Source organism: Shewanella sp. SM87 (assembly GCF_025653705.1).
Taxonomy (GTDB): Bacteria; Pseudomonadota; Gammaproteobacteria; order Enterobacterales; family Shewanellaceae; genus Shewanella; species Shewanella oncorhynchi.
Map to the genome: position 1 here is coordinate 1 of NZ_JAKKSC010000007.1, position 206175 is coordinate 206175.

Here is a 206175-nt window from a genome sequence, read left to right on the forward strand (position 1 = left end):
AGCCGTCGAGGTAACTGCTAGCCGTCGAGGTAACTGCTGGGATAATGCGCCAATGGAGCGATTTTTCAGGAGTTTAAAAACGGAATGGGTGCCAACGCAAGGCTATAAGAGTTTTATTGAAGCTAAACAAGATGTGACTGATTATATTATTGGCTATTACAGCCAAGTCAGGCCACATCATTATAATGCAGGATTAAGCCCAAATGAATCAGAGCGAAGATTTTGGGAAGATTCTAAAACCGTGGCCAAATTTAGTTGACCACTACATGGTACATCACTAACAGCATTCGCTAGAAAGACACTAACAGCAGAAATATTTTCAATCGGAGTTGCTATTACTGCCGACGTAGAATGTTGATAAAAAAGCATAAATGCGTCCGTTGCAGTGATTAGTGTAAAGTCCTTACTAATAGGACTCAATGATGCATTGTTTGTGCGAAGAGTAACATCTACAAACTGCTTAGGAGATGTAGTAATTTCTTTAAACTTGTCTTCTGAATTTTTGTATATAAAACTACCAGCGACACCTATTAATGCTACAGAAATGATTATGCGCCACTTGGCATGTACTTCCTTAGCATCAGGAAAATGATCCGTTAATAGTTTAATCTTCAGATAATTGGTCACTACCAAACCAGAAAATATTAGAAGGACTTTTGGAGAAGAAACTCCAGCGAGAAGAAAGTAATCTATTGATGCAAATGTACCAATATTTAGCCCGAAATTAGATAACAATGTGTATTCGAGCCAGAAACCAATAAAAGCACAAGATAGTGCTGAAAATGTAACCACTAATAATGGATGCTTCTTGAGATAAGAAACAATACTGCCAAAATTCATCAAACCCTCTTTAATTGCATAATGCCGCCATCTAGCGAATCCCCAGATAAATTCGATGGGATTCAAATAAGTAGACACGCATGATACTGTTTGATCTAATCAATTTCGCCAAAAACCTACTAGATCCAACATCATGCGTGATATCGACATATTACACGATTTACTCAAAAAACAATGCCCTCAAATACACCAAAAACGCCTTAATTCTCTGATGGTTGCTACTGAATCTTTACTGGATGGCAATCAACTCTCGTTAACCCAGTTAGGACGGAACATAACGGGTAACGTTGCACCAAAACACAATATCAAGCGTATTGACCGACTGCTCGGAAATCTAAAGCGTCCGGCGCCGTAGGCGCGAAGTTAATTGACTTATTAGGTTCTCCGACGCAGCCTTCTGATATAGCCATTTATCCATTCCTGATCTAGTTCAAGGCGAACACTTCTTTGGATACCTCCAATTTGGCCTGATAAATCGATATATGAGAAGTGTTGTTGCTTAATGTTTGCAACCGCTTCTCGATCTTCCCAATTTTCAGCCACAAGGTTCGCTATGCCTTCGGGAAGGTTAAATTCAAGCTCAAACCAGCCATCTTGATTTTTCTGAAATTCTGCAGGTGTAAATTTCCATTCACCTGTCTCGTAGCCAGTTACATGACAACGAACGGTATCCGAAATAAAAGCCATAGGAGATAGCTGCGTTGAGGTTAGTAGGTGTAGTGGCCATCGGCCCTGCAGCATCCCGAAGTATGATCCCTGAATTCGCGCTAACGAATCAACAAGTGCCCCATTTATCAGTTCAATACCTGGTCGGCTGATAAACTGCGACATATCCATTTCATACGTTTGCTCCCTAATGACGCTACGATATCGCTTACGTACCTCCGATATAGAGTTTTTTCCTAGTCGAGTAATGCAGTTTTCATCGAACTGCATGATCGCATCAATTAGTGGCCTTATTACTGGGACGCTTTCGTATTGAATAAGAAAAACTTGATGAGCTAGCGCGTAGTCAATAGCACCGCTTGTGTAGCCTGAAGTGGAGAATATTGCTGAATGGTAATTGAATCGCGGCACTTGGACATCTGCTCCGCCACTAGGGACTGAAAAATAGTTTTCAGATATGTCCTTCAATACGCCCACTGCATTACGAACTACTTCTATCCCAACAGTTCGATGTTGCTGATAACATTTGGCCTCCACCATAAGGCGGAGCGGATACATGAAAGCTGGTGATGAGCTAAAAGAAGCTAATGCATCAATCTGATGCCAAGAACCGCGCCCTCTTACTTCGAGTCCGGAATGTCCACCTCGAATACTTTCATCTCGATGCGCAGGAACAGACTCGATGGTTTTGTAACCAAATTTCTCAAGAAGATACAAAACCGCTTCTTCTAAAAGTGCCCCTCTAACTTGAGAAATATTTGCCATTCATTACATCCTTGATGCTGTGCAATTTTTTAACCTAACGTCTTAGTATTTATGCGCTGCGCTGTTTGAGGGGCATAAATCGCTTGTTGGACTTGGCCGCTGCCACATCCAAGTAATTTGGTATAAATGATGCTATAGGAAATTGCTTTTTTGCGGTAGCGGTTTTTTATACAGTTTGATGGGTAATCACTTAATATCGTTTTACCTTTCTCATTGGCTCACGTGATTGCGGTTGGATAAAACTGATAAGGCCAGAGCTCTGTAGTATTACTAAAATTGGATCAATGTTTTGATGTTGGAGTTAGCTAGAGGTCATTGTGCTAACGAGAAATGGGGCAGCTTAGAATCAAAGATAGCGACGAACATCCAGCTAAAACCGCCATATCAGTGTGATACTTTATTACTCTTCGACAGTCCCCCATAGAGCACCAATGATAAAGCTGTCTAAAGATTGGTAGATGCTATCCATACGTTAGTTACCTAGCTAAAAGAAGTGGTCATTTATCCCAAAACTTGCCACTTTGGTAGTCAGATCGTGCCTGATTCTCGCTATAGCTTTTTTTATCAATTTTGACACCGCCAATACCATTCGAGTGTTTACTAATAAATTCATCTTCATCATCGTCATCTGACTGGCCAGAACTAGACATTGCAATTAACGTCCCTAGCACCATGAAAAAAGAGACTAATATCTCAACTGAAATCTTGAGAACGGCTATTAAAAAATTAAAAGACCATGTAGCTATAATCGGAATTGCTTTTAACAATCTATCTCTGAAATTCATAGTGCTACCCCTACCTTGGAATCCAATTCCCACGCATCATAGATGATTCTATTGTATTTCCCGACTGTGAAACTTTATATATATCACAACTAAGGTAGTCCAATAGTGAACGGCTTTTAGCGTATTCATTTCCCAATCCCAAGTTTGTTCGCCATTTAACACCAAGTATATTAACACTCTGGTTTACTTAATCTTCTGAATCGCCACAAAAATCGTAGACACTTTGTAGCATTACTAAAATTGGGTCAACAGTCCAGTACCAAGCAGAGCTAGTTCAGTCATGCGAAACAGGGAATGGGGCATAAATGAGTTAACCAACTAGCCCATTTGGGAGGCAAAATCCTGTAATACATCACCGTCCTCGCCTGGAACTTATGCGAGGTTAATTATGACTTTCCAAGATAAGGATACAAAAATTCACTAACTTCTCTTGAAGCGATACCAATATCAACTTTTATGCCCTCTTTCTCTAGAGCATAAAGACCCTTTCCATTGTTCCTTTCATCAGGATCTAGAATAGCAACTACAACTCTCTTAATTCCTGATTTAATGATTACAGAAGAACATGCCGGAGTTCTGCCAACAAATGAACATGGCTCAAGAGTGACATATGCAGTCACTTCTTCCATAGGGCCATCATAAGCACTAATCGCTTCGACCTCAGCATGGTTGCCACCAATTTTCTGTGTGAATCCTTCGGCAATGACTTGCCCGCCTAGAACGAGAACGCAACCTACCGGAGGATTAGGTTGGCACTCAGGCAGAGCAGCCCGAGATACTTCCAATGCTTTAAGCATAAATGCCTTGTCTAGATTGATCTAAAGTTCCATTTCATTGAATATGTAGCCATTCAATATCACACGTTTGAAAAGTAACTTTCGCGTTACTTCAGGGACATCTACTTCGTTACACACGGATTCAAACTCTTGAATAATCGTATTAATTTGCGATCTAATAATTTCTTCTGCTTTTTCGGCCTTAATATTGAAGCTTGGTGCTGCTTTCAGACAAAGTGATAACAGAGACAAATTTGAATTGTCGAAGAGCTTCATTCCATGATTTGCCTCCCCACCGCTACGGATTTGTGGACAAATATCATAAGCAGGTGATAGAGATATTTTATCCCCTTCGACAAAGAAAGCGTGATTGCGAGCATGGTCATCCGTATTGCCAATCAGCACGTTAAATACCATCCGTGCAAATAGCTCTTGGCTATCAGAGGCAAATGCAATGCAATACTGCTTCATAACGTTTACTAGGTCTACATAAGAAGCCTCGCTAGCCCATGCTTCATCTAAGCCTAAAACTGTCAGTCCGGACACCATAGAGCGACGACACCAAATACCACCAATCAACTCTCTATCGAATCGTTTAACAAGAAGAACATCTTTGCCTAATGCTTTTTTTAATACAACTTCGGCCACATTGAGTCCGGCTAACTTAGCTAACTTCATGGCTACGTATTCTGAATAGACAACATCATAAGTATCATTTTGGGATGAAAACTTAGCAATATACTTAGCTTCGCCACCAGTGATCATCGCTTTCGGACGAGCACCTCCCAGCGATGTACAATGCATAAGTGCTCTATCCAAATCCAACGGGATTTTCTTACCTTGAGCGACGATTTCAGACACCAGGTATAACTCTTCAAGCGTGGCTGCATCAGTAGAACGATCAACATACTCAGTGGCTGAATCTTGAAAGTCGAGAGAACCGATCCGGTCTGAAGCAGAATGCATCAAATACGTCATTTCGTTAAACTCAGCATCGTAGCTTTTGCTCATCAGCCGAGAAATAATGGCCCTACGTCCCCAAGCATCAGGAGCTGCATCACGCAAGCATGAGAATATAGACATACCTTGAACTGGCTGCATAGTACCAGCAGAAAGCGGTAATTCATGTGAGTAAATTGGCTCTGCATCTGGACGCTTCAAGTAAGACTGACCATAGGTAAAATGTTGGCCAGATTCATCAATAGTGAGTCTACCGGCTACCACAGGTTCTGAACGTCCTCTAAGCCATTTCCAAACGAAGCATTGGTTACTAGAAGTCGTCATCCAAAATTACCTTTTTCCTTCTCACTCGATTAGGCAGCAGTGCTTCTATTTTCGCATTTGTTTTATGTTTAATAGCAAACCGATTTTCATCGGGTTCAAATAAGGAAACACCTAACACCCAAGCAGTTTCGAAGTAAAGTCCGATACTTACAGACGGATCACCCTTAAGAATCTTTATCATAGTGGGCTTAGATGCCCCAACTCGTGAACACAGCTCTTCTACTGTGATTTTCTTTTCCTTACGCTGGATTGAAAGCAGAGTGGCGAAATGAGCTAGTGCAGCACTAGCAACAGTGCCAACTTGAATTTTATTCCTTCCCATAGAAAATTACTCTTCACCATAAACCAGTTAGAGTAAACAATAATTTACCAAAACCCAAATGTCAAAATAATAGGCCAAGTCAGATTGGTAAATACTACTTTACCGTAATCGTTTAAAAGTAAACTGTATTTTACTAAGTAAACAGTCGTTGAGACTGCAGTAAATGAACAACAGAGATCCAATCTGAACTCTTTATTGAGTGATTGGTTTAACACGCTTCGGGGAAAAACGTTTTAAGGCATCAATCCACTTCTGGATATTTTCCAAGCTACAATTTTCAGCTGATATATCTATCTTCATCGCGATATTAAAGGACAGCACTTAAGCATTAGCATCAGTAAATCACTTTTTGAGGAACATGCTGAGTGTCACTTAACTAACAAAATTCACTTAATCCCAGCAGCGAACAAGGTTAACTCATTCAACCATTTTCGTTACGCCTAAAAAAGTGCACTCACGCTAAATTCTTAAGATAAACATCAGTAAAGGTAAACATGATCCATTGAATTGATCGAGAAAGATTCGCTTACAGCAATTAAGTAAGCTTAAACCACTTCGTATCTCATCTCAGCGTAAATAAACCCTCTAAGAACATAGGACATCAACCATCATCTTTTCGTGTTGAATCATCGCTGGTTGATTTTCTGGATCCCAGTGTTCATAACTCATCATAAAGACCAGCTTGAGGCTTTCAGCCAATTGTTCTCGGTTCAACTTATCCTTTACCTGATTTTTTTTGGTGGCGGGATCGTTATTACTAAATTTGGAATTATCGCTATGGCTGATCAAACATAAATTACCAAAGCTATGGAGTATCGACTCGTCCATCGGTTCACCCGCTATGGGATGCTGCGGAAAATAATGTTCCACTGACGTTCTAAAAGTAAAACGGAACTTATCTAAAAATGACTTTACAAAGTCCATATCGACATCAAACTCATGACCATCTTTCAATTTACGCCACAAGCGATAATCTAGGCGATTAAAAATAAAATTCTGGATATGCGTTCCTAATTTGAGGTTATGATGATCAAAGTCGTTTTCTGGCATAACATCTTCAAAACAAATATCAAAATACTCAATGGGTTGCTTGCCAAAACGACCATAGAAAAATTTATTACTCAACTGATCTAAAAAAGCAGGGTATTGACTAATGCGAAACTCACCGAGTTGATGCTGCTTTAGCAAATAATACAACACCGCACTTAACCAGTGTTTATACACCTGTGTAGGAAAGGAAACATGGAACATAGACAACTGCATAATCAACTGTTGATTAAAATCGCCACCACTGGAAACATAATGATGCCTTGTTTCATTCGGTTTTAACTGTTCCAAACTCCAGTCGAGATCATTTTTTCGCTTAATAATATAACGATCAAACAATAGCCGACATCTTAGCAAATTCATGACAAATTCACGGGAAAACGTTGCTATATCCTCATCAGTACGATTGCTAAACCGCTCAAACGCGAGCAATAACCGCTTATCGTCTAATGGCACATCCGTATCAATATGGCTTACATGGGTAATGCGCAACACGTGCAGTAAAAAGTTAGGAAAACTAATAATTGAAGCATATTGTTCAGAATCGTCATTAACTGGGTTTTCTTTCTTGTCTTGCAATACTGGATGTTGAACTATCTCTTCCAAGCTAACTAATGGCGCTGGGCTATCAGAGTTCACCATTTCTTGCCTGATTGATTCAAAATCAACAGGATGTTGATCCCAGTTAGCGCCAAACAAGGTGCAGCGCAAACTTTTCTCAAAACCGAGTTGAGCATATCTGTCCATACTGGCACAGGCATCCCAAATCGTCGAAAACACTTTACGTTCATCGATACCCAGAGGCCGCATCAGCCTAGCTTTAAGCACCTCGTGCTTTTCAAGTTGCTCACCTCGGTTATTCATAATCTCAAAATAATGGTTAAGATCGGTTCCTTTAGGAACGGCAACGCGCAAAATAACCACATTGTTCAACAAATAATCCGTGAGAGTGCATAACTCCTGCTTATGCTCTTCAAAAAAACGAACCGCAACATCATAAGCCCCATGCATAGAGGCCTGTTCACAGCCAGTCGTTATCCCCTGTGCTAATAAGGCTAACGTACTGGTCGACCGTTTACGATTGGTAAATGATAAATTAAGCGATAGCGAGCTAAGCTTTTGAAAAGGTGTATCTTCGGTTGCTTTAACGTTTAAACAACTTTGCTGATTTATGCTATCAGCAAACTCGTTTTTTAATGCAGATAACACCACACACAAAGTGGTATGGCGCTGTTGACCGTCAATCGTCTCAAACTGACCTTCGCCCCTTTTATCGACAACTAAACTACCAATGTAATACTGGCTTGCTGGATGACGACTGTTTTTAGCTCTACGCGATTCATCAAGAATATCTTGCAGTAACTGTCTAACTTCAGGCTCGCCCCAAGCGTAGTTACGCTGATAAATAGGGATAAAATAATGTCCTTGGCTGAACAGCTCAGCCACAGTCAACGGGGTAATATCTGGATTATTGGGCATCAATAAAATACCTTTTCGCTTTGAAGCATTCGAGTAAATCTTCAACTTGTGTTTGATTACCATCTAGATCGTTAGCGCTTAACATTGGCACCATAAATGACAATACTTCTTTAGGATGCAGCGCATTAGCAATCACTTGGATCAGCCCTGCATCAAACTTACCTTGCCCACTGCCAGCATTATCAACGGTGATAAGCTGAACAGTATGATGAGTAAGCCTGATGCGGTAACTCCAGAAAAAACACAACCACACCACTTGTTCAAGAGAATGCTCACCGAACTTATCAACATAAAAGAGCACGGCACATTCAAACAAGTTGCGGACATAACCATCACCGGTTCGATGTTTTCCCGGATAATGATTAAGCACCTCAAGTACAGGCTCTAAGACGGGATGAACTTGTACAAACAAACGGTGATGTAGCGCGATGTAATAATGAATATATTCAAAAAAACGTCGACCATTAACCATGATTTGATCAATCTGAAATGGGAAATGACGTTGGTTCAAATCCCAATGCCGCGCGGGATCCGCGTTGTAGAGATCCACGGCATAATTAGCGGCCCTGAAACGATCAACAAAGGGGAATACTGTATCGGCAAGGTTAACCCCTTTAAACACCTCAATCTCTTGATTCGTAAATGTGCGCCCAGATTGCCCGCGAGCCCATCGGCGCAGGCGGTAAAGGTGATTAGACATTACAACTTGTAACAGTGAAGGTTGATTATTTTCAACAGACGTTGCTGCTAATTCCCATGCCTCAACACACCCCGCCTCAGCATGTTTGTCTTGAATACCTATCTCACGCAGATGATAAGCTTTCAGTAAATCATAGGGCGCAAGTGGCTTACCACGGGCATTTTGTGAGTCAAAAAACTGAAATGCTTCGCTGAGGTTATCCAAGGTGATACAAATGAGCTCACATTGCCCCAACAAAAATCCGAGTAGTTTATTTTGCTCGTCAAAGGTTAAGCGCCGCACCCGACTCTGCAATAGCGCCGCATTATGCGACAGGTTTTTGATACTTTCAGGTGAGCTAAATTGGGTAGACAGTAAACCCAACTTAAGCGGTCGCGGCGTTGATCTTGATGTTGCAGAAGTTGATGACGTTGCTCTTGATGTTGCTGATGATGTTAGTGCTAATTCCCGATACAAGGCATCAATGAACAGCGTCAAAGTGAGTAAACGTTGCTGACCATCAACGATATCAAACTTCCCACTATGTTGCTCGCGACATAACACCAGAGTGCCTAGTCGATAGGCTGCCTGTTCACTATGATGCATCACATCATCGAATAGCTGATTGACATGCTCAGCTTGCCATTTATAGGGGCGCTGGTAATCAGGGATCTCCAACGCCATTTCCATAATGCCTTTAACGGCGATCACATCCTTGTTAATAATTGCCATCGTTTAAACGGCCTGTTCGACGATGGCGTCGGTGAGGTGCAGTTGGGTGATTTGCGCATCCGCTAAACGGACTTTGAGTTGGTCGCAAAGTGCCATTAGTTCATCGACTTTAGCGACGATGCGGTGTTGTTCTGCAACGGAAGGTAGTAGTAATGGCATTTTATTCAAAATACTATGATTCAAATTTGTCATAGTGGTACCGATTGATTCACCACATAGATATTTAAATACATAATTAGTCTTAAACATTAAGAGTATATATTCTCTTGAGAGAATGTGATTAAACCGCAACACAAAGCTACCAGTTCCACAAAGCCAACCTTCCTCACGCTTAGTGACAAGTGCACATCGCCCCATTTCGCCTCTTCTTGCCATTACAATGTCATTTTCAAAAAGCTTGTATGAACTAAGTTCATTAGCTTTATCTTTATTTACTGTGATCGCCAAATCTTCTTTTATTTTGGAATTAATCATATGTGACGGATTAATCAGGGGCACCCCATTTTCTATATAATCTCGCTTATGAATCATTAAACCAAATGGGCCAGTTGCAATCTCATCAGACATAGATGCAAACCTTACCCACTCCCACCCTTGCGGTAATTCAAACGGTTTTTCTTCGTCGGTGATGGCGGGCAGTGGTTTCTGCTTTTTGATTTTCCCCTCTTTGATCAGCTGGGCTTTTTCTTTGGCGATACGCGCAAGTAGTTTGGCTGCAGGTTCGTCATTAGGGTCTTGTTTTACTAGCTTACCCATCACGGCAAGTTGGAGGATAGTTTGTTTTAGCGTGTCGATGCTGGCGCTAGTAGTGAATAAGGTGTCGAAGTGCTCGGCAACACGTTGCCAATCCTTAACAAAGCTATTTGTAAAAGGCCGTTCAAGACTGACATTAGATTGACTTGCAGTATTAGCAGCCGTTTGTGGCAGTAGCAGCGCATTGAGCAGGGTTTCAACTAAGGTTTGGTGTGCCGCAATGCTCGCTTCGGTTTGCGCTTCAAGGGCGTCACACAAGCTCATCAACTCATCGACTTTAGCGACAATGCGGTGTTGTTCTTTGAGTGGAGGTAAAGAGTGCACACTTTGTAAAGCATCTTCAGTCCCCAGTCTTGGCATCTTAACGCCATACATTAATGAATTTACATAATTTAAAAACGTTGGTGACTTTAATAAATATTTTAAAAATTCTGCATAAATAGCTTCACTTGGTACAATTGCAACAATCTCTGTAGTACAAATACCATCATCATCAGCAACAATAACCTTGTTTAAATACGGACGTAATTTCCCATATAAAACATCACCTTTTTTAAAGGTGGACTTGCTAGATTTAGAATCACGCTCAGAATATTTAGCTCGATAAATTAATTTTGAGGTATCTTTCTCAATATCTTCTAAATCTAATAACCAAGTTTCATTATCAATTTTCACTGGGTCAATATTTGGCCTACCATTATAATCAGCAATTTCATTTAATCGAACCCAAAGCCAACTTTCCGGCAATTCAAACGGCTTTTCATCCTCACCAATCTCAAGCAACGGCTTTTGCTTTTTAAGCTTGCCCTCCTTCACCAATTGCGCTTTTTCAGCAGCAATGCGTTCTAGCAATACTGACGCGGGTTCATCGTTCGCGTCTTGTGGCACTAACTTACCGCGCACGGCGAGTTCTAAAATCAATTCACGCAGTTTTTTAATGCCATAAAGCGAAAATTTATTAGAACTACCGCGGCCTGCTGAGGACTTTTGCTCAATGGCGGTCGTCCAAATATCAAGGTGCGTGGTAATTAAATTTTCAGACGTTGGCGAAGATTCGATATTGCGATCGTGAGCGTTTGGTATGGATAAATCAGCCATTACTTGCCCTCACCGTCTGATAATTGTGTAGGGGAAGATAATGCCGCAGACAAGATGCCTTTGAGTTGGTCACGCAAGGCTTGAATATCCGCTTGTTGTTTAGCGTAATCGGCTAACAAGGTTTGCGGATCGTGACTTACCACCTCGCCCACATGGGGGTTTTTAATATCAAGGTTGTAGTTACGGGCAATAATGTCGTCGATGGAGACTTTCCACGCTTGCTCGTTTTCGACCCGCGCTGCAAAACCATCGGCTTCATCGCCCCACCACGCGAGTTCTGTCTCAAACTCTTCGAACTTCATGGGCTTGGTTTTGTTGTAGTTTTTCACCCCTGCTGGGTAGGGATGCTCGTAAAACCAGACATGTTTAGTCGGCGTGCCCTTAGTGAAAAACAGGATATTGGTTTTAATGCCAGTGTAAGGATTAAATACGCCGTTAGGTAAACGCACTATGGTGTGCAGATTACATTCTTCGAGCAGCATTTTTTTAATTTTGGTTTTAACGCCTTCACCAAACAAGGTGCCATCGGGCAATACCACGGCTGCGCGGCCGCCCTTGCCATTTGTTGCAGGGGCAAGCACTTCGATAATCAGCTGCAGGAATAAGTCGGCAGTTTCGCGGGTTTGGAACTCGCTAGGGAAGTTTTTTTCAATCCCGTCCTCTTCGGTGCCGCCAAAAGGCGGGTTGGTGATGATGACATCGATATCTTCATCCCAGCTTGATAACGGTTTGTTTAAGGTATTGCCGTGTTTAATTTGTACCGGCACTTCAATACCGTGCAGCATCATGTTGGTGGTACACAGTAAGTGCGGTAATTGCTTTTTCTCTACCCCATGAATTTGCTGTTGCAGAGTTTGGTGATCATCCGCTGTCTTGACGTAATTGGCTTTAACATGATCAAAGGCACAGGCCAAAAAGCCGCCGGTGCCACAGGCCGGATCCATAATCGACTCGTCAAGTTTTGGGTCTGTTACGGCCACAATAAACTTGGTGATGGCACGCGGAGTATAGAACTCGCCTGCATTACCCGCGCTTTGTAAGTCTTTTAAGATTTGCTCGTACAAATCACCAAACAAATGCCGCTCTTTTGAGTCGGTAAAGTCGATTTCATTGAGTTTATTGATGACTTGACGCAGTAGCGTGCCGTTTTTCATGTAGTTAAAGGCATCTGAAAACGCCGCTTTTACCACATAACCGCGGGGATTTTTATCTATCGGGGCGGTGAGATTTTTAAGATCAGGGAATATCTCATCATTCACAAATTCAAGCAGCTCGTCACCTGTGATCCCTTCGTTATCGGCAGCCCAATTACGCCATAAAAAATCACTCGGGATAGGTGTACTGTAATCATCGAGTTCTAGCTCTAACTGCTCTTCTTGGGCATCGAATACTTTTAAGAACAGTAACCAAGACATTTGGCCTAGTCGCTGGGCATCGCCATCGACGCCGGCATCTTTACGCATAATGTCTTGAATGGATTTAACGGCTGAACTGATAGACATAAATTTCTCTTTTCGTTTTTAATGCTTAACGCTTATTTTTTAGTTGTAAGTAAAACGCACCAAAGCACGCACGGCATTATCTAACCTGCTTATTAGGCTGATTATTGTGCAATTTGGTAGATTTCGGCTTCTAACTCACTAATGGCTTGTTCGTATTGGGGTTTGCCACCAAAGCCTTTTTTGATGATGTCACTTAAACTGCCTATATCATTAAATGGCTGAACTTTAAGCACTTGCAGATTTTCAATTTCTTGCACGCCCACATCGGCGTATTTTACCAATAAATTCTCGAGTACGGCTTGGGCCGTGTCGGAATATTTAGTGAAATAATTGCGTTTTTTAACGTTTGAGGCGCGCTCGGCACGGGTTAACGGCGGTTGGTCGTACACGACATGGCAAATCATATCGAAGGGATCCATGTCTTTGCCCACTTCATCCTCAAGTGCTGACCAAATAATCCCCTCTTGCGCCAGCTCATCGATGACCGCTTGTTTACGGTCGGCGTCATTCCAACGCCTGACAAACTCATCAAGGGAGCTGAACTGTTTCGCCATGGTTTTACGGGTGTAATCCTTAAAGGATTCAGTGACCAGTTTGCCGTCGCTGTCATAATACTGCACCCGCTCGGCAACTTTGCTGACTGTCACGCCAGATACGCGGTACTTGTTGACCTTACGGGTTTCGCCTTCGTCCCATTCACTTTCATCCCATTTATCATTATCCTGGCCATCGCCTTGAGGATCATTTTTGGTGTTGTCTTGGCCTTCGCCTTGTTGCTCATCTTGAATGTCCCCCTGAACATCTTCCTCGTTTGGTTCATCATCAGCGGCATCAATATCCACGTCTTCATCTTCAATGTCTTCAGGCGTCACTTTAATGATTTTTTCAGGGGTACCATCAAAACGTTCGTCGGCAAATAACTCGGTTGCCTTTTTGAAATCCAGAATGGTAAACCATAACTTATTGTATTTATCATCTATTCGAGTGCCGCGACCGATGATCTGCTTAAATTTGGTCATGGATTGAATATTTTGATCGAGCACCACTAACTTACAGGTTTTCGCATCGACACCTGTGGTCATGAGTTCTGAGGTGGTCGCAATAACCGGATAGGCCTTTTTAGGGTTGATGAAGTTATCCAGCTGGGCTTTGCCGAGTTCATCATCACCCGTGATCTTCATAACGTATTTGTCATTTTTCGCCATTTGCTCAGGGTTAAGATTGGCAAGTGCGCGTCGCATCCGTTCGGCATGATCAATATCGTTGCAAAAAACAATGGTTTTACCCATAGGATCGGTGCGTTTAAGGTAGTTCGTGATGGTTTCGGCCACCAACTGAGTACGCTCATCAATCACCATAGTGCGGTCAAAGTCTTTTTGGTTATAGATCCTGTCTTCGATCACTTCGCCATTGTTGTCGATTTGGCCCTTTGTAGGTCGCCAGCCTTGTAAGTCCACATCAATATCCACACGAACCACTTTATAAGGCGCTAAGAAACCATCGTCGATACCTTCTTTGAGCGAATAGGTGTAAAGCGGATCGCCAAAATAATCAGAATTAGAGACCTCATCGGTTTCTTTTGGTGTTGCGGTTAAGCCCACTTGTGCGGCACTGCTGAAATACTCCAGAATTTCGCGCCAAGCGCTGTCGTCACTGGCACTGCCACGATGACATTCATCAATAATGATCAGGTCAAAAAAGTCTGGAGCGACTTGTTTAAACGCTTTTTGACTCTCATCAGGGCCAGTCAGTGCTTGATAAAGTGCTAGATGGATTTCATAAGCAGGATCGACTGTGCGGCCAGTAATTTTGGTCATCGATGTGCCAAAGGGCTGAAAATCGTTTATGCGAGTTTGATCGACCAAAATATTACGGTCAGCGAGGAATAAGATGCGTTTCTTGGCGCGGGATTTCCATAACCGCCAAATGATTTGAAACGCTGTATAGGTTTTACCTGTGCCCGTTGCCATCACCAGCAATACCCGATCTTTACCCGATGAGATAGCTTCAACGGTTTTATTGATGGCTTGCAACTGATAATAACGCGGGTGCTTACCCGTGCCGTCATCGTAATAGGCTTCGTTAATGATAGGTAACTGCGCTGCGGTATAACCTTTCCAAATACAATATTTTGCCCAGAGTTCTTCAGGACTAGGAAAATCTTCTAAACGGATTTCGGATTCAAGGTTGTGAGCCTCTGGGGTGCCTAGTTTGGTCTTGTCGTGGAAGATAAAACCATCGCCGTTAGAGGCAAACACAAAGGGAACATCGAGCAAATGAGCATAATCGAGTGCTTGTTGTATGCCCTTACCGACTTCATGCTTATTCGCTTTAGCCTCAATCACCGCCAGCGGCATACTCGGTTTATGGTAGAGCACAATGTCGGCTGACTTAACCGTTGTGCGCATGCCCATTTGACCCCGAACAATCACCTTACCATCACGTAACTTCACCTCCTGGCGAATTTGCGTCATATCATCCCAACCCGCATTTTTTACCGCAGGCATGATGAACTTTGTGATGATGTCTGTTTCGGTTAACTTTGCTTTATTGATGCTCGCGTTATGGTTGACCATTACTAATCCAATTCCCTCTAGATAGATAACCGAATATTCTGATTATTGAGTTTGCCACAAAGCCCTTAAGTAACCTAGGGTTAGAACAGCAATTACCCTGTAATTATCTTATTTTGTGTTTTACATCAAAACCAAATAACGTGGACATTTCATCATAAATATTCAATTAACTGATTAATTTGCCCGAGGATGTGCTTACTTATCAATGTGGGGAACAGGGACGACCTCACAATGAAGCCTTAACAGGCTGAAATAATAAAAATTATTATTTCAGATGGCAGTACCAAAGTGTGCAGCCGACTTCATCTACTGGTAATGCATTGTAAAATCTTTGTATACCCTTCAAAAGGCACTTAGGTGCCTTTTGTCGTTTTTGGAAATTAGAGATTGTTTGCTAGCGATAAAACCGTTCGGTGAGTTCATCACACAGCAGAGTACGATAGATAATTCGTTGCTTAAGTGATGCCGCATCTTGCGCGGTTAATAAAGGCTGACGAGTCTTTTTATCAGGCCTTGTGGTTAGCTCATCATAGAGCTGCTCATGAAGTCGTTTAATGTCGCTAAAAATGTGCAAGGATTGAGAAAACAGCATGACCTTATCGTAATAGCCTTGCCCTATCCCATGATGCCATTTCAATAAAATGGTTTGCCGCGCGGCTTTTGTCTTAAAGGAATGCTCCATTTCGACGGCACAAATGGTTCCATCCACCTCCCTCACTATCCCATCCACATTTCGCACACTGCTGTGAGTAAAACGCCGTTTAAACTCGGGCTCAGTCATCATGGCACACCATAGCGGATTAGGCTCACCGTTGGGCTTGTGATGATGGATGCCTTTCAACAACACAAACTGCATGATTAAGTCGTGCATTAAAGTGTTCTGGTTCACTTGCAGCGCCGGATGCTCTTTTGCACGATAATAGACTGCAACATTCAGTAACTCTTCGGCGTATTTTGCGCCACTGTAAGTGAGTGTATAAACACGGCCATCGTGGGAACGATGGGTAGTAACAAGGCAAAGCAGTTGCTCTTGGACAAGCTTATTTAAATGCTCCAGAGATTGCCGATGGCTGATGCCATAGAGCCAAGCAATGTTACTCGGTGAAATCAGGCCAAATCGAGCCACCAATTTCATCGTGAACTCGCGGCGGATTTTCCCCGTTTTATTGTTATTTACGCCAGGTCGATATTGCATATCGAAATTCAAAAACGGGTCGTATCGAAGTGGAAGATTCGCGACCGATTTATCCTTTGCGCTACTGTGTGATGTCATTAAAAATACCTTTGATTAAATGGGTACAATTAACTAGCCATCGAGGGGACAAATTTAACGCATTGATGATATTTTTGATTGAATAGTTGCAGATTTTCATCACGATAAACTGCTTTCATCCTATCGGAATGAAAATAGCGATGAACATCGCTACCAAGCCAGCCTTTGGCTGATGAGTCACTTGCTGCGCAAACGACTCAGATGCCCTGAAGCGCCCGCCAGCTCTGATGACTCGTCATCAGAGCTGGCTTACGAACTCCGTTCTAGCACTCCACGACATCAGACGCGCATGCACCGAGCTACGCTCTGTACTAACCGCATTTTCGCCGCTCACGTCGAGGGGGCGATGTGCCATCTTATTCCCCCTCGCGTCTCGCTCACTTTTCTCACGAAAAGTCTGGGGTTTAGCGGTGTATTTGTGCCAAATTCACCCCTAAATTTTGCTGAGGCAAAACTAAAATGCGGTTAGTACAGACCAGCTGTACATGCGCGTGCTCCTTTGAGCCATTACTGCGTAATCGCCCAAATCCGCGCTTGAAAGCTTGTTATCACAAGCACTTTTGTCGCAGAAAATCGTACCGATTTTTGCTCGTCAAAAGCACATTCTGTTAACGCCAACCTGCAAGCTCAGCATTAAAATGTCGTCACTAATGTGAGTGTGAAGTCCGAGACAAGATAAAAAATGAAAGAAAAACAACAAAACTCACTCAACATTTTTATTGTCCACCATTGCGAAAAATATGCTTGAAAAAGTGCTTTTTTTCATTAATGTCAATTTAGGAGCTTTACTCTTAATCACATTAAAGGAATAACTGCATGACTGACAATAATCACAACGGCCCGATCGTAAACATTGATGGCACACCTATGATAAGTAACACAGGAGTCGATGTGCATGGCAACCCATTTGGCATTACTGAATCCGACACATCGGCGTGTAATAGCAGCACAAGCGATGATGCTTGGTCATTGCCTAACGACACATTTAGCTGCGATTTCGACAGTGGATTTGGGGATGGTTTCTAATTATGCGCCGTCATCTAAACGACAAAACACTTGCCAAATGGATACCTTTAGTCCTTTTGAGCATTATCACTATCATGTGCTTTTGCTGGTTTATCTATACTGAGGATATGAATTGCCTTTTACCTCCGTTAATACTGCAGATTAAGTACGCCTTCGGTGTTTTAGCCTATGATAGACGTTATGCAAATACACCCGAGCCCGAGGATCCATGGGTGCGTTTTAAGTACATGATGTTCCGGTTTTGCTAAACCTCAACGTAACTAACCAGACAAATTAGTGAATGACGCCTATAGGGCGGTTAAGGAAAAATGATGGAATTTTTACTACCAATTGCGCTAATGATTATTGGCAGCATAGTGCTTGTGAAAAGATGTAAGCCAAAGAAATAGATAAGAAAAAACTCTGAAATCCGTGACCATAGTAAGGAATCTGCCTAAATGTTAAAGCAGTTTCCTTATTTAAATCGCATCGAAATCAATCTGGCTCAACCACCACTTCGAGCCAACAACTTTCGCCAGTTAGCTTGACTATTAAGTAAGGCGTCATCATCTGAGAAAGTTATTAAATAACTCAATCTCAACAGCACTCCAGTCTGGAAAGCGTATTGAACCAAACTGCCACAAATCCCCCTTAAAAAACTCTTGGCCCTTTCCTTCAACGTGGTCGTCGATAAGAATATCTCCCTTCAGCAATCCTTTGTTCGGAATGATGATAAGACGACTGACATATTCCATGCCTAAGTGTTGCTCTACCCAAATACGCTTCTCCATATAACACAATGGATTTTGCAAACTTGGCGCTGTGGCTATGTAAGGTTCAATTTCTGGATGTTCGAGCATCTTTTTCATCACAGCAATGCCACCTACTTTAGGGGCTAAGCAGCTGAAAAATCCCAATTCAGCTTGAGGGTATGCCTGCTCAGGTTTCTGGAGTTTTTTAAAGGTTACAGCTTCTGTATAATTTACAAGCACATCGTCCATATCAACATATACGATTTTTGGCATATATTAACCTTAATTAATTTCAATCATTTAAATCATTTAAATCAAAACGTGAAGGCTTTTTCAGCCATTTCTCTCATGCAGTATTTTTGCGTTGGTAGCCACTTACCATAGTGTTTCTCGATCATCTTTATGCTGGTATGCCCCATTTGCCGAGCAACCCATGATAAAGGTAGTCCTGCCGAAATTAAGTGCGATGCAAAGGTATGCCGCGTTTGACTTGGCCCTCTAAAACGAATCCCAGCTTTCTTCAAGTGGTAACAATAAAATCTTTGTCTCAAGTGGGCATCTGAAGTGTATGCTTTTCTAGTATTACTATTACAAAATACAAAGTGAACACGCTGCCTCTCTATAGACTTATTGTCCTCTCGAAGCACATTAATCGTTTCTAGTGCAGAATAATTATAATTATCACGCTGATCAATGAGTATTGTTTTTGCCTGCGGGAGTAACTCTATATGCCTGTTACTAGATAGGTTTTTTGGCTTTTTGTAAATGCCTTCAACGACTGCACGCGAGATATGAATTGTATCGTTCTCTAAGTCAACATCTTCCCATGCCAACGCCATCAACTCACTGACCCTTAGACCGAGAAAGCAATTACAAATGATCATATTGACTTCAGATTGTCTATCTGTGGCCACTGATGCTATTTGGGTTATCTCTTCGGCTAAGAATGGATCTGGTACTTGCGTTAACACTTTGAGATTTGTAACGTTAGTCGATTTTAACCTATCCAGCGGATTAACCGATATTGCCTCATCCAACAGCGCAAAGGTAAATATCTGATTTAAAATGCTTAAAATCTCCTTAATCGTTTTGTTACTCAAATACGCTAGTTTAGTATTCATCCATGATTCAATATCTAACGGCTTAATTTTATCAACTGCATCATTTGCAAAGCGAGGCACGATATGCGTCAGAATCTTATTCTCGTAGTTTTTAATCGTACATGGCGCTAACGTTATCCTTTTCGCGTTCAAAAAAGCGTCAATGTAATGATTGAATAATTTAGCTTCAAGTTGTTCCTCTCGAATGAAATGATAATTATCAAGTTGCTTCAAAAATTGCTCATGATTATATTTAGCTATATTTTTCAAATCACTAACGATTACTGATGCGCGTAACAATCCTTGTTCTGTGCACTCAATATCATCCAATGCCATTCGGTATAGTTTTGAGTTAAGTTTAAACATCATTCGGACGCAGGTACTTGAGCGAATATCTAGATGTTTAATATTTTTTTTCTTACAAAACAATTTCGCTTGCTCAACTGTCATTAACATCTGGTCTATCCAAAGTATGAAATATACCTTGATATTAACTTAAATTAATGATATTAAAAGGAATCTTCACTGTGAAATCAGCTTAAATTCCTTCCTAAACAAAATAATCACTCCAAGAACTGCCCTAAAAAGTAGTCAATTCAAAAATATTTTTTTTAAATATCAGTAGTGTTGCCTGGTTCGACAACAAACCTTAAGTCAAAACAAAATAACTAAAAATCAGCAACATAAAAAAAACTATGAAGCTTGGGTTACAAAAATAAAAAGCAAAGAAAGCATAATCAAAATTTTCAGAGCCAAATCACTTCGATGACAATAACCTCATACCAACAAAATGCGAGGTTAAGATATGTCTCAAAAACTAGGATGGGTCACTGCAGAAATTTTGGAACGTTACAAAGGGTTAACTTATAACGCAATTAAGAGCAAAATTCGTCGTAAGGTGCTGATTAAAGGGATTCATTACAAGAAATTCGATGGTACGAATATGTTTCACTACGAAGCAATTGACGTATTAATCAATGAACAAGGGAATTAAGCACAGTGAAACAATTTCCTTTAAATACTGTGCAACTAACACCTGCTGAAGCAAAAGGGGTGATAAATCAGCATCAAATTAAAAATATTGAAGTACATGGTAATTCGTTAAGAGCTGTGTTTAAACGACAAAACAGGACTTATAAACAAACACTGTATGTGGGTCTTACATCTCTAGAAATTGTTTCCGTGATATCTAAGTTAGATGGATGGCGGAAGTTATCGCCAGCCGAGTTGGAACTCGCGTTCGCTAATTATAAAAGAAATAATACCAAAGTCCCTTTAACTATTAATGACTTAATAGAAAACTATACAAAAAACCACTATCCCACCTTAGCTCCCGCTACAGTCAAAAGCTATAAAGGTCACTTTAAGCGTATCTCATTGGCTATTGGTGAAAAAAACATACTTGAAATTAACTCAAATGATGTCTTTAAGTTTCGTAACGAACAATTATCTACGTTGGCATGGAAAACAGTGAATGAGACGATCAGGCTGCTGGATGCACTCTTACAAAATGCCGTCGACAACGGTGATTTAGTTAAGTCGCCGATCAATTTACGAAGAATGAAAATTAAGCAGGGTCATGGCGATAGCACAATCACTGAAAAATTATTCACGATCGGGGATCTTAACAAAATTCAGAATAGCATTTCTATTAACCCAATGATTGCACTCATTATATTGTTCAATTGTTGCGCAGGGCTCAGGTTTTCAGAGCTAATGGGTTTATCTTGGGAGGATATTGATTTAGAAAAAAAAATTATTACCATCCGCAGAGCGAGAGTAGATGGAAAATATAAAACCTTAAAAGTAAGAGGCGTCGAATCTCGTCGAGTCGATATTTTAGATCCTGCGCTTTGGATGCTGAATGAAATGAAGAAAAGGTTCTATGAACTATCACCTCAACAAACAATCAAGACTCTTGGTGCGGATTATAAACAAATCAAACAAGAAAATGTCCGATTCGTTTTGCTATGCATGGATACACAAACAAGCTATCAAAACGAACAGAAATTTAGAAAGGATTTTTATCATTTTCTGAAGGTTATCAACGTCAGCAAGACAAAACCAAACCATTGCCGACACACTTTTACATCCTTAGCATGTAATGAAGGTGCTAATCAAACGTACATTTCAAAACAACTCGGCCATGCAAGCGTCTTAACAACAGAGAAACACTATCTTAAATGGAATAAATCTCCAAACAAAGTAGAACGAGATAGCGCATCCCAAAAGATAAATTCTATTTTTGAACGGTTCACAACCGCTCAAGGGTAACTATAGAGCTGCTTACATTAGATAAAATAAGCATGCCAATATCCAGCATTATTAAGGTTCTAAAAAATCACCGGAACAATGCTGGTTTCAACATTTCAACTGTTATTACCTTCACATTAGCTAAGCAACATTTCAGTTGTTTTCAGCCCATCAAATAATTCTAGAAATTGTCGAACTAACATAGATGATTTTTTACACACCTACACTTGATAACATACCAACTGCCAGTATGCCTAAGATGGGTAGATAAGTGCTGAATGAGTGAAAGAATATCACTAAGGTAAAACCGGAAAAAAATGATTGGAAGGGAGATTTTAGACTAAACAACTATATTAAAATCCACATTTGGATCCCAAATAGTTCCCAAAACAAAAACAGCGACTCGTAAGTCGCTGTTTTTGTTTAATAATTTGGCGGTGAGAGAGGGAGTCTACTTCATGGCATAACGCATTGAAAAGTATCGTTAATAATGACGTAACACAGGGCTGCATTACTTTTTGCATTACTTCCGATTTTTGATAATTTCTTCAATTAGACCAATGACTTACCCTGGGAATCCGGCTCCTCAATTTCAGCTCAAAACAACAGTATAACTAATTGAATTTATTGATTTTTACAAACTTACCTGGAAGTCAATAAAAATTTAACTACAACTAGCAATAGTCGCTATATTTAACTGCTATTCGCACATCTGTGATTTATTTTGATGGCTTCAATGCCAAGATCAGACGTTGTTTGAGCAACGGCTTCATCACTAACAGGCAAACGTGAAATAACGCTTGCATGGTCTGTAAGTTTTAGTAGACCACAACAAGTATACTCTGCCACAAATTACATATCAGCCAGTTTTTGGAAAGTTTTAGGATGGGTTCTTAATACTCGTTCTGTTTCTGACTTCACGATTTGACGCCCAAAGTCACCTGATAAATCAAGTTGCTTGGTCGCTTTGAGCTTCGGCCTTGTAACCACTTGAACACCGTAAATTTCTAATTTTCTATTTATCATTCTATGGCTTCATGTACTTCGACTTGCTAACTGTATACATACCCCATCAAGCTAAAAATGCGAATTGACAGGACGTCAATCAGACGCCGATATCCGGCAGTATTTCCTTGCGTACAACCGAACAAAGACTTGTTGTTTGGAGGCATCGACTTATGCGACAAGCCGTTAAGTCTCTTGTAACTAAAGCAGTTTTTGTACTGACATTTGTAAATAAATATAGCATGCCATATACCTAACCATCGATCTCATTCGCTTTGGCTATCACCTCTTTTTGTTTTTGAATCGCCTCTTCGATAACTTTTTCAAAAAAATCACTTTTCTCCCTGGGTGATGCGTTGCGCACAAAATCAGAGAAAGCTGTCGATTTGACCTTGCGACGCTTGATAATCATTAATACCTACCAAAATCTGCAACAACTTAGATAACCATTATGACGTGGAAAAATTTCAACAGTTAACCACTTGTAAATATACAACAATTATTAATAACTATATCTTAAACCCATAATTTATTCATTATTTTTCACGAATAGCCACTTTGTGCATCAGCCAGTATCAAAGGTGTCTTTCAGCGGTAATTAAAAGCCGATAGTGTTGTAATTCAAGACTCGTGTTACTTTCCTTGAAGGTAACCTCAGCCTGACTCTAGCATTTAATATGTGGCAAACATCCCCAGTCTGTAGTGTACTGCGGGGTAAGTAGTTCGCGACGCATGGTCCATTTTTGATCAATGCCTTGGGCGGCGAGGAATAAGGTATCGCTACCATAGCGGTGGTTAACACTATCGAGGGTACGCATTAGCTGAGGATTAGCGGAGGGTGCATTGAATAGGTCAAACTGGCGGTGTTTCTCGCTGACTAAATCTAACAAGCCCACACCGATTTTATAATAGCGCACCCCTTGCCTAAACAATTTAGGGGCGGCCGCGCTCATTGCGTGGGTGAGCTCGGCGCTGCAATTTGTGGCACATGGAAAGTTAACTAATGTTTTAGCGCCTGTTGGCTGCTCATCATAGGGAGAATTATTGGCGAACAGCAGCATGGTTTTACATAACGAACCTTGCCTTCTGGCTTTGGCGGCAGCAATGCCAATATGCTTACTTAAGGCTTGGTGGAGTTGTTGGTAATCGGTGATGCGTTCACCCACACTGCGAGTCGAGAAGATTTGCTTTTTATCTGCCCTTGCCTCATCCCATTGTTTACATGCTTGGCCGTTGAGTTCTCTTACGGTGCGTTCAATCTCGATATTAAATTGTTTGCGGGCGAGTCCGGCCGGCATTCTTGCCAGATCATAAGCGGTATTAATTTCCATTAGTGCCAGCTTTTTACTGATGCGGCGACCAATCCCCCATACCTCGCCCACTTCTACCGACTTTAAAATAGTGAGTCGGTCTGGCTCATTATCTATTACGCAAACACCGTTATAACCGGGTAATTTTTTGGCTGCGTGGTTTGCCAGCTTGGCCAACGTTAAGGTCGCGCCTATACCTACACATACAGGTAAGCGTGCTTCTTTCCACACTGCACGGCGAATTAACTGCCCTTGTTCATATAGAAACTTGATCGCAGGGCAATGCTTAAAAGATAAAAAACTCTCGTCAATGGAATACACATGCTGCTCTGGAGCAAAGCGGCCGATAATACTCATCATCTTGGTGGATAGATCGGCATAGAGTTCATAATTGCTTGAGCAGGCAATCACCCCTAACTTTTGGCATTGTTCCTTTAACTGAAAATAAGGTGCAAATTTGGGGATCCCTAACTCCTTTGCTTGACGATTAGCTGCCACGATGCAGCCATCGTTATTGCTAAGGACGATCATCGGTTTGCCACGCCAGTCCGGACGAAACACCTGCTCAGCGCTGCAATAAAAGCTATTGGCATCAACTAGAGCATACATTTTAAATTAGCTAAAGTCGGGTTTTGGCGGTGAAAACGGATTGAACTCACTACGACACCTTCTATGCTGAAGGTGTCGTAATCATGGATAGGTTGAGGCTGAAACTGCTCGTTTGCGGATAGCAGTAACCGACTAGTTTTGTCGATAATTTTACAAACAAACTCGCCGTTAAAATTGGCGACAATCACATCACCATCACGGGCCGTTTCATGGCGATCGACTATCAACAAGTCACCAAAATAAATGCCAACGCCCTGCATTGAATCCCCCCGAGCAAACCCCATAAAGGTCGCGTTTGGATGAATAATCAGGAGTTGATCTAAACTCAGGCCAAGCTGGCGATACTCTTCTGCAGGGCTTTCAAACCCTGTGAGCCCTGCACTTGCATAGATTGGTATGATACGCATAACTAACACCACTGGTTAAATATACAGTTATTCTAGCAGTAATCATGCGGCTGGCAAGTTTAACTCTCAAACTCAACACTGAGATGTCACCACCACAAGCTAAGGAATTTCTTGTGATGGTGACGTTACCTTCTTCTAATTCTAATCCTCTTCCTCATCATAACCTTGGTATTCATCATGATTAGGATTTAACTGATTAGCATGGTTGTCTAGGCTATCCCAGTAAGCGTCATTATTCGGATTCATGCTGTCACTACGATCATCGTTTGGTGTTCTGCTCATGATGGTTTTCCTCGGAGTTTAAATTTAAGTGTTTGAACAATTGCTATGTGAGAGCCTAATGTTCGGGCGAAATAGCTCGGCCCTTTAACAGACAGCAGCAACATTTTCTAATGCCTTTGCTACTTGCTCTAATTCTTCAGGCGTTGCACATCGTGACCCAAATTTCGCCCTCTCTTCTGACAGTCGCTCAAACTCGTCTGGATTTTCAATCAAATGCTCTGCTAACTCTAATGGCGTCTGTTTGTCGGCATCACGATGCCAGGCCATTTTAGGTGCGCTCGCTATTAGCTGCCGCACAGCATGCAGGTTACCCATCCAGGTTGCGGTGTGAAGCGGAGTTCTCCCATCGACGGTGACCAAATCTAAACGACATGACAGGCTTAATAGGTAGTTCACACAATCAACGCTGTGTGATTTAGCTGCTGAATGCAGAGCTGTCATACCTTTTATGTCTTGTAAATCTGGATTGGCACCCGCCTCAAGCATGATTTTGACTAATTCAGCATCACCGGCCTGAGCCGCCAGCATTAATGGTGTTTGTCCCTTAATATCGACAATATTTAGTTGTTTGGGGTGCTCATTAGCAAGTTGAGCGATGAAGTTTCGCCACTTGTTAAGCAACAAGTTAAACCTGTCCACATCACCCTGTAACTCAAAAGGTGCCATTTGCTTTATAATTGGTAACCGTTCTATAAAGCTACTTCTCATTTTAACAAGTTGCATTAAGACAGAGTTACCATCCACTTCCGGTATGTTTGAATTGAGTAGCTGCCGGTTAGATTTAATCCACTGGGACAGCTCGCTTTCTGTACCCGCTTCAAGCAGTTTCACCAGATCTTTAAAAGCCTGATCAAATTGCTTGCTGTTACCTCTGACAATTGCCGGCACACCCGGATAAGGTTTATAGAGTGTTTCCCAAAAATAATCAGATACCCACCGCGCTGTATCTTCAATTGAAGGTATTTGATCACACTCACTCATCATTCCACCAGCAAGCATCTCACGATAGAACTTTTCATGGTTGTTATGAATTAGTTTTTGATTGGCGACCGATAAAGCAAAAGCATCTCTGGCAATCTCGCCACGCACCGAACCGTAGTTGCGATCATTTACAGCATCTAGAGCTTCCCTAAAGCATTTCGCTGCATCTTCAAATTGGTTGCAAGCCAGCAAATGCTTAGCTTTATACTGGAGAATAGGCGCTTTCCAGAGTTCACTGCCTTTGTTTTCCTCTACCTCGGCAAGAAGCAAAGCAACTTGTGCGGCAGTGTCTTTTGGTCTTTGCTTACGCTCACCATTCAAAAAACCACCCAATTCTAAAAGAATGGCTTGAACAGTTTCAGCAGGCGAAACAGCTAACTCACGCAAACGATTTACAGCAAGGCTTCTCGCATTGGTGGAAAGCCGGGGATGCGCAGCAACCTGACTTACCACCCAGTAACTTTGTTCATTCTGAAGCGCTCTCCAGGGAGAGGCTACTTGCATTCTGGATAGCAGTTGCTCAGCTCTTTCCATTTCAGAATAAAACGATTTAGCTCTTTCGATATTACGCTGAATAATTAACGCAGCTGACTCAGGACTGAAACCGATGTGATCTTCCAGCGCATCGTCAGGTGTAATGTTATAAAAACGCCGCGTCAGCAATTGTGCAAGTTGCTGGTTTGCCGTTGTGTGACATGACGGGAGAATTGATAGGAAAATACCGAACTTATCCCACTCTGGTAGCTGTTTTTCAAACCAACGATTTTCAGCAGCTTCACCTTGATCGCCACAATTACGCCAGGCTGCAATAGTGGTGTTATAAACAAATTTATAAATACCAAATAATTGCAGTACTTTGTTTTGCTGTTCATCAACGCACTGGCGATCAATATCAGGACACAGAAACTTCAATAAGCGCGAGTATCCATCCTGTACAGTACGCGCAAGTAGAAAGCGTTGGCGTATGGTTTTCATTGACGGCACAGCATATCGTTGCGCTATGCATATAACAAACCTGGCTTGCTCTTCCTCACTGGCACTGCCAGCTAAAATAGCGTCCAACAGCCCTGGTTGAGTCATCGGGATTTCCATACTCAGCAGCTCAGCTGAAAGGTTTTTACCTTTAACAAATGCTAATGCGGTATTGAACTGCTGGGCAGGTGTGTGACTATCGTAAAATTGAAATGCACCATCGAAACTGAGTTGTGCATCATCTGCAAAATACTTTTCGATAGAATCAGGGCTGATGGGTGTGGCAGCTCGCCAGTTATATAGGGATCGTCTCAGCCCCTCATGCAGGCCATCAGTAGAATCACTGCGTTGATCAGAGAACACTTCTAGTGGCATTCCGAGCAAGTCAAGCAACCAGTCTACCACTTGCGCAACTGGCATATATAAAGTGGCATTTCCGTTATGTTCAATAATCTCAGGAAGATACCAGAATCGACCACCCGGCATTCCCGCATCTAACGGTTTAGGCAGGTTCCAAAATGCAACTCGACGTGCCAGGCTTGGCACGAGAAAATAGCCCAACATATCCCAGACAATTTGCCGCGGGTCTACAGCAAAGGTCCATGTATTTAGCTCAATCTGCTTATAAGCATTAGCAAACTCCATTAGGTTATCCATTGCATCGAGTTGCATTTGCGGATCCATGTCAAAGGCGTCAAAGACAGCCTCTAACGTTTCTACGCCCATCACCCTGTGCATATCCAGGCTTAACTGGCCCTTGGCAAACTTATCTTTTTTGTTTGTTGGGTAACCTTGAATCCCCGCACTTTGGCGGATTTCAAGCAAAATAGACTCAATTAGTGGCAAACTGCTCATCGTTAGTTCCTTTAGCTGACCGACTGCTGATCATTCTGGCAATTCCATTCCTTGTTTTCACTGAAACCTGATGTATCCCCCTATAAAGCAAATGAGCAACTTCTTTATGTACTTATTTTAGAATTGCTTTCAACTAATTTGGTTGAAGTGTTTGCTTGAACCACAATCTCAAATTCTTCCTTTTTACTAGACCTATCCAAGTCTATATAAACTGAATGTACCACTATCTCAGGATCTTGAAGCGGATTCTTTAAAACACTTAAACTAAAGGTATCCGCTGATATTTGAGAAATACATCTATATGTATCTGCCAAGTCTATCAGACAAAATCGAAACCAGAATTTGCAATTACTCGCCATATCAAGTTCAATATCCGCTTGCCAAAAATCCAGTACCGAACTCATTATGAAACTCCTCAACACCTACGAAGACAAAGACGCAGCCGAAGTAGCCCTGACCAAAGTCCAGGGGCCAAAGCGGCTTGCAAGTGAACGGGATGATACGCAAGTCATTTACAACCTCTTTGGTGAGCCAAGCTGGGGTAATTTTTATCGTCTGGGGATGTTTCAACTGCTTGAGCTGCAAACCCTTATAACTCAAAGGCAAGATGGCCTAGCTTATGATGAAAAAAAGCACCGGGAGATCATCACGATGCTTCAGTATATTGCCGGGAATTTTGAGCTAACTATTCCAGAACATTGGCTGTGATTAGCTACTCAATTAAGGAAAGCTACAGTATCAGATGCTTGATGATGTAGTTCAAGAAACGTAGATTGACTCAAGCTATTTTCACTGAAGAACACATCAAAAGGAAAAACTGCTGGGTCAGAGTTGAGCATCTCTAGGCTTCTACTTCTGTCATCGTTAGCAAGGATAATCGCTTTAGCCAGCCAAGCAACTAGCACCGGAGAGGTCACTGTAATAGGCTTAGATAACTGATAGACGCCAGTCTTAGCGCTCGAAATTAATCCCAAATTGGTCAGCGTTCGGATCACAAACTGCATAGAACGTTTGATGGTCGAAGTATCACCGTACTCATCAGCTACTCTTTGCTCCAACTGACCGTAGACAAAAGCACGATCATGCCTTGCAATTCGCCCTAGCTGAGAAACGACAGAGTAGAAAAATGGATATCTCGCGATCAGCAATCCCCAGTGTAAAACTAAGCTCTGTTCACTGTGACTGAGCAACAGTTTGCAAGCCTCATCATGGAAAGATTGCGGAGAGGCTTTTGATTGTGAACTCCAGATCCCAAACAACAAGTTTCGCGTCTTATCCATGGCTACTTGGCTACTAAAAGACGGTGCTAGTAGACTGTCAATGTGCTTTTTAAGTTCAACCCCATCAAATCCACCAGCGGCCCAAATTGCAGTTTGTGTTAGCCAACTCATTTCGAGGTGGCGATTAAAGCCAATAGCAGGTTTCATTAAACATCCTGTTTTAAAAATAAATACATACTGTTGCCTTGCTGATGCAACTCAAACCAATGGTTCGCAACCTGGCTGGCATTAAAAGTAAAGTCAAATGGAAACCACAGTGGATCCTGTAATGCTTCATCCAAGGCTCGGCTAGTCTGGCAGTCTGTCATTAACTGCCCTTTTAGCATCCAATTGATTTCATCTGCATCAGTAATTTTTGATGGTGATGCAGTAAACAAGGCGCCAGAGTCATCTTTAACCAACACACCGAGTTCTTGCATCGTTTTTAGCACAGCTCGTGTTGCGCGCGCTGTAGACTCTGTCTCACCATATAACTCGCACATACGTCGGTTAACTTGTGCTGATTGAAAACTCGAATTCAACTTGCTGTAACGGCCAATAAAACGCGCCACTGCAGCAAAAAAAGGTTTTCTGGCAATAAGCATTCCCCATTGCAATACCAATGATGACTGTTCAGCTTTGTGATAAAGCGCCAGCGCAGCACAGTCGAACGGCTTATATTCAGGCTGTTCGCGCGCAGCCCATATCGCAACTAATAGATTTCTGGCTTTACGCCGATTCTCTGGCGTTTTAACCGTGCCAGTCAACATGGTTTCTATTGCAGAGTTTAGTGTCGCATGGTCATTACCTTGGGCAACCCAAGCGAGTGTTTGCTCAAGCCAAACCTTGTCTAGGTGCCGGCTAAAGCTAGTAAATTTATTCATATTGTATTGGCTTTGAGGTAATTACAGCTAATGGAACCACTACTTCATGTAAGCTTATACCACCGTGCCCAACAACATTTTCGCCCTTAGGTTTAAATGCATGGCTGCCTTTTGCCAAAATTGGAAAACAGTTTTGTGGTAGCCCAAAGCTAGGGCCAGGCCATACTACCATAGTTTCAGCGCGCGTCGTTGCAGTACTAAGCTGCGTGTTTTGCGTGTTATAAATCCGCACTCGCTCACCACGGGTTTCCGCTTTAACACCGTCGCTGATACCACCCACACCTAGCGCCTCTTGGCTGCCATGATCAGCAGTAAGCACTATTTCAAAACCTTGGCTTAGTAACGCTTCTATTTTCTCTATAAAGCCCCATTGCTGCAGCCACAGGTCAACCATTTTATTCAAGCCAGCCATGCCAGCTTTCATGCCATGCATTTGATCATCAATAAAATTAATCACAATGCCGGCCACTTTTAGCGCAGAAGGATGAATTAGGTTTTGCCATTCTTCTTGGCTTAGTCGCTCAGCATTTTTTGCATATAACACCTGATGCCGTGCCAAGCCATGATCAGCCCAAAAATCACGCCATAAGGTTTCTTCTTTGCTGGTTGTTAAAAGCGAATCGGCAAAAGCAAACGGCCGCTTACCCGAAAACAGCGCTTGGCGTGAAATTGAAGTAATCGTCGGCACCCAAGCAAAGCAGCTATGTTCTTCCACCAACATAGCGGCGCGCGCTTGCAACAAGTTACGCAACAAGGGCCACTGTCTGGCACCTAAACCGTCTAGCACTAGCAAACATACCTTTTTATTGCTTGCTAATTTGTTGGCTAACCACGATGGCACTTTGTGTACCATTACCGGCACTTTTATAGTAGGTAATGACTGGAGCGCGCCAAAATTGGTTAACAGCCAGCTTTCAAATATTGCATCAACGGTTAAGTTAATATGCGTGATGTTATCTTTTAGAAAATTTAGCTCAAACGGCTCAGCATCATCGGTTGTTAACTGATAAAAAAGCGCATTTAGCACACCCAAACTGTGTGACTGCTCGGCCCAGAATTCGTGAGTAAGAATGCTGGTATCTAAGAGCTCGAACACCGTTTTTGTTTGGTTGAGTAATCTTTTACATCTTTCAAACTTGGCATTGTTATCAGGCGTTTCAATACCTAAACTTGCCCAATGCCCTGCAGGTAAGTCATTAACTTCCAATACAATCGGCAATAGCACGCCATCGGCAAATAAATTATCAATCAGTAGGCGAATATCGGCATCATCAAAGGGTACGACTAATTCGTCGCGATTAAACAACGTATTTCGGATCTGTGTTTCTGGCCGAAGTGACAAAATATAAAACGCCCACTGCTGCTGCAAAAAAGTAAAAAATAGTGACTTGTTTAGCACCAGCGCCGTAAAATCCCAATCTCGTAACGCTGGGTTTAGTGTCAATAATGTGATTAAACGCTGTTCAAAATGCAGCGGCATTTCAATACCAATATAGTGCTTTCTGATCAGCAGGCGCACCACATCAATATGGTTTTGAATCACTTCAGGGGCAATTTTATACACATGCCGTAAAATAAAATCGGTACTTGCCTGAGGCGTCAGTTTGCCAGGCCGGTAAACCTCTATCGCATCTACTACCGTTTGATAAAACATCGCCGGAATTTGGCGTAGCGAATGGGCATCAATTTCAGCGCAAATCTCGGCTAAATTAAAACTGACTTTTCTCGCAGTTTGCGCAATATCGTAAGGTACTGGCTGAGTATGTTCATCGACAATGCGGATAAGCAACGCTGCTGTTGACGGTTCTTTGTGCCATTGCTCGAAGCTCAGTCTTAATACCAGCGGATCGGCATCATCTACCAACGTAGCCTGCTTACCATTAAAAAACGCCGCTATATGTGGCTCAAAACATAAACCATCCGGATCATCTAACAAATAGACAAAGGCACCGTCTAAATTCAGCTTGTTGATTAGCTTATCTGCCCAATTATTCATCCTGAGATCTCAATCACTAACATCAGGTTTAACTGCGGAAATACTTGGCGTCTTTGCTCGATGTGATGTTGCCACTCACGTTGCTCAATCTCAAGTTGCCGCATTCGATACTGCTTTACTTCAGGTAAGCCGATACGCTCTATGGCTTTGCGCCTAGCTAAAAATGAAAATTCCGTTTTATCCATGTCGCGAGCAAGCTCAGTTTCATATTCCGTATTCAGCACGTTAAATAAAGCCTCACCTTCTCGCTGCGCAGCGTTATTGAGCATTGCCAACACATCCTCGTCAGCGCCTGGTTGATTAGTCTTGCCCGCTATTATCTCAAACTCTGCTTGGCAAACCGCTTCCCAAATACGGCCTGAGGCAGCGGCAAAATAGCGGCCACTGGTATTTACAAAGATGGGTAAAAAGCGCTTTTTGGTTGCTTGATGCGATGACAGTACAACGCTCCACAAAGCCCAAAAGCCATTGGCACCCGATGGTAACTGAGTAAATCTAACTCGCGGAATGGGCATCGTGGGTACCCAAAGCGGCAGTTGCTGGCAAAGCTTCGCAATGTGAGGCTCTTCTAGCGTTAACAAGCTTAACTCTGTTTGCTGCTGTGCTTGTTTACCACTAAAGGTAATATCTTTCGCTGTGCTGCCATCAGGCCAGGTAATGTTGATACTGCCCTTTTTGTTGCGGATAAATTGTGCGGGCTTGCCCAGCGCTTGTTGCCATTGCAAGTAATATGCAGCCATTTGCTCCACCCAATAAGGCATTGGATGGTTTAACGTTTGTTGATATTCATCGAGTTGCAGCGGTATATCACCACCAAACAGTGCATCTTGCTGACGTTTCTCTTCGGCATTTTCTCTTAATGTTTCCAGCGCCCTCGCCAATTCATGGTCAAGCTTACTGGGATCCACTACCTGGGACATAAACAATTCATCAAACAAGTGATTGCTAGCAGAGGAGTCCAATACATCACTGGTTTTATCCACACCAAACTCTTCGAGAATAATTTGCAGCTTTTCTTCTAATATTTCACGCACACGGTGCTCAGCTGTGTTCTCCAACACAAAATTTAGTGCTTTTACCACAAAAGGTTGGCCGATACGGTCTACCCGGCCAATGCGTTGCTCTACCCGCATCGGGTTCCAAGGCATATCGTAATTGACAATAATGTGGCAAAACTGCAGGTTTAAACCCTCACCACCGGCATCGGTCGAAATTAATACCCGGGTCTCTTTTGCAAAGTCTTGCTGTACTTGTTTACGCTCTGGTATGTCCATCGAGCCGTTTAAGCACACCACGCTAATACCATGATCGATTAAAAACTGCGCCAGCATCTGTTGTGTTGGCACAAACTCGGTAAATACCAACACCTTAAGTTGTGGGTCTTGCTCTTGTTGCTGCAGCTTATAAATGTAGCTTAATAGCGTTTCAGCTTTCGCATCAATTTCCTGCGCGATACAACGCTCAGCTAATTCTAATAAAAAAGTGACTTCGGCTTTTTCATCAGCCAGGCCAGAGCGACCAGTTTGTATTAAATCATCTAATTGGCTTTGGCCATCTAAATCTTGCCAATCGTCTGAAAAGTCTATTTCCGTTTGTAGCTGGCTCGCGTCTAACGCCTCTAATCGCCTGGCAAGGGTTTTGGCGATGGCTCGGCTGCTAGAACTCACCAAGCGCTGCATTAAAATCATTAAAAAGCCGATAGCATTTTGCCGTTTCGCTTTGGCCTGGTTATACCCCACCCGAATATAGTCGGTTACAGCTTCATAAAGCTGGCGCTGCAATGTGTGCTGTGCATTCCATGCTACCGGTATTAACTCGGTTTTACGTTGGTTAAACAGCCGTGTACCTTCAGCATTTATGGCTTGGCTTTTCTCTGTACGAACAACATAAGGCTGCACACGATCTTTGGTAACACTGCTAATATCCGGGAAGGCTTTGGCATCTAATAGCGATAACAAACGATGAAAGGCATCGGTTTTACCTTGATGCGGTGTGGCCGATAACAACAGTAAATAGGGCGCGGCATCTGCCAAGCCTTGGCCTAACTTAAAACGGGCAACTTGGTCTGTACTGCCACCTAAACGATGCGCTTCGTCAATAATTATCAGGTCCCAACCGGCAGCCAATACATCATCAAAACGTGCTTTGTTGTAGGTATGTAGCTGCTTTGCCGTCCAGCCTTTGCGGTATTCTAAAGGTTTAATGCTATCTATTGAGCAAACAACCTGGTGGTGTCGGCTCCAAAGGTTGTCATTGGCATCTAGGGTTTTATAATCGCCAGGCTGTACCAGGTGAAAGGTTTCGTTAAAGTGCAACTGCATTTCACTGAGCCACTGGCTTACCAAACCTTTGGGCGCACACACTAAGATGCGTTTTGCCATACCGCGTAGTTTTAACTCACGGATCACCAAGCCTGCTTCAATGGTTTTACCTAAACCCACTTCATCGGCAAATAAATAGCGTATTTGCGACTGACTAAAGGCCTTTCGCAGCGCCTTTAATTGATGCGGTAACGGGATAACATTGGCTTCCATTGGCGAGAGTAAATCGCCTTCCGCCTGTGCATTGGCAATGCGCGCAGCGGTAGCAATATAACTAAGCCCAAAAGGCACTTGGTGCTCGTTTGGGCCATACTCGATTAAATCGTCAGTTGGCAAACAGCGTGTTGCCTGCTGCCCCGCCTTAAGCACTGTGCAGTATGGCTTTTGCCAGAGGTTATGCTCAGCAACAAGCTGTACATAACTCTCCTGGCTTTTACTCCATAGCCAGCATCCTGCATGCCAAGCACCAACTTGCGAGAACATTACTTACCAGTCCTCATTACTGTTGTTTTGTGACAGCGTTATGGCCTGGTCGTAGTACATCAGCAGTATTGGATCTTCAGCAATGACATCGTTTGGCAGCTTAGTTGATATTTCTAAAATGCTGGCAAACTCTTGCGCTTCCCACAGCTTTTTAAAGCCGGCGCGTACCGCTTCAATCCGGAATACTTTCAGCTTTTTCTTAGCGGTTTTGTATTCTTCAAACTCTTTAAGCAGCGAGCGCTCTCGCAGTTTCTCTAAGTCGCCAGCTTTATTTGGATCAGGTACATACCAACGGTCTATCGCTTTGGCTTTTAGATCCGGGGCAGTTTTAGACAAGTTGCGCAGCTCTTTCCAGTTGGTCGAAAGATAGCTATGGACCTGGTCAGGTACCTCATCTTTGCCGTCATAACAGAGAAAGTTCTGGTTCAACAGGTCGCGCAAATCCAATTGAACTTCGTTTTTACTCCAGCCACTTAATTGCTGCATGAACTGAGGATTAATGTCGGAAAATACTTGTGGTTTAAGCTTAAGTAACTGACGCAACCACTGAATGGCGCTAGCTTCATCTTTTACAAATAGAGACGTCTGGATCAACTCTCCAACAACGGCTTTCTTCTTGTCATACTCCGCCGCTTGTTCATCCAAAAAGAACATTCCATTACGTTCGATGAAGCGCTGTGCCAAACCAGCTTGAAACTCCTGACTGGAAACTGGCAACATGAAGCCCTTGCGGACATAGTAAGCCACGAGTTGATCAAATAGGATACGTGGGTCACGCTCTGGGATTTGTAGCAAAGAGTTCCCATGCAACTTAACTAAAGGCAAGTACTGTAAATGAGTACGAATAAAGTCCCACACGCCCTCTTCCGTTTTCGCTTCGTCTCCAAACCGTTCTTCAAAGCCACCGTTTGGCTTGTATGCAGAAATAACTAGATCTTGTTTAACAGCTGTAGGTGTGGTTACAGCTTTAAAACTCCCTTTTTTCTTATCTAAAGCTGATACATTTGCGGTAATAAATCCCGCCTCAGCCAATGCAGTTTGGATACTATTCCAAATGGCAGCATTCGTATTTGAAAATTCAATAGTAATCCACCTGCCCGGTTTTAATTTCTTATATGCTTGAGCGAGACAGGTATACATAAGTGACCTATATTCATAGACACCCTTTCCTTGGGCAGAGTTTTGGACAGCCTCCTGGACAATATTAGTTTTCACTCTCAGCCATGCTTCCCACAGACTATTTAACTCCGAGTAATTGAGGTTTGCTCCAAATGGTGGATCTATAAAAATATAATCCAAGCTATTATCTTGAATAGAATCAAGATTAGTCGAACTTGCACAAGCTATAATTGAGTTACGCGCAACAGCGACTAAACTTTTCTCAATCCTTGAACGCAGTTTAAATCGAGATAGTACATTAACCTCCAGTGATATTGAAGGAAGATAAAGAGTTCCTTCCAGAGGTTTGTCTACTGTTCCGCCTTTTTTATGAAAATGATTACCGACGTGCAATCTACACAATCTGTTTAGGTATTGCATTGATGATGTAAATATAAAACGCAGGGCCTCCCTAGTAGAAGACAGATCAATTTCTCTATTTATAAAAGAAAGGACCAATAGGTTCCCTTTAGTAAAGAACTGATGTTCGTGTGTTAAACCAAAAACATCATTTCGACGAGACTCTTTTCCATACATCATTCTTGCACTAGGATGCCAGAAATCATTAGAATAATTTTCTATTCTTTCAAACCGTTCCAAATCAAATTCGTCGGGTTTTTTTTCAAAACGCTTACCAGAAAATGAATAATTTATTAAAACTGGAACCTGTTTAACTTTTTTTATACTATCTCCTAAGGAGGCATCAAATTCAGTAACCCAAGCTCTTTCCAACCCATTCTTAGATAAGCCGGCATTACAATAAGCGCAGTTAAATGTGTCTTTAACCTTACCTAGATCATGGTCTAATGCAACGTCCCAAAAAACAATCTCTTTCTGGCACCCTGAGCATATAAAAACATCTGACCAAATAGTGTAGTTTATTGTACCTTTCGCACTGTCAAGGTGATTTGTTTCATATATCCATCCATATTCATTACTTGCTCTACCTAAGATTCTCGATATTTCATTTTGGCAAGCTCTATGATTCGTAGGTGTGTTGTAGCCATACGCAATTGATGAAGCGACTGTTGAAAGATCATTTAATATTGTATTTCTTGGTCCAATTTTTGTAATTGGCTGTAATTTTATTTTGATATTTCCATCAACGAACTGCTCAAAAACATTTCCATCATTGTCGACTCGATATCCTAAAGATTCGACAGCTGATTTATCTCCACACATCTTCGCAGCAATACCTGTCATACCTGTGCCACAGAAACCATCAAAGACAATATCACCAGGATTCGTGTAGTGCAGAATATAACGCATAATCGCTTTATGCGGCACTTTAGTGTGGTATGAGTGGGCGTTGTAGATTGGGTCATTTTTGCCCTCGCTTACGTCCGCTGCAAATGGCTCACGATGGTAATGATAGTCCTCAGGTTTAGCAGGTTTCTCTGCTTCCCACTGCGCAATAAAATTAGGAATCCAAGGGTTTGGACAGGCTGTGTAATACGGCGGGTCGCTTAGGTTTAAAATATCTTCGTCATTGCCTATCGGGAAACCCTCAATTTTCCGAAACTCTGGATCTTTTAATTTCTCGGCCAGTAATGCGGTAAAATAAGCTCGGCGCTCGACATCGTTGGCAAAGGTTTCACCCAAACACGTGACTGGGCCAGTCGGCTTTTCATTCTGTGTTTGCTCGGTAAATAGGTTGTCTTGCTGCATAGTGGTTCTCAAATAAATGGGTAAGGGTAGCCATGGCTGCCCTTTGATAATGGCTAGTCAATAATAATGCGAACTTTGCTAAGTTCTTTACCCTGGCACTTTTGTGCCAAGAGCTTTTTGAAGCGTTCGGTTATCTCATCTACCGTTTGCGGCAAGCCCTGGCCTAATTGGCTTAGCAGCTGAGCTTGGTTAATTCGCACTTCTTCTAGGCCATCTAGCACTTGGTTTACAGCGGCAATAAAAGCGGCGGTTAAAGGCTCAGGTAGTGTGCTGCTGTTAATAAAAGCCTCTATCTCACGGGCAGCTTCATCTTTGAGCAAGTCGAGTTTAATAAACGGATCGTCTAATAAACCTTTTAAGTTGGATGCCCAATCGGTGGTTAAGCTATCAAGCTTATCGTCTAGCTGCTTTAACAGTTGCGTTGCCACAACAGGTGCTTCTAGCCTTGGTGCGAAATCAACTGGCTTGGGATTTAACTCAAATAGTTTACTGTCTATCGCCTGCGCAACCTTCAGCTTAGCAAAAAGCTGTCGCCAATCTTGGAGTTGCACTGATGGAAGTAGATTAATACCCGATAGCATTTCCAGCTGCTGCAAGCGGCTATCTTTTAATAGTGCCTGCTTTTGTTTTTCCTCAGCTGGCGTGAGGCGGGCTTTGCTAAACAAGCTGATAAAGCGCTGCTGATAGTTCGCTTTAACCTGCTGCAAGGCTTTAAGCTGCTGAGTTTTAAAAGGTGCGGTATGGCGCAAAGTGCTGTCTGCTAGTCCGTCACGTAAAGCCTTTCTGCAGACGGCTAACTCGATTTGCCAAGCATCATCTGCACTTAATACGTTTTCTGCATCTTTTAGATAATCGGCATAACCTTTAAATTCATCGACCAGGTTACGGAGTTCAATAAAGGCATGCCACGCCGCTAAATTGTTCGCTTGCTCGTTCACCTCTGCCGCTGTGGCCTTAAAGTTTTTCAGCTTACCAGGTGTATTAAAACGCGCTGCGGTTTCTAAAAATTCTTTGAGGGTACTGACCTGTTTAGTTAACAAATCGGCGTCTGACTCCTCGACCACATAGTTACCCCATAACAGCAAGCGGCCTTTGATGCTCTGCTGGCCCATGACCAACTCTTGCACCCGCTTTTCGCTGCGAGCCATCATATCGCGCACGACGCTTTCATCACCTTGCTGAATAGAAGTGGCTAGACCTTCATTCATTTCGAGTAGGTTCAGTAGTGCCTTAATGGCCGAAACATTAAAGTCTTTCGGTGCTTGGATATGTTTAAAGTCTGTAAGAACATCAAATTCAACACTTCGGAACTTGACCACATCACTTGCTGTTATTTGATGCCCTCTTACTGAGAGTTCCAATTCACCGCTATACACTAGAGTTGCCAAAATCACTAAAAGCCATTCTGGCTCTAAACGGAAACTGGTGGGTTTAAAATATAAACGGGAATGAATTTGCTCCAGCAGTTCGGCTTTATTAACCACTTGCCCTGGCTCTTTAGTGGCCAAAATAGCCAGCACCGCCTGCGCATAACGAGATTTGGCAGGCTTAAGCTGCTCGCCATCCAGTAACTCTAAAGCATCAAATACCGCGTTAGCTCGCTTGGTTGCGGCGCCGCCCGCAATAAAACCAAGCGCATCCATCGCAGCACCCTGGATAGTTTCCTTTGTTATGAGTTGGCTGAAAGTCGGATATTCTGGTGCTAAGGCTTCAAAATGATCGTTTAAAACAACACTGGCAACAGCTTCAAAGATATCACGCAAACTGCCAGCCTGGGTGTTAAGCAAGCCCGTAATGCCGCGTACCGTCGCCCCTTTTAGCCAATCCATCATCGGTTTAGACTGGCCATTGTACTGCGCTAAATAGGCATCTTTATAATGTGCTTTTAACCAGCCTTGCATCTCTTGTAAATAGGACCTGGCTTTTAACTGGTAGACATTTTTGGCATTGCCGGTGGCGGTCGCTTGCAGCTCTATCGCGGCGGCATAAAAACGCAAACTGCGATCGAACTCTGCGGATGGTTTGTCGAGCACAAAAAGCACTTCATCAGAGCGAATAAATTCTTTTTTTACTTTGGGCGGATTAATAGGCTGCACAAAGTACATGTAATAATCTAACGGCGGTTTAGCCGTTTCACGCTGATTGGGTGAGCCTAAAAATAACCATCCAGGCCGTTTAACATTCCGTTTTAACCATTTTAGCTCGTGCTGCCACATTTCGATGTTGGGCCGAGTGACATCGGTTTCTTCTAAAATCTCTAACATTGCCGTTCGATACGCATTGTTAAGCTGATCATCTGCCAATAACGGTACCTTGTTTTCAATATAGGCATCGAAATCTTCGGTCTTTTTCAGATCCAGATAGAACTGATCATTGGCTTTATTTTTAGAGAAAAACTGGCCATTTACGGTTTGCCGAATTTTAGTGAGTACCGCAACAATTTGGTTCTCCAAATTTTTACTCTTTTCACCGGGCAGCTGTTCAATTAGCGGCAAGTACAAACAAAGCGAGTCACGCAGTTCGGCTGCTGTTGCACCCATTTCATTGTAAATATCACCTACCGACATCCGGTGAATAGCCAGGGCGGCAACTAACCGTTTTGCAAAATTGACCTCGTGCTGCGCCGGGTAAGCCTGATCGATGCGGGTAAATAAAGTCTCGCCGACTTCAATCACTTGCCCTATTTCAGGGTTTGTTTTAGCGCTAGGATCGTTGCGTAGCTCTTCCCAGTAAGTATCGTAAGAGAACACGCCGGGTGTACTTTCTGGAACATCTTGCTCCATTAGCGCTTGCATTTGCCGTGACAAACTGCGTAATACTTGGCGTTGTTCAATGCCGGCACCACGCACACGCTCAAACGTAGTAATGTAATCTGGGTGTACTGGGAACATACTGACGAACTCATCTAAGCGTTCGTTCATACGTTCAAAGCAATGGGTGAACTTTTGCAAGTACTCACGGACCCAGGCCATTTGCTGGGCATTTTTTTTAAGCAAGCGCTCTGCCACCACGTATTTAATATCGTCTCGGGTGATCAATACCTGCTCGGCGCGGTCGCGGATCCGTTTGACTTCTTGTGAAGCGAAAGACAGTTGGGCGCTATCGAAAATGGCTTCTTGCACACCACAGACAAAACGGAAGCGAGTACCATCAATAACTTCACCTAATACCCGCATCATGGCGATATCAAGCGGTAGCTCTTGCGTGTTGCGTGAGCGCAAGTAGTCCAACATTTCATCACAAAGCAACAACAAGCCTTGGTCTGGATATTTTTGATGGAAGGCGGCCATCATCTGCTCAAAGTACGGTTTGTGATTTGAGGAGATCTGGGTCATTTCTGGAAAGTGGAAATCGACACCAAAACTGGCTAAGCCCTTGGTTAGGTTGTCGGTGATAATGTCGGCAAAGGCTTTTTTAGACGCGCCAATTTCAAAACGAATAACTTTGAATTTACCGGCAATTTTATCTGCTGCTGCACGTACTTTTTCGTTTGTAAGATGCTGTGCAAGGTAAGGGAACTCGGCAACTGCTGAAAGTACCGACATTAAATGCGATTTACCGGAACCGTAGTTACCCACAATCCACAGCGACTTATTGTCCACCGATTCCGTAAACTGCAGCTGAGGAATGATGACGTCTGCCAGCTTCACTGCCATTTTATCGGAGATAACATAAGAGGAGACTAATTGCTGGGCTCGCGCCTCTTCAGCGGCTTCATGTAATTTGATGATGGTGGTAACCGGCTCAAACTGAATGAGCTCTCCATATTTTTTCATGCTTGTTCTCCATTACCTGTTAACCAAAGCACAGGCAGACTGCTTAATTCGGTTTCTGAGTAGTAAAAATAATCTGGCTTACCTGGCATGGAAAAGCTAAGTGCCGCGCCATTATAAGTGCCAGGCCAATCAATAATTAGTGTTGTATGCTTTGATAGCGCTTTTAAACAACGCAATACCTCTAGTTGCAAACTTGGTTCAAACAAGAGGTGAATGCGTTCAAGTAAAACAGGGCCAGCTTTTTGCGCAGCTATTAAATCTGCCAGCAATGCCTCAACTTCATCCACGCGGCGCTTACTTGCCAACGGCAGTAGCTTTTCACACAGCAATTCTGAAATTGCTAGACTTGGTATTTGATCAAGTAATTTTAACAGTTCAGTTGTTGCGCCTACTACTATCAATATCTGATGGCTTTGCAATGCAAGCTTGTCGATCTGCTCGTTAATAAGACTCGGCAGTTGCTCTTCGTGGGTTACTCTAAAACAAGTCATACACAAAACCTAACTTTGTTGGTCATTGGTTTGATTAGCATAAATAGCAACGGGTGTATTGGCCGGCGCCCAGACTAGTGGCCAGTAGAAAGGCGCACCTTTCCAACCACGTCCGTCGTACTCTTCACCATTTTGCCGAAACAGCATTAACATGGGTGAGTCTTTTGCGGTTTCACGTGCTGTTTTACCTTCAGTGGTAGAAGTATCAGGTGTGGCGACATATTTTGTATGGCTACCCTTACCCGCTAAACGCGCGTTATTGCGGTCAGTTAGCCATAAACACCAAATATTACCAGGCGCAGCAGAACGCTTCTCAAGATAATCTATGGCCGAGTGCACACTTTGCCAATCGAAGGTATAACCTTCATCTTCCTCCATTATGATCACTTGCTCAGCTAATTTTAAAAGCTGATGAGCGACTGTAGTTGGAATTTTAAAAGGTTCTTTGCCAGCACCTGCTGGTCTATGCGAGTGTAAAATGGTGTCTATCTGTTCGGTAACCGCACGTGTTTTACCTTTAGTATCGGTTTGAAAACCGACTGGTAGTAAACGTTTATGCGGTTTTAACGTGGTGGTAGCCGTTAGCAGTATTTTATTCGGGCTGCATGGGATCACTGTACCGTCTTGGGCTTTTTGAATAAAGATAACGCCCTGCTCCGGGTTTTTCTCAATGGCATCTCGCAACGCTATATCACTTTCATGCATACAGCGCATGGCATTGTAGATTGCAGGCTCGGTGTAAAAGCGAGTTACTGCTAAGTCTTCTTTTGGCCTATAACCATACATTCGAGAATGCTGCAGCACGGTGTCTTGCTGGTATCTTCCTGGCCGGCGACCATAATAAAAACCAATTAACCGGCCAATGGTAATACCTCGATCCAAAATCTGACCACCAATAAAGATGTTTAGAGGAGTTCGAAGTTTTAACTGGCCACTATCGTCTAATAATGATTCAATTTCTTTTTCAGAATTGACTGTTGTAACGAGCAGCTCGCCATCCACTAATGATTCTCGTGCCCGGTCAAATACGGCAGATATAGGCGGTATAAAGTATCCCGCAGCTAAGACAGATTTAGCCAGGCTGTCATAAGCCTCTTTTATCAGACTCTGAAACTGCTGGGTGTTTTTCTCAGCTGCCTCCTGAACATCTTCGCCAAGTTTTTTGACGACTTGCTCTTGCCAGTCATGCGTTGCCTTAGCAACGTCAGTATGAATCAGGAAGCTAAACTTTTGGTTTCCTTCACCGGTTTGCTTAGCTTGCAGCTGGCGAATAGCACCACCAACAATAAAGTTAACAAAAGCGCTTCGCAGGCCACTTATGGCTGATGTAGTAAGCACATCATCAAGTTTGAAACGTCGGCCATCCGGCTTTTTTAATGCCGTAAGCTCGGTTAAGGAAAGAGAGCTGTACAGGTGACTCGCAACACTATCATCCGTTTCGGCATCATCAAAATAATAACTGCTACCAACGTAGGCATCGTTAACAGGCACCAGCTCGGTAAATGCAGGCTTCACTGGCTTAAAGGTTTCACCTCTAATTTCTGTATTCTCAGGCTGCAGATAAAGAGAGTATGGTGTAGCAGTAACTTGTAAAAATGCGGCTTTGTGAGCGTGACTGCGCAACTCCTCAAGCTTTATCGCCGTGAGGTTGGCATCAATTTCGCCATTTTGTTTTTTAAAGCCCACACTAGCGTAATCTGCTTCATCATCAATCAATAGCACCTGCTTCTGAGCCAATTCGGGGTATTTTTTGGCAAATAGCTGGATTAGCCGCTCTAAATTGTCTTTTTGTTTTTTAACGACAAGGATGATTTTTTTCTTTAATTCATATCCAACAAGAGTGGAAGGCATATGCATAATGTCAAACACTAAGACATCATCTTGCTCGCAAAAGGGTTTAAATTCACGCTGAACACGCTGTTGAGTTTGCTTGGAGAGCGCCTTGGTGCCTTTTGTTAGGATGACCGAAACGTCGTAACCATTATCAAAGGCTAGGCCCATAATAGCCATAAAGGTTTTGGTTTTACCCGACTGGATCTTCCCAAGCAGCATACCTGGGTGATCGCCCCGTGTTTTATGGTGACCTAACTTAACAACAGTGGATTCAATACAGTTTCGTTCTTGGGCTGTATAAGGGAACTGAGTCGATGATAAGAAGTGCTGATAAAACGCGCCATTGAGTACTAAATTATCCATAAAACCTCGTGTCCCTTATTTAAAATGAAATATCGAACAGCTACAATAATCGCTGCTGCGATTGTATGATGAATTTTGAAGATATAAAAATATTTTCAATAAAATTCATGTGAATAACACATTTTTAAAATAATAATTGGTAAACAAGAGCTCTATCTAGAATCATTTAACCACTTTCTCCCCATCCCTCTGCTCTATCCTTTCCAATATCCACTCCTGCACTTCGCTTTCAACCCATGCAACAGATCTACTGCCCAGTTTCACTGCTTTGGGGAAATCATAGAAAAAGTTTCTTCCTAATAAATTGATTATAATGAATATTTAGTATATGCCGGGCGAAAGGCTTTTTACCTTTTAACTACCAGTTAGATGCAAGGCTAGATTAGCGCGAATATCTATCGCAATATCGGGATCAACTTGATCAATAACATGTTGTTGCTGTAACCAATGCCTTAACTTTCGACCAGTTCTTCCAGCATTAGATACTTCAAGAAATGCTAGTAGGATTTCAAACACTAGATGTTTTTCCGGTATGTCAGGATAAAAATTCATATCAATCATCAAGATCTTCTGCAAATCAATGCCTAATGATTTAATACAAGTAAAACTCAATTCCAACGAACCATTGGACGCCGCTTTGTTGAAAATTATTAGCCAATTGGCGATTGCAGTCATATCACTATCAACTGGTTCAGCAATATCATCTACAAACTTTACATCCTGTTTGCGTAAAAATGCTGGGATATCAAGGCAATCAAGCACTGAACTGCTATACACTGGCGGGGCAAAACAAAGAGATACAACCCCTGCCACTGAGCCAAACCCCGCTTCACCCGCTGCACGAGTGTGCCTTATAGTTCGCAACTCTGGTAAACCGTCAGCTTTTTGGTCCCGCACGGCGACCAACACACAGCAGGTTTGCTCACAAAGCAAACTATACTTAACGGCAATTTCCTCAGGATCCTTGCTGCTCGACAATCTTTGGTAAGCAGCCAGACGTGACAGAGTTCCAGTACCAATCCCTCGAAAATGTCTTACCGGGATTGACTGATTTTGCTGCATAATTTCAATATTCACGTAGGTTTTTGGTGATATTTCGGTCTCAGATGTGGCATAGCATTGATATCCATCACCCGTAAACAGTAACTGTTTATCAACTTGCTCATTAATTGGTATCGGCCAATGTATTTTAAGATCTGTTATCTCTGGCTGACGGCATCGTTTAAATTGTCCCACAATCGCATCGACCATCGACTCGTTTGGCGATACGTAGATGGCTGAAGCGCCAGTACTGCGTGACAATTTATTCAGAAAAGCTTCGTTTACTGCAGAACCCACGCCCACACTGAATAATCGTATATTTGCTTTTGTTGCATCCGCGATTATTGCCGCGGTATCCCACACTTCACCATCAGTGATCAGCAACATTTGCGTCGCAAATTCTGCATGCCGTCCAGTTTTGCGAGCCAAGTTTAATGCTGCTGCAATTTCAGTTCCCCCCATGTTGGCCTCTAGCTGGTTGATGTATGCATGAAGTTTTGCAAGATGCTCACTATCGGCAGGAACAGGGGATGGAAACAAACTTTGTGCTTGAGACCCAAAGGAGATGATGTTGAACCAGTCTGATGGCTTGAGAAGTATTTTAATTGCGACGAAGGCCTTACGCACCTGCTCAATGGCATCTCCGCACATTGAACCTGAACGGTCAACAATAAACTGGAAGCACTGAGCTGACTCATTGTGGTTATCTGAGGATGGTAATAACAGGTTGGCGCAGTACTGCAACCCAAAAGCACTCTTTTCAACTAGAATTTCGCCAGTAAATGAAGGTAATGCTTCTAGTGTAATTATGATGTCCCTATCAGGAATAACCCTATCCCCTGATAAGATTAAAGAACTCTCTTCTCGTTTTACCGTTAATGAATGACTTGGGCTGGTAACTAATGAGGAAGATAATTCACCGTTAATCCTCAGATTAAATGTTAAGCGTGCGCCATTATCTAGTTTATGCTCAATCTGTTGATAATCTTGTAAATTTGCTGATCGCTGATGTCCGTAGCGGTCACCAATTGTACACGGAAAATAAAACCGCAGTTTACGGTCTTGCCAGTTCAGGACTTGGGCATACTGAATAGAAATGGTAACGTCATCATTAGGTAGCAAATTACCAACATTGAGACAATATAACCCATCATTCAACCGCTCCAGTAATACAGCACTGTCACCTTCTGCTATGGCACCTTCGTATTTATCAGTTCCGATAGCTTTTGGCATCACTTCACCTGTGAACTGACGCTCACCAATCGCCATAGATAATCCTAAAATGACCGCATCTAGTGGTAACGTAAATGAGAATATGGCTTCAATAGGGCAAGTTTCACGATTTACAAATTCGTGAACCAATTCGACTTCACTGATAGAACCATTCAGTTGCGCATTAACTAAACTGTGCTTTAAAACAATGTCATGATCAAACCCAAATCCTTCTGAATTACCTAGCGCTATGTTATTCATCACATTGTTGTTCATTTTCCACCCCACCATTATTTTTAGGCAAAGAGCACTGCATAACCTGCTGATAGCTACTTATCATTGCAGGTACTAACATCCTTAACTGCTCACTACTCAAACCTGCCGCAATTGGGTCAATCATTAGCGTCAGCCCTTGGCCCAGATGCAAATGACTGATTACACGCATGTCCCCAGCTTTTGGTTGAATATCAGGCAACTCAGGTTCATTTGCATAATTCAGTAACTCTTGAATTCGCTCTAAAGACAGCCCCGCACTTTGCCAACGTTTAATTTTAAGCAATTGCTCAACATGTTCTGTGTCGTACCAGGCTCCACGACCAGCACCATGAGGCCCTTTAATCAGCCCCTTTTGCAGATAAAACCTGATCGTTCTAACTGGAAAGTCGAGCAATCTCGCCAGATCGCTGATGCCATATTTTTCTTGCATCCTGTACCTCCATTTAAACTTCACTTAAATGTATACACCATCAATGTACAGATCAAGTGTAATGAATAATATTTTTTATGAAGCTTGAATCAATAGAGCAAAAAATTAACAATGAGGATAAGTTGGTTAGCTTAAAACTCTATCGGTGACCTATTTTCTTTCTGGAATTAAAATTTTTCTATGCAAAATCTAAACCCGCCCTATTCAAAGCTTCTTTGATATAGCCTCATGACATTGACCAATTCATATTTTTTATCTATTGCACTTTTTCCAAATTTTTTCAGATATATATCACTCCTGTGCATAAGCCCATTAATGCTTTCAAGGAGCCTGATATGTCAACAAAAGCGATACCCACAAAAGCTGAACCTAACAACTCGATAGACCAGCCGATCAACCAGTGGCAGCAGACTGCCGAAGCGATCCTAGCCTCTGCCGCCAATATCATTGCCGAACGCTATGTGAAGAAGGACGCCTATACCAACCCTCAAGCCACTAAGGATTTTTTAACTTACAAACTCGGCGGTTATGAGCGGGAAGTATTTGCGGTAATGCTGCTCGATAATCAGCATCAATTACTCGAGTTTAAAGAGCTGTTCTTTGGCACTTTAGATGCCGCCAGTGTTTATCCACGAGAGGTGGTAAAAGCGGTGTTAGCGATCAATGCAGCTGCGGTGATCTTTGCCCACAACCATCCCTCCGGCGAATCTGAACCTTCAACTGCAGATAAGAACATCACCAAACGGTTAACCGATGCATTAGCACTTATCGATGTGCGCGTGCTTGACCATATCGTGGTGGGCCGCTTGCCAGTGTCCTTTGCTGAGCGCGGCTTACTTTAGCCAGCGTTTAAACCTGCCACACCAAATCAAGGAGTCCATCATGATTGAATTTACCGATAGCTTTTCTCAGGCCTGTGTCGCCGAAGCCTGCGCCGCGTTTCCTGAACTGCGTAACCGCTTAACAGTTGAGCTGATTTTGCCGATGTTTGTGCGGCCGCTCAATGCCATGGGCCAAGTGATTGGCAAGCCAGTCGTTGCACCACACCGCGAGCTACATAAAACCGTATTATTTGTTTTTCACCGTGATGTGGTTGAGCACTTGCCCAAGGAGATCAGCTTTTGCCGCTATGTTTGCCCCTGTGATAGTTATGGTATGCCAACAGGTGAATGGCAGCGGGTGATCAACGGGGTGTACTTTAACCATGGCAGTAATGAACAGCCTAATTGGAGTGTACACACCTAAAGACCGTTATCTGTCATCACCCACTCGACTAGTCGGCTGTATTAACCGCTCTTACTAGCACTGGTATTTATCACCGCTCTCGCTAGTCCGCTAACAAGCAACCAATTCCCTAAAGTTTTTTCAACCATTGAGGTCACTATGACAACGCTAAAACTTTTCGATATTGAGCACGCCTGGGGCTTGCCCCGTAAAGTATCTCCCCGCTTTGGTGCAAGGCTGATTTTACGTGGTCTGCACTTGGATTATCTCAATGACCGTTCAAGCTTTGTCGGTGAATTTCCACCAGCAATTAAACAACAATTTATCGAGGCCTTTCCCGCTATGGTTAAACAGCTTGAGCGGCTGGTGGCCACCGGCGAGATTGATGTCACAGGGCAGCACTGCGTGAGCATTGAACACGCAGGCTTTACCTGTGAGGCTGATACCTTAGGTAGCCACGGCTTTTTGTATATTGCGATTTATCAAACTGAAACTAAACCAAAGCTAAGCCACTGACCACCAGCAACCTCGCCCTGACTCAATAACCCATTCATTATCGTAAGTCAGTACTAATCCGTTAAACATAACCACCAAACTTTAATCTCCCAGCTCAAAAGCTTTAGCAAGTAGCCCTTAGCGACTCACATTAAACCGCTTAGCCAACACTAGTTCTATTAACCCAACCGCATAGACAACAAGAGCCAAGGCGTGACTGCGCCTTGGCTCTTGCGTATGCACGTCAATCAAACAAGGAATATCCCATGACATTAACCATCAAGCGTAATCAACAGCCAGCGATGCCCGATCGTTTTTACCAAGTGATTGAAAAGGAACTTGCCAACGTCGATCCCAAAGACGCCAACGCCATCACCCTTAATTTTCGCGATCCTGATTACAGCGCCGAAGCGGGTGGCTTTCATCCCGTCGAAGTCCGGCTTGAGAAACAGCAAGATCACTGGCGTTTCGTCTACGTCACCGACTTTGCGTTTCGTGGCCATCCCTTCCCTGAACTGGTTAAAGACATCGATATCTGCTTTAACAGCAAGCAGGTCTATAGCCTGTTTAGTGGCTGGATTACTGAGCGGGAATCACAGGGGCTGATTAAGTTGTTTAGCGATAACTTTGTCAGTTACTACCAGATGGAAGCCTATCAAGTGCAGGTGAGCTTGGATTAACTCGCCTCGCCGTCATTTCGCGCGAACATCCTATCCTATCTACCGGTTTCAGTTCTATCGCCAGCAACAGGCCAAGCGCATCACACCCGCGCCCTTGTTACCCTAAGTGATTACGTCAAGCCTCTGTCGTTAACAACAACCTACCCCGCCTGCAACGCCCGTCGTTAGTGGGCTTTTTGTTTTGGAGTCCACCATGAAAATACACCGCGAAACCATCCTGCCACTGCCAGAGCACTTTTATGAAGTGTTAGAACGACAACTGGCAGCACTCAATAACCCCAACCTCAACATCGTCACCTTTAACTACCGCGATCCCGAGTACAACGCAGAGAGCGGCGGTTATCACCCAGTGGAGATCAACCTCTACCGCCAAGGTGATTGCTGGTATCTCAATTACTTTACCGACTTTGCCTACTGCGGCGGGCCCTTCCCTGAGCTTGAGAAAGAAATGGAAGTGCTGTTTCAACAGAAGCAGGTCTACAACAGCTTCTTTGGCCGCTGTTACCTGGAACACGCCGACAGCTTGGTGAGGTTGCTGCTGGAGAACTTCTGCAACTACGTCGAGATGGAGGTGTACCAGGTTCAAGTCAGCGCCGACTGAACTTGGTGCCCACAAAGGTATTTTGGGCACCAAGCAACGTAGGCCCCATGCGGGTTTGCAATGTACTGGTGCCCACATTGATGACATAGCTAATTGAGGGAACCAAGCATGAACGAAGTCGAAGCGGTCAAGAACCGCGACACCATCAAGCTTATCAGTTACCTGCTCGAACGTCACTTTGGTCAGCAGATGGCCGATGTCTGGAATATCGGCCTTAACTTGGCCCTTAGGATCTCTGACTTACTGGCGATCAAGTTCAGCGATATCGACGGCGACCGCTTAAGCATCATTGAGCAGAAGACCGGTAAACGCGCCAGCATCAAGCTCAATCCTAAGACGCTGGCGTTGATTGAGGCGATCCACCAGCGTCACCCCGAGCATATCTACCTGTTCCAATCCCACCGCTCGAGCCAAGCCAAAGACCAGCAGGCCCCCGCCAAACCGCTGACACGGCGCGCCGTCGCCAAAGCGTTTGCCTTTGTCGGTGACGATATCAAGTTAGCCCTAGGGACCCACTCGATGCGTAAAACCCGCGGTTACCACTTGTACCAAGCCTGTAAAGACATTGGCCGGGTGATGCGCATGCTGCGGCATCAATCGGAAGCGGTCACCCTGCGTTATATCGGCATTACTCAGCAGCAAATCGATAAAGACTTTGTCGAGCTGGAAATCTGAGTCAATCAGCACGCCCATTTCAACTCATTAGCAGATGCGACCTAAAGTTATCTGCGTTGTAATTCTTGGAGTACATACCATGTATACATTTCATCCCGGTGATCATCTGGTCACCAATATCGATCCGCTTGGCTTAACCGAACACCATGGCCTGTATGTTGGCCATGGCAATGTGATTCACTTATCGAAACAGGGCATCATCGAAGAAATCGATCTGCAGCGATTTGCGGGTGGCCATAGTGTCAGAGTGAAAAAGTCCAGCCTGTTTCCCCATCAAGCCATTGAGCTTGCACGCAGTCAGCTGGGTCACAGTCCATACGGCGTAGCTACCAATAATTGCGAGCACTTCGTCAATGAATGTTTAGCGGGGAGCAGCACCTCCAATCAAGTCAGTAATCTTAGCCACATTGCGCTGCAAGGCTCTGCCAGAGCAGGCTTACTGGGGAGGAGCGCGTCAAAGCTTGCCACGGGGACTGTCGCAAACGTCGTATTAGCCTCTACCGCCGCTAAGATGACCGGCGAATACCTAGGACTACCCGATAAAGTCAACACGCTACTAGGGACACCTGGAGATCTTGTCGCTAAACCTGCCGAATGCTTACTAAAAGGCACCAGCCAAACTCTGGGTGAAAGTTATGCTTGCTTACGTCAAGGAGAAATAACTGATGCTGGGATCAAGCTCGTCACTGGCAGTGTAGAAACCGGCTTAAACACCGTGCTGACGACAGCAGAAGTGGGCATCAATGGTGTAAAAGCCGGTGCTGAGCTGATAGCCGATGCATGGCAGTGGCTAAGGTCTTAATACTTCAGCTACGGTATTGATAACTCAGCACCCATTAGCCAAACCCTATAAACGAAGCGGCATCACTTGCCGCTATCGTTTTTATCCCTCTTGCGATTACCTTGAAGATTAGCGTGATAAAGGCGTAACAGGTTTGCCCAGTTAAGTGATACAAACTATCTTCTATCATCCTTGAGCTTATGGCGTTGCTCATACACGCAAGTAAACGTGTAATCATTATTTTTTTGTACCACGTTATGCTAAGGTATTACCTAGTAGTACTAAGCATTACTTTTGGAGTCACAGATGAGCACAATCAAACCCGTGTCGGTTAAATTAGATGCTGATATGAAAGCCAGAGTCGAGCATTTAGCCGAAACTCGTAAACGTTCATCACACTGGATGATGCGTGAAGCGATCCGTGAATACGTTGAGAGAGAAGAAAAACGCGAGGCACTGCAGCAAGAGGCGTTACGCGCATGGGAAGAACACCAGACATCAGGCTTGCATGTGACTGGTGACGAAGTGGTGAGTTGGCTGGAGTCCTGGGGAAGTGAAAATGAACAGGCAGCCCCTTCATGCCACAAATAATCTTCACTGCCACAGCATTAGGTGATTTAGAGCGCTTACGTGAGTTTCTTCGCAGTAAAAATCCCCCTGCCGCACAACGGGCTGCCAGCGCCATAATCAATACCATTAGAAAACTGGAAAGTTATCCAGACATTGGTCGGCCTATCGATGACAATGACTTTAGCTTTAGGGAACTGCTGATCGACTTTGGTGACACTGGCTATCTGGCAATGTACCAGTATGATGGCGGCGAACGATTGACCGTATTGTGTATCCGCCACCAAAAAGAAGCCGGATATTGATAGAGATGCATCAGCAAAGAGGTCTTCGCATGGATGAGCGATTATGAATATACTGCTACTCTCAATAAACACAAAAGCAAGGGATTTGAGCCCCTTGCCCTTTACTTTCCTATTTGTACTAGCAGCAATCGTACAAAGTAAGTTAATCATCAACTTGTAGCCTACCCAATAATCGACTACAGCCATAATGACGACGTCCATCACCATAGGTCTTACTGTCAACTTTGGCAAAGTAACTTAACCGCAGAAACAACGCACGTAAAGTATGGTTCAGGTGAATCCGACCACGCTCTAATAGATAGCAAGGCGCTTTGGGAAAGTGAACTAAGCCTTGTGCTGCAACAACATCCAACGCTAGCGCACTCGCCCAAGCTTTAACGATTCGGTTATACAAATTAGGTCTACCAAGTTCAAATACACCTAAACTTCTATAAGCATTGCCATTAAAAAACAAACAAAGATGGTAGTGTGATCGGTTAAGTTCCCCGGTTTCCTGCACCCAGATATACAGTACTTCACTTTGATGCACAAATCCTTCAGTATTTTTACACTTTGCATTATAATTTGCGTTAATTTTCGCTTTTAGAGATTCAATAAACCGCGTAACATAACGGTTATTATCGGTGTCAAAATAGTCAGGAAATCTCAAGTCAACTCTCACAGCGAAAACCTTTGCATACCTATTTAATGCGTGATAGATAACGTTAAAGTTATTGTGCAAATACTCCCCATAGACTCCATTTTTAAATTGAAGAATTGGCAGTCCACTAAACTCTTTGGCATTTAATACGGTTAAGTTTCTATTGTTATACTGAGACACACCATACCAACCTTAAAGTTATAAAAATAACAACCCTAGATTATCAATATAATATTAACAACCTAGGAGTCGCAGCAATTGAAAACAAACGAGCCCCTCACAGAACAAACAGTCTGAAATAAAATATGCTCGTCAAGAAGCAGATGTCAAAACTATACAATATAAAAACCAACTCTGATTTTATATGCAGAAAACAATCAAGCTACACAGGACCATTTTGATTGATATTAAACAGGTTCATATCACGTTCAAAGATAATTCTGTCATAAGGAGCTCCAGGATACAAATCAATAACAACCGTGGTATTATAATCAAAAACATCAATAAGTCTATTCGATAAAAGTTCGTTCAACGCATCATTTAAATTCTTGCTTTTCCTTAACATAGGAGGGCCAAGTTGTAAGACCTTATTCTTTTTAATATACCGATACCCTCGATCACGATATGAATTTAACCATAGAGCTAGCTTTTGCCCCAAAATGACCTCCATAGGTGGTGGGCAAAAATTATTTAAAAAGTGAAAAGAGTAATAGCTCACCAAGTCAATTGCTGTTCTTAATGACTCAACTGATATTTTAGAGTCAAAATTATGTTCAAAATAGTGAATATTTGCTGCAGTTCTAGCAATAATTTCTGCTAGTTTTGAAGCATGATCTCTGGCATTCTCGTAAATTCCCCCAGGAGCCATTTTAAATTCAATATCGTTAGATATATTTAACCATAAATCTATCGCGTCATCTGAAAATTTTACTATTCTACGTTCCATTTATTTACCCTCTAGTAATTCTTCTATTCTTTGATTGAATTGATTGATAAATTCTTTCTCATACCTGATCCCATTGGTTTTCCGACCACCGCTAAGAGGCATTGGGAAGCACACTAAAAAGCGAGAAAGATAACCATTGCCTCTTACAACATCCTGTGATTTATCCATAAATCGTTTCAATGCTTGAGGCTGGATCATGATATGTGTAGTTAACCTAACACCTGAAAGCGTATAAGAATCTGTTGTTTTTCTTGCAACAGTGACATCATCTCCACTCCAAATGGCATTAAGCACAGGTGTGTTTGACATTAAGGCACTATTCATTAGCACACCGCCCTCACTTGACCCAAGATACGCATGTGGTGAGTCATTCTTGAGTCCAAACGTAAGCGCCGCTATCGTACTATCCTCATACATAATTCTGAAAGCCTTTGGCCGTTGTGGTTGTTTTGCTTCATGCTCGATCAACTCTTGTAAAGGATCATTTATTTCATTTACTTCACTTACTTCATTTTCTGTGTTCCTAGATTCCTGCATTTCTGAGCAATCTTTTTTTAAGCGACTTGGATTTAGCATCATGTACCTCTCTCAAAATCTCATACTTAATTAACTGTTCTTTACAAGATAATTCACGCTTTTTTTGGTAATTTTTAATCCCTGCCATTAATAAATTTTCAACCATAGATTTTCGCTCACCTGAATCAGCACAAGTTAATAAGTTAAGCGAGATTGGACAAATCTTCCCTGTTGGTAGTTCAACATCTATATGCACCTGTAAGGCGGTAGAAATAGCAGCAAGTGCTGTACTGGCAATTAAGGGATATGCTGCTTTAGTAATTAAATGAGTTTCAAGTATCGTATTACCTAACAGAGTACCTTCTCCTATTCGAGGAAAAACTCCATTAGATACTGGAAATGTAATATATATATTTTTATTATACCGCCGCGGAGGTAAGTTTTTATTTTCAAAACGTTCAGACATATCAGTTTTCCTTTGATAATAAGTAATATTGTCAGTGATCAGAAAATCTTTAATCCATTACTGAACTCTTATTGATTTAAGCCATGCTTCAACCTCACCAAAATACCAGCCTACCGCTCTGGCACCAAGTGTCACCTTTTTAGGGAAAGTCGGATCGTATCGCGGAGATCGCGAGTTTTGTTTATCATAGATGGTCGAACGTGAAAGCCCTGTTAACTGGGTTAATGTCTTCAATCGAATGATTGAATTATTAGTGATGATCAGTTCCATATGCGCCTCTTTGTTGTGTAAGAAGCTGCAATGATAAGCGCCTGCCTTTAACGTTTTCCAGGGAGAAAATCGAGACCATTTTCTCCCAAACCTACGGAAGCACAGGATTTTAAAGAATAATTATCTCCCGAATTTATTTTTAAATTTCTCTAAGAGTTTCTGCACTTTTCATACTCTTGTAAACGTTTGGCCTTAAAATTTGTTCTGCGTAATTGGCATTCTCCTCTGAAAAATGCTTGCTCACTAAAAATTTGAATACATCGCAAATCACAGCATTAACTTGAGAGATCAATTTATGGTCACGTTCTGGATCTAGCTTCTTTTTGTCGTTAGGTTCTGGAAATTCTCCTTGCCAAAATGTACTAAGTGCTTCAGTTAAAAACTTAAATTTGCAAATTTGTGAACTTTCTTTACTAGCATCATTATTTGCCCTTGTTTTTGGACGAAGACAGAAAGCAGCAGTCTTTGCTTTCTTTACAGGATAACCCTGTTCTTTCTCCATCCACGATTCCAATTCAATAGTTGCAATATCAGATTTATTTTGCATTTCAAACAAACAAAATCCTTTAACGGCCAACTTATCAAGATCAGATTGATTTCGGATAGATTTATCAACGTAATAGGGGCTAGATATAGGAATCAAGTCAACATCATCAACCATAAAACCTTGAATATCACTTTCAAACACATATATTGAATCAACACCAACTTTTATGCTTGTCAATTTATTTAAAGTACTATTATCAGGTAACCACACATTAACTATTTTATCAGTGAAAACAAAATCAACTTCACCATTTAGTTTAACGAAATTATTAATCATATACTGTGGTGAATATTTGACCACCTTTTCGTACTTACCTAATTTCAAAAAATCCTCACGCTTTCCAACACAGTTAATTTTATTTATTTCACCATCTGAATCTAACCAGAAAATGGCATCTGATGTATTTATTTCAAAATGTCCATGCCGAGCAATAGCATTAACACTGGCCCCTGATAATTTTAAAAAGTTAATATCCTTAATCAATTCCACATCACAAATAACTTCATTTTTATAAACTTCTGTTTTATCTTTACCATTTGCATCTTTAATAGATATAAACTCCTTAAAACCAACTGAGGAGTTCTTACTTATTTTATGAAGAGCCCAAACATTTACATTTGGATGAAAACTAGCCAATACCGGTTTATTATCTTCACTCAGGTATTTGAGTATCTCAGATAAAGAAATTTTTAATTTATTCCCTGCGTCTAAAAGTGATAGATTTACGATGTTGTCCATTGGTACTCCACTCAAATAAACTGCTATTTCTGCTACTAATAGCAGGAATAGCACCAAAAATCACTTCTAATTCTAAAAAATGAGACAAATTTCTATACCTGTTCATTGGAAAATCATGATTAGACAACAATAAAAACCAGCATTGCATCACAAATTCCATGAGTTACCCGATGGACATTTTAAAAGGTATTGGGACGAACCCAGCATAATGATGAGTTGGAGATCATGGCAAGTATTAGGCATTCTGTATGAATTGACTTCAGTGAATAGGCGAAAATGTACAAAAGCATTAGAGCAGAGCAAGCATAAGACAAATTTTGCGAAAATATATTGAAAAGCTCCTACTTGGCAAGAGAGTTTTTCACGGCACATATAAAGGTAAGGAGGCCCATTTTAGTCACTCTTCAGTGATAAGCACTCTAACCCCTGCTCTGCAAAGACAAATAAACTATCGCTATAACCTTGAAAGATCACACTGCGGATTATCTCATGGTCAATATTCAGATAATCATGTACCAGTGCATTACGCAGGCCTATCACTTTACGCCAGTCATTTAATTCATCGGCTGGTTGTGCACCTCGTTGACACAGGATCTCAAATGCTTGATAAGCATCCTGCGAACTATATCCAACCAGTGCTTTAGCCCAATGTTTCGCAATGCCAATGCAAGCTTCAATAGAGATCTGTAATATTCGCTCTGCTGCTCGATATTCGAGATTAGATAAGGAACGCTGACTGAGTAATTGACGTAATTCTCCAAACTCGTCTTGGTACTGGCTAAGGCTTAAACTCAATGACGTGATATAGGCATTATCCAAAATAATAAAGTGGCTTGGGGCTGAATAATCGAGTTCCATTTGCGACATTATGCGAGACTCTTCTTGCATTCTTCGGCCTTCATCTCGAATAAAGATAAGTTTGTTAGCATTAATGATACCAAAGGCCAGAGGGATTGGTGCTAGATTGATATCGACGACGGAAAGCTTCCCTTCGGCTAGCCCCAATGCCCTTTGCCAATCCATAGCAAGCAATTCAGCTCTAATACGAGTATCAAGCACACTCTCCGCCTTTACGGGATCGAATGCGACGGCTAAATCCCAATCACTATGCTCGCTAGCATTTCCTTTAGCCTGCGAACCATACAGCCATAATACCGCCACCTTCGGATGGCTTGCAGCTAAAGCGCTTAGTTGGTGCAAATACTGGCTCTGCTCGATAGTCATTGGCTTGGCTTTAAGTTGGTCATGATGTAAGTGTACCAATCCTGAGTCGGACTTCAGGAAGGGTCCGTGTGTCACGTCCCCTAACCTTTTAACTCAGGAGATAATATCTATTCGGCCTTAACAGGTCATGCCCCTAATTTTCTTGACCCCGCTGTTACTGACAAAGACCCGACTGCTGCAGTGGCAATATGATTGCTCCACCACTCCATTAACTTGGTCCGTCGCTCTAAATAGGTAGTGCGATTATAGGCGCTGCGGATTTGGTTTTTATCTACGTGGGCTAACGCGGCCTCAATGACATCACCATCAAAGCCCTGTTCGTTTAAGGTAGTGCTCGCCAGCGAGCGTAAACCATGACCCGTTGTTCTTCCCTTTAATCCCATTCGCCCTAATGCTTTGTTTATAGTTTCAGGATCTGTGTGCTTTTTAGGATCTTTAGATGACGGGAAAACGAATTGGCTCTGTTCACTAATCGGCTTAACAGTTTCGAGTATCGCGAGGGTATGCTCTGTAAGCGGGATAATATGCTCACGATTCATTTTCATGCGTGATTCAGGAATAGTCCAAAGTTTGGCATCAAAATCGATTTCTTCCCAACGGGCTCCGGCCGCTTCATTTGGCCTGGTCATTGTGTGCAATTGCCATTCAATCAAACACCGGGTCGTTAACAATAAATTGGCGTTTGCGACGGTCTGCAGTAATTCAGCTAGCTCTGCTGGTTTTAATGCCTTCAGATGCTCCACTTTGCTTTTTCTAAAAACTTCTCGAATACCTGACAACGGATTGGCATGAATGTAACCAGAGTTAACCGAATAGTTCATGATTTCATTCAGTAACTGAGCGGTACGTTTAACCGTTTCAAGATGCCCCTTCTGTTCAAGGGGCTTGAGCGCGGCAATGGCTATAGGAGCCGTGAGTCTACTAATCGCAATACTCCCCAGCTTAGGGAAGGCATACAGCTCAAGCTTGCGCCAATTACCTTCGATGGTTTTAGGCTTAATGCTTCCCTGCTTTGAGTCCATCCACATTTGCGCAATATGCTTGAGAGTTTGAGCGTTCTCTGTTGCTGCTTTTAATTTGTTTTCAACTTTAAGTAATTGAGGGTCGATGCCTTCGGCCAAGTTTTTTCGCGCTTCTAGCGCTTTATCTCGCGCCTCACCTAAGGATACATCAGGATATGAGCCTAAACCAAAATAGGTGGGTTTGCTGGTGGAGGGACGTATGTATCTAAATTCCCACGTTTTCCCTGCAGTGCGCACATAAAGATAGAGATTGCCACCATCTGACAATCTATAGGGCTTTGCTTCCGCTTTAGCATTGAGCACCGCTTTTGCAGTCAGCTTATTTGTACTCCTTCCCATACCGTTCTACCCCCTCAAATTAAGCCCCAAAGTAATGCTTGATTTTGGCATTATTTCGCACTCTAAAATCAAGCATTACTTATCACTGAATAAATTCAGATAAATCAGGATATTGCCAAGTTAAATCTGGGCTATAAAATCGAGAAAATCAAGTGAAAAAACGGCATAAAAAATGGGTATTTTTTGATGTGAAAAGTAATGCCAAAATTTGCCAAATTTCCTTGGCATTACTTTTAGCATTACTAAAGATTTCGGATGCTGTAGGATGGCATTAAACAATATAGGATGGTAAGTTATTGATTTTTATAAAATACAGATAAGAAAAAAGACGCCCTAGGACGTCTTTAAACTTGAATTTGGCGGTGAGAGAGGGAGTCGAACCCTCGATACGTTACCGTATACACACTTTCCAGGCGTGCTCCTTCGGCCACTCGGACACCTCACCATATGTCGATTTATGTTAGCGTGGTTAATCTTTCACGTTTAAGAATCACTAACGATTTCGTATAGCCTTGCCGAGAGGCTTTCATCGTTAACGGAGCGGTACTGTACGCAAAAGCCTAAAGGGGGTCAAGTAAAAAAGACTCAGTTTCAGGCGGTTGCACAATTGCTAAACAAACCGCCGTGATTTATTGAATCTTTTCACCGTTTTATACCGTTAATTGACGGTAAATTTGTGTACTTCTTTTGACATTGAATTCGCGTCAAACGTCAGGGCTTTGGTCAGCTCCCTAAGCTCATCGGAGATCCTTTGAGTATTAAGGTAAATCTCACTGATCTTCAGTGCATTACGATTTACGTCTTCGGATACCGCCGATTGCTCATGGGTTGCTGTGGCAATTTGCTCGTTCATGCGGTCAATAATGTCTACTTGCTCCACAATACGTTTCAATTCGATGCCTGCCTGTTCAGCTTCATGAACACTGCTATTAGCCTGAGCTAACCCTCTGTCCATGGCTTGTACTGCAATGCTCGCTCCCGCCTTCAATCTATCTGTCATATTTTTAATGTCAGAGGTCGAGGTTTGTGAGCGCTGCGCTAAACTTCGGACTTCGTCTGCAACTACAGCAAAACCGCGGCCCATTTCCCCTGCGCGGGCAGCTTCAATGGCGGCATTAAGCGCGAGTAAATTAGTTTGCTCAGCAATACTGCTGATCACTTCAAGCACTACCACTATGCCGTGAATTTCACGGTCTAAATCGTTAATGGCTTTAGACGCCCCACTAATATCGTCGGCTAACGCTTTGATCGCTTTGCTGGTTCGGCCGACTTCGAGGTTGCCTTCTTTAGCCTCTATATTGGCGGCGGAAGACGCTTCGGATGCCTGCACTGCATTGCTAGCAATCTCGGCCACTGTTGCACTCATTTCTGTCATAGCGGAGGCCACTTGCTCTGCCTCACTGTGGCCCGCCATCACATCTTGCTCCATGGCATGGGTACAGAGATCCATTTGCGCCACAGCTTGTTGCAATTTAGCGCCACTGGAACGTACATGTAGGATCACCTTTTCAAAATCACTCATCATGTCGTTAAAGGCGATGGCGAGTTCACCGAATTCATCGGAGCTAGAGTGAGTCAGACGCACACTTAAGTCGTAATGTTTACGGGCTTGCGTGATGGTCGAATATAAGTGATGCACACTGTCATGCAAATAACGGATAACAGAAAGACTCAATATCAAGACTATCGCCAATACTGAGATTAAGGTCGCGAGCACTAAGAACATTTTCTCATTCGCTAAGGTTAATCTTTCATGGGTGGTATTAAGTAAATCTGCCGAGACTTGCTGTTCAAACTCACGTAATAGTTCAATCCGGGCGGTCGATTTACTGAACCACTCTTCGGGACTTTGTTGCAGGATTTTTTGATTATCTTGCTCGAATGCGATTTGACGTAACAGCTCAACGTCATGCATTGCAGCTGAACTCTGTAAACGGTTAAACGAGGATAATAAATCAGAATTTGCTAGCGCTAAAAAACGCTCTTGATAGGTATTTTGCTCCGAAACCAAAGTGATAAATTTGGCATAAACCTTAGGCTTAAATCCAGCTTGGCCAAAGGTTGAGCTGAGTACCGCCCTTTCAATCCCCGCCCTTTCCTTTAATTGCAAAAAAGCACTAAAAGCCGTCGCTTTAATGGCGATTTCTTGATTAGCACCCGTTTTTGCGGTTTCATCGACTATTGTCAGTAATAACTTATTTAACTCAGTGTAATAGGCAACTTCATCGGCGACACTGATACTTAAATTATCCACCTGCAAGCGGATGGCATTTAAACGCCCGAGTTGAGCGTTTAGCTCTCTAAGTTTTGGGGCAAATATCTCCGGCAGAAGATTCTCAGTGATAAAACGCTGATAGAGGCCGAGCTGCGTATCCGTTAATTGTCTTTGACCAGGTATTTTACCCGCAAACGCTTTTCCTGCTGAGCCAATAAATCCAGCACTCATGCCGCGCTCTTTTTGTAACTCATGCACTAAATTACTGTTAGTGACGGCTAGCTCGCTTAATTGCACTACTAAGGTTAAATCTTTTCTATATTCATATTTTTCAATGAGGTAAAGCGCGCCACATAAAAAACAGGCTAACAGTGGAGGCAAGACAACCATTAATAATTTTTGTTTTAGACTGAGATTACCAATCCATTGCCATTTCATAGAAATATCCTTTTAAACTTAGTTTTAGATCCAAAGACCGAACACTAGGTATAGCATAATATCAACCGTAGGACGACTAAGGTTTATTGAAATTGCGCAAGCTAATATCCTGATAAACGAGGATTTCCCCCATATTCCATCAATTGTTTAGATTTTGCTAATCGCAGAGCAAACTTGAGAAACGTCAAACAAGGATCAGATAGAAATAAAAAACGCATTGAAAATTCCAATGCGTTTTTCTAGAGAAAGGAACACTTAATCTGTGACTGAAGATGACTCTAGCTGAAAAGCTGTGGGAATAATCCCTTCACACCAGCCGCAATGACTTCGATACCAATAGATAACATCAAGAGTCCCATGAGACGGGTAATCACGTTAATACCCGTTTTGCCGAGGATCTTATAAATGATAGATGCCATTCTAAACAGGCCAAAACTCACTAAACCAAACACTATCACAGTAATGAACATCGCAATAATGTTCGACAATGAATTATGCTCAGCGGCAAAGACAATCACCGAACTGATAGCGCCAGGTCCCGCCATCAGTGGCAAAGCCAAAGGCACAACCGCCACAGATTCCATCGCCGAGGATTCGCGGTCTTCCTCTTGGTTACGCTTTACTTCGCCTAACTTACCTTGCAACATTGACATCGCAATAATGGCAATCAGGCTGCCACCAGCAATTCTAAAGGCAGATAACGAAATGCTGAACATATTCAGAATGTGCTGCCCCGCCACAATCGTGACTAAGAGGATCACCACAACCGCAAAGTTCGCTACTTTACCCGTGTGATTCCGCTCAGCCTCCGTTTGATGGCTCGTTAAGCTCACAAACACAGGCAACAAGCCAATCGGATTAATGATGGCAACGAGGCCAAGAAAAAATTTAACGTAAAGAGTTAACTCCAAGGGACTATCCTTATGTGCGTGTCACGCCGTCTTCATCAAAATAAGCTTGAGGGCAAGTATAGTATCTCAAGCGCTATTGACTGAAAAATGAGATTTTTGAGGTTAAATCACAACTTCGAATAATATTTAGTTATCGAAGCCGATGCATTTTCAGCGCAACTTTAAACAAACAAGTTACCCTAAGTGTAGTTTTATTACATAAAAGCACGATATTGTCGTTGATATCACACTTTCAACGCGGCTTTAGGTGTAATTTTCTACCATAAAGAGGATTTAGTGAATGCCTTGATTCACTAAATCTTTTTAGGAGTATTAATCATGACAGTGACCAATGCACAAGAACTGGATCTCATGGTCGAGCGAGTGGCGAAAGCACAAGCCGAGTATGCGACATTCAGCCAAGCGCAAGTCGATAAAATTTTCCGTGCAGCCGCCCTTGCAGCTGCCGATGCGCGTATCTCGCTGGCGAAAATGGCCGCCGCAGAAACCCGCATGGGTGTGGTTGAAGACAAAGTAATTAAAAACCACTTTGCCTCCGAATACATTTATAACAAATATAAAGATGAAAAAACCTGCGGAATTTTATCTGAAGATGTCACCTTCGGTACTATTACCATTGCTGAACCCGTAGGTATCATTTGTGGCATAGTACCGACCACTAACCCCACATCGACCGCGATATTTAAGGCCTTAATCAGCCTTAAAACCCGTAACGCAATTATCTTCTCGCCCCATCCTAGGGCCAAAATATCGACCACAACTGCAGCAAAATTAGTGCTTGATGCTGCCATAGCCGCGGGCGCGCCCAAAGACATTATTGGTTGGATTGATGAACCCAGCGTTGCACTATCGAATCAATTAATGACTCACCCTAAGGTCAATTTAATCCTCGCAACCGGTGGCCCTGGCATGGTGAAAGCCGCCTACTCTTCCGGTAAACCTGCTATTGGCGTAGGTGCGGGTAACACGCCTATTGTTATCGATGAAACCGCCGACATCAAACGCGCAGTCAGTTCGATTCTCATGTCAAAAACCTTCGATAACGGTGTGGTTTGTGCGTCAGAGCAAGCGGTAATTGTGGTCGACAGTATTTATGAGCAGGTTAAAGAGCGTTTCGCAACCCACGGTGGCTATATGCTGTCGAAGGATGAAGCCGCAGCGATGCAGCAGGTCATTTTAAAAAATGGTGGCTTAAATGCCGATATCGTTGGCCAAAGCGCCGCCAGTATCGCGCAAATGGCGGGCTTTGAAGTGCCGCACTGGACCAAAGTGTTGATTGGTGAAGTCACCGACATTTGCGACAGCGAAGCCTTCGCCCATGAAAAATTATCACCACTGCTTGGTATGTACCGCGCCATCGACTTTAACGATGCCATGGATAAAGCTGAAGCTTTAGTCGCACTCGGCGGCATTGGCCACACATCAGGGCTTTATACCGACCAAGATACCCAAACCGAACGTGTACATGCCTTTGGTTTTAGAATGAAAACGGCACGTATTTTGATCAACACCCCAGCTTCACAGGGCGGTATTGGCGATCTGTACAACTTCAAACTGGCACCTTCGCTCACTTTAGGCTGTGGTTCTTGGGGCGGCAACTCGATTTCAGAAAACGTTGGCCCGAGTCATCTAATCAATAAAAAAACCGTCGCTAAGAGGGCCGAAAACATGTTGTGGCATAAGCTTCCTGCATCTATCTATTTCCGCCGCGGCAGTTTGCCCATCGCGCTCGAAGAACTGAGCGATAAAAAACGCGCCTTAATCATCACAGACAGATTTTTGTTCAACCACGGTTATTGCGATGAAACCATGCGGATTTTAAAAGCCCAAGGCCTTGAAACCGAAATTTTTTACGATGTTGAAGCCGACCCCACCTTAGCCATAGTGCGTCAAGGCGCTAAGGTCGCTCAAAGCTTTAAACCCGATGTGATAATTGCGCTCGGCGGCGGCTCACCAATGGATGCGGCTAAGATTATTTGGGTGATGTACGAGCATCCAGATGTGGATTTTGCCGATTTGGCGCTGCGTTTTATGGACATTCGTAAACGTATCTACAAATTCCCCAAAATGGGCACCAAAGCCATGATGGTGGCAATTCCGACGACTTCAGGCACTGGCTCAGAAGTCACACCTTTTGCGGTAGTGACAGACGAAATTACCGGTAAAAAATACCCGATTGCCGACTATCAACTCACGCCCAATATGGCGATTGTTGATCCAAATCTTGTGATGGACATGCCTAAATCCCTCACCGCCTTTGGTGGCATAGATGCGGTGACCCATGCATTAGAAGCCTATGTCAGCGTGATGGCGAATGAGTACAGCGATGGCCAAGCGCTACAAGCCCTCGACTTACTGTGCAAATATTTACCCGATGCCTACAACTTGGGTTCACAATCACCTGTCGCCCGTGAAAAGGTCCACAATGGCGCCACTATTGCGGGTATCGCCTTTGCTAACGCTTTCCTTGGGATTTGCCACTCAATGGCACACAAACTGGGCGCCGAGTTCCATCTCGCCCATGGCCTAGCCAATGCGCTGCTGATCAACAACGTAATACGCTTTAACGCAACGGATCTGCCCACTAAGCAAGCGGCCTTTAGCCAATACGACAGGCCAAAAGCCCTGTGCCGTTATGCTGCCATCGCAGATCACTTGAAACTAGGCGGAAAGACGGATGAAGAAAAAGTCGAAAAATTGCTTGAGAAAATCACACACCTCAAGAAGACGATTGGCATTCCTGCTTCTATCCAAGAAGCCGGTGTCAACGAAGCCGACTTCCTCGCCAAGTTAGATGAATTAGCCGAAGATGCGTTCGATGATCAATGTACCGGTGCCAACCCACGCTACCCATTGATTAACGAGCTGAAACAACTGTTCCTCGATAGCTATTATGGCCGAGCCTATAGCGACAACAACTAGGTGTCGCCTGCCAATGCTAGGCACGAGCTTAATAAAAGCCGCACGACATAAATGAAGAAGCCCTCGAATGAGGGCTTTTTATTGCATGATTTATTACCGTGTTTTACCGTGATGTAAACCGTGGATATGAAACGTAAAATTGCTTCACTAACCGTGAATTCGACTGACCCTCACTAAACAGCTCATCACTAAAAAGCGACTAACGCTGTGCCAGTACATAATCAATGGCGCTGGTGATGGCCGCAACCTGCGCCAGGTTACATTCGGCAGGCGTAGCCGTTGGGCTATCTGGGTACACTTCTGTCGTGGTGTTATAGATACAACCCGTGACACTGCTGCAAAGTCCTAATGACTTAAGCGGATAGTTAATCACCCCGTGCTGCACCACAGTCGAGCCAATGATCTCGCCTTTCTCATCGGCAGGAGCAATGTGCGTCACTTTACTCACACCATCAATAATGGCTTTCTGAAAGGCATCCATTGAGTTTTCGGTATCACCCACAGCATAAAAACCATCTGGGATAGTTCCTTTGACGTACTCCTTACCATCACGGGCGCAAAGTGCTGGACGAAATTCTAATTCATCTGAATCAGTGGTTTCATGTAAGTCCACATGCACATCAAAACCTTGCTCAACTGAAGCAACTAGAGCCATCAAGGCCGCCGATTCTTCTGCAGGGCTGTTGGCATAAAATGAACGATTAGGATCGATAGCCTTAGGGTTCCAACGGTTGATAGTTTCGTAACCCCAAGGACTCACGCACACGGCGATCACAAGATTGACGCGATCAACATAATGAGCCACCTTATCCGCTAAAAATGCCAAGGCACCATGAACACCGCTGGTTTCGTAACCGTGCACGCCACCCGTGACTAATACTGTCAGTTTTTGAGGATCGAAGGACGCTGACTTAACCGCAAGCAAGGGATAACGCTCCGCATTTATCGATAAGGCGCCATATTGCACAATGCCAAGCCCAAGCGTAGATAGCTTTGCTTCCATCGCCTTGAGTGGCGTCACGACATCGTCCTGATACGAACGCTTGATTTTGGCGCTTGCAAGCCATGCAGCTTTTTCAGCCTCGCCCCATTTTTCGCCTACGGTGCCGATGGGATAAAATGTTAAATTTGCCATAATTCCTCTATTTTTAGTTCTATTCGGTAAAGTTCTTTTTATTCAAGTTCTTTGCACTCTAGTGCTTTCGTTCAAGCTCTTTTCGCTCAAGCTTTTTCGTTGAATTACTATTCAGTCGAATGATAGTGCTCGTGTTTGGATGATAAATGAGTACAGTCAACCTAAAGCACTAGCTGCATGGGAATATCACGGATCCCGCCGCGTTCTCGCTCGGGTCCAAGGGGCACAAAGCCAAAGCCTAAGTACACAGCCTGCGCATTCAGCGCCGAGTTCACGGTAAATATGCCCGAATTGCCTTGGGCTAAACACTGAGCTTTGGCATGTTCCCACAACATTCGCGCCACGCCTTGCCCCTGCGCATGGGAGGCGACAAAGAGATGGTATAAGTGACTATTCGCCTTCATCCCCACTACACCTGCGAGTTGGCCCGAGTCCGTTATGGCAACATGGTACTGATAACCCATAGCAAAGTAGCTACCAATCGCTTCTGTCGACATGGCATTAACTAAGATTGCAGCGCCCTCTGCAGTGCAAGTTGGGGCAATAAATTCTTGGGTTAATTGAGTGAGCAATACGCTTATTTCAGGGATATCAGTTAAGGTTGCGGCTCGAATTTTCATCTTAACTCCTTGATTAAAAACATTTCATGACATAATAAAAAGCCAGAACAGAGTCTGGCTTTTTAAGATACTGAATCAAAAGGCACTTAATCAAAATACACTTGGTCAGAAGACGCTTAGTTTAAATACAGACTAAAAATACTTTGATTGTCAGTTGAGCATTAAATGACTCGCCGATGATAATCCTATCAGGGCGAGCCTTGCTTCTATGGGCTTTCGTCGGTGCAAAGCCCATAAACGCACTGGTCGTTATTGCTTAGTCCAGCGGTCCATCCAACCGAAGACATTAGCATACCATTGCTCTAAGTTTTCAGGTTTTAAGATCCAATGGTTTTCATCAGGGAAAATCAATAACTCTGATGGGATCCCTTTGCGCTGCATAAAACTGAATGCCGCTAAACCCTGACCATAAGGGACGCGGAAGTCCTTCTCACCGTGGATCACCAGCATGGGTGTTTTCCAGTTTTCAACATAATTCACGGGGTTAAACTTCTCATATAACGCTTTGTTATCTGAATAAGTGCCACCAAACTCATGCTCTGCGAACCACACTTCTTCGGTCACGTAATACATAGAACGCATATCGAACAGACCCGCGTGGTTAACTAAGCACTTGAAACCGTCGTTCCAGTTACCTTGGATCCAGTTCATCATGTAGCCGCCGTAAGAACCGCCGAGCGCACAGGTGTTTTGCGGATCGAGCCATTTTTGTTGCTGGCTCACCGCTGCTAGGCCTTTTTGCAGATCTTCTAATGGCTTACCACCCCAATCTTGGCTGATTGAATCAGTAAAGGCTTGGCCGTAACCGGTAGAGCCGTGGAAATCCACCATGACGACGCCATAACCCGCACCCGCCCATAATTGGGCATTCCAACGACCACTGAAGGCATTACCAAATGAACCTTGCGGCCCACCGTGAACGAGATAGGCAATTGGGTATTTTTTCCCTTCTTGGAAGTTCGCCGGTTTGATCCAGTAACCGTAAACGTCTTCGTTATTCCAACCTTTAAAGCTGAACTGTTTAAACTTACCAAACTTGATCTCGGCCAATTTGTCTTTATTCACTTCGGTCAGACGTTTAAGCCCTTCACCTTCGGTCGTAATGCTATAGAGATCGCCCGGTTCAACTAAGGTTTTGCTATCGAAAATCAGTTGTTCGTTAGTGACCGCAATTAAACTGTTCGTGCCATCACTGTAGACAGAACGCACATCACCAAATTGGGTATTCACCTGGAAAATTGAGACTTGACCTAGGTCTTGTGCCGTCACATACAAGGTACGATTGTCAGGAGCAAACATCAGTGAGCTTGGGCTGCGATCCCATAATGGCGCCACTTCTTTAGTTTGGCCTGTGCTAGTATCGCGCAGCATAATGCCGTAACGATCTGCTTCAAAACCCGGTTTTTTCATTGCTAAATAGGCCATGTAACGACCATCGCTCGAAAATGTTGGCTGCGCATCCCATGCAAGATTGTCTTTGGTTAAGTTGGTTGCGGTGCCGCCTGTCACTGGCACTTGCCACAAATCATAGTTAGTGGTCCAAGCTTGATCTTTGCTAGGGGCTTTCGCGCTATAAACCACAAACTTACCGTCTGGGGTGAAGGTCACTTCTTCCATACCCGAGAAAGGTTTTGGCGGCGTTTCAGTGTCTAAACCTTGAGTCACATCCACTACTTTAGTCAGTTTCTCACCGTTTACAGAACCCACAAATAAATGGTTACGGGCGTGGTCTTCCCACGTATCCCAATGGCGAACCATTAACTGCTTGTATTCACGGCCAGTCGATTTACGCTCAGCTTCGACGGTAAATTTATCCTTTGAGCAAGCTAAGTCCTTACACTCGGGGAATACCCGCATGCTGAGTACAACTTGTTTACCGTCGTTTGATAATTTGTAGCCATCAATATCCAAAGGTAAATCAGAAACTTGTACCGCTTCACCGCCCGTTAATGGTAGTTGAAATAACTGGCTTGAACCACTGCGACTGGCAAGGAAATAAATCGACTTGTCGTCATTGGCGAAGCTCACATCGTGCTCAGTGCCCGTGGCAGAGGTCAATTGTAGTGGTTTCGCCTTCGTGTCTATCAAATCTAATAGATACAGATCCGAGCTGGCCTCTCCCTTATCGTTTACCGTTTTAAGACCATAAACTAATTTAGTGCCATCGTGGGACACAGTCGCAGAGTGCATCTTATTGAGTTTAATAAGTTGTTGCACAGTAAAAGGCGTTGGATCGGCCGCTTGGGCTGATAACGCCAGTCCCGCAGCGCCGAGCGCCAATAGGAGAGGAGCTATTTTCATTGTTATGTCCGTCTTTGGTTAAACTGGTTCGATAGTTGCGCCAATCATTGCAAGGGTTCTATTGAAATTGCAATAGTTCTACTGAGTTGCAACCACACGAATGTTAAAAAACGATCTGAGATCGTATCTTTCGAAGATAAGCTTGCCACACTATCGAAACAAAAACGCTCAGGCAAGCCAAATGGCGAACCTGAGCGTATTTTTTTGTGACAAAATGTCAGTGGCGCAGCGTTTTACCTAAAGAACAGATATCAGAACTCAAACTTAAGCTATTTTGCTTAAAAAGCCATCAAGTTCAATCCGCTGCATCCTCACCTTTACGCTTTCGCGTTAGCAATATTCACTTTCCAAATTGCAGGGCCAGTTTCATGGGCGTTCACACCATGTGAATCCACAGCCACAGTCACTGGCATATCTTGCACATCAAACTCGTAAATCGCTTCCATGCCCAAATCAGCAAAGGCCACGACACGAGAATGTTTAATCGCTTTAGACACTAAATACGCAGCGCCGCCAACGGCCATCAGATATACCGCTTTGTGTTTTTTGATCGATTCAACTGTCGCAGGGCCGCGCTCAGCTTTACCTATCATGCCCATAAGACCAGTTTTCTCTAACATTAAGTCAGTGAATTTATCCATACGAGTTGCTGTGGTTGGGCCCGCAGGACCGACAACTTCAGTGCCTACAGGATCAACTGGGCCAACGTAGTAAATAAACTTACCGGTAAAGTCCACGCCTTCTGGCAGACCTTCACCGCTTTCAATCAGGCTTTGAATGCGCTTATGGGCAGCATCACGACCGGTGAGCATTTTACCGCTCAACAGAATGGTTTCACCGCTTTGCCACTGTTCGATATCCGCTTGAGTCACAGTATCTAAGTTCACGCGGCGCACATCATCACCCACTTCACGGGTAATTTCTGGCCAATCGGCCAATGATGGTGGCGTTAATTCCGCTGGACCTGAACCGTCTAAATGGAAATGTACGTGGCGAGTAGCAGCGCAATTTGGGATCATCACCACAGGCTTTGACGCCGCGTGGGTAGGCGCCGATTTGATTTTAACGTCTAACACTGTGGTTAAACCGCCAAGACCTTGCGCACCTATGCCTAAATTGTTCGCGCGCTCAAAAATGTCTAAACGCAGTTTTTCTTCGGTCGTTTGCGCGCCACGGGCCATCAACTCATGGATATCTACGCTTTCCATCAGTGCTTCTTTGGCTAATACGGCCGCTTTTTCCGCCGTGCCGCCGATACCGATACCCAGCATACCCGGTGGACACCAGCCCGCGCCCATGGTCGGTAGCGTTTTTTCTACCCATGCGGCGATATCGTCAGATGGGTTTAACATTACCATCTTAGCTTTGTTTTCACTGCCGCCGCCTTTGGCCGCAATCGCCACTTCGATGTGGTTGCCTGGCACCATGTCGATATGCACCACAGATGGCGTGTTATCTTTGGTATTTTTACGGCTGCCCGCAGGATCTGACACTATTGATGCGCGCAGTGGGTTATCAGGATTGGTATAGGCACGACGAACACCTTCGTCGACCATTTCCTGAATCGTCATATCGGTTTTGTCCCATTGGACACCCATACCCACTTTCACGAAAGTGGTCACAATCCCAGTGTCTTGACACAGAGGACGCTTACCTTCGGCCGACATACGCGAGTTAATTAAGATCTGGGCAATCGCATCCTTCGCCGCCGCACTTTGTTCACGCTCATAAGCTTGGCTCATGGCATCAACAAAATCCTTCGGGTGGTAATAAGAAATGTATTGCAAAGCATCCGCCACACTTTCAATAAAGTCGGCTTGTTTAATCACAGAAGTTTCAGACATTTTATGGTGAGATGACATAGTAGGAGCGCTCCAGCAGCCTTTGCGGCCTAACTTGTTTTTGTTTAATTCTTTCTGGGCCAATATGATACTCTTTCACATCTTTTTGGGCTACATCACATTTTGAATAGGGTTAATCGATGGCAATTAGGGCGTCAAAACAGCTTGCATCACGCCAACTTGACTGGACATTAAGTACCGCAGCACTGTTCGAACACTTTGCAAATGACACTTGGGCAATTCTGTTAGATTCGGCGAACGCGCCGCATCAAGACGCCAGATTCGACATCATTTGCGCCAATCCTATCGCAACGTTAGTGACTCAGGGCGAGCGTAGCGATATAAAGCTCATCGATACGAACTTGAGCTTACCCGAGGCAATAGACTCAAACCGTGATCCCTTCGAGTTACTCAACACTTTATTAACCCATTGGTATTCAAAATCTTTTGATTGCGTTCTGCCCTTTAGTGGTGGCGCAATGGGCAGTTTTAGCTACGATTTAGGCCGCAGAATTGAATCCCTGCCGATAACGGCCAAGCAAGATATTCAACTGCCAGAGATGAACATCGGCTTTTACGACTGGGCGTTAGTTTTTGATTACCAAACCCAGTGTTGGTATTTACTGCATTATTTAGGTGAAGCAGCACTCGACATTGAGTTGAATAGAATTCAAGCGAAAATGGCGCACAAGCCAAATACCGCCGAATTCATGCTCACTGGCCCATGGACAGCACAAATCGATAAGGCCCAATACACGGCAAAATTTGCAGCAGTTCAAGCCTATTTGCACAGCGGCGATTGCTATCAAATAAATTTAACCCAAAGATTTGAAGCCCATTATCAAGGCGATGAGTGGTCGGCCTATAGCCAACTGCGCAATGCCAATAAAGCGCCCTTCTCGGCCTTTATGCGTCTGCCGCAAAACACGGTTTTATCGATTTCACCCGAGCGCTTTATTCAGCTTCGCGGTGACGATATTCAAACCAAACCTATCAAAGGCACGCTGCCGCGTCATACCGATCCCGCATTGGATGTGAAAGCCGCCAATACACTGGCAAACTCACCAAAGGATCGTGCCGAAAATGTCATGATTGTCGATTTACTGCGTAATGATATCGGCAAAGTGGCGGCAGCAGGCTCAGTACGTGTACCGCATCTATTTGAGATTGAAAGTTTTCCTGCCGTGCATCACTTAGTCAGTACGGTGACTGCCAAGCTTGATAGCCGATTCACGGCGAGTGATTTACTGCGCGCGGCGTTTCCCGGCGGCTCAATTACCGGCGCACCGAAAATTCGTGCCATGGAAATTATCGAAGAGCTCGAACCTTCACGGCGCAGCCTTTATTGTGGATCTATGGGTTATATCAGCCAAGATGGTCAAATGGATACCAGTATTACCATTCGCACTATTGTGGCTGAGCAGGGGAAACTCTATTGCTGGGCGGGCGGCGGCATAGTGGCGGATTCAGAAGTGAATGCTGAATACCAAGAAACCTTTGATAAGATCAGCCGTATTTTACCTTTGCTTGGCACTGCGTCACAAAAGCCGTAAGCTTTAATACTAAACAGTAACGAGAACGTCGATGGATCAAGCGGAATTTAGACTCAGATTTAATCTGCACCCGTTAGCGCGGCAAGATCCGGCGGCATTCCCTCACCTTGGACTGCGCAAAGCTGCGGTTTTGATCCCACTGCTGGAGATGAACGGTGAGCTGAATCTAATTTTGACCCAAAGACCTATGCATCTGCGCGCCCATCCGGGGCAGATCAGTTTCCCTGGCGGTAAAATTGAGCCCTATGATATTGATGCGATTGCGGCCGCGTTAAGGGAAGCAGAAGAGGAAATTGGACTCTCAAGGCATAACGTCGAGGTGGTGGGCACGTTTCCAGCCCATAATACCTTCACAGGGTTTGAAATCACTCCTGTGATAGGCATTATCAAGCAGGCATTTGATTTAAAACTCGATCCCGGTGAGGTCGCCGATTGCTTTACCGTGCCATTAAGCTTTTTTATTGAACCGAATAATCGCCACCAAAAACGCTTTTTACGCCAAGGGCGCTATTACAGCGTGCATTTTATTCCCTATCAACAACGGTTTATCTGGGGTGCGACTGCGGCCATTATCGACCATCTGTGCCGCCAGTTAAGCATTCCTGCCAATATCCTCTGACTTCACTTGCCATTGCTAAACCGTTAAAAAGCCAAACTGTTAAATTAGCCAAACAATGGCTAGCTTAAACCACCAAATGGATATACAAACCGGCGACAATCGACGTTAACAGCAACATGGGAATATTAAACCAATAACCCATACGACTGTGGTGGGCGACATAATAGTTAAACGCTAAACTGACCAAACTAATACCGCCACAAACCCAAATCAAATACTGCAATAATTGGGTTTCATGTGGATCCCAATGGACTCTAAATGTCGCGCCACGGGTCAAATAGGCCCCAACTTCACGGTCTGGCCTTGCATCACTAAACACTAATAGCGCATAGACGGCTATTGCCCAGCCTAAAATGGATAAGGTCGCAAGGATAATTTGAAATATTCTAGTCTTGCTCATACCGCCTCCCGCCGTTTAACTCACTATATCGCTCAATATCGATATTATTAACCTCAGGATACCTTTTTCAGCTTGAGAAAAGCCACCAGCAAGGTAATATAAACCTCCAAAATTTTCATATAAAACGTTTCGTTGGAGAATTAAGCAACAATGAGCATTGCATCTGTCGCATCTGTATTTAAAGGTGAGCACGCCGTCGGTTCTAAAGTCACAGTGCGTGGCTGGGTCAGAACCCGTCGTGACTCTAAAGCCGGCATCTCTTTTTTAGCTGTTTACGACGGCTCTTGCTTTAATCCTATCCAAGGTGTCGTGCCCAATAGTTTAGATAATTACGACAACGAAGTGTTAAAGCTGACTGCGGGTTGTTCTGTTGTGATGACAGGCGACGTGGTGGAATCTCCTGGTGCAGGCCAAGCATTTGAGCTGCAAGTGACTGAACTTGAAGTCGCTGGCTGGGTTGATGATCCAGACACTTACCCAATGGCCGCTAAGCGTCACTCAATTGAACATTTACGCGAATTAGCCCACTTACGCCCACGTACTAACATTATTGGTGCCGTTGCTCGCGTACGTAACTGTCTATCTCAAGCGATTCACCGCTTCTACTACGAAGAAGGCTTTATTTGGGTATCGACCCCACTTATCACAGCATCAGATTGCGAAGGCGCCGGTGAAATGTTCCGCGTATCGACCTTAGATATGGAAAACCTGCCGCGTACTGAAGCGGGTAAAGTCGATTACGATAAAGATTTCTTCGGTAAAGAAGCTTTCCTGACCGTATCTGGCCAGTTGAACGCTGAAACCTACGCCTGTGCACTGTCAAAAGTGTATACCTTTGGCCCGACTTTCCGTGCTGAAAACTCAAACACTAGCCGCCACTTAGCGGAATTCTGGATGGTTGAGCCTGAAGTCGCCTTTGCCAACTTAAACGACATCGCAGGCCTTGCCGAAGCTATGTTGAAATACGCGTTCAATGCCGTATTGACTGAGCGTATGGACGATTTAACCTTCTTCGCCCAACACGTTGATAAGACTGTGATCGACCGTCTGCAATCTTTCGTTTCAAGCGATTTTGCTCAAGTGGATTACACGGATGCGGTTGAAATTCTGCAAAACTGTGGCAGAACCTTCGAGTTCCCTGTGTCTTGGGGTATCGATTTATCTTCTGAGCATGAGCGTTACTTAGCCGAAGAACACTTCAAAGCCCCTGTGGTAGTGAAGAACTATCCAAAAGATATCAAAGCCTTCTACATGCGCTTAAACGATGACGGTAAAACTGTTGCCGCGATGGACGTGTTAGCCCCAGGTATTGGTGAGATCATCGGTGGCTCTCAACGTGAAGAGCGTTTAGACGTGCTAGATATGCGTCTAGCAGAAATGGATCTGAACCAAGAAGATTACTGGTGGTACCGTGATATGCGCCGTTATGGCACAGTGCCACATGCAGGTTTTGGTCTAGGGTTTGAGCGTTTAGTGTCTTACGTGACGGGCGTGAACAACATTCGTGATGTTATCCCTTTCCCACGTGCACCGCGCACTGCGAACTTCTAATCTCCCTTAACTTGGGACTGCATAGCTAAGACATCTCTATTAAACCTTAGCAAAACGAAAGGAGCTGAATATTCAGCTCCTTTTTTGTTCGTCCGTTTTAGTCACATCATGCGGCTAAACAACCATTAATCCGCCAGACTCAACGCCTGCGCAATATATTCCGCGACTCGCTTGGCAGCAATATCATCGATTGACACCAACTTAATATGGCGACGAAATTTGCCACTGCCTTCGAGAACCTTGTGTGGATCGCTAAGATTCGCGCCTAAGCTAAACTCCAATGAAACATGCTGTTTATAGGCAAACACACCACCAAAACTGGCTTTGGTGCTAAAGAGTATACCGCCGTACTTAACGGCTTCAGTAATGGCCCGCGACGATGTGGTAGCGGCAGTTTTGACCTCCTGCCTCACCCCCTGCACTATTTCAAACAGACTCGGGCTGGTACATAAAATATCTTCTAACAGTTTTTCAAGTTGCGGTTGATCTTCCATCATGATCTCTTTACCTCTCATACAAGCAAGACTATCTCAGTCAGATTGTAGCGCGCTAATCGGACTGAATAACACCCTATTGAAGCATCCCCAAGAAATAGAATAGTGACGTGCAAATAAAAAGGCCAAGCGTGGAGTACGCTTGGCCTTTTGCTGGAGTTGTCCAACTTAGCAAGGCTAAGTCACACGGATAAAAACTGCGCCCTAGATTAAAACCCCTTCACACCGGCCATGTCAGGGAGATGATGAGCAATCCCCTTGTGGCAGTCGATACAGGTCTTTTCGCCGCTTGCCAGTGATGTTGAGTGCATCTGCGCCGCTCTGGGTGATTGGCGAGTAAAGTCCATATAAGTGAAGTTATGGCAATTACGACACTCGAGCGAATCATTGGCCTTTAACCTTGCCCACTCATGTTCTGCCAGTTCACGGCGCTTATCTTCAAACTTCTCACGGGTATTAATCGTCCCAAAAACCTTACCCCACACTTCTTTAGATGCCTGCATCTTACGGGCAATTTTATCGGTCCAGTTATGCGGTACGTGGCAATCGGGACACGTCGCCCGCACGCCACTGCGGTTAGTGAAATGAATCGTCGTCTGTAACTCTTGATAGACGTTATTTTCCATCTCATGGCAACCAATACAGAAAGCTTCTTGGTTGGTCACTTCTAGGGCAGTGTTAAACCCGCCCCAGAAAATCACGCCAGCCACAAAACCACCTAAGGTCAAAAAGCCCAGACTATAGTGCACACTCGGACGGTTGAGTACCTGCCAGATTTTTTTCAGTTTATCTAACATGCTAACTCCTAGTGTTTTTTCTGCTCAGTGTTGGCTTTAATGAGATGATCCATATCTACAAAGTCGTTTTCGACCAGTAGTTTGGCATCTAATTGCGGCACATGGCACTGAGTACAGAAATAGCGGCGCGGCGATAATTCGGCAAGGAAGTTGTTATCCCTATCCATATAGTGCGTCACACTCACCATCGGAGCTTGCGACTCCCCAGTACGGCTTCTAGCGTGACATGCCATGCATTTATTCACTTTCAGATCCAATTGATAACCATCAATTTTATGTGGGATCACGGGTGGCTGCATAGGATAGTTACGTACTTCTTTTATATCTGTATTACGCACATTTTGCATCACCGGGGGTGTTGGCTCAATATCAATGGGCGCTAAACGTAACGTGTCGATTTTGTCTTCAGGGATACTCGTCGCCACGGCATTCGTCATCACGAATGAACTGAGAGCAAGTAAGCCAATCAATGACATTAATTTGAATGTTTTCATGTTGTACTCCTTATGCTTTGACGATCTTCACCGCACATTTTTTATAGTCAGTTTGTTTTGACAAAGGATCTGTCGCATCTAACGTGACTTTATTAATGAGCTGGCTAGCATCAAACCAAGGCACAAACACTAAGCCTACAGGTGGCTTGTTACGACCACGGGTTTCAACGCGCGTTTTGATTTCGCCGCGACGCGACACAACTCGCACTTCATCACCACGGCGTAAACCTCGTTTTTTAGCATCTTCTGGGTGCATAAAACACACAGCATCAGGGAAGGCACGATACAGCTCAGGTACACGTTGAGTCATTGAACCTGAATGCCAGTGTTCAAGTACGCGACCTGTTGATAGCCATATATCGTATTCTTCATCTGGTGACTCAGCAGCGGGTTCGTAAGGCAGTGCAAAAATAATGGCACGACCATCAGGGTGACCGTAAAACTCAAAGTCTTTTCCTGGTTTCACATACGGGTCGCTACCTTCACGGAAACGCCATTTGGTTTCTTTACCATCCACTACCGGCCAACGTAAACCGTGTGCTTCGTGGTAGGCATCAAAGGGCGCTAAATCGTGACCATGACCACGGCCAAAGGTTGCATATTCTTCGAATAAGCCCTTTTGTACGTAGAAGCCAAAATGTTTTGCTTCGTTGTTTAGGTACTTAGGATCTGCATCTGCAAGTGGGAACTTATCGACATTGCCATTTTGATATAGCACTTCGTATAACGTTTTACCCTTAAACTCTGGGTTTGCCGCTAATACATCCTGTGGCCATACTTCATCGGTAGTGAAGCGTTTAGCAAATTCCATCAGCTGCCATAAATCTGAGTGTGATTCACCAGGTGCTTGCACCATTTGATGCCAGAATTGCGTACGGCGTTCAGCATTACCATAAGCGCCTTCTTTTTCGACCCACATCGCGGTAGGAAGAATTAAGTCAGCGGCTTGAGTTGTCACTGTTGGGTAAGCATCGGACACCACGATAAAGTTATCTGGGTTACGATAGCCAGGTAACATCTCTTCGTTAATGTTCGCACCCGCTTGCATATTGTTGTTAACTTGGACCCAATAGCAGTTTAAATCACCATCTTTAAGGCGACGGTTTTGTTCAACTGCGTGGTAGCCAGGCTTAGGTGGAATAATGCCGCTAGGAATTTTCCAAATATTTTCAGCATGTTTTCTGTGCTCAGGATTAGTGACCACTAAATCGGCAGGTAAACGATGTGAGAAGGTTCCCACTTCACGGGCCGTACCGCAAGCAGATGGCTGACCTGTTAACGAGAATGGGCTGTTACCTGGAGTTGAAATTTTACCGACTAACAAGTGAATGTTATAAATCAGGTTGTTACACCATACACCACGAGTGTGCTGGTTAAATCCCATCGTCCAAAAAGAAGTCACTTTAGTATTAGGATCGGCATATAACTTGGCCAATTCAATCAGTTTCTCTTCTGATACACCTGATAATTTACTGACTTTTTCTACATTGTAATCGGCAACAAAGGCTTTAAACGTATCGAAATCGATTGGCGTTGAATCAGCAGCCGTTTTAACGTTTTTGGCTTTTTTCTCAAGTGGGTGCGTTGGGCGCAAACCATAACCAATGTCGTGGGTTCCCATGTGGAAGTTCACATGCTTTTTAACAAAATCCCAATTCACTTTATCGTTTTGAATAATATAGTTAGCAATAAAGTTTAAAATGGCTAAGTCAGTTTGCGGTGTAAATACTATTGGTAAGTCGGCCAAATCGAAAGAACGATGCTGGAAGGTCGATAATACTGATACTTTAACATGGGGGGCACTGAGGCGACGGTCGGTGACACGGCTCCATAAAATCGGGTGCATTTCCGCCATGTTTGAGCCCCAAAGTACAAAGGCATCAGCAGCTTCAATGTCGTCATAACAACCCATAGGTTCGTCAATGCCGAAGGTACGCATAAAACCTACCACGGCCGAAGCCATGCAATGGCGCGCATTAGGATCGATGTTGTTTGAACCAAAGCCGGCTTTCATCAGCTTAACGGCGGCATAACCTTCCCATACGGTCCATTGACCAGAACCAAACATACCAATCGCTGTTGGGCCTTTAGCTTTAATGGTTGCTTTCCATTTTTGCGCCATGATATCAAAGGCGCTATCCCAGCTTATCGGTGAAAACTCACCGTGCTTGTCAAATTTGCCATCCGTCATACGTAGCATGGGCGTAGTTAAACGATCGCTACCATACATAATCTTGGATAAGAAATAACCCTTGATGCAGTTAAGGCCGCGGTTAACTTCACTATTGGCATCACCATGGGTGGCAACCACTTTACCCTCGCGGGTAGCAACGATCACAGAACAACCCGTGCCGCAAAAACGGCACGGCGCTTTGTTCCACTCTAATTTTGTTTGTTCTGAACTGGTAATTAAATTGCTTGCGCCAGCTGGCAGAGCTAAACCTGCCGCTCCTGCAGCGGCGATGACTGCATTGGCTTTAATAAAGTCACGTCTATTCATGTTCATTCTTCACCCTCTTTAAGCTCTTCACTCTGGTGGTAAACCATAGTGGCGGATAAGACACCAGGAATGGCATTGATGGTTTCGATACTTTCCATAATGGCTCGTTGAGTATCCCCTTCAAGCACTACCACTAATTTCACTTCGTTATTTACGGAAAGCTCAGCATTCTCAATGGTCATAATCTGCTGCCTAACCTCTGCCATTTTTTGTGGCAAAACTTGTACGACTAAACTTGTAATATGAATCTCTTTACTCATCCGACACTTCACTCTTATTTCATGATTTTTATTATGTTAACCCGCACCTGGTGGACCAGTTAAAATCTGGCTAAACCAAATTGCAAAACCTAAACCGCTAACCAGAAGCACCGACAGAATAGGTGCTAACAATACGGTTAAAAATAGGAAAATCTTGAGTTCTAAGCTCTTACTTTCATCTGTTTGAGTTGTCATATACGCTCCCTAAAGTACGTCTATCGTATTAACTACCTTATCTTACTTAACGATTTGATAACACTTAAATACAATCAAATTCTTTGCCATTTTTTAAATTATTGGCGAAATTTTATTAACCTAACACCATGATAGGTAAGTCTAGGTTTTTTTTATGTGCCTCTAATTAGGTAATTAACAATAAGCGTGATCCCGATCTACAAAGCACTTAACAAAAAGTTTACTCCCGCCATGCTCGTCAAAATAACTGTTTAAGAAGACAAGGAATTTCGGTTTTAAACAGCGTCACTTCTGTCTCTAAAAGCTGCGTTGCAAAAACGTTAACCAACACAACAACCAATATACTCATAAATAGATATTTATCACATATAAAGCACTTTATTGATCGCGATCAACGTTATAAACCGTTGCACACTCCAGACTTATTAACATCTTTCATCTTCTAAGCATAAAACAGCAGTCAATATAACTACCACTCAACAACCCACAATGCTGTGTCGCACAACATTCGAGGTTGTTAGCAATGTCGTACTAGGAGTTAATTAATAAGATGAGTCACTTACTCGATAAATTGCGGTTTTTTAAAACCCACCAAGAACCCTTTGCCGATGGGCATGGCGTGACAACCGATAAAGATAGAAGTTGGGAACAGGGTTATCGTCAACGCTGGCAACACGATAAAATTGTTCGTTCTACCCACGGGGTAAACTGTACAGGCTCTTGCAGTTGGAAAATTTATGTTAAAAATGGCTTAGTTACGTGGGAAACCCAACAAACCGATTACCCTCGTACTCGACCCGACTTACCTAACCATGAACCCAGAGGCTGCCCACGAGGCGCGAGTTATTCATGGTATATCTACAGCGCAAATCGCCTGAAATATCCTAAAGTTCGTCAACAATTAATGAAACTATGGCGCGAAGCTAAGCAACAACATGCTGATCCTGTCGATGCATGGGCGTCGATTGTGAGCGATCCGGTTAAAGCCAAAAGCTACAAAGAACGACGGGGATTAGGAGGTTTCATCCGTGCGAGTTGGGATGAAGTCAATGAAATCATTGCTGCATCTAACGTGTATACCACTAAAGAGTACGGCCCAGATCGCGTATCCGGTTTCTCCCCTATTCCGGCAATGTCGATGGTGTCCTATGCCGCTGGCGCGCGTTATTTATCATTAATTGGTGCTAACTGCCTAAGTTTCTACGATTGGTATTGTGATTTGCCCCCCGCCTCACCACAGGTTTGGGGTGAGCAGACTGACGTTCCAGAATCTGCAGATTGGTATAACTCAAATTACATCATTGTTTGGGGCTCAAACGTACCGCAAACCCGTACTCCCGATGCGCACTTTTTAAGTGAGGTCCGTTACAAGGGCACCAAAACCTGCGTTATTACCTCCGATTACTCTGAAGCTTCTAAGTTTGGTGATACTTGGTTAGCGCCACGTCAAGGCACTGATGCCGCCTTGGCAATGGCTTTTGGTCATGTGATTTTAAAAGAGTTTTACGTCAATACCCCAAGTGCGTATTTCATTAACTACGCTAAACGCTACACCGACATGCCGATGTTGGTCATGCTTGAAGAAGTTAATGGCCACCTTACCAGTGGACGTTTTTTACGTGCGGCTGATTTAGTTGATAATTTGGGTGAAGAGAATAATCCAGATTGGAAAACGATTGCATTTAACCATGATGGTAACCTCACTAGCCCTAACGGCTCTATCGGTTATCGTTGGGGTGAAAAAGGCAAATGGAACTTAGAATCTAAAGACAGTAAAGGCGATATTGATCTTTTACTATCTCTTAAAGATCACACTGAACTGACCGAAGTCGCTTTCCCTTACTTTGGCGGCGCGCCGCACGAATATGAATACTTTCAACACACAGATCACAGTGATATTCAGTTGCGTAATGTGCCAGTTAAAACCATTACGCTTGCCGACGGTAAACAGGCAAAAGTAGCGAGCGTATTTGACTTAATGCTGGCGCATTATGGGGTGGATAACGGCGTTAACGACAGCAATCGTGCTAGCTCGTTTGACGATAACATCCCCTACACGCCAGCTTGGCAAGAAGTGATCACCGGTGTAAAACGTGCCGATGTTATCCGTGTTGCCACTGAGTTTGCGCGTAATGCTGATAAAACCAATGGTCGCTCTATGGTAATTGTGGGCGCTGCACTAAACCACTGGTATCACATGGACATGAACTACCGCGGCCTCATTAACATGTTAATGATGTGTGGTTGTATCGGTCAATCTGGCGGTGGCTGGGCTCACTATGTAGGACAAGAAAAACTTCGTCCACAAACGGGTTGGACACCACTGGCGTTTGCACTTGACTGGCAGCGCCCACCACGTCACATGAACGGCACTTCATTCTTCTACAACCACTCTAGTCAGTGGCGTTATGAAAAATTGAACATGTCTGAAATTATTTCGCCGCTCGCGCCAAAAGAAAACTGGACTGGCAGCATTATCGATTTCAATAGTCGTGCTGAACGTATGGGCTGGTTACCCTCTGCACCACAATTAAGCACTAACCCACTGCATTTGTCCGCCAGTGCTAAAGCGGCTGGACAAAACGTTGAAGACTACGTGGTATCACAACTGAAAAGCGGCGACCTAAAATTTGCCTGTGAGCAGCCAGACGATCCGAAAAACTTCCCACGTAATATGTTCATTTGGCGCTCTAATCTGCTGGGTTCATCCGGCAAAGGCCACGAATACATGTTGCGCCACTTCCTCGGCACTAAGCATGGGCTATTAGGTAAAGATCTCGGTGATTTTGGCGGCAATAAACCCGAAGACGTCGAATGGAAAGATGAAGGCGCCGAAGGCAAAGTCGACTTATGGGTCACCTTAGATTTCCGTATGTCAACCACTTGTTTATATTCAGATATTGTTTTACCTACTGCAACTTGGTATGAAAAAGATGATATGAATACCTCGGATATGCATCCGTTTATTCATCCTTTATCAGCCGCAATCGATCCCGTATGGGAAGCGCGCTCTGACTGGGAAATCTTTAAAGGCATCGCCAAAGAGTTTTCCCGCGTGTGTGTGGGGCACTTAGGGGTAGAACAAGATCTGGTGACCATTCCAATGCACCACGATACCCCAGCTGAATTAGCTCAACCCTATGATGTTAAAGCATGGTGGAAAGGCGAATGTGAAGCTATTCCGGGTAAAACCATGCCGCATTTAACTATGGTTGAGCGCGACTACCCTAATACCTATGCTCGTTTTACTTCGGTAGGCCCCCTACTTGAAAAAATCGGCAATGGTGGTAAAGGCATTAGTTGGGACACTAAAGATGAAGTTAAGTTATTAACTCAACTCAACTATACCCATACCACAGAAGGCATCAACAAAGGCATGGCAAAGCTAGATACTGCCATTGATGCCTGCGAAATGATCCTCACCCTCGCCCCTGAAACCAATGGTCAAGTTGCCGTTAAAGCATGGGAAGCATTGGGCGAGATGACTGGCATAGATCACACCCACTTAGCCAAACCCAAAGAGGATGAAAAAATTCGTTGGCGCGATATTGTTGCCCAGCCGCGCAAAATTATCTCTTCACCGACTTGGTCTGGTTTAGAAGATGAGCATGTGTCCTATAACGCGGGCTATACCAACGTACATGAGCAGATACCGTGGCGCACCATTACTGGCCGTCAACAGTTTTACCAAGATCACCAGTGGATGCGTGACTTTGGCGAGCAGCTCTGTGCCTATAAACCGCCCATTAACTTAAAAACCGTTGCCCCAGTATTGAACAAAAAGCCTAACGGCAATAAAGAAATTGTTCTGAACTGGATCACCCCACACCAAAAGTGGGGCATTCATAGCACTTACTCCGACAACCTGTTGATGCTCACACTATCACGCGGTGGCCCTATCGTGTGGATGAGTGAGACCGATGCTAAAACCGCGGGTATTGAAGATAACGATTGGATTGAAGTCTTCAACGTCAACGGTGCAATAGCGTGCCGCGCTGTGGTGTCACAACGTGTGCCAGAAGGCATGAGCATGATGTACCACGCCCAAGAACGTATCGTAAATATACCAGGGTCAGAAATGACCGGCACCCGTGGCGGGATCCATAACTCAGTCACCCGCGCAGTGATGAAACCCACTCATATGATTGGTGCCTATGCGCAACAATCCTATGGTTTTAACTATTACGGTACTGTCGGTTGTAACCGCGACGAATTTGTTGTTGTACGCAAAATGCACAACGTCGACTGGTTAGATACTAAATAAGCGTGGAGCGAGGAATACAATATGAAAGTTAGAGCCCAAATCGGCATGGTGCTAAATTTAGATAAATGCATCGGTTGCCACACTTGCTCCATCACGTGTAAAAACGTTTGGACCTCACGCGAAGGCGTCGAATACGCGTGGTTCAATAACGTAGAAACTAAACCCGGTATTGGCTTTCCAAAAGAATGGGAAAACCAAAAGAAATGGAACGGCGGCTGGAAACGCACTGACGCCGGTAAGTTAGAACTCAAAATCGGTGGCAAAATCAGATTGCTGGCAAAAATTTTTGCTAACCCTGATTTACCTGAAATTGACGATTACTACGAACCCTTTGATTTTGACTACGAGTATTTACACACAGCGCCTGATAGCCAACATCAACCGGTTGCTAGACCCCGCTCGCTGATCACAGGTCAGCGTATGGAGAAAATTGAATGGGGTCCAAACTGGGAAGAAATTCTCGGGACTGAGTTCGAAAAGCGTAAAAAAGACATCAACTTCGATAATGTGATTCAAAAAGACATTTATGGTCAATTTGAAAAAACCTTCATGATGTATTTACCTCGCCTGTGTGAGCACTGCTTAAACCCAGCATGTGTTGCCTCTTGCCCTTCAGGCTCGATTTACAAGCGTGAAGAAGACGGTATCGTACTGATTGACCAAGATAAATGTCGCGGCTGGCGCATGTGTGTTTCTGCCTGCCCTTACAAAAAAATCTACTTCAACTGGAAATCAGGTAAATCAGAAAAATGTACTTTCTGTTTCCCTCGCATTGAAGCGGGTCAACCTACGGTTTGCTCTGAAACCTGCGTAGGCCGTATCCGCTATCTGGGCGTATTGCTGTACGACGCCGATCAAATTGAAATTGCGGCAAATACTCCAAATGAAAAAGATCTATATCAAGCACAGCTCGATGTTTTCCTCGACCCTAACGATCCGGCGGTAATTGAAGCGGCGCGTAAAGAAGGCATCAGTGATAACTGGATCACTGCGGCCCAGCGCTCACCGGTATACAAAATGGCAATCGACTGGAAAGTCGCGCTGCCTTTACACCCTGAATATCGCACCTTACCTATGGTGTGGTATGTGCCGCCACTATCGCCAATCCAAACGGCAGTAGAAGCAGGTCATGTCGGCATGAACGGTGAAATCCCCGATCTGAAATCATTGCGTATACCGCTACGTTACCTTGCAAACCTGTTAACTGCTGGCGATGAAAAACCAGTTGAGCGTGCACTTGAGCGCATGATCGCGATGCGTGCCTATAAACGCTCACAACAGGTCGACAAAGTTGAAGACTTAGAGGTGCTAAAGCAAGTTGGCCTCACCGCAGTCGAAGTCGAAGAAATGTATCGCTACATGGCCATTGCTAACTACGAAGACAGATTCGTAGTGCCAACGAGCCATAAAGCCTACGCAGAAAATGCCTACGACATGAAAAGCAGTTGCGGCTTTAGTTTTGGAAATGGCTGTGGCGATGGTAACAACGGCGTCAACTTATTTGGCAGCAAAGCGACCGGTGTACGCCAAGTCATTCCTGTCACATTGGAGAAGTAAACATGAAAGTACTGAGTGTTATTTCAATACTACTCGATTACCCGCACGCTGAACTACTCGACGCGCGGGCAGAGTTAGAGGCCATTGTCACGGGATCTGAACTTGATGCCGCGCATCAAGCCCTTGTACTGCAGTTTATCGCCGAGCGTTTTGCGATGGATACCATGGACTGGCAAGCCGAATATGACGGCTTATTCGAGCGAGGACGTTCTTTGTCCTTACTGTTATTTGAACACGTTCACGGTGAATCACGTGACCGCGGGCAAGCCATGGTCAACCTTTTAGATCAATATCACCAAGCAGGTCTAGATATTAGTGCTAAAGAGTTGCCAGATTATATCCCGCTATATCTTGAGTTTATGTCAACCCAAGGCAGCGAAAACGGCCGTTATGGATTAGAAGAAGTGGCGCCGATTTTAGCGCTACTGGCATGCAGACTTGAAAAGCACCAATCAAATTATGCCAACTTACTCCATGCACTATTGAGCTTAAGCAAGGTTGATGTCGATCTTAAGGATTTACGTGAACAAATCGTTGACGAACAACCCGACAACACCCCCAAAGAGCTCGATAAAGTGTGGGAAGAAGAAATGGTGAGCTTTATGGACAACGCGCAAACGGGCTGTAATAGCAGCAATAAACCCAGTGAAACGCAGCGTCGGGACCAACACATTCCACTCAATACCGAACTATTGCAGCCTAAAAGCAATAGCCAACGGTTGTAAGGAGAGCATTGATGAGCCATTTCTCAATATTTGCCTTTGGCATCTACCCCTATATCGCTATGGCGGTGATGTTTATCGGCAGCTGGATCCGCTATGACCGTGAACAATACACGTGGAAAGCGAGCTCCAGCCAAATGCTGGAAAAACGCCAACTGCATATTGGTAGCGTATTGTTTCACGTTGGGGTGATCGGGATTTTCTTCGGTCATTTTGTGGGATTACTCACACCATTAGCCGTTTGGCACGCGCTGGGCGTGACTGCCGAGTTTAAACAGTTACTTGCTATGGGTGCGGGTGGATTATTTGGGGTAATTTGCTTTGCGGGATTAACCATTTTGATCCGTCGTCGCCTAACAAACCCTCGCGTTCGTGCCACTAGCAAAAAGATGGATATCATCATCCTCTTAATGCTCTATGGACAACTGATCCTCGGACTTATTTCTATTCCGGTATCAGGTGGACACTTAGATGGCGCTGAAATGCTTAAGTTAATGGCTTGGGCACAAAACATTATGACCTTTAATAGTGTTGCAGCCGTTGAAGCCATTAGCGATGTAAATATCGTCTTCAAATTGCACGTCATTCTAGGTATGACGCTGTTTGTAGTATTCCCATTCAGCCGCTTGGTTCACATGCTCAGTGCACCACTGCAGTATCTGACACGCGCACCACAAATAGTACGTCGTAAAGTCAGCCGTTAGTGCTAAATCCCCTTGATATTGGCCTATCAGGGGATCTTTGCTCGCCCGCATTTATTTTATAGAGAGCCATATTATGATCACAGTCAACCAAGCCAGCATTACCGAAGAGCAAGTTCTCAGTGAAATGCAGTATTTCCCGGCCCCAACCCAACGTAAAGCGATGTTAGAAGCCGCCCAGAGTTTAATCATTGGCGAATTGCTACTTCAACGTGCAAAAGCATTATCGCTATCTCGCCCTAATGATGAGATCTGTAATAAAGAGGATTATTTAGAGCAACTCATTGAATCTGAAGTACCTATTCCTCAAGCGACTCCCGAAGAGTGTTTACAGTATTTTGAACAAAACCCACATCGATTTACAACCTCGCCATTGGTTGAGGCTAACCATATCCTGATTGCCGCTGCGCCCGATGATTTAAAAGCCAGAGCAGAGGGTAAAATCATCGCCGAGCAACTGATTGAACAATTGCATCAAAAAGCCAATTTTGCCGCTTTAGCACAGGAGTTTTCTGCCTGCCCTTCAAAATCCGTAGGGGGAAATTTAGGTCAGCTCAGCCGTGGGCAAACCGTGCCGGAATTTGAACGACAGCTATTAACCGCCGAAATAGGCTTGCAACCCTACCCGATAGAAAGTCGTTATGGATTTCATATTGTCGATATCAAACACAAAATTGCCGGTAACCCTCTCCCATTTGAAGCGGTTAGCGACAGGATTAGCTTATACCTTAATGAAAAAGTGCGTCAAAAATCCATTGCTCAATATATCCAAGTGTTAATAGACGAAGCCCATATAGAAGGTTTTGATTTTGACACCAATAATGAGCCATTACTGCAGTAACCCATTAAAAAGCTAATGTTTTTTAACGTTACATTTTGCTAATTTGTCGGAGTTTTCAAATGAGTAGTCTACCGCTACACATTAAGAGTGGACAATACCGCGCATTGTGGCTTACCACCGCTGCTTTTACGCTCTGTTTCGCCGTTTGGACGATATTTTCAATTTTAGGGATAAAAATAAAAGCGGATTTAGCCTTAACCGATACGCAAATGGCGTTATTAATGGCGCTGCCCATTTTAAGCGGCTCGTTGAGCCGCATTGCCCTAGGTATGTTTACGGAGCGCTGGGGTGGGCGCCTTGTATTTAGTACGTTAATGTACATTGCTGCCATTGCGACCTATCTGCTCAGTCTTGCTGATAGTTACGATATGCTATTAGTTGCAGGTATTGGGCTGGGTTTAGCTGGCGGTGGCTTTATTGTCGGTGCGACCTATGTCGCATCTTGGTTTGAAACACAAAAACAAGGTACTGCACTCGGTATTTTTGGTGCGGGCAACGTGGGTGCTGCGCTAACAACCTTTGGCGCACCCTTTTTATTAAAGTACTTCAGTTGGCAAGAAACCGCTCAAATTTATGCTTTAATCATTGCGATTTCGGCAACCACATATTTGGTCTTTGCCAAAACAGAACCCCGCCGATTAACTAATTTCAAACCGCCCAAATTCAGTGAACAACTAAGCTTACTCAGCGACATTCGTATTTGGCGCTTCGCATTATATTATTTTTTCGTGTTTGGCGCCTTTGTGGCACTCGCCCTATGGCTACCCCACTACCTTATTGATGTTTATGGTGTGTCATTAGTCACCGCCGGTATTCTTACCTCGTTTTATATTATCCCAGGTTCTTTATTTCGTATTTTAGGCGGCTTTTGGTCCGACAAATACGGCGCCCGTCGCATCATGTATTGGACGTTAGGCATCAGTACCATTTGTACCTTTTTACTCAGTTATCCCCCAACCCACTACAGTGTAAAAGGGGTTGAACACGTTTTTGAATTTAACTTCCACCTATCCTTGCCCGTTTTTGTGCTGCTTATTTTTACCTTAGGTTTTTTCATGTCTTTAGGTAAAGCGGCGGTATTTAAGCATATACCGACTTATTTCCCGAATAATGTCGGCGTAGTGGGCGGCCTTGTGAGTATGGTCGGCGGTATTGGCGGCTTCTTATTACCCGTCACATTTGGGATGCTCAATGACGTTATTGGCATCTGGCAAAGCTGTTTTATGCTGTTGTTTGTTATTAGTTCTATCTCATTAATGTGGATGCATTATTCAATTCGCCGAGCCGAGAGAATGGAATGGGCCAGTGGTCAAACGGTAAAAAACTTACCCGAAATGACCACACCCGACGCCTTTGTACTTAACGATTGGCAACCTGAAAATAAACATTTTTGGGACACTAAAGGTAAAAAAATTGCCACGCGCAATTTATGGATCTCAATACCCAACCTCTTCCTTGCGTTTGCCGTATGGTCTATTTGGAGCATTATGGTGGTTAAAATGCCGACATTAGGCTTTAACTACAGCCCAAATGAATTGTTTTGGTTGGCGGCGCTACCCGCATTATCGGGTGCTACACTGCGAATTTTCTATGGCTTTATGATCCCCATCTTCGGTGGTCGCCGTTGGACAGCCTTATCAACCGCATCACTTTTAATCCCTTGTTTATGGATGGGTTTTGCACTGCAAAATATCGAAACCCCCTATCTCATCATGCTGATTTTAGCCTTACTCTGTGGTTTAGGTGGCGCTAACTTCTCATCGAGTATGGCAAACATCAGCTTTTTCTATCCTAGAGCTGAAAAAGGTACTGCACTAGGGCTTAATGCTGGGCTGGGTAACTTAGGCGTATCGGGCATGCAATTAATTGCCCCTTTAGTGATATCTGCCAGTGTGTTTGGCGGTTTAGAAGGAGAGCCTCTCACCCTCGTATTGCAAAACAGTGAAACACATTCGGTGTGGTTGCAAAACGCAGCGTTTATCTGGGTGCCATTTATCATTATTGGCTCCATTGCGGCGTGGTTTGGCATGAATGATATTACGGATGCTAAATCTTCATTTAAGGAGCAAGCCGTCGTCTTTAAACGTCATCATACTTGGCTAATGTGCTGGCTTTATTTAGGAACTTTTGGCAGCTTTATTGGTTTTGCTGCAGGTTTCCCATTGTTATCGGGTATGTTATTCCCAGATGTCGATCCCGTTAAGTTTGCCTTTATCGGTCCACTTGCAGGTGCATTAGCCAGGCCTATCGGCGGTAAATTAGCCGATAAATTTGGCGGCGCCCAAGTGACGCTATGGAATTTTTTCTTCATGGCGTTAGGCGTTGTCGGTGTGCTGTATTTCTTACCGCATGACGGTGCTGCGGGTAATTTTGGCGGCTTCTTCGGTATGTTTGTTTTGCTCTTTATCACCACAGGCATTGGTAATGGTTCAACGTTCCGTATGGTGCCAGTGATGTTTTTAACCCTTAGGCAAAAAGCATTAGGTAAAGGCATGGAAAAACAAGCCGAAATCGAAGGAAACCGAGAGTCCGCAGCAGTTTTAGGCTTTATTTCTGCCATTGCTGCCTATGGCGGATTTTTTATTCCCAAATCCTATGGCACCGCAATGAGCTTAACTGGAGCGGTAGATACCGCGCTCTATGGGTTTATCCTGTTTTACGCCAGTTGTGTGGTTATCACTTGGTGGTTCTACGCTAGACGTAACGCAGAGATCCCTTGCTAACTGTTAGCTAAACAATGGTAGGCATGCCGATTTAGGGTGCCTATCATCGACATTCACTTTTTTACAAAGGTGCCAACATGACAAAATTATCGACGAATAAACCCTTGGTTTATGCCTGCTCCGGCTGCTCAAATGTCGCACAATTAGCTAATGATGTGGCACTGACCCTTGATCGTTCAGGCGTGATGCAAATGTCATGTATCGCGGGCGTTGGAGGGAATATAAAATCGATTGTCAGACTGGCTAAATCTGGACGCCCCATATTGGCACTTGATGGTTGTAAGCTCAATTGCGTTAAAAATAGCTTAGCGCTACAGCAAATTGTACCCACCTGGCACATAGAGCTCACCCAATTGGGCTATAAAAAACAACAGCAAATTGATTGCGATCTGGCTGATAGTTACCGTTTGTTACAACATATCCATCAAAAAATTATTCATATTCCTCAATGTAAACTTAATTAGTCTAACCATTATTTACACTGCTGCTGTTTTATTTAAAATCTGGAACCTACTGTAAATAAGCTAAGTTTAATACAGCTTAAACAAGCACTTATTTACAGCCATTCACCCGTGTTATCTGCTTCACTCCCCCAAGATTAACCTCATCGCATTAATCCTCAATAGTTTGATCTTGATCAAACTATTATTTGCCTATCCCGATATTATAAAACACAATATATAGTTGATTAAAATAAAATGGACACAACATATGGTGGTTATTACATTTAATAGCTTTGCACCACAGATCTGTTTTCAAGAGGTTCCTGATGAGGTGTCGTTAGCATTTACCATCACAGGTTGCCCACTACGTTGCCAAGGATGTCATAGCCAAGATACTTGGGATCCAGAAACGGGTATTCAGTTAAATAATGATAATTTTCAACATTATTTAACACGTTATCAGGGACTGGTGAGTTGTGTTTTATTTTTTGGTGGCGAATGGAACCCCGCTGCATTACTCGACAAGTTATCACTGGCAAAAAAACACGGTCTTAAAACCTGTCTCTACACTGGAAAAACCAAGGTATCACAGCATCTAATTGCACAGTTGGATTACCTCAAAACGGGGGCTTGGCGACCAAATCAAGGAGGATTAGAAAAGGAAAAAACTAATCAACGCTTTATTGAACTCGCAACGGGAAACCTACTCAACTTTAAATTTAGGGAACATCACCATGCCATCTCTTAACCCACAGCAATTACAAAAAAAATTAGCTTTTATTAAGCAATATCAACAATCCAATAATGCCGCTGATGCTTCGCATTTAGATGCGAATGCAAATGTGACTCATAAGAACATTGCCACCTTAGAAACCGAGTTAATGAAAGATTATTTTATTGATATTAATCGTGAATTAGTAAAACAAAAAATAACTGAATTATATGGTGTAGATTTAGCGAAAGAATACGAGAGACAAATAACAGAACATGAAATTTACGTTCATGATGAAACCAGTTTAAAACCCTATTGTGCTTCTATTTCAATGTACCCATTTTTACTCAGCGGATTAACTCAATTAGGCGGCGAATCACAAGCGCCAAAACACTTAGAGTCTTTTTGTGGCAGCTTTGTTAATTTAGTATTTGCTATCAGCGCGCAATTTGCTGGCGCAATTGCGACTGTCGAATTTTTAATGTATTTCGATTATTTTGCCCGTAAAGATTTTGGAGATGATTATCTCACCGAGCATAAACACGCAATAGAGAACCACCTGCAACACGTTGTGTATGCGTTAAATCAACCTGCAGCAGCAAGAGGATACCAAAGTGTATTTTGGAATATCTCTCTTTATGATCAATATTATTTTGAAGCCATGTTTGGGCAATTTGTATTTCCTGACTTTACCCCGCCAGATTGGCACTCTTTAAAGCAGTTACAAGTTTTTTTCTTAGATTGGTTTAATCAAGAACGGAATAAAGCCATTTTAACCTTTCCAGTGATCACCGCGGCGATGTTAACCGTTGATGATAAAGTTAAAGATACGGAGTTTGCCCATGTTTGTGCCAAAAATATGAGCGAAGGCGGTGCATTTTTTATTTATCAATCCAAAAATGCTGACTCTTTAGCCTCATGCTGTCGTTTACGGAATGAAATAAGCGATCACACCTTCTCCTACAGCTTAGGTGCTGGCGGCGTCGCCACGGGTTCAATTAATGTTATCACTATTAATATGAATCGATTAATCCAAGATAAACGCGATCTTAAAATCGAGGTTGAAAAGGTTCATCAATATCAGATTGCCTATCGTAAGCTAATGGAAGAACAATTAGCCAATGGCATGCTGCCAGTCTATACCGCGGGGTTTATCTCTCTGGATAAACAATTTATGACGATTGGTATTAATGGCATGGTAGAAGCTGCTGAATCTTTAGGCTTAATAGCTGACACTAATAATGATTACCAAACCTTTGTCGACCAACAATTACAGATTATTTATAAGGTTAACCGAGAAGCTACTCAAAAATTTGGCTACAAATTTAATACTGAGTTTGTTCCAGCAGAAAACTTAGGTATAAAGAATGCAGCTTGGGATAGAAAGGCAGGCTACTTTGTTAATCGAAATTGCTATAACAGTTACTTTTATCCGGTAGAAGACACTAACATTAATTATCTTGATAAATTTATTATGCACGGTGAAAAAATGACCCGCTACTTAGATGGGGGCTCAGCATTACATTTAAATTTAGATGAAAAGTTATCAGTGAAAAATTATCTTAATTTATATAATGTCGCTGCACGTACAGGGTGTAATTATTTTTGTGTCAATGTGAAAATTACTATCTGCAATGAATGCCAACATATTGATAAACAAACTCAGCAATATTGTCACCAATGCGGTTCAAAAAACATTGATTACGGCACCCGTGTAATTGGTTATTTAAAGCGCGTCTCAGCCTTTAGTCAAGGACGTCGAACCGAACACGATTTACGTTATTATCACCAGTCGCCCGCATCAACACATGCCTGATAAAGCCTTATTTGAGTCAATAGCCAGCGCTGTAAATAACTGGCTATTGCTCAATATTAATCTAGGCGTATTTATGACTGTTCGGTAAGTTGATTTAATATACGCTTTTCAGAAATAGGGTATGCGGTACCTAACACTTGAGCAAAACAAGATACGCGATATTCTTCAATCATCCAGCGAGCTTCAATTAATGCGGGCGGTGTTGGCATAGCGCGCGGTACTTTTGCTAGCTGCGCCGTTAAGGCTGCTTGCACTTTATTAATACTTTGCATGTGCAAACGGTCGCGAGTCGGGTCAATAGGCAGTTTTTCAACACGGGTTTCAATCGCTTTTAAATAACGCGCCACATCCGCTAGACGCTGCCAACCACAGGCTTCTACAAAACCTTTAAACACTAATTTGTCTAATTGATTTTGGATATCACTCATAGCAAAGGCGATATCTAAACTTATTTTGCCTTTAAGACGTTTTTTAATACTCTGGTACAAGGTTAAAATCTGTTCAACCTTAAGAGCTATTTGCTCAGCAGTCGGGTTTAATTCTTGGCGAACCCAATCCTTTGCTAGCTCAAATTGAGCTTGATTACGTACATCTAACGCTTTTTGGTCTAACAACTGCTGCACGGCGGCGGCAATAATATCATCAATCAAAATTTGCACTTGACCAAAAGGATTGAAATACATCGCCAATTTGGCCTTATTCGGCAAGGCTTGCTGTAAATGTTTTACCGGCGAAGGAATGTTGAGCAACAGCAAACGTCGCAGACCTTGGCGATGGGCATCTTGCGCCTCGAACTCATCATCAAATAATTTGATCGCGACGCTGTCTTTTTTATCGATCAGTGCCGGAAACGCTCGTACTTGATAATTGCCTTTTTGCTGCTGGTATTGCTGCGGCAAATCACCAAAAGACCATTCAGTTAAGGCTTCTTTTTCAATTCCCTTATCCGCCACCTGACGTATCGCCTTAGCAACAACACCCTGCAATTCGGCTTTTAAGTTATCGAGCATGCGGCCCTGCGCTACTAAATTATGATGATCGTCTTCAATTTTAAAATTCATCTGTAAATGCGCGGGCATTTGCGTTGCATCAAAATCTTCTGGCGATATACGCGTGCCGCTCATACGCAGTAATTGTTTGCACATGGTATCCAGTAAACTGGCACTAAAAGGTACCATGGCCTGCACACAAGCTCGGGCGTAATCAGGCGCTGGCACAAAGTTACGCCGTAAACTTTTAGGCAACGATTTGATCAATGCGATGCACTTTTCTTCCCGCAGCCCTGCCACTAGCCAATCAAAATCACTGTCATCAATTTGATTAAGCAGCGCCACCGGAATGTGTACAGACACGCCGTCATCACTGGCGGCAGGCTCAAAATGATAACTCAGCTGCAGGCGCAAATTGCCCTTGTGCCACGTATCGGGGAAATCCAAGGTCGAAATATGGTCGGCATTGCGCTGCATTAACAGTGCTTTGCTGAAATCGAGTAAATCCGGTTGCTCGCGCTTTACCTTCTTCCACCAGCCAAAAAACAGCTGGGCGTTGTAAATCCCTTCCGGGATCCGCGGCTCGTAAAAGTCCACCAACACTTGCTCGTCCACCAAAATATCGCGGCGACGGGATTTGTGCTCAAGGGACTCAATGTCTTCAAGCAACTTTTGGTTAGCCACAAAAAATGCTTCTTGAGTTTGCAACTGCCCTTCTGCCAAAGCACTGCGGATAAAAATCTCCCGCGCTTCAACGGGATCGATGGGGCCATATTGCACTTTACGGCGATGCACCACCGTCAAGCCATAGAGCACTTGGTTTTCAAGGGCGATAACGCTACCAGGTTTTGCCTCAAAATGGGGCTCCACATAGCTTTTCTTGATCAAATGCGCCGCTAAGGGCTCTAGCCATTCGGGTTCGATTTTGGCGCAGCAGCGAGCGAATAGGCGCGATGTTTCGGTAAGCTCAGCCGCCATGATCCACTTAGGGCCTTTTTTGGCCAGTGGCGAACCGGGAAACACAAAGAATTTACGATTACGGGCACCTAAGTACTCGTTATTGTTATCTTTAAAACCAACATGACTCAATAAGCCCGATAAGAGCGCGCGGTGCAAGCTGTCATAATTAGCTGGCGTATCGTTTAAGCGCCACTTTAAATCGTGCACGGCTTGTTTAAGCTGGGCGTATAAATCCTGCCACTCGCGAACGCGCAAATAGGCCAAATATTCATCGCGGCACTTTTTACGGAACTGACTAGCAGATAACTCTTTTTGTTGATCTTTTAAGTGCTGCCACAGGTTTATCCAACTGACGAAATCGGAACTGGGATCGGCAAAACGGCGATGGGCTTCATCACTGGCTTGCTTCTTCTCCATCGGACGTTCGCGGGGATCTTGAATCGATAAGCCCGCGGCAATCACTAACACTTCGTTCAAACAACCTAACTGCTGACTCTCGACCACCATACGCGCCAAACGCGGATCCACAGGAATTTGCGCCAAGTTGCGCCCAAGTGGTGTCAGCACTAGCTTGCCGTGTTTGCTCTCAACCGCTTGTAATTCTTCGAGCAACAGGAAACCATCGCGGATATGGCGTGGATCGGGTGGCTCGATAAAGGGGAAACCGGCGATATCACCCAAACCGATGGCCAGCATCTGCAAAATGACCGAAGCCAAGTTAGTGCGCAAGATTTCAGGATCGGTAAACGCCGGACGATTATTAAAATCCGCCTCATCGTACAAACGGATACAAATACCCGGCCCTACACGGCCACAACGGCCTTGGCGCTGATTGGCACTCGCCTGCGAGATAGGTTCAATCGGTAAACGTTGCACCTTAGTGCGATAGCTATAACGGCTGATACGCGCCGTACCAGGGTCAATAACGTAACGAATGCCCGGCACAGTCAACGAAGTTTCCGCCACGTTCGTCGCTAATACAATCCGCCGACCTCTGTGACTACTGAAAACTTTGGACTGCTCGCCATAGGATAAACGCGCGTACAGCGGCAAAATTTCGGTATCGCGGTAATTACGCCGACTCAATTGCTCGGCCGTATCGCGAATTTCCCGTTCACCGTTCATAAAGATCAGAATATCGCCCAGCCCTTCGGCCACCAGTTCATCGACGGCGGCAAAAATGCCTTCGATTTGATCTAAATCGGCATCGCTATCTTGCACTAAAGGTCGGTAACGGGTTTCGACCGGAAAGGTACGGCCCGACACTTCGATAATAGGTGCATTGTTGAAATGCTTAGAAAAACGCTCAACGTCTATGGTCGCCGACGTGATAATAACTTTGAGATCGGGGCGTCTTTTGAGAATTTGTTTGAGGTAGCCCAGAATAAAATCGATGTTGAGGCTGCGCTCGTGGGCCTCATCTATGATGATGGTATCGTATTGATCAAGATTACGATCGGAGGTTAATTCCGCCAGTAAAATACCGTCGGTCATCAACTTGATATAAGAGTCACTCTTAAGCGCATCGGCAAAACGCACTTTAAAGCCAACCACTTCACCGAGCGGACTTTGTAATTCTTCGGCGACTCGGCTCGCCACACTGCGGGCTGCTAAACGTCGTGGCTGGGTGTGGCCTATCATGCCACGGCAACCTAGGCCTAATTCCAAACAGATTTTAGGTAACTGGGTCGTTTTACCCGAACCCGTTTCACCGGCGATGATCACCACTTGATTGCCCGCAATCGCGCGTGCAATATCATCGCGCATCAAGGAAACGGGCAGGTTTTCAGGATAGTGGATTTTAGGCCGAGCGTTACGACGCTGCTCAACCTTCTCAAACGCCGCCTGCGCTTGCTCGCTCAGCTGAGCTAAGACTTGGGTCTTTTTATCTGAGTCGGCTTCTTTATTGAGCTTAAATAAACGACGACGGATCCGCGACGCGTCGCTCTGATAACAAAGATTAAGAAAGGCGTTCGATAGCGGATGTTTGTCTGAGTTCAAATCCAAATTCCATTGCTAGCATCAAAAACGGCGATCCTAGCAAGGAAAGTGGCGTAATGGTATTGCTAATTTACTCTGCACTCAGTATATGGCGTGTCAGTTTCGCACTGGCTCGACTTAGATTAAACCGGTGACAGATAACATTGTTGCATATAGATATTCATGGCTTTGAGCACATTGGTGCGATTAATCGTGCCAATTACTTTGCCATGTTCAACCACTGGATACACTTTAGGTTTAGGCCCTAGCATTTGTTCGGCGAGCTGCAAAATACTGTCATCTGGCCCAACGAACAGCACTTCAGTGCGCATGCAATCCTTCACCACTGAGGTCATATCACAGTGATAGCTACTTTTAATCATCACAGCCAAACAATCCTGCTGGGATAAAAAGCCCACCAAATCGCCCGTATCATCAACCACTGCTGCGCCCATTTTATTATTATCTAACAACTTTTCGACCGCAGTTGCGAGCGACATATTAGCGCGCAGCAACACGGGCTGACGATCCATATGGTCGCGGATTTTAATTAAGTCCATAGTCTTTCCCTCGAATTAACCCTACGTTTGTAGTCTAGTCAAAATATCGGCAAGAATGTGCGATTTATATCGATTGGGCTTATCTAGTGCATAATACCAATCAAATTAAATATCTAATCAGTTCAGAGCCTCACAGGTATTTCAATCCAAGGTGCATTGACGCAGAAATGGTTATTCCCTTTTAAGTCAATGCAACACCGGAGTGGGATGCCTGTGTGACTCCCGAAGGGCGGGTTTCAACGCGCTTTATACTGCGTTTAAGGCTTTCGACAGAGCACCACTATGCCTTCAAGCCTTCGCCTTGTCTAAAGCGCGTTGAACTCCCGCGGAATGAACAGATATTTAATACGATTGGTATAATCCTATGTCAACAAGAGCTAACAGGACAAAAATAGCGTCAACAAAGGCAGCCAGAAAGAGCAACTTAGAGTTAACTGAAGCGAACACTACAAACTGAAATCAGGCAAGTATCCGATTGAGCTTCAATGATGGCAGGTAATGCCATCCGTCTTCGGTGATCATTTTACTTGTCATTCCAACGCGTTTTAATTCGCTATTGATACAAGCTATAAGTCGATATAAAAGCGATAGCCTACACCGGGCTCAGTCCGCACATACTGAGGTTCACTCGGGGAATCGCCTAATTTTTGCCTTAAGTGACTGACCACAATTCGTAGATAATGTGTGTCTTCTGTATGAGCGGGCCCCCAAATCTCTTTGAGCAACTGAGTCTGAGTGACAACGCAGTTAGGTGACGACGCCAATTTAGACAATACTGCGTATTCCTTGGGTGTGAGTTCGACAATTTGATGATCAACTTTAACCAGCCTGCGACTTAAATCAATCTGCAACTTGCCGTCATCTAATATGGGTAATTTTTCAGGTTTGATATGGTCCCTTAAAATCGCTCGCACCCTTGCCAGTAACTCTTCCACACTAAAGGGTTTGGTCACATAATCCTGCGCGCCTGCATCTAATGCTGCGACTTTTTCTTTATCTTGATTGCGAACCGACAATACAATCACAGCAACATCGGACCATCCCCGTAACTCCTGTAGCACTTGATGGCCTTCCATATCCGGCAAGCCTAAATCCAAAATAACTAATTCAGGTTGCTGGCGTGCGACAGCCGCGAGTCCTTGCTGACCATTTTCAGCTTCGGTAACGTCATAGCCCTCACTGGTGAGTGCAATCCGCAGCATGCGGCGTATTTGGGTCTCATCATCGATAACCACGATTTTTATTGCCACGTCTCTAGTCCATTCTGTGGTTTATTAAGAATATTTTGGCTAAAAATGATTAGCCAGGAACGGGATAGTCTAACGGCAATTCAACTTCAAAACGAGTGCCTTGCCCCTGTAGGCAATCGGTAACGCGAACACTACCGCCGTGTGCAGCTATCATGCCTTTACAAATAGCCAGCCCCATACCTGTATTCTGTTTTTTCTTATCGCCATCGGCAACCACATAAAACATATCGAAAATTTGATCCCTATGACTGGCGGGAATCCCCGGCCCTCTGTCTTCAATGGCAATACAGCAACGGTGATTAGAAATGGTCAATTCAATACAAATAGGCTCTTCTGGTGGTGAAAATCGAACGGCATTCTCTAGAATGTTAAATAATCCTTGTTCAATCAGCGCCGCATGCACAAATAGGAGTGGGGGCTCTTTTTCTCTGTGATATTCAACGATTGCGTTAGGGAAATAACGTTTAAGCCTGCCAAGTACGCTGCCAATAATGTCATCTGCCGAAACCCAATCACGCTCTATGCTCAAAGTGCCATGACCCAGGCGTGTCATATCGAGTAGATTTTGGATATAGCTGTCCAAGCGACGGCTTTCTTGCAAAATAGTATCAAGTAGCTCGTTACGGTCGGCCTCTAGCAATTGTTTGTTCAATAGTTTTAAGCTCTCCGCCGCCCCCATCATGGCTGAGAGTGGTGATTTTAGATCGTGAGACACTGACGATAATAACGCTGAACGTAACTGCTCAATTTCTGTTTTCACCCGTGCCGATTCAAGATCTGACACTAACTGAATACGACGCCATGTATTAGCGCCTTGCTGTAACATGGCCAGAATAAGCTCTCTATCAAACGGACTGAGTTCGTTGACCGTGGGTTGCCAATCTAAAATCGCCGCGCCAATTGTCGTACCTTCAAGTTCAATGGGGAACACACTCACACCCGATGCGCTCAAGGTATCGCTCAAACGCCCCGCAGCTTGCCCATGGCGCAAGGTCCAATCGATTGCGGCTAAATCAAGGTCGTTAAATGGCGTATTCAGCAGCGGTAAATAGGATCGCTGACCATCTTTACGCTGCAAAACAATATAACAATCGGCATTCACTGAACCAGCAATCTTGCGCCCTATTGTTTGCCAAAGGGCTTTTTCATCATCGGCGACCGATAATTCTTGGGCAACATCTTTTAAGGTTTCAGCATAACGATTTGACTCGCGCAGTAAAATAAACTGATTTCGGATCCGAGATGCCGCCGGTCCACTGATAAGCCCTATACACATCAAAAAGATTAAAGTGGCAATATCATCCTGACTATTTACATTCATAGTAAATTTGGGATCAGTAAGAAAGAAATTAAAGCTGAAAAAAGACCACACCGCAGTTGCCATGGCAGGCCTAGCGCCATAGGTTAAGCCAATGCTGACAATCAAGAAAACATATAACAACACCAGATTGCCATTACTGAGCCAAGTATCTAAAAATGCCACCAGCGGAAAAATAACTACCACACCAATCAGCCCAAGAATATGGCCTCGAAGATCACCAAAACTGGCTTTAGGCGTAATGGGATCTCGTACTTGCATTTGGTTTTCGGGTGCGTGATAGACACTCACTTCAACAGGTAAACCAGACTCAATCAAACGTTGGTACAGCCTTTTACGCCACCAAGGATAGGTGCGTTTCACACCCGCGCCGACTAATACTGTGTTAATTCGATGCAGGGCTATGTAAGGTAAAATGGCCTGATAACTGCTCGTATCGCGTAATACTTCGGTCTGCGCGCCAAGTTCCTTCGCTAAGGCAAAGGCCTCATTTAGCCTTTTCCGCTGATAAAGGCCCAGCGCTTTGCCGGTATCGACCCAAAGCACTAACCAAGGAATTTGCCGCCGCTCGGCAATCTGCCGACCTATGCGTTTCAAATACTGATGATCACTGCTGTTACTCACTAAAACCAACAATCTGTCTTTGAGAACAAAATCTGTTCCCTGTGCTTTGGCATCGAGTTCACAAATCAGTTTTGCATCGACTCGCTCTATGACTTTTTTCATTGCCAATTCGCGCAGTGCAGTCAAATTCGAGACCGAAAAAAAAGCATCTAAAGCCGAGCGAGCATACTCTGGCAGATAAACTTTGCCTTGCTGTAAGCGTTCGATGAGTGTTGATGGCGGTAAATCGACAAATATAATTTCATGGGCTTCATCAAGGAAGCGATCGGGGACGGTTTCCCGTACCCGCACTTGAGTAATTTGCAAAACCAGATCATTCAAACTGACCAAATGTTGGATATTGACTGTGGTATAGACATCAATGCCCGCAGTCAATAATTCTGCGACGTCTTGATAGCGCCGTTTATGGCGACTACCGGGGACATTCGTGTGGGCCAACTCATCGACTAAGATAAGCTTAGGCCGACGAAGCAGCGCCGCATCCAAATCGAATTCCGTTAAACAATTATGATGATAATCAATGGGTTTACGTGTCAATACCTCAAAACCCGCTACCATGGCCTCGGTATCGGCACGCCCATGGGTTTCCACCAGTCCAACCAGCAAATCGACACCTTGCTGGGCCATTTCCCTTGCCGCACTGAGCATTGCATAGGTCTTGCCCACGCCAGGTGCCGCCCCAAGAAAAACCGTCAGTTTACCTTTATCATTTTGCTGTATCTGACTTAAGAGCGCATTGGCTTGCTGTGTTTGACTGATTGGTACCACGATTAGAAACTCCTTGAAAGACTCACTATCCAGCGCGCATCACACAGGGACTGGCACTGACTCTGCGATAAATCCGTATCGACATAACCGACACTCAACACATCCTGCTCAGTCATATTGAGGTTCAGCCCAACTCGCCAATCTAAATAGTGGCTATTGCTTGCGGCCATAGAACCTAAAAACAGTGCCATATCTTGCTGAGAAGCAAAAAAATTGCTCCCAAGATGCAGTACTAGACTTACATTAGAGAACAGTTGCGGCTCATAACTGGCATAAACATACTGAAAATCGTCCACATTCTCGCCAAAATAATCAGGAGAATAAACCAGCCCTAACTTAGCATCGGCGTAGCTTACCACAGCATAAATTTCGTTATAACTCAGGTCGGTATCGTCCTGAGAGTATTGGTAACGTATCACGCCTAGGTCCGTTGTTAAGCCATTATCCCAATCTTTAGCCCAGCCAGCGGACAAGTCGAGTTCTAAACTTCCATCCCCAAATTCGATGTTACTGCCCCAAAGCGAGCCATACCAGCCAGAATCATGGCTTAGGGTATACCCTGCTTGAACTGCAGGTCCTTCATCAGTTTGAGAAATACCGCGAAACGCATAATCACTGATGAGCATCACACTCCCTTGGCTCTGCCAAGAGGCATTGCCCCCATGAGTCTCAGTGCTGGCAAACGCACCCATAGAGAGTGAAGATAATGCCATCATCACACCCGCACAGAGGCGTGAACAAGGAGCAGACTTAATCGGTAACATAAAAATTTATCCTTAAATTCAGTAGAATATTGTTTTATTGAGCGTGTTTAGCAATCTGGTCGAGAGCGAGGTTGAGCTTGAGTACATTGACGCGCGCTTGCCTAAAAATGCCCCACTGCGGTGGTTCGATAAATTGCGCCACTAAGGTCAACACTTGTGGTTCGGCTAACTGTCGAGCCTGAGCCACGCGCGCAACTTGCAGTTTGGCCGCTGCGGGTGAAATATGGGGATCCAGTCCCGCGCCCGATGTGGCGAGTAAATCCACAGGGATATCAGCGGCCTGAACGGATTCTCTGGCTTGGATTTCTTGGCTCGTTGCCATCACACGTTCACGTAACGCCGGGTTACTCGGCGCAAGGTTACTACCACCTGTCGCCATAGGATCGTAACCGACAGCGCTCGGCCGACTAAAAAAATAGGCCGGATTAACAAAGGGCTGAGCGATGAACTCAGAACCCATAGCGACATTATCCCTGTGGATCACACTGCCCTTAGCTTGTACGGGAAATAAAGCGCCACCGAGCTGAGTCACAGTGCCGGTATAGACAACGCCACACACAAATAACAGGGCGAGACTGGCTCTCAATCCCATAACGGCATGCTGGGTTTTAGTGGTATATACGATTGAATTCATTACTGTCTCCTAGAGCATAAGTGCAATGATTGAGTCGAGCGCTTTAATGCCGACAAAGGGTAAAATCACCCCACCTAAGCCATAAATCAGCATGTTATTTCGCAGTAATTTTTCGGCACTTATGGGTCTGAGCTTGATGCCTTTTAATGCCAATGGAATTAAGGCGGGAATGATAAGAGCGTTAAATACGAGCGCTGCAAGTACGGCTGAGGTTGGGCTGTGAAGCTGCATCAAATCCAGTGCACCAATCGCAGGCAAAGCCCCCGCAAATACCGCTGGAATAATGGCAAAATACTTAGCCACATCATTAGAGAGAGAAAATGTAGTCAAGGCGCCGCGGGTGATCAGCAATTGTTTTCCGACTTCAACGATAGCCAGTAATTTAGTGGGATCAGAATCCAAGTCCACCATATTGCCAGCTTCTTTAGCGGCTTGGGTACCTGAGTTCATCGCAAGACCTACATCGGCCTGCGCTAATGCCGGCGCATCGTTAGTACCATCCCCCACCATAGCCACTAATCGACCTTTGGCCTGCTCTGCGCGAATAAGGGCAAGTTTATCCTCAGGTTTAGCTTCAGCGACAAAATCATCGACCCCAGCTTCGGCGGCAATCACGCCAGCCGTTAACGGATTATCCCCTGTCACCATGATGGTCCGCACACCGAGCGCTCTTAAACGGGCAAACCGCTCCGCAACGCCTGGCTTAATCACGTCACTTAAGGCTATAACCCCTAAAATGTGCGTGCCACTGGCGACGACTAAGGGAGTCCCCCCCTGCAAAGCCACTTTACGGATAAGCGCGTTAACAGATTCAGGCCAGTGAATTTGATGCTGCTGCGCCCAAAACTGCATCGCATCACCAGCACCTTTAATGCCTTGAATACCATCGGTTAAAATGACCCCAGAAACCCGAGTCTCCGGTGTAAATGGGATAAAAGTCGCATCCGTAGGTTTGACGGGCAATACCGCGCCCAAATCTATGGCCAATTTGAGTACAGATTTCCCTTCTGGGGTGGGGTCATCGAGAGAAGACAGTACCGCCGCATCACGCAACATCTCAGCTGCAATGCCTTTCACGGGTAAAAATGCGGTCGCTTGACGATCACCGAAAGTGATAGTGCCAGTTTTATCCAGCAGTAACGTATCGATATCCCCCGCAACTTCCACGGCTTTACCCGATTTAGCGACCACATTGGCGGCTAAGGCGCGGTTCATGCCTGCAATACCAATGGCAGGTAACAGGCCACCAATCGTCGTTGGGATCAAACACACTAACAGCGCAATTAACATAGTGTAATCAAGGCTTGCACCGACGAAACCCGCCATGGGTGGCAAAGTCACCACCACGATGAGGAAAACCGCAGTCAATGATGCAAGTAGCACAGTCAACGCCGTTTCGTTCGGTGTTTTCTGACGCTTCGCCCCTTCGACCAGCCCTATCATGCGATCTAAAAAGCTATTCCCAGGATCGTTGGCAACCAGCACGGTAATTTCACCCGTAAGTACCTTAGTGCCGCCAATCACACCGGAATGATCTGTGCCTGCTTCACGCAGCACTGCCGCAGATTCACCGGTAATCGCCGATTCATTGATAGTGGCTATCCCTTCGATGATTTCACCATCGGCAGGAATATAATCACCCTGTAAAACCTTCACCTTATCGCCTTTGACAAGCAAAGTTGCGGATACTGATTCCAACTCACCGTGGCGTATGCGCCGAGCCTGCAAGGCCTCTTTCGCCGACTTTAAGCTAGCCGCTTGTCCACGACCCCTTGCCTCTGCCACGGATTCCGCAAAGTTAGAAAACCACACGGTAAGCAAAAGAATAAGGGTCGTGGCTAACTCAAAACCAACAGTCTCGCCATTGAAGAACTTTTGTCCTGTGATCAAAGCGGCGAGTAAAGCGCCGACCATCACCACGAACATCACAGGGTTACCAGCCATACTCACTAAGGACATTTTCTTTACAGCACCGAAGGCAGCTTGCTTCACGCCGGCGCTATCTAATATTTGAGCAGGTTTATGCATGACTATTTCTCCAGACTCATAGTGGCAAGTTCTAAAGCTTCGCCAATAGGCCCTAATACCGCCGCAGGTAAGAAAGACAAGAAGTTAATGATTAAAATCACAGCAATAAGGGTGAAACAAAAGGTGGGACTCTCGAGCTTCAAGCTCGCGTTACTGTCAGGGCTCACTCTTTTACTCGACATCATCCCCGCAATCGCCAGCGGTAAAAACAGCGGCAGATATCGACCAAGCAGTAAGGCGATAACGCAACTGATATTCCACCAAGGCGTGTTATCACCTAAGCCTTCAAAACCCGAACCGTTATTAGCAAAAGCGGAGGTATATTCGTAAAAGACTTGCGAAATTCCATGAAAGCCGGGGTTGCTGTTGCCCGTAATACTCGGGATAGCCACAGTGATCGCCGTCAAACCTAAGACGCACAAGGTAGGTAAAACTAATAGACTTCCCAAAAGGGTGATTTCACGAGTTTCGAGCTTACGACCAAATATCTCTGGCGTACGGCCAATCATCAATCCCGATAAGAACACAGCAATCCACACATAAACGATAAAGTTAACAAAACCGCAGCCAATACCGCCCCATATCGCATTGAGTAGCATGCCTGATCGCGTCATCAATCCCCCTATTGGATTGAAGGAATCGTGCATGGCATTGACCGAACCGTTAGAGGTTTGTGTGGTAAAAGAAGCCCATAGCGCCGATAGCTCAGGTCCAAAGCGAACTTCTTTACCCTCCATATTAGGCCCTTGGGCGCTTAATCCCGCAAAGGCGGCGTTGGGTTGCAACTCGCTGTACACAGTTGCCCCAAGAAAACTGACGCTCAATAAACCCATAGCAACCAGAGCCATCAAGGTAAATTTTTTGCGTCTTAGCATTCCGCCAGCCATAAAGACGACGGCCATAGGGATCAGCACTAAGGCAATGGTCTCGATTGCATTACTGACTGGCGTTGGGTTTTCAAGCGGGTTACTACTGTTGGGGCCATACCAGCCCCCGCCATTAGTACCTAACTGCTTAATGGCCACCATAGATGCAACGGGGCCAATCGGAACGACCTGCTCAGTGATAGGTGATGCAGAATCTAAGGTATTCACTTTTTGCGCACCATCAAAACTACTCGGTACGCCTTGCCAAGTCAGTAACAGCGCCACAATAGCCGCTAATGGCAGCATAAGTCTGAGTACACCGCGCACTAGGTCAACATAATAGTTACCCAGATTTCGAGCCTCGCCTTCTTTGGCGCTGTCATTATTCAACCCGCCTAACATTCCCCGCAAAATCGCCACACAAACAGCCAGCGCCATGGCTGGAGTGACAAATTGCAGCGTGACAATGACAAATCCTTGGGATAGATAACTGAGCTGAGCCTGCCCGGAATAATGCTGTTGATTGGTATTGGTGAGGAATGACACCGCAGTGTGCAACGCCAGATCCCAAGATAATGGTCCTATGCCATCGGGGTTAAGCGGTAACACATGTTGGAATTTAAGGATAAGAAACGCCAAAATGCCAAGTACCAAGTTGCTGATAAGAAACGCCGCACCATAGGATTTCCATGTCATCCCCGAATGGGCATTTACGCCTATAGCCCGATAAATCCACTTTTCAATGGGATTAAATAAACGATCTGAAAAATGGGACTGACCAGAGAAAACTCCTGTCATATAGGATCCCAACAGCCATGCGAGCCCAAGCGCAGTAGTAAAAATAAGGGTAATTTCAAACATAACGACTCCTAAAACTTATTAGGGGCAAACATTGCCACTGCTAAGTAGATGAAAAGTGCTATGGAAAGTATTAGAAATATCCAGTCCATATAATTTGTCCTTAAGAAAGTGAGTAACAGAACAAATATATGAATTAACCGCGTAAAGTCTCTAGAGTTCAAATGACTAATCCCGTAAAGAATACGTAAAAGTCATCATAATCAGTGGTAAATAAGGCCACAATAAACAATGGCATTAGCTATAAAAGTAAAATAAAAATGCCAGCTAGAAATACTAACTGGCATTAACACATGACCAAGCGATGATATTGTAGATTAATTAAGCTCTATATTTTTCATTTTATTATAGCTATCAGTCTTAATTTCTTTAAGTACACCTTTATTGTCATCAATAAATAATGCTTTTATATCATTCTGATTAGCGACGACTAATCCTTCTTGACTTCCTAAACATAATAGCGCTGTAGACCAAGCATCTGCTCTAGCCGGATCCGTTGCCAATACAGTTACAGATACTGTGTTATGGGTTACGGGTTTACCGGTTCGCGCATCAATAATATGTGAATAACGCTGCCCTAAATGATCAAAATAATGACGATATGTACCCGATGTCATGATCGCTTGAGGGAAATCAATAAGCAGAACCTTTTGCATTGTTCGCTGTTCGGGCAGCGGTTTTTCAATCGCGATTTTCCAAGCAGAACCGTCGAGCTTACTGCCGTGTACGACCATTTCGCCGCCAATCTCTACCAAATAATTATCGATATTGTATCGCTTTAGCACATCTGCAACTTTGCCTACGCTATATCCCTGTCCAATCGAAGATAAATCAAGATGTACCTCTGGCAAATCTTTAGTTAACATTTGATTATCAATACTTAAATGATGTAAGCCAACATTGGTTAATGTCTGTTGAAGTGCACTTTCTGTAGGAATAGTTAATTGATTATGGGTAAATCCCCACAAATCGAATAATGGTTTAATGGTCAAATCATAACAACCCTCCGTTTTTGAAGTGACCTCCTTGGCTATCCCTATGAGCCCTAAAATATCATCCCCGACCGCCATAGCTAAGTGCATACTGTTAAAACGAGAAATCACCGAATCTGAACGATAAGTAGACATATGAAGATCTATTTCTGCCAATTGCCGTTCAATCTCGCGATTTATCTCTGTACTATTTAACTTGTCTTTACTCCAAAATGTCACATGCCAACTCGTTCCCTGCGCAAGGCCTTCTAACTTGGTATAAACTGGCGATTTCTGGCACCCTACTAGCATAATGAGTAATATACATGTTAATAACCATTTCATTTACTGACCCTCCCAGTCAATTCGACAAATTAACCATAAAATACACTTAAAATTAAAATCGCCAGAATGCCCGTGAGAAAATAATGAGTACAGGAAATATTTCTAATCGCCCAAAAAGCATAGCGACACACATCAGCCATTTAGCCGCATCTTTTAACGTGCCAAATCCAGATGCAGTGTCACCATAACCAATCCCCATATTATTAATGCACGCGGCGACGGTTCCAAAGGCGGTGGCAAAATCATGTCCAATGGCGACCAATCCCCATACAAAAACGCAAGTAAAAAATATGTACAGGAAAAATAATCCCCATACTGAACGAATGACTCTGTCTGAAACAACTTGGCCACTGATCTTTGTCGTTAAAATGGCATTAGGATGAACCAATTGATGAATTTCTCGGATCCCTTGACGGTACAAAAGTAAAAATCTGACAGCTTTAATACCGCCACAAGTAGAACCAAAGCATCCACCAAAAAAGCTCGCGCCTAATAATAAAAGCACAATATGACTGGGCCAATTAGGATAACCTGCAGAGCCTAATCCATTGTCCGTCATAACTGAAACTGTTTGAAAAAATCCATGTACCAATGAATCTTTAATATCAAAAGTTTGAGTACGATTCAGCTCTAAACAAGCGATCCCAACAACGATAGATAATATGAGAATAAAAAATCGAACCTCCGCATTATACCAAATAGGCTTGAAGCTTCGCCGAACTAACACTATGTAGTATAAGGCGAAATTGATTGCTGCAAGTATTGAAAACACACCACCCACAAGCTCAATTGCAGCACTGTTATAATATCCTAAGCTGTCACTATGTGTGGAAAATCCACCCAATGAAACGGTAGATAGACTATGACATATGGCATTAAACCAATTCATTCCTGCAAGTTTATAAGCAACTGCACAACCTAAGGCAAGTACGCTATAAAGCCCCCATAAATTTCGAGCCGTATCCGCAAGGCGGGGCGTCATCTTTTCCTCTTTCATGGGACCTGGCATCTCAGACTGATATAATTTTGCGCCACCAATACCAAGAAATGGCATAATTGCAACGGCCAAAACAATTATCCCTAACCCACCGAGGAAATTAAGCTGTGCTCGATAAAATAAAATCGATTTGGGTAGTTGATCAATATCTGAAAAAATCGAGGCTCCAGTCGTCGTAATGCCAGACACACCTTCAAACATGGCATCGGTTAAACTCAAGTCCAATCGTCTATCAAGAAGAAAAGGTAATGCACTCATTAAGGAAAATATCAGCCAAAATAAACAAGCGACCATGAAGCCATCACGTTTTTGCAGATTTTTATTTTCCTCACTTGTCATCCTCCAACCGACCACACCAATAAAAAGGGAAAGGAGGAATGTGATTAAAAATGGAGTGATATATCCATCTTTATAAAATAATGCAACAGCGATAGGCATCAACATGGTGAAGCTATATATGACAATCAAAAAGCTACATAGATGAATTATGGTATGAAATCGAGAGCTAGATTTCTGTATTCCACTGACTGCAATCATTCTAACTCACCTTTAGATATTTATCGTGAAAGACTTAATGAATAATTTATTAGGTATCATAAAATGCAAGCGCTCACGTCCTGTTCTAAAATTATATGCAATCGATAACAGAGTTAGGTTAGGAAATAGAGCTTCCCCGAATACTCTTTGTTGTCGTTTAAGGTGGGCTGCAAGTAGACTTATCGTCACGACAATGGCTATGACAATAAAAGCGATTAGATTAATAAGAACAGCCACATCTATCATTGGGAGGGAATAACAAGGAGTGTTAAATAAAAAATGAACACGAATAGCTTCAAAAGATGCAGCCATATACGCATATTGAAAACAACATTGAAGTGTAATCATAACGACAACGAGTTGGAGTACAATAAGAATGCTTTAGATGACACCCTCCAAGATGGTAGATATAAGCAAATAGCGAGTAGACACTCAGAAATAAAGCTCAACCTAACAGAGAGTTTAAAAACACTTAGTTTGTCCATCAAAATGTAAGTCGTTATGTCATACAGATTTTCACTTTAACAGACGAAAACAATTCTGACGCGTAAAAAAAACGTAAAAAAATACGGAAATTAACTTTAGATAGACGAAATGAATAACATTATATTTTTGAAATCCCCAATCAATTTAACTGGGGATGGTTAGTATCAATATGCTTAAATGGCTAAGGCTTGCTCAAGATCGGCAATCAAATCTTGAGGATCTTCGACGCCAATGCTCAATCTAATCAGGTTGTCATTCACCCCTGAAGCTAGCCGACTCGTGGCATCCATAGCGGCATGAGTGGTACTAGCGGGATGGCAGGCAAGGCTCTCTAAGTCGCCTAAACTGACCGCTTGAGTAAACAAGTTCAAATGATCTAAAAACTGCGCAGCTCGATTAAAACCCCCTTTGAGCTCAATACTCACCATACCGCCAAAGGCGTTGATGGTTTCACTCAGAACTTGATGACCTTGATCATCTGCTAGCCCTGGGTAATAAACTTTTGCAACGCTCGGATGGGTTGCAAGAAAAGCGGCGACCTTAGCCGCGCCCGCAAGATGAGCATCCATTCTAAGTGCTAAGGTACGTAAGCCTCGCTGTAATAAATAGGCTTCCTGTGGCCCAATCGCAGCGCCGATATGTTTAAGCGCTATAGTGCGAATAGGTTGCATTAATGCCTTAGGTCCAGCGACAACACCTGCGATTAAATCGCCATGGCCACTTAAATACTTAGTGGCACTGTGCATCACAATATCAATGCCATGTTCCAGCGGTTTGAATAAATACGGGGTTAAAAACGTATTATCACAAATGGTTATAGCGCCCACTTTTTCGGCGGCAAGCTTAACCTTACGGTAGTCACTGACTTTTAAGGTCGGATTGGTGATGGGCTCAAATAAAATAATTTTTGTTTCGGCGGTAATCTCTGCCAATAAATGATCATCGTCTTGATAACGGCGCACAGTAATACCCGCGCGGGTTAACGTTTGGATTAAAAATGCCGCAGTGCCACCGTATACGGGGTCGATAAATGCGATTTCATCACCTTGACTGGCTAAGGCATAGAAAATACTACTGATTGCCGCCATCCCACTCGCAACAACGAGTGCTTCATCAGCCCCTTCCAGTTGTGCTAATTGATATTCAAGCGCCTGCACTGTCGGATTCGCCATGCGACTGTAGATAAAGCCCGGTTGCTCACCTGCAAAACGGGCTCGACCATCCTCGGCACTACCGTAGGCGAAGGTGCTACTTTGATAGATAGGAGTTGTAAGAGCGCCCGTCGAGTTATCAGCGGCATAATGGGTGTGAAGTAATTTAGTTTTAAATTGCATAATAGATCCTAATAACCATTAAATGGCATGAGCGAATGAAGCGTAATGCGCTTGAGCAACGTCGGGATGAGAGCGTAAACGCCCTTTTAATACGTTCTGGCCCACTTGGTGGAAAAGTGGATTTAATGGATCGCTTGCCGGTCCTTGAGCTTGGTTCGCCAGATGCTTTGGCAAAGGCAACAAAGGGACTGTCGCATTCAACTGCGCCGCCATAAAAAAGGCGCACGAATAGCGCTCGACCCCAGCAGGCGGGCTTGTCACCCTATGGTTGGTTGCCTTTAAATATCCATTAGAAGCCAACTCAAGTAATTCACCTATATTCACCACAAAGGCATCTTCTAATGGCGGTATGCTTAACCAACCGTTGTCAGTCTGAACCTCTAAACCGGATTGCTTATCTTGCAGCACTAAGGTCAAATAGCCAGGATCTTTGTGTGCCCCTACGCCTTGGCCTGAAGTCTGTCCATCCGCGCTGGGATAGCGAATAAGCTTCATATGCTGATATGGACCCGCTTCAATCGTTGCATCAAAGGCGCTTTCTGGCTGCTCCAGCGCAACAGCTAAAGCCCTCAATAGGGTGACACTGGTATCGGCTAAATCCTGTTGCCATGCCAATAAAGTCGATTTCATCTGTGGTAATTGTGACGGCCATTGATTAGGCCCCTGTAGCTGCCACCATATAGGCACATCAGACTGCTGAGGGTTAGCCACTTCTTCTTGCATGATATCAAACTGTTCCCGCAAGTCCGGTTTCCCTAAGGTCAATTCACCTTGCAAACGGGTATAACCGCGAAAATGCGGTGTATTAGCCATTTTCACCGCAAGTTTATCTACGACGGGCAGCGCAAAGAAATCTGCCGCTAACTGAAGTACTTGCTGCTGTCTAGCAAGCTCAATGCCGTGGCCTGTGAGATAGAAAAACCCTATTCTTCTGGCAGCATCGGCAAGCTTAGTAATAAAAGCGTTACGACGTTGTCCACCGGCATGCCAATCACTTAAATTCAATATCGGTAATTGTTCCATCAATGACTCCCATTTAATGCATTGTCTGAGCCGGATTCTATGCCTTTATGGGTCGATGGATAATGAATTAATAACTATTTGATATATTAAACAGTAATAATAGATCGTTTAGATATATATATACATCTAGGCTTCTATACTGCTAGATTTGAATTTTAAAGGTTAAACAGCGGTAATTATTAGGCCAACTCAAACCGCACCACTCAGATAAACATCATAAGCCATACTGCTTAATGATCTTTATCTGGTTATTTTTCAATATATTAGTACAATATAGGATATAAAAATAAAAGCGAGTCCACTTTTGCGGCACTCGCTTTTTAAGGTTTCGAAGTTTTAACGTTTCTAAGTCATGTTAGTTATAAACCTAGATGCTTCTACAAATGACATTATTGATCATGCCAAATTAGCACTTGGGCTGGCTCACCATTACTACGGGTGGCGCGGTACATACCTTCGGTATTAAATGGCGTAGCAATATTGCCACGCTGATCGACTGCAATCACACCACCCGAACCGCCAGCAGTGATAAGACGTTGATTAATAACTTCATCTGCTGCCTGAATGATAGATTTTTGCTGATATTTCACCTTGGCACAAATATCCCCCGCGACGAGGTAACGGATAAAGAATTCACCATGACCCGTTGCCGATACGGCACAAACACCGTTTTCAGCATAAGTGCCAGCACCGATGACAGGAGAGTCACCGATACGACCAAAGCGTTTTGCCGTCATACCACCGGTCGATGTACCTGCAGCTAAGTTACCCTTTTTATCTAAGGCGACAGCACCAACGGTACCAAATTTGTAATCGAGGTCCTTCATCTCAACATTAGCAACTTGTTCAGATTTAGCCGCAACTTGCAGTTTTTGCCGTGCATCGAGTAATTGCTGATAACGCTCGTCAGTATCAAAATGATGATTTGGCACTAAAGTAAAGCCTTGAGTCAGGGCAAATTCTTCTGCTCCTGCCCCCGAGAGCATCACGTGCTCAGATTTATTCATCACGGCCAAGGCTAAGTCAATTGGATTGGCAATATGACGCACTCCAGCAACAGCACCGGCATTCATGGTTTTGCCATCCATAATAGAGGCATCTAATTCATGTCCGCCGTCATAGGTATAAACCGCGCCTATACCAGCATTAAACAGAGCACTATTTTCAAGGATATTAATTGCGGTTTGTACTGCCACTAAGCTGTCACCGCCCTCCTCTAAGACTTTTGAGCCTTTATCGACCGCTTCCTTTAACTTATCTTTGTAGGCTTGGCGTTGTTCAGGGGTGAGATTAGCTTTAGAAATCGTCCCCGCACCGCCATGGATCGCAATGGCGAACGGTTTATCATTGGCAAAGGTGTTATGTGACATAAAAAGTAGGCCCGAAATAATTAAACTAAAGGTGGCTAATTTTGTTTTCATTCTTTACATCCCCTTAAAAAGTAGCGTCCTTTGTAACCATTTCATCGTGTAATTTCAATCATCTCCTTGCCTGTTGGTTTTATTCTGGCGACAATGATGCCAAATCACAGGGACTATAAAGTGCAGCCATTTTTGCAAATCACCTCACATTACATTCGTCTTTGCTTGTTTCTGAGTCTGATTTCAGTCACATCAGTCGCGGCAGCAGATGATTTTATCAAATTATCTGTTACAGGCGTGAATGAAGCGCTTCGAAGCAACATAGTTGCTCACTTAGGCGCTTTACCTGAATCTGAGGTGCAGCGCCGTGCCTTTTTGTTTAATGTCGATGACAATATCAGCACCGCCTTAGAATCCATGGGCTACTATCACGGTGAAGTAGAAGAAAAGCTGATTGAGCATGACAAGGGACCGTGGGAATTAAAACTTGAAATCAGCCCCGGCGAGCCAACCATTGTTCAGTGGGTCGATATTAATTTTAGTGGTGAAATGCTTGATGACCGAGCCTTCGATCAATGGCTCGCAAAGGTCAACATTAAACCCGGCGATGTGTTAAATCACGGTGTTTACAGCGACGTAAAATCGCAACTGGTCACCTTAGCCTTGGCACGAGGTTACTTCGATGGCGAATTTACTGAATCACAAATTAAAGTTAACCGCGATATTAATACCGCACAGGTAAGTTTGCATTTTGATTCAGGCAAACGTTACCGATTTGGCCAAGTCAGTTTCGATGGCCATAACTTAGAACCCGATATATTAGAGGATCTTATCCCCTTTAAAGAAGGTGCTTCATACTCAACTCGCCGTGTAAGCGCCTTGAATCGTCAGTTATTAGATACTGGTTATTTCGCCAATATCAAAGTGATCCCGCAAATCGATAACGTCGAAGATAACCATATTCCAATGCGAGTCGAATTAACACCTAAGGCAAGTCACGCAATTGAACTCGGTTTTGGTGGTGATATTGGCAAAACAGATCAAGCCTTTGATCCGAGGGTGCGCGTGACTTGGCGTACACCACAAATCAATAAATACGGGCATTCCCAAGAAACCAGTCTCGAATGGTCGCCCGATAGACCAAAGTTATTAACCACTTATACGATTCCGCTCACGCATCCCTTAGACGATCAATTGAAGATCCGCCTCGGTTTGCTGCGGGACAAATACGGTGTGACTCAGGTATATGATGCCGAGAATCGTGATTTTAGTAACACAGGCCAGCTCGAGTCGACTAAGTACCTTCTGGGACTATTACGTCAGCAAAGACTAGAAAATCAATGGCTAATGAGTTATTCGTTGGAGGCCATACGCGAAGAATATACTCAGTCTGACGTCGATTATATGCCGTCGTTTTATCTGGCAGGAATTAACTTTTCTCGGACTAGCCGGGGTGATAACTCACTGGATCCTAAATCCGGGTTTAGACAAATTTACAGCCTAGACTATGCCGATCCCTATTTAGGATCAGAAACCCGCCTAGCCCGCTTGCAAGCTAAATTTAAATGGATTGATACCTTCTTCGATAACCACAGAATCGTCGCTCGTATTGATTTAGCTGCCAACTTAGCTAACGAGAATGATCTTGCCTCTATCCCACCATCACTACGCTATTTTGCCGGTGGCGATCAGAGTGTGCGCGGCTATGGTTATCAAGAACTCGGCCCCTATTTAGACTATGTTGCTGACGATGGAAAAACCAATCGCGAGGTTATCGGTGGCCGCTATTTAATGGTTGGTAGTTTGGAATATCAATATTATGTGACCCCCACTTGGCGGGTCGGCACATTTATCGATGCGGGTAACGCCTTCGATAATAATCAATTTGAACCTGTCGTCTCTGTCGGTGGCGGTATCCATTGGATCTCCCCGATTGGTCCAATCAAATTAGATTTAGGGGTCGGATTGAAAGAAACTGAGACCATTGAAAGATCATGGCGAATTCACCTAACCATGGGGACAGATCTATGAGTCAGCCCCCAGAGCATAATAAGCCAAGCGAACAAGATATCGTTGATAATCCCATCATTGAAGCCAATGAACCCGAAGCCACTGAAACCATAGTGACCTCTGTCACCCCATCGGTGTCATTCATTCAAAGACTGTGGCGGCAGTTCAAACTCTGGACTCGGATTATTATCTATGTGCCATTAGGGCTTTTAGTGTTAATCGCCCTATTACTCGGCACTGAATTTGGCTCGCGCATTACCGTGGGTTTAGCCGATCAATTTGTACCCGATCTTGAACTGACTTATACCTCTGGTTCCATTAACAAAGACTTAGCCCTATCACACGCGGCTTGGTCTATGGCCGGAATAAACGTGCAACTTGAGGATCTGCATTTACTGTGGCAGCCCGCCTGTTTACTGCAAAAACGCTTATGTGTGAATAGCTTATCTGCGGCTAAAGTCGATGTCACTATTGATACCCTAGCGCTTTCTGCAGACTCAAACGAAGCACCAGTCGCGCCACTTGATGAAGAATCCAGCGAGCTCCTATTACCCTTTGATATTGTTTTAGATTCTGCTGAACTCAATGGCGTTAATATCCAAGTGGATGATATGCAATTTACCGCTAATCGTCTTAACGCAGAAGCACAATGGTTTACCGAAGGTTTGTCGGTTAAACAGCTATCCAGCGAAGGATTATTCATACTGATCCCTGCATCAACCGATGTAGCAACACAAACTAGCACGGCAGCGGTAACGAATGCAGCAAATCCCAGCACTGCTACGAATACAACACCGACACCATCGGCCAGTCCGTCGCTAACAAAAGAGGCTGAGGCTGAATGGGCTTTAGCACAATTGCCACAAGTATTTATGCCTTTCCCTGTGACGGTCAATGCCCTAACGTTAGACAACACCACACTGCAAATCGGCGATCGTAAAGATGCTTTTGGCCATGCAGAACTACAAGGCAGTTTCCGTGAATACCAATTGGCCTTAGACCATCTCGCCATCAGCCACACCGATGGCAGCGTCGATATCACAGGCAGCCTAACACTTGATAAAGATTATCCACTCGATTTAGAGGCAAATCTCACCCTTAACCAACTAGTCGAATTGCCAGATCTCACTCATCAAGTATTAACGTTAAAGCTGAGCCAAAGTTTAGGGCAACTTCAGGTGAATGCCGTCGCCAAGGGCGATGCAGACTTTACACTAGATGGCCAAATAACACTGCAAGACCCTAACCTGCCCTACAAGGTGAAACTTGAACAGACACGGCTTCAGTGGCCACTGAAGAACCCTGAATACTCGGTAAGCGATGCCACACTCGATAGCCAAGGCGACCTTAATCGGCAAGAGGCGAGTCTTACTGGCCAACTGCTCACACCCTTTCACAAAGTGCTCGACATAGACACTGACATCCAACATCAAGATGCTAAGTTAACTATCAATAATCTTGATGTAATGGGCGCGATTGGTAAGGTCAAACTCACGGGCGAACTCGATTATCAAAAAGCCATTAGCTGGAACGCCAATCTCTGGATCAATGACATCAAATTACAAGAAATACAGCTGCCACAAACGGATACAGCGCAAAGTACAACGGATTTACCGGACAGTTTGATTTCAGGAAAATTACGCACTAAAGGCTCATTTGCAGACCCCCGTTGGCAAGTATCCCTGAGCGATACTGAGCTCACTGGCACTTTGCAAGGTTATCCCTTCGATATTACAGGGGATATCAGTGTGAATGATTCCCTGTATGTCAGTGCTAAGGGGCTGAACGCCAAAGTACTAGGTTCAACTCTGGCACTCAAAGGCGAAGCCAATGCCAATTGGGATCTCCAAGGTGAATTACAAGTGCCCGACTTTGGCCTATGGTTACCTAAGGCCAGCGGCCAACTACAGGCGCAGATCAATGTCACTGGTGACGAGAAACACCCCCAGGTCGAGCTTACAGCGCAGCTGGCAGAACTTTACTATCAAAACATTAAACTGCAGGAATCTAATTTAAAGGCCTATTACAAGCCGCTAGATCAACATGAGTTTGCTATCTCGCTAAAATCAAAAACCTTGCAGATTGCAGAACAAAATTTAGATACAGTGACACTCGGGGCGAAAGGTACCATTAACGCTCAAAAACTCACTCTCAACGCCACGGGCGATCTTGGGCTCGATGCAACGATGAGCAGCCAATACGATGTGAAGAAGTCACGACTACAGCTCGATGTTGATCGTTTAAATCTCAACACGCCCGTAGGCCTATGGCAGCTCGATAACACCATTAATCTGGCTTGGGACCAAATCAAGAATCAAGGCAGCATTACGCCCTTTTGCCTCATGAATCCCAATAGCCGTATCTGCCTAAACAGTAATACACCAATAGGTAAAAAAGGCAGCGCACAGGTGAGCTACTCAGGTAATCCAGGGCAATTACTTATCCCAATATTACCAACGAATATACGTTGGAACGGCCCTGCATCGCTATTAGCCAATGTTGCATGGGCTGCTGGCCGTAAGCCTACTGCCGATGTGAACTTTGATTTTGCTCCCGGCAGCATTATGCTAAAACGGGATAAAAATCGTGAAGTCACCATTAATTACCAAAACCTATCATTAAAAGCGACCTTAGATGCAAAACGGCTAGCGACGGTTTTAGATTTTGAATCAGAAGGCGTGGCCAGTTGGCAGAGTGAGATTAACGTCAATGTCACACCCGATCGCACCCTGTCAGGTTATGCCAATATCAAGCAAATCAACTTGCAGCCACTTGGGGAGTTTTTCCCTCAATTAAATACAGTGCAAGGTTTGCTGACGAGTCAACTTAACTTTGCGGGTAGTCTAGATGCGCCCGAAGTATCGGGGAGCATGGCCTTAACTGAGGGCGCCTTAGCCCTAACAGCAAACCCAACATTAATCGACAAAATTGACATGTCGATGTCATTTGCGGGTCAACAAGCGCAGCTTAAGGGACGTTGGATGATGGGCAATGGTTTAGGCAGAGTGAATGGTCAACTGCAATGGCCCCAAGGTCAATTTAGTGGCGAGTTAGCCCTCGAAGGCGATAAGCTCGCCGTGATCCAACCGCCACTGGCTATTCTCGATGTCTCCCCCGATATAAACTTAACCTTCAACAGTAAGCAACTGGCAGTAAAAGGAAAAATAGCGGTGCCTTCTGGCAACATTAAAATTGTGCCATTAGCGGAAGGCGGTGTCGCAGCCTCCGAAGACGTGGTATTTGACGACTCCATTGCCGCCACTCAGCCTAAAACTAGCCCCTACGCCATCGTTGCAGATCTGAATATCAGTGTGGGGAACGAACTCAGAATTGATGGTATGGGCCTCAAAGGTAAACTCCAAGGGACCTTAAAGCTACAGCAGCAAGCTTTCCGTCCTCCTTTGCTCTTCGGTAATATCAAAGTCAATCAAGGTAGCTACAAGTTTATGGGCCAAACCCTAAAAATCCGTACTGGTGAAGTGCAATTTGTGGGGCCAACGTCATTACCAAACCTGAATATTGAAGCGATACGGGAAATTAAGACTGAAGACTTAGTGGCAGGTGTACGCGTCACAGGCACGCCATCACGCCCAGTGGTGACCTTATTCTCCAATCCAGCCAAAGAGCAAGCCGAAATCTTGTCTTACATTATCAAAGGCAGTGGCTTTAACAGCGCCAACAATGAGCAAAATAACTCGCTGATGATGGGCGCGGCACTCGGTTTAGGCTCACAGGTGGGCGGCGGCGCAATTAACAACCTAGGGAATACTGCGACAGGACTCATTGAAGAATTTGGTTTCTCTAACGTGCAACTCGACACTAATGATGAAGGGCGTGTGGCGATCAGTGGCTTTATCGGCGATAACTTAATGGTGAAATACGGAGTAGGTGTATTTAACCCTGGTTACGAAATGACAGTCAGGTATTACTTGCTCTCACAACTCTATCTAGAAACCGTGTCAGGCACTTTAGGCCAATCACTTGATATCTATTACAACTTCAATATCAAGTAACCATATGAATACCAAGATATTGATACTAAAAAATGAGCATCCAATCACTCTAGCCAAACAATCTCAAAATACGCGTTACAGTATGTTGAGGTTGTTTGGGTAAAGCCTAAGTGTCTACCCATAAATACAAACAACTAAAAATCAGCCACAAAAAAAGCGCCCTTAGGCGCTTTTTGCTTCAGTTACGGCAATTAAGCGTAAACGAAGTCAACGTGTTCAATGATTGGCTTGAACACGTGGCGTTGCATAGCTTGTGCACGAACACCCACTTCTTTGCCATCAACAACGATAGTCAGAGTAGAAGTGTAGAAGTCAGCATTAGCTTGAATGTTAATGATATCTTTGTGATCAAAAACAATAGAAACTGGCTCTTTGCCTTGGCCATAAATAACAGCAGGTACTTTACCAGCATGGCGTAGGCGGCGGCTCGAACCTTTCCCTATTTCAGTGCGGGTTTGTGCTTGGATAGTGTAAGACATGTGTTTCTCACTTAAATTTAGAGTAAAAAGTTGCCGGCATTTTCGACCAATGACGGCTCATATAAAGCGCGCGAATACTAACATAGATACCTAAGGCGCACAAGAATACCGCAAGCCCTCTATTTATCGGTGTCAGCGTTAGCAAAACAGACCACTATTTATCAAATTGAGGAACTTGTATCTTGGCTGTTACGGCAGAGAAAAGGCTTTGATCTCAAACAAAAAACACGAGATCTAGATCACACAGGGAAATTGAGAAGCCTGTTAAGCTCGGGCAAATTTCGATAACTGCTGTGTCAAAAAATGCGTCATGCGCTATACCAGTTACAACAAGAAAATAGACTTTCATGCCAACTGGCCCGTGAACTCGTCTCTCTTATCGAAACCGTTCCTTATCAGCAAAATACCCTCGAATTAAAATTCTTAGAATTGCTTGCCTGCACCCAACAAAAAAACCGCAGCTTGATCTTACTTATGCAAATTATTGAGTCCGTCGATATTGAGTCGCAGAGGCAAAGACAATATCAATTTTCACAACGTCTCAGCCTATTGATCTGTGATTGGCAACAACATAGAGAAATGAACAAACTCAATCAACAATTTATCCCGCTGCTCAGACATTACTTGATCGAATCGCAAGCTTTGGAACAAGATTTTTATCAGCAGATCCAACAACAGATCATTGCTACCAGTGCCTTACCGGACCACAATCGACGTGCACAAAACCAGAATTAGGATAATAACCCACACCACCGAGTTTCAGGGATAAAGCCGCTTCTCTGAGGGTTTTTAGTTTAACGTTAGGGATCGCTATGTCCATCGCCATGCCGCGCATGTGATAACTCTTCTTAGCAACTCCGCCACTGTGGCTCACGAGCATGGCATTGGTTTTGGGTGAACGGTAACCGGAAATCACATGGATTTCATCGTTGGTATTCAAGGTTGTTTTGAGCGAGTGGAGTAAATCAAATAAGCGCTTATCCATAGGCGCTGCCACATTCTGACGATGATCCCGCAGCAAATGATTAAAATTGTCTAACACCTTGCTCTGATAATGACCATCTACCCAGTAACTACCGTCATCGCGCTCGCCAGTATGACGATTAAACAAACTTAACTCGCGGATCCCTTTGGTTGAACGGCTGGCAACCGCTTTTGAGGGAATAAAGGAACATAATGCCACACCACTAAGGCCTAACAATAACTGCCTACGGGCAGGACATATTAAAGTCACATGATCACCTTTTGTATGCTTTTTGGTCACTAGTAAGGCAAATTATACTGAATAAGCCCTAAGATCAAGTTTTGCCAACCCCATTCTGAGTAGGATTTCAAAATGCCAAGCGAGTTCAGATGCTTATCTTGCTCAACTTTACAGCACAAAAACGTTAATGTTGTTCCAAAACCGTGGCAGGCACAGCATTCGTCAGCTCAAGTTCCAAATCATAAATGTCGCGACGGTATTGATCCTGCCCACTATCGTCTAACCATGCAGTCCAGTAAACCAGATGCACGGGCAGCTTTTCGGAAAGTGAAAACCACTGAGGTTCAGTAATACCAGGGGCTAACTTGTCCCATAAACGTTTGTCTTTCACTAAATGTTCTTTAAACCACTGGGCTAATTCAGTGGCTTTTTCAATACGAATACAGCCAGATGATAGTGCCCTATCGTCCTTTTTAAAGAGACTTGGCTCAGAAGTTCCATGTAAATAGACACTGAAACTGTTATCAAAGTGAAACTTATATTTACCTAATGCATTCTTCGCCCCAGGGCGTTGTACAAGCTGATAGGGAAACGAAGCGCTGGCTAAGGTCTGCCATTCCTCTGGCATGCGTTGCACCCGTTGACCGTTATAATCGTATACATCAAATTGACGTTCATTAAGATAATGACCATTTCGCTGAATTTGCGGCAGAATGTCCCGCCGTAAAATGCTGCTAGGCACTCGCCAACTAGGGTTAAGCACCACGCTAGAAATCTGACTGTCCAAAATCGGTGTTTGCCGAGAAGATTTACCCACAATGACCTTGGAACTTAACACTGGCGTACCATTATCGACCAACGTCATCTCAAAAGCGGGCACATTAATCAGCAAATAACTCGGCTCTAATTTACGTTCAAACACTCTTTGTCGAATAGTGTTTTTAGCTAATAGTACCGCCCTCGCCCTTGGCGATTGGTTCACCCAAAATAAGGTCTGCTTACCTATCACCCCGTCCTGTTTTAACCCATGCTTTTGCTGAAAGCGCTTAATGCCAATCATAAGTTCTTCGGTATAAACTTGATTCACTCTAGGCTCAGTGGCTAAGTCTCCCAATATCCACACACGCTTTGCTATGGTATCAACGATCTGATGACTCATTCCTAAGGTTAGCTTTTCATCTAGCACTAAAGTTTCCCATGGTTCAATTGTGTCCAATTGCACTAAATGGGCGATTTGCTTAAGCACCCTTTGATATTGGGGATCCTCTGGAATAACGGATGAAACCGTCTCTGGGGCTCCAGCGTTGTTACATTCTGCGGATGTCATCACATAATGCCAGTAACCGGTAACATCAGCTTGGATTCGTACTAAATCAGCAGTAGATAAGGTATTAGGAGAAAGTGTTAAGTCACGATAATGCTGGCCAAATACTGGATTAACGCCTGCGAGATCCAATAGCAACACCTGTGGCACTAAGGCCGCAAGCGGCAGCACAGCAGTAAGATCTTCAGCTTTACCCTCAAGATTTGGCTGCGCAGCAATACTCGAATTTGATGTTAAGGATTGAGCGCCATCAGCTGCACCTACCTTTGGCACTAAAATTATTGGAATACAGAAAAAAAGGCTGAGTAATAGTTGCGCTAGATTACGCCTCGTCGGCATCGGGTTAATCTGCAATGCTTTCAAGTTCGCGATGTGGAACTCCTGCTCTATCAATTTGAGTTCTCTCACGTTTAGCGTTACACGCATGGATGGGGGCAAATAGCGAATGATCTTTTTCAATATCATAAATACTCCCTTAGCTATTTTTAAGGTCACCTGAGAGCCAGCGGTTATATCAGTCAACAACACTGTTATATGACTATTCCATGGAGATCAATTAATTACTAGAGGTTAACTCCAGATAATGAAAAGAAAAATGCCACTGAGGTCGTCAGTGGCATTGATATCAAACAAACTCGCATAAATATGCTGAGCAAGTGCTCGTTAGCAAAAAGACACGAGATCTTCTTCGACAAATTGCTCTGGTAATTTCTGTAGGCTACGTAACATCAAAGGATTTGCCAACACCATCGCCATTTCTTGACGATTGAGTAAAGCTAATGCGCTCTGTTGACAACGAGCTTCATGCACCTTCACATGCACTATGGCTTCCATCGCTTCAATTGGTGTACCCGCAGCACGCAAAGGCTGTTTATCCACCATGGCTAAATGCAATTCCATCAACGCAGGGTCTTTAAGTACCTGTGCTAACGTCCAAGGCTCAGCAATGTGTCTTTGGTAAGCGGCGCGCGCTTCTTGCGCTTGCAGACAAATTTGCGCAGGGTTACGTTCTTCTGGTGTTGCAAGAATACCGGCACGCTTGAACACTTCGCCAATTTTGACTGAACCTGTCCATGCCGAAATTGGCACAGCAATCCACAGACCGATCAACGCCGGACTCATCCAAGCTAACAAAGTCAAAGAATCCAAAATTGCCGCATAACCTAACATCACACCTGCCAGCATATGCCAGCGGTGACGATAGATTAACGTCATCCAAGGCATACTACCGTCATCACGACGTTGCGGCGACCAACCACTGTCACGCCCCATCAGAATTGACATCACAGCACCACAATGGATAAACATCATGATAGGTGCAATCAGCGCTGAAAGTATGACCTCAAAGATCACACTGAATATCGCTTTAATTCGACCACCAACACTGCGAGCAAACTCACCGGCTTTAAGCAGCAACAAGACACCAAATACTTTAGGGCCAAACAAAACCCCCATAGTAATATAGAACAATCTTAATGCCCTATCCGAGTCCATGATGGGCCAAGTCGGGAACAGTGAAAATTGATCGGTGAAATATTCAGGTCGAATAAAGTGTGCCTGCAGGGCCAACATCAAACCGGTCAAAATCAACATCAACCAGAAAGGAGATGACAAATAAGCCATGATACCCGTCAGTAAATGTAAACGGCTTACCCAGTGCAAACCTTTAGTCGGCAAAATACGCGAATGCTGCAAGTTACCTTGGCACCAGCGACGATCACGCACGGCTAAGTCGATAATCGACGGTGGACATTCTTCGTATGAACCCGGTAAGTCATAAGCAATAACCACACTCCAGCCCGCACGGCGGATCAGCGCAGCTTCAACAAAGTCATGGCTCATGATATGACCACCAAAAGGTGGCTTACCCTTAAGGTTGGGTAATCCAGCCGCGGTCATAAAGGCTTCGGTGCGGATAATGGCGTTGTGGCCCCAGAAGTTACCTTCTTTTTGTACCCACCAGCCTAAACCGGTACCAATTACGGGACCATAAATGCGCGCTGCAAATTGCTGTAAACGGGCCATTAAAGTGGTGCCATTGATCAACGACGGAATCGTTTGGATCAAACCCGCATCAGGATCGGCCTGCATGCGCTGAGCTAAGCCAGTGATGGTTGAAGACTCCATCAAACTGTCGGCATCAAGCACTAACAAGTGATCATAACGCGACCCCCAACGACGGCAAAAATCGGCTACGTTACCCGCTTTACGGGCGACGTTTTTACGACGGCGACGGTAATACACCCGCGAATGCTTATGGGTTTCTTGACGTAACACCAGAAACGCCTGCTCTTCGAGCAAAGCAATATCGGGATCGGTAGTATCACTTAAGATAAACCAATCAAAAGCATGACCATGACCCGTTTGCGACAAGGTTTCAGCCATCACTGAAACCGCCGAGAATACCCTATCAGGAGATTCGTTATAGGTCGGCATCAAAATCGCGGTTCGCGTATGCAGTTCAGTCACTTGCAAATCTTTTGCCCGCGGTTTTCGCAGTAAAATTAAAAAACCTGCAATACCGCTACAAAACGCCAAAGCAATCCAGCAAAAGTTAACCGCAAACAGCACTAGCACTAAATATTCCAGAGGAGTAATTCCGCCAATGCTAAATACCGCCCCCATTTCATAGATAGCAAACAAAGATAATAATAAAGCCCCACCCACCACAAACACACGACGGTAGGTACGCGAGCGTACCCCATCAGCCACAGTGCTACGGCGAGGGAATCCCTCTGGCATCTTACTTAAATTTTGGGGTTCCATAGCACCAGGCCGTTCATTTGGCATAGCACTACCACCCACGAGGACTTCCGTCTCGAGTACCGAGTTATCGGATACAGTCATATCATGTTGCTCCGTCATGAACCTTACAGCGTCCAGCGATAGAGCCAGGTTTCAACCTGACGAGGAGTTGGGAACTTAAGTTCAGCGCGCAGTTCGATAAGATCTTTATCTTCTGGCTCTAATTCAAAAGCTAAGCGATAGCCATTTTTAGCGGCATTACGGGCAATCACCACGTTCGTGACCACACCACCAGAAGCTTCAACTTTAGCGACTGGCATTTCATCTGTCATCGGACCTTCAACTTGATAGTCGACCACAAATAAACGTCTTGGAGTTGCCTTAGCAATATCGGCACGACCACTGGCAGAGCGAGAAATATGTACAGCACCGACTTTCGCAGCAGGTTCTTCACCCCAACTCATGCGATAGGCAAAATGAAATTCACCACCAGCAGGAATAGGCTGACGTGGTTTCCAATAACTAACAATGTTGTCATGAATTTCAGACTCGGTCGGAATTTCAGTCAACACCACTGAACCTTGCCCCCAATTACCCACAGGCTCAATCCATAGGCTTGGGCGACGTTCGTAATGGGCTTCTAGATCTTGATATGACGCATAGTCACGCTCACGTTGGATCAGACCAAATCCCTGAGGCGAGTTGTCAGAAAACGCACTGACTTGTAACTGACGTGGATTAGCCAATGGGCGCCATAAATGCTCACCACGACCATTTAACATCAATAAACCATCAGAATCATGTACTTCAGGTCTAAAATCATCGGTGTCGTGACGACCATTGAGTGAATGTAAGAACATGCTAGTGCTTGGTGCTAAACCGACTTTGCTCAGCTCAACACGAGGAAACAGTGTCGCTTCTACATCAATCAAGGTGTTATCACCGGGACGGACAGAGAAAGTATAGGCACCTGCTACGCTTGGGCTATCTAACAAGGCATGCACAACAATCAAGTTGCTGTCATTGTGTGGACGCTCAACCCAGAAGGCGCGAAATATCGGGAATTCTTCCCCTTCAGCATCAGCCGTTTTTAACGCCAAACCACGGGAAGATAAGCCATAGGCGTTACCTTTACCTAAAGCGCGGAAATAACTCGCACCTTGGAATACCATAAGCTCGTCAAATACACCATTCGTATTCAATTGGTTATGAATACGAAATCCTGAGTAGCCAATGTCATCATTCGGCAGCGCTTGAGTAATCACTTCACCCGCAGTGAAATATTTAGGCTCATAAGCTAAGTGCGTTGCATTCTGACCTTCTACAATCGCAATCTCGATCAGATCTTGAAAATAGAAACCACGGTGGAACATTTGCATTTGAAATGGCACGCCCTGATCACGCCAAATAGACGCAGTCGGGTTAAAACGAATATCTCTGTACTCATCGTATGACAGTTTAGCAAGGCCAGCTGGCAAAGGATCTTTGAGGGTCACATAAGGTTTCGCTGCCAAACGTTTTGCAATCTTCACGACAGTTTCGCTATCAAAAGCGCCTGTCTTAGTGAATCTGATTTGATTTTTTGTACTGGGCTGAGAAATCACTTTCGGTGGAGTAACCACAGGAACTGCCTCGGCGGGTTTTGTCTCTTCAGCGTACGCGACACCAGACAGGGCGACTACAGCGCCTAGCGTCAGTGAACATATGAGTGACGAATAAGGTTTGGACGATGGGCAACGCAACAAGCTAACCATAGATAGGTAACCTAAAAAATAAACTAAGAAATCAATGTTTTTTATGTATACAGTGAATTTTTTTCACTCTGATTTAGGGATGAAAAAAAACAGTTGCTTACATATCGCGAAAGATATCAGAAGGAGAAAAAAACTCATAAATAAAGATGCAGTTAACCCCTTCTACACAATACTATTTGAGAATAAGCTTATACCAAAAATGAATATTAAAATAACATTATCATGCTTATTTCTGTTTTCAAAGTTACAAAAACAAATTAAGTGATCCAAATGCTACATTATTGAAAGTAAAATGAGCCTTTTTACGCCTCAACTAAGTGTTGATGATCTTATAAGTGTTGATGATCTTAGATGAAATATCACAATAAGCGAATCAATCCGTTGGTAAGCCTAAGGATTAACACTAAGACAGCAGGAAAATTCAAAATTTTACCCGCTTAAATGTATCAAAACAACTGAGCTGATGTCACTGAAACTGCGGATCTATTTTAACATTTCATTGCCTGAACTATTTTGGCAAAAAAAGTGTCACAGATAATCCACCTTGATCCCTAGGCGCAATCACTAAACGACCTTGGTGCAATTCTATGATGTGATAGCAGATAGACAAACCTAATCCCGCGCCTATGCCTTCATTTTCATTCACACGATAAAAACGTTCTGTCGCATTGGCAATCTGCGGCTCTGTCATGCCTTGGCCTCGATCCGCGACACAAATACAGATTTCATCATCCAAAGCATGGGCCGACACTGAAATTTCCGATTCCTGTGGGCTGTATTTACAGGCATTTTCGATAATATTCTTCAGTACAAGTAGCAAATAAAAACGATCACAGGTCACCGTTAGATTGGATGCGATATCGATATTCCATTCATAATCTGTGATTTGTGGCATTAATTGATTAAGCGCATCTTCGACCATAGGCAAAATAGCGTGGGATGACACATTAAGCTCATTAATCGAGTCCACCCTTGCTAATACGAGTAATTGTTCAACGGTATGACTCATGTGCACTACGCCAGCATCTATCGCAGCTAAATGGAATTTCTGCTGCGGATCATCATCAATCAGACTCTCTAAGCCATGTTGATGTAATTTAATCACAGATAATGGCGTTTTAAGCTCATGGGCCGCATCGGCGCTAAAACGACGCTCACGGGCAATAAATCGCGCGATACTATTGATATATAAGTTCAATGCGCGCCGAACAGGGACTAATTCTTTAGGCAATGACATAGTCAACGGGGTCAAATCGTTGGGCGCCCGTCCAATTAATTCTCTTTCAAAGGTTTTTAATGGCCGAAACAAGAGATAAAACAAGAAGCTAACAATAATTAATGTTAAAGGCACTACCATCAAGGGCACGATAACGGCATTATGCATGATTTGCGATACAAGCTCTTGGCGTACTTCATCCTGTTGAGCTGTGACAATCCAAACATGATTTTTAACCGAAAAAAAACTGAACACATGCCAGAGTTCTCCTTCGAACACTTTCTTATGATAGCCCTGTACGAATCGACTGATAGGTTGATGACCAATATTATCCGATAAAACTAAGGCTTCCCCCGTCTCACTCCAAATTTGAAACGCCAATTTATGCTCATAGGCCAGTTTCAGCGCATCGGCCTTTTCGGCAAAGGAACTGATTTGGCTATCGGGAACGTGGAGCACTTGGGGTATGACGAGATCCTGAGCTGTTGCATTGGGCTCAGTATGATAGAACAACTCCAACATTTTAGCGGTTTGGAGCATTTGCGCATCGAAGAGTTCTTCGATTTGATGCTTAGAATCCCGAGTACTCAACCAGCTAGACACAGCGACGGATACTGAAATACCTGACAAAATTAATAATGTCAGTACCAAACGCAGTGAATACACATCTAGCCCCTTTAATCGAATCACTTCTTTTTCCTAACGACTATGCTTCAAGTCATCACTGCATTATCAGTACCCACAAAAGTGGAGCTTGTCACTTAACTCTTCAAATTAATTTATTTCAATCAAGGTATAGCCTATTCCACGCACGGTTTTGATTAATTCATTGGCAAGTTTTTTGCGCAGATGGTGGATATGCACTTCTATTGAATTACTGCCGACTTCATCCCAGCCATAGGTTAACTGTTCTAACTGGCTGCGGGTCAATACACGCCCTGCCGACTGAGCGAGTTCGAGCAGTAATTGAAATTCACGCCGTGAAAGCAGCACATTTTGATCGCGAAAGGTCACTTCACGGGTATTTAAATCAATGCAAAGCGCACCAATAATCAAACTATTGTGATCGAGCCCATACTGACGTCTGACGATGGCACGAATGCGCGCGGCTAGTTCACGCACATCAAAAGGTTTACCGAGATAATCATCGGCGCCCATGTCTAAACATTCGAGCTTAGTGTCAAAATCCGTATTAGCGGTCAGAACTATTGTGGGAATTGACACTCCCTGCTGGCGCCAAGCTTTAAGTAACTCTTTACCATTACCGTCAGGCAATCCCAGATCGAGCACTATGGCACTGAAGCTTTCATTTTTAACCCCCAGCAAAGCTTGCTGATAACTATTAAGGTGATCAACTTGCATGCCAAGCTTTGCCAAACTTAAGCAAATCCCTTGGGCTAATAACTCATTGTCTTCAACCAACATAATACGCATTCAATGTCCTTAACTGAGCCCTAACGGAAAATACTGAACTTAACATCTTGTTGCTGTAAAAAATCTTCCGCGTATCGCCCCTGCAGCATAGCCATAGTGGCGAGCATACCTGCAGTCACGCAGTTTGGCCCTAACACAGTCACAGAGCGCGGCGCATGGATAACGGGATAGCCAGTGCGTGGGTCGACAATATGGCCGTAACGCTTTCCATCGACTTCAAAAAAGCGCCGCGTATCGCCACTGGTCGCTAATGCACCCTGACTAATCGCTAGTACACTCGCAGCGTGATCGAGGTGTCGTGGGTCTTCAATTCCCACTTGCCATGGCGTCACTTTGGACACGGGACAAGCGATATCACCGCCAAAATTCACTAACACTGGAATGTCTGGATAACATTCGGCTAACTCATAGGCGACTCTGTCGACCGCATATTCTTTTGCGATACCACCAAAATCCAATTTCATTCCTGTTGGCATCTCAATATGGCGCGAATCAAACTCGATACGCTCAAACCCCACTAAGGCTTTCGCGGCAAGTATGCGACCATGTTCGGGCAATTGGGCTTTGGGATCAAAGCGCCACAGTTCCATTAACGGCCCAGCAGAAATATCAAAGAGTCCATCACTGAGCTGAAAACATTGTTTAGCAAAAGCTAATAACTGCCAGGTTTCTTCATCGATAAGCTGCTTATGACCATTGGCATGGTTTAATTGCCACAGACAATTCTGCGCGATAAAGCGACTGTACTTATGTTCGATACGCAGCGCCTCAGTGACTGCCATGTCCAACATATCGTCTGCAATATCAAGTTGATCGCACCCAATGAGTATTTCACAGGGACTCGCCATGGCCCTAAATTCACCCACATAACCCCAATCACGGCGCTGCAACGAATAAGGTGCGGTCTTTAGGGATGATGTCGACATCATAAATCACCTCTTCACATGGCATCCCACTGGGATTGCGATTGAATAAGTTCAGGGGTAAATTGAGTATGGGTAGCTAAGCTACCCATACAGTTTAACGCCTTGCTATCTGAGCCAGTAGCATTATTTCGTATTAAAAAGAATAACTAAACTGTGCTGTAATTGCCTTCTGAGTCGGAAATAGATCGAAGTTTTGCAGCTCTCCAGGAATCGTAGCGCCGTTATTTTTCGGATCCTGTTGGTAATACTCTAAGCGATACGACATTTCATGACCGCCCGATAATCTATGGCCAAATTTAATACCTATCGTATAAGCCGACATATCACCGATACGATAATCGGCACTGGCAAACTCTGGCAGTGGCGTATCAGCCATCAAGAAAGGTTGATAGAAGTTAGCCGCAGTTTGTTGGTAATAGCGCAGATGTAATTGACCATATAAATTGCCGGTAAAGTAATACCTATAATGGGTTTCTAAGGTATGTGATGTGAGGTCCCAGTCATCGGTATTATAACGATAGGAAAAATCCACCACACCCGCATCTAATGCGCCTTTGGTCATCACGTAAAAACTGTGTTTCAAGCGCGAATCGGGGCGGCTCTCATACAATAAATCCTGAGTAATGCCGTTGTTATCCACCACACTGAGCACCTTGTAGGGATCCGTTAAATAGCCATTCACACTCGACAAGCCGTAATTGGCCTGCAACAACCAGCGCTGACTAAGCACTTGGGTGATACCTAACATCACATCCGCGGTCTGCTTATTATCACTGCCACCTTGACGGGTCGCATCGAATGCGCTGCGATAAGCTTCCTCACTAGTGAAGTTATCGCGAATGACCATCGAAGATAAATCCACCGGACGACCGCCAACGGGGTCAACCACATCGAAACTATAAGCCGTACCTAAAAATAAAGTGGTGTTGTCTTTATTAAACCCTCGCTCAATTCCGGCATTGATGCCCATTGACATATAATCAAACTCTTTCGAGCCATATGCGCCAACATTGAGTTTCCAATCTGGTGTTAGCACTTCACTCCAACCGACATTGGCTTGTACGCGAGTATCGTGAAAGGTGTCATCTAACGGCGTTTCCCCCGCTGAAACATGATATTGACCATTACCAGATGGTCGAGTAAACGTTTGGCTAGAACTTTGGGCCACGGCGCCCGATGCTGAAGGCCCCGTTAGACTATCAACCACGAGTTTGAGATCCAGCACACTGTCATCGCCAAAGGCTTTTTGCGCTGTGCCTATAGCTTCGATGGCTTGTACTCTATCTTGCTCACCGTAATACATTAACGCAGCATCGATCTTCCAGTCGTCAGCTTTTTTAGATAATTCAGTCGCATGGCCACTTGTTGCAAACAGTCCACAACTGGCTAATGCGAGAGCACCCGCTATCTGCTTCGATTGTCTTGTATTTATTGGGTTCTTTTTTTGGGTCATAGCTGACAACACCTGTAGGTCACTTCAATCTATTCAATACCGCGGGATTTCGCCCCAGATTTTAGAACATCTGCTCGTCAGATTTGTTTTAGTACGTCAGTTCATTACATCTGTGCGTTACATTTATTCGTTACATCTAAGGGCAAATAACACCAACGGAGAGTTTAGTTACAGCCACATCCACCACCGGCAAATGCACGACCGCCGCTACTGCCTTCTTTACTAAAATAAATATGATCATCGAGTGCTAGGTCGAGCTTTTCACTGTCGAGCGCCATATCGCTGCGGGCCAACTGGCCTTTCTCCCACGGCTGCACTCCTAAACTTGAACATCCACTCAAACCTATGATGAGCGTTACTGCGACTAATGCGGGTTTAAGCATAAATTACTCCTTCAGTAAATTGACGAGTTTTTGCTCGTATTCAGCGGTTTTATCGGCATAAAAGCCAACATGATGCTGTACTAACTGACCTTGACGATTGAACATAAAACTGCTCGGCATGCCCAGCAAATCGAAACTGCGAGCGACATCACCTTCGGGGTTAAAACGCACTGAAAAATTGGCAGGGACTTGTTTTAAGAATTCCTGGGCTAACTCATTATCTGTATCTAAGTTGATAGCGACGACAGCTAATCCCTGATCTTGATACTTTTTTTGTATTTCATTCATCCAAGGAAACGATTTACGACAAGGGCCACACCAGGATGCCCAAAAATCGACATAGACGACTTTGCCTTTAAACTCACTCAGGGAAACAGCTTGGTTTTGCGCATTAAACACTTGATAGTCCAGCGATGGCGCGGCTTGTACGCCTGCGGCCAATAAACTGAGTAACAATAATATTTTCTTCATAGCATATTCCGCGTTAACGATTACGTTCGAATCTATTAACTGAATCTTAAGGTTTTCTTAAACAAGCTTATATAAGTTTAATTAACCTGCTCGCCCAGACTCACCACGCGAATGAACCATAGTCATCTGCATGGCCTTAATCACATGAGTGCTGATTAAGTGACCGATTTCATCCAAAATGGCAAATGTGAGACATTTTGTCCCATTAGAAAAAGTGAAATTAGATCTGCGTCATGTTAATTAAATGTCAAAATCAGTTCAGTCACATCTCTTAAAAATTCTTGATATACATCAATAATCTTTACACTCCAACGGCCTAAACTGACACTGTCAATTATGTAAACCCTTACCAATTTACATTTAAATAACAAAAAAGGTTGACCCATGGACACACATGCAGCCCTATATGAACAGGGAAAGGCGCGCTTAGATGCGTTACGCCAATTCGCTCCCCGTCAACAACAATCGCTGATAGAGAAAATGCAACAGCACGGCATTAGTCGCCGTGATTTTATGAAGTGGAGTGCCATGGTGACGAGCATGCTCGCATTACCCCTCCCCTTTAGTAACTTAGTAGCCGAAGCTGCCGAATTAGCCGATCGTGTACCCTTAATCTGGTTACATATGGCCGAATGTACTGGCTGCTCCGAATCTTTAATTCGTACCGATACCCCCAATCTAGACTCACTGATTTTCGATCATATTTCCTTGGAATATCACGAAACCTTAATGGCTGCAGCGGGTTGGCAAGCCGAAGAAAACCTCGAACATGCACTCGAAACCTACAAGGGCCGCTATTTACTGGCCGTTGAAGGGGCGATTCCGACTGCAAATAACGGCAGTTTCTTAACTGTGGGTTGTAAAGGCCACACAGGGTTAGAAATCATCAAGCATGCTGCTGAAGGCGCCGCCGCGATTATCTCTGTTGGCACTTGTGCGGCGTTTGGTGGGGTGCAAGCCGCTTATCCAAACCCAACGGGGGCGAAAGGCGTGCATGAAGTGGTCAGTAAACCCGTGATTAACTTAGGCGGTTGCCCACCGAGTGAAAAGAACATAGTCGGCACTTTGATGTACTTCATCATGTTCGGAAAATTACCTGCGCTGGATATGTTTAATAGACCTAAATGGGCTTACGGCGCACGGGTACACGATAACTGTGAACGCCGCGGTCGCTTCGATGCTGGTGAATTCGTTGAAGAATTTGGCGATCACGGTGCGAAAGAAGGCTACTGCCTTTATAAAGTCGGTTGTAAAGGTCCTTACACCTACAACAACTGCCCAACCGAGCGCTTTAACCATCACACTAGCTGGCCAGTACTCGCTGGACACGGTTGTATGGGTTGCTCAGAACCTAACTTCTGGGACGATATGGCTGACTTTGAAAAACCCCTTGGCCGTCAACTCCTCCATGGATTGGATGCGACCGCAGATACTATTGGTGCGGTGATTTTAGGCGCGACTGTGGTGGGCATTGGAGCCCATGCCGTTGCCAGTATTTTTGCCAAACCGCTGGAGGAATAACCCATGAGCAAGCGCGTTGTTATCGACCCTATCACACGTATCGAGGGTCACTTACGTATCGAAGTCGAAGTTGATGAAAATAACGTCATCAACAAGGCTTGGTCATCCTCCACACTTTGGCGCGGTATTGAAGTCATTCTCAAAGGCCGCACGCCTATGGATGTTGGCCTTATTGTGCAACGTATCTGTGGCGTATGTACCTATTCCCACTACCGCTGCGGTACTGAGGCGGTTGAAAATGCGTTAGGAATTCAAATTCCATTGAACGCAAGATACTTACGTTCATTAATGCAAACCTCTTTATACATGCACGACCATATTGTCCATTTTTACCATCTACACGGCTTAGATTGGGTTGATGTGGTTTCTGCACTGAGCGCCGATCCTGCTAAAGCGGCACAAGTTGCCCTGAAATACACAGACCATCCCATAGCGGCGGGTGAAGGTGATTTAAAAGCGGTACAAGAAAGAGTTAAAGGCTTTGTCGAAACGGGAAAATTAGGTCCATTTGCCAACGCTTATTGGGGCAATGGCACCTATAAATTTACCCCAGAGCAAAACCTTATCGCGCTATCTCACTACCTTAAAGCGCTTGAAGTACAACGTGTTGCGGCAGAGATGCTTGCCATTTTTGGTGGCAAATCACCACATCCACAATCCGTTGTTGTCGGTGGTGTGACTTCGGTGCGCGACATGCTCAGCCCTGCTCGCCTGCAGGAATGGAAGCAAAAACATGCGACAGTAACTGACTTTATTCTGCGTGCCTATCAAGCAGATATCGTGATGGCGGCCGAAGCCTTTGGAACTGAACCTAGCGTGTTGGGCGGCGTAAACGTGAAAAACTTCATGGCGACCGATGACTTTGTGTTAGCCAATGGCGAATACATGTTTAATCAAGGCGTGATCATGAATGGCGACCTTGCCGGCGTCAGTGATGTGAATCCAGATCTGATTGCCGAAGACGTCAGCCACGCTTGGTATAGCGCCGATGCGCCGCAGCATCCCTATGACGGTACAACGATTCCTAATTACACTGGTTTTGTTGAACGCGACACTGTCTACGGCAAATTGCCAACACTGGATGGTGATGGCAAATACTCATGGGTGAAATCTCCCCGTTATCAAGGTGAACCTGTCGAAGTGGGTCCACTCGCTTGCCTATTGGTGAGTTATGCCCGCGGTAACAAGGTGGTCGTGGATTCGGTCAATGGCCTGCTCGCTCGCACAGGTCTACCCGTAGCGGCTCTATTTACCACTTTAGGTCGCACTGCAGCCCGTATGTTACAGACAGTCATCGTCGCCCAAGAAGGGTTAAAAACCTTTGATGCGCTGCTGACGAATATCCAGTCCGATGAATCTACCTATGTAAAACCTAATATTGATCCAAATAAAGAGTATGTAGGTCACGCCATGATCGAGGCGCCACGCGGCATGTTAAGCCACTGGATCCGCATTAAAAATGGAGTGATTGAGAACTATCAAGCCGTGGTACCGACGACCTGGAACGCAGGTCCTGTGGATGCCAACGGTAAAATGGGTCCCTATGAAGCCTCTTTAATTGGCTTGAAACTGGAAGATCCTACTAAGCCCCTTGAGGTGATACGTATTATTCACTCATTTGACCCTTGCATGGCGTGTTCTGTACACGTGATGGATTTCAAAGGCCAAGCATTGAGCGAGTTCCGTGTCAGTCCCAATGGTCAATAATCGAGGGAGGGAACGCAAAATGAACCATTCTGCAACCCGCATTCGGACACTGATTTTTAGTCCGGCAATACGGATTTTCCACTGGCTCAGGGCACTATCAATTCTGGTGCTAGTGATCACCGGATTCTATATTGCTTGGCCGTTTCTTGTGGCGCCTGAAAGTACGGACGTACTCGTACAAGGCTGGATCCGCTTCGCTCATCTGATTTGCGGTTTTGTACTAACCGCAATCACTTTAGTGCGCTTCTACCTGTATTTTTTCAGCCGAAGCGACATTGAGCGGCGCTCATTTCGCGATGTGATGAGTGTAAAAAGCTGGATCACTCAGCTGAAATCTTACTTATGGATGGGACACTTACATAAAGCCGGTGTATATGGACCGCTGCAATTTGTGACTTATGTAGCAATCTCACTGGTCGCTCTTGTGATATGTATAACGGGTCTGGTGTTGTATGCCAATGTGTATCACCAAGGTTTAGGTGGCATGCTTTGGGGCAGCGCCGCTTGGATCACGGCACAAATGGGTGGGCTAGCACAAGTTAGGATTTGGCATCACTACCTCACTTGGGCATTTGTTATCTTTGTGGTTATCCACGTCTATATGGCGGTTTGGTCAGGGATACGCTTCAAACATAACTCAGTTGACTCGATTGTCTCTGGCTATGACTACCCAAAGCCAGACTCACACCACTAGGAGTCCAATGAAGATATTGCTACTCGGTATTGGCAATGTCCTGTACGCCGATGAAGGCATCGGCGTACATTTTGTCAATTATATAGCTGATAATTATCAGTTTACCCATGAGTCCCACCAGCTAAAGCTGCTCGATGGCGGCACCTTGGCTCAGGGACTTATCCCTATTATTTGCCAATACGATTATTTAATCGTGGTCGATACAGTTAATGCCAATGGCGTAGAAGCGGGCGAAGTCTATTTCTTCGATTTTGATAAAGCGCCGAAGGAAATCGACTGGCAAGGCAGCGCCCATGAAGTCGAAATGCTGCAAACCCTCAATATGATGGAAATGGTTGGCGACAGACCTAAGACCTTTGTGCTGGGCGTCACCCCAACAGTGCTCGAACCTATGGTGCTAGGCTTGACCCCTAAAGTCGCCGCCGCGGTACCTTTAATGGAATCAAGCTTGTTATCCCACTTAGCCTCCCTTGGGTTCACTGCAACGCGTGTTGCCGAGCATAGTATCGACTCGCTGATCCCTGACTCTTATAAACGTGGCGTTACTACTGGTGAAAGTATATAGAAGATGAAAAACATCAGATTTGATTTTACCTGCTCACGTCAGGTGCCTTTGTACGCGCATTTATGTAATCAATATCTAAATTATGATGAACTAAATATCAGCATAGGCTGTGATGGTCAACATAGCTCAGGTCAATATAGTGGCCAACATGACTTTGGCCCCCAAAGCTATTTTATTGAAGCTCAGGGCGAGCAAAACCAACTAGAACAATTGGCCGATGCCATTGCCGCGGACTTTTTGATTTCCGCTTGGTTGATTGACTCTAGTATTAAAGTCATCGACGAGCCCCAAGGCAGTAAAACCTTACTGCCCTTTCCACAGTCTGGATCAAGCCCTGCCATAGTGCCTTTTTGCCAGCATTGTTATCCGTTGATTGGCGATAATCAGTCGGCTAAGTTTGGCACACTCGATTTAATTTGCCCTTGCTGCAAGGGCGAAACACAATTAACGTCCGCACAAAAAGCGTTAACCTTGTCAGATATTAAAGCCATGGCACAGGGACTGCTGACACAAGGCCCACTGACATTAGCGGCCGCCGATAATCTGCAACTCAGCCTGACACCGTTTGAGCAGCCCTTAAGCGAGCGGCCACAACTGTTAATTTGTAATCCCAATACGCTGAACGCCCATTTTTGTCTGAACGATGCGCAGGTGCTCGCGCTTTCGAGTATTGAAAAGCCGCTTATCTGCGCGAGACCCACGCAAGAACACGACAAACTCAGTGCGCCACTGTACGACATTTGCTTTGCCTACAGCCGAGTGATCTTAGTGCTCGGGGAAGTATTACGACAAAAAGGGGTCGATTGGGTTTACATTAAAGGGCCGCATAATAGGCCGAAGCTAGCGTGGGTCGATGGTGCTTGGGCACAAATCGCCAGTCACAATTTAAGCCCAACACAGGTTCAAACCAAGCACTTTATCGCTCCAGAACCCTTAAGGGAAAAAGTCAGTTTTCACGGCTATCAAGCCCAATGGCAAGCGGCGAAACGTTCACGATCGCACCAAGGCGAACTGAGTGTGGCAGTATTGACTCAAGTACCGTCAAGTGAAGACAGTGATATTCATTGCACCAGTATGCTAAGCGATAATAATCAAAATACAGTCAACACAGAAAATCACACCCTTGCAGACGCAGCGCTATTCAGTGCGCTGCTCAACGGTAAGTTTACCAGTCATAAACAGACAAAAAATGCTGCGGTCATTTACTTAAGCCATACCCACGCCAGTCAAATTGTCACCTGCGATAATAAGGGCGACACTGAACTTTTCTTCGCCCTGCCCGAGCTACCCGATAACGGTTACGAAATCTTCCATCAACTGGACAGCAGTCCACAAAAAGCCGTAGCGCAAAAATTTAAGAGCCTGTTTCCCGAAGATTACCTAAAACTTTTAAGCCTAAAGCTTCACGGCAGACGGGACAACTTACAAAGCCTGTGGGCGATTGCAGCCATATTAATTGGCCTCAATACCCAAGAAGAGACTCAAAGCCAAGCAAGGCTAAGCGATGCACTCATGGCCGCCGCCATGCGCTACCACGGTGCTAATGCACCGCGTATCGATTATCCGCTGACCAAAGGTGAAGCCCACCGCAGCCTAAATTGGTGTAAAACCTTAGGCACAGTGTTAAGTTTTCGTATTGCGGGTAATGACGATCCGAGTCAGCTTGCCTTTGCGATGCAAGACTCGCTGGCGGACTATTTATCTAACTGGATCGAGCATATCGATTTAAATATCGGCGTGCACAATATAGCCTTAGCGGGCAATGAATTAATCAATGAAACCCTGTGCAAACGCATCAGCTTGCGCTTAGGCAAAAACTTTCCATTGGTGATCAATCGCAGCCTAGATTTAGACGGCGATAACTTAGCCGTTGGTGCACTTTACGTTAAGCAGCGACAACTAAATGCCCATGATTAGGAGGCCAAAAGTTAAGTCACAACGCATGAAGCCACATAGGCATAATAGTCGCCACAAAAAGCACAGTCACCTGCAGATAAAACGAAGGCTCGCGTTGGAATACCTTGTCCACAAGGGAGCCACGTTAAAGCGTTGTCAGTTGCACGTCACTGGCATAGTACAAGGGGTGGGATTTCGCCCCTTTGTCTATCGTTATGCCCTTGAGTTTCAACTGACGGGTACTGTGCTCAACAATGCCAAGGGCGTGACCATTGAGCTGCAAGGTAATGATGAAAACCTCACTCGCTTTATCACTGTACTCAATACCACTCCACCGCCACTCGCCCGTATCGACAATATCAGCCAAATACCACTGCCGATTTTATTAAGCGAAACCACGTTTGAGATTATAAAAAGCGACAGCCATGAGGACGATGACCCAAGTTCACCGATAGGTGCGCAGGTGGCGGTATCGGCAGATAAAAGTACCTGCCAAGACTGCATGAACGACATGCATAATCCTGATGACCGCCACTTTGGCTATGCCTTTACCAACTGCACTAACTGTGGCCCTCGATACACGATTATCAATGCTTTACCCTATGATAGGCACAACACCGCTATGGCCGATTTTGACATGTGTCCCGAGTGCGCCAAAGAATATCAAAACCCACTCGACCGCCGCTACCATGCCCAGCCCATAAGTTGCCCCGCCTGTGGCCCCAGACTCAGTTTAAAAACACCGCAAGGGGAATACATCCTTCCCAGTGCCTCAAATGTCAGCGCACCTGAATTGAGTACGGACCTTGCGGTACTGACAGCTGCGGCTGATAGATTACGCCAAGGGCAGATTCTGGCAATTAAAGGATTGGGTGGATTTCACTTAATCTGTGATGCCCGAAGTGACAATGCCGTCAACGCACTCAGGCTGCGAAAACAGCGCCAGGCCAAGCCGCTAGCGGTGATGATGGCGGATATCACCATGGCGCAGCACTATGTCACAGGGCCGGATGCCGAGTGGCGAGTGCTGAGTTCGCAGGAAAGGCCCATAGTGCTTATGAGCAGCCGAGCCGAACATGATCTCAGCTTAGCTGTCGCCCCCAATCTGAATAAACTCGGGGTATTTTTACCCTACACACCGCTACATCATTTGCTATTAGGTCTCTTCAAAGGGCCATTAGTTGCAACCAGCGCCAATGTTTCCGGTGAACCTATCATCACTGATTGTGATGAGCTTATTAGTCACTTAAGCCATGTGGTGGATGCGATAGTCGATCATAATCGGCCGATTATTAATGGCTGTGATGACAGTGTGGTGCAAGTGATCCAGCCGCAACTAGATTCCTCCGTAGAGTTGCAAGTATTGCGCCTCGCCCGCGGCTATGCACCGTTAAGTTTCCCCTTAGAGATACCGCTGACCCAATCGATTTTGGCCGTGGGCGCACAACAAAAAAATGCCATCGCCTTAGGTTTTGGCAATAATGTGTTTTTAAGTCCCCATATTGGCGACCTGTTCAGTGTCAGCGCCGAGCAATATTTTGAGCGCACTTTAGCCACTTTTGCTCGGTTGTATCACTTTACGCCAAATCTTATTATTCGCGATAAACACCCAGATTATGCCCCTTCGCGCTGGGCTGAAATGCACTCAAACCCGAGTATAAAACTCAGCGATACCCGTCAAAATCAATGTTTATCGGTGCAACACCACCATGCCCATGTGCTCAGCGTAATGGCAGTTAACCAATATCGAGATCCCGTATTGGGCTTTAGTTTTGACGGTACAGGGCTTGGCGACGATGGCAGTTTATGGGGCGGTGAAGTGCTATTAACTACGCTCGATAAAGCGCAGCGACTGGCCCATTTTGAGCCCATAGCCCTGCTAGGCGGCGAGCAAGCCATTAAGCAACCCGTGAGGTTGTTACTGGCATTATTGTTCGAGCAAATGAGCCTCGATGCTGTGCTCGCATTACAATTACCTATATTAAACAACATACGCCCAAACACCCTGGCTAACTTACATAAGATCTGGCAGAACGGCAGCGCGATAAAAACCTCCTCTGTCGGGCGACTGTTCGATGCCCTCGCCTGCGCCTTAGGTTTAATCGAAACCACACTGTTTGAAGGCCAAGCGGGCATGGCAATAGAAGCCGCGGCCAATCGCGCCGATGCATTAGCCCTTGAAGTCATTTCGCTTAACTTACCTCTTGACATCGACCAGTGGCGAAGCAGTGAGATGTTCAAGCAAGTTGTTGAATTGATTACAGCACAACCGCTAACAGACAATAGATGCTATGCCATCGCCCGCGCCTTTTTACACACCTTAGGTGATGCTATTTGTGATTATGCTGCCCAGTATCAACACCTCCCAACCGTGCTCTGCGGTGGCGTATTTCAAAATAAATATCTATTGGAATACTGCCTGAGCAAGCTCAGCGCCCAAGGAAATAAAGTGTTATCCAGTAAACAGATCCCCATCAATGATGGCGGCATCGCCCTAGGCCAACTTTGGTATGGCATTCATCAGAGTCAATAACCTTACTTATTTGATAACCCCTGATGTTCGCTCGCTATTTTTATCCCCATAAACCTGACGAACATCAAAGATCCGTAGCGCAATTTGTATCACACTCAACATTAGCGTAACCAAATTAACGATTCGTACATCAATCATTATTTGTCAGGCAAAGTCCTCGTACTCTGCCGATACAAGGAGAGGTAAAATGTGTAAAGACTGCGGCTGCTCCCTTACCCGCCACGACCATGATCATCTAGGCGCGCATGCCCATAGCCATGAGCATAATCATGACCATTCACATACTCATGACCATTCACATACTCATGAGCATAGCCATCAAGAGTTACACACAAATCCTCAGTTAAACGATAAAAAAACCTTGTCAGTCATCCACAAAATTTTAGATAAAAATGATGTCGAAGCTGGTCATAACCGTGCCCACTTTGAGGCACATAACATCACGGCCTTCAACATCATGAGTAGCCCAGGCAGTGGTAAAACCACCCTATTAGAAAATCTCAAAGAATACACGCAGCTCAACTATGCGGTGATCGAGGGCGACTTAGAAACCTCCCGCGATGCCGACCGCCTCATCGCTAAAGGCATTAAGGCCTATCAAATTCAAACGGGCAGCGCCTGTCACCTCGACGCCTTTATGGTGCACGGTGCCCTACATCATCTGCCGCTTGAAGGACTCGATATTTGCTTTGTCGAAAACGTCGGTAATCTCGTCTGCCCAGCCAGTTATGATGTGGGCACTCACAAAAATATCGTGCTGCTATCAGTGCCAGAAGGCGATGATAAGATTGAGAAATATCCTGTGATGTTCCGCCGCGCCGATGTAGTTTTTATCACTAAGTGCGATCTACTGCCCTATTTTGATTTCAAGATGGACGAAGCCAGAGCGCAGCTTAAAAAACTCAATCCAGCAACTCAAATTATTGAAGTCTCAATTAAAGACGGCGATTCCATACAGGCAGTAGCCGCTTGGCTTAAAGACAATATTCGAGGTGCACAATAATGTGCTTGTCCATACCTTCCCAAGTGGTGGCGGTCGATATTGAGCGCCAGAGCGTCACAGTCGACACCTTAGGCGTGCGCCGCGATGTCAGCAGTCATTTAATGAATGAGCCACTGGAAATTGGCGACTATGTACTTATCCATATTGGTTTTGTGATGAACAAAATTGATAAGGAAGATGCGCAGCAAAGCATTGATCTATACAAAGAAATCGTCACTAAGCTTGAAAATGAAGCCATACACTGACCATCAGCAGTGCAGGATTAAATCGCAAGGCGCCCCCCTATCGAGTGCACCGAGGAAAAAGCATGCTTGAACTAAAACACCTCTATCAAGGCTTTCGCGATCCCCAAACGATTGCCAATTTAGCACGGGATATTCAGTTAACCGCTAAATTGGTTAAGCAACAAATCAATATCATGGAAGTCTGTGGTGGCCATACTCATACGATTATGAAATACGGCTTGCTAGATTTACTGCCGGATAATATTGAATTTATCCATGGTCCTGGCTGCCCAGTGTGCATTATGCCTAAAGAGCGCATTGACCAAGCCGCGGCGCTTGCCTCCCAAGAAAATGTTATTCTTGTGACCCTGGGCGATATGATCCGCGTGCCCGGTTCTCAAGGCTCATTAGCCAGTTTTAGGGCCAAGGGCTGCGATATTCGCCCAATTTACGATCCCTTAGATACGCTCAAAATTGCCCGCGACAATCCCGATAAAACCGTAGTGTTCTTCGCCATTGGCTTTGAAACCTCAACCCCAATGACAGCAATTTTGTTACAACTGGCCGAACAAGAAAAACTCGAAAATCTACTATTTCATATCAATCATGTATTAGTGCCCCCCGCAATTGATGCCGTGATGCACGACCCAAAAGCGAGGGTCAACGCCTTTATCGGCCCAGCCCATGTGAGCGTGATCAGTGGCGCAAAAATCTATCGCAGCACAGTCGAAAACTATGGCACGCCCGTAGTGGTCGCAGGATTTGAGCCCGTCGATGTGATGGAGTCGATTTTACGGATTGTGCGCCAAAAAGCCGCGGGTAAAGCTGAGCTCGATATCCAATACAGCCGCGCAGTTTCACAGGACGGCAACCTCACGGCGCAGGCCAAAGTAAATCAATTCTTCAATGTCAGACCGCAATTTCGCTGGCGTGGACTAGGCCCAATCCCCAATTCAGCGCTGCAGCTTAAACCCGAATATGCCCACAGGGACGCCGAACTGCGCTTTAAAGACCGCCTACCTGTGAAGGAAATTGACGATCATAAAGCCTGCCAGTGCGGCGATATACTTCGTGGGCTTGCTAAACCAAAGGACTGTAAAGTTTTTGGCCGCGGCTGCAATCCCGAAACACCCTTAGGCAGTTGCATGGTCAGCTCCGAAGGTGCTTGCAATGCCTATTACCGCTATCAAGGTATCGATATCAAGGAACTACATCATGGCTGATACGCTTAAAGATAAATCCATTCAACTCAGCCACGGCGGTGGCGGCAAAGAAATGAATAAACTGATCCGTGATCTGTTTTTTGCCGAGTTTGATAACCCAATCCTTCGCAGCGAAGAAGACGCTGCCAAACTCGATTTGCACGGTGCCAACGCCTTTACCACAGACTCTTTCACCGTATCCCCTTTATTTTTTGCCGGTGGTGATATCGGCAAACTCGCCATCGCAGGCACAGTCAACGATCTTGCTATGATGGGCGCAGAACCTCAGTATTTGAGTTGTAGTGTGATCATCGAAGAAGGCTTTTCTATCAAGGATTTAACTACGATTGTCCGCAGTATGGCGAAAGAATTAAAACACAGTGGTGCACGGATTGTCTGCGGCGACACTAAAGTCGTACCCAAGGGGTGCGCCGATGGTTTATTTATTAATACCTCAGGCATTGGTCGTATCTTGCGTCCCAATATTTCCGCGGCGAATGTCACCGTGGGCGATGCCATTATTGTCTCCCGTGATATTGGCTGCCACGGTGCAGCGATTTTAATGGCGCGAGAAGGACTCACACTCGAATCGGCATTGCAAAGTGACTGCGCGACGCTCTGGCCGATAGTCGAGCAATTGATCGCCGCCAATATTCCCATTCATGCGATGCGCGATGCGACTCGCGGCGGCTTATCGGCGGTGCTCAACGAATGGGCTGTTGCCTCCAATGTTGGCATCACAGTGAATGAAACCAGTATTCCCGTCAGCGATGAAGTCAAAGGTCTGTGCGAACTCTATGGTTTCGAAGCCATGGATCTTGCCAACGAAGGCACTTTCATCCTCGCCGTTCCCAACGACATCGCCTTAGGTGCGCTCGAGATCATGCAACGCTTTGGGCGCTGTGAGCATGCAGCGATAATCGGCACTGTGAGTGATGATTTAGTGGGGAAAGTCGTGCTAAGAACACCTTGGAATACTAAACGTTATCTCGATCTTCCCCAAGGTGAACTGCTGCCAAGGATTTGCTGATGCACGAATATTCGATTGTGAGTGCCCTGATTGAGCAATGCGAACAGCACGCGCAGGCCAATCATGCCGATAAAATCACCCGAGTGGATATCAAACTGGGAGTCATGAGCGGGGTTGAACCTAGCCTGCTACAAACGGCCTTCGATACCTTTAAGCTCGATGGGATTTGCAAAGAAGCCCTACTCAATATGCAAATTCAGCCGCTAGTGATACTTTGCCAAGACTGCCAGACTGAATCCGTACTGAGTGAGCGCACGGTCGTCTGCCCTGCGTGTCAAAGCTTTCGTACTCGCGTACTCGATGGCGAAGATATGTTACTGATGCAACTTGAGATGGAACAGAACGAGGATTAATCATCCACGATACGCATTGTTAACGACAACGCTATTGATAAAACGCTCTATAAATAAAGAATGCTATCAATAAAGAACGCTCTTCAACACAAAAATGGCTTCGAGCACTTCGCGCTCAAAGCCATTTTAAACCACACTATTTCAGTCACGCTATATCAGCCGTAAATAGAAGCTTCACCCTCTGGGCGCGTCTTGAGAACGCGCAGGAACCACATATACTGCTCTGGGTAAGCTAAGATCACTTGCTCGACCACTTTGTTCAGTGCCAACGCCTCGTTTTCTTTGCCCACCATCTCTTCAGGCGCAACGGCCGCCATCACGGTGAGATCAAATTGGCGTGTCGCTTGGTTGTAGCCAATCTTTACTGGCAGCACTTGGGCATTACCCGCCTGCGCTAAACGCCCAACAACAGGTAGCGTTGCCTTCACTGTGCCTAAAAAAGGCGCAAACACGCTTTGTTCAGGACCTAAGTCTTCATCGGGAAGATAAAAGAAACTGTTACCGCGCTTAAGCTCAGCCAATAACGCCCGAATGCCCGCCTCGCGCATATACACATGGCCACCACAAATGCTGCGTACACGATTACTAAACCAATTGAATAAGCCGTTTTTATGGGCTTTGGCCATAGTCACCATAGGCAACTCAAGGTTAAGGCGTAAACCAGCATAATCAATTGGCCACACATGGGGCATGATAAAAATGATCGGCTGCCCCGCAGCCTGCGCTTTAGTCACATGCTCAAAGCCGATTAAATTGACTCGACGACGTAAATGCGCTTTTGAGCGCACCAGCAATTCGCCCTGTGCTAACAACACCAAAACGAAGTTTTGCACGTTCTCACGGATTAACACTTCAATCTCGGCGGAAGATTGTTCTGGAAAGCACGCCCTTAAGTTGGCTCTGGCAACGCTAATGGGCTTTTTGGCAATTGGCATCACTATTTTTGCCAATAATCTTGCAATAGGATCACGCAGCCATGCGGGCATGAGTCCGAAAATCACTAATAGACCAATCACTAACCAAGTGGCCCAGTATCTAGGGTGTAATAAGGCGAGTTTAAAACGACGGTCAAAATGTTTGGGCTGTCTTGACAAAGAATTCACCTCAGACAGTGGATAAAAACAATGGAGATATTGCACGAAAAAATAAACAGGAAAGCCACTCTCTAAGGAGTGGCTTTCCCATCAAACAAACGAAATTACTTACCCGTGTTTGCTGCTTCTACACGAGTTTTCAGCTTTTGGCCGGGACGGAAAGTCACGACACGACGAGCAGAAATTGGGATATCTTCGCCTGTTTTTGGGTTCCTTCCCGGTCTTTGATTCTTGTCCCTAAGGTCAAAGTTGCCAAAGCCAGATAACTTGACCTGCTCACCACTTTCAAGTGCGCCCCGAATCTCTTCAAAGAACGACTCAACCATCTCTTTGGCGACACGTTTGTTCATTCCGAGTGTTTCAAAAAGATGTTCTGCCATTTCGGCTTTGGTAAGTGCCATACTTTAATCCCTCAACGATGCGTTGAACTCGGACTTAAGGGCAGAAACGACTGAACCAACGGTCTCAGCAATCTCTTTTTCCTCAAGCGTACGAGTAGTGTCTTGTAATGTAAGTGCTATCGCCAGGCTCTTCTTGCCAGGTTCAACACCTTTACCTAAGTATACATCGAACAAGTTTATGCCAACCAACTGATTTTCGCCAACTTTTCTTATCAATTTCATTACATCACCTGCAGATACACTCTCATCTACTACGACTGCGATGTCACGACGATTAGCTGGAAACTTAGATACAGCTTGGGCTAGCGGCAAACTGGTATGCAATAAAGCATCCAATTCCAACTCAAAAACGATGGTTTTACCATTGAGTCCAAAAGGCTTCTCCAAACTAGGATGGATTGCACCTATATGACCGATCACTCGATCATTTCTCAATATTTCAGCACATTGCCCCGGATGGAGAGCAGAATGCGTCGCTCCTCTAAAGCTAAATTCTGATGCGGAAACTGTCAAGCCGATAATTGCTTCTAAATCACCTTTAAGGTCGAAAAAATCAACAGTTTTCGATTCCATAGCCCAATGTTCATCATTTTGGGGCCCAGTAATGACACAAGCGAGCATTGCTTGCTGTCTTACACCGGATTCTGCATTGATATCAGGAACAAAGCGCAGGCCAGTTTCAAAAAGTCTCACGCGACTCTGTTGACGACTTTGGTTGTAGCCAACGGCGGCCAATAAACCGGTGAACATTGACAGGCGCATGGCCGACATTTCACTGGAAATTGGGTTTGGTAACACCATAGCGTCTAAACCAGGGTGAACCAGATTTTGCAGTTTTGGATCGACAAAGCTGTAGGTTACCGCTTCTTGGAAACCACGAGCGACCAATAAGGCACGCACGCGTTTTAGGCTTAAGTCAGATTCTTTATGATCTGACATACGCAGCGCGGCAACAGGCGCCGTATTCGGGATATTGTTATAACCGTAAATACGGGCCACTTCTTCGATCAAATCTTCTTCAATCGCCATATCAAAACGATAAGTCGCGGTAGTGACCTGCCAACTATCTTGGCCCACAACCACACTGAAGCCGAGACGTTGTAGAATTTCGACCACATCTGTATCTGGTACATGGTGACCGAGGATTTTATCTAACTTGCTACGACGTAAAACGATTTGTGCAGGTTTGGGTAAATCAGCTTCTGATTTAGCCTCAACTACAGGGCCAGCTTCACCGCCACAGATATCCAGTACTAAACGCGTAGCACGGTCGATAACCTTGTGTTGCATCTCAGGGTCAACACCACGCTCAAAGCGGTGTGATGAATCTGTATGCAAACCTAAACGACGTGACTTACCCATAATGGCAAGTGGCGCGAAGAACGCACATTCAAGCAGTATGTCTTGGGTCGTGTCGCTCACGCCTGAATATTCGCCGCCAAACACACCAGCAAGGGCTAATGGACGCGCATCATCGGCGATCACTAAGGTATCGCATGGAATCGTGACTTCGCTGCCATCAAGCAGGGTGATTTTCTCTTCGCCAGTGCCTAAACGCACTTGGATATCGCCTGTTAATTTGGCCAGATCGAAAGCGTGCATAGGTTGACCGAATTCAATCAACACAAAGTTAGTGATGTCTACGATAGGATCGATAGAGCGAATACCGCTACGGCGCAGTTTTTCCTGCATCCATAATGGCGTAGGCGCTTTCACATTGACGTTTTTAACCACACGGCCTAAGTAACGTGGACACGCTGCAGGCGCGTTAACGTTAATCGTGACCTTTGCATCTGTCGTTGCCGTAACAGCTTGCCACTGTGGCTCAACCACTGTTTGGCGGTTTAACACGCCCACTTCACGGGCAAGGCCTGCCATGCCTAAGCAATCGGCACGGTTAGCCGTTAAATCCACATCGATAACGGCATCGTTAAGTTGCAGATAATCACGGATATCAGTGCCAAGCGGCGCGTCCAATGGCAATTCGATGATGCCATCGCTTTCTACGTTAATGCCAAGCTCGCTGTATGAACACAACATACCTTCTGATGGCATGCCACGCAGCTTGGCTTTCTTGATTTTGAAATCGCCAGGTAATACGGCGCCAACCATAGCCACGGCCACTTTAAGACCCTGACGGCAGTTTGGTGCACCGCAGACGATATCGATAAGTTCGCTACCACCAACGTTGATTTTGGTCACGCGCAGTTTATCGGCATCGGGATGCTGACCACACTCAACCACTTCACCAATCACGACACCGCTAAAATCGGCAGCTACGGCTTCAACGTCATCGACTTCGAGACCGGCCATAGTGATCTGGTGGGATAATGCTTCACGGCTGACTGAAGGGTTTACCCATTCACGAAGCCAAGATTCGCTAAATTTCATGCTATTACAGCTCCGTTATTTAAATTGCTTCAGGAAACGTAGGTCGTTTTCAAAAAACGCACGTAAATCGTTTACGCCGTAACGCAACATAGTTAAGCGCTCGACACCCATACCAAAAGCAAAACCAGAGTATTTTTCTGGATCTATGCCAACGCTGCGCAGCACATTCGGATGTACCATACCGCAGCCAAGCACTTCTAGCCATTTACCATTTTTGCCCATCACGTCCACTTCCGCTGAAGGTTCAGTGAATGGGAAGTAAGATGGACGGAAACGCACTTGCAGATCTTCTTCGAAGAAATTACGCAGGAAGTCATGCAAAATGCCTTTCAATTCGGCAAAGTTCACATGCTCATCAACCAAAAGCCCTTCCACTTGGTGGAACATAGGTGTGTGAGTTTGGTCGTAATCGTTACGATAAACACGACCCGGAGAAATAATGCGTAATGGTGGCTTTTCAGTTTCCATAGTACGGATTTGCACGCCCGAAGTTTGGGTACGCAACATCAGTTTAGGATTGAAATAAAAGGTATCATGATCAGCACGCGCTGGATGGTGCTCAGAGATATTCAGTGCGTCGAAATTGTGGAAATCATCTTCAATTTCAGGCCCCTGCTTTACCGAGAACCCTAATTCCCCGAAAAAGGTTTCGATGCGCTCAATGGTTCGAGTCACAGGATGTAAGCCACCGATCTCTTGGGTGCGGCCTGGCAAAGTCACATCAATCTTTTCAGCGATTAATTTGGCTTCCAATTCCGAACTCTTCAGACCATCGATGCGCTCAGTTAATTTTTGTTGAATCGCCTGTTTAGCATCATTGACCGCTTGGCCAAAGGCTGGCTTTTCTTCAGGGCTTAAGCTACCCATCATTTTCATCATGTCGGTGATCTTACCTTTCTTACCAAGGTAATCGACACGGATATCATCCAGTGCTTTTAGATCACTGGCCTGGTCAATAATGACTAAGGCTTGTTCTACGATCTCAGTTAACTGCTGCATTTTCTCTTCCACTGCATAGTCGCGCTTGATAAACAAGTGCTATGGGCGCCAAACTTTCAGGCTATTTGGGTGCTCAGGTTATCGGGCGTTAATGCCAGACGCTTTGCTAGCTATAACGAAATAAAAGGATAGAAATTTTACGCGAGCGAGCGGCATATTACTAGGGCTTATTGGGGGTTTTTATCATGCAAATTCATGTGTTACCCCAGTTCAGAGCCTGAGTTTTGCTCAAGGGGAAACCCAAACCTCGATTCTGACGTAAACAACTTCCGCTTTCAGCCACTAGCAGAACTTGTAACTAAACTGTAAACTCATACCTGTACCTTGCCAAAATTGCAGCAAACAACACAATAATGACTGCAATTAGACTACATTAACCATATAAATCATTACAAAACAGAAAACTATAAAGTCTATGGCAAACTGACCGATATAAATTCGGTTCATGGCCCATTTTATCGAGGCACTCATGAAAGAAGTAAAATTTCGCTGGATAGATCAATATCTTATCCATATGACCTTAAAAACTAAATTCGCTATTCTCTCTATCGTTCCCATGTTGATGATTGTTGGACTGGCGCTTTTCCTAGATAACCAATCCCAGCAAACCTTAATTCAAGGACAGCTCAACAGTCTGCAAAATGCTTCACAACAAATCAACCAAGTCACTGGCAGCTTATATAACAAACTACCAGAGCAAGAACGCCAAACTATCCTTAATCAACTTAGTCGCGAAATTGAAGGTAATGTCAGCATTGTTTCGGTAAATGAAGCCGATAGCAAAGCCCAATCCATCGCTCGCAGTGGTGGTGGTATTGATGATAGCGGTAAGCAACCTAGAGTTGTGAGTCGGGTTAACGATCAAAATCTGATCACGATTATTCCCCTAGACAGCAAAGAAATTGATGCCTTGCTCGCCAACGATAACCTGCTGGTTTATGGCCTAATGGCGGCACTCTTATTTGTGCTATTTTTGTTCAGCTATTACATTTCAACCTTCGTAGGCGGCGCACTTTATACGACAGTGATGGCATTAAAACGGGCCGCATCGGGTGATTTAACGGGGCGTTTAAACTTCTTCGAAGTAAAAGACGAGTTCAGTATCTTAGCTATCAGCATAGATACCTTAGTAGAACGTCAACATACCTTAGTCAAGCAAATCGCAGAATCGACCGCTAAAATACGCGAAGTTGTATCATCGTTTCGTAGCACTGCGCAGCAAGGTCAATCCTTGGCGGTAAACCAGAGACAACATCTGGACTCCTTAGCGACGGCAATGGAAGAAATGACTGCCGCAGTGAAAGAAGTTGCCCGCAATGCCGAACAATCCTCAGCCGAAACCCAAGAAGCCAATCAACAGGTTAGTGCGGGCGGGAAAGATATTGAAACCACAGTTAAGGCTATCGACGTGTTATCAGATGAAATCTCTGCGGCCTCAAATGCGGTAGGTGTACTCAATGACAACGCCAGTAAAATTGATGAAGTGGTGTCAACCATTAATGCGATTTCCCAGCAAACCAACCTACTGGCCCTCAACGCGGCGATTGAAGCGGCACGCGCAGGTGAACAAGGACGTGGCTTTGCCGTGGTGGCCGATGAGGTACGTACTTTAGCGGGGAGAACTCAGGCCGCAACGGTTGAAATCAAAACCATGATCGAATCACTTCAATCGGGTACTCGCAATCTGACACAAGTGATGTCGCGTACTGTGAATCAAGCCAATGAAGGTAAACAACACGTACTGCAAACGGGTAAAGACTTAGAGTTTATCGCCCACCACAGCAACAAAGTGTTTGAAATGAGTGTACTAATCGCCACCTCGGCCGAAGAACAATCGGCAGTGGCCAACGAGATTGCGACTAACCTGATGGAAATCCGCAACCAGTCCCACAATGTGGAGCAATCGGCCAACCAGTCAGTTTCAGGTTGCGATGAGCTGCAAGCGACTGCGGGGCAACTGGATCAGTTGATGGTGGGATTAAAAATCTAGTCGAGCATTATTTGATGGAGTTTAAATTCACTTAACACCCAAAATGCACAAGGGAGCGATAATCGCTCCCTTGTTGTTTTCATTCTGACGGTCACTTTCCAATCAACAAGTGTCGTTTCAATTAATAAGTTAATTTTCAATCGATAACGCTACGGCAAAATGAATTCACGTCTGTTAATCCACGTCTTTAAGTGGCCATAGCACGATATGATCTTCAATATCCTTCACGCGTCTTTCATCCACCACCTTGCCTTGGATCGACATACCCGCTAAATGCATCGCTTCTTTGGAGCCTGTGAGCAGCGGATGCCAGCTCGGTAGCTCACGCCCTGCCGCTAGGCGGCGATAGGCACAACTGTCGGGCAACCAAGTTAGCTCATGGATATTATCAATCGTGATCACTGTACATTGGGGGACATAGGTGAAACGGTCACTGTAATGCAGACAGCCTGCCGTTTGATGATCGAGCAAAAGGCAAGCTGCATTGGTGTAATACAAGTCTTCGGTTTCATCATCTATCAACTTGTTTAAACAACATTTACCACAACCGTCACACAGGGATTCCCACTCGGTTGTGCTCATCTGCGCTAATGTTTTACTCTGCCAAAATGCCATGATTAACTGTATCTTCTTAATAAAAAACCCGCTCAATGCGGGCTATTTTACACTAATTTGTCGTCAGATACGCAATGCCACTGAGATTAACGAGTGTGGTTTGACGCGCCTGAGCTCATTAGCAGCGTCTTGATGCTGCCAAGTTAATCTTTGATCCCAAGGCTCAGCTTATGCTCAGCCAATAAATTCACCTGAGGTGGTGGAATTTGTAAATAAAAGCCATTTTCTGCCATTGCTGCTCTGACTTTATGTATATCTGCCATTCCTAACGCGTCGCGCTTAGCGATTGGAAACACCATCACCAACTTTGGCACGCCAAACATTTCCATCAAAGGCACTGGAACATCGTCAAAACAATCTCTTTTCTTCACAAATAAATAAGTATCAGCCTTTCGGCTACTTTTATAAACGGCACATAGCATAAGAATCAAATATCCAATAGTTCAAACTTGCCAGTCAATGGGGCACACTATAACATGGTCGCCTAGTAATTTAATTGTAAAATCAGCGAACCGACTGATGATTTCTGGAGAATAGTGCCGGGATGTCAAAACCTAGCTTAGAGTTAAAAGGCGCTTCTTTTACTCTTTCAGTGCTTCATATTAATAGCAGCGATTTACAAGCTGTCATGACTGAATTAGACAGTAAGTTGGCACAAGCTCCTCAGTTTTTTCTGGGTGCTCCTTTAGTCGTCAATCTGAGTGCCATTCAGCACGACAGCTTGAATTTAAGTGCGTTAAAGGATCTGCTGATCTCACGTCAATTAGTGATTGTTGGTATAACGGGCGCGACAACCGTACTCAGTAAACAAGCAAAAGACTTAGGCCTTGCCATAGTCAAAGCGGGAAAACAGAGCAGTACCCCGCCGCCGGCCCCGCGCCAAACTAAAATAGTGAAGCAAAATATTCGTTCAGGCCAACAAGTCTACGCAAAAAATGGTGATTTAATCATATTTGGTGCGGTAGGCAATGGCGCAGAAGTCATCGCAGATGGTAGCATTCATATCTATGGCGCATTACGAGGGAAAGCCATGGCAGGCGCCGCGGGCGATACCAGCGCCGTTATCATTGCCCACTCTCTGGAGGCCGAACTCGTTTCAATAGCAGGGCAATATTGGCTCGCTGAAAATCTACAACAACATAGCTCAGATAAAAGCGGCTGCATTCGCCTAAACGGTGAGTCGCTTATGGTTGAATCATTGCCCCTCTAAATGGCAGAACAAAGGATAGAGAGAAACATGGCACAAATTATTGTTGTCACTTCAGGTAAAGGCGGCGTAGGTAAAACCACATCGAGTGCTGCAATTGCGACCGGTCTTGCCATGCAAGGACACAAGACAGTCGTTATTGATTTCGATATAGGTTTACGAAACTTAGACTTGATCATGGGTTGCGAGCGTCGTGTTGTTTATGACTTCGTTAATGTGATCAATGGTGAAGCCAATTTAAATCAAGCGCTGATCAAAGATAAACGCTGCGATAAGTTATTCGTTTTACCCGCTTCACAGACCCGTGATAAAGATGCACTGACCAAAGAAGGCGTCGGCCGTGTTCTAGACGATTTGGCCAAAGACTTTGAGTTTATTCTGTGTGACTCTCCCGCTGGGATTGAGCAAGGCGCTATGATGGCATTGTATTTTGCCGATATCGCCATTGTGACCACGAACCCAGAAGTCAGTTCAGTGCGCGACTCAGACCGTATTTTAGGTATGCTGCAAAGCAAATCACGCCGCGCAGAACTGAATCTAGAGCCGATAAAAGAATATTTACTCTTGACTCGTTATTCACCGAGCCGTGTAAAATCGGGCGAAATGTTGAGTGTTGACGATGTTCAAGAAATTCTGGCCATTGAGTTACTCGGCGTTATTCCTGAGTCACAATCTGTACTGAAAGCCTCTAACTCAGGCGTACCTGTGATTATCGACCAAGAAAGTGATGCGGGTTTAGCCTACAGTGATACAGTCGCACGCTTACTGGGTGAAGATGTACCAGTACGCTTTATTACGGAAGAAAAGAAAGGTTTCTTACAACGGATATTTGGTAGCTAATTATGTCTTTACTCGACTATTTCAAAAGCAAGAAAAAGCCTAGCACTGCGGTAATGGCAAAAGAGCGCCTACAGATCATCGTGGCTCATCAACGTGGACAAAGGGACACTCCCGATTATTTCCCACAGATGAAACAAGAGATCATTGCCGTTATTCGCAAATATGTGCCGATTTCTGATGATCAAGTTTCTGTGCAGTTAGATCAAAACGACGCCAACCTGTCGGTACTCGAGCTTAACGTCACTTTGCCTGACAGATAAGTCGATGATACAAAAAATGTCATCTTCAATTGAAGATGACATTTTGGTGTGGATGTTTTTCAGCAATGGATTCAAGTACGAAATATTAAGCACTAGACCTGAAGCTTTGCTAAAGCCTCAGTTGCTAATTCCCCTCGCCAACCGCATAACACTGCCGGTAAATCCCCTTGTTGCTTATCCCAACGCCATTGCAAAAACTCATGGATATGACGTTTAGAACCGAGCATTTCCTGCGGCACATCATGCTTTTCGCATAATTCGACCAAACAGCTTTTAATCGCTTTAAAGGCCGATTTGTAGCCTGATTTTAACGCCAATACATCCACTAACTCGGGTAAATTAACCAAATCCGCAGTTTGTAGCACACGTAATAAATCTTTGCCGTGAATGCGTTTTTCCTGTTCGGTCAAGTCATTGAGCTTAAACAAATCAGCCGAAGTTTTAGGTTGCTTCTTCGCTAATGCAATAAGACCATGATCTTTGATCACAAAACCTAAGGCTAAATCACGGACTAAGGCTTTTTCAAGGCGCCATTTGGCGAGCACTTTAAGGTAAGCCAATTGAATTTCAGTGAGTTGAAAAGCATTTTTCACTTTCAAATAGGCTGTATCAAGATCAGGATCGGCAAGCCTGCCCTGAGTCATCCTTTCCCCTTCCTCGTATAACCAAGCTAAACGCCCTTGGGCGCAGAGTTTCGCTTCCAGTTGAGGATAGAGCTGATACAAATACAGGACGTCATTGGCGGCGTAGCTTAACTGGGCTTCCGTTAAAGGACGACGGATCCAATCTGTACGCGACTCACCTTTATCGATCACTTCACCAAGGCAAGTTTCAACTAACTTGGCATAACCCACACCGTGGCCCATACCACACAAAGAGGCGGCAATTTGGCTATCAAACAAAGGCGTAGGCTGACATTTGCCGTAGTGGGCAAAAACTTCTAAGTCTTCACTGCAGGAATGCACTAGCTTAACGATATTCGGGTCCGATAACAGCGCCCAAAATTGGGCTAAATCAGGTAAAGCGACCGGATCAATCAAAGCTAAGGTTTTACCATCATAGGCTTGGATCAAACCTAACTTGGCATAATAAGTACGAGTACGAACAAACTCGGTATCTAACACGAGTATCTTACTCTGTTTATATTGGGCAACGAGGGCATTAAGGCTTGCTTCATCACTCACATATTGAAACGCTGACAAATTCTTCTCCAGATCCTGTGGGTCAATCACAGTCCATAAAAACAAAAGCCGGCAAATGCCGGCTTCAATCTTACGCGCGCTTAGCTTCGTCTCTAAGCTCTCGTCGCAAGATTTTACCCACGTTGGTTTTAGGTAACTCGTCCCTAAATTCTACCAGCTTCGGCACTTTATATCCCGTTAAATGAATACGGCAGTGCTTAATGATGTCTTCAGCGGTTAAAGATTTATCTTTTGCCACCACAAATACCTTCACTAACTCACCACTGGCGTCGTTTGGCACACCAACGGCAGCCACTTCAATCACTTTTGGATGAAGTGCAACCACTTCTTCGACTTCGTTAGGGAATACGTTAAAGCCTGATACTAAGATCATGTCTTTCTTACGGTCGACAATATAGAAGAAACCTTTCTCATCCATGTAACCAATATCGCCCGTGGCTAACCAGCCGTCAGTGTCGATCACTTTGGCGGTTTCTTCAGGACGTTGCCAATAGCCTTTCATCACCTGAGGACCTTTACCAAAAAGCTCGCCGGTTTCGCCTTGGGCTAATACCTTGCCGTCATCATTACGGATTTGGATCAGTGTCGAAGGGGCAGGAAAACCAATTGAACCGTTATAACCGTCTAAGTTATATGGACAACAGGTTAATAAGGGTGAGGCTTCCGTCAGACCATAACCTTCAAGTAAACGGGTTTTAGTAATGGTTTGCCATTTATCCGCCACGGCTTTTTGTACCGCCATGCCGCCACCGATAGAGAGTTTTAAGCGTGAGAAATCCAACTGGGAAAAATCATCACTGTTCACTAAAGCGTTAAATAAGGTATTTACCCCAGTTAATGCGGTGAAAGGATACTTTTTCAACTCAGCCACAAATCCTGGGATATCACGAGGATTGGTGATGAGTAAATTCTGACTACCTTTGTGCAAAAACAGCAGGCAATTCACGGTCAAGGCGAAGATGTGATACAGCGGCAAGGCCGTTACGACAAACTCACTGCCATCGTTTAAAGCGGGAGAATATGCACCATCAGCCTGCAATACGTTTGCGACAATATTGCCATGGGTCAACATAGCGCCTTTAGAAACCCCAGTGGTGCCACCTGTGTATTGTAAAAACGCTAAATCATCGTTAGTGACTTCAGGTTTGATGTATTGCATGCGACGACCCGTTGATAAGGTATCGCGCATTGATAAGGCATGGGGTAAATCGTATTTTGGCACTAACTTCTTGATGTACTTCACCACAAAGTTCACTAAGGTACGTTTTGGTGCACTTAATTGATCACCTAAACTGGTGATAATCACGCTTTCAACGGGAGTTTGATCGACCACTTCTTCTAAAGTGCGGGCGAAGTTTGACACCACCACAATGGCTTTAGCGCCAGAGTCAATCAACTGATGTTTAAGTTCGCGCGGTGTATAAAGTGGGTTAACGTTAACAACCACCATACCTGCACGCAAAACACCAAACAGTGCAATGGGATACTGCAACAGGTTTGGCATCATCAAGGCGACACGGTCGCCCTTTTCAAGCTTTAATTCATTTTGTAAATACGCAGCGAATGCTCGGCTGCGTTCTTCCAATTTACGATAGGTTAGCGTGGCACCCATGTTGATAAATGCAGGTTGATCTTCATACTTAGCCACCGCTGTCTCGAACATATCGACAAGCGATGAGTATTGTTCCACATTAATTTCAGCAGGCACATCTTCTGGCAAATGATTAATCCAAGGCTGATCCACTACTCTCTCCTAAATCCCCACAACTGCGGAAACAATATCCATACAAGCGTCAAGACTCGATAAATACCGAGTTAAAATACCGGCTTACATTTTATAGTTATTAATTTACTCGTCATAAATCATACGAGCGTTTTAATTTTGATCATCATCACATAAAAAAAACAAAAAACCTAGCGTCTTTTTTATACCCATATAAGCAACCTATTAAACGAATTTGCGGATCAAACGTGCAACGCCTTCGGCATTGTCCATATGCACATGATGATCGCCCTCAATTATGTGCTCAGACAAATGCTTGAACCACGTTCTGGCCTTAGGTATCGCGCTCTGCAACTGGCTAAATCCCTGTTTGCCACAAATTAATAAGGTTTCGACATTGATATCCTGCATCAAGGCATCAACTTGGGCGAAGGTTAATCGTTGGGGTGAATCTAATCTTAATCGAGGATCACTACGCCAACCTATGCCATCACCTTCGGGCTGCATATTACGATCGAGCAACAAACGACACCAAGGTTCGGCAAGTCCTGTTAAATGTGCCCTCGCCCGCACCGCAGTATCTATACTGTCGTAAATCTTTGCCTGCCCATGCTTCTGAGTTAAATACTTCTCATGCTGATAGAAGCTTTTTTTCAATCGCGCCTTAGCTTGCGTTGGCAACTCAGACAAGGGGCTTAACGCTTCAATCAATACCAGCTTGTTAACCTTTTCGGGAAATGTCGCCGTGTAAGCTGAGGCGATTATACCGCCAAGCGAATGCCCAATCATTGCCGCTGGCTTTTGCGGTAATGCCGTTAACAACGCGTCTAAATCATACAAATAATCAATCCAATGCAGCGGATAGTGTCCCGGCCTATGTGCAGAAAAGCCGTGTCCTGGCCAATCAATGGCGAGCACTTGATAATCGAGTAAATGCGCTGCTAAGGGTTCAAAACTGTTGGCGTTATCTAACCAACCATGTAAGGCAAGCAATAAAGGTTTATCCTTCGCCCCCCATAATCGGCCCGCGACCGTAATATGAGGTAATACAAATTCGATTTGATTTTTGGGGGCGAAAGATTGCCACATAATGCCTCTGATGTCAGGTAATTAAGATGATTTTTTGACAAATTTAAGTGTCATACGGTCACTTTCACCGATCGCTTGGTATTTTTCTTTATCGGTATCACCCAAGGCAAAAGAGGGCGGTAGCGTCCAAACACCTTTGGCGTAATCTTTCGTATCTTTGGGGTTCGCATTGATTTCTGCACTTTCAACTAAGGTAAAACCTGCTTTTTTGGCTAAAGCAACCATAGCGGCTTGATCCATATAGCCAGTGCTGAAGTTCATTCCTTCGTTGGCTCTATGCTCTACCACGCCAAAGATACCGCCGTCCTTCAACACTTTATAAGACGCGGCAAACACGTTTTCCAATTGATCTGTTGATGCCCAGTTATGTAGATTTCGGAAGGTTAATACCAGATCAGCACTACCATCAGCGCCTAAATCCATCTTATGTGGAGGATCGAAGGTAACAATCTTAGCATTGCCCATGACGTCTTTATTGGCCGTCATCCACGCAGCATACTTAGTACCCGCGTTCGCGCGATAACGATTTCCGGGAGTATCTGTCGCAGGAGCCGTTTCGAAACTGGCTGCGATATATTGGCCCTCTTTAGCAAGATAAGGCCCTAATATTTCACTGTACCAGCCATTACCCGGCCAGAGTTCAATCACAGTCTGTTTTGGGGTAATGCCAAAAAAAGTTAAGGTTTCAGCGGGATGACGATAAACGTCACGGCTGGCATTTTTGGCCTGACGAAAATCGCTTTTTAAGACTTTATCTAAGCTTTCATCGGCATAGGTAACACTCGAACATAAACCAGCAAGCAGCAGACTGGCAACTAAGGTGACTTTTTTCATTGTAATTCTCCATGGATACCGAAGGCTTAACCTAGCAGCCAATGGCCAAAAATCCAAGGAATAGAAGTCGGAAAACTAAGCTTTAAGCGACATAAGTGGTTATAGCTCAAAGTGATGAGCAAAATCACCTTTACCTAAATCAACAAAGTTCAAAGCAGAAACACGATGGGGAAAACACTAGACGACTGAGGCATTAAACAAGCTTGAGAACTAACGACTTGCGGCATTATCTACGCGGCGCCACGCAAAATACAAAGCGCAGGCACTGGTTAATAACCATAATCCCACCCAAATCCACGCGGGGATCCAAGAACGCTCGGCCAACATCACTGCATCACCTTGACCATCAAGCCCGAGCAACACAGTCGGACTCGCAAGTGCATTAAGCATGATCATCAAGCCAATAATACGCAAAAACTGGGTCAACATTTTGTTTTGACTGAGTTTAAGCGGTAACAACAAAATAATAGTCAGCACAGCTAAAATCGCTAACGTGAGAATATCCCTGCCCCAAAGCAAGCCGCTTAGCACAACTAAGGCACCTAGCAAGGCAAAACTCACGCGGATCCCCTTTGGCCAAGTTGCTAATAAATAGATTAAATATCCCCAACAGGCCGCACCAAAATACCCTGCAAAGCCAATAAACATCGGCGAGCCGCCTTGGCTAAAACAAAATCCTGCTCCATTCGGAAACAACTGAATATGGCTGACCACGCCCGAGCTTAAAATCGTTGCAATGCCATGGGACAGTTCATGAAAATAGCTTTCAAGCCATTTAAACGGCACGCTCAAATAGGGAATTCGAGTTATCAATAAAGCTAAAACTAGCTCGATAATAAACAAACCACGGCTTGGCACACCACTTGTGGCTAAGCCTGTCAGTTTAGAAGAGGAAAATCGCGAGGTTGAACGGGAAGACGTTTTTTGATGCTCAAGCATACAAGTCCACACCCACCATTTGCTGAATTTCATCGCGTTTGGCGGCATGTTGGGTTTGTAAATATTGGGCAATCGCTCCCTGATGGCCACGCGTATCTTGCTCATACTCGAGGTGCGCACCAAGCCTTGACTGTAAATTTCCCGCTGCGTTTTTACTTTTAGGCTGAGTTTCTAAACTAAGGGCTTCAACGGCATCTTGCTCAATCACTGGGCGTGACGATTCAGGCGCAGTCAGCCCCTGAACGATAGCGGGTCTATTACTCGCTACAGCATTCATCAAACTCATTTGATTCACATTAACTTGCATCAAGAAGCCTTAAGTTTGCACTATTCATCGTTAAGCCATTCATAGTTAAGAATGCTTAGCAGTAATTGCCTGAGATTCTATCGCAGATACTCAGGCAAAGAACAGCTTATTCACGGCCGGGTAACTTTTTCCATGTGACTGTATCACGTAAGTACACAGGTTCAAGCTCATCGACCGAGGTTATCAGTCCTGCTTTGATGCCTGCTTCAGCCAATATCAGCATAGCCTTTGCATCGGGATATTTCACGGCCTCGAGAGCTAAAATCCCCTTGCCGAGTGCCAGCAAATCGGGATAAGCATCAAAACCTGTGCCGCAGCCCACAATTGGCGCTTGAGTATCGAGCTGAAGTAGTACGTCCGCAGGCGCACTGACCACTTCTTTACCGACAAGCGTTGCAATACCATCAACGGCCACAAACTGGCCCCAATACACTTCGCCCATGCGCGCATCAATGGCGCACAAAACTTGCTCGGCTTGATGCTGGCTAATCGCCATTTGTGCCATTGCCGCTAAGGTTGAAATACCAATCACAGGCAAATCTAACCCCAGTGCCAGACCTTGCGTCATGCTAGTGCAGATACGGATCCCCGTAAAACTGCCAGGGCCTCGTCCGTAAGCAATCGAAGTCACTTTATCTAAGCGAATGCCCGCTTGCTTGAGCACTGAATCGACCATAGGCAGCAGACGTTGACTGTGTTCACGCGGTGCATCGGCAAGTTCAGCATAAATCTGACCTTGGTATTGCAGCGCAGCTGAGCAGGATTCGGTACAAGTGTCTAAGGCAAGAATACAAGCAGAGTGTTCATGTGTTATTGTCATTTCAAAACCGGATTAGCGGGCAAGATTTCGCATCAAATTTACATAATCTGTATTGCGCGAATATGCCATGAGAAAACTGGCGCAAATAATAACATCAAATGCCCGAAAACAAAGGGCTAAGCAAGCAAGTCAGCTAAAATAGCGCTCGCATGATATTCAGTCGCAAATCTGGACGAGATGAATTTATGTGATCTGAGTCAATGATCAATAAACTCATTAATGAATATAGCTCGCTTGGGGAAACTTTTTCAACTTTGATTGTCAGAGCAGAAAAGTAAGGGGCGAATTTATCCCTTGCCATTACCTTAGTATTGTACGATTGCTTTAACCCGCTTTCGATAAGGACATTTCATGTTAAACACGCCTCCATTGCGTCGATTAAGACGCTTACGTAATTCAGAAGCAATGCGCGATCTGCTGCGCGAAACCCATATTTCGCTGAGCGATCTTATCCATCCCCTGTTCATTGAAGAGCACATCACCCATGCAGTGCCTATCTCCACGCTACCTGGCATCAGCCGTTTACCTGAGAGCGCACTGGCGGATGAAGTTTGCGAGCTTTACGCCCTCGGGATCCGCTATGTGATGCCCTTTGGGATTTCCCACACTAAAGATGATAAGGGCAGCGATACATGGGACGACAATGGTTTACTCGCCCGTATGGTGCGCACCATTAAAGCTACCGTGCCTGAGATGATGGTGATCCCCGACATTTGTTTTTGTGAATACACAGATCACGGCCATTGCGGCGTCGTACACAATAATGAAGTCTGCAACGACCTCACCGTCGAAAATTTAGTTAAGCAATCGATAACGGCCGCCAAAGCGGGCGCCGATATGTTAGCACCATCGGCCATGATGGACGGTCAAGTGAAAGCCATTCGCCAAGGGCTCGATGCCGCAGGTTTTGAGTATGTGGCGATTCTGGCCCACTCGGCAAAATTCGCCTCTTCCTTCTACGGTCCTTTTAGAGCCGCGGTCGATTGTGAACTCAGTGGAAATCGCAAGGGATATCAACTGGATTATGCTAATGGTCGTCAAGCCCTGTTAGAAGCCTCATTAGATGAAGCCGAAGGCGCCGATATCCTGATGGTTAAACCCGGCACACCCTACTTAGATGTGCTCAGCCGTTTAAGACAAGAAACCCACTTACCACTCGCCGCCTATCAAGTCGGCGGTGAATATGCGGGCATTAAATTTGCCGCCCTTGCGGGCGCGTTGGATGAGCGTGCGGTGGTGACTGAAACGTTTATCGGCTTAAAGCGGGCGGGTGCAGATTTGATTGTCAGCTATTACACCAAACAATACGCCCAATGGTTAACTGAAAGCCGATAGTTGCGTCGGTAGCTAATCAAAAGTTACGCTAATCGTTAAACCGATAGCTAAGCGGCTTGTTAAGAGAACAACTAGGTTTTGCACTTTAGAAACCCCATAAAAAAACGCCACCTTTATCGGTGGCGTCTTTGTATTTAACACCCTATTCACTTAAACCTTCTGCAATCTTGCAAACAAGGCTTTTACTTTTTCGACTTTAGGACGCACGACCATCTGACAATAGGGCTGCTCACCGTGTAAAGCGAAGTAGTCATTGTGATAATTTTCAGCGGGATAAAAAGTATCAAACACTGAAACTTGGGTCACTATCGGCGCATCAAAAACCTTGGCTGCTGCTAACTGAGTCAGCATAGCGGTAGTTTGCTCTATCTGCTCAGCATTATGAGTAAACACCACGGAGCGATATTGTGGCCCCTTATCATTACCTTGACGATTAAGCGTGGTCGGATCATGGCTCTCAAAAAAGACCTGTAATAGCGTCGTAAAATCAATTTCCTCAGGGTTGAACTCGATATGCACAACCTCAGCATGGCCGGTTTGGCCCGAGCAAACAGATTTATAATCGGCATCATGGGCTTCGCCGCCGACATAACCTGAAGTGACATTCACCACGCCCTTTAGGCTTTTAAAAATCGCTTCGACGCACCAAAAACACCCAGCACCAAAAGTTGCAAAGTGATTCGGTGCTGGTTCAACAGCGTTATCCATCCCTTTGAAAACCATAGAAACTGAGTTAACACAGTGACGGATATTGTTAGGTGTTAACATTTCACCTTCAAAGACATGCCCCAAGTGACCGCCGCACTGGCTACAAACAATTTCAGTTCTGCGGCCGTCAGCGTCTATATGGCGGGTTACAGCGCCAGCAATTTCATCATCGAAGGCAGGCCAGCCACAATGGGCATTAAATTTATGCTCAGAGCGATACAAGGGGGCATGGCATTTTTTGCATAAATACAACCCCTTAGCATCGTGCTCATAATACTCACCACTAAAGGGGCGTTCAGTGCCTTTCTCTTCGATAACATAGCGTTCAAAATCGGTCAGTTTATTCATATTAATGCCCTTTCGACTCACGTCGTTGTGTATTTCGATATTCTTTGATTAAGAAGCTGATTTATAAGGAAGCCAACATAAGACCCACTCCAAGCAAGATTTCTTGCACTCGGCTTCAAAATGCGGCTGACATCAATCCAAGCACAACAAATCTAATGCCCATACTAACGGATTTGGTGACTAAAATCTTACCACTCAAGTAAGTACTAATATAAGTGCTCATATACTCATATAAGCAACTGCATAAATGACGGAAAATACGGCAGTTGCTCCAGATCACAGTCGCTGAGTATTTGCACCCACATCAGTGCACGGCTACACTTGCAGCGGGTCAAATTACAACTAAATATAACAAGTAGAAACCAAAATGAAATTAGAAACCATTGATTACCGCGCTGAAAACAGTGCCCAGCAATTCGTTGAATCACTTCGGGAAACTGGCTTTGGTGTTTTATCTAATCATCCGATTGATAAGCGCTTAGTTGAAGACATCTACACCGAGTGGCAAGCCTTTTTTAATTCAGAAGCCAAAAACGACTATATGTTTAAAAAAGAAACCCACGACGGTTTCTTCCCAGCGTCGATTTCTGAAACCGCCAAAGGCAACACAGTCAAAGACATTAAAGAGTACTACCACGTGTACCCTTGGGGCCGTATCCCCGATTCACTGCGTGCCAATATTCTCGCCTATTACGATAAAGCCAACGCACTGGCCGCAGAACTTTTAGAGTGGATTGAAACCTACTCACCAGAAGACGTAAAAGCCAAGTTTTCGATACCATTGCCAGAAATGATCGCCAATAGCCAAAAAACCTTACTGCGTATTCTGCATTACCCACCGATGACGGGCAGTGAAGAAATGGGCGCCATTCGCGCCGCGGCACATGAAGATATCAACCTTATCACAGTATTACCTGCTGCCAATGAGCCTGGATTGCAAGTGAAAGCCAAAGATGGCACTTGGTTAGATGTTCCAAGCGATTTTGGCAACATTATTATCAATATCGGTGACATGTTACAGGAAGCCTCTGGCGGCTATTTCCCATCAACGTCACACCGCGTCATCAATCCTGAAGGTACGGATAAAACCAAGTCACGGATCTCTTTGCCGTTATTTTTACATCCAAACCCTGCTGTAGTGCTATCGGATCGTTATACCGCCGACAGTTATCTGATGGAAAGATTGCGCGAACTAGGGGTAATCTAAGCCTTAATTCAGCCTATTAATCCAAGTAACAATCGCAAGAGACAGTCAAGGATTAAGCGATTAAAGCGCCTTAGGGCGCTTTTTTTATGACATTCGCCACCTTCAAGGTAGAATAGCCGTTCTTTAAGTTATTTAGGACAAGGCGTTATCATGGCAATTCAGTGGTATCCGGGGCATATGCACAAGGCACGCAAGGAGATTGAAGAGGCAATGCCTCAGGTCGATCTTGTTATCGAAGTGCTGGACGCGCGTATTCCCTACAGTAGCGAAAACCCCATGGTGGCTCAGCTTCGAGGCGACAAACCTTGTATCAAACTGCTCAATAAATCTGATCTGGCCGATCCAGAGATCACCGCACAATGGATTGAATACTTAGAGCGTGAGCAAGGCGTCAAAGCCACGGCGATCACAACGCTGCAAGCGGCAATGGTGAAAAAAATCCCTGATCTCTGTCGTAAGCTAGTGCCAAGTCGCGATAAAACCGAAAAAGACATTCGCACTATGATCATGGGAATACCCAACGTTGGGAAATCTACCATCATCAATACCTTAGCTGGCCGTGTTATCGCCAAAACCGGTAACGAACCTGCGGTAACTAAAACCCAGCAACGGATCAATTTACGTAACGGTATCGTGCTGTCGGACACCCCGGGTATTTTATGGCCCAAAGTGGATAACGAAGCGAGCAGCTATCGCCTTGCCGTCACTGGCGCGATTAAAGATACGGCGATGGAATATGAAGATGTGGCCCTGTTCGCCGCCAAGTATTTCTTAACCGCTTATCCAAAAGAGATTTGTGAGCGCTATAACTTAAGTGAATTACCAAAGGATGATGTCGCACTTCTCGAGGAAATCGGCCGTAAACGTGGAGCGCTACGTCCCGGTGGTCGCATCGATATGCACAAGGCATCAGAGTTATTACTGCATGAATATCGCTCGGGGAAAATAGGCTTACTCTCGCTAGAAACGCCTGCGATGGCAGAGCTTGAAAAGATTGAAGTCGCCCGTATCATGGCCGAAAAAGAAGCAGAGAAAGAAGCCAAATTGGCAGCAGAGAGACTTAAACGTTCAGGCAAACGTCATAACGACTAGTCAACCCGCCACTCTGCATTTGGAATATAAGGCGCAGAGTTTGTTAAAGACGTTAAAGACGTTAAAGACAAGACGCTGATGACTTTTATATTCCAGCTTATGGCGCTCATTCATCAATGTTTAAAGTTAAAGCCAGTATATTGAATATACTGGCTTTTTTATTATCTGAAACGAAATTTTCGCGTTAAAAAACACTTTTACGCCAATGACTTCTGCGTGCCTGATATAAGCTCTCAATATCAGCCAGTCATCATCCTCTTGGCACAATACACCAAGGAGCCATCTAGGGTTTGACTGCACGGCAAAGGTGCTTTAGTCGCGGGATGGATCTACCACTTCTTTCAAGTTTTCTAATGGTACCCACCCTGATTCTTCACTGACAGCTTTTATACACCATACCCAGCCATTCAACATTCGTGTGCCAATGAGTTGTTCCCCTTCATGCACATTAAGTTCTCTTGCCGTATAATCCTCAAGCGCCAGTCCGTTGGAATTTTTTAGGCGCTGAATCACTTGACCAGGAACCCAACCAGCATCTTGCCCCGGCGTAGTGCAAAGGAACCAGAGATCCCAGCCTTCAGGACCTGCATATTTGTCTCCAACGGTAAGAGAATCACCTTTTTTGAACGTAATGGGGTTAGGAAACTCACTTTCATGTGGATTGACAACGATATATTTCTTAGCAGTCATTTTTTTCAGCTAACCTTTTGATAAGTAATCGTAAAAATTAACTTTATTCGCTTATTAAAGTACGCCCAATTAACGCTCAGTTTGAGTGAAACTTATCAGTTTTCTATCAGACATACAATCCGACAACACACGCATGCACAGTTTTCAAACTAATTATCAGCATAAAAAACTGTAATATTTTGATTTTAAATACGATGACAATAAACTGCATTATGAGTAGGAAAATGCCAGTTAGCGTAATATGAAGGTATATTTAGTTAGCCAAAAACCGCGCCAATTTGCACGCGGTTTTCAATGGAGACTAACAGCAAGCCAATGAATAGTTAAAAATTTTTAACTTATTTTAAGGTCTTCCAAAACATGATCTGCTGCCTGGAATGCCAATGCTGCCAAAGTGAGGGTTGGATTACCCGTTGCAACCGTTGGAAACACTCCGCTACCCACTAAAAACAGATTGCTATGATCCCAAGATTGCTGACGAGGATTCACCACCGATGTATCTCTGCAGTCCCCCATTCGATACGTCCCCACAATGTGTCCAGCACCGTAAAACGTAAAATTATGGCCCTGATATTCAAAATTATTCGACGTTACTTGACTCTTATCACCATAAAATACCGGCGCAGGCGGAGCCTTGGTATATTCCCGCGCATCAAGGGCGTCAAAGAGTTTGGTCGAAATATCTTTAGCCGACACGAACGCATTGCGCACATAATCCTCGCGTACACGATAGGTTAATTTGGGGCGCGGCAAACCTAAGTTATCTTTCAGCGTCTCCGACAACTCGACACGGTTTTCCGGATCAGGTAATTGTTCAATTAAATAGCCCATACGAATTTGCCGTGTGTAAATACCATTCAAGGTATTCACCAGTGAGGCACCAAATAAGGCGCTATTCGCAGACATGGCGGGATCAAACCGTAATGGAATCCCCTGCTGATTGACAGAATCCCCATTTAATTGCGAATTATTTTGCCCAAATACAAAATCAGCTAAGGTCGTGAATGGATCATTTGCTGCCCACTGCCAACCTTCATTGCCGATTTCAATACGATAGGCGGCACGGTCTTTACGAAAGGCGCCATCACGTAAACTTTCTATACCCGCAGTAGATAAAGGCCCCCGAAAACCATAGACAGGATCTTTCGCCAGACCCCAGGCCAAATACATAATGTGATCCATCAAATTACGCCCCACTTGATCGCTATGGTTGGCGACGCCGTTCGGACAGGCTTTATTACGTTTAGACATGAGCAATAATTTAGGCGTCTCAATCGCGTGAGCTGCAATCACATATTTTTTACCCGTAACGGTACCGCCGCCCGTCGCTATCCCTCCGTGAGTTTGATAGGTCACATAATCAATACCAACAACATCCTTTGTATTTTCATCCACTTGAACATTTGTCGCAACATGACGATAAAACACATCAACATTGCCGGTTTGCAATGCTCGCCCGAGCGTCACAGTGGCATCGTATTTGGCTTGGATAGGGCAAATAGGAATACAATTCGTATTCCCCGCACATTGACGACGTTCACCCGGTAATGAATTGCGCCCCTGGGGGGTTGGCGTGACTGACAATTGAATATTGTCGTACACCATATCGCTCACAGCTTGTTCATATTGTTGATCAACTAAAGATGAAACAATGCCAGGCATTGGGTAATCGTAATTCGGCCCATAAACACCATCCGGTGAAACATTAAATCCGCGATAAAGCTGATCCATCGCCTCTTTGTCACCGGCGACGCCAATCTCATTGGTCGCCTGTTCATAGTAAGGAACCAGCGCCTGATAAAATTGTTTTCCACCGGGCCAATCCACACCCTGCTTATACTGGGTTTGCAACTCAAAATCATTGGGCAATAGATGCAAACTGGTTCCTAGCCAATGCCAAGTTGTGCCGCCGCCAATACGCTCATAGGAACTCGCAAAAGCAAACTTTGCTTCAGGGCTGTCAGGTTTCAAATGCTCAGACTGCGGCGTGTAATCGAAATAACATTGCTTTGGATTGCGCCATGCGCCAATTTGCAACACGGTATAACGCGGCACATTCTCCTTCGCGGGATCAGGCAATCCGAGTGGATTATCCGCCGTCGATGCCGCTGGATTTTGCGTGGTTGGAGGATAAGGTGACTCTGGTGTTTTAGCATTGGCTTTAAAAAAGGTTTCCATGTAACCACTGCGGTCAACCGGCACTTCCTGCCCTGCTTCGAGGATTAATACTTTTTTCCCCGCCATCCCCAGTTGATAAGCCATGATAGAACCGGCAATACCTGATCCCACAATAATGACATCGTAATTGGTTTGAGTGCTCATACAGCACCTCCTTGATGACCCGTATATGCCGACAGTACAGCGGGTGGTTTCGCCCAATAGCCATAGCGATAATTTGAATCCCCCATCGGATGAGCCTGCATAACTTGCCAAACTAAACCTGTGGTATAACTTTTTGCCGAAATCATATCGCTAACCGTGGTTTCCGGCTCTGTATCCGTCGCGGGAATAATGGTTGGCCATGCACCTGAGTACCACATAAAAATCAATTTACGACAGGCCAACACAAAATTAGCCCCGTTATCTGGCGCCAGCATTTGCGTGCCAATTTGTTGATCTAATAATTGCTGCGCTTTTAACGCCGCAAATTTTTGCAGAATAGTTGTAACTAAAGTTAGGTCCTTCGATTCTTCGGTTATTTTTTGCGTAAACACGGCTAAGTATTCGGATTTAATATCCACGGGATCCAATGTCGGGGCAATAATACTGGTAGCAAAGCCGGTTAATACCGCGCTCAAACCAATAAAATTATTCATAGTATCGGCAGTCGCGCCTGTAATATCAGTCATGATGAGTTCCTTTCGTAAATTATTGCGCGCGTTGCAGCAAGTAAGTGAAATCAGCAAAATTACCGTTAGTGGTTGCCGCATTATTGTGACAAGCCATACAGCTACTTGATGTTTGCTTTACCGAACCTTGGATATAAGTTTCGAGCGTGGTGTTCGCTAAAAATGAGGGAGCAGGCACGCCCGTTGGATCGGTGGGATTTTTGGCATCGGTAGGCCATTGCGTACTGATCAATTCGTAGTTCTTCCATACCGATCCCGGCACTACAGCGTCGAGTGCTGCGTGATAACTGGCATTTAAGGCTTTAGCGTCGGCAGTGATAGGAATGACGCGTTCCACTTGAGTTGGTTTAGTGTGCGGGTTTGCCGGATCCCAGGGGCGTGCTGGTGGTTCATTCACTTTGCAGTCAGTACATTTAGCATCGTAAAAATTATATGCCGACAATGATGCTGACTCACCTTGGGTTGGCGCGTTAGCGACATGCTCAAAGGTAGACCAAATCCATTGTGGTTCACCCGTGGTTTTGTGAGCAATGTGAAACCCCACTAGACCGACTTGTTCAAGCGCACACGCGGGCTTGACCCCGTGTTGCTCTTCGGGATTGTTATAAACTAGCGCATAAGTCGTATAGTAATTCGTCGCATCAAACTTGCCGCCCATTTTTATCCATGAGGCCTTAAGCATGATAGAACCTACCTGCCCGGTTTTACTGTCGCTCGCGGTAAAATCGACATCGGCATTAAACTGTTTCTGTCCTTTTTTACTGTAGAGGTTATTGTCCAAAATAAAATTGAACATGGTTTCATTGGTTAATATTTCATAACGGGTATAAAGCCCGTTTTGATCAATCAATGGACCCGTTGTAAAAGGCTCACCACTTTCATCCAACACATTCGGGGTCTTCCCTACTTGCGTTAAATAAATAGTCCCTTCAGGAATGGACTTTGGATCAATACTTTTGCAAACATCCGGCACATTATTGGACTGATCCCACCCAGGTGGTTTTACGCCATCGGGTAAAAAAATCTCCCGGCTTTCCTTCCAATGCAGCCACACGACTGGCTGGTTAGTTTTTTGCCCAATGGTAGACATAGTATTGGGTGTGCCATCGGCATTTGCTGGCCAGTTAAGTGCAATAAACGATTGCCAAGAAAAATCATCAAAATCATGTTGCAGGCTTTCGAGTGAGACTGGGGATTTTGCTGTGATTTCCAGCGGCATAACAGGGCTTAACGTGGGTAGCGTTATAGCTGCTTTTGTCTCTACTGGTGCTTCTGCATATACAGCAGCACTCATACACAAAAAAAGCGCTCTATAGCTAAAATTTTTGATAGACATGAAATTAACTCTCCTTGTTATTGGGACTTATTCAATGCTTAAAACGTTTACGACTCCACTTTCTTTAACGACTTAAAATCAGGGCTTTCACAACACCCGCCACTGCAGGCGTGATGTCACAATACAAATAGCGAACAAAACTTGACCTCAACCAAATCCCAATAAATGGGTTTCGATATTAAAATTGAAGTTTGCTGTTTTGATCGCAGTCTCTGGCTCACTGAGCAGGTCTGAACAGAATGATTGATACGGATAAATATTAACGTCTTTCATTGAAATTCCTTTTCATGATTGCGTTTTATCACGATACCTTGAGCCTAGATAATCCATTGAGGATCACCTCAAATGAAACCTAGTTATCTCAGTGGAAGGGTTAAACACTCCTGTGTTCCCGTAGTGAAAACAATTCTATGCTGCAGAAATAAAAGTAACCTTCTGAAAATATTCCATGTTAAAAGATTGTTTACGTTTCACTTATTGTCAAGCGTGAGGCAGAAGGTTTATTTTATTTGTAAAAAAGCCCGCCACACGACACGACGATAACAGCAGTAAAAGCATAATGTGATATCAAGAGTTCAACATTGATCTGAAGTCTGCGAGGGCCAAGCGTGGGCAGTGCTCCAATACTGACTAAGCGATCGTAAAATCGGTCGCAACCACGCGCGGCCTATTCTTATTTGGTAGCCATTGATTCAACAATAACTGTCAAAGTTTGGAAGATTTCGACTTGTTTTCATCATTAGATTCTGTAAAGAGTCACTCAGCATCTGATTATATGGCCCTGCTAATGACTTTATAAACACTTTGACTGAAACAGAACACAACTGGTTCTTACTGTTGAAACAGGAAATCTATTTTCTTGTACTGACGAAAACCCTAAGATTAAAAATGATGCCATTTGGGGATGCTTTGACCTACTTAGGTAGCCCTGTAAAATATGACCATGTCGTTCCACTTGTTTCCCTCAATTGAGCCGCAGCATACCTTCACAAACTTGTTATTCACCGATGTTTGTGCCCATAACCAATACATTTATACCTTTATAATTCACTTGTTCTATAGGCTTAAACCCATGATGTAAGTACAAACCTCCAGTTAAATCTTCTGTTTGAAGATATAATTTTTTCACGCCTATTTTATGTGCTAGCGATATTATCTCTTTCACAAGTTTTGAGGCGACACCCTGTCCCCTAGCCTGCTGAGTGACGTAAACACCACCAAGCCAAAATTCAAATTCTGGGTATATGTCCATTTCTCGAATTTTTAGCTCTGCTGAACCAGCAAGAACACCATTTACTTTTCCAATGATCAGAATAGGCGCGGTATCTCGATTTATTGATGCAGAGACTTTTTCAACGACTTCCTCCTTGGTATAACTACCATTGTCTTGGCACCATTCGTTGAAATACCAACTAGCTACCGTGTCTATCGCAGAGGGATTATCGGCAAGTAATGAAATTTCCATATATGTCCTTAGATGTACAACGATTTGATTTTCTTTATGAACAACATCTTACCAACTTAACCTTGTAAGGCAAGCAGCCCACAACCATTGATGTTTGTAGTCAAACTATACTGATATCTATTAATGACTTTATGATGATGTTTACTTTGCTGTGGCTTTATTGAAAGTTCGGAATGGCATGACTTCTAGGTTGAAAGTAACCTCATCACATTAGCTTTTTTATAGCCACAACTTTATTCGCCCTACTTGCATTTTAAACTTTGAAACAAGCTTTGGGGCATTTTAGAGTTAACCGATTTTAAGCACGCCACGCTTTAATCGCTTCTGTTGCTAAACCAGCTAGCTGTTTTGAAACTTCACGACCTTTGTAAATTGACGTTGTGTCTTTTGCAATTGGAACAGAATAATGAATATCGTGAGCAAGATTATTTAGATACTCGCGGCCACCACCTTCATAATTTTGCAGTTCCTGACCATTGAGCTGGATCATATAGCTATAGCCAAATGCACTCATGTTGCAATTTGCATTCAAGTACAAGCGACCTTCATGCTCCAAAAGGAACCATACTCGGTTTTCAGAATCCATTACTTTCATCGTCATCTCGCATAAGGGGATTTACCCGAACTTATCATAAAACCCAAACCGTAAATGGAAATACGCATCTCAACGGAACTTTTCGGTCAATTGATCTAATAAAGCTTCCATACTCTGCTCGAGGAGATCGAGCACTAGTTCAAAACCCTGTGCGCCGCCATAGTAAGGATCTGGTACTTCCGTTATTTGCGTATCAGCATAGGACAACATTAACTGTAACTTGTGTTGATACTCAACCGGACAACGGCTAAGCAGATCCGCCAAATTGGCATTATCCGCAGCTAGAATTAAATCAAAATGCTCAAAATCATCATTCACCACCTGCCGCGCCCGCATGCCCTCGAAACTAAAACCCCGCTTTTTACCAGCCTCAATAGCGCGGGGATCGGGCTTATCCCCTTGGTGATAACCAATAGTACCCGCCGAATCCACCTCAATATTAAGCCTGCGCTCAGCAATCTTAAAACGACAAACCGCCTCTGCCGTCGGTGAGCGACAAATATTACCCATACAAACCATCAATATTCGCCGTACACTTTGATCTTTTAACATGAATACCTCATAGCTTAGTATTATCAATAAGTTATCTAATGTGCTTAAACCTAGATGTAAACTTAATATGATAAGCAGCTTAAAACATTAATTATTTACCTATAAATACAACATGTTAAACCTAGAAATACAAAATATTCTTACGCCAAACCATTATCAAAAATAAAATGCGCGCTACGATCCGAAAGTTAAGGGGGTCACCTCAGCTAAAATATTCCCCTTGAGCCATATACATACCAAGCACGCTCAAAATTTAACCTAACCCGTAAAATATACGATAAACAGCACAGAAACAAATTAGCCTCCTTGCTAAGGATTTTTTATCGACTAGGTTTATATGTCAGAGTACGGTTTAAAATAAAACTGACTGTTCACCGCATACTCGCTCAAATAAAAAATACACCACAAAGTACAAGAAGAGGAAAAGTAAAATGGATTTTATTGAACGAATCGATGTTCTATCAAAACGTATCCCTCAAATTGCTAATAGCCTTCAAACTGAGGAAGCGACTAAGAATGCCTTAGTCATGCCATTTTTGCATACAGTTCTAGGATATGATGTTTTTAATCCTAGCGAAGTTGTCCCAGAATTTACGGCAGATACTATAGGTAAAAAAGGTGAGAAAGTTGACTACGCATTAATTAAGGAAGGTGAAGTGCAAATCCTTATTGAATGCAAAAAGTACAATGAAAAGCTGTCCATAAAGCATGCGTCACAACTATTTCGTTATTTTTCTGTCACAAATGCACGCTTAGCTATTCTTACAAACGGTACTGAATATCAATTTTATACCGATCTTGATGCTCCTAACAAAATGGATGAAAAACCATTTCTAATCTTAGATCTTGAAAATATTGATGAACACTTAATTCCTGAAGTTAAAAAGCTGACTAAAAACTCGTTCGACGTTAACTCAATAGTCAGCGCGGCAGGAGAACTAAAATACTTGAGTCAGATAAAACGTATTATTAGTGAGCAATTTAAAGAACCTGAAGAAGAGTTTATTCGCTTTTTTGCCTCAAGGGCTTATGATGGGGTTCTTACACCTAAAGTAAAACATCAATTTGCTGAAATTACTCATAAAGCACTAAGACAATTTCTCAACGACAGCATTAATGAACGTTTAAAATCCGCTATTGGCAATGATAAACCAACTGATGAAAACAAAAATTTAATCGATACCCCAATCCCATCCAATGATGAAAAAATTAAAGTAGTTACTACTGAAGAAGAAATTGACGGTTTCAATGTGATAAAAGCTATATTGAGGCAAAAAATAGAAGTTAATCGAATCATCGCAAGGGATACCCAAAGTTACTTTGGCATACTATTGGATGATAATAACCGAAAACCCTTATGCCGCTTACACTTCAATGCTAAAAAAAAGTATCTAGGATTAGTGGATGAAAATAAAAATGAAACTCGTCATCCTATTAACTCTGTAGATGATATTTTTAATTTCAGTGAACAACTATTATCGACAGTCGCCTATTACGAATAATACTATCAAAATATCAATTGCGCATTACTCAGCGTAAAGACTTATGCGCAATTTGATTTACTAGGAACGGCTACTCAGTTTCAACATCGGTTCTTACCCGTAAAAAACTGGCAAACCGCGGTAAACCGTTAACGGTAAGCCCAAGGTATTTATAGGTGATAATAGTGCCCACAGCGGGGGGATGTTGGCGCTCTGCGAGACTAAAACCTGTGCCAATACTAAAAATTCGGCCGTCTGGGGTTTGCACTTTTAATGCGCCCATCTGCCCTGCAAATTGACCTTTACCAGGGATATAAGCGATAACAGTAGCTTCAGCATCATAATAAGGTTTTAACTTCATCAGATGAGGATTGCGGCCACTAATATAAGTCGCAGAACTGCGATGCAGCATCAAGCCTTCGGCGCCTTTTGCAACTAAGGCATCGAGTTTTTGATACAGGGCTTCAAGGCTTTCTACTTGGAACTGCACTATGACTTCAAGATAATTCGATTTGCCACTCAGTTCAGTCAGCGCAAATTGATAGCGATGCTGAAAGTCGCCACCCGCCTTGGGGACATCGAACACCATAAATCGCACTTTGCGCCAATCATCATCCTTAGCTGAGGTTTGTCGAACAAGACTGGACATTGCTTCAAACTGACCTCGCCCAAGCCATAATTCACCATCGAGGGGATAATTCGGAAAATTCGCAGTAAACCAAATGGGTGTGGCGATGGTATTCCCCTGCCGAGTAAATAATTCCTTGCCATTCCAGTAACCTCGAACCCCGTCGAGTTTCTCACTAATCAAAAAATTTTGAATATTAATATCTTGTGAAGTTCGAGTCGCATCAAACTCGGTAGCAAGTTGTATCGCAGGTGGTGAGGTTTGTGCGTTAACCGAAAGAGTTAAACCGCAAAGTAAAAGCAAGCTGAGCTTAAAAATACTAAAACGGATGAACTGATTAAATGTTAAATTTCGTAACGGGTTAGTATGAGTCATTCCCTTGCCCACGCTGCAATATATCCTTCATCAAGCTTAGGCCGCACGGCTAAAGTTGCACTAAAATAACCGCAAAAGTCACTAACTCCCTAAGTTAACAACGAATGTTGATGATCAAATTTGCTCAGTTAATTGTTTATGCACTTTTCATCTCAGGCTATACTGCGGCCAAATTTATGACTCAGTCAAATGTTAACAAAGACAACAGTAGGGTTTATTCCCCCTGTTTTGAATGAGCAGAACCTCAGCGCTTTGTCGCTAACGTCAATTGGAAACACTATGAAACCAGCCAATAATCACGGTATTAAGCGCATATTCAGAGCGACGGGATTTTCGATGAAGGGCCTAAAGGCCGCTTGGATCCACGAAGCCGCCTTCAGACAGGAATTAATCTTGACGATAGTCATGTTACCCGTAGCCTTATGGGTTGATATCAGCACTATTGAACGCCTTATGCTGATTTTCACGTTGTTTATCGTGTTGATTGTTGAGCTATTAAACTCGGCGATTGAAGCTGTGGTTGACCGTGTCGGCAGTGAAATACACCCGTTAAGTGGCCAAGCCAAGGACATTGCCTCGGCTGCCGTCTTTATGAGTCTTGCGCTTTGTGGATTAACTTGGCTGGTTGTATTAACGCCGCTAGTGCTTTAATTCTTAGTTTCTAAACCGTCGCATGAGCAATCATTGAGCCATCGTCCCTTAAAAAGTCGATGGCTTGTTTGATCTGGGCTAAGCGGTCATTCTCAGCCCAATACGCAAGATACACATTTCGTGAAATGGCATTCGCGCCGCTGACAAGATGCAATTCGCCGCCGCGCAATGCATGTTGCACTAGATGCTCAGGTAAAAATGCGCAGCCGCCATTATTGAAGATGAAATCTAACGCAATACGTGCTGAACTCGTGTGCAGCGTTGGCACTGGCAGCGAGGCATATTCCTGCGCGTGAACAATATTGAACGCCGTACCCCAATCGACTTTTACATATTGCCCCGGCACAACCGCTTTTACCGTTTGACCTTTTAAGCTCGACACCAACAACAAATTAATTTGCCCCAGTTGTACTATCTCAAATTGATCAAGCTTTGGCGGATCGAATGAAATCGCAATATCTAAGGTGCGGTCCATTAGCTGACGCGTCATTGCATTCGCGGGTAGCACTTCGGTGCGCAACGCCACGCCTGGTAAACCGACATGCAATCCCTGTAAATAACCTTGCAAGTAAGCGTCCCAAATATTCGGCCCAGCACCAATGGCAAGCTGCGTTGTCTGTAACTGACTGAGGGAAACATCTTGCTTAGCCCGCTCCCATGCTGTTAACACCGCCTCGGCATGACCAAGCATACGTTCGCCTGCTGGCGTGGGCTGAATATTATTACGTTGCCGTTCAAATAAGGCGACACCCAAAATGCTCTCAAGCTGTTTCACCCTAAAGCTCACAGCGCTTCGGGTGAGATAAAGATTCTCAGCCGCTTTACCAAAATGGCGAGTACGGGAGACTTCGAGAAAGGTTTTTAGTAAATCGGTATCCATAAAAATTCTTGACCAACATAGGCAAATTTTTTTGATTTATAAATCAATAATACTAGCCAATACTCCAGTTGCAAATCTTTGTATATCAAAAACTAGAGGGTATCTGCCATGTCTGAACAGTCTTTTTTTAACGCTAACAAGGGTTCTGAGACGTTTAACGGCTCAGTTGCTGCCAGTTTTGTCTCTCAAAAACGTTTCTACGACGATGCTAATTTCCCCAAAGGGTTTAAACGAAGCGGCGATTTTACCAATAAAGAAGCTGAACTCCTTGAATTGCATGGTCATGCGATGAAGAATTTAGCGGAAGGAAAAACGCTGCCTTGCACCTCCGATGAAGCCCAATTTGTGGAAGTCGCCAAAGGAAATATCGCGCCCAGTAGCTTGTTAGAGCAGATCTGGGTAAAGTATCGCAGGCTCGCCATGGGGAAACCCTTTTATGCCGTGGTTGGTACAGTGCATTTGCCTGCAACCAAGCCCGAGATAGAAATAGAGGCAGAGGCTGTATTTGATATTGAAGATGATGTTCAGGATGAACCTGAACCCGAGGATAAAGAATGAAGATTAAGGTTTGCTACTAAATGCGTGGTTGGATTTTATATAAAGAAACCGCGACTCAGCTAAAACCTGAATGGTATGAAATTGAGCGTCTACTGGCGGCAGCAAAAGCCGATAACATAGAGTTGGAAGTTTACGCACCTGATGAATTTGATCTGACTGTCACCAGAGAAGATAACAAGAGTATTTTATTGAATGGGCAAGCCGTCGAGCTGCCCGATTTTATCATTCCGCGAATGGGCTCAGGCACGACCTACTTTGCTTTAGCCATTATTCGTCACTTAGAAAGATTAGGGGTATATTGCCTCAATCCATCTAAAGCCATTGAAATCGTTAAAGACAAGTTATTCTCCCAACAATTGTTGGCCGAGAAGAATCTGCCTACGCCTAAAACCATGTTGGTTAAATTCCCCGTCGATATCGCCCTCGTAGAACGCCATCTCGGTTTTCCTGTGGTGATTAAAACGCTTTCAGGCTCACAGGGCAGCGGTGTGTTTTTATCCCATAAGGCGCGTGAATTTGACGATTTAATGCAGTTGATTGAAGCGACCAACAAAAACGCTAACATCATTCTGCAAGAGTTTATCGCTAACAGTCATGGGCGCGATCTACGCGTATTCACTATTGGTGGTCGTGTGGCGGGTTGCTATGAAAGGCGTGGTCAAGAAGACAGCTTCAAAGCCAATGTCAGTGCCGGTGGTTCAGCGCGTCCATTTCAGATCACTCCTGAAATTGAATGGCTTGCCACCCAAACAGCCAATATTCTCGATCTTGATGTTGCAGGTATCGATTTATTGTTTGATAACGGCCATTACAAAATTTGTGAGGCTAACTCATCTCCAGGGTTTGAGGGCTTAGAGTCCTGTTTGAATGTGGATATTGCCGCGCAAATTTTGCATTTTATTCGCATCCGTTTAGGCATGTTTAATAAAGATGAACCAAGTAGCCCAAAAATCGTAGCTGATAGCGTAGAGGCTGAGACTTCTACCCCGTCACTTCTATCATCTGCGTCCTCTATCGAGACGAAATAGAAGCACTAGGACATATCAATATCTAGCGGGATCGTACCGCTAGATATTCTCAATATCGATGATTCTCCGCCATGTTTGTGTCTATATCCATTTGTATCTCGCCCCATCCAATACAACAACCCTAAAGCCGTTCAGGAAGCACTTGCCCTGAGTCTTTCAATCCACAATTGATGTGATCGCTCACTCAAATTTCATTCAACCTCACGAGAACCAGCCCTACTTTTGTTTTGAATCACAATTTTTTGTATTTTTTAAAACATTTTGTTCACATTAAAAAATTTGCTGTTAAACTCCAAATGTTGTTTTTTTATGGCACTAAATTCTGACCTTATCGCTAAACATAATAAGAATAATGCAGGAGTCACTCCTTAACATGTCGATACGCCTATTACCCCTAATCATAGCGTCACTGCTCAGCACTCAAGTGCAAGCCGATGATTTTACTATTCAGTTGGGCGGCTTTTATTCGCAATCAGACACCAATATGGAAGTCACTAACCCTATTTCGGGTAATAATTTCACCTTAGATTATGAGTCCGATCTACAACTTGCAGAAAACGAATTTTTACCCTTTATCGAGTTAAATTATCACTTTAACGAACGGCACAATATCTACCTAGACTGGAAACAGCTTCATCGTAACGCCGAAACCCAAGCCTTAACGAAACCCTTCCAGCTCGAGATTAACGACACCATTTACGATATCAAAGCAGGCGGTAATCTAAATTCAACCTTAAACATTGATGTACTGCGCTTCGGCTATGGCTATGATGTATTTCAAGGCAGTAACTATGATGTCGGTCTATCACTTGGTTTACATACTATGTTTATCAAGACAGGTTTTGAAGGGGTGATTAGTGTTTGCGCTTCATCGGAATTACTCAATAGTGTCTGCGGTAGCCAAGCGATTCCGCGCATTGTTGACGAAAATGTCACTGCGCCACTGCCCGACATTGGCATATATGGTCAGTATGAATTTGTTCCCGGTTGGCAAATCACCAGCCATGCACAGTATTTCTATATCAAACTCAATGATGTCAAAGGCGAACTGGTTGATATTAAAGTGGGGGTTAATGCACAAATCACCCCAAACTGGCGTATGAGCGTGGCCTATAACTACTATAAAGTTGACGTTGATATCGCCCAAAATTCGCCGAATAAAGATACTCAAATAGCCGATTACAACATCTATTACAATTTTATTGGCCCTATGCTTTCTATCAGCTATTCCTTTTAATTTTAATTCTATAAAAAATCTCTTCCCATATTGTATTAAACACCCCTTCTAGCTCAAACAGTTGCCCGAACCCTAGCCCAAATTAGTGCTAAAAAATAAGGGCGCCTACTGGACGCCCTCATGATCCAACCCATTAAACCTATTTACGACCATCCTGCTCACGTTTGGCTTTAAAGTCTGATGATTCAAGCCAATGGGGCCAATCTGAACCATTCGCTAAAGTGGTTATCATACTGGCGATCAAGTCTAGGTCTTGACTCACGCCCTCCAACGTCCAATTTGGATCATAATCATCGGCTCCTTGGTGATATTTATGTGCAATATAGTCAGGATCTGTATCCCCAAGACTCATAAATAACAATCCTGGTACACCTTGCTGGGCCAGCGCAAAATGGTCTGATCTAAACATCAATCCATTCTGTGGTCTTGGATCCGCTTTTACCGAACGGTCTTGGACTTTGGCGGCTTTATCTAAGTATTGCTCCAACTCAGATACCCCTTCCCCATAGCGCAAAATGTAATCCACGCCTTTATTTACATTCATGCCATCGATATTTAAAAAGGCGACGATATTTTTGGTTGGCACACTGGGATGCTGAGCAAAATGCTGTGCACCAATCAGACCTGTTTCTTCTGCAGTAAAGGCACTGAAGAGCACCGAGCGATCCAGTGGCGCCGTGCTAGCTTGCTGTTTGAAGTAACGCGCTAACGCTAAAACCCCCGCCACACCGCTGGCATTATCGACCGCACCGTTTAAAATCTCTGACTTACCGTCTTCAATCACAGTACCGAGGTGATCCCAATGGGCATGCATCATCACCACTTCGTCGGGGCGCGTTTTACCGGGCAGTAAGGCCGCGACGTTATGGGACTCGGCGCGTTCAATTTTATTGTTTAAGGTGAGCTGCGCGCTCAGCTTAAGTGGGATCGCCTTAAAGTTTGGCTTAGCTGCTTGCCGTTTTAAGGTATCGAAATCCAATCCCGCTTTGGCAAAGATTTTTTGTGCGGCCTCGTGCTGAACCCAGCCCATCACGCCCACTTGACCTTGGTTATTATTGGCATCGACCAGAGTAAACTTAGTTCCTGTGTTGGAGTTTTGCACCACTCCCCAGCCATAGGCGGCTGGCGCGGTTTCATGGACAATAAACACGGCCTCAGCGCCTTGACGCGCCGCTTCCTCATATTTATAAGTCCAGCGACCATAATAGGTCATAGCATTGCCTTTAAATATTGTTGGATCTTGGGTCGCAAAGCCGGGGTCATTCACGAGTACGATGACCGTTTTGCCTTTTACATCTAACCCTTGATAATCATTCCAGCCATATTCGGGTGCATTGATACCATAGCCAACAAATACCACATCGCTTTTATTCAAGCTGACTTTTTCGGCGATTCTTTGGGTTCTCGCGGTAAATTCACTGCCATTAGCAAATTTAAGTCCGCCGATATCAAGCTGCATGTTTTGATCGGCACTAATTTGCGCCAAAGGAACCGCCTGTAAATAGCTATCGCCAAATCCGGGTTTGAGACCCATATCTTTAAATGCTGTCACTAAATAGTCTAAAGTTAACCTTTCACCTTCAGATAAGGGCGCGCGTCCCCCAAAAGCATCGCTCGCTAAGGTTTTCACATCGGTTCGGTATTGCACGAGATCGAGACTTTTCACAAATGCCGTTTCAGCAAAGACAGGTAATGAGATAGTGGCCAACAGACTTGTGGTTATGATTAAATTTTTCACAACTTTCTCCCAAGTTATTATCATTATTTGGTTTTAAGGATAGACTTTACCATATCATCTTTAATTTATGATGGAAGTCTTAGCGCAAACGGAGTCGCTGCATCCAAGAGTAAACGGTAATCATGTCTCCATCTGACCGATATTCTTGTCGTTGACCTAAACCTGACTGCAACAGAATAAAAAATAGCGAAAATTTTAAAATATCCGTGCATTTTCATTAAGTAAGGTAACAATATGTCGCTAGAGTTATTACAAACCGCTGCACTGAACCTCAAAAAAGCAGTGCCTCTGATGCTCAAACATAAAATTCCGACTACACCCGTTAACTATGCGCTTTGGTACACTTATGTTGGTGAACAAAATCCCGAACTAAATCAACAACTCGATACTGTAATTGCCCAATACAACACTTGCCCTCCTGTCAGTAGCGAAATCTTGTATCGCCAATATGTTGCCGACCCAGTTGAACTTGATGTCAGAGAAATGCGCCAAAATCTGGATGCTATGGTGACAGAGCTTTCCCAATCACTCAAAGATACCAATCTAGATGCCAATGACTTCCAGTCACGTATCGAAAGTAATTTTGAAAAGCTCAACCGCATCGAAGACGAGGGCTTTAGTGTTGAGCAAGTACTCGATCTGGTCCGCAGCTTAGTGAAAGAGTCGGACAATATTCGCTCGAGCACAGAGTTCTTTACCGGTCAGCTGCAGAAGGCTCAAACCGAAATAGACGCACTAAAGAAAAAACTTGAACAAACAGAAAAAGACGTTCTCTACGATGCACTGACAGGTTGCTTTAATCGACGCGCCTTCGACACTGATTTTGCAGGAATGATAGCCCAAGCCCCCTTAGGTACTTGTGTGATCTTGGCCGATATCGACCATTTTAAAGTGTTTAACGACACCTATGGCCACCAGCTCGGCGACCAAGTGTTACGCGCCGTGGCGAAACGGCTACAGGAATCCTGCCGCGATGGCACGAAACTGTATCGTTTTGGTGGTGAAGAATTTGCGATTATTGTCCCTAAAAGTCAGCTACGTATCGCAAGGCAACTGGCCGAAGCTATGCGCCGTGGACTCGAAAAACTCAGTTTAAAAGACAGACGCAAAGACGAACGCATCAATAATATCAGTGCTTCCTTTGGCGTCGCCCAATGGCAAGAAAAACAAACGGGTATGCAATTGATTGAAGCGGCAGACAAATTACTTTATGAAGCCAAACGCTTAGGACGAAATCGTGTGCTGCCTATCAGTAACTGATGGTTATAACTTAGCCTGAAGCCGATAATTCAGCTTCAGGCTAAGATGATTAACAAAGGAGCATTTTTTTGAAAGCTAAGTGAATGATTTAAATTAGATTTCAGATTAATGTTTGAAACTGCGAGAAACAGTTCCAATATTCCCTTGCACGCCACTCCCTATTGAAACGGATGCATTCGTACCGTGTGTTTCCATCGACTCATTTTCGACGGGTATCGCCTGCACCACAAACCGCAGTTCAGCACCGCCTTGAAGTGAATCGAAGGGATAACACGTAATTAACGTTAAGCGATTATCATCGGATGGCGCCATAAAGTGAGTTTCTGTTTCATGTACGACCTGAGTCGCCACCACTTCATAAATAATGTGATTGCCTTTAAGCGTTTGTAACGATAATCGACGCCCCACCGCCATGCCATTAAGTATCGCAAAATGCGTGTCCCTGTGGCCGGCAATCACAGTATTGCCTTTTTGCCCCGCTGGCGCACTGGACAACACCAGACTCGGACCAAAGGCCAAATTTCGCCCAGAAGCCCCCGCCAACACATATAAACTGTCATTAAGCTCGGCTTCAATATCGCTATTAGCCGCCGCTTGTTCACGATAAATGGACAGCTTTGCCACGGGGTAAGTATCCGCCCATGACCAAGGCTTATGGGATTGGCCATCAGCCAAGGTTTTAGTCCACGCCTGTTCAATCAAATACTGGGCAAAGTGTGCTTTAGCTTGCATATAGAGTCCCTTTCCTAACAATGTTGCGCCAATTAAAAATAATCCCACCACTAAAAATCGCTGTGTTCTGCTTTTGCTCATCGCGCTTAACTCATCGTTCACAGGTAAGTGCCACCAAGGCCGCCTTCTCTTCCCGTCTTTGTCGAAGAATCGATCCCGTAAGAATCAATGCGAGTAGCAAGGTCAGCGCACCTAATAACATATCCAAACGGCTTGACGTCGCGGTTTGCGGCAAGGCACCAAAAGGTTGCCAACCTAAGGGCAAGTGCTGACGAACCACGGCATCACGGCTCATTGCAGTTGAATCAATTAGGGTTAAGTCCACCGCCACTAAGCTGGTATAGGCGCTGACCAAGTGATAATTCATCGATAAGGCCGTCACTTGCTGCTTGACCTTGTCATCATTCGCACCATTTTTACTCAACTCCAATGCACCAATCTGTTTACGCGCCCACAGCAAATCTAAACCCGCACCTTGATGGGTCATCAATCCTGCGGAGTTGTCCTGCAGCGAGAGCGACTGTTGCCAGTTTTGATGCCCTTGCCGTCCTGAAATCACTAACTCCTGTGGCTCACGGGCGCTGCGCTTTAAACTCACGAGCACTGGCTCACCGCGGTACAGATCAGCAATCGGTGATGGCCAGTAATCGGGCACACTGCCATCATCAAAACGCACTTGAATATCGGTTAACACCGGATATTGAATTTTGCTCAGTAAGGCACTGATCTTCTCATCGACTTCATCCACTTTGCCAATATAGGTAAAAGTGCCACGACCGAGTTCAGCCGCCCTTTGCATAAAGTGAGAATTAGGCGCCGAACCTATACCGACAGTAAATAGTCGGCTTTCACCTATTTGATAACGGATCAAATCAAATAACGCTTGTTCATTGCCCACAGAGCCGTCGGTCATAAAGATCACTTGGCGCAAAGGCTGCGTTGCATCAAGCGATACACTGCCCAAGGATTTTGGCAAGGCAGTGTCCAGTGCTAACGCCATTTCAGTGCCACCATCGGCCTGTAAACGGCTCACAAACTGACGGGCCCGTGACAAATTCGACGAGGTCGCCGGTAATGGCACTGCTGAGAACTGAGACAAACTGGAGTTAAATTCGATAATGTTAAAACTGTCCTCCGGCTTCAGTCCTTTTAACGCGTATAACAGTGCATTTTTAGCTTGAACGATAGAATCCCCCGCCATAGAGCCCGAAGTATCAATCACTAAAATTAATTCACGGGGCAAACTCGGCTGAGTACTCTTTTCAACCTTAGGAGGCAACACCATGACGAGACTGTAACTATCATCATTTACGCCGCTAGTTTTACTTGTCTCAAGTGTATCCTGAGACAGATTTTCGCCATCGAGCTTATGGGTTTTACCTTGCTGATTAAACACCCAAGCCATTGGGCTCGTGCTCTGCTGTACTCGCCATTGCAGCACAAAATCACGATTAGCGGGCACACGTTGCGCCAGCGATACATCGACCGCGCCGCTGTTGTCTTGCTTGAGTTTGATGTCATGGTAAGGACTCTCAATGGACGCTTTATCAACCCCCTTTGAGAGTAAAACTTGAATGTCTGCCTTCAGCACAGGATCGCGTCCACTGGCACCGTCCCGCACTGGTGCCACAATCCGGTCAGCATCAAACACCTGCGAACTTGTCACTCGGCTTGATTGGCGCACCTGTGCCATAGGATCATGTGAATCGCTAACACTTGAATCCGATGTTAATCCCGGAATATAACGGGGCGCGACCACCAGCGGAAAACGTAAACTAAACAAACCATCTTCATATTTAATGGTCTCCTGATAGCTGATTTCTACAATCAGCTCCTCTTGAGGTGCTAGGTTTGCGACTTCGGTCGTGAACATATTAGGCCGCTCTTGGCTCACTAAGCTGGCACGTTTGCCTTCAGCTTTCGCTTGCTCAAAAATCTGCTTGGCATCGGCCTTAGGATGAATTTGCCCTTCGATCACTCTCTGGCCTATATGTAATCGCAACGAATCCACCGCAGCCTCATTGGGCAGCGGGAACAAATATTGCCCATTCAACACAAATTCAGTGTTGTTGCGAAAAACCTGTTTCACGCTCACGCGATTACTTAAGCCAGAGACTTGCATCGACACTTGTGTATCGAGCGGCAAAGATGGCACCCAAGCACCGCTCGGCTGACGATAAAGCAACAGCCCCTGCGTGATATCATCGTAATTAATGATGTGTGATTCTGCCGTTCTGTGAGCACTATTTTGCCCGACCAATGCCGAAGCCATATTCTGTGGCGCAGACAATGTGCCGGTACTATTCGGCGAAGCCAATGCCACAAAGGGCAAACCCCAACACACGGCGGCACTGATCAGCAATACCGCTACCGCTTCACTCACTTCTTTTACCCTTTTCCCTGTGATCATCACAAAGGCTTCCTCTATTAACAAATATGAACTGATGTTGGTTGTCGTTAATATGAACGACGTAAAATGGACAGCTTAAATTGACCGCTAGTCAGCAGCGTGCCTGGCCGTCAAGGCCAAATGAGGCTGTAGTGTTAATGTCACGCGGCGGTCGAACACATCCGATTCTCTGTCTTGGTCGGCTTGCAAAGGCGATAAAGCGCCAAAGGCTTGAGTGGTCATACGCTCGGCAGTGACGCCTTGCTTAATCAAGTAGCCACGCACCTCCAGTAGACGCTGCTCAGAAAGGGCTTGGTTGTAACTCTCATCACCACGGCGGTCGGCATAACCCTTCAGCTCAAGATTGAGTTCTGGTGACAAATTCATCACCTCAGCCACATCATCTAATTGGGGCAAAAAATGCGATTCAACCTCAGAGGAACCGGTACGAAACTGTACGCTAAGCCCCAAAGCAAGTTCACTGAGCAATTGACGTTGTGCTGACAGCAACTCATCAAGCTCTTGCTGCGCCTTGGTATATTCGCTCGCCCGTTTTTCGGCGGCTTGCTGTTTTACACTCCACTCGGATAATTGGGACTCTTGCAAATGGATCTGTCTTTGCTGAACGTGCAGTGTGTCTGTATCGCTGACTGATTTGCCAATTAAGGTGCCAGTGAATGCACCAATAATGGCCCCCACTGGACCACCGACTAACGCCCCCACTAAGGCTCCACCACCGAGGCCAATTAAGGCTTCCGGTTGTTCGTCCTCGCTTGCGTATTCGTCATCCATCGCGATACCGCTAACATAGGCATCATTTTCTAGGGTGAGGTCTTGTCCTATCACTTGGTTTTGAAGTGAAACCCGCGCTGACACACTGGCTACAGGTGTGCTTAATAAACTCAAAACCAATAGATTAATTAGTGTCTTTTTCATCATCTCATTCCTTTTTGATTATTAGCTGAGCTTGGACTCGTACCTGAAGCAATCCACTCAACACCACATCAGGTCAAACGGGTACAAAACTGAATGGGGCTATTAAACACAAGTGGAATGGCATGAGCAGGGATGGAAAATGGCAATACAACTATCAATTGTGGCAACAAAATGGCAATTGCATTTGTGGCCTTTTTTCTCGGGTAAAATCCTGTATAGTCACGAAAACTTACTCCCCAAAGTCAATAGGAATACGGCTCTATGAAGCGTATCGCCATAGTGGAAGATGAAGCGGCCATTCGCGAGAATTACAAGGACGTGCTGCAACAACACGGTTACAGCGTGCAAACCTACGCCGACAGACCATCGGCCATGCTAGCCTTTAATACCCGTTTACCGGATTTAGCCATTATCGACATCGGCTTAGGTAATGAAATTGACGGCGGCTTTATGCTATGTCAGTCATTGCGCGCCATGTCGAGCACGCTGCCGATCATCTTTTTAACCGCCCGTGACAGTGACTTTGATACTGTGTGTGGCCTGCGTTTAGGCGCCGATGATTACTTGAGTAAAGAAGTGAGTTTTCCCCATTTAACCGCACGCTTAGCCGCATTGTTTCGACGTTCTGAACTTGCGGCCAGCCAAACGGCGCAGGAAAACTTGCTCGAACGTGGCCCACTGACCATTGATGCCAACCGCATGCAAGTCTATTGGAACCAGTTACCAATCGAGCTTACCGTGACCGAATTTTGGATGGTGCATGCGTTAGCCAAACATCCAGGCCATGTACGCAGTCGCCATGAATTAATGCAAGAGGCTAAAATCTTTGTCGATGACAGCACTATCACCTCCCATGTGAAACGCATTCGCAAAAAGTTTATCGCTACCGCGCCAGAGTTTGATTGTATTGATACTGTCTATGGTATGGGCTATCGCTGGGACAGCTTAGCCTGATCTATGGCTTAACCAACCTTTAAGCGCGGCGTTGAACCAGATAACCTTGGATGAATGAACTTTTAAACCCATTAATGCTGATCCCTAACTTATGACACGTTTCCCCTTTGGTCTACGCACTAAAGTCATCGGCCTTAGCCTGTTCTTACTCTGCCTACCTTGGCTGGGGTATCAATATGTGTGGGAAATGGAAAAGTATCTTCGCCACGGCCAAGAACGCACCTTAGAAGGCACCACTCAAGCACTGGCCACCGCGCTGCACGAGCGGCCGAAATTGTTCGATGGGCAAGCGAGTTTTTTAAAGCAAGTAGAAAAAAGCCGCGATCTATACGCCTATCCACTGGCGGGGGCGATTCTACTCGACGGCAAACTCAACGAATGGCAGGAATATCAGCACAGATTTATCCAATACGGTGAGGCGCACCAAATTATGCGTGCCGATCCGAACGCCCCCCTGACCTTAAGCTTTACCCACATGGTCGGCCAATACGATGGTTATCTGTATGCTTTTTTTCAAGTCATTGATCCAACAGTGGTACTGCGGGGTAAAAATGCTCTAAGTGTTGATAGAAACGATCATCTCTCGATTGCGACACTCGCGCCCGACAATAAATTCAAACGCTATATCGTTGCCACGACTCAACCCGGCTGGATCAGCGCCTTCGAATTACCCGCTAACCCTAAGCAAACTGTGCCCGTCACACCTGAGGTGCGCATCCAAGGACAATGGGCGACGACAGATGTGGGCTACAATGTCGAGCTGCGTATTCCCTTAGACATGGTCGGCAGCAAACTCGGATTTGCCATTGCCGATGTCAACGACAGCAAATACCGTGATGTCGCTGCAGTTGTCGGCACCTCGGCCTTAGATACGGTCGACAATCTCGGCACTGTGCTGGTACCATCGCCGGAAATTGAAAGTATTATCAAAGGCATGAGCCACTATAGCTCACGTATTTGGGTGGTCGATAAACACGGCCGCGTACTGGCAAAATCCGGTGACATTCGCGCTAATGACAGTGTATGGACCCGCACCTTAGAAGATGAAAAGAGCACCGCGCTGTGGGATACCTTCAAGCGTGATTATCTGCATCCGCTGTACTATAAAATTCTCACAAAACCGCCCAAAGACTTTATTGATTCCTTACAAGATTCCACCGAACTTGACGGCAGTCATATCCAAAAAGCCCTCGCGGGTCAGCAAAGTTCGACTTGGCGGTTAACCCCAGACAACAAAGCTGTGGTACTCGCCGCCGCGAGCCCCATTTGGATTGATAACAATGTGATGGGTGCCGTCGTCGCCGAAGAAACCACACACGGTATTCGAACTCTACGTAACCGAGCGCTAGAAAAGCTCTTTAACGTGATTTTGACCATAATGAGTATGGGCACCTTGGCGCTGTTCTTCTTCGCCTCGAGTATTTCTAACCGCATCCGTAAATTGCGCGATGAAGCCGAAAACGCCATCGATAGCCAAGGCCGTGTGCGTAATCACCTCAAACCGTCGAAGGCTCGGGATGAAATTGGCGATCTGTCCCGTAGCTTCTCTAGCATTGTGGGACGACTGGGTCAGTACACTCACTATCTAGAAAACATGTCGTCGCGCCTGTCCCATGAGTTGCGCACGCCCGTGGCTGTGGTGCGTTCATCCCTTGAGCATTTAAACCTGCAGACCTTAGATAAAGACACGCAAAAATATGTCGACCGCGCCCAAGAAGGTGTCAGCCGCTTAAGTATGATTTTAAACAACATGAGCGAGGCAACACGCTTAGAGCAGAGTTTAACGCAGGCCGATATCACTAAGTTCCCACTATCTCAAGTGGTCAGCGGTTGTATGCAAGGTTATCAAATGACCTATCCAGAACAAGGCTTTAGTGTGAAAGTGCCCGAGCAACCACTGATGATGCAAGGTGTGCCAGAATATATCGCCCAGTTAATGGACAAACTGATCGCCAACGCCATTGAGTTTTGCCATAAAGACAGTGCTATCGAAGTCACGCTCACCCAAGTGGGTAAGCAAGCGACTCTGCTTATCAGTAACTTAGGGCCTGAACTGCCCATTGATATGTCGGAGCAGATTTTCGATTCCATGGTGTCGGTGCGGATAAATCAAGCCCAAGATAAACCCCACCTAGGCTTAGGTCTGTATATCGCGCGATTGGTCGCCGAGTTCCACCAAGGACAAATCCTTGCCCGTAATCGCAGCGAACATAATGGTGTGGATATCCTTGTTACCTTACCTTTAAATTAAGAACATACGGGCTTTAAGTTAAGCGTGTTACAGCTTTTAAGCCCTGCGTCATAATCTCAACAGCTAAAATACAGGAGGCCAATAACATGAGCCAAACTCATCACGCGCCTCCTGTCATTTATGCGGGCAGATGCTAAGATGACCGTCATAACAATCGATAAGAAACGCCAATTATTCTCCCAAATTGTTCAACCTCTTCGTTCAACCTAAATGCCAAGGTAATGATCCAATGACAGATAAACATCATCAAGCCACCCAAATCGTCAGCTTAGGTCGAGACAAAAAATGGACCAAAGGCGTGATCAATCCGCCCGTTTTTCGTGCTTCGACTATCGTCTTCGAAACCATGGATGAAATGCGCCACGCCGCGAAAAATAAAACCAATGGCGAGATGTTTTATGGCCGCCGTGGCACCCCAACCCATTTTGCCTTTCAGGCCGCGATTGCCGAACTAGAAGGCGGCGTCGGTACGGCGCTGTATCCTTCTGGCGCTGCGGCGATCAGTGCGGCGCTACTGTCATTTTTAAAAACGGGCGATCACCTGTTAATGGTTGATAGCGTGTATGAGCCAACGCGGGATCTGTGCACCCATATTCTCGGCGGTTTTGGTATCGAAACCACTTACTACGATCCGCTGATTGGCGCAGGTATTCGCGACCTCATTCGCCCCAATACTAAGGTACTGTTTTTAGAGTCTCCGGGCTCCATCACCATGGAAGTGCAAGATGTACCGACCTTGTGCCGCATCGCCCACGAACATGGGCTGATCACTATGCTGGACAACACTTGGGCCTCGCCCATCAATAGCAAACCCTTTGAAATGGGTGTAGATATCTCAATTCAAGCGGCGACCAAATACATTGTCGGTCACTCGGATGTGATGATAGGCACGGCCACGGCCAACGAAAAATACTGGCCACAATTACGTGAACACAGTTATTTGATGGGACAAACCACATCGCCAGACGATGTGTACCTTGCTGCCCGCGGCCTACGTACCTTAGGCGTGCGTATGGCGCAACATGAAAAAAATGCCCTGCAAGTGGCCAACTGGTTGAAAACCCGGCCAGAAGTCGATCATCTGCGTCACCCCGCGTTTGATACATGCCCCGGGCACGAATTCTTTAAACGCGACTTTAGTGCCTCCAATGGCTTATTCTCCTTTATCTTAAAACAGGGCGATGGCGATGCGGTTACCGCACTGGTTGAGAATATGAGTCACTTTAAGATGGGCTTTTCTTGGGGCGGCTACGAGAGTTTAATCCTCGGCATTTTCGGCATTGAAAAAATCCGCTCGGCGACGCAATGGGATGCGAGCAAACCTTTGATCCGTTTACATATTGGTTTAGAAGATCCCGCTGATTTAATCGCCGATCTCAGTGCTGGGTTTGAACGCTTTAACGCAGTATTGGCGGCCAAAGCTAAGTAACGATATTTAATGTACTAAGTGCTAGCTGAATATAAAAAAGGGGCGGAATAAATATTCCGCCCCTTCTCTTATCGATACTGATACAAATACGAATTTTTATTGCAATATCATTATGCTTATCGCAAATAAACCGCTAAACCATAAACTCTACAGCGATTAATGCGCTTTCGTTCCAATACTTAATGCAGGATCGACCCAAGCCGCAGAGCCATAAAGCGGCACTGTTGAGAGCGCATGTTTATGGCTGCCATTGGTCTCTTTCGTCGAATAGGACAAATACAACAGAGTCTGATTTTGCGCATCGTAAATTCTACGCACTTTTAATGACTTAAATAAAATACTCAGGGATTCAGTGAAAATCACTTCGCCGTGTTTCCCCATATCTATCTTCGCCAGATCGGCCGCAGTAATTGGCCCAGTTTGACGGCAACTGATCCCCATATCGGACGGATCAGCAAAATCTAAATTGGCTTCGATACGACTGATATGGCAAGTCACCCCAGGTATTTTAGGATCGTTTTTAGCATCAATAATCACATCTTTAGTGGTAAAAAGCCCTAAGCTCACCTTACCCACATCGTCACCACAACCCGCAAGCAATAAACCTACAGAGGCCGCAAACGCACACTTCAACAGAGTTTTCATTCATACATCCTTTTACATTAGTGCTGATATGCTAGCGCTTATATATTAATGCGTAGCGAATAGCTTTTGTGCCCAGCGGGTTAATCCGGCTGTCACAGAGCCAAAGTGATCGCCGACCACGACCGGAATATCGGGATAAATACCAGCGATTTTCGCATAAATTGCTGGGCTTCGTGCCGTCCCCCCCGTCACGTAAATCACATCGGGTTTGCACTCTGCTTCAGCGGATAAATCCTCTGTTGCAGAGCGGTTTACCGCGACATTTGATGCAGCCAAAGTTTTTGCAGCTTGCGTGAGCGCTTGGTGCATCAGGGCTTCCACTTTCGTCAGCGACGGCTCAATGGCATTTTCAAACAAGTCACGACTCACACCCGCGTGCAGCGCAGCTTCGATAAAATCCAGATTAACATCTGTATTATCGGTATCTGACAGCGCAATTTTCGCACGCTCGGCTTGGCGAACCAGTTGATAGCTTAACTGCTGCTGTTGCACCTTTAACAATCGCTTCAGTAACTGTGGCTGCTCGGCTTCTTTAACCAATTCATCAATCAATTTACGGCTACTTAAGGTACTGAATTCTCGCTGGGCGCTAATATCATTCACTGCGACCGCATTCCAAAATGTTTTACTGGGCATAGGTTTGCCATTGATCATCAAGGAACCTAAACCAAAGTGCGGCATAAAGGCATTCATTGCAAGGGCGATATCGAGATCGTTACCGCCGATCCGCTGGCCGCTGTGACCGAGGAAATCTTCACTGCGATCCGCTTTTTGTTTATGGGCGGGTCCCATTTTTACCACAGAGCAGTCCGTTGTACCGCCGCCGACGTCGACGACCAATACCGTTTTGTTGTCGGTCAAGGTCGCTTCATAATCCATCCCCGCCGCTAACGGCTCGAACAGAAAATCAACGTCAATAAAACCCGCACGTTTTGCCGCTAAGGTCAAAATGGCTTCGGCCTGACGGTTACTCTCTTCACCGCCTATGCCTTGAAAGTTCACCGGACGACCAATAATCGCATGGGTGATCATCGCAGTGCTACCCTGTTTCACAAGGTCTTTTTCAACTAACACAGATTCGGCGCGCACTTTAATGTGCTGCATCATCAAGGTAACAATATCTTCAAACAGGGCCACTTGTTCGGGTCTAAGCCCTGTCGCGCCTAAAAAGGATTTTGGCGAACGGACATAGAATCCCTCCTCCGGCATTTCTAAATACGCGCTCACCGCCTGCTCGCCAACAAATACAGCCTGAACATCGGCATCGAGATCTAACTCATGGCGCACCATACGGGCACGACTCAATTGCGCGGCGCGCTTTTTGGCGTAATCGGCTTTTAACTCAATAGGAAGACCACGGTAAACCGCCTCGGCGATCAGTTCCCTGTCCATCGCGTATAAGGTCGAAGGCAAATAAGCTGATTGCTCTGATAACGCCAATAACTGCACACCATCATCCAGCATGATCCCTACGGCGCAGTTAGCACTACCATAATCAAATCCAACAAACATACCTTTTACTCCCGCGATAAAAAAGCCGAGCAAGATAACATAGTTTGCGATAATGCCCAAGGAGTTAACACTGACGGATTTATCCCCAGTAAGCCGCGCTTGCACAGTTTCTCAAGACTTAAATCGCAGTAACGCGAACTGAGTTTGAGCTCAATCCAAGATGATCATCATAAGGTCATATTTCTGTCACACTCGTCATCAAGTTGACATATTTCCCTCGTATCTTTATCCCAGATAAATCCCAGACTGATTTTGGCGTGTACGCAATATTTATCATTGAAATTCCTTCACTTGTCGGCAGTAAATCTGATTGCACAACGGCGGATGAATGCTATTGTATATTGCGCCATGACGCTTGCTTAAAGGAGCTGTGCAGTGTCCCCGAATACCGATAAACTTTCGATTGATAAAGAACTCTCTTGGTTGTCTTTTAATGAGCGGGTATTGCAAGAAGCCTGCGATCACAATGTTCCCTTAGTGGAGCGAGTCCGCTTTTTAGGGATATTTTCCAATAACATGGATGAGTTTTTTAGGGTGCGTGTGGCTGCGGTCAGACGCTCCATTTTGCTGTCATCCCTGCAGGAAGGTCGCAGTAATAGCCGCCATTTAATGGCCAAGATCCAATCGAAAGTGATGGCATTGCAAGAAAGATTCGATGGCATATACACGGATTTAATGCGCGAACTTGTACGTCGTAATATTTTGTTAATCAATGAGAAACAATTAAGCGAGTTCCACAGCGACTGGCTGAAAAAGCATTTTAGAGACCATTTCAAACGCCATATCGCGCCGCTTATGGTCAATAATAATCGCGATCTGATCAAGCAAATCAACGACGACGCCACCTATTTGTGTGTTTGTTTGTTCACTAAGGCGCGCCGCCAATACGCCTTAGTCGAAGTGCCGACTAAAAATGTACCGCGATTTATCGAACTCCCAGCTGAAAAGAGTAAAGCGAAAAAATATCTGATTTTATTAGATAATATTATTCGCCACTGCGTAGATGAACTCTTTGGTCCCTTCTTCGAGTACGATGCTATCGAAGTGTATTCGATGAAGTTAACCCGCGATGCCGATTTTGATATCACTGACGAGCTTGAACAAACCCAGCTTGAGAAAATGACCAAGGGATTGAAAAAACGTCTTACCGCCGAGCCTGTACGCTTAGTGTACGACAAAGAAATGCCTGAACACATGTTGGTGATGCTCAAAGAAAACCTGAACATCAGCTCGACCGAATGTTTGATCCCAGGCGGGCGTTACCACAGCTTTAAAGACTTTATCGCCTTCCCCAACCCGAGCCGCGACTACCTCGAAAACGAAAAACTACCGGCGCTCAATAGCGCAGGTTTTGGCCGCAGTGCCAACAGTTTCGATGCGATTCGGATGGGCGATATCATGCTCAATTATCCGTACCATAAGTTTTCCCACTTTACCGAAATGGTGCGCCAAGCGGCATACGATCCGGCGGTGCGCTTTATTCGAATTAATTTATATCGAGTGGCGAAAAAATCCCATGTAATGCAATCGCTTATCGATGCAGTGAAGAACGGCAAACAAGTCACCGCCGTCATTGAACTCAGGGCCAGATTCGATGAGCAATCCAACATCGAATGGACCCGCATCTTGGCCGAAGCGGGCGTCAAAGTTCACCACGGTATCACCAGTTTAAAAGTGCATTCCAAGTTGTGCTTGATTGGCCGCGAAGAACAAGGGGAAATCAAACTCTATTGTCACGTCGGCTCAGGCAACTTTAACGAAGGCACGGCGCGGGTTTACACTGACTTGTCGCTGTTCACCGCCAATCAAGAAATTGCCCGAGAAGTAGAGCAAGTATTTGACTTGATTGAACATCCGTATCGCCGCGATAATTTCCAGCATTTAATTGTGTCGCCCTACGATGCCAGACAAAAACTGAGCCATTTAATTGATAATGAAATCGTTAATGCCCAGAGCCATATGAAGGCGGCGATTACCTTAAAATTAAATAACTTACTCGATGAATCCTTGGTCCAAAAACTCTATGAGGCTTCAGCCGCTGGGGTCAAAATCAAGTTACTTATTCGCGGCATGTGTTCGCTTATCCCGCAAATTCCGGGGATCAGCGACAACATCGAAGTCTATAGTATCGTCGACCGATTCCTCGAACACTCACGGGTGATGCTGTTCCACGCGGGTGGAGAGAACAAACTCTTTATCTGCTCCGCCGACTGGATGAGCCGCAACATAGATAATCGCGTTGAAGTGAGTGTGCCGATTTATGATCTGCGCCTAAAACAGATGATAATGGATATTTTATCCTTACAGTTCAATGACAACACTAAAGCACGTGTCATTAACAAGGAACAAAGTAATCCTTATCGGAATCGCGGTAACAAACGAAAAGTGCGTTCTCAAATTGCCATTTATCAATATCTGATTAATTATGAGAAGCGCCAACTGCAAGAATTTAATGCCTTACGTATGTCCACCCATGAGGGTGACGCTGAGCGAGAAGTGAAAACTCAGCCTGACATAACACCTGAGTTACGGGCCAAAGCCAGCTAATCACTGGCTTTATATCGCTTTGATTGCCTAAGGATAATCCGATTGGTAACCACATATTCGCACACACAGTCACACGCTACGCCCAGCAATGTACTCGCAAACTCTAAATCGCGCCACTTTGTCGCCATCGATATGGGGTCGAACAGTTTTCATCTGGTCATTGCCCGCGAGCAAGATGGCAGTTTGCAGATTTTACATAAAGAAAAACAACAGGTTCAGCTCGCCACTGGGCTCAATGCGCAAAATATTCTCGACAATGACGCCATAGAACGTGGCCTCAATTGTTTGCGGGATTTTAACCAAAGATTTTCCAATCTCGACCAAGCGCAAGTGCGATTAGTCGCCACCCACACTCTGAGAATCGCCAAAAACCGCGATCAGTTTATCGAGGCTGCGCTCGCCATCATGCCCTATCCGGTGGAGGTCATTTCGGGCCATGAAGAAGCGCGTTTGATTTATAACGGTATTGCCCAAAGCCAAGTGCTAGGAAAAAGTAATTTAGTCATCGACATCGGTGGCGGTTCTACCGAAGTGGTGATCGGCCAGAAAAATACCCCAACTCAGTTATCTAGCCTGCGCTGCGGTTGTGTGAGTTTTAATGAGCGTTTCTTTATTGATGGGCTCATCACCCCAGCCTCATTTCGCGATGCCCAAAGTGCGGCCGATAAGCAGTTCGCGTCGCTCTCAAAGGAATATTTCGCGGGCGGCTGGGAACTCACCTTGGGTAGTTCAGGTACAGTGAAAGCCATCTGCGAAGCAATTCAAGAAGAGCACGGCGATGAAACCATCACGCTGCCACGACTCAAACAGCTCAAAATCAAGTTAATCAAATGTGGCCATATTAGCCAAATCCAATTTGCCAACGTCGATGATAAACGCATTCCCTTAGTGCCCGCCGGACTTGCCATTTTGATCAGCTTTTTTAGGCGCTTACCGATTCAAAAACTTGAGTTTAGCCCAGGCGCACTGCGTGAAGGCGTACTCTATGAACTGGCAAAGATTGGTCAATATCAGGATATTCGCCACCGCACCGTCGACAGTATTGCCCAGCTTTATCATATCGATATGGCCCACGCCGCTAAGGTACGCGACACTGCTATGGCCTTGTTTGAACAGGTCGCCGACGAATGGCAATTAAGGCCCCATGCGCGCTTGCTCGCCTATAGCGCGACTTTACATGAAATCGGATTACACATTAATTCAAAATCCCTGCACAAACACGGCGGTTACATTATCAGTAACAGTGACTTACCAGGATTTAGCGAAGCATTACAGCTGGATTTAGCACGACTTATCACCAACCACAGAAAAAAGCCTAACGAATTAATGCTCGCTGAACTCGATCCCAACCATAAGCTCACGCTCAATCGCCTACTCAGCCTGCTTAGGCTCGCTGTCTTGCTCAATCTTGGCCGTATCGCTAAGACGCTGACCTTAGATCATATTAAAGTGATCCCCGATGGACTCATGCTAGTACTACCAAGCCATAAGCGGAAAATCAGCTTGTTTATGAAAGATTTACAGCGAGAACAAAAACAAATGCTCACCCTTGGAATGAACCTGCGTTTAGTGTCTAGTCTGACTTAGCGGTTACGGCGTTAGCTCTGCCTAACGTGGCCGAGGCGAGTATAAGTTAGCTCTGTGTGAATGCGTTTAGCGAGGATTCGACACTGTTCGGCGCTAAAATATTGCCCTTAATCGAGGGCCATTATCTCGCCTAAAAACAAGGTTAAGTTAGCAGTGAATCTGGCTTGATAATGGGATTTCAACAGCATAGCGGTAGACTTAATCCATGCGCCACAACAGATTAAAGTTTAAAGGATTTTTAACCCTTCACTAAAGCACAAATTCCTGCTCGCGCGTTTGCCGCTGAGTGGGGATTTCTGCTATCATCCACGGCTGACTAATCATAATTCCACGAATTTAAAGATAATCAGAGTCAAACCCTTTTTATCTCGCGATATCAGCCCCATCGCCTGCAGGTACAAGTATGATTAACCACTTTAGTGTGCTTGGTATAAAACCCAGTGCCAAAGAAGACGACATTAAAAAAGCCTATCGACGGCTGTCAAACAAATATCATCCCGACAAGTTGTTAGGCGCCTCGGAAGAGGAAAAGCAGCAAGCCGCCGTACAACTTGAACGCGTTAAAAATGCTTATGATGTGTTGTCCGATCCTAAGCGACGTAATGCGTTTATCAAAGATTTCAATAACGTCATAGTGACCGATCCCGCTAGCGCCATGCGCGAGCTGTGGGATCAATTTTATCCTTGAGCGTTTTCTAGAGTAGTGTCAAATGGTCAAAAAACTGAATATCTCACGCATTAATGAGCTAAAAAATAATGCCTACGACAATATCGAGTCCTACGACGATCCCGATACACCTAAAGCGCTAGAGCAATTTACTAGCCAAATCAAAAAGGTGTTAGAAGCCGATCCTAAGATGCTCGATACTGTGCCTGAGTACCTGCCTGTCGCGCTTTACGGTCGAATTAAATTTCCCGCCGAAGCCAAACTCAAGTGGGCACATTGGATAAACACGGCAACTCAACCCGAGTGGGATGAGTTTAAAGTCACGATTGGCTTTAACAATGCTGATTTACCTTTAGTGTTAGCCGTGCGTGGTTACTCGGAAACCTTACTGATTGAAAGCTGCGCCGTGCTGTATTTACTTGAAACTCAAGGTAAAGCAACGCCAGCAGCAAAACATCACGACGATGAAGATGATGACAACGATTATGTTGGCACCTCAGATAACGACGATGATGATGAAGGCGAAGAGGAAGATGGCTACTACGATCACTACGATGATGAGGACCGCTAATGAACACTAGTCTCATTGAGATTACCGTCGCCGAAATTAAAGAGTTGGCGGACGTAGAGCCAAAACAAGCGAGCAAACGCTTTGAAATCATTGCAAATACCATGAGCGACGAGCAATTAGTCGAAGTCATCGAACACATGGATATCGTCACGCTGACCCAAATCAACAGTCACCATGATATCTCTTGCCCTTCGATCATGTCTGAACTCATGACCCCGGAACAAATTCGCGACATCGTCTGTCAGCAACCTTTGTACTGGGAAGAAAAAATCAAAAACAATGCCGAAGAACTTATTCAGCATACCTTTGATTTTTTGACCTATTTAATTCGCATTCAAGATAGCGAAGAAAAGCAAACTGCGATTTTAGAATGTATCGCCGAAGATCCTGCGGGCCTCTTCTACCTGTCGATCCCTTTCATCGAAATGATGTTAGGCGAAAAACATGAAGATGAAGACGGCTACACAGATCTCTACGATGATGAAGAAGACACTGAAACCATCGGCTACGACAGCCGCGTCGCCAGTGAAGATGCACACAGCCTTAGCATAGACGACCCACGCAGCCTAATGGCCTTGATCCACGAGCTCGCGCCCGATGTTGAAAAAGCCATTAAGAGTCTGCTACGAAACGAAAGCTCAGGTTGGGAAATGATCATCAGCAAGTTTGTCAACGAGCTGGTTATTCAAGCCAAAGAGAAAAACCAAGTGACGGATGAATACGCTGAAGTCGATGATATGTTTAGCTTTTTGGATTAAGGAATTATTTGATGCAACTGGTACTGCGTGATGTAGATCAAGGACCCTACCTGAGCAAGGTATTGATCCAAGGCCAAGCAGACGAAACGCTGAGCGGTGAACAGCTGTCACAAATCAAATCCAAAGCCATTTTGATGAGCCTCAAACTGGCCGATAAGTTTTACAACAAGTACAAAATGCACCTGCTCGAACAAGCAGCGCACGATGTCATTGGTGTGGTCAGCCTTGGTTTGATGGAATTATCAAACCAAAACCTGCAGCAGGCGATACGCCTGTTGATCACCGCCGATGGCGTAGTCAAATGCTTCCAAAAAGGCTGGAGCATGCTCAGCACTGTCAGCAAGCATAAACTCGTCAACGGCAAGTCACTGTACGGCGATGTCGACAAGTTCTTGCTAGAACAAGTGTCTAGCCCGCCAGATGCGGAAGAGTGGTTAGGCTATGAAGCCTATCAAGATGCCCTGCTTGAACACCAACGCCAACAGTCAATTGCGGCCTTATTGGCACAGTTTTACGCGCAATCGAGCTATGATCCGCTAGATTTTCTCAATCTAGAGAGTGTATTAGCCGAAGCGGTACTGTATCGATTGTTGTTTGATGGCGCCAAAGTCAGACAAGATTTGAAAAAGCGTATCGGCAAAATCACCTTAAAAGAGGAGTGGTTTACCCGTGAGCATATTGAATTGGAAACTCAGAAAGCGTTAGCAGAATTACCCGCAGAACTCGCTGAAACCATCAGTAAAGATCTCGGTAAAAACTTTGTCCCCGCCCTACTGCGTACCCTGCACTTTGCGAAAAGCTATCGCGAACTCTTACTCAGCGACGCTTCACCCGAGCGCTTAGAAAGATTCGAACATAAAGAAGGTCTCGTCGGCCTCCTCGGCTGGCCACTCTACATAGTACTTTGATCGGTCCTTTAATCAGTACTGTGCTCAGTAGGTTAACGAGTGCTTGAGTCGCTTTAAAATGAGTGCTTTATTGAAAAATAAAGCACTTTTTTAATGTCTTTTGTCTCTATGCTCAATCCCAACAATCAGTATTGACGTCTCAGTTTTGAGTGGTTTTAGCTTTAAAATAAGTAACTTACAGAGATAAAACTCTTCAGTTAGATAAATTCTGGAGATTCATCCCTCCTCAGATAACCCCAAATTCGAAACATGCCATTTTCTATCGAATAAGGAATTGAATATTGGGCTAATTGTGCGCTTACAACATCAGAAAAGTCCGTCACTCGATCCGCCACTAATCTGCCTAGCCATTCTCTTTTGAATGGATCAACTTCTAACCACTCAATGGTTTCTGCTATTTCAAGTAACTCGTGCCACCACACGGCAGTAAAACCTGCATTAGGGTTTTCATCATAAATCAATTTGTATCGCACATAGGGAATAAAGTCTTCAGACTCATTCAAAGCCTTTTCAAGCTCGCACCACTTTGTTTTATTCATTACAGACGAAAGCTGATGCTCGTTTACATACTTCAAAACTTCAGAATTCATTTTTTAGTGTCTCAAGCGACTAAGTGAAAAACTAAATGATATAGCTTTAATAGATATATATTGCCAATAAAAACTAATTAAAATGACAGATAAAATGATGGGCAATAAATTAGGCCATCCATTTTAAACCGTGGAGCGCTTATTGGTTTGACCTACTCATATAAGCTTGCCATCGTATTTGCTCGTCGACAGGGTGAATAGAAGCCTAGGGATTCTAAGTTTATGAACGAGAGCCATGGAGGGCGAACTGGCAGTTAAGCATGGATGTTGTTCCAGTCCATCCTAGAATGCCCTTCCGTAGGGCGGATAGTCGTCACGCGAGTCACCATGGCACGCCTTTTTGCGCACTAGCATAACTTGTATATTTAAAGCGATACGCCGCACGCTTTTGGACAGAAATGTTTGGGGAGCAGTAATTTCAGTTGTTAGAAGTTTAGCGTTTACGGGTATCCACTCGCACAGGCTTGCCATGGCATTCGCTCGTCGACTCGCAGCAAGTCCATCCTTGGATGCTCGACCGCCCCGTCCATGGGGCGGACGGTCGTCTCGCAAATCACCATGGCTCACCTTTCGTGCATTCGCGTAATCTGTAGATTTAAAAGCGTTACGCAGCACGCTTTGGGACAAAAGCGTGTTAGATTCCTAACTCTAATTCGTGAATTTCGGATTAAAATCTCTATGGGTAACGCCGCATTCAGCGGCTTGTCCGCTGCAATGTTTTGTTAGCCATTTTTAACTACTTTAGCGATTTTTTCCTCGGGTATATCGCTTATGGCATTGTATAAGGTTTTTATCTTCTTTAGCCCAGCATCCAACACCTGATCGTGCTCTTCCGGATTATGATGCTGCCGGTGAACAGATATATTCCTTAGCTGACGTATCGAGTCAAAAAACTCTCTAGGCCGCTTATTTTCCATGACAGAGGGATCGATAAGCTTAAGAAGTGAATAAAATCGTTTGTCATGCCAAATCATCACCGGCCTTGATAATTCATCATGCCCTAACAATTCATGAGATTTTGCCTCAAGCAATGAGTATGCTGTGGAAATTGCAGAAAGCATGTCATATTTAGCAATGGCATCAACTTTTGAGAATACATCTTCATCACCTAATCCAATTAGCTGCATTCCATTGTCTGAAAAATATTCTTCGGCGATCTCATCAAACTCAATTGAGTAATGATCGTGCATACACGCACGAAATAAATCAATTACAAATTCGATGTAGTACAGAACTGACTCACGACTCGGGTAGCCAAATTTATGCTGAATTACATTTCTATCATCTATCAGCATTTCAATATTTGGCCTGTGCTTGATCTTTATGCCATGGGACTCAAGGATAGAAAAGGCCTTCCAGACGACTATCGTATTCTTGTTGTTGCTTTCATATATAGATTGGCCTATGTCAATGACCATATCTTTCAGTAATAGCTCCACAGCATTACTTATATGCAGAACAATAAATTTATTCTTCTTTTCATCGTCGAGTTCCAGAAGTTCGACTGCATGCCCCAGCAGTTCCATGGAACTTATAAATAATGGTGATTTTTCAGACATGCTTGATTCTCATTAAGATGGCTAACGCCGCGCTCTAGCGAATCCCCACATAAATTCGATGGGATTCAAATAAGTAGACACGCATGATGCTGTTTGATCTAATCAATTTCGCCAAAAACCTACTAGATCCAACATCATGCGTGATATCGACATATTACACGATTTACTCAAAAAACAATGCCCTCAAATACACCAAAAACGCCTTAATTCTCTGATGGTTGCTACTGAGTCTTTACTCGATGGCAATCAACTCTCGTTAACCC

173 protein-coding genes, 1 tRNA gene and 3 pseudogenes are annotated in these 206175 nt (G+C 44.6%); 66 read left to right on the plus strand and 111 right to left on the minus strand.

Translation table 11 applies throughout. The features are described 5' to 3' along the window. On the plus strand, positions 1–259 hold a 259-nt coding region (locus L5M11_RS07215), incomplete at its 5' end, for an integrase core domain-containing protein (protein WP_263191752.1). Here L5M11_RS07215 and L5M11_RS07220 read toward each other — a convergent pair. Beyond that, the gene (locus L5M11_RS07220) at positions 181–840 is read right to left on the minus strand and encodes a hypothetical protein (RefSeq protein ID WP_263191753.1); all 660 of its coding nucleotides are present in this window, start codon (positions 838–840) and stop codon (positions 181–183) included. The two genes, L5M11_RS07215 and L5M11_RS07220, sit on opposite strands and share 79 nt — an antisense overlap. A gap of 133 nt (positions 841–973) precedes the next feature. On the opposite strand from L5M11_RS07220, the pseudogene L5M11_RS07225 reads away from it, so the two are divergent. Next, positions 974–1174 (plus strand): annotated as a pseudogene (locus tag L5M11_RS07225) (IS4 family transposase); the annotation flags it as partial. Positions 1175–1215: 41 nt separating this feature from the next. Here L5M11_RS07225 and L5M11_RS07230 read toward each other — a convergent pair. From L5M11_RS07230 to L5M11_RS07280, 11 genes are all read right to left on the minus strand, one after another. Continuing rightward, complete coding sequence (locus tag L5M11_RS07230) at positions 1216–2271, minus strand: restriction endonuclease (RefSeq protein WP_263191754.1); 1056 nt, start codon at positions 2269–2271, stop codon at positions 1216–1218. Positions 2272–2768: 497 nt separating this feature from the next. Continuing rightward, positions 2769–3056 carry a hypothetical protein gene (locus L5M11_RS07235; protein WP_263191755.1) on the minus strand — a complete coding sequence of 96 codons (288 nt, stop codon included), beginning with the start codon at positions 3054–3056 and terminating at the stop codon, positions 2769–2771. A 386-nt stretch (positions 3057–3442) separates the two neighbouring features. After that, positions 3443–3874: a bifunctional diaminohydroxyphosphoribosylaminopyrimidine deaminase/5-amino-6-(5-phosphoribosylamino)uracil reductase RibD gene (locus L5M11_RS07240; RefSeq protein WP_107404666.1), complete on the minus strand. Its 432-nt coding sequence runs from the start codon at positions 3872–3874 to the stop codon at positions 3443–3445. Then, entirely contained in the window at positions 3875–5116 is a 1242-nt protein-coding gene (locus L5M11_RS07245) for a type II toxin-antitoxin system HipA family toxin (RefSeq protein ID WP_263191757.1), read from the minus strand. Beyond that, positions 5103–5438: a helix-turn-helix domain-containing protein gene (locus L5M11_RS07250; RefSeq protein WP_106649799.1), complete on the minus strand. Its 336-nt coding sequence runs from the start codon at positions 5436–5438 to the stop codon at positions 5103–5105. The genes L5M11_RS07245 and L5M11_RS07250 overlap by 14 nt, the downstream gene beginning before the upstream one ends. A gap of 585 nt (positions 5439–6023) precedes the next feature. Further along, on the minus strand, positions 6024–7964 hold the full coding sequence (locus L5M11_RS07255) for a DUF262 domain-containing protein (protein WP_159049131.1): 1941 nt from the start codon (positions 7962–7964) through the stop codon (positions 6024–6026). Further along, on the minus strand, positions 7954–9375 hold the full coding sequence (locus L5M11_RS07260; RefSeq protein ID WP_263191758.1) for a DUF262 domain-containing protein: 1422 nt from the start codon (positions 9373–9375) through the stop codon (positions 7954–7956). Before L5M11_RS07260 ends, L5M11_RS07255 begins: the two co-directional genes overlap by 11 nt. A gap of 3 nt (positions 9376–9378) precedes the next feature. Next, a complete protein-coding gene (locus L5M11_RS07265) occupies positions 9379–11226 on the minus strand; it encodes a restriction endonuclease subunit S (RefSeq protein ID WP_263191759.1) in 1848 nt (615 codons plus the stop codon). Next, positions 11226–12728: a type I restriction-modification system subunit M gene (locus tag L5M11_RS07270; RefSeq protein WP_242326428.1), complete on the minus strand. Its 1503-nt coding sequence runs from the start codon at positions 12726–12728 to the stop codon at positions 11226–11228. Before L5M11_RS07270 ends, L5M11_RS07265 begins: the two co-directional genes overlap by 1 nt. 101 nt (positions 12729–12829) lie before the next feature. Then, positions 12830–15304, minus strand: coding sequence for an EcoAI/FtnUII family type I restriction enzme subunit R (hsdR, locus tag L5M11_RS07275; protein WP_242326429.1), 2475 nt, complete (start codon positions 15302–15304; stop codon positions 12830–12832). Between the two features lie 394 nt (positions 15305–15698). Further along, the gene (locus L5M11_RS07280) at positions 15699–16577 is read right to left on the minus strand and encodes a hypothetical protein (RefSeq protein WP_242326430.1); all 879 of its coding nucleotides are present in this window, start codon (positions 16575–16577) and stop codon (positions 15699–15701) included. 816 nt (positions 16578–17393) lie between these two features. On the opposite strand from L5M11_RS07280, the gene L5M11_RS07285 reads away from it, so the two are divergent. Beyond that, positions 17394–17603: a hypothetical protein gene (locus L5M11_RS07285; protein WP_107947334.1), complete on the plus strand. Its 210-nt coding sequence runs from the start codon at positions 17394–17396 to the stop codon at positions 17601–17603. Between the two features lie 545 nt (positions 17604–18148). Here L5M11_RS07285 and L5M11_RS07290 read toward each other — a convergent pair. Continuing rightward, a complete protein-coding gene (locus L5M11_RS07290) occupies positions 18149–18607 on the minus strand; it encodes a 5' nucleotidase, NT5C type (protein WP_107947332.1) in 459 nt (152 codons plus the stop codon). Between the two features lie 41 nt (positions 18608–18648). Next, complete coding sequence (locus tag L5M11_RS07295) at positions 18649–19890, minus strand: tyrosine-type recombinase/integrase (protein ID WP_226059046.1); 1242 nt, start codon at positions 19888–19890, stop codon at positions 18649–18651. A gap of 349 nt (positions 19891–20239) precedes the next feature. On the opposite strand from L5M11_RS07295, the gene xisR reads away from it, so the two are divergent. Beyond that, positions 20240–20428: an excisionase family protein gene (gene xisR, locus L5M11_RS07300; RefSeq protein ID WP_014620713.1), complete on the plus strand. Its 189-nt coding sequence runs from the start codon at positions 20240–20242 to the stop codon at positions 20426–20428. Between the two features lie 5 nt (positions 20429–20433). Next, positions 20434–21708 carry a tyrosine-type recombinase/integrase gene (locus L5M11_RS07305; RefSeq protein ID WP_226059047.1) on the plus strand — a complete coding sequence of 425 codons (1275 nt, stop codon included), beginning with the start codon at positions 20434–20436 and terminating at the stop codon, positions 21706–21708. 831 nt (positions 21709–22539) lie between these two features. On the opposite strand, the gene L5M11_RS07310 is transcribed toward L5M11_RS07305, so the two are convergent. The 7 genes from L5M11_RS07310 to L5M11_RS07340 all read right to left on the minus strand — a co-directional run bounded on the left by L5M11_RS07310 (position 22540) and on the right by L5M11_RS07340 (position 28512). After that, on the minus strand, positions 22540–22713 hold the full coding sequence (locus L5M11_RS07310) for an acetyltransferase (protein WP_411569286.1): 174 nt from the start codon (positions 22711–22713) through the stop codon (positions 22540–22542). A 232-nt stretch (positions 22714–22945) separates the two neighbouring features. Beyond that, a complete protein-coding gene (locus L5M11_RS07315; RefSeq protein WP_263191762.1) occupies positions 22946–23104 on the minus strand; it encodes a hypothetical protein in 159 nt (52 codons plus the stop codon). A gap of 253 nt (positions 23105–23357) precedes the next feature. Then, positions 23358–24611 carry a Y-family DNA polymerase gene (locus L5M11_RS07320; RefSeq protein WP_263191763.1) on the minus strand — a complete coding sequence of 418 codons (1254 nt, stop codon included), beginning with the start codon at positions 24609–24611 and terminating at the stop codon, positions 23358–23360. Continuing rightward, a complete protein-coding gene (locus tag L5M11_RS07325; protein ID WP_069454541.1) occupies positions 24599–25018 on the minus strand; it encodes a LexA family protein in 420 nt (139 codons plus the stop codon). The genes L5M11_RS07320 and L5M11_RS07325 overlap by 13 nt, the downstream gene beginning before the upstream one ends. 141 nt (positions 25019–25159) lie before the next feature. After that, entirely contained in the window at positions 25160–25300 is a 141-nt protein-coding gene (locus tag L5M11_RS07330; RefSeq protein ID WP_023268020.1) for a hypothetical protein, read from the minus strand. 84 nt (positions 25301–25384) lie between these two features. After that, positions 25385–28108, minus strand: coding sequence for an ankyrin repeat domain-containing protein (locus L5M11_RS07335; protein ID WP_263191764.1), 2724 nt, complete (start codon positions 28106–28108; stop codon positions 25385–25387). A 104-nt stretch (positions 28109–28212) separates the two neighbouring features. Continuing rightward, positions 28213–28512, minus strand: coding sequence for a hypothetical protein (locus tag L5M11_RS07340; RefSeq protein WP_263191765.1), 300 nt, complete (start codon positions 28510–28512; stop codon positions 28213–28215). Position 28513: 1 nt separating this feature from the next. On the opposite strand from L5M11_RS07340, the gene L5M11_RS07345 reads away from it, so the two are divergent. Next, entirely contained in the window at positions 28514–28816 is a 303-nt protein-coding gene (locus L5M11_RS07345) for a hypothetical protein (RefSeq protein ID WP_263191767.1), read from the plus strand. 8 nt (positions 28817–28824) lie between these two features. Here L5M11_RS07345 and L5M11_RS07350 read toward each other — a convergent pair whose 3' ends face one another. The 11 genes from L5M11_RS07350 to L5M11_RS07400 all read right to left on the minus strand — a co-directional run bounded on the left by L5M11_RS07350 (position 28825) and on the right by L5M11_RS07400 (position 47299). Beyond that, the gene (locus L5M11_RS07350) at positions 28825–29535 is read right to left on the minus strand and encodes a hypothetical protein (RefSeq protein WP_263191768.1); all 711 of its coding nucleotides are present in this window, start codon (positions 29533–29535) and stop codon (positions 28825–28827) included. Beyond that, complete coding sequence (locus L5M11_RS07355; protein WP_263191769.1) at positions 29535–30251, minus strand: hypothetical protein; 717 nt, start codon at positions 30249–30251, stop codon at positions 29535–29537. Before L5M11_RS07355 ends, L5M11_RS07350 begins: the two co-directional genes overlap by 1 nt. Further along, positions 30244–32247, minus strand: coding sequence for a BREX-3 system phosphatase PglZ (gene pglZ / locus L5M11_RS07360; protein WP_263191770.1), 2004 nt, complete (start codon positions 32245–32247; stop codon positions 30244–30246). The genes L5M11_RS07355 and pglZ overlap by 8 nt, the downstream gene beginning before the upstream one ends. Then, positions 32244–35051: a DEAD/DEAH box helicase gene (locus tag L5M11_RS07365; RefSeq protein ID WP_263191771.1), complete on the minus strand. Its 2808-nt coding sequence runs from the start codon at positions 35049–35051 to the stop codon at positions 32244–32246. Before L5M11_RS07365 ends, pglZ begins: the two co-directional genes overlap by 4 nt. Before the next feature lie 3 nt (positions 35052–35054). Continuing rightward, positions 35055–37877, minus strand: a complete 2823-nt coding sequence (locus L5M11_RS07370; protein WP_263191772.1) for a site-specific DNA-methyltransferase — start codon at positions 37875–37877, stop codon at positions 35055–35057. A gap of 53 nt (positions 37878–37930) precedes the next feature. Next, positions 37931–41653 carry a DUF6079 family protein gene (locus L5M11_RS07375; RefSeq protein ID WP_263191773.1) on the minus strand — a complete coding sequence of 1241 codons (3723 nt, stop codon included), beginning with the start codon at positions 41651–41653 and terminating at the stop codon, positions 37931–37933. Next, on the minus strand, positions 41650–42144 hold the full coding sequence (brxF, locus tag L5M11_RS07380; protein WP_263191774.1) for a BREX-3 system P-loop-containing protein BrxF: 495 nt from the start codon (positions 42142–42144) through the stop codon (positions 41650–41652). Before brxF ends, L5M11_RS07375 begins: the two co-directional genes overlap by 4 nt. 9 nt (positions 42145–42153) lie before the next feature. Beyond that, positions 42154–44340 (minus strand): Z1 domain-containing protein, encoded by a 2187-nt coding sequence (locus L5M11_RS07385; RefSeq protein ID WP_263191775.1) that lies wholly within the window; start codon positions 44338–44340, stop codon positions 42154–42156. 162 nt (positions 44341–44502) lie between these two features. Further along, the gene (locus tag L5M11_RS07390; RefSeq protein ID WP_411569287.1) at positions 44503–44661 is read right to left on the minus strand and encodes a helix-turn-helix transcriptional regulator; all 159 of its coding nucleotides are present in this window, start codon (positions 44659–44661) and stop codon (positions 44503–44505) included. A gap of 33 nt (positions 44662–44694) precedes the next feature. Next, entirely contained in the window at positions 44695–46869 is a 2175-nt protein-coding gene (locus L5M11_RS07395) for a VIT domain-containing protein (protein WP_263191776.1), read from the minus strand. After that, entirely contained in the window at positions 46847–47299 is a 453-nt protein-coding gene (locus tag L5M11_RS07400; protein WP_259215842.1) for a MerR family transcriptional regulator, read from the minus strand. Before L5M11_RS07400 ends, L5M11_RS07395 begins: the two co-directional genes overlap by 23 nt. A 335-nt stretch (positions 47300–47634) precedes the next feature. Between L5M11_RS07400 and radC the strand changes: the two genes are divergently transcribed. From radC to L5M11_RS07445, 9 genes are all read left to right on the plus strand, one after another. Continuing rightward, positions 47635–48141, plus strand: coding sequence for a RadC family protein (gene radC / locus L5M11_RS07405; RefSeq protein WP_263191778.1), 507 nt, complete (start codon positions 47635–47637; stop codon positions 48139–48141). 40 nt (positions 48142–48181) lie between these two features. Next, complete coding sequence (locus L5M11_RS07410; RefSeq protein WP_263191780.1) at positions 48182–48544, plus strand: hypothetical protein; 363 nt, start codon at positions 48182–48184, stop codon at positions 48542–48544. A 138-nt stretch (positions 48545–48682) separates the two neighbouring features. Continuing rightward, positions 48683–49039 (plus strand): type IV toxin-antitoxin system YeeU family antitoxin, encoded by a 357-nt coding sequence (locus L5M11_RS07415; RefSeq protein WP_263191781.1) that lies wholly within the window; start codon positions 48683–48685, stop codon positions 49037–49039. A gap of 245 nt (positions 49040–49284) precedes the next feature. Continuing rightward, entirely contained in the window at positions 49285–49698 is a 414-nt protein-coding gene (locus L5M11_RS07420; RefSeq protein ID WP_263191782.1) for a DUF2787 domain-containing protein, read from the plus strand. Between the two features lie 193 nt (positions 49699–49891). Next, complete coding sequence (locus L5M11_RS07425) at positions 49892–50299, plus strand: DUF2787 domain-containing protein (protein ID WP_263191783.1); 408 nt, start codon at positions 49892–49894, stop codon at positions 50297–50299. Between the two features lie 108 nt (positions 50300–50407). Continuing rightward, complete coding sequence (locus tag L5M11_RS07430; protein ID WP_263191785.1) at positions 50408–50974, plus strand: site-specific integrase; 567 nt, start codon at positions 50408–50410, stop codon at positions 50972–50974. Between the two features lie 79 nt (positions 50975–51053). Beyond that, a complete protein-coding gene (locus tag L5M11_RS07435) occupies positions 51054–51776 on the plus strand; it encodes a lecithin retinol acyltransferase family protein (protein ID WP_263191786.1) in 723 nt (240 codons plus the stop codon). Positions 51777–52061: 285 nt separating this feature from the next. Continuing rightward, positions 52062–52346: a CopG family ribbon-helix-helix protein gene (locus tag L5M11_RS07440; protein ID WP_263191787.1), complete on the plus strand. Its 285-nt coding sequence runs from the start codon at positions 52062–52064 to the stop codon at positions 52344–52346. Then, entirely contained in the window at positions 52334–52627 is a 294-nt protein-coding gene (locus tag L5M11_RS07445) for a type II toxin-antitoxin system RelE/ParE family toxin (protein ID WP_263191788.1), read from the plus strand. The genes L5M11_RS07440 and L5M11_RS07445 overlap by 13 nt, the downstream gene beginning before the upstream one ends. 142 nt (positions 52628–52769) lie before the next feature. Here the strand turns inward: L5M11_RS07445 and L5M11_RS07450 are convergent, their stop codons facing one another. The 10 genes and pseudogenes from L5M11_RS07450 to L5M11_RS07495 form a co-directional block, all read right to left on the minus strand. Continuing rightward, a complete protein-coding gene (locus L5M11_RS07450) occupies positions 52770–53447 on the minus strand; it encodes an inovirus Gp2 family protein (protein ID WP_203431823.1) in 678 nt (225 codons plus the stop codon). Positions 53448–53649: 202 nt separating this feature from the next. Continuing rightward, positions 53650–54792: pseudogene (locus L5M11_RS07455) on the minus strand (DUF3987 domain-containing protein). Continuing rightward, a complete protein-coding gene (locus L5M11_RS07460; protein WP_263191789.1) occupies positions 54737–55195 on the minus strand; it encodes a YfjI family protein in 459 nt (152 codons plus the stop codon). The pseudogene L5M11_RS07455 and the gene L5M11_RS07460 overlap by 56 nt, the downstream one beginning before the upstream one ends. A gap of 57 nt (positions 55196–55252) precedes the next feature. Further along, on the minus strand, positions 55253–55465 hold the full coding sequence (locus L5M11_RS07465; protein WP_069454518.1) for a helix-turn-helix transcriptional regulator: 213 nt from the start codon (positions 55463–55465) through the stop codon (positions 55253–55255). Positions 55466–55604: 139 nt separating this feature from the next. After that, entirely contained in the window at positions 55605–56750 is a 1146-nt protein-coding gene (locus L5M11_RS07470; RefSeq protein WP_203431828.1) for a hypothetical protein, read from the minus strand. Between the two features lie 393 nt (positions 56751–57143). Then, entirely contained in the window at positions 57144–58049 is a 906-nt protein-coding gene (gene hepT / locus L5M11_RS07475) for a type VII toxin-antitoxin system HepT family RNase toxin (protein WP_263191790.1), read from the minus strand. Positions 58050–58099: 50 nt separating this feature from the next. Then, complete coding sequence (locus tag L5M11_RS07480) at positions 58100–59335, minus strand: tyrosine-type recombinase/integrase (RefSeq protein ID WP_263191791.1); 1236 nt, start codon at positions 59333–59335, stop codon at positions 58100–58102. Between the two features lie 357 nt (positions 59336–59692). Beyond that, positions 59693–59780: transfer RNA gene (locus L5M11_RS07485), tRNA-Ser, on the minus strand. A gap of 213 nt (positions 59781–59993) precedes the next feature. Then, positions 59994–61988: a methyl-accepting chemotaxis protein gene (locus L5M11_RS07490; protein ID WP_263191792.1), complete on the minus strand. Its 1995-nt coding sequence runs from the start codon at positions 61986–61988 to the stop codon at positions 59994–59996. 278 nt (positions 61989–62266) lie between these two features. Next, complete coding sequence (locus L5M11_RS07495; RefSeq protein ID WP_263191793.1) at positions 62267–62899, minus strand: YchE family NAAT transporter; 633 nt, start codon at positions 62897–62899, stop codon at positions 62267–62269. Between the two features lie 318 nt (positions 62900–63217). On the opposite strand from L5M11_RS07495, the gene adhE reads away from it, so the two are divergent. After that, positions 63218–65821 (plus strand): bifunctional acetaldehyde-CoA/alcohol dehydrogenase, encoded by a 2604-nt coding sequence (gene adhE, locus L5M11_RS07500; protein ID WP_263144808.1) that lies wholly within the window; start codon positions 63218–63220, stop codon positions 65819–65821. Between the two features lie 199 nt (positions 65822–66020). On the opposite strand, the gene L5M11_RS07505 is transcribed toward adhE, so the two are convergent. From L5M11_RS07505 to L5M11_RS07520, 4 genes are all read right to left on the minus strand, one after another. After that, on the minus strand, positions 66021–66956 hold the full coding sequence (locus L5M11_RS07505; protein ID WP_263191794.1) for a M14 family metallocarboxypeptidase: 936 nt from the start codon (positions 66954–66956) through the stop codon (positions 66021–66023). A 161-nt stretch (positions 66957–67117) separates the two neighbouring features. Then, positions 67118–67576, minus strand: coding sequence for a GNAT family N-acetyltransferase (locus L5M11_RS07510; RefSeq protein ID WP_263191795.1), 459 nt, complete (start codon positions 67574–67576; stop codon positions 67118–67120). Between the two features lie 249 nt (positions 67577–67825). Continuing rightward, entirely contained in the window at positions 67826–69877 is a 2052-nt protein-coding gene (locus L5M11_RS07515; protein WP_263191796.1) for an alpha/beta hydrolase family protein, read from the minus strand. A 317-nt stretch (positions 69878–70194) separates the two neighbouring features. Continuing rightward, positions 70195–71739, minus strand: coding sequence for a fumarate hydratase (locus tag L5M11_RS07520; RefSeq protein ID WP_113939706.1), 1545 nt, complete (start codon positions 71737–71739; stop codon positions 70195–70197). A 119-nt stretch (positions 71740–71858) separates the two neighbouring features. On the opposite strand from L5M11_RS07520, the gene pabB reads away from it, so the two are divergent. Then, positions 71859–73271, plus strand: coding sequence for an aminodeoxychorismate synthase component I (pabB, locus tag L5M11_RS07525; RefSeq protein ID WP_263191797.1), 1413 nt, complete (start codon positions 71859–71861; stop codon positions 73269–73271). A 31-nt stretch (positions 73272–73302) separates the two neighbouring features. Then, positions 73303–73890, plus strand: a complete 588-nt coding sequence (locus tag L5M11_RS07530) for a CoA pyrophosphatase (RefSeq protein WP_263191799.1) — start codon at positions 73303–73305, stop codon at positions 73888–73890. Positions 73891–73954: 64 nt separating this feature from the next. On the opposite strand, the gene L5M11_RS07535 is transcribed toward L5M11_RS07530, so the two are convergent. Next, on the minus strand, positions 73955–74290 hold the full coding sequence (locus L5M11_RS07535) for a hypothetical protein (RefSeq protein ID WP_113939548.1): 336 nt from the start codon (positions 74288–74290) through the stop codon (positions 73955–73957). Between the two features lie 150 nt (positions 74291–74440). Here L5M11_RS07535 and asnS point away from each other — a divergent pair, with 150 nt between their 5' ends. Next, entirely contained in the window at positions 74441–75841 is a 1401-nt protein-coding gene (asnS, locus tag L5M11_RS07540) for an asparagine--tRNA ligase (protein ID WP_263191801.1), read from the plus strand. A 125-nt stretch (positions 75842–75966) separates the two neighbouring features. On the opposite strand, the gene L5M11_RS07545 is transcribed toward asnS, so the two are convergent. The 6 genes from L5M11_RS07545 to L5M11_RS07570 form a co-directional block, all read right to left on the minus strand. Next, positions 75967–76338: a DUF1801 domain-containing protein gene (locus L5M11_RS07545; protein WP_263181860.1), complete on the minus strand. Its 372-nt coding sequence runs from the start codon at positions 76336–76338 to the stop codon at positions 75967–75969. A gap of 206 nt (positions 76339–76544) precedes the next feature. Beyond that, positions 76545–77132, minus strand: a complete 588-nt coding sequence (locus L5M11_RS07550) for a cytochrome c3 family protein (protein ID WP_028760143.1) — start codon at positions 77130–77132, stop codon at positions 76545–76547. Positions 77133–77140: 8 nt separating this feature from the next. Beyond that, a complete protein-coding gene (locus L5M11_RS07555; RefSeq protein WP_263181859.1) occupies positions 77141–77626 on the minus strand; it encodes a nitrate reductase cytochrome c-type subunit in 486 nt (161 codons plus the stop codon). A 10-nt stretch (positions 77627–77636) separates the two neighbouring features. Beyond that, entirely contained in the window at positions 77637–80126 is a 2490-nt protein-coding gene (gene napA, locus L5M11_RS07560; protein WP_107884049.1) for a nitrate reductase catalytic subunit NapA, read from the minus strand. 2 nt (positions 80127–80128) lie between these two features. Further along, positions 80129–80386, minus strand: coding sequence for a chaperone NapD (locus L5M11_RS07565; RefSeq protein ID WP_076500130.1), 258 nt, complete (start codon positions 80384–80386; stop codon positions 80129–80131). Positions 80387–80422: 36 nt separating this feature from the next. Further along, complete coding sequence (locus tag L5M11_RS07570; RefSeq protein ID WP_076500132.1) at positions 80423–80581, minus strand: periplasmic nitrate reductase, NapE protein; 159 nt, start codon at positions 80579–80581, stop codon at positions 80423–80425. A 550-nt stretch (positions 80582–81131) separates the two neighbouring features. Here L5M11_RS07570 and L5M11_RS07575 point away from each other — a divergent pair. The 9 genes from L5M11_RS07575 (at position 81132) to nrdD (ending at position 94360) form a co-directional block, all read left to right on the plus strand. Then, positions 81132–84845 (plus strand): nitrate reductase subunit alpha, encoded by a 3714-nt coding sequence (locus L5M11_RS07575; RefSeq protein WP_263181858.1) that lies wholly within the window; start codon positions 81132–81134, stop codon positions 84843–84845. Positions 84846–84866: 21 nt separating this feature from the next. Continuing rightward, positions 84867–86402: a nitrate reductase subunit beta gene (gene narH, locus L5M11_RS07580; RefSeq protein WP_076500136.1), complete on the plus strand. Its 1536-nt coding sequence runs from the start codon at positions 84867–84869 to the stop codon at positions 86400–86402. Between the two features lie 2 nt (positions 86403–86404). After that, positions 86405–87127 (plus strand): nitrate reductase molybdenum cofactor assembly chaperone, encoded by a 723-nt coding sequence (narJ, locus tag L5M11_RS07585; protein ID WP_076500138.1) that lies wholly within the window; start codon positions 86405–86407, stop codon positions 87125–87127. An 11-nt stretch (positions 87128–87138) separates the two neighbouring features. Beyond that, a complete protein-coding gene (narI, locus tag L5M11_RS07590; RefSeq protein ID WP_076500140.1) occupies positions 87139–87828 on the plus strand; it encodes a respiratory nitrate reductase subunit gamma in 690 nt (229 codons plus the stop codon). 73 nt (positions 87829–87901) lie between these two features. After that, positions 87902–88666, plus strand: coding sequence for a peptidylprolyl isomerase (locus tag L5M11_RS07595; RefSeq protein ID WP_076500142.1), 765 nt, complete (start codon positions 87902–87904; stop codon positions 88664–88666). Between the two features lie 59 nt (positions 88667–88725). Then, positions 88726–91389 carry a nitrate/nitrite transporter gene (locus tag L5M11_RS07600; RefSeq protein WP_263181857.1) on the plus strand — a complete coding sequence of 888 codons (2664 nt, stop codon included), beginning with the start codon at positions 88726–88728 and terminating at the stop codon, positions 91387–91389. Between the two features lie 77 nt (positions 91390–91466). Next, a complete protein-coding gene (locus tag L5M11_RS07605) occupies positions 91467–91853 on the plus strand; it encodes a putative zinc-binding protein (RefSeq protein WP_076500146.1) in 387 nt (128 codons plus the stop codon). Positions 91854–92100: 247 nt separating this feature from the next. After that, the gene (gene nrdG / locus L5M11_RS07610) at positions 92101–92580 is read left to right on the plus strand and encodes an anaerobic ribonucleoside-triphosphate reductase activating protein (protein WP_263181856.1); all 480 of its coding nucleotides are present in this window, start codon (positions 92101–92103) and stop codon (positions 92578–92580) included. Next, the gene (gene nrdD, locus L5M11_RS07615; RefSeq protein WP_263181855.1) at positions 92567–94360 is read left to right on the plus strand and encodes an anaerobic ribonucleoside-triphosphate reductase; all 1794 of its coding nucleotides are present in this window, start codon (positions 92567–92569) and stop codon (positions 94358–94360) included. The genes nrdG and nrdD overlap by 14 nt, the downstream gene beginning before the upstream one ends. A 71-nt stretch (positions 94361–94431) precedes the next feature. On the opposite strand, the gene hrpA is transcribed toward nrdD, so the two are convergent. Together hrpA and L5M11_RS07625 are read right to left on the minus strand one after the other, a co-directional pair. Then, positions 94432–98310: an ATP-dependent RNA helicase HrpA gene (gene hrpA, locus L5M11_RS07620; protein ID WP_372832869.1), complete on the minus strand. Its 3879-nt coding sequence runs from the start codon at positions 98308–98310 to the stop codon at positions 94432–94434. 122 nt (positions 98311–98432) lie between these two features. Next, positions 98433–98849: a CBS domain-containing protein gene (locus tag L5M11_RS07625; protein WP_028760149.1), complete on the minus strand. Its 417-nt coding sequence runs from the start codon at positions 98847–98849 to the stop codon at positions 98433–98435. Positions 98850–99064: 215 nt separating this feature from the next. Between L5M11_RS07625 and L5M11_RS07630 the strand changes: the two genes are divergently transcribed. After that, positions 99065–99244: a hypothetical protein gene (locus L5M11_RS07630; RefSeq protein ID WP_263191803.1), complete on the plus strand. Its 180-nt coding sequence runs from the start codon at positions 99065–99067 to the stop codon at positions 99242–99244. Between the two features lie 171 nt (positions 99245–99415). On the opposite strand, the gene L5M11_RS07635 is transcribed toward L5M11_RS07630, so the two are convergent. From L5M11_RS07635 to L5M11_RS07685, 13 genes are all read right to left on the minus strand, one after another. Continuing rightward, entirely contained in the window at positions 99416–100099 is a 684-nt protein-coding gene (locus tag L5M11_RS07635; RefSeq protein WP_028760150.1) for a response regulator, read from the minus strand. Between the two features lie 49 nt (positions 100100–100148). Then, the gene (locus tag L5M11_RS07640; RefSeq protein WP_263191804.1) at positions 100149–102809 is read right to left on the minus strand and encodes a sensor histidine kinase; all 2661 of its coding nucleotides are present in this window, start codon (positions 102807–102809) and stop codon (positions 100149–100151) included. A 2-nt stretch (positions 102810–102811) separates the two neighbouring features. Continuing rightward, complete coding sequence (locus L5M11_RS07645; RefSeq protein WP_173245207.1) at positions 102812–103573, minus strand: TorF family putative porin; 762 nt, start codon at positions 103571–103573, stop codon at positions 102812–102814. Between the two features lie 34 nt (positions 103574–103607). Beyond that, entirely contained in the window at positions 103608–104207 is a 600-nt protein-coding gene (gene kdpC / locus L5M11_RS07650; protein ID WP_263191805.1) for a potassium-transporting ATPase subunit KdpC, read from the minus strand. A 9-nt stretch (positions 104208–104216) separates the two neighbouring features. Next, positions 104217–106235: a potassium-transporting ATPase subunit KdpB gene (gene kdpB, locus L5M11_RS07655; protein WP_131525163.1), complete on the minus strand. Its 2019-nt coding sequence runs from the start codon at positions 106233–106235 to the stop codon at positions 104217–104219. Positions 106236–106237: 2 nt separating this feature from the next. Next, positions 106238–107962 (minus strand): potassium-transporting ATPase subunit KdpA, encoded by a 1725-nt coding sequence (kdpA, locus tag L5M11_RS07660; RefSeq protein ID WP_131525162.1) that lies wholly within the window; start codon positions 107960–107962, stop codon positions 106238–106240. An 8-nt stretch (positions 107963–107970) separates the two neighbouring features. Then, positions 107971–108051 carry a potassium-transporting ATPase subunit F gene (locus L5M11_RS23955; protein WP_105252297.1) on the minus strand — a complete coding sequence of 27 codons (81 nt, stop codon included), beginning with the start codon at positions 108049–108051 and terminating at the stop codon, positions 107971–107973. 225 nt (positions 108052–108276) lie between these two features. Continuing rightward, positions 108277–109275: an FAD:protein FMN transferase gene (locus tag L5M11_RS07665; RefSeq protein ID WP_263191806.1), complete on the minus strand. Its 999-nt coding sequence runs from the start codon at positions 109273–109275 to the stop codon at positions 108277–108279. Positions 109276–109327: 52 nt separating this feature from the next. Continuing rightward, positions 109328–110809 carry a TrkH family potassium uptake protein gene (locus L5M11_RS07670; RefSeq protein WP_263185148.1) on the minus strand — a complete coding sequence of 494 codons (1482 nt, stop codon included), beginning with the start codon at positions 110807–110809 and terminating at the stop codon, positions 109328–109330. Between the two features lie 12 nt (positions 110810–110821). After that, the gene (locus L5M11_RS23960) at positions 110822–111187 is read right to left on the minus strand and encodes a DUF4118 domain-containing protein (protein WP_411569147.1); all 366 of its coding nucleotides are present in this window, start codon (positions 111185–111187) and stop codon (positions 110822–110824) included. Positions 111188–111468: 281 nt separating this feature from the next. Beyond that, a complete protein-coding gene (locus L5M11_RS07675; protein ID WP_263185149.1) occupies positions 111469–112629 on the minus strand; it encodes a trans-sulfuration enzyme family protein in 1161 nt (386 codons plus the stop codon). An 18-nt stretch (positions 112630–112647) separates the two neighbouring features. Beyond that, positions 112648–113652, minus strand: a complete 1005-nt coding sequence (locus L5M11_RS07680) for an isopenicillin N synthase family dioxygenase (protein ID WP_113939536.1) — start codon at positions 113650–113652, stop codon at positions 112648–112650. A gap of 389 nt (positions 113653–114041) precedes the next feature. Then, entirely contained in the window at positions 114042–115073 is a 1032-nt protein-coding gene (locus L5M11_RS07685; protein WP_263144772.1) for an isoaspartyl peptidase/L-asparaginase family protein, read from the minus strand. A gap of 120 nt (positions 115074–115193) precedes the next feature. Between L5M11_RS07685 and L5M11_RS07690 the strand changes: the two genes are divergently transcribed. Both L5M11_RS07690 and L5M11_RS07695 read left to right on the plus strand, forming a co-directional pair. Next, positions 115194–117044, plus strand: a complete 1851-nt coding sequence (locus L5M11_RS07690) for an autotransporter assembly complex protein TamA (protein WP_028760161.1) — start codon at positions 115194–115196, stop codon at positions 117042–117044. Next, positions 117041–121036, plus strand: coding sequence for a translocation/assembly module TamB domain-containing protein (locus L5M11_RS07695; protein ID WP_263191808.1), 3996 nt, complete (start codon positions 117041–117043; stop codon positions 121034–121036). Before L5M11_RS07690 ends, L5M11_RS07695 begins: the two co-directional genes overlap by 4 nt. A 191-nt stretch (positions 121037–121227) precedes the next feature. On the opposite strand, the gene rplY is transcribed toward L5M11_RS07695, so the two are convergent. Further along, positions 121228–121515, minus strand: a complete 288-nt coding sequence (gene rplY / locus L5M11_RS07700; RefSeq protein ID WP_028760163.1) for a 50S ribosomal protein L25 — start codon at positions 121513–121515, stop codon at positions 121228–121230. A 303-nt stretch (positions 121516–121818) separates the two neighbouring features. Between rplY and L5M11_RS07705 the strand changes: the two genes are divergently transcribed. Beyond that, a complete protein-coding gene (locus L5M11_RS07705) occupies positions 121819–122250 on the plus strand; it encodes a hypothetical protein (protein WP_028760164.1) in 432 nt (143 codons plus the stop codon). Here L5M11_RS07705 and L5M11_RS07710 read toward each other — a convergent pair. The 10 genes from L5M11_RS07710 to L5M11_RS07755 all read right to left on the minus strand — a co-directional run bounded on the left by L5M11_RS07710 (position 122201) and on the right by L5M11_RS07755 (position 134425). Continuing rightward, entirely contained in the window at positions 122201–122749 is a 549-nt protein-coding gene (locus L5M11_RS07710; RefSeq protein WP_263191810.1) for a DUF882 domain-containing protein, read from the minus strand. The two genes, L5M11_RS07705 and L5M11_RS07710, sit on opposite strands and share 50 nt — an antisense overlap. 154 nt (positions 122750–122903) lie before the next feature. Then, positions 122904–124382, minus strand: a complete 1479-nt coding sequence (locus L5M11_RS07715) for a L,D-transpeptidase family protein (protein WP_411569148.1) — start codon at positions 124380–124382, stop codon at positions 122904–122906. A 324-nt stretch (positions 124383–124706) separates the two neighbouring features. Beyond that, on the minus strand, positions 124707–126890 hold the full coding sequence (mdoH, locus tag L5M11_RS07720; RefSeq protein ID WP_263191811.1) for a glucans biosynthesis glucosyltransferase MdoH: 2184 nt from the start codon (positions 126888–126890) through the stop codon (positions 124707–124709). 23 nt (positions 126891–126913) lie between these two features. Then, positions 126914–128542, minus strand: coding sequence for a glucan biosynthesis protein G (locus L5M11_RS07725; protein WP_049821716.1), 1629 nt, complete (start codon positions 128540–128542; stop codon positions 126914–126916). A gap of 508 nt (positions 128543–129050) precedes the next feature. After that, complete coding sequence (locus L5M11_RS07730; RefSeq protein WP_263191813.1) at positions 129051–130448, minus strand: ATP-binding protein; 1398 nt, start codon at positions 130446–130448, stop codon at positions 129051–129053. An 84-nt stretch (positions 130449–130532) separates the two neighbouring features. Further along, complete coding sequence (locus L5M11_RS07735) at positions 130533–131192, minus strand: response regulator transcription factor (protein WP_028760171.1); 660 nt, start codon at positions 131190–131192, stop codon at positions 130533–130535. Between the two features lie 20 nt (positions 131193–131212). Continuing rightward, entirely contained in the window at positions 131213–132121 is a 909-nt protein-coding gene (locus L5M11_RS07740; protein WP_263185153.1) for an FAD:protein FMN transferase, read from the minus strand. 130 nt (positions 132122–132251) lie between these two features. Next, on the minus strand, positions 132252–133571 hold the full coding sequence (locus tag L5M11_RS07745) for a DUF3570 domain-containing protein (RefSeq protein ID WP_263185154.1): 1320 nt from the start codon (positions 133569–133571) through the stop codon (positions 132252–132254). Between the two features lie 164 nt (positions 133572–133735). Continuing rightward, complete coding sequence (locus L5M11_RS07750; protein ID WP_028760174.1) at positions 133736–133954, minus strand: DUF4266 domain-containing protein; 219 nt, start codon at positions 133952–133954, stop codon at positions 133736–133738. Positions 133955–133957: 3 nt separating this feature from the next. Then, positions 133958–134425: a TlpA disulfide reductase family protein gene (locus L5M11_RS07755; RefSeq protein ID WP_263185155.1), complete on the minus strand. Its 468-nt coding sequence runs from the start codon at positions 134423–134425 to the stop codon at positions 133958–133960. A 384-nt stretch (positions 134426–134809) separates the two neighbouring features. On the opposite strand from L5M11_RS07755, the gene hyaA reads away from it, so the two are divergent. The 11 genes from hyaA (at position 134810) to hypA (ending at position 147153) form a co-directional block, all read left to right on the plus strand. Next, positions 134810–135946, plus strand: coding sequence for a nickel-dependent hydrogenase small subunit (gene hyaA, locus L5M11_RS07760; RefSeq protein WP_028760176.1), 1137 nt, complete (start codon positions 134810–134812; stop codon positions 135944–135946). A 3-nt stretch (positions 135947–135949) separates the two neighbouring features. Then, positions 135950–137653, plus strand: a complete 1704-nt coding sequence (gene hyaB, locus L5M11_RS07765; protein WP_028760177.1) for a nickel-dependent hydrogenase large subunit — start codon at positions 135950–135952, stop codon at positions 137651–137653. A gap of 19 nt (positions 137654–137672) precedes the next feature. Then, positions 137673–138347 (plus strand): Ni/Fe-hydrogenase, b-type cytochrome subunit, encoded by a 675-nt coding sequence (cybH, locus tag L5M11_RS07770; RefSeq protein WP_028760178.1) that lies wholly within the window; start codon positions 137673–137675, stop codon positions 138345–138347. 7 nt (positions 138348–138354) lie between these two features. Then, complete coding sequence (locus L5M11_RS07775) at positions 138355–138912, plus strand: HyaD/HybD family hydrogenase maturation endopeptidase (RefSeq protein WP_028760179.1); 558 nt, start codon at positions 138355–138357, stop codon at positions 138910–138912. Between the two features lie 3 nt (positions 138913–138915). Beyond that, a complete protein-coding gene (locus L5M11_RS07780; RefSeq protein WP_028760180.1) occupies positions 138916–140829 on the plus strand; it encodes a hypothetical protein in 1914 nt (637 codons plus the stop codon). Positions 140830–140923: 94 nt separating this feature from the next. Beyond that, complete coding sequence (hypF, locus tag L5M11_RS07785) at positions 140924–143341, plus strand: carbamoyltransferase HypF (RefSeq protein ID WP_263185158.1); 2418 nt, start codon at positions 140924–140926, stop codon at positions 143339–143341. Between the two features lie 187 nt (positions 143342–143528). Continuing rightward, on the plus strand, positions 143529–144344 hold the full coding sequence (hypB, locus tag L5M11_RS07790) for a hydrogenase nickel incorporation protein HypB (protein WP_263185159.1): 816 nt from the start codon (positions 143529–143531) through the stop codon (positions 144342–144344). Then, positions 144344–144589, plus strand: a complete 246-nt coding sequence (locus tag L5M11_RS07795; protein WP_028760183.1) for a HypC/HybG/HupF family hydrogenase formation chaperone — start codon at positions 144344–144346, stop codon at positions 144587–144589. Before hypB ends, L5M11_RS07795 begins: the two co-directional genes overlap by 1 nt. Positions 144590–144651: 62 nt before the next feature. Then, complete coding sequence (gene hypD / locus L5M11_RS07800) at positions 144652–145791, plus strand: hydrogenase formation protein HypD (protein ID WP_263185160.1); 1140 nt, start codon at positions 144652–144654, stop codon at positions 145789–145791. Continuing rightward, on the plus strand, positions 145784–146800 hold the full coding sequence (gene hypE, locus L5M11_RS07805) for a hydrogenase expression/formation protein HypE (protein WP_263138288.1): 1017 nt from the start codon (positions 145784–145786) through the stop codon (positions 146798–146800). The genes hypD and hypE overlap by 8 nt, the downstream gene beginning before the upstream one ends. Next, positions 146800–147153 (plus strand): hydrogenase maturation nickel metallochaperone HypA, encoded by a 354-nt coding sequence (gene hypA, locus L5M11_RS07810; protein WP_168824038.1) that lies wholly within the window; start codon positions 146800–146802, stop codon positions 147151–147153. The genes hypE and hypA overlap by 1 nt, the downstream gene beginning before the upstream one ends. 155 nt (positions 147154–147308) lie before the next feature. Here hypA and lpxM read toward each other — a convergent pair whose 3' ends face one another. The 4 genes from lpxM to pheS all read right to left on the minus strand — a co-directional run bounded on the left by lpxM (position 147309) and on the right by pheS (position 152038). Further along, positions 147309–148247 (minus strand): lauroyl-Kdo(2)-lipid IV(A) myristoyltransferase, encoded by a 939-nt coding sequence (gene lpxM / locus L5M11_RS07815; RefSeq protein WP_263138287.1) that lies wholly within the window; start codon positions 148245–148247, stop codon positions 147309–147311. Positions 148248–148351: 104 nt separating this feature from the next. Then, positions 148352–148648: an integration host factor subunit alpha gene (gene ihfA, locus L5M11_RS07820; RefSeq protein ID WP_006081370.1), complete on the minus strand. Its 297-nt coding sequence runs from the start codon at positions 148646–148648 to the stop codon at positions 148352–148354. A gap of 3 nt (positions 148649–148651) precedes the next feature. Continuing rightward, a complete protein-coding gene (pheT, locus tag L5M11_RS07825; RefSeq protein ID WP_263185161.1) occupies positions 148652–151039 on the minus strand; it encodes a phenylalanine--tRNA ligase subunit beta in 2388 nt (795 codons plus the stop codon). Positions 151040–151054: 15 nt separating this feature from the next. Then, entirely contained in the window at positions 151055–152038 is a 984-nt protein-coding gene (gene pheS / locus L5M11_RS07830) for a phenylalanine--tRNA ligase subunit alpha (protein WP_006081368.1), read from the minus strand. 469 nt (positions 152039–152507) lie between these two features. Between pheS and L5M11_RS07835 the strand changes: the two genes are divergently transcribed. Continuing rightward, positions 152508–154028, plus strand: a complete 1521-nt coding sequence (locus tag L5M11_RS07835; RefSeq protein WP_263144728.1) for a methyl-accepting chemotaxis protein — start codon at positions 152508–152510, stop codon at positions 154026–154028. Positions 154029–154202: 174 nt separating this feature from the next. Here L5M11_RS07835 and L5M11_RS07840 read toward each other — a convergent pair whose 3' ends face one another. Both L5M11_RS07840 and L5M11_RS07845 read right to left on the minus strand, forming a co-directional pair. Continuing rightward, positions 154203–154643 carry a YcgN family cysteine cluster protein gene (locus tag L5M11_RS07840; protein ID WP_106650329.1) on the minus strand — a complete coding sequence of 147 codons (441 nt, stop codon included), beginning with the start codon at positions 154641–154643 and terminating at the stop codon, positions 154203–154205. Positions 154644–154786: 143 nt separating this feature from the next. Beyond that, entirely contained in the window at positions 154787–155065 is a 279-nt protein-coding gene (locus L5M11_RS07845; protein WP_028760191.1) for a YcgL domain-containing protein, read from the minus strand. A gap of 122 nt (positions 155066–155187) precedes the next feature. Here L5M11_RS07845 and minC point away from each other — a divergent pair, with 122 nt between their 5' ends. The 3 genes from minC to minE are packed head-to-tail and all read left to right on the plus strand — an operon-like array spanning position 155188 to position 156950. Further along, positions 155188–155853, plus strand: a complete 666-nt coding sequence (minC, locus tag L5M11_RS07850) for a septum site-determining protein MinC (RefSeq protein WP_106650327.1) — start codon at positions 155188–155190, stop codon at positions 155851–155853. A gap of 27 nt (positions 155854–155880) precedes the next feature. Continuing rightward, a complete protein-coding gene (minD, locus tag L5M11_RS07855; RefSeq protein ID WP_006086391.1) occupies positions 155881–156690 on the plus strand; it encodes a septum site-determining protein MinD in 810 nt (269 codons plus the stop codon). 2 nt (positions 156691–156692) lie between these two features. After that, the gene (gene minE, locus L5M11_RS07860) at positions 156693–156950 is read left to right on the plus strand and encodes a cell division topological specificity factor MinE (RefSeq protein ID WP_028760193.1); all 258 of its coding nucleotides are present in this window, start codon (positions 156693–156695) and stop codon (positions 156948–156950) included. Between the two features lie 92 nt (positions 156951–157042). Here the strand turns inward: minE and rnd are convergent, their stop codons facing one another. From rnd to tsaB, 7 genes are all read right to left on the minus strand, one after another. After that, positions 157043–158152 carry a ribonuclease D gene (gene rnd / locus L5M11_RS07865; RefSeq protein WP_263144724.1) on the minus strand — a complete coding sequence of 370 codons (1110 nt, stop codon included), beginning with the start codon at positions 158150–158152 and terminating at the stop codon, positions 157043–157045. Between the two features lie 70 nt (positions 158153–158222). After that, positions 158223–159896: a long-chain-fatty-acid--CoA ligase FadD gene (gene fadD, locus L5M11_RS07870; RefSeq protein WP_028760195.1), complete on the minus strand. Its 1674-nt coding sequence runs from the start codon at positions 159894–159896 to the stop codon at positions 158223–158225. Between the two features lie 204 nt (positions 159897–160100). Continuing rightward, on the minus strand, positions 160101–160964 hold the full coding sequence (locus L5M11_RS07875) for an alpha/beta fold hydrolase (protein WP_263138284.1): 864 nt from the start codon (positions 160962–160964) through the stop codon (positions 160101–160103). 21 nt (positions 160965–160985) lie between these two features. Continuing rightward, a complete protein-coding gene (locus tag L5M11_RS07880) occupies positions 160986–161798 on the minus strand; it encodes a class I SAM-dependent methyltransferase (protein ID WP_028760197.1) in 813 nt (270 codons plus the stop codon). A 210-nt stretch (positions 161799–162008) separates the two neighbouring features. Then, a complete protein-coding gene (locus tag L5M11_RS07885; RefSeq protein ID WP_028760198.1) occupies positions 162009–162737 on the minus strand; it encodes a M50 family metallopeptidase in 729 nt (242 codons plus the stop codon). After that, positions 162730–163044 carry a hypothetical protein gene (locus L5M11_RS07890; RefSeq protein ID WP_263138283.1) on the minus strand — a complete coding sequence of 105 codons (315 nt, stop codon included), beginning with the start codon at positions 163042–163044 and terminating at the stop codon, positions 162730–162732. Before L5M11_RS07890 ends, L5M11_RS07885 begins: the two co-directional genes overlap by 8 nt. Positions 163045–163150: 106 nt before the next feature. Next, the gene (gene tsaB / locus L5M11_RS07895) at positions 163151–163864 is read right to left on the minus strand and encodes a tRNA (adenosine(37)-N6)-threonylcarbamoyltransferase complex dimerization subunit type 1 TsaB (protein WP_263138282.1); all 714 of its coding nucleotides are present in this window, start codon (positions 163862–163864) and stop codon (positions 163151–163153) included. A 351-nt stretch (positions 163865–164215) separates the two neighbouring features. Between tsaB and hemB the strand changes: the two genes are divergently transcribed. Then, entirely contained in the window at positions 164216–165199 is a 984-nt protein-coding gene (gene hemB / locus L5M11_RS07900; protein ID WP_263191815.1) for a porphobilinogen synthase, read from the plus strand. Positions 165200–165349: 150 nt separating this feature from the next. Here hemB and L5M11_RS07905 read toward each other — a convergent pair whose 3' ends face one another. After that, the gene (locus L5M11_RS07905) at positions 165350–166255 is read right to left on the minus strand and encodes a bifunctional methionine sulfoxide reductase B/A protein (protein ID WP_263185163.1); all 906 of its coding nucleotides are present in this window, start codon (positions 166253–166255) and stop codon (positions 165350–165352) included. Between the two features lie 367 nt (positions 166256–166622). On the opposite strand from L5M11_RS07905, the gene L5M11_RS07910 reads away from it, so the two are divergent. Both L5M11_RS07910 and ylqF read left to right on the plus strand, forming a co-directional pair. Next, positions 166623–167462 (plus strand): isopenicillin N synthase family dioxygenase, encoded by an 840-nt coding sequence (locus tag L5M11_RS07910; protein ID WP_028760203.1) that lies wholly within the window; start codon positions 166623–166625, stop codon positions 167460–167462. Positions 167463–167612: 150 nt separating this feature from the next. Further along, a complete protein-coding gene (ylqF, locus tag L5M11_RS07915; protein WP_011919190.1) occupies positions 167613–168554 on the plus strand; it encodes a ribosome biogenesis GTPase YlqF in 942 nt (313 codons plus the stop codon). A gap of 312 nt (positions 168555–168866) precedes the next feature. Here the strand turns inward: ylqF and L5M11_RS07920 are convergent, their stop codons facing one another. The 8 genes from L5M11_RS07920 to L5M11_RS07955 all read right to left on the minus strand — a co-directional run bounded on the left by L5M11_RS07920 (position 168867) and on the right by L5M11_RS07955 (position 176041). Beyond that, on the minus strand, positions 168867–169244 hold the full coding sequence (locus L5M11_RS07920; protein WP_263191816.1) for an SH3 domain-containing protein: 378 nt from the start codon (positions 169242–169244) through the stop codon (positions 168867–168869). 333 nt (positions 169245–169577) lie between these two features. After that, positions 169578–171566: a GMC family oxidoreductase gene (locus L5M11_RS07925; protein ID WP_263185165.1), complete on the minus strand. Its 1989-nt coding sequence runs from the start codon at positions 171564–171566 to the stop codon at positions 169578–169580. Further along, positions 171563–172093 carry a hypothetical protein gene (locus L5M11_RS07930; protein WP_263185166.1) on the minus strand — a complete coding sequence of 177 codons (531 nt, stop codon included), beginning with the start codon at positions 172091–172093 and terminating at the stop codon, positions 171563–171565. Before L5M11_RS07930 ends, L5M11_RS07925 begins: the two co-directional genes overlap by 4 nt. Positions 172094–172112: 19 nt before the next feature. Next, positions 172113–173429, minus strand: a complete 1317-nt coding sequence (locus L5M11_RS07935; protein WP_263185167.1) for a hypothetical protein — start codon at positions 173427–173429, stop codon at positions 172113–172115. 147 nt (positions 173430–173576) lie between these two features. Beyond that, positions 173577–173702, minus strand: coding sequence for a hypothetical protein (locus L5M11_RS07940; RefSeq protein ID WP_263185168.1), 126 nt, complete (start codon positions 173700–173702; stop codon positions 173577–173579). Positions 173703–174426: 724 nt separating this feature from the next. Beyond that, positions 174427–174894, minus strand: coding sequence for a GNAT family N-acetyltransferase (locus L5M11_RS07945; RefSeq protein WP_028760209.1), 468 nt, complete (start codon positions 174892–174894; stop codon positions 174427–174429). A 298-nt stretch (positions 174895–175192) separates the two neighbouring features. Continuing rightward, positions 175193–175489 (minus strand): hypothetical protein, encoded by a 297-nt coding sequence (locus L5M11_RS07950; RefSeq protein WP_028760210.1) that lies wholly within the window; start codon positions 175487–175489, stop codon positions 175193–175195. A 69-nt stretch (positions 175490–175558) separates the two neighbouring features. Continuing rightward, positions 175559–176041 carry a low molecular weight protein-tyrosine-phosphatase gene (locus L5M11_RS07955; protein WP_263191818.1) on the minus strand — a complete coding sequence of 161 codons (483 nt, stop codon included), beginning with the start codon at positions 176039–176041 and terminating at the stop codon, positions 175559–175561. 431 nt (positions 176042–176472) lie between these two features. On the opposite strand from L5M11_RS07955, the gene L5M11_RS07960 reads away from it, so the two are divergent. Continuing rightward, the gene (locus L5M11_RS07960) at positions 176473–177543 is read left to right on the plus strand and encodes a type I restriction endonuclease (RefSeq protein WP_263181832.1); all 1071 of its coding nucleotides are present in this window, start codon (positions 176473–176475) and stop codon (positions 177541–177543) included. Between the two features lie 70 nt (positions 177544–177613). Here L5M11_RS07960 and L5M11_RS07965 read toward each other — a convergent pair whose 3' ends face one another. After that, entirely contained in the window at positions 177614–178525 is a 912-nt protein-coding gene (locus L5M11_RS07965) for a DNA ligase (protein ID WP_263191819.1), read from the minus strand. 279 nt (positions 178526–178804) lie between these two features. Between L5M11_RS07965 and L5M11_RS07970 the strand changes: the two genes are divergently transcribed. Then, on the plus strand, positions 178805–179176 hold the full coding sequence (locus L5M11_RS07970) for a diacylglycerol kinase (RefSeq protein WP_028760259.1): 372 nt from the start codon (positions 178805–178807) through the stop codon (positions 179174–179176). A gap of 10 nt (positions 179177–179186) precedes the next feature. On the opposite strand, the gene hdfR is transcribed toward L5M11_RS07970, so the two are convergent. Continuing rightward, a complete protein-coding gene (gene hdfR, locus L5M11_RS07975) occupies positions 179187–180056 on the minus strand; it encodes an HTH-type transcriptional regulator HdfR (protein WP_263191820.1) in 870 nt (289 codons plus the stop codon). Between the two features lie 108 nt (positions 180057–180164). Here hdfR and L5M11_RS07980 point away from each other — a divergent pair, with 108 nt between their 5' ends. From L5M11_RS07980 to L5M11_RS07990, 3 genes are all read left to right on the plus strand, one after another. Beyond that, positions 180165–180614, plus strand: coding sequence for a DUF413 domain-containing protein (locus tag L5M11_RS07980; protein WP_028760261.1), 450 nt, complete (start codon positions 180165–180167; stop codon positions 180612–180614). Positions 180615–180634: 20 nt separating this feature from the next. After that, on the plus strand, positions 180635–181642 hold the full coding sequence (locus L5M11_RS07985) for a RimK family alpha-L-glutamate ligase (RefSeq protein WP_105252744.1): 1008 nt from the start codon (positions 180635–180637) through the stop codon (positions 181640–181642). Positions 181643–182015: 373 nt separating this feature from the next. Further along, positions 182016–182879 carry a hypothetical protein gene (locus L5M11_RS07990; RefSeq protein ID WP_263191821.1) on the plus strand — a complete coding sequence of 288 codons (864 nt, stop codon included), beginning with the start codon at positions 182016–182018 and terminating at the stop codon, positions 182877–182879. A 139-nt stretch (positions 182880–183018) separates the two neighbouring features. Here L5M11_RS07990 and L5M11_RS07995 read toward each other — a convergent pair whose 3' ends face one another. Then, entirely contained in the window at positions 183019–184641 is a 1623-nt protein-coding gene (locus L5M11_RS07995) for a M28 family metallopeptidase (RefSeq protein WP_263191822.1), read from the minus strand. Positions 184642–184851: 210 nt separating this feature from the next. Here L5M11_RS07995 and L5M11_RS08000 point away from each other — a divergent pair, with 210 nt between their 5' ends. Next, positions 184852–185877, plus strand: a complete 1026-nt coding sequence (locus L5M11_RS08000) for a GGDEF domain-containing protein (protein ID WP_263191824.1) — start codon at positions 184852–184854, stop codon at positions 185875–185877. Between the two features lie 105 nt (positions 185878–185982). Here L5M11_RS08000 and L5M11_RS08005 read toward each other — a convergent pair whose 3' ends face one another. The 3 genes from L5M11_RS08005 to pdsO all read right to left on the minus strand — a co-directional run bounded on the left by L5M11_RS08005 (position 185983) and on the right by pdsO (position 189937). After that, positions 185983–186690, minus strand: coding sequence for a class GN sortase (locus tag L5M11_RS08005; RefSeq protein ID WP_263191826.1), 708 nt, complete (start codon positions 186688–186690; stop codon positions 185983–185985). A gap of 10 nt (positions 186691–186700) precedes the next feature. Then, on the minus strand, positions 186701–189019 hold the full coding sequence (locus L5M11_RS08010) for a marine proteobacterial sortase target protein (RefSeq protein WP_263191827.1): 2319 nt from the start codon (positions 189017–189019) through the stop codon (positions 186701–186703). 87 nt (positions 189020–189106) lie between these two features. Next, on the minus strand, positions 189107–189937 hold the full coding sequence (pdsO, locus tag L5M11_RS08015) for a sortase-associated OmpA-like protein PdsO (protein ID WP_168823993.1): 831 nt from the start codon (positions 189935–189937) through the stop codon (positions 189107–189109). A gap of 258 nt (positions 189938–190195) precedes the next feature. On the opposite strand from pdsO, the gene pdsR reads away from it, so the two are divergent. The 3 genes from pdsR to L5M11_RS08030 all read left to right on the plus strand — a co-directional run bounded on the left by pdsR (position 190196) and on the right by L5M11_RS08030 (position 194568). Next, the gene (pdsR, locus tag L5M11_RS08020; RefSeq protein WP_006081337.1) at positions 190196–190888 is read left to right on the plus strand and encodes a proteobacterial dedicated sortase system response regulator; all 693 of its coding nucleotides are present in this window, start codon (positions 190196–190198) and stop codon (positions 190886–190888) included. 91 nt (positions 190889–190979) lie between these two features. After that, entirely contained in the window at positions 190980–193139 is a 2160-nt protein-coding gene (gene pdsS, locus L5M11_RS08025) for a proteobacterial dedicated sortase system histidine kinase (protein ID WP_028760269.1), read from the plus strand. A gap of 229 nt (positions 193140–193368) precedes the next feature. Further along, positions 193369–194568: a cystathionine beta-lyase gene (locus L5M11_RS08030; protein WP_028760270.1), complete on the plus strand. Its 1200-nt coding sequence runs from the start codon at positions 193369–193371 to the stop codon at positions 194566–194568. A 156-nt stretch (positions 194569–194724) separates the two neighbouring features. Here L5M11_RS08030 and L5M11_RS08035 read toward each other — a convergent pair whose 3' ends face one another. Together L5M11_RS08035 and yegD are read right to left on the minus strand one after the other, a co-directional pair. Then, on the minus strand, positions 194725–195213 hold the full coding sequence (locus L5M11_RS08035) for a CreA family protein (protein WP_113941505.1): 489 nt from the start codon (positions 195211–195213) through the stop codon (positions 194725–194727). A 45-nt stretch (positions 195214–195258) separates the two neighbouring features. Then, positions 195259–196725, minus strand: a complete 1467-nt coding sequence (gene yegD, locus L5M11_RS08040) for a molecular chaperone (RefSeq protein WP_263191831.1) — start codon at positions 196723–196725, stop codon at positions 195259–195261. Between the two features lie 375 nt (positions 196726–197100). On the opposite strand from yegD, the gene ppk1 reads away from it, so the two are divergent. The 6 genes from ppk1 (at position 197101) to atcC (ending at position 203763) form a co-directional block, all read left to right on the plus strand. Then, positions 197101–199272, plus strand: coding sequence for a polyphosphate kinase 1 (ppk1, locus tag L5M11_RS08045; protein ID WP_028760273.1), 2172 nt, complete (start codon positions 197101–197103; stop codon positions 199270–199272). A 42-nt stretch (positions 199273–199314) separates the two neighbouring features. Next, complete coding sequence (gene ppx / locus L5M11_RS08050) at positions 199315–200859, plus strand: exopolyphosphatase (RefSeq protein ID WP_173496575.1); 1545 nt, start codon at positions 199315–199317, stop codon at positions 200857–200859. A 403-nt stretch (positions 200860–201262) separates the two neighbouring features. After that, positions 201263–201547, plus strand: coding sequence for a J domain-containing protein (locus tag L5M11_RS08055; RefSeq protein WP_006081330.1), 285 nt, complete (start codon positions 201263–201265; stop codon positions 201545–201547). A gap of 22 nt (positions 201548–201569) precedes the next feature. Further along, positions 201570–202097 carry a cold adaptation protein AtcA gene (atcA, locus tag L5M11_RS08060; RefSeq protein WP_115015148.1) on the plus strand — a complete coding sequence of 176 codons (528 nt, stop codon included), beginning with the start codon at positions 201570–201572 and terminating at the stop codon, positions 202095–202097. Then, entirely contained in the window at positions 202097–202855 is a 759-nt protein-coding gene (gene atcB / locus L5M11_RS08065; RefSeq protein WP_006086363.1) for a cold adaptation protein AtcB, read from the plus strand. Before atcA ends, atcB begins: the two co-directional genes overlap by 1 nt. Positions 202856–202866: 11 nt before the next feature. Continuing rightward, the gene (atcC, locus tag L5M11_RS08070; RefSeq protein WP_263181821.1) at positions 202867–203763 is read left to right on the plus strand and encodes a cold adaptation protein AtcC; all 897 of its coding nucleotides are present in this window, start codon (positions 202867–202869) and stop codon (positions 203761–203763) included. Between the two features lie 197 nt (positions 203764–203960). Here atcC and L5M11_RS08075 read toward each other — a convergent pair whose 3' ends face one another. Both L5M11_RS08075 and L5M11_RS08080 read right to left on the minus strand, forming a co-directional pair. Beyond that, on the minus strand, positions 203961–204353 hold the full coding sequence (locus L5M11_RS08075; protein WP_263181820.1) for a DUF6678 family protein: 393 nt from the start codon (positions 204351–204353) through the stop codon (positions 203961–203963). Positions 204354–205075: 722 nt separating this feature from the next. After that, positions 205076–205912 (minus strand): hypothetical protein, encoded by an 837-nt coding sequence (locus tag L5M11_RS08080; protein ID WP_263176044.1) that lies wholly within the window; start codon positions 205910–205912, stop codon positions 205076–205078. Positions 205913–206048: 136 nt separating this feature from the next. Here L5M11_RS08080 and L5M11_RS08085 point away from each other — a divergent pair. Further along, positions 206049–206175, plus strand: a pseudogene (locus L5M11_RS08085) (IS4 family transposase); the annotation flags it as partial.

Bases quoted from the DNA above. Each gene is read 5' to 3' on its own strand.
- atcB (WP_006086363.1), top strand. From the start codon at position 202,097: ATGAACACTAGTCTCATTGAGATTACCGTCGCCGAAATTAAAGAGTTG.
- L5M11_RS07270 (WP_242326428.1), bottom strand. From the start codon at position 12,728: ATGTCTATCAGTTCAGCCGTTAAATCCATTCAAGACATTATGCGTAAA.
- L5M11_RS07285 (WP_107947334.1), top strand. From the start codon at position 17,394: ATGACTGACAATAATCACAACGGCCCGATCGTAAACATTGATGGCACA.
- L5M11_RS07740 (WP_263185153.1), bottom strand. From the start codon at position 132,121: ATGATGTCGACATCATCCCTAAAGACCGCACCTTATTCGTTGCAGCGC.
- L5M11_RS07685 (WP_263144772.1), bottom strand. From the start codon at position 115,073: ATGAAAACAAAATTAGCCACCTTTAGTTTAATTATTTCGGGCCTACTT.
- L5M11_RS07910 (WP_028760203.1), top strand. From the start codon at position 166,623: ATGAAATTAGAAACCATTGATTACCGCGCTGAAAACAGTGCCCAGCAA.
- L5M11_RS07430 (WP_263191785.1), top strand. From the start codon at position 50,408: ATGAACGAAGTCGAAGCGGTCAAGAACCGCGACACCATCAAGCTTATC.
- L5M11_RS07920 (WP_263191816.1), bottom strand. From the start codon at position 169,244: ATGACTGCTAAGAAATATATCGTTGTCAATCCACATGAAAGTGAGTTT.
- L5M11_RS07245 (WP_263191757.1), bottom strand. From the start codon at position 5,116: ATGACGACTTCTAGTAACCAATGCTTCGTTTGGAAATGGCTTAGAGGA.
- L5M11_RS07605 (WP_076500146.1), top strand. From the start codon at position 91,467: ATGACAAAATTATCGACGAATAAACCCTTGGTTTATGCCTGCTCCGGC.
- L5M11_RS07395 (WP_263191776.1), bottom strand. From the start codon at position 46,869: ATGAACAACAATGTGATGAATAACATAGCGCTAGGTAATTCAGAAGGA.
- L5M11_RS07535 (WP_113939548.1), bottom strand. From the start codon at position 74,290: ATGAGCAAGACTAGAATATTTCAAATTATCCTTGCGACCTTATCCATT.
- L5M11_RS07945 (WP_028760209.1), bottom strand. From the start codon at position 174,894: ATGGAAATTTCATTACTTGCCGATAATCCCTCTGCGATAGACACGGTA.
- L5M11_RS07345 (WP_263191767.1), top strand. From the start codon at position 28,514: ATGAAACTCCTCAACACCTACGAAGACAAAGACGCAGCCGAAGTAGCC.
- L5M11_RS07505 (WP_263191794.1), bottom strand. From the start codon at position 66,956: ATGGCAAATTTAACATTTTATCCCATCGGCACCGTAGGCGAAAAATGG.
- L5M11_RS07645 (WP_173245207.1), bottom strand. From the start codon at position 103,573: ATGTTACCGATTAAGTCTGCTCCTTGTTCACGCCTCTGTGCGGGTGTG.
- L5M11_RS08010 (WP_263191827.1), bottom strand. From the start codon at position 189,019: ATGATCACAGGGAAAAGGGTAAAAGAAGTGAGTGAAGCGGTAGCGGTA.
- hsdR (WP_242326429.1), bottom strand. From the start codon at position 15,304: ATGGTCAACCATAACGCGAGCATCAATAAAGCAAAGTTAACCGAAACA.
- L5M11_RS07410 (WP_263191780.1), top strand. From the start codon at position 48,182: ATGATTGAATTTACCGATAGCTTTTCTCAGGCCTGTGTCGCCGAAGCC.
- L5M11_RS07295 (WP_226059046.1), bottom strand. From the start codon at position 19,890: ATGTTAATGACAGTTGAGCAAGCGAAATTGTTTTGTAAGAAAAAAAAT.
- L5M11_RS07755 (WP_263185155.1), bottom strand. From the start codon at position 134,425: ATGAAGAAAATATTATTGTTACTCAGTTTATTGGCCGCAGGCGTACAA.
- L5M11_RS07365 (WP_263191771.1), bottom strand. From the start codon at position 35,051: ATGTTCTCGCAAGTTGGTGCTTGGCATGCAGGATGCTGGCTATGGAGT.
- pdsS (WP_028760269.1), top strand. From the start codon at position 190,980: ATGACACGTTTCCCCTTTGGTCTACGCACTAAAGTCATCGGCCTTAGC.
- narI (WP_076500140.1), top strand. From the start codon at position 87,139: ATGAGCCATTTCTCAATATTTGCCTTTGGCATCTACCCCTATATCGCT.
- pglZ (WP_263191770.1), bottom strand. From the start codon at position 32,247: ATGAATAATTGGGCAGATAAGCTAATCAACAAGCTGAATTTAGACGGT.
- hyaA (WP_028760176.1), top strand. From the start codon at position 134,810: ATGGACACACATGCAGCCCTATATGAACAGGGAAAGGCGCGCTTAGAT.
- pdsR (WP_006081337.1), top strand. From the start codon at position 190,196: ATGAAGCGTATCGCCATAGTGGAAGATGAAGCGGCCATTCGCGAGAAT.
- L5M11_RS07840 (WP_106650329.1), bottom strand. From the start codon at position 154,643: ATGGCATTTTGGCAGAGTAAAACATTAGCGCAGATGAGCACAACCGAG.
- hyaB (WP_028760177.1), top strand. From the start codon at position 135,950: ATGAGCAAGCGCGTTGTTATCGACCCTATCACACGTATCGAGGGTCAC.
- L5M11_RS07980 (WP_028760261.1), top strand. From the start codon at position 180,165: ATGTCTGAACAGTCTTTTTTTAACGCTAACAAGGGTTCTGAGACGTTT.
- L5M11_RS07320 (WP_263191763.1), bottom strand. From the start codon at position 24,611: ATGTATGCTCTAGTTGATGCCAATAGCTTTTATTGCAGCGCTGAGCAG.
- narJ (WP_076500138.1), top strand. From the start codon at position 86,405: ATGAAAGTACTGAGTGTTATTTCAATACTACTCGATTACCCGCACGCT.
- pdsO (WP_168823993.1), bottom strand. From the start codon at position 189,937: ATGATGAAAAAGACACTAATTAATCTATTGGTTTTGAGTTTATTAAGC.
- L5M11_RS07235 (WP_263191755.1), bottom strand. From the start codon at position 3,056: ATGAATTTCAGAGATAGATTGTTAAAAGCAATTCCGATTATAGCTACA.
- pheS (WP_006081368.1), bottom strand. From the start codon at position 152,038: ATGCAGCAGTTAACTGAGATCGTAGAACAAGCCTTAGTCATTATTGAC.
- L5M11_RS07460 (WP_263191789.1), bottom strand. From the start codon at position 55,195: ATGTCTGAACGTTTTGAAAATAAAAACTTACCTCCGCGGCGGTATAAT.
- L5M11_RS07600 (WP_263181857.1), top strand. From the start codon at position 88,726: ATGAGTAGTCTACCGCTACACATTAAGAGTGGACAATACCGCGCATTG.
- ihfA (WP_006081370.1), bottom strand. From the start codon at position 148,648: ATGGCACTTACCAAAGCCGAAATGGCAGAACATCTTTTTGAAACACTC.
- L5M11_RS07680 (WP_113939536.1), bottom strand. From the start codon at position 113,652: ATGGAACAATTACCGATATTGAATTTAAGTGATTGGCATGCCGGTGGA.
- L5M11_RS07890 (WP_263138283.1), bottom strand. From the start codon at position 163,044: ATGCAAGTTAATGTGAATCAAATGAGTTTGATGAATGCTGTAGCGAGT.
- atcC (WP_263181821.1), top strand. From the start codon at position 202,867: ATGCAACTGGTACTGCGTGATGTAGATCAAGGACCCTACCTGAGCAAG.
- L5M11_RS07885 (WP_028760198.1), bottom strand. From the start codon at position 162,737: ATGCTTGAGCATCAAAAAACGTCTTCCCGTTCAACCTCGCGATTTTCC.
- minC (WP_106650327.1), top strand. From the start codon at position 155,188: ATGTCAAAACCTAGCTTAGAGTTAAAAGGCGCTTCTTTTACTCTTTCA.
- L5M11_RS07550 (WP_028760143.1), bottom strand. From the start codon at position 77,132: ATGTTAGATAAACTGAAAAAAATCTGGCAGGTACTCAACCGTCCGAGT.
- L5M11_RS07440 (WP_263191787.1), top strand. From the start codon at position 52,062: ATGAGCACAATCAAACCCGTGTCGGTTAAATTAGATGCTGATATGAAA.
- L5M11_RS07425 (WP_263191783.1), top strand. From the start codon at position 49,892: ATGAAAATACACCGCGAAACCATCCTGCCACTGCCAGAGCACTTTTAT.
- minD (WP_006086391.1), top strand. From the start codon at position 155,881: ATGGCACAAATTATTGTTGTCACTTCAGGTAAAGGCGGCGTAGGTAAA.
- L5M11_RS08005 (WP_263191826.1), bottom strand. From the start codon at position 186,690: ATGAGCAAAAGCAGAACACAGCGATTTTTAGTGGTGGGATTATTTTTA.
- L5M11_RS07570 (WP_076500132.1), bottom strand. From the start codon at position 80,581: ATGACAACTCAAACAGATGAAAGTAAGAGCTTAGAACTCAAGATTTTC.
- L5M11_RS07995 (WP_263191822.1), bottom strand. From the start codon at position 184,641: ATGATAATAACTTGGGAGAAAGTTGTGAAAAATTTAATCATAACCACA.
- nrdD (WP_263181855.1), top strand. From the start codon at position 92,567: ATGCCATCTCTTAACCCACAGCAATTACAAAAAAAATTAGCTTTTATT.
- L5M11_RS07935 (WP_263185167.1), bottom strand. From the start codon at position 173,429: ATGTCTATCAAAAATTTTAGCTATAGAGCGCTTTTTTTGTGTATGAGT.
- adhE (WP_263144808.1), top strand. From the start codon at position 63,218: ATGACAGTGACCAATGCACAAGAACTGGATCTCATGGTCGAGCGAGTG.
- asnS (WP_263191801.1), top strand. From the start codon at position 74,441: ATGAGCATTGCATCTGTCGCATCTGTATTTAAAGGTGAGCACGCCGTC.
- hypD (WP_263185160.1), top strand. From the start codon at position 144,652: ATGCTTGAACTAAAACACCTCTATCAAGGCTTTCGCGATCCCCAAACG.
- minE (WP_028760193.1), top strand. From the start codon at position 156,693: ATGTCTTTACTCGACTATTTCAAAAGCAAGAAAAAGCCTAGCACTGCG.
- L5M11_RS07780 (WP_028760180.1), top strand. From the start codon at position 138,916: ATGAAAAACATCAGATTTGATTTTACCTGCTCACGTCAGGTGCCTTTG.
- L5M11_RS07950 (WP_028760210.1), bottom strand. From the start codon at position 175,489: ATGAAAGTAATGGATTCTGAAAACCGAGTATGGTTCCTTTTGGAGCAT.
- L5M11_RS07330 (WP_023268020.1), bottom strand. From the start codon at position 25,300: ATGAGCAGAACACCAAACGATGATCGTAGTGACAGCATGAATCCGAAT.
- L5M11_RS07490 (WP_263191792.1), bottom strand. From the start codon at position 61,988: ATGAAATGGCAATGGATTGGTAATCTCAGTCTAAAACAAAAATTATTA.
- kdpC (WP_263191805.1), bottom strand. From the start codon at position 104,207: ATGAATTCAATCGTATATACCACTAAAACCCAGCATGCCGTTATGGGA.
- L5M11_RS07715 (WP_411569148.1), bottom strand. From the start codon at position 124,382: ATGCCGACGAGGCGTAATCTAGCGCAACTATTACTCAGCCTTTTTTTC.
- L5M11_RS07340 (WP_263191765.1), bottom strand. From the start codon at position 28,512: ATGAGTTCGGTACTGGATTTTTGGCAAGCGGATATTGAACTTGATATG.
- L5M11_RS07355 (WP_263191769.1), bottom strand. From the start codon at position 30,251: ATGAATAAATTTACTAGCTTTAGCCGGCACCTAGACAAGGTTTGGCTT.
- L5M11_RS07990 (WP_263191821.1), top strand. From the start codon at position 182,016: ATGTCGATACGCCTATTACCCCTAATCATAGCGTCACTGCTCAGCACT.
- L5M11_RS07220 (WP_263191753.1), bottom strand. From the start codon at position 840: ATGAATTTTGGCAGTATTGTTTCTTATCTCAAGAAGCATCCATTATTA.
- L5M11_RS08035 (WP_113941505.1), bottom strand. From the start codon at position 195,213: ATGAAAACTCTGTTGAAGTGTGCGTTTGCGGCCTCTGTAGGTTTATTG.
- L5M11_RS07795 (WP_028760183.1), top strand. From the start codon at position 144,344: ATGTGCTTGTCCATACCTTCCCAAGTGGTGGCGGTCGATATTGAGCGC.
- L5M11_RS07385 (WP_263191775.1), bottom strand. From the start codon at position 44,340: ATGGATAATTTAGTACTCAATGGCGCGTTTTATCAGCACTTCTTATCA.
- L5M11_RS07905 (WP_263185163.1), bottom strand. From the start codon at position 166,255: ATGAATAAACTGACCGATTTTGAACGCTATGTTATCGAAGAGAAAGGC.
- L5M11_RS07260 (WP_263191758.1), bottom strand. From the start codon at position 9,375: ATGGCAATTATTAACAAGGATGTGATCGCCGTTAAAGGCATTATGGAA.
- L5M11_RS07970 (WP_028760259.1), top strand. From the start codon at position 178,805: ATGAAACCAGCCAATAATCACGGTATTAAGCGCATATTCAGAGCGACG.
- L5M11_RS07705 (WP_028760164.1), top strand. From the start codon at position 121,819: ATGCGTCATGCGCTATACCAGTTACAACAAGAAAATAGACTTTCATGC.
- L5M11_RS07470 (WP_203431828.1), bottom strand. From the start codon at position 56,750: ATGGACAACATCGTAAATCTATCACTTTTAGACGCAGGGAATAAATTA.
- L5M11_RS07510 (WP_263191795.1), bottom strand. From the start codon at position 67,576: ATGAAAATTCGAGCCGCAACCTTAACTGATATCCCTGAAATAAGCGTA.
- L5M11_RS07625 (WP_028760149.1), bottom strand. From the start codon at position 98,849: ATGGACTTAATTAAAATCCGCGACCATATGGATCGTCAGCCCGTGTTG.
- L5M11_RS07350 (WP_263191768.1), bottom strand. From the start codon at position 29,535: ATGAAACCTGCTATTGGCTTTAATCGCCACCTCGAAATGAGTTGGCTA.
- L5M11_RS08030 (WP_028760270.1), top strand. From the start codon at position 193,369: ATGACAGATAAACATCATCAAGCCACCCAAATCGTCAGCTTAGGTCGA.
- L5M11_RS07420 (WP_263191782.1), top strand. From the start codon at position 49,285: ATGACATTAACCATCAAGCGTAATCAACAGCCAGCGATGCCCGATCGT.
- L5M11_RS07545 (WP_263181860.1), bottom strand. From the start codon at position 76,338: ATGATGGAAGATCAACCGCAACTTGAAAAACTGTTAGAAGATATTTTA.
- kdpA (WP_131525162.1), bottom strand. From the start codon at position 107,962: ATGTTTGAAATTACCCTTATTTTTACTACTGCGCTTGGGCTCGCATGG.
- L5M11_RS07960 (WP_263181832.1), top strand. From the start codon at position 176,473: ATGGATTTTATTGAACGAATCGATGTTCTATCAAAACGTATCCCTCAA.
- L5M11_RS07565 (WP_076500130.1), bottom strand. From the start codon at position 80,386: ATGAGTAAAGAGATTCATATTACAAGTTTAGTCGTACAAGTTTTGCCA.
- L5M11_RS07280 (WP_242326430.1), bottom strand. From the start codon at position 16,577: ATGACATCACACAGTAGCGCAAAGGATAAATCGGTCGCGAATCTTCCA.
- cybH (WP_028760178.1), top strand. From the start codon at position 137,673: ATGAACCATTCTGCAACCCGCATTCGGACACTGATTTTTAGTCCGGCA.
- L5M11_RS07925 (WP_263185165.1), bottom strand. From the start codon at position 171,566: ATGAGCACTCAAACCAATTACGATGTCATTATTGTGGGATCAGGTATT.
- L5M11_RS07415 (WP_263191781.1), top strand. From the start codon at position 48,683: ATGACAACGCTAAAACTTTTCGATATTGAGCACGCCTGGGGCTTGCCC.
- ylqF (WP_011919190.1), top strand. From the start codon at position 167,613: ATGGCAATTCAGTGGTATCCGGGGCATATGCACAAGGCACGCAAGGAG.
- L5M11_RS08075 (WP_263181820.1), bottom strand. From the start codon at position 204,353: ATGAATTCTGAAGTTTTGAAGTATGTAAACGAGCATCAGCTTTCGTCT.
- L5M11_RS07745 (WP_263185154.1), bottom strand. From the start codon at position 133,571: ATGACCCAAAAAAAGAACCCAATAAATACAAGACAATCGAAGCAGATA.
- L5M11_RS07255 (WP_159049131.1), bottom strand. From the start codon at position 7,964: ATGCCCAATAATCCAGATATTACCCCGTTGACTGTGGCTGAGCTGTTC.
- L5M11_RS07555 (WP_263181859.1), bottom strand. From the start codon at position 77,626: ATGAAAACATTCAAATTAATGTCATTGATTGGCTTACTTGCTCTCAGT.
- hemB (WP_263191815.1), top strand. From the start codon at position 164,216: ATGTTAAACACGCCTCCATTGCGTCGATTAAGACGCTTACGTAATTCA.
- L5M11_RS07445 (WP_263191788.1), top strand. From the start codon at position 52,334: ATGCCACAAATAATCTTCACTGCCACAGCATTAGGTGATTTAGAGCGC.
- L5M11_RS07435 (WP_263191786.1), top strand. From the start codon at position 51,054: ATGTATACATTTCATCCCGGTGATCATCTGGTCACCAATATCGATCCG.
- L5M11_RS07575 (WP_263181858.1), top strand. From the start codon at position 81,132: ATGAGTCACTTACTCGATAAATTGCGGTTTTTTAAAACCCACCAAGAA.
- L5M11_RS07400 (WP_259215842.1), bottom strand. From the start codon at position 47,299: ATGCAAGAAAAATATGGCATCAGCGATCTGGCGAGATTGCTCGACTTT.
- hypA (WP_168824038.1), top strand. From the start codon at position 146,800: ATGCACGAATATTCGATTGTGAGTGCCCTGATTGAGCAATGCGAACAG.
- L5M11_RS07250 (WP_106649799.1), bottom strand. From the start codon at position 5,438: ATGGGAAGGAATAAAATTCAAGTTGGCACTGTTGCTAGTGCTGCACTA.
- L5M11_RS07265 (WP_263191759.1), bottom strand. From the start codon at position 11,226: ATGGCTGATTTATCCATACCAAACGCTCACGATCGCAATATCGAATCT.
- L5M11_RS07845 (WP_028760191.1), bottom strand. From the start codon at position 155,065: ATGCTATGTGCCGTTTATAAAAGTAGCCGAAAGGCTGATACTTATTTA.
- L5M11_RS07735 (WP_028760171.1), bottom strand. From the start codon at position 131,192: ATGCGTATTATGTTGGTTGAAGACAATGAGTTATTAGCCCAAGGGATT.
- L5M11_RS07930 (WP_263185166.1), bottom strand. From the start codon at position 172,093: ATGACTGATATTACAGGCGCGACTGCCGATACTATGAATAATTTTATT.
- L5M11_RS07370 (WP_263191772.1), bottom strand. From the start codon at position 37,877: ATGCAGCAAGACAACCTATTTACCGAGCAAACACAGAATGAAAAGCCG.
- L5M11_RS07695 (WP_263191808.1), top strand. From the start codon at position 117,041: ATGAGTCAGCCCCCAGAGCATAATAAGCCAAGCGAACAAGATATCGTT.
- L5M11_RS07290 (WP_107947332.1), bottom strand. From the start codon at position 18,607: ATGCCAAAAATCGTATATGTTGATATGGACGATGTGCTTGTAAATTAT.
- L5M11_RS07325 (WP_069454541.1), bottom strand. From the start codon at position 25,018: ATGCGTATCATACCAATCTATGCAAGTGCAGGGCTCACAGGGTTTGAA.
- L5M11_RS07675 (WP_263185149.1), bottom strand. From the start codon at position 112,629: ATGCAATTTAAAACTAAATTACTTCACACCCATTATGCCGCTGATAAC.
- hypB (WP_263185159.1), top strand. From the start codon at position 143,529: ATGTGTAAAGACTGCGGCTGCTCCCTTACCCGCCACGACCATGATCAT.
- L5M11_RS23955 (WP_105252297.1), bottom strand. From the start codon at position 108,051: ATGGACTGGATATTTCTAATACTTTCCATAGCACTTTTCATCTACTTA.
- hdfR (WP_263191820.1), bottom strand. From the start codon at position 180,056: ATGGATACCGATTTACTAAAAACCTTTCTCGAAGTCTCCCGTACTCGC.
- L5M11_RS07520 (WP_113939706.1), bottom strand. From the start codon at position 71,739: ATGTCATCTCACCATAAAATGTCTGAAACTTCTGTGATTAAACAAGCC.
- L5M11_RS07670 (WP_263185148.1), bottom strand. From the start codon at position 110,809: ATGATTGCAGTCAGTGGAATACAGAAATCTAGCTCTCGATTTCATACC.
- L5M11_RS08000 (WP_263191824.1), top strand. From the start codon at position 184,852: ATGTCGCTAGAGTTATTACAAACCGCTGCACTGAACCTCAAAAAAGCA.
- brxF (WP_263191774.1), bottom strand. From the start codon at position 42,144: ATGACTTGTTTTAGAGTAACCCACGAAGAGCAACTGCCGAGTCTTATT.
- L5M11_RS07665 (WP_263191806.1), bottom strand. From the start codon at position 109,275: ATGAAATGGTTATTAACATGTATATTACTCATTATGCTAGTAGGGTGC.
- radC (WP_263191778.1), top strand. From the start codon at position 47,635: ATGTCAACAAAAGCGATACCCACAAAAGCTGAACCTAACAACTCGATA.
- L5M11_RS07465 (WP_069454518.1), bottom strand. From the start codon at position 55,465: ATGGAACTGATCATCACTAATAATTCAATCATTCGATTGAAGACATTA.
- L5M11_RS07530 (WP_263191799.1), top strand. From the start codon at position 73,303: ATGGATCAAGCGGAATTTAGACTCAGATTTAATCTGCACCCGTTAGCG.
- tsaB (WP_263138282.1), bottom strand. From the start codon at position 163,864: ATGACAATAACACATGAACACTCTGCTTGTATTCTTGCCTTAGACACT.
- kdpB (WP_131525163.1), bottom strand. From the start codon at position 106,235: ATGCATAAACCTGCTCAAATATTAGATAGCGCCGGCGTGAAGCAAGCT.
- rplY (WP_028760163.1), bottom strand. From the start codon at position 121,515: ATGTCTTACACTATCCAAGCACAAACCCGCACTGAAATAGGGAAAGGT.
- L5M11_RS07880 (WP_028760197.1), bottom strand. From the start codon at position 161,798: ATGAAAAAAGTCACCTTAGTTGCCAGTCTGCTGCTTGCTGGTTTATGT.
- yegD (WP_263191831.1), bottom strand. From the start codon at position 196,725: ATGTTTGTTGGATTTGATTATGGTAGTGCTAACTGCGCCGTAGGGATC.
- atcA (WP_115015148.1), top strand. From the start codon at position 201,570: ATGGTCAAAAAACTGAATATCTCACGCATTAATGAGCTAAAAAATAAT.
- L5M11_RS07985 (WP_105252744.1), top strand. From the start codon at position 180,635: ATGCGTGGTTGGATTTTATATAAAGAAACCGCGACTCAGCTAAAACCT.
- L5M11_RS07835 (WP_263144728.1), top strand. From the start codon at position 152,508: ATGAAAGAAGTAAAATTTCGCTGGATAGATCAATATCTTATCCATATG.
- L5M11_RS07480 (WP_263191791.1), bottom strand. From the start codon at position 59,335: ATGGGAAGGAGTACAAATAAGCTGACTGCAAAAGCGGTGCTCAATGCT.
- L5M11_RS07965 (WP_263191819.1), bottom strand. From the start codon at position 178,525: ATGACTCATACTAACCCGTTACGAAATTTAACATTTAATCAGTTCATC.
- L5M11_RS07515 (WP_263191796.1), bottom strand. From the start codon at position 69,877: ATGAAAATAGCTCCTCTCCTATTGGCGCTCGGCGCTGCGGGACTGGCG.
- narH (WP_076500136.1), top strand. From the start codon at position 84,867: ATGAAAGTTAGAGCCCAAATCGGCATGGTGCTAAATTTAGATAAATGC.
- L5M11_RS07315 (WP_263191762.1), bottom strand. From the start codon at position 23,104: ATGATTATCAAGCGTCGCAAGGTCAAATCGACAGCTTTCTCTGATTTT.
- mdoH (WP_263191811.1), bottom strand. From the start codon at position 126,890: ATGACTGTATCCGATAACTCGGTACTCGAGACGGAAGTCCTCGTGGGT.
- hypE (WP_263138288.1), top strand. From the start codon at position 145,784: ATGGCTGATACGCTTAAAGATAAATCCATTCAACTCAGCCACGGCGGT.
- L5M11_RS07375 (WP_263191773.1), bottom strand. From the start codon at position 41,653: ATGAAAAAATATGGAGAGCTCATTCAGTTTGAGCCGGTTACCACCATC.
- L5M11_RS07940 (WP_263185168.1), bottom strand. From the start codon at position 173,702: ATGAAAGACGTTAATATTTATCCGTATCAATCATTCTGTTCAGACCTG.
- pabB (WP_263191797.1), top strand. From the start codon at position 71,859: ATGGCAATTAGGGCGTCAAAACAGCTTGCATCACGCCAACTTGACTGG.
- L5M11_RS07775 (WP_028760179.1), top strand. From the start codon at position 138,355: ATGAAGATATTGCTACTCGGTATTGGCAATGTCCTGTACGCCGATGAA.
- xisR (WP_014620713.1), top strand. From the start codon at position 20,240: ATGTCTCAAAAACTAGGATGGGTCACTGCAGAAATTTTGGAACGTTAC.
- L5M11_RS07230 (WP_263191754.1), bottom strand. From the start codon at position 2,271: ATGGCAAATATTTCTCAAGTTAGAGGGGCACTTTTAGAAGAAGCGGTT.
- L5M11_RS07595 (WP_076500142.1), top strand. From the start codon at position 87,902: ATGATCACAGTCAACCAAGCCAGCATTACCGAAGAGCAAGTTCTCAGT.
- L5M11_RS07955 (WP_263191818.1), bottom strand. From the start codon at position 176,041: ATGTTAAAAGATCAAAGTGTACGGCGAATATTGATGGTTTGTATGGGT.
- pheT (WP_263185161.1), bottom strand. From the start codon at position 151,039: ATGAAATTTAGCGAATCTTGGCTTCGTGAATGGGTAAACCCTTCAGTC.
- napA (WP_107884049.1), bottom strand. From the start codon at position 80,126: ATGAATAGACGTGACTTTATTAAAGCCAATGCAGTCATCGCCGCTGCA.
- L5M11_RS07725 (WP_049821716.1), bottom strand. From the start codon at position 128,542: ATGGTTAGCTTGTTGCGTTGCCCATCGTCCAAACCTTATTCGTCACTC.
- L5M11_RS08080 (WP_263176044.1), bottom strand. From the start codon at position 205,912: ATGTCTGAAAAATCACCATTATTTATAAGTTCCATGGAACTGCTGGGG.
- L5M11_RS08055 (WP_006081330.1), top strand. From the start codon at position 201,263: ATGATTAACCACTTTAGTGTGCTTGGTATAAAACCCAGTGCCAAAGAA.
- L5M11_RS07875 (WP_263138284.1), bottom strand. From the start codon at position 160,964: ATGTGGCAATCTTTCGCCCCCAAAAATCAAATCGAATTTGTATTACCT.
- L5M11_RS07310 (WP_411569286.1), bottom strand. From the start codon at position 22,713: ATGATAAATAGAAAATTAGAAATTTACGGTGTTCAAGTGGTTACAAGG.
- L5M11_RS07750 (WP_028760174.1), bottom strand. From the start codon at position 133,954: ATGCTTAAACCCGCATTAGTCGCAGTAACGCTCATCATAGGTTTGAGT.
- nrdG (WP_263181856.1), top strand. From the start codon at position 92,101: ATGGTGGTTATTACATTTAATAGCTTTGCACCACAGATCTGTTTTCAA.
- L5M11_RS07335 (WP_263191764.1), bottom strand. From the start codon at position 28,108: ATGAGCAGTTTGCCACTAATTGAGTCTATTTTGCTTGAAATCCGCCAA.